General features: G+C 59.2%; 217 protein-coding genes, 2 tRNA genes, 1 other RNA gene and 4 pseudogenes (2 of these 224 running past the window's edge). 118 read left to right on the top strand and 106 right to left on the bottom strand.

Annotation, left to right across the window (positions count from 1 at the left end; translation table 11 throughout):
* On the bottom strand, positions 1-217 hold the 5' portion of the coding sequence (locus AC1DK3_RS10435; protein ID WP_477192139.1) for a complex I NDUFA9 subunit family protein. 758 nt of this gene lie to the left of the window's left edge; only the first 217 of its 975 coding nucleotides appear in the window; its start codon is at positions 215-217; its stop codon lies off the left edge, out of view.
* Between the two features lie 222 nt (positions 218-439).
* Between AC1DK3_RS10435 and AC1DK3_RS10430 the strand changes: the two genes are divergently transcribed.
* Positions 440-525: transfer RNA gene (locus tag AC1DK3_RS10430), tRNA-Leu, on the top strand.
* 314 nt (positions 526-839) lie between these two features.
* Here the strand turns inward: AC1DK3_RS10430 and AC1DK3_RS10425 are convergent.
* Entirely contained in the window at positions 840-1,976 is a 1,137-nt protein-coding gene (locus AC1DK3_RS10425) for a porin (protein ID WP_477192138.1), read from the bottom strand.
* A 599-nt stretch (positions 1,977-2,575) separates the two neighbouring features.
* On the opposite strand from AC1DK3_RS10425, the gene AC1DK3_RS10420 reads away from it, so the two are divergent.
* Positions 2,576-2,661 (top strand) — tRNA-Leu (locus AC1DK3_RS10420).
* A 161-nt stretch (positions 2,662-2,822) separates the two neighbouring features.
* Here the strand turns inward: AC1DK3_RS10420 and AC1DK3_RS10415 are convergent.
* The gene (locus AC1DK3_RS10415; RefSeq protein ID WP_477192137.1) at positions 2,823-3,035 is read right to left on the bottom strand and encodes a hypothetical protein; all 213 of its coding nucleotides are present in this window, start codon (positions 3,033-3,035) and stop codon (positions 2,823-2,825) included.
* Between the two features lie 44 nt (positions 3,036-3,079).
* Between AC1DK3_RS10415 and AC1DK3_RS10410 the strand changes: the two genes are divergently transcribed.
* The 5 genes from AC1DK3_RS10410 to AC1DK3_RS10390 all read left to right on the top strand — a co-directional run bounded on the left by AC1DK3_RS10410 (position 3,080) and on the right by AC1DK3_RS10390 (position 5,535).
* Complete coding sequence (locus AC1DK3_RS10410) at positions 3,080-3,622, top strand: sigma-70 family RNA polymerase sigma factor (RefSeq protein WP_477192136.1); 543 nt, start codon at positions 3,080-3,082, stop codon at positions 3,620-3,622.
* Positions 3,619-4,251 carry a ChrR family anti-sigma-E factor gene (locus AC1DK3_RS10405; protein ID WP_477192135.1) on the top strand — a complete coding sequence of 211 codons (633 nt, stop codon included), beginning with the start codon at positions 3,619-3,621 and terminating at the stop codon, positions 4,249-4,251. Before AC1DK3_RS10410 ends, AC1DK3_RS10405 begins: the two co-directional genes overlap by 4 nt.
* Positions 4,252-4,364: 113 nt before the next feature.
* Positions 4,365-4,763: a hypothetical protein gene (locus AC1DK3_RS10400; RefSeq protein ID WP_477192134.1), complete on the top strand. Its 399-nt coding sequence runs from the start codon at positions 4,365-4,367 to the stop codon at positions 4,761-4,763.
* Positions 4,764-4,918: 155 nt separating this feature from the next.
* The gene (locus AC1DK3_RS10395) at positions 4,919-5,269 is read left to right on the top strand and encodes a four-helix bundle copper-binding protein (RefSeq protein WP_477192133.1); all 351 of its coding nucleotides are present in this window, start codon (positions 4,919-4,921) and stop codon (positions 5,267-5,269) included.
* Positions 5,270-5,376: 107 nt separating this feature from the next.
* Positions 5,377-5,535, top strand: a complete 159-nt coding sequence (locus AC1DK3_RS10390) for a hypothetical protein (RefSeq protein ID WP_477192132.1) — start codon at positions 5,377-5,379, stop codon at positions 5,533-5,535.
* Positions 5,536-5,593: 58 nt separating this feature from the next.
* On the opposite strand, the gene AC1DK3_RS10385 is transcribed toward AC1DK3_RS10390, so the two are convergent.
* Entirely contained in the window at positions 5,594-5,881 is a 288-nt protein-coding gene (locus AC1DK3_RS10385; protein WP_477192131.1) for a hypothetical protein, read from the bottom strand.
* 158 nt (positions 5,882-6,039) lie between these two features.
* Positions 6,040-6,180 carry a hypothetical protein gene (locus AC1DK3_RS10380; RefSeq protein ID WP_477192130.1) on the bottom strand — a complete coding sequence of 47 codons (141 nt, stop codon included), beginning with the start codon at positions 6,178-6,180 and terminating at the stop codon, positions 6,040-6,042.
* A 242-nt stretch (positions 6,181-6,422) separates the two neighbouring features.
* Between AC1DK3_RS10380 and AC1DK3_RS10375 the strand changes: the two genes are divergently transcribed.
* Together AC1DK3_RS10375 and AC1DK3_RS10370 are read left to right on the top strand one after the other, a co-directional pair.
* Positions 6,423-6,641 carry a hypothetical protein gene (locus AC1DK3_RS10375; RefSeq protein WP_477192129.1) on the top strand — a complete coding sequence of 73 codons (219 nt, stop codon included), beginning with the start codon at positions 6,423-6,425 and terminating at the stop codon, positions 6,639-6,641.
* A 125-nt stretch (positions 6,642-6,766) separates the two neighbouring features.
* Positions 6,767-6,955 carry a DUF3606 domain-containing protein gene (locus tag AC1DK3_RS10370; RefSeq protein ID WP_092863257.1) on the top strand — a complete coding sequence of 63 codons (189 nt, stop codon included), beginning with the start codon at positions 6,767-6,769 and terminating at the stop codon, positions 6,953-6,955.
* Between the two features lie 482 nt (positions 6,956-7,437).
* Here the strand turns inward: AC1DK3_RS10370 and AC1DK3_RS10365 are convergent, their stop codons facing one another.
* Both AC1DK3_RS10365 and AC1DK3_RS10360 read right to left on the bottom strand, forming a co-directional pair.
* Complete coding sequence (locus AC1DK3_RS10365; protein ID WP_477192128.1) at positions 7,438-8,250, bottom strand: COG3904 family protein; 813 nt, start codon at positions 8,248-8,250, stop codon at positions 7,438-7,440.
* 5 nt (positions 8,251-8,255) lie between these two features.
* Positions 8,256-9,563 carry a hypothetical protein gene (locus AC1DK3_RS10360; protein WP_477192127.1) on the bottom strand — a complete coding sequence of 436 codons (1,308 nt, stop codon included), beginning with the start codon at positions 9,561-9,563 and terminating at the stop codon, positions 8,256-8,258.
* A 219-nt stretch (positions 9,564-9,782) separates the two neighbouring features.
* Between AC1DK3_RS10360 and AC1DK3_RS10355 the strand changes: the two genes are divergently transcribed.
* Positions 9,783-10,085, top strand: a complete 303-nt coding sequence (locus AC1DK3_RS10355) for a polyhydroxyalkanoic acid system family protein (protein ID WP_477192126.1) — start codon at positions 9,783-9,785, stop codon at positions 10,083-10,085.
* 282 nt (positions 10,086-10,367) lie between these two features.
* On the opposite strand, the gene AC1DK3_RS10350 is transcribed toward AC1DK3_RS10355, so the two are convergent.
* The 7 genes from AC1DK3_RS10350 to AC1DK3_RS10320 form a co-directional block, all read right to left on the bottom strand.
* A complete protein-coding gene (locus AC1DK3_RS10350; RefSeq protein WP_477192125.1) occupies positions 10,368-10,625 on the bottom strand; it encodes a hypothetical protein in 258 nt (85 codons plus the stop codon).
* A 249-nt stretch (positions 10,626-10,874) separates the two neighbouring features.
* Positions 10,875-12,881 carry an AI-2E family transporter gene (locus tag AC1DK3_RS10345; protein ID WP_477192124.1) on the bottom strand — a complete coding sequence of 669 codons (2,007 nt, stop codon included), beginning with the start codon at positions 12,879-12,881 and terminating at the stop codon, positions 10,875-10,877.
* A gap of 54 nt (positions 12,882-12,935) precedes the next feature.
* On the bottom strand, positions 12,936-13,151 hold the full coding sequence (locus tag AC1DK3_RS10340) for a CsbD family protein (protein WP_477192123.1): 216 nt from the start codon (positions 13,149-13,151) through the stop codon (positions 12,936-12,938).
* 116 nt (positions 13,152-13,267) lie between these two features.
* Entirely contained in the window at positions 13,268-13,399 is a 132-nt protein-coding gene (locus AC1DK3_RS10335; RefSeq protein WP_477192122.1) for a hypothetical protein, read from the bottom strand.
* 147 nt (positions 13,400-13,546) lie between these two features.
* Entirely contained in the window at positions 13,547-13,888 is a 342-nt protein-coding gene (locus tag AC1DK3_RS10330) for a hypothetical protein (protein ID WP_477192121.1), read from the bottom strand.
* 13 nt (positions 13,889-13,901) lie between these two features.
* Entirely contained in the window at positions 13,902-14,384 is a 483-nt protein-coding gene (locus AC1DK3_RS10325; protein ID WP_477192120.1) for a hypothetical protein, read from the bottom strand.
* Positions 14,385-14,399: 15 nt separating this feature from the next.
* On the bottom strand, positions 14,400-14,690 hold the full coding sequence (locus AC1DK3_RS10320) for a hypothetical protein (RefSeq protein WP_477192119.1): 291 nt from the start codon (positions 14,688-14,690) through the stop codon (positions 14,400-14,402).
* 237 nt (positions 14,691-14,927) lie between these two features.
* Between AC1DK3_RS10320 and AC1DK3_RS10315 the strand changes: the two genes are divergently transcribed.
* From AC1DK3_RS10315 to AC1DK3_RS10305, 3 genes are all read left to right on the top strand, one after another.
* Positions 14,928-15,536, top strand: a complete 609-nt coding sequence (locus AC1DK3_RS10315) for a hypothetical protein (protein ID WP_477192118.1) — start codon at positions 14,928-14,930, stop codon at positions 15,534-15,536.
* A 49-nt stretch (positions 15,537-15,585) separates the two neighbouring features.
* On the top strand, positions 15,586-16,392 hold the full coding sequence (locus AC1DK3_RS10310; RefSeq protein WP_477192117.1) for a COG4705 family protein: 807 nt from the start codon (positions 15,586-15,588) through the stop codon (positions 16,390-16,392).
* Between the two features lie 103 nt (positions 16,393-16,495).
* Entirely contained in the window at positions 16,496-17,233 is a 738-nt protein-coding gene (locus AC1DK3_RS10305; RefSeq protein WP_477192116.1) for a phosphatase PAP2 family protein, read from the top strand.
* An 18-nt stretch (positions 17,234-17,251) separates the two neighbouring features.
* Here AC1DK3_RS10305 and AC1DK3_RS10300 read toward each other — a convergent pair whose 3' ends face one another.
* On the bottom strand, positions 17,252-18,652 hold the full coding sequence (locus AC1DK3_RS10300; protein ID WP_477192115.1) for a sensor histidine kinase: 1,401 nt from the start codon (positions 18,650-18,652) through the stop codon (positions 17,252-17,254).
* Positions 18,636-19,313 carry a response regulator transcription factor gene (locus AC1DK3_RS10295; protein ID WP_477192114.1) on the bottom strand — a complete coding sequence of 226 codons (678 nt, stop codon included), beginning with the start codon at positions 19,311-19,313 and terminating at the stop codon, positions 18,636-18,638. Before AC1DK3_RS10295 ends, AC1DK3_RS10300 begins: the two co-directional genes overlap by 17 nt.
* A 275-nt stretch (positions 19,314-19,588) precedes the next feature.
* On the opposite strand from AC1DK3_RS10295, the gene AC1DK3_RS10290 reads away from it, so the two are divergent.
* The 3 genes from AC1DK3_RS10290 (at position 19,589) to yghU (ending at position 22,192) form a co-directional block, all read left to right on the top strand.
* The gene (locus tag AC1DK3_RS10290; protein ID WP_477192113.1) at positions 19,589-20,053 is read left to right on the top strand and encodes a hypothetical protein; all 465 of its coding nucleotides are present in this window, start codon (positions 19,589-19,591) and stop codon (positions 20,051-20,053) included.
* Positions 20,054-20,157: 104 nt separating this feature from the next.
* Entirely contained in the window at positions 20,158-21,276 is a 1,119-nt protein-coding gene (locus AC1DK3_RS10285; protein ID WP_477192112.1) for a THUMP domain-containing class I SAM-dependent RNA methyltransferase, read from the top strand.
* 49 nt (positions 21,277-21,325) lie between these two features.
* A complete protein-coding gene (gene yghU, locus AC1DK3_RS10280) occupies positions 21,326-22,192 on the top strand; it encodes a glutathione-dependent disulfide-bond oxidoreductase (protein ID WP_477192111.1) in 867 nt (288 codons plus the stop codon).
* On the opposite strand, the gene AC1DK3_RS10275 is transcribed toward yghU, so the two are convergent.
* Positions 22,193-22,819 carry an alpha/beta hydrolase gene (locus AC1DK3_RS10275; RefSeq protein ID WP_477192110.1) on the bottom strand — a complete coding sequence of 209 codons (627 nt, stop codon included), beginning with the start codon at positions 22,817-22,819 and terminating at the stop codon, positions 22,193-22,195.
* Between the two features lie 179 nt (positions 22,820-22,998).
* Between AC1DK3_RS10275 and AC1DK3_RS10270 the strand changes: the two genes are divergently transcribed.
* Both AC1DK3_RS10270 and AC1DK3_RS10265 read left to right on the top strand, forming a co-directional pair.
* Positions 22,999-23,781 carry a cobalamin-binding protein gene (locus tag AC1DK3_RS10270; protein ID WP_477192109.1) on the top strand — a complete coding sequence of 261 codons (783 nt, stop codon included), beginning with the start codon at positions 22,999-23,001 and terminating at the stop codon, positions 23,779-23,781.
* 144 nt (positions 23,782-23,925) lie between these two features.
* Complete coding sequence (locus AC1DK3_RS10265; protein ID WP_477192108.1) at positions 23,926-24,363, top strand: hypothetical protein; 438 nt, start codon at positions 23,926-23,928, stop codon at positions 24,361-24,363.
* A 254-nt stretch (positions 24,364-24,617) separates the two neighbouring features.
* On the opposite strand, the gene AC1DK3_RS10260 is transcribed toward AC1DK3_RS10265, so the two are convergent.
* Positions 24,618-24,842: a hypothetical protein gene (locus AC1DK3_RS10260; RefSeq protein ID WP_477192107.1), complete on the bottom strand. Its 225-nt coding sequence runs from the start codon at positions 24,840-24,842 to the stop codon at positions 24,618-24,620.
* A 314-nt stretch (positions 24,843-25,156) separates the two neighbouring features.
* Between AC1DK3_RS10260 and AC1DK3_RS10255 the strand changes: the two genes are divergently transcribed.
* The 3 genes from AC1DK3_RS10255 (at position 25,157) to AC1DK3_RS10245 (ending at position 28,106) form a co-directional block, all read left to right on the top strand.
* Positions 25,157-25,435, top strand: a complete 279-nt coding sequence (locus AC1DK3_RS10255) for a hypothetical protein (protein ID WP_477192106.1) — start codon at positions 25,157-25,159, stop codon at positions 25,433-25,435.
* 140 nt (positions 25,436-25,575) lie between these two features.
* Complete coding sequence (locus tag AC1DK3_RS10250) at positions 25,576-26,571, top strand: aldo/keto reductase (protein WP_477192105.1); 996 nt, start codon at positions 25,576-25,578, stop codon at positions 26,569-26,571.
* A 71-nt stretch (positions 26,572-26,642) separates the two neighbouring features.
* Positions 26,643-28,106 carry an MFS transporter gene (locus AC1DK3_RS10245; RefSeq protein WP_477192104.1) on the top strand — a complete coding sequence of 488 codons (1,464 nt, stop codon included), beginning with the start codon at positions 26,643-26,645 and terminating at the stop codon, positions 28,104-28,106.
* Between the two features lie 6 nt (positions 28,107-28,112).
* Here the strand turns inward: AC1DK3_RS10245 and AC1DK3_RS10240 are convergent, their stop codons facing one another.
* Genes AC1DK3_RS10240 through ssuD form a run of 3 tightly spaced genes read right to left on the bottom strand, consistent with a single transcriptional unit; the run spans position 28,113 to position 30,905 of the window.
* Positions 28,113-28,901 (bottom strand): ATP-binding cassette domain-containing protein, encoded by a 789-nt coding sequence (locus AC1DK3_RS10240; RefSeq protein ID WP_477192103.1) that lies wholly within the window; start codon positions 28,899-28,901, stop codon positions 28,113-28,115.
* A gap of 28 nt (positions 28,902-28,929) precedes the next feature.
* Positions 28,930-29,730, bottom strand: coding sequence for an aliphatic sulfonate ABC transporter permease SsuC (gene ssuC / locus AC1DK3_RS10235; RefSeq protein WP_477192102.1), 801 nt, complete (start codon positions 29,728-29,730; stop codon positions 28,930-28,932).
* Positions 29,727-30,905, bottom strand: a complete 1,179-nt coding sequence (ssuD, locus tag AC1DK3_RS10230; protein WP_477192905.1) for an FMNH2-dependent alkanesulfonate monooxygenase — start codon at positions 30,903-30,905, stop codon at positions 29,727-29,729. Before ssuD ends, ssuC begins: the two co-directional genes overlap by 4 nt.
* Positions 30,906-31,154: 249 nt before the next feature.
* Here ssuD and AC1DK3_RS10225 point away from each other — a divergent pair, with 249 nt between their 5' ends.
* A complete protein-coding gene (locus AC1DK3_RS10225) occupies positions 31,155-32,132 on the top strand; it encodes an aliphatic sulfonate ABC transporter substrate-binding protein (RefSeq protein WP_477192101.1) in 978 nt (325 codons plus the stop codon).
* 35 nt (positions 32,133-32,167) lie between these two features.
* On the opposite strand, the gene AC1DK3_RS10220 is transcribed toward AC1DK3_RS10225, so the two are convergent.
* Both AC1DK3_RS10220 and AC1DK3_RS10215 read right to left on the bottom strand, forming a co-directional pair.
* Entirely contained in the window at positions 32,168-33,784 is a 1,617-nt protein-coding gene (locus AC1DK3_RS10220; RefSeq protein WP_477192100.1) for a DHA2 family efflux MFS transporter permease subunit, read from the bottom strand.
* A gap of 39 nt (positions 33,785-33,823) precedes the next feature.
* On the bottom strand, positions 33,824-35,026 hold the full coding sequence (locus tag AC1DK3_RS10215) for an HlyD family secretion protein (RefSeq protein WP_477192904.1): 1,203 nt from the start codon (positions 35,024-35,026) through the stop codon (positions 33,824-33,826).
* 136 nt (positions 35,027-35,162) lie between these two features.
* Between AC1DK3_RS10215 and AC1DK3_RS10210 the strand changes: the two genes are divergently transcribed.
* The 8 genes from AC1DK3_RS10210 to AC1DK3_RS10175 all read left to right on the top strand — a co-directional run bounded on the left by AC1DK3_RS10210 (position 35,163) and on the right by AC1DK3_RS10175 (position 43,900).
* Positions 35,163-35,810 (top strand): TetR/AcrR family transcriptional regulator, encoded by a 648-nt coding sequence (locus tag AC1DK3_RS10210; protein WP_477192099.1) that lies wholly within the window; start codon positions 35,163-35,165, stop codon positions 35,808-35,810.
* Positions 35,811-35,978: 168 nt separating this feature from the next.
* Positions 35,979-37,136: an HlyD family secretion protein gene (locus AC1DK3_RS10205; protein ID WP_477192098.1), complete on the top strand. Its 1,158-nt coding sequence runs from the start codon at positions 35,979-35,981 to the stop codon at positions 37,134-37,136.
* 200 nt (positions 37,137-37,336) lie between these two features.
* Complete coding sequence (locus tag AC1DK3_RS10200; protein ID WP_477192097.1) at positions 37,337-37,957, top strand: ribonuclease D; 621 nt, start codon at positions 37,337-37,339, stop codon at positions 37,955-37,957.
* An 84-nt stretch (positions 37,958-38,041) separates the two neighbouring features.
* Positions 38,042-39,991: an LPS export ABC transporter periplasmic protein LptC gene (lptC, locus tag AC1DK3_RS10195; RefSeq protein ID WP_477192096.1), complete on the top strand. Its 1,950-nt coding sequence runs from the start codon at positions 38,042-38,044 to the stop codon at positions 39,989-39,991.
* A 66-nt stretch (positions 39,992-40,057) separates the two neighbouring features.
* Positions 40,058-40,918: an LPS export ABC transporter ATP-binding protein gene (lptB, locus tag AC1DK3_RS10190; protein ID WP_477192095.1), complete on the top strand. Its 861-nt coding sequence runs from the start codon at positions 40,058-40,060 to the stop codon at positions 40,916-40,918.
* A 46-nt stretch (positions 40,919-40,964) separates the two neighbouring features.
* The gene (gene rpoN / locus AC1DK3_RS10185) at positions 40,965-42,494 is read left to right on the top strand and encodes an RNA polymerase factor sigma-54 (RefSeq protein ID WP_477192094.1); all 1,530 of its coding nucleotides are present in this window, start codon (positions 40,965-40,967) and stop codon (positions 42,492-42,494) included.
* Between the two features lie 223 nt (positions 42,495-42,717).
* Positions 42,718-43,338 carry a ribosome hibernation-promoting factor, HPF/YfiA family gene (gene hpf / locus AC1DK3_RS10180; protein ID WP_477192093.1) on the top strand — a complete coding sequence of 207 codons (621 nt, stop codon included), beginning with the start codon at positions 42,718-42,720 and terminating at the stop codon, positions 43,336-43,338.
* A 97-nt stretch (positions 43,339-43,435) separates the two neighbouring features.
* Positions 43,436-43,900, top strand: a complete 465-nt coding sequence (locus AC1DK3_RS10175) for a PTS sugar transporter subunit IIA (RefSeq protein WP_477192092.1) — start codon at positions 43,436-43,438, stop codon at positions 43,898-43,900.
* A gap of 86 nt (positions 43,901-43,986) precedes the next feature.
* On the opposite strand, the gene AC1DK3_RS10170 is transcribed toward AC1DK3_RS10175, so the two are convergent.
* Complete coding sequence (locus tag AC1DK3_RS10170; RefSeq protein WP_477192091.1) at positions 43,987-44,784, bottom strand: undecaprenyl-diphosphate phosphatase; 798 nt, start codon at positions 44,782-44,784, stop codon at positions 43,987-43,989.
* 191 nt (positions 44,785-44,975) lie between these two features.
* On the opposite strand from AC1DK3_RS10170, the gene AC1DK3_RS10165 reads away from it, so the two are divergent.
* The 4 genes from AC1DK3_RS10165 to AC1DK3_RS10150 all read left to right on the top strand — a co-directional run bounded on the left by AC1DK3_RS10165 (position 44,976) and on the right by AC1DK3_RS10150 (position 48,732).
* Positions 44,976-45,626: a glutathione S-transferase family protein gene (locus tag AC1DK3_RS10165; RefSeq protein ID WP_244531021.1), complete on the top strand. Its 651-nt coding sequence runs from the start codon at positions 44,976-44,978 to the stop codon at positions 45,624-45,626.
* A 9-nt stretch (positions 45,627-45,635) separates the two neighbouring features.
* On the top strand, positions 45,636-46,784 hold the full coding sequence (gene queG, locus AC1DK3_RS10160; RefSeq protein WP_477192090.1) for a tRNA epoxyqueuosine(34) reductase QueG: 1,149 nt from the start codon (positions 45,636-45,638) through the stop codon (positions 46,782-46,784).
* A gap of 1 nt (position 46,785) precedes the next feature.
* Positions 46,786-47,649, top strand: a complete 864-nt coding sequence (locus AC1DK3_RS10155) for an SDR family oxidoreductase (protein WP_477192089.1) — start codon at positions 46,786-46,788, stop codon at positions 47,647-47,649.
* A 120-nt stretch (positions 47,650-47,769) separates the two neighbouring features.
* Positions 47,770-48,732, top strand: a complete 963-nt coding sequence (locus AC1DK3_RS10150; RefSeq protein ID WP_477192088.1) for a hypothetical protein — start codon at positions 47,770-47,772, stop codon at positions 48,730-48,732.
* Between the two features lie 2 nt (positions 48,733-48,734).
* Here the strand turns inward: AC1DK3_RS10150 and AC1DK3_RS10145 are convergent, their stop codons facing one another.
* Complete coding sequence (locus AC1DK3_RS10145) at positions 48,735-49,499, bottom strand: alpha/beta hydrolase (protein ID WP_477192087.1); 765 nt, start codon at positions 49,497-49,499, stop codon at positions 48,735-48,737.
* A 73-nt stretch (positions 49,500-49,572) separates the two neighbouring features.
* Between AC1DK3_RS10145 and AC1DK3_RS10140 the strand changes: the two genes are divergently transcribed.
* The 4 genes from AC1DK3_RS10140 (at position 49,573) to AC1DK3_RS10125 (ending at position 53,017) form a co-directional block, all read left to right on the top strand.
* Positions 49,573-50,736, top strand: a complete 1,164-nt coding sequence (locus AC1DK3_RS10140) for a glycosyltransferase family 4 protein (RefSeq protein ID WP_477192086.1) — start codon at positions 49,573-49,575, stop codon at positions 50,734-50,736.
* 280 nt (positions 50,737-51,016) lie between these two features.
* Positions 51,017-51,748: a hypothetical protein gene (locus tag AC1DK3_RS10135; RefSeq protein ID WP_477192085.1), complete on the top strand. Its 732-nt coding sequence runs from the start codon at positions 51,017-51,019 to the stop codon at positions 51,746-51,748.
* Between the two features lie 203 nt (positions 51,749-51,951).
* Positions 51,952-52,482, top strand: a complete 531-nt coding sequence (infC, locus tag AC1DK3_RS10130) for a translation initiation factor IF-3 (RefSeq protein ID WP_477192084.1) — start codon at positions 51,952-51,954, stop codon at positions 52,480-52,482.
* A gap of 160 nt (positions 52,483-52,642) precedes the next feature.
* Positions 52,643-53,017 (top strand): cyclic nucleotide-binding domain-containing protein, encoded by a 375-nt coding sequence (locus tag AC1DK3_RS10125; RefSeq protein WP_477192083.1) that lies wholly within the window; start codon positions 52,643-52,645, stop codon positions 53,015-53,017.
* A gap of 475 nt (positions 53,018-53,492) precedes the next feature.
* On the opposite strand, the gene AC1DK3_RS10120 is transcribed toward AC1DK3_RS10125, so the two are convergent.
* A complete protein-coding gene (locus AC1DK3_RS10120) occupies positions 53,493-53,669 on the bottom strand; it encodes a hypothetical protein (protein ID WP_477192082.1) in 177 nt (58 codons plus the stop codon).
* Positions 53,670-53,781: 112 nt separating this feature from the next.
* Positions 53,782-53,982, bottom strand: coding sequence for a hypothetical protein (locus tag AC1DK3_RS10115; RefSeq protein ID WP_477192081.1), 201 nt, complete (start codon positions 53,980-53,982; stop codon positions 53,782-53,784).
* 326 nt (positions 53,983-54,308) lie between these two features.
* Between AC1DK3_RS10115 and AC1DK3_RS10110 the strand changes: the two genes are divergently transcribed.
* Positions 54,309-54,749, top strand: a complete 441-nt coding sequence (locus AC1DK3_RS10110; RefSeq protein WP_477192080.1) for a GtrA family protein — start codon at positions 54,309-54,311, stop codon at positions 54,747-54,749.
* A 20-nt stretch (positions 54,750-54,769) separates the two neighbouring features.
* Here the strand turns inward: AC1DK3_RS10110 and AC1DK3_RS10105 are convergent, their stop codons facing one another.
* Positions 54,770-55,117, bottom strand: coding sequence for a hypothetical protein (locus AC1DK3_RS10105; protein ID WP_477192079.1), 348 nt, complete (start codon positions 55,115-55,117; stop codon positions 54,770-54,772).
* Positions 55,118-55,607: 490 nt separating this feature from the next.
* On the opposite strand from AC1DK3_RS10105, the gene rpmI reads away from it, so the two are divergent.
* The 5 genes from rpmI (at position 55,608) to AC1DK3_RS10080 (ending at position 61,374) form a co-directional block, all read left to right on the top strand.
* Positions 55,608-55,808 carry a 50S ribosomal protein L35 gene (gene rpmI / locus AC1DK3_RS10100; protein ID WP_015596609.1) on the top strand — a complete coding sequence of 67 codons (201 nt, stop codon included), beginning with the start codon at positions 55,608-55,610 and terminating at the stop codon, positions 55,806-55,808.
* A 98-nt stretch (positions 55,809-55,906) separates the two neighbouring features.
* Complete coding sequence (gene rplT, locus AC1DK3_RS10095; protein WP_339081637.1) at positions 55,907-56,308, top strand: 50S ribosomal protein L20; 402 nt, start codon at positions 55,907-55,909, stop codon at positions 56,306-56,308.
* A gap of 156 nt (positions 56,309-56,464) precedes the next feature.
* Positions 56,465-57,532 (top strand): phenylalanine--tRNA ligase subunit alpha, encoded by a 1,068-nt coding sequence (pheS, locus tag AC1DK3_RS10090; RefSeq protein ID WP_477192078.1) that lies wholly within the window; start codon positions 56,465-56,467, stop codon positions 57,530-57,532.
* An 11-nt stretch (positions 57,533-57,543) separates the two neighbouring features.
* Positions 57,544-59,976 (top strand): phenylalanine--tRNA ligase subunit beta, encoded by a 2,433-nt coding sequence (gene pheT, locus AC1DK3_RS10085; protein WP_477192077.1) that lies wholly within the window; start codon positions 57,544-57,546, stop codon positions 59,974-59,976.
* Positions 59,977-60,012: 36 nt separating this feature from the next.
* Complete coding sequence (locus AC1DK3_RS10080) at positions 60,013-61,374, top strand: NAD(P)/FAD-dependent oxidoreductase (RefSeq protein WP_477192076.1); 1,362 nt, start codon at positions 60,013-60,015, stop codon at positions 61,372-61,374.
* Positions 61,375-61,466: 92 nt separating this feature from the next.
* Here the strand turns inward: AC1DK3_RS10080 and AC1DK3_RS10075 are convergent, their stop codons facing one another.
* The 4 genes from AC1DK3_RS10075 to AC1DK3_RS10060 all read right to left on the bottom strand — a co-directional run bounded on the left by AC1DK3_RS10075 (position 61,467) and on the right by AC1DK3_RS10060 (position 66,324).
* Positions 61,467-62,708: a lytic murein transglycosylase gene (locus AC1DK3_RS10075; protein WP_477192075.1), complete on the bottom strand. Its 1,242-nt coding sequence runs from the start codon at positions 62,706-62,708 to the stop codon at positions 61,467-61,469.
* A 98-nt stretch (positions 62,709-62,806) separates the two neighbouring features.
* Positions 62,807-63,763 carry an iron exporter MbfA gene (mbfA, locus tag AC1DK3_RS10070; protein ID WP_477192074.1) on the bottom strand — a complete coding sequence of 319 codons (957 nt, stop codon included), beginning with the start codon at positions 63,761-63,763 and terminating at the stop codon, positions 62,807-62,809.
* A 139-nt stretch (positions 63,764-63,902) separates the two neighbouring features.
* Positions 63,903-65,501 carry a SulP family inorganic anion transporter gene (locus AC1DK3_RS10065; RefSeq protein WP_477192073.1) on the bottom strand — a complete coding sequence of 533 codons (1,599 nt, stop codon included), beginning with the start codon at positions 65,499-65,501 and terminating at the stop codon, positions 63,903-63,905.
* Positions 65,502-65,757: 256 nt separating this feature from the next.
* Positions 65,758-66,324 (bottom strand): hypothetical protein, encoded by a 567-nt coding sequence (locus AC1DK3_RS10060; protein WP_477192072.1) that lies wholly within the window; start codon positions 66,322-66,324, stop codon positions 65,758-65,760.
* Positions 66,325-66,495: 171 nt separating this feature from the next.
* On the opposite strand from AC1DK3_RS10060, the gene lepA reads away from it, so the two are divergent.
* Positions 66,496-68,298, top strand: coding sequence for a translation elongation factor 4 (gene lepA / locus AC1DK3_RS10055; RefSeq protein WP_477192071.1), 1,803 nt, complete (start codon positions 66,496-66,498; stop codon positions 68,296-68,298).
* Positions 68,299-68,335: 37 nt separating this feature from the next.
* Here lepA and AC1DK3_RS10050 read toward each other — a convergent pair whose 3' ends face one another.
* Positions 68,336-72,382 carry an AsmA family protein gene (locus tag AC1DK3_RS10050; RefSeq protein WP_477192070.1) on the bottom strand — a complete coding sequence of 1,349 codons (4,047 nt, stop codon included), beginning with the start codon at positions 72,380-72,382 and terminating at the stop codon, positions 68,336-68,338.
* 664 nt (positions 72,383-73,046) lie between these two features.
* Here AC1DK3_RS10050 and AC1DK3_RS10045 point away from each other — a divergent pair.
* Positions 73,047-75,494 carry an ATP-dependent helicase gene (locus tag AC1DK3_RS10045; RefSeq protein ID WP_477192069.1) on the top strand — a complete coding sequence of 816 codons (2,448 nt, stop codon included), beginning with the start codon at positions 73,047-73,049 and terminating at the stop codon, positions 75,492-75,494.
* Between the two features lie 541 nt (positions 75,495-76,035).
* Here AC1DK3_RS10045 and AC1DK3_RS10040 read toward each other — a convergent pair.
* The gene (locus AC1DK3_RS10040) at positions 76,036-77,292 is read right to left on the bottom strand and encodes a J domain-containing protein (protein WP_477192068.1); all 1,257 of its coding nucleotides are present in this window, start codon (positions 77,290-77,292) and stop codon (positions 76,036-76,038) included.
* A 337-nt stretch (positions 77,293-77,629) separates the two neighbouring features.
* Between AC1DK3_RS10040 and AC1DK3_RS10035 the strand changes: the two genes are divergently transcribed.
* The 4 genes from AC1DK3_RS10035 to AC1DK3_RS10020 all read left to right on the top strand — a co-directional run bounded on the left by AC1DK3_RS10035 (position 77,630) and on the right by AC1DK3_RS10020 (position 82,094).
* Positions 77,630-79,084 (top strand): TMEM143 family protein, encoded by a 1,455-nt coding sequence (locus AC1DK3_RS10035; protein ID WP_477192067.1) that lies wholly within the window; start codon positions 77,630-77,632, stop codon positions 79,082-79,084.
* An 8-nt stretch (positions 79,085-79,092) separates the two neighbouring features.
* Positions 79,093-79,968: a 50S ribosomal protein L11 methyltransferase gene (locus tag AC1DK3_RS10030; protein ID WP_477192066.1), complete on the top strand. Its 876-nt coding sequence runs from the start codon at positions 79,093-79,095 to the stop codon at positions 79,966-79,968.
* 44 nt (positions 79,969-80,012) lie between these two features.
* On the top strand, positions 80,013-81,824 hold the full coding sequence (locus tag AC1DK3_RS10025) for an aminopeptidase P family protein (protein ID WP_477192065.1): 1,812 nt from the start codon (positions 80,013-80,015) through the stop codon (positions 81,822-81,824).
* 90 nt (positions 81,825-81,914) lie between these two features.
* Positions 81,915-82,094: a hypothetical protein gene (locus AC1DK3_RS10020; RefSeq protein WP_477192064.1), complete on the top strand. Its 180-nt coding sequence runs from the start codon at positions 81,915-81,917 to the stop codon at positions 82,092-82,094.
* Positions 82,095-82,119: 25 nt separating this feature from the next.
* Here AC1DK3_RS10020 and ligA read toward each other — a convergent pair whose 3' ends face one another.
* The 19 genes from ligA to AC1DK3_RS09925 form a co-directional block, all read right to left on the bottom strand.
* Positions 82,120-84,255: an NAD-dependent DNA ligase LigA gene (gene ligA / locus AC1DK3_RS10015; protein ID WP_477192063.1), complete on the bottom strand. Its 2,136-nt coding sequence runs from the start codon at positions 84,253-84,255 to the stop codon at positions 82,120-82,122.
* A gap of 101 nt (positions 84,256-84,356) precedes the next feature.
* A complete protein-coding gene (locus AC1DK3_RS10010; RefSeq protein WP_477192062.1) occupies positions 84,357-85,226 on the bottom strand; it encodes an outer membrane protein assembly factor BamD in 870 nt (289 codons plus the stop codon).
* Positions 85,227-85,463: 237 nt separating this feature from the next.
* Entirely contained in the window at positions 85,464-86,405 is a 942-nt protein-coding gene (lpxC, locus tag AC1DK3_RS10005; protein WP_477192061.1) for a UDP-3-O-acyl-N-acetylglucosamine deacetylase, read from the bottom strand.
* Positions 86,406-86,780: 375 nt separating this feature from the next.
* On the bottom strand, positions 86,781-88,349 hold the full coding sequence (gene ftsZ, locus AC1DK3_RS10000; RefSeq protein ID WP_477192060.1) for a cell division protein FtsZ: 1,569 nt from the start codon (positions 88,347-88,349) through the stop codon (positions 86,781-86,783).
* Positions 88,350-88,443: 94 nt separating this feature from the next.
* Positions 88,444-89,700 (bottom strand): cell division protein FtsA, encoded by a 1,257-nt coding sequence (gene ftsA / locus AC1DK3_RS09995; protein WP_477192059.1) that lies wholly within the window; start codon positions 89,698-89,700, stop codon positions 88,444-88,446.
* Positions 89,701-89,711: 11 nt separating this feature from the next.
* Complete coding sequence (locus AC1DK3_RS09990; protein WP_477192058.1) at positions 89,712-90,500, bottom strand: cell division protein FtsQ/DivIB; 789 nt, start codon at positions 90,498-90,500, stop codon at positions 89,712-89,714.
* 224 nt (positions 90,501-90,724) lie between these two features.
* Positions 90,725-91,678 (bottom strand): D-alanine--D-alanine ligase, encoded by a 954-nt coding sequence (locus AC1DK3_RS09985; RefSeq protein WP_477192057.1) that lies wholly within the window; start codon positions 91,676-91,678, stop codon positions 90,725-90,727.
* A 44-nt stretch (positions 91,679-91,722) separates the two neighbouring features.
* Positions 91,723-92,700 carry a UDP-N-acetylmuramate dehydrogenase gene (gene murB, locus AC1DK3_RS09980; protein ID WP_477192056.1) on the bottom strand — a complete coding sequence of 326 codons (978 nt, stop codon included), beginning with the start codon at positions 92,698-92,700 and terminating at the stop codon, positions 91,723-91,725.
* A complete protein-coding gene (gene murC, locus AC1DK3_RS09975) occupies positions 92,700-94,136 on the bottom strand; it encodes a UDP-N-acetylmuramate--L-alanine ligase (RefSeq protein ID WP_477192055.1) in 1,437 nt (478 codons plus the stop codon). The genes murB and murC overlap by 1 nt, the downstream gene beginning before the upstream one ends.
* A gap of 58 nt (positions 94,137-94,194) precedes the next feature.
* Positions 94,195-95,322 (bottom strand): undecaprenyldiphospho-muramoylpentapeptide beta-N-acetylglucosaminyltransferase, encoded by a 1,128-nt coding sequence (gene murG, locus AC1DK3_RS09970; RefSeq protein WP_477192054.1) that lies wholly within the window; start codon positions 95,320-95,322, stop codon positions 94,195-94,197.
* Positions 95,323-95,333: 11 nt separating this feature from the next.
* Positions 95,334-96,515: an FtsW/RodA/SpoVE family cell cycle protein gene (locus tag AC1DK3_RS09965; RefSeq protein ID WP_477192053.1), complete on the bottom strand. Its 1,182-nt coding sequence runs from the start codon at positions 96,513-96,515 to the stop codon at positions 95,334-95,336.
* Positions 96,512-97,927 (bottom strand): UDP-N-acetylmuramoyl-L-alanine--D-glutamate ligase, encoded by a 1,416-nt coding sequence (gene murD, locus AC1DK3_RS09960; protein ID WP_477192052.1) that lies wholly within the window; start codon positions 97,925-97,927, stop codon positions 96,512-96,514. Before murD ends, AC1DK3_RS09965 begins: the two co-directional genes overlap by 4 nt.
* A 37-nt stretch (positions 97,928-97,964) precedes the next feature.
* Complete coding sequence (gene mraY / locus AC1DK3_RS09955; RefSeq protein ID WP_477192051.1) at positions 97,965-99,047, bottom strand: phospho-N-acetylmuramoyl-pentapeptide-transferase; 1,083 nt, start codon at positions 99,045-99,047, stop codon at positions 97,965-97,967.
* Between the two features lie 34 nt (positions 99,048-99,081).
* Positions 99,082-100,500: a UDP-N-acetylmuramoylalanyl-D-glutamyl-2,6-diaminopimelate--D-alanyl-D-alanine ligase gene (locus AC1DK3_RS09950; protein ID WP_477192903.1), complete on the bottom strand. Its 1,419-nt coding sequence runs from the start codon at positions 100,498-100,500 to the stop codon at positions 99,082-99,084.
* Between the two features lie 7 nt (positions 100,501-100,507).
* A complete protein-coding gene (locus AC1DK3_RS09945; RefSeq protein ID WP_477192050.1) occupies positions 100,508-101,953 on the bottom strand; it encodes a UDP-N-acetylmuramoyl-L-alanyl-D-glutamate--2,6-diaminopimelate ligase in 1,446 nt (481 codons plus the stop codon).
* A gap of 96 nt (positions 101,954-102,049) precedes the next feature.
* Positions 102,050-103,780 carry a peptidoglycan D,D-transpeptidase FtsI family protein gene (locus AC1DK3_RS09940; protein ID WP_477192049.1) on the bottom strand — a complete coding sequence of 577 codons (1,731 nt, stop codon included), beginning with the start codon at positions 103,778-103,780 and terminating at the stop codon, positions 102,050-102,052.
* On the bottom strand, positions 103,770-104,084 hold the full coding sequence (ftsL, locus tag AC1DK3_RS09935; protein ID WP_477192048.1) for a cell division protein FtsL: 315 nt from the start codon (positions 104,082-104,084) through the stop codon (positions 103,770-103,772). Before ftsL ends, AC1DK3_RS09940 begins: the two co-directional genes overlap by 11 nt.
* Before the next feature lie 40 nt (positions 104,085-104,124).
* Positions 104,125-105,159: a 16S rRNA (cytosine(1402)-N(4))-methyltransferase RsmH gene (gene rsmH / locus AC1DK3_RS09930; protein ID WP_477192047.1), complete on the bottom strand. Its 1,035-nt coding sequence runs from the start codon at positions 105,157-105,159 to the stop codon at positions 104,125-104,127.
* Complete coding sequence (locus tag AC1DK3_RS09925; RefSeq protein ID WP_477192046.1) at positions 105,156-105,659, bottom strand: division/cell wall cluster transcriptional repressor MraZ; 504 nt, start codon at positions 105,657-105,659, stop codon at positions 105,156-105,158. The genes rsmH and AC1DK3_RS09925 overlap by 4 nt, the downstream gene beginning before the upstream one ends.
* 602 nt (positions 105,660-106,261) lie before the next feature.
* On the opposite strand from AC1DK3_RS09925, the pseudogene AC1DK3_RS09920 reads away from it, so the two are divergent.
* A pseudogene (locus tag AC1DK3_RS09920) lies at positions 106,262-106,843 on the top strand (DUF2189 domain-containing protein); the annotation flags it as partial.
* Here the strand turns inward: AC1DK3_RS09920 and AC1DK3_RS09915 are convergent.
* The 10 genes from AC1DK3_RS09915 to AC1DK3_RS09870 form a co-directional block, all read right to left on the bottom strand.
* Complete coding sequence (locus AC1DK3_RS09915) at positions 106,825-107,046, bottom strand: hypothetical protein (RefSeq protein ID WP_477192045.1); 222 nt, start codon at positions 107,044-107,046, stop codon at positions 106,825-106,827. The pseudogene AC1DK3_RS09920 and the gene AC1DK3_RS09915 sit on opposite strands and share 19 nt — an antisense overlap.
* 90 nt (positions 107,047-107,136) lie before the next feature.
* Positions 107,137-107,585: RNase P RNA component class A (rnpB, locus tag AC1DK3_RS09910), an RNA gene on the bottom strand.
* A gap of 296 nt (positions 107,586-107,881) precedes the next feature.
* Positions 107,882-110,092 carry an ethanolamine ammonia-lyase subunit EutB gene (eutB, locus tag AC1DK3_RS09905; RefSeq protein WP_477192044.1) on the bottom strand — a complete coding sequence of 737 codons (2,211 nt, stop codon included), beginning with the start codon at positions 110,090-110,092 and terminating at the stop codon, positions 107,882-107,884.
* 206 nt (positions 110,093-110,298) lie between these two features.
* Positions 110,299-110,604: a hypothetical protein gene (locus tag AC1DK3_RS09900; protein WP_477192043.1), complete on the bottom strand. Its 306-nt coding sequence runs from the start codon at positions 110,602-110,604 to the stop codon at positions 110,299-110,301.
* Between the two features lie 137 nt (positions 110,605-110,741).
* The gene (locus AC1DK3_RS09895; RefSeq protein ID WP_477192042.1) at positions 110,742-111,572 is read right to left on the bottom strand and encodes a pentapeptide repeat-containing protein; all 831 of its coding nucleotides are present in this window, start codon (positions 111,570-111,572) and stop codon (positions 110,742-110,744) included.
* A gap of 139 nt (positions 111,573-111,711) precedes the next feature.
* Positions 111,712-113,334: a phosphoethanolamine transferase gene (locus AC1DK3_RS09890; RefSeq protein WP_477192041.1), complete on the bottom strand. Its 1,623-nt coding sequence runs from the start codon at positions 113,332-113,334 to the stop codon at positions 111,712-111,714.
* Positions 113,335-113,439: 105 nt separating this feature from the next.
* Positions 113,440-114,210, bottom strand: coding sequence for an N-acetylmuramoyl-L-alanine amidase (locus AC1DK3_RS09885; protein ID WP_477192040.1), 771 nt, complete (start codon positions 114,208-114,210; stop codon positions 113,440-113,442).
* Positions 114,207-114,935 carry a TerB family tellurite resistance protein gene (locus AC1DK3_RS09880; RefSeq protein ID WP_477192039.1) on the bottom strand — a complete coding sequence of 243 codons (729 nt, stop codon included), beginning with the start codon at positions 114,933-114,935 and terminating at the stop codon, positions 114,207-114,209. Before AC1DK3_RS09880 ends, AC1DK3_RS09885 begins: the two co-directional genes overlap by 4 nt.
* Before the next feature lie 162 nt (positions 114,936-115,097).
* On the bottom strand, positions 115,098-115,415 hold the full coding sequence (locus AC1DK3_RS09875) for a DUF2852 domain-containing protein (RefSeq protein ID WP_477192038.1): 318 nt from the start codon (positions 115,413-115,415) through the stop codon (positions 115,098-115,100).
* Positions 115,416-115,493: 78 nt separating this feature from the next.
* Positions 115,494-115,928: a DUF2852 domain-containing protein gene (locus AC1DK3_RS09870; RefSeq protein WP_477192037.1), complete on the bottom strand. Its 435-nt coding sequence runs from the start codon at positions 115,926-115,928 to the stop codon at positions 115,494-115,496.
* A gap of 241 nt (positions 115,929-116,169) precedes the next feature.
* Here AC1DK3_RS09870 and AC1DK3_RS09865 point away from each other — a divergent pair, with 241 nt between their 5' ends.
* Positions 116,170-117,009, top strand: coding sequence for a hypothetical protein (locus AC1DK3_RS09865; protein WP_477192036.1), 840 nt, complete (start codon positions 116,170-116,172; stop codon positions 117,007-117,009).
* A gap of 685 nt (positions 117,010-117,694) precedes the next feature.
* Here AC1DK3_RS09865 and AC1DK3_RS09860 read toward each other — a convergent pair.
* The 3 genes from AC1DK3_RS09860 to AC1DK3_RS09850 form a co-directional block, all read right to left on the bottom strand.
* Positions 117,695-118,345: a TetR/AcrR family transcriptional regulator gene (locus AC1DK3_RS09860; protein ID WP_477192035.1), complete on the bottom strand. Its 651-nt coding sequence runs from the start codon at positions 118,343-118,345 to the stop codon at positions 117,695-117,697.
* Positions 118,346-118,404: 59 nt separating this feature from the next.
* Positions 118,405-119,091: an extensin-like domain-containing protein gene (locus AC1DK3_RS09855; protein WP_477192034.1), complete on the bottom strand. Its 687-nt coding sequence runs from the start codon at positions 119,089-119,091 to the stop codon at positions 118,405-118,407.
* Positions 119,092-119,591: 500 nt separating this feature from the next.
* Positions 119,592-120,359 carry an alpha/beta fold hydrolase gene (locus tag AC1DK3_RS09850; RefSeq protein WP_477192033.1) on the bottom strand — a complete coding sequence of 256 codons (768 nt, stop codon included), beginning with the start codon at positions 120,357-120,359 and terminating at the stop codon, positions 119,592-119,594.
* Between the two features lie 122 nt (positions 120,360-120,481).
* Here AC1DK3_RS09850 and AC1DK3_RS09845 point away from each other — a divergent pair, with 122 nt between their 5' ends.
* The 4 genes from AC1DK3_RS09845 to AC1DK3_RS09830 all read left to right on the top strand — a co-directional run bounded on the left by AC1DK3_RS09845 (position 120,482) and on the right by AC1DK3_RS09830 (position 123,196).
* Positions 120,482-120,724 (top strand): zinc-finger domain-containing protein, encoded by a 243-nt coding sequence (locus AC1DK3_RS09845; protein ID WP_477192032.1) that lies wholly within the window; start codon positions 120,482-120,484, stop codon positions 120,722-120,724.
* A 42-nt stretch (positions 120,725-120,766) separates the two neighbouring features.
* Positions 120,767-121,957, top strand: coding sequence for an FAD-dependent monooxygenase (locus AC1DK3_RS09840; protein ID WP_477192031.1), 1,191 nt, complete (start codon positions 120,767-120,769; stop codon positions 121,955-121,957).
* Positions 121,957-122,397 carry an NUDIX domain-containing protein gene (locus AC1DK3_RS09835; protein WP_477192030.1) on the top strand — a complete coding sequence of 147 codons (441 nt, stop codon included), beginning with the start codon at positions 121,957-121,959 and terminating at the stop codon, positions 122,395-122,397. Before AC1DK3_RS09840 ends, AC1DK3_RS09835 begins: the two co-directional genes overlap by 1 nt.
* A 115-nt stretch (positions 122,398-122,512) precedes the next feature.
* On the top strand, positions 122,513-123,196 hold the full coding sequence (locus AC1DK3_RS09830) for a MarC family protein (RefSeq protein WP_477192029.1): 684 nt from the start codon (positions 122,513-122,515) through the stop codon (positions 123,194-123,196).
* A gap of 9 nt (positions 123,197-123,205) precedes the next feature.
* On the opposite strand, the gene AC1DK3_RS09825 is transcribed toward AC1DK3_RS09830, so the two are convergent.
* Positions 123,206-123,982 carry a gamma-glutamyl-gamma-aminobutyrate hydrolase family protein gene (locus AC1DK3_RS09825; RefSeq protein WP_477192028.1) on the bottom strand — a complete coding sequence of 259 codons (777 nt, stop codon included), beginning with the start codon at positions 123,980-123,982 and terminating at the stop codon, positions 123,206-123,208.
* A 230-nt stretch (positions 123,983-124,212) separates the two neighbouring features.
* On the opposite strand from AC1DK3_RS09825, the gene AC1DK3_RS09820 reads away from it, so the two are divergent.
* Entirely contained in the window at positions 124,213-125,400 is a 1,188-nt protein-coding gene (locus tag AC1DK3_RS09820; RefSeq protein WP_477192027.1) for an acyl-CoA dehydrogenase, read from the top strand.
* The gene (locus tag AC1DK3_RS09815) at positions 125,397-126,611 is read left to right on the top strand and encodes a CaiB/BaiF CoA transferase family protein (protein WP_477192026.1); all 1,215 of its coding nucleotides are present in this window, start codon (positions 125,397-125,399) and stop codon (positions 126,609-126,611) included. The genes AC1DK3_RS09820 and AC1DK3_RS09815 overlap by 4 nt, the downstream gene beginning before the upstream one ends.
* Here AC1DK3_RS09815 and AC1DK3_RS09810 read toward each other — a convergent pair.
* Positions 126,608-128,428, bottom strand: coding sequence for a putative bifunctional diguanylate cyclase/phosphodiesterase (locus tag AC1DK3_RS09810; protein WP_477192025.1), 1,821 nt, complete (start codon positions 128,426-128,428; stop codon positions 126,608-126,610). The two genes, AC1DK3_RS09815 and AC1DK3_RS09810, sit on opposite strands and share 4 nt — an antisense overlap.
* 649 nt (positions 128,429-129,077) lie before the next feature.
* On the opposite strand from AC1DK3_RS09810, the gene AC1DK3_RS09805 reads away from it, so the two are divergent.
* From AC1DK3_RS09805 to AC1DK3_RS09780, 6 genes are all read left to right on the top strand, one after another.
* Entirely contained in the window at positions 129,078-130,562 is a 1,485-nt protein-coding gene (locus AC1DK3_RS09805) for an OpgD/OpgG family glucan biosynthesis protein (RefSeq protein WP_477192024.1), read from the top strand.
* A 211-nt stretch (positions 130,563-130,773) separates the two neighbouring features.
* Positions 130,774-132,399, top strand: a complete 1,626-nt coding sequence (locus AC1DK3_RS09800) for an NADP-dependent glyceraldehyde-3-phosphate dehydrogenase (protein WP_477192023.1) — start codon at positions 130,774-130,776, stop codon at positions 132,397-132,399.
* A 186-nt stretch (positions 132,400-132,585) separates the two neighbouring features.
* On the top strand, positions 132,586-134,316 hold the full coding sequence (locus tag AC1DK3_RS09795) for an adenylate/guanylate cyclase domain-containing protein (RefSeq protein ID WP_477192022.1): 1,731 nt from the start codon (positions 132,586-132,588) through the stop codon (positions 134,314-134,316).
* A 162-nt stretch (positions 134,317-134,478) separates the two neighbouring features.
* Positions 134,479-136,785, top strand: coding sequence for an FdhF/YdeP family oxidoreductase (locus AC1DK3_RS09790; RefSeq protein WP_477192902.1), 2,307 nt, complete (start codon positions 134,479-134,481; stop codon positions 136,783-136,785).
* Entirely contained in the window at positions 136,782-137,102 is a 321-nt protein-coding gene (locus tag AC1DK3_RS09785) for a hypothetical protein (RefSeq protein WP_477192021.1), read from the top strand. Before AC1DK3_RS09790 ends, AC1DK3_RS09785 begins: the two co-directional genes overlap by 4 nt.
* 169 nt (positions 137,103-137,271) lie before the next feature.
* Entirely contained in the window at positions 137,272-137,541 is a 270-nt protein-coding gene (locus AC1DK3_RS09780) for a hypothetical protein (protein WP_477192020.1), read from the top strand.
* Here the strand turns inward: AC1DK3_RS09780 and AC1DK3_RS09775 are convergent.
* On the bottom strand, positions 137,538-137,753 hold the full coding sequence (locus AC1DK3_RS09775) for a hypothetical protein (RefSeq protein ID WP_477192019.1): 216 nt from the start codon (positions 137,751-137,753) through the stop codon (positions 137,538-137,540). The two genes, AC1DK3_RS09780 and AC1DK3_RS09775, sit on opposite strands and share 4 nt — an antisense overlap.
* Positions 137,754-137,828: 75 nt before the next feature.
* Positions 137,829-138,296, bottom strand: a complete 468-nt coding sequence (locus AC1DK3_RS09770; protein WP_477192018.1) for a CreA family protein — start codon at positions 138,294-138,296, stop codon at positions 137,829-137,831.
* A 707-nt stretch (positions 138,297-139,003) separates the two neighbouring features.
* Between AC1DK3_RS09770 and AC1DK3_RS09765 the strand changes: the two genes are divergently transcribed.
* From AC1DK3_RS09765 to lon, 4 genes are all read left to right on the top strand, one after another.
* On the top strand, positions 139,004-139,750 hold the full coding sequence (locus tag AC1DK3_RS09765; RefSeq protein WP_477192017.1) for a hypothetical protein: 747 nt from the start codon (positions 139,004-139,006) through the stop codon (positions 139,748-139,750).
* Between the two features lie 60 nt (positions 139,751-139,810).
* A complete protein-coding gene (locus AC1DK3_RS09760; protein ID WP_477192016.1) occupies positions 139,811-140,212 on the top strand; it encodes a translational machinery protein in 402 nt (133 codons plus the stop codon).
* Between the two features lie 181 nt (positions 140,213-140,393).
* Positions 140,394-140,801, top strand: coding sequence for an Hsp20/alpha crystallin family protein (locus AC1DK3_RS09755; protein ID WP_092862951.1), 408 nt, complete (start codon positions 140,394-140,396; stop codon positions 140,799-140,801).
* A gap of 10 nt (positions 140,802-140,811) precedes the next feature.
* Positions 140,812-143,235 (top strand): endopeptidase La, encoded by a 2,424-nt coding sequence (gene lon, locus AC1DK3_RS09750; RefSeq protein WP_477192015.1) that lies wholly within the window; start codon positions 140,812-140,814, stop codon positions 143,233-143,235.
* Positions 143,236-143,243: 8 nt separating this feature from the next.
* Here the strand turns inward: lon and AC1DK3_RS09745 are convergent, their stop codons facing one another.
* Positions 143,244-144,101: a c-type cytochrome gene (locus AC1DK3_RS09745; RefSeq protein ID WP_477192014.1), complete on the bottom strand. Its 858-nt coding sequence runs from the start codon at positions 144,099-144,101 to the stop codon at positions 143,244-143,246.
* Between the two features lie 107 nt (positions 144,102-144,208).
* Positions 144,209-144,694: a cupin domain-containing protein gene (locus AC1DK3_RS09740; protein ID WP_477192013.1), complete on the bottom strand. Its 486-nt coding sequence runs from the start codon at positions 144,692-144,694 to the stop codon at positions 144,209-144,211.
* Positions 144,695-144,844: 150 nt separating this feature from the next.
* On the opposite strand from AC1DK3_RS09740, the gene AC1DK3_RS09735 reads away from it, so the two are divergent.
* Entirely contained in the window at positions 144,845-145,603 is a 759-nt protein-coding gene (locus AC1DK3_RS09735) for a HugZ family pyridoxamine 5'-phosphate oxidase (RefSeq protein WP_477192012.1), read from the top strand.
* Between the two features lie 25 nt (positions 145,604-145,628).
* Here the strand turns inward: AC1DK3_RS09735 and AC1DK3_RS09730 are convergent, their stop codons facing one another.
* Positions 145,629-146,561: a LysR family transcriptional regulator gene (locus AC1DK3_RS09730; RefSeq protein WP_477192011.1), complete on the bottom strand. Its 933-nt coding sequence runs from the start codon at positions 146,559-146,561 to the stop codon at positions 145,629-145,631.
* A 138-nt stretch (positions 146,562-146,699) separates the two neighbouring features.
* Here AC1DK3_RS09730 and AC1DK3_RS09725 point away from each other — a divergent pair, with 138 nt between their 5' ends.
* The 8 genes from AC1DK3_RS09725 (at position 146,700) to AC1DK3_RS09690 (ending at position 153,274) form a co-directional block, all read left to right on the top strand.
* Positions 146,700-147,728: an ABC transporter substrate-binding protein gene (locus tag AC1DK3_RS09725; protein WP_477192010.1), complete on the top strand. Its 1,029-nt coding sequence runs from the start codon at positions 146,700-146,702 to the stop codon at positions 147,726-147,728.
* An 86-nt stretch (positions 147,729-147,814) separates the two neighbouring features.
* On the top strand, positions 147,815-148,687 hold the full coding sequence (locus AC1DK3_RS09720) for an ABC transporter permease (protein ID WP_477192009.1): 873 nt from the start codon (positions 147,815-147,817) through the stop codon (positions 148,685-148,687).
* Between the two features lie 10 nt (positions 148,688-148,697).
* Positions 148,698-149,483 (top strand): ABC transporter ATP-binding protein, encoded by a 786-nt coding sequence (locus tag AC1DK3_RS09715; RefSeq protein ID WP_477192008.1) that lies wholly within the window; start codon positions 148,698-148,700, stop codon positions 149,481-149,483.
* A gap of 17 nt (positions 149,484-149,500) precedes the next feature.
* On the top strand, positions 149,501-150,271 hold the full coding sequence (locus AC1DK3_RS09710; protein WP_477192007.1) for an SDR family NAD(P)-dependent oxidoreductase: 771 nt from the start codon (positions 149,501-149,503) through the stop codon (positions 150,269-150,271).
* Entirely contained in the window at positions 150,268-150,984 is a 717-nt protein-coding gene (locus AC1DK3_RS09705) for an SDR family NAD(P)-dependent oxidoreductase (protein ID WP_477192006.1), read from the top strand. Before AC1DK3_RS09710 ends, AC1DK3_RS09705 begins: the two co-directional genes overlap by 4 nt.
* 12 nt (positions 150,985-150,996) lie before the next feature.
* On the top strand, positions 150,997-151,797 hold the full coding sequence (locus AC1DK3_RS09700; protein WP_477192005.1) for a creatininase: 801 nt from the start codon (positions 150,997-150,999) through the stop codon (positions 151,795-151,797).
* Positions 151,794-152,387: a DUF1989 domain-containing protein gene (locus AC1DK3_RS09695; protein WP_477192004.1), complete on the top strand. Its 594-nt coding sequence runs from the start codon at positions 151,794-151,796 to the stop codon at positions 152,385-152,387. The genes AC1DK3_RS09700 and AC1DK3_RS09695 overlap by 4 nt, the downstream gene beginning before the upstream one ends.
* A complete protein-coding gene (locus tag AC1DK3_RS09690) occupies positions 152,384-153,274 on the top strand; it encodes a dimethylarginine dimethylaminohydrolase family protein (protein WP_477192003.1) in 891 nt (296 codons plus the stop codon). Before AC1DK3_RS09695 ends, AC1DK3_RS09690 begins: the two co-directional genes overlap by 4 nt.
* 196 nt (positions 153,275-153,470) lie before the next feature.
* Here AC1DK3_RS09690 and AC1DK3_RS09685 read toward each other — a convergent pair whose 3' ends face one another.
* Positions 153,471-154,220, bottom strand: a complete 750-nt coding sequence (locus AC1DK3_RS09685; protein WP_477192002.1) for an FkbM family methyltransferase — start codon at positions 154,218-154,220, stop codon at positions 153,471-153,473.
* A gap of 366 nt (positions 154,221-154,586) precedes the next feature.
* On the opposite strand from AC1DK3_RS09685, the gene AC1DK3_RS09680 reads away from it, so the two are divergent.
* On the top strand, positions 154,587-155,291 hold the full coding sequence (locus tag AC1DK3_RS09680) for a tetratricopeptide repeat protein (RefSeq protein ID WP_477192001.1): 705 nt from the start codon (positions 154,587-154,589) through the stop codon (positions 155,289-155,291).
* Positions 155,292-155,457: 166 nt separating this feature from the next.
* On the opposite strand, the gene AC1DK3_RS09675 is transcribed toward AC1DK3_RS09680, so the two are convergent.
* A complete protein-coding gene (locus AC1DK3_RS09675; protein WP_477192000.1) occupies positions 155,458-155,673 on the bottom strand; it encodes a hypothetical protein in 216 nt (71 codons plus the stop codon).
* Positions 155,674-155,843: 170 nt separating this feature from the next.
* Here AC1DK3_RS09675 and AC1DK3_RS09670 point away from each other — a divergent pair, with 170 nt between their 5' ends.
* The 3 genes from AC1DK3_RS09670 to AC1DK3_RS09660 all read left to right on the top strand — a co-directional run bounded on the left by AC1DK3_RS09670 (position 155,844) and on the right by AC1DK3_RS09660 (position 159,741).
* Entirely contained in the window at positions 155,844-156,431 is a 588-nt protein-coding gene (locus AC1DK3_RS09670; protein WP_477191999.1) for a glutathione S-transferase N-terminal domain-containing protein, read from the top strand.
* 232 nt (positions 156,432-156,663) lie between these two features.
* Positions 156,664-157,614, top strand: a complete 951-nt coding sequence (locus AC1DK3_RS09665) for a sulfonate ABC transporter substrate-binding protein (protein ID WP_477191998.1) — start codon at positions 156,664-156,666, stop codon at positions 157,612-157,614.
* Between the two features lie 768 nt (positions 157,615-158,382).
* Positions 158,383-159,741: a porin gene (locus tag AC1DK3_RS09660; RefSeq protein ID WP_477191997.1), complete on the top strand. Its 1,359-nt coding sequence runs from the start codon at positions 158,383-158,385 to the stop codon at positions 159,739-159,741.
* A gap of 118 nt (positions 159,742-159,859) precedes the next feature.
* Here the strand turns inward: AC1DK3_RS09660 and AC1DK3_RS09655 are convergent, their stop codons facing one another.
* A complete protein-coding gene (locus AC1DK3_RS09655) occupies positions 159,860-160,147 on the bottom strand; it encodes a hypothetical protein (RefSeq protein ID WP_477191996.1) in 288 nt (95 codons plus the stop codon).
* A 349-nt stretch (positions 160,148-160,496) separates the two neighbouring features.
* Here AC1DK3_RS09655 and AC1DK3_RS09650 point away from each other — a divergent pair, with 349 nt between their 5' ends.
* The 4 genes from AC1DK3_RS09650 (at position 160,497) to AC1DK3_RS09635 (ending at position 164,543) form a co-directional block, all read left to right on the top strand.
* Complete coding sequence (locus tag AC1DK3_RS09650) at positions 160,497-161,492, top strand: LysR substrate-binding domain-containing protein (RefSeq protein ID WP_477191995.1); 996 nt, start codon at positions 160,497-160,499, stop codon at positions 161,490-161,492.
* A 239-nt stretch (positions 161,493-161,731) separates the two neighbouring features.
* Positions 161,732-162,640 (top strand): hypothetical protein, encoded by a 909-nt coding sequence (locus tag AC1DK3_RS09645; protein ID WP_477191994.1) that lies wholly within the window; start codon positions 161,732-161,734, stop codon positions 162,638-162,640.
* A gap of 163 nt (positions 162,641-162,803) precedes the next feature.
* Positions 162,804-163,826: an HAD family hydrolase gene (locus AC1DK3_RS09640; protein ID WP_477191993.1), complete on the top strand. Its 1,023-nt coding sequence runs from the start codon at positions 162,804-162,806 to the stop codon at positions 163,824-163,826.
* Positions 163,827-164,060: 234 nt separating this feature from the next.
* On the top strand, positions 164,061-164,543 hold the full coding sequence (locus AC1DK3_RS09635; RefSeq protein WP_477191992.1) for a hypothetical protein: 483 nt from the start codon (positions 164,061-164,063) through the stop codon (positions 164,541-164,543).
* 57 nt (positions 164,544-164,600) lie between these two features.
* On the opposite strand, the gene AC1DK3_RS09630 is transcribed toward AC1DK3_RS09635, so the two are convergent.
* Positions 164,601-165,098, bottom strand: coding sequence for a hypothetical protein (locus AC1DK3_RS09630; protein ID WP_477191991.1), 498 nt, complete (start codon positions 165,096-165,098; stop codon positions 164,601-164,603).
* Positions 165,099-166,131: 1,033 nt separating this feature from the next.
* On the opposite strand from AC1DK3_RS09630, the gene AC1DK3_RS09625 reads away from it, so the two are divergent.
* Both AC1DK3_RS09625 and AC1DK3_RS09620 read left to right on the top strand, forming a co-directional pair.
* A complete protein-coding gene (locus tag AC1DK3_RS09625) occupies positions 166,132-167,163 on the top strand; it encodes a hypothetical protein (protein WP_477191990.1) in 1,032 nt (343 codons plus the stop codon).
* Positions 167,160-168,500 (top strand): tetratricopeptide repeat protein, encoded by a 1,341-nt coding sequence (locus AC1DK3_RS09620; RefSeq protein WP_477191989.1) that lies wholly within the window; start codon positions 167,160-167,162, stop codon positions 168,498-168,500. The genes AC1DK3_RS09625 and AC1DK3_RS09620 overlap by 4 nt, the downstream gene beginning before the upstream one ends.
* Positions 168,501-168,626: 126 nt before the next feature.
* Here AC1DK3_RS09620 and pqqA read toward each other — a convergent pair.
* The 10 genes and pseudogenes from pqqA to AC1DK3_RS09570 all read right to left on the bottom strand — a co-directional run bounded on the left by pqqA (position 168,627) and on the right by AC1DK3_RS09570 (position 178,799).
* Positions 168,627-168,715, bottom strand: a pseudogene (gene pqqA / locus AC1DK3_RS09615) (pyrroloquinoline quinone precursor peptide PqqA).
* 26 nt (positions 168,716-168,741) lie between these two features.
* Positions 168,742-170,904 carry a catalase/peroxidase HPI gene (katG, locus tag AC1DK3_RS09610; RefSeq protein WP_477192901.1) on the bottom strand — a complete coding sequence of 721 codons (2,163 nt, stop codon included), beginning with the start codon at positions 170,902-170,904 and terminating at the stop codon, positions 168,742-168,744.
* 657 nt (positions 170,905-171,561) lie between these two features.
* Complete coding sequence (locus tag AC1DK3_RS09605; RefSeq protein ID WP_477191988.1) at positions 171,562-172,692, bottom strand: M20 family metallopeptidase; 1,131 nt, start codon at positions 172,690-172,692, stop codon at positions 171,562-171,564.
* A gap of 14 nt (positions 172,693-172,706) precedes the next feature.
* A complete protein-coding gene (locus AC1DK3_RS09600) occupies positions 172,707-173,504 on the bottom strand; it encodes an ABC transporter ATP-binding protein (protein WP_477191987.1) in 798 nt (265 codons plus the stop codon).
* Complete coding sequence (locus AC1DK3_RS09595; RefSeq protein ID WP_477191986.1) at positions 173,501-174,307, bottom strand: ABC transporter permease; 807 nt, start codon at positions 174,305-174,307, stop codon at positions 173,501-173,503. The genes AC1DK3_RS09600 and AC1DK3_RS09595 overlap by 4 nt, the downstream gene beginning before the upstream one ends.
* Before the next feature lie 77 nt (positions 174,308-174,384).
* The gene (locus AC1DK3_RS09590) at positions 174,385-175,317 is read right to left on the bottom strand and encodes an ABC transporter substrate-binding protein (protein WP_477191985.1); all 933 of its coding nucleotides are present in this window, start codon (positions 175,315-175,317) and stop codon (positions 174,385-174,387) included.
* Between the two features lie 79 nt (positions 175,318-175,396).
* Positions 175,397-176,350: an agmatinase family protein gene (locus AC1DK3_RS09585; protein ID WP_477191984.1), complete on the bottom strand. Its 954-nt coding sequence runs from the start codon at positions 176,348-176,350 to the stop codon at positions 175,397-175,399.
* Positions 176,351-176,365: 15 nt separating this feature from the next.
* Positions 176,366-177,217: a nitrilase family protein gene (locus AC1DK3_RS09580; RefSeq protein ID WP_477191983.1), complete on the bottom strand. Its 852-nt coding sequence runs from the start codon at positions 177,215-177,217 to the stop codon at positions 176,366-176,368.
* Between the two features lie 129 nt (positions 177,218-177,346).
* Positions 177,347-177,937, bottom strand: coding sequence for a cupin domain-containing protein (locus AC1DK3_RS09575; RefSeq protein WP_477191982.1), 591 nt, complete (start codon positions 177,935-177,937; stop codon positions 177,347-177,349).
* 574 nt (positions 177,938-178,511) lie between these two features.
* Entirely contained in the window at positions 178,512-178,799 is a 288-nt protein-coding gene (locus AC1DK3_RS09570) for a UBP-type zinc finger domain-containing protein (RefSeq protein ID WP_477192900.1), read from the bottom strand.
* Between the two features lie 170 nt (positions 178,800-178,969).
* Between AC1DK3_RS09570 and AC1DK3_RS09565 the strand changes: the two genes are divergently transcribed.
* The 7 genes from AC1DK3_RS09565 to AC1DK3_RS09535 all read left to right on the top strand — a co-directional run bounded on the left by AC1DK3_RS09565 (position 178,970) and on the right by AC1DK3_RS09535 (position 185,783).
* Complete coding sequence (locus AC1DK3_RS09565; protein ID WP_477191981.1) at positions 178,970-180,271, top strand: TonB-dependent receptor domain-containing protein; 1,302 nt, start codon at positions 178,970-178,972, stop codon at positions 180,269-180,271.
* A 473-nt stretch (positions 180,272-180,744) separates the two neighbouring features.
* Positions 180,745-180,990: a hypothetical protein gene (locus AC1DK3_RS09560; protein WP_477191980.1), complete on the top strand. Its 246-nt coding sequence runs from the start codon at positions 180,745-180,747 to the stop codon at positions 180,988-180,990.
* 134 nt (positions 180,991-181,124) lie between these two features.
* Positions 181,125-181,610: a ferritin-like domain-containing protein gene (locus AC1DK3_RS09555; protein WP_477191979.1), complete on the top strand. Its 486-nt coding sequence runs from the start codon at positions 181,125-181,127 to the stop codon at positions 181,608-181,610.
* Positions 181,611-182,060: 450 nt separating this feature from the next.
* Positions 182,061-183,155, top strand: a complete 1,095-nt coding sequence (locus AC1DK3_RS09550) for a DNA topoisomerase IB (protein WP_477192899.1) — start codon at positions 182,061-182,063, stop codon at positions 183,153-183,155.
* 65 nt (positions 183,156-183,220) lie between these two features.
* On the top strand, positions 183,221-184,168 hold the full coding sequence (locus AC1DK3_RS09545; RefSeq protein WP_477191978.1) for an ATP-dependent DNA ligase: 948 nt from the start codon (positions 183,221-183,223) through the stop codon (positions 184,166-184,168).
* A 166-nt stretch (positions 184,169-184,334) separates the two neighbouring features.
* Positions 184,335-184,562 (top strand): hypothetical protein, encoded by a 228-nt coding sequence (locus tag AC1DK3_RS09540; protein WP_477191977.1) that lies wholly within the window; start codon positions 184,335-184,337, stop codon positions 184,560-184,562.
* A gap of 285 nt (positions 184,563-184,847) precedes the next feature.
* Entirely contained in the window at positions 184,848-185,783 is a 936-nt protein-coding gene (locus tag AC1DK3_RS09535; RefSeq protein ID WP_477191976.1) for a YihY/virulence factor BrkB family protein, read from the top strand.
* A gap of 84 nt (positions 185,784-185,867) precedes the next feature.
* Here the strand turns inward: AC1DK3_RS09535 and AC1DK3_RS09530 are convergent, their stop codons facing one another.
* A complete protein-coding gene (locus AC1DK3_RS09530; protein ID WP_477191975.1) occupies positions 185,868-186,359 on the bottom strand; it encodes an HAD domain-containing protein in 492 nt (163 codons plus the stop codon).
* A gap of 473 nt (positions 186,360-186,832) precedes the next feature.
* On the opposite strand from AC1DK3_RS09530, the gene AC1DK3_RS09525 reads away from it, so the two are divergent.
* Positions 186,833-187,708 carry an SDR family oxidoreductase gene (locus AC1DK3_RS09525; RefSeq protein WP_477192898.1) on the top strand — a complete coding sequence of 292 codons (876 nt, stop codon included), beginning with the start codon at positions 186,833-186,835 and terminating at the stop codon, positions 187,706-187,708.
* 35 nt (positions 187,709-187,743) lie between these two features.
* Positions 187,744-188,694: an SDR family NAD(P)-dependent oxidoreductase gene (locus AC1DK3_RS09520; protein WP_477191974.1), complete on the top strand. Its 951-nt coding sequence runs from the start codon at positions 187,744-187,746 to the stop codon at positions 188,692-188,694.
* Here AC1DK3_RS09520 and AC1DK3_RS09515 read toward each other — a convergent pair.
* On the bottom strand, positions 188,691-189,692 hold the full coding sequence (locus tag AC1DK3_RS09515) for an NAD-dependent epimerase/dehydratase family protein (RefSeq protein WP_477191973.1): 1,002 nt from the start codon (positions 189,690-189,692) through the stop codon (positions 188,691-188,693). The genes AC1DK3_RS09520 and AC1DK3_RS09515 overlap by 4 nt on opposite strands.
* Positions 189,693-189,884: 192 nt before the next feature.
* Between AC1DK3_RS09515 and AC1DK3_RS09510 the strand changes: the two genes are divergently transcribed.
* Positions 189,885-190,163, top strand: a complete 279-nt coding sequence (locus AC1DK3_RS09510) for a hypothetical protein (RefSeq protein WP_477191972.1) — start codon at positions 189,885-189,887, stop codon at positions 190,161-190,163.
* Between the two features lie 94 nt (positions 190,164-190,257).
* Here AC1DK3_RS09510 and AC1DK3_RS09505 read toward each other — a convergent pair whose 3' ends face one another.
* From AC1DK3_RS09505 to AC1DK3_RS09490, 4 genes are all read right to left on the bottom strand, one after another.
* The gene (locus AC1DK3_RS09505) at positions 190,258-192,534 is read right to left on the bottom strand and encodes a xanthine dehydrogenase family protein molybdopterin-binding subunit (protein WP_477192897.1); all 2,277 of its coding nucleotides are present in this window, start codon (positions 192,532-192,534) and stop codon (positions 190,258-190,260) included.
* A 41-nt stretch (positions 192,535-192,575) separates the two neighbouring features.
* A complete protein-coding gene (locus AC1DK3_RS09500) occupies positions 192,576-193,553 on the bottom strand; it encodes an FAD binding domain-containing protein (protein ID WP_477191971.1) in 978 nt (325 codons plus the stop codon).
* Positions 193,553-194,059, bottom strand: a complete 507-nt coding sequence (locus AC1DK3_RS09495; RefSeq protein WP_477191970.1) for a 2Fe-2S iron-sulfur cluster-binding protein — start codon at positions 194,057-194,059, stop codon at positions 193,553-193,555. Before AC1DK3_RS09495 ends, AC1DK3_RS09500 begins: the two co-directional genes overlap by 1 nt.
* A 285-nt stretch (positions 194,060-194,344) precedes the next feature.
* Positions 194,345-195,043 (bottom strand): phosphatase PAP2 family protein, encoded by a 699-nt coding sequence (locus AC1DK3_RS09490; RefSeq protein WP_477191969.1) that lies wholly within the window; start codon positions 195,041-195,043, stop codon positions 194,345-194,347.
* 494 nt (positions 195,044-195,537) lie between these two features.
* Here AC1DK3_RS09490 and AC1DK3_RS09485 point away from each other — a divergent pair, with 494 nt between their 5' ends.
* Both AC1DK3_RS09485 and AC1DK3_RS09480 read left to right on the top strand, forming a co-directional pair.
* The gene (locus AC1DK3_RS09485) at positions 195,538-195,792 is read left to right on the top strand and encodes a hypothetical protein (protein WP_477191968.1); all 255 of its coding nucleotides are present in this window, start codon (positions 195,538-195,540) and stop codon (positions 195,790-195,792) included.
* Positions 195,793-196,653: 861 nt separating this feature from the next.
* On the top strand, positions 196,654-197,058 hold the full coding sequence (locus AC1DK3_RS09480; protein WP_477191967.1) for a response regulator: 405 nt from the start codon (positions 196,654-196,656) through the stop codon (positions 197,056-197,058).
* A 14-nt stretch (positions 197,059-197,072) separates the two neighbouring features.
* Here AC1DK3_RS09480 and AC1DK3_RS09475 read toward each other — a convergent pair whose 3' ends face one another.
* A complete protein-coding gene (locus AC1DK3_RS09475; RefSeq protein WP_477191966.1) occupies positions 197,073-197,753 on the bottom strand; it encodes a Crp/Fnr family transcriptional regulator in 681 nt (226 codons plus the stop codon).
* Between the two features lie 215 nt (positions 197,754-197,968).
* Here AC1DK3_RS09475 and AC1DK3_RS09470 point away from each other — a divergent pair, with 215 nt between their 5' ends.
* Complete coding sequence (locus tag AC1DK3_RS09470) at positions 197,969-198,352, top strand: response regulator (RefSeq protein WP_477191965.1); 384 nt, start codon at positions 197,969-197,971, stop codon at positions 198,350-198,352.
* Positions 198,353-198,599: 247 nt separating this feature from the next.
* Here AC1DK3_RS09470 and AC1DK3_RS09465 read toward each other — a convergent pair whose 3' ends face one another.
* A complete protein-coding gene (locus tag AC1DK3_RS09465) occupies positions 198,600-198,821 on the bottom strand; it encodes a DUF883 family protein (RefSeq protein WP_477191964.1) in 222 nt (73 codons plus the stop codon).
* A 145-nt stretch (positions 198,822-198,966) separates the two neighbouring features.
* On the opposite strand from AC1DK3_RS09465, the gene AC1DK3_RS09460 reads away from it, so the two are divergent.
* Positions 198,967-199,515 carry a YciE/YciF ferroxidase family protein gene (locus tag AC1DK3_RS09460; RefSeq protein ID WP_477191963.1) on the top strand — a complete coding sequence of 183 codons (549 nt, stop codon included), beginning with the start codon at positions 198,967-198,969 and terminating at the stop codon, positions 199,513-199,515.
* A 225-nt stretch (positions 199,516-199,740) separates the two neighbouring features.
* On the opposite strand, the gene AC1DK3_RS09455 is transcribed toward AC1DK3_RS09460, so the two are convergent.
* The 4 genes from AC1DK3_RS09455 to AC1DK3_RS09440 form a co-directional block, all read right to left on the bottom strand.
* Complete coding sequence (locus AC1DK3_RS09455) at positions 199,741-200,865, bottom strand: extracellular catalytic domain type 1 short-chain-length polyhydroxyalkanoate depolymerase (RefSeq protein WP_477191962.1); 1,125 nt, start codon at positions 200,863-200,865, stop codon at positions 199,741-199,743.
* A gap of 55 nt (positions 200,866-200,920) precedes the next feature.
* Positions 200,921-201,343, bottom strand: a complete 423-nt coding sequence (locus AC1DK3_RS09450; protein ID WP_477191961.1) for a CopG family transcriptional regulator — start codon at positions 201,341-201,343, stop codon at positions 200,921-200,923.
* Positions 201,344-201,769: 426 nt separating this feature from the next.
* Positions 201,770-201,979, bottom strand: a complete 210-nt coding sequence (locus tag AC1DK3_RS09445; protein WP_477191960.1) for a hypothetical protein — start codon at positions 201,977-201,979, stop codon at positions 201,770-201,772.
* 249 nt (positions 201,980-202,228) lie between these two features.
* On the bottom strand, positions 202,229-202,675 hold the full coding sequence (locus AC1DK3_RS09440; RefSeq protein ID WP_477191959.1) for a hypothetical protein: 447 nt from the start codon (positions 202,673-202,675) through the stop codon (positions 202,229-202,231).
* Between the two features lie 274 nt (positions 202,676-202,949).
* Here AC1DK3_RS09440 and AC1DK3_RS09435 point away from each other — a divergent pair, with 274 nt between their 5' ends.
* Positions 202,950-203,156, top strand: a complete 207-nt coding sequence (locus AC1DK3_RS09435; protein ID WP_477191958.1) for a hypothetical protein — start codon at positions 202,950-202,952, stop codon at positions 203,154-203,156.
* Positions 203,157-203,346: 190 nt separating this feature from the next.
* Here AC1DK3_RS09435 and AC1DK3_RS09430 read toward each other — a convergent pair whose 3' ends face one another.
* Complete coding sequence (locus AC1DK3_RS09430; RefSeq protein WP_477191957.1) at positions 203,347-203,724, bottom strand: PRC-barrel domain-containing protein; 378 nt, start codon at positions 203,722-203,724, stop codon at positions 203,347-203,349.
* A gap of 259 nt (positions 203,725-203,983) precedes the next feature.
* On the opposite strand from AC1DK3_RS09430, the gene AC1DK3_RS09425 reads away from it, so the two are divergent.
* The 5 genes from AC1DK3_RS09425 to AC1DK3_RS09405 all read left to right on the top strand — a co-directional run bounded on the left by AC1DK3_RS09425 (position 203,984) and on the right by AC1DK3_RS09405 (position 206,912).
* Positions 203,984-205,288: an NRAMP family divalent metal transporter gene (locus AC1DK3_RS09425; RefSeq protein ID WP_477191956.1), complete on the top strand. Its 1,305-nt coding sequence runs from the start codon at positions 203,984-203,986 to the stop codon at positions 205,286-205,288.
* Between the two features lie 16 nt (positions 205,289-205,304).
* Positions 205,305-205,526 (top strand): pyocin activator PrtN family protein, encoded by a 222-nt coding sequence (locus AC1DK3_RS09420; protein ID WP_477191955.1) that lies wholly within the window; start codon positions 205,305-205,307, stop codon positions 205,524-205,526.
* A gap of 83 nt (positions 205,527-205,609) precedes the next feature.
* Positions 205,610-206,107: a terminase small subunit gene (locus tag AC1DK3_RS09415; protein WP_477191954.1), complete on the top strand. Its 498-nt coding sequence runs from the start codon at positions 205,610-205,612 to the stop codon at positions 206,105-206,107.
* A complete protein-coding gene (locus tag AC1DK3_RS09410) occupies positions 206,079-206,264 on the top strand; it encodes a helix-turn-helix domain-containing protein (protein WP_477191953.1) in 186 nt (61 codons plus the stop codon). Before AC1DK3_RS09415 ends, AC1DK3_RS09410 begins: the two co-directional genes overlap by 29 nt.
* Before the next feature lie 141 nt (positions 206,265-206,405).
* Positions 206,406-206,912, top strand: coding sequence for a hypothetical protein (locus tag AC1DK3_RS09405; protein ID WP_477191952.1), 507 nt, complete (start codon positions 206,406-206,408; stop codon positions 206,910-206,912).
* On the opposite strand, the gene AC1DK3_RS09400 is transcribed toward AC1DK3_RS09405, so the two are convergent.
* Positions 206,828-207,937: an ATP-binding protein gene (locus AC1DK3_RS09400; RefSeq protein WP_477191951.1), complete on the bottom strand. Its 1,110-nt coding sequence runs from the start codon at positions 207,935-207,937 to the stop codon at positions 206,828-206,830. The two genes, AC1DK3_RS09405 and AC1DK3_RS09400, sit on opposite strands and share 85 nt — an antisense overlap.
* Before the next feature lie 757 nt (positions 207,938-208,694).
* Between AC1DK3_RS09400 and AC1DK3_RS09395 the strand changes: the two are divergent.
* Positions 208,695-208,943: pseudogene (locus AC1DK3_RS09395) on the top strand (aldo/keto reductase); the annotation flags it as partial.
* Positions 208,944-209,006: 63 nt separating this feature from the next.
* Here AC1DK3_RS09395 and AC1DK3_RS09390 read toward each other — a convergent pair.
* The 5 genes and pseudogenes from AC1DK3_RS09390 to AC1DK3_RS09370 form a co-directional block, all read right to left on the bottom strand.
* Positions 209,007-209,628, bottom strand: a pseudogene (locus tag AC1DK3_RS09390) (transposase); the annotation flags it as partial.
* 132 nt (positions 209,629-209,760) lie between these two features.
* Positions 209,761-211,275: an amidase gene (locus tag AC1DK3_RS09385; RefSeq protein WP_477191950.1), complete on the bottom strand. Its 1,515-nt coding sequence runs from the start codon at positions 211,273-211,275 to the stop codon at positions 209,761-209,763.
* A gap of 94 nt (positions 211,276-211,369) precedes the next feature.
* Positions 211,370-211,903, bottom strand: a complete 534-nt coding sequence (locus AC1DK3_RS09380) for a YkgB family protein (RefSeq protein ID WP_477191949.1) — start codon at positions 211,901-211,903, stop codon at positions 211,370-211,372.
* A 111-nt stretch (positions 211,904-212,014) separates the two neighbouring features.
* Entirely contained in the window at positions 212,015-212,434 is a 420-nt protein-coding gene (locus AC1DK3_RS09375) for an organic hydroperoxide resistance protein (RefSeq protein ID WP_477191948.1), read from the bottom strand.
* A gap of 45 nt (positions 212,435-212,479) precedes the next feature.
* Complete coding sequence (locus AC1DK3_RS09370) at positions 212,480-213,805, bottom strand: epoxide hydrolase family protein (protein ID WP_477191947.1); 1,326 nt, start codon at positions 213,803-213,805, stop codon at positions 212,480-212,482.
* Positions 213,806-214,058: 253 nt separating this feature from the next.
* Between AC1DK3_RS09370 and AC1DK3_RS09365 the strand changes: the two genes are divergently transcribed.
* The 10 genes from AC1DK3_RS09365 to AC1DK3_RS09320 form a co-directional block, all read left to right on the top strand.
* Complete coding sequence (locus tag AC1DK3_RS09365) at positions 214,059-216,920, top strand: ATP-binding protein (RefSeq protein WP_477191946.1); 2,862 nt, start codon at positions 214,059-214,061, stop codon at positions 216,918-216,920.
* Positions 216,921-217,936: 1,016 nt separating this feature from the next.
* Positions 217,937-219,259, top strand: a complete 1,323-nt coding sequence (locus tag AC1DK3_RS09360) for a tyrosine-type recombinase/integrase (RefSeq protein WP_477191945.1) — start codon at positions 217,937-217,939, stop codon at positions 219,257-219,259.
* A gap of 433 nt (positions 219,260-219,692) precedes the next feature.
* Positions 219,693-219,878, top strand: coding sequence for a helix-turn-helix transcriptional regulator (locus AC1DK3_RS09355; RefSeq protein ID WP_477191944.1), 186 nt, complete (start codon positions 219,693-219,695; stop codon positions 219,876-219,878).
* A 596-nt stretch (positions 219,879-220,474) separates the two neighbouring features.
* Positions 220,475-221,980 (top strand): virulence-associated E family protein, encoded by a 1,506-nt coding sequence (locus AC1DK3_RS09350; RefSeq protein ID WP_477191943.1) that lies wholly within the window; start codon positions 220,475-220,477, stop codon positions 221,978-221,980.
* A gap of 483 nt (positions 221,981-222,463) precedes the next feature.
* A complete protein-coding gene (locus AC1DK3_RS09345; RefSeq protein WP_477191942.1) occupies positions 222,464-222,745 on the top strand; it encodes a pyocin activator PrtN family protein in 282 nt (93 codons plus the stop codon).
* A gap of 213 nt (positions 222,746-222,958) precedes the next feature.
* Positions 222,959-223,141, top strand: coding sequence for a hypothetical protein (locus tag AC1DK3_RS09340; protein WP_477191941.1), 183 nt, complete (start codon positions 222,959-222,961; stop codon positions 223,139-223,141).
* Between the two features lie 266 nt (positions 223,142-223,407).
* A complete protein-coding gene (locus tag AC1DK3_RS09335) occupies positions 223,408-223,734 on the top strand; it encodes a hypothetical protein (protein WP_477191940.1) in 327 nt (108 codons plus the stop codon).
* A gap of 533 nt (positions 223,735-224,267) precedes the next feature.
* On the top strand, positions 224,268-224,837 hold the full coding sequence (locus AC1DK3_RS09330; RefSeq protein WP_477191939.1) for a terminase small subunit: 570 nt from the start codon (positions 224,268-224,270) through the stop codon (positions 224,835-224,837).
* Between the two features lie 145 nt (positions 224,838-224,982).
* Positions 224,983-227,313: a TerB N-terminal domain-containing protein gene (locus tag AC1DK3_RS09325; RefSeq protein ID WP_477191938.1), complete on the top strand. Its 2,331-nt coding sequence runs from the start codon at positions 224,983-224,985 to the stop codon at positions 227,311-227,313.
* Positions 227,310-228,429: the 5' portion of an ATP-binding protein gene (locus AC1DK3_RS09320; RefSeq protein WP_477191937.1), read on the top strand. 185 nt of this gene lie beyond the right edge of the window; only the first 1,120 of its 1,305 coding nucleotides appear in the window; its start codon is at positions 227,310-227,312; its stop codon lies beyond the right edge, outside the window. The genes AC1DK3_RS09325 and AC1DK3_RS09320 overlap by 4 nt, the downstream gene beginning before the upstream one ends.

Genomic DNA, 228,429 nt, shown 5'->3' with positions numbered 1-228,429 from the left:
CTTCCACGGCCCGCGCGATCGAATCGGCAAACCGAAGGTTCGCCTGAACTCCGTAGATCTGCCCGACTGCGCCCATGGGTTGCAGATAGCCCGCGAGATCCGGCCTGCGGACGGCGGCACGCACCCGGTAGCCCTTCCGGGCCAACGACCAGACGATGTAGCGGCCGACGAAACCGGAGCCTCCGAAAACCGTCGCCAGCTTGCCGTTTTCTGCCATTCGGAAACCTCGATGCTGCAGCCCCGATGGGCTCATTTGCTGGCTGCAGGTCTAACGATCCAAACTGACGCTGTGAAGCCTGTCGGACTGCCTCATGCGGAGAGTTGATGGCCGAGGGTTGAAGGCCGAGAGTTGATGGCCGCGGGTGGAAGGATTGTCTCACCCTGCTAACTCGTAACGCAATTGACTGCGGCGCTCGCACAATTTACCTGACACGTCGGAGCCCAGATGGCGGAATTGGTAGACGCACTGCTTTCAGGTAGCAGCGCTCACAAGGCGTGGAGGTTCGAGTCCTCTTCTGGGCACCACACAATCTAGCCACAATCGCGAGCGCTGTCGTGCTATGGACGGCCTAGCTAGGCTTCACAAATTGCGAAGCGCGCGCTTTTAGAGTTGCATGGCTCTGGTGTTTGCCGATCCCAAAAGGATCGTCCGCCCCCCCTTTCTCGGTGAGTCACCAGAGACCAAATACTCCGACTGCCAGCGATCCTGCCGAGGCAACAGCCAGCGTCGCGGCGGCCTTGCGGTGCGAGCAAGGGCACTGATTTTAGAACGAGCGCGAAAACGCGCCTGGGCTTAACCTGGGCTGAAGAAGTGAATGACGGTACCCGTCCCCGTTACATCAAAACTGAAGTTGCATACCCAGAATAAATCTGTCGACGTTTCTGTCGCCGAAGTCGTCGATATTCTCATGCGAAAAGAGGGCGGACAGAAGCGCGTCGTGGCCATCGATGATGAAGTTGCTGCCGACCGAATATTCAGCTTGGTCCGGCCCGAAATCGTGATCGAACTCCTGGTAACGGAAGACCGGCTCAAACCTGCCGATGCAAACTTTGTGATCGATCAGGTAGCTCGTCAGGATGAACCAGGCATTGCCGGAAGCAAGCCCGTTTCCGCCATCAGCGGTGCGCGTATCGATGCCGTAGGTATCGTAGATGTAGTACGCACCTTCGATCGTAAAATTATCATGCGCGGTAAACGCGTGATGCTGCATCAGCACGTCCACATTGAAGCCGGTGAAATCACCTGACCGCACACCGTCGGTCGCGGCTCCGCTCTGGAACTGCCCGACGACACCAACCGACAGAATTTGTTTTTTGCCGTAATAGTCGCTTGAGTAGGTGTAATAGCCGTCCTCCGCATCCCAGAAATCGTACTGCACACGGCCGGCCACAAGCGGCCCGTTAGCTTCGCGACTGAAACACGAATTGTTATCTGCGGTGCAACCCTGGTATCCGCCGATCATATATTTGAACTTGCCGATATCGCCCCAGACCGCACCGCCATTATCGCGACCGTCGAAGATAGCGGGATAGGCGCTGACGAACGGAAATTCCCACGTTCCGAGATTGAACGGTCCGTCGAGGTTTGCGCGATCGCTCGGAGGCAACATTCGCCCGCCGTAGAGGTTGAACTCGTCGTGGAACTCGAAGCGAGCCATCGCGTCGAGAGTTTGCATACCGGTGGGATCGCCGTTCGGAGCTTGATCTATGTCGGTATTATAAGTGAAACCGACTTTCTTGGTGAGCTGGCCCTGTATGTAAAGTCGGGCGTTCGCCAGTTCCGCATCGTTAAGTCCCGATTTCTCGGGCTCCGTGATGAACTGCCCACGCAGACCCGCTCCGACGCTGATCCAGGAGTCGTCATCCCAAAGATTTAACCTCAAGAACTCTTGCGCGAAAGCGGCAGGGCTGCCGAAAAGAGTGAAGGCGCAGGTGGCGGCGGCCAATCCCCGCTGCAATGCTCTGAGCAAAATCATTCCCCCGGAGTTCGGGATCAGCGCGCGAATTGCAAAAAAGCATTTGCCTACGCCAAACAAGCGCCGCCCGACCAATTGTCAGCATTGAGAACATCGGCCACAAAATGCACTTATGAAAAAAGTCATTTATTCAATCGACGAGTGCTGATGATTTGAGCGCGACGACGCGCGACTAGAAAATTAGAACCGAATGGTTTCACGAGAAAATCAGTGGGCGGTAATTATTTTGAAACCTTGGGGTGATTCTGCGATCCGTGAAATGCGCGCGGATTCCGCTTGCAGACGAATAGCGACCCTCTGTGGATCGACGGCCACGCTCACACGACGCGGCGCCACAAGCGTGAGATCTCGATGGAGCACGTTTGGGGAAGCGGCCGCCACCCCTCATCCTGATTATTGCTCCCCGCAGGGTCGCCGCAGACCGAATTGCATCGTCGAGCGCAGGATGAAGCCCTGCAGCGCCCGTCACCTCATGTGCAACCGCTGGCACTAAGGATCGCCCGGACCGCCTCGTCGGCACCTGCTAAAGCATTGTCTCAATCGGATTAGCAGTCACGCAATTGACTTCCGGGCCCGCACAATTTACCTGACACGTCGATGCCCAGATGGCGGAATTGGTAGACGCACTGCTTTCAGGTAGCAGCGCTCACAAGGCGTGGAGGTTCGAGTCCTCTTCTGGGCACCAATCCATATATTTCAGATACTTACATGTCTGAATTGATATTCTAGTTGCGCTTCGGTCGCTTGGTTCCCAGCCATGCACTACGAACTTTGATCTGCGCGTGGCCCACCGGCGGAGTGGGCCGCGGAACATCGGCAAGCCGCAACGGTCCATTTATGTCGGCGTCAATAACAGCCGAGCCCAAGCGCGGTCACCAGGAAAAGGCCCGCGATGAACTCATCTGATGTGAGGCGCTGGCTGAGCAGCTCCGTCGAAGCGACGAGGCAGGTTACGATTGATCCATAAGATGTCAGCGCGACAACGAGGGCGACGTTGAGAGAGAAGAGATCGGAACGGCCACTATCTACCGTGAGCACTATCGTCAACGAGCCGGGCATAGAATATCATTTCGGCCGTAACCGAAAACCCAAGATCGGCAAGCATGTCGGACACTGATAACCTTCTGCAGATCGCAAACCAGAAGGATCAGCTGGCATTCCAACAGCTGTTCCAAAAATACGCGCCGCGCGTCAAATCCTTCATGATGCGGCGCGGCGCGGACGCGAACACGGCGGAAGAACTCGCCCAGGAAACCCTTCTAGCGGTCTGGCGCAAGGCGAGCCTCTACTCCAGCGAACGCGGAAGTGTCCCGACGTGGATTTTTACGATCGCACGCAATCTAAGGATCGATCGGCTGCGTAAGGAGGAAATGTGGGTTGAGCTTCCCGACGGTTACGATCAGGAGGCGAGCATGGATGCACCGCCGGATGAGGTCGTCTCTGATGAAGAGCGACGGCTCAACATGCGCCGGGCGTTGGAGGGTTTGCCGCGCGACCAGTATCAAGTTGTCTTTCTGTCATTCATCGATGGTCTGTCCCACCGTGAAATCGCTGAGCGGCTGGGGTTGCCGGTCGGCACCGTAAAATCGCGGATCCGGTTGGCATATTTGAAACTTCGCGCGACGGTCGGGGCACAAGACGAATGAGCATCGAACGTCATCCAGCACTTGAAAACCTCTTGAGCTGCTCCGCGGGAAGCATGCCGGAGGCTTTGGCCGCCGTTATGGCGAGCCATATCTCGCTTTGTAAACGCTGCCGCCGCGAATTGGCGATCATGGAAACCATAGGCGCATCGCTGTTCGATGAGGTTCCCTCGGCCTCACTCACTTCGGGAATTGCCGTACTCAGAGACTCCAAAGAACCCAAAGCGCTCGCCTCAGGCGCGGGCGATGTGCCCGCGGCTCTCCGAAAGCATGTCGGCCCTTGGTTCAAGGACGTCCCATGGAAATGGGCTGGCTTTGGCGTTTGGCAGCACCGGATTCCGCTGTCGGGACGAGCCCAAGCGTCGCTGCGTCTCATCAGGGTTTCGCCGGGATTGAAACTTCCAGACCATGGCCACAGCGGCTCCGAGATGACCCTCGTCTTGCAGGGATCCTTCACGGACAACACCGGCTCGTACGGCGTCGGCGACGTCGCCGATATGAATGAAGGTGATGAGCACGCTCCAATTGCCGGCGCCGGAGACGACTGCGTCTGCTTGATCGCCTCCGAGGGGCCGATGCGCTTCAACAGCGTCCTCGGCAGAGCTATACAGAAGTTGACTGGCTTCGATTGAACCGCCTCTGCGAACCTCCTGTGATCCGCAGCGTGATGCCCRACGTAATTTTGACTGGAGCGCCTATAACAGGCTGAACGGTCGCGATGACAAAGTGCAGGCGTCAGATCGTAATGTACCTTTTGCGGACACCCGCTTCTGGGCTGGGATGTCTTCTCGTTCTGTCCCTGGGCCTGACCAACGCTTTCGCCGGCGCGTCATCCTCGCTCTCGCCGCAAGAGGCCGGCGCCCGATATGGCGAAGCGCTCGGCGCGATAGAAGTTTGCGACGGAATCGCCCTCACCGATAAAGCCAAGAATTTAAAGGCCTCCTTCGCAGGCGCCGAACTCGATCGCTTCACCGCCCAAGCCGCGAAAATCTACAGCGCCTGGGTTACCGTCAAAAATTGCGTCCATCAAAACGATCCCAACCCCTGTCGAATAATCATCCAGAAGAGCTGTCTGGAGGCGATATCCGAAATCGGCCCGCAAGGCTCGGCGCTGCCCGGTTTGCTTGACGTCCGAAATCACTGAAGTCCCCCGGGTCGCCTCGCACACGGCTCGGATCATCCAGGCTCCGTCTACCGAAGGAAGTCGATCAAGGAAATTGCGGACAGCCCCACGCAAGCCCGCAACTCTCCGGCTTATGCGAAGTTCCTCCCATGTCGAACTCCTGGAGGTAGCAAACGATGCAACAACTCAGCACTGAAATGCGGGCCTGTGCCGATCTTTGCCAGACCTGCGCCACCACGTGCTTCAGCGAGGCCATGAACCATTGTCTCGAGTCGGGCGGCAAGCATACTGAACCCGAGCATTTCCAGTTGATGATTGCCTGCGCTGAAATTTGCAAAGCGGCGGCCGCGGTATTGCTGACGGGAATTCCCCAGCACGTCTTCGTCTGCCACGCCTGCGCACAAATCTGCCGCGCATGCGCCCAAAGCTGCCAGAAAATCGGAGACATGCAGGATTGCGTGGATGATTGCAGCGTTTGCGCAGAGAGCTGCGAGGCAATGAGCGCAACCATGCAAAAGGCAGCATAGGGACGAATGAACCCGGTCCACGAAGCAAAAATGACCGGGGTCGGCCAAAGTCGCGGAACCCAAAGCCCGCTAGTCACGTTTACAGGCGGGTTTCGCGAGGGTGACTGATGAAATCGCTTGTGGCCGCGCTGTCGGTATTATTCATCTCATTCATGGCGTTGAGCGCCTACTCACTCAACGCAGACTCTGAAACACCTGCGGCCTTGAACGCTGACGCTGCCATGACACCTGATTCAGGCACGTCGGGCGTCGGCTACTCCCCCTGATCCTCCGCCATTATTTCAAAAGCCAGAACACTGTTCGACCAAACGAGCACGCTGACAATCAAGGCACGGGCTTAAAGGCAATCCTGGCGTAACCCACTTCCTCGCCCGCACGAAGCTTTCGAACGCCCAATATCGTTGCGGCCTCATCGAACTTCTGTAGAAAGTTGGCGACAGGCAAAGGCTGCACATCCTTCTTGCGGCACCAGAGAGAATATTCCGCCCAAAGCGCACTTGGTGCCAGCCAATTGTTCGGATCCGGCCTCAATCGCTCAAGGGCGAAGATGCCGATCCGCCACGAAATATCATCGGAATTGGCGCGCGGCTGCCAATAGCGGAGTGCCTGCAAGATCCGTACTCCCCCTTACTTCCCGAGAAACATCCCTTCCGCCAAAAACTCGGTACGACAAGGGCGGCACGTGTTGCCGGTCCATCTTTGCCGTGCACGACGTGTTGATAACGAGGACCGCCCGACGGACTGGATGTGGAAAAGCTCTCTGTGCAGCTCTATCCGTGCGCCGCCTTCTTTTTGAAGAACTGAACTTGCCTCTCTCGTTTCTCAGCACCCGCCTTGCTCTTGTAGGTCCCGAGATTCTTGCCCTTCTTCGACACCAACCGATAACCGGACTTCACCTTGCGAATGGTCATGACCGAGCTCCCTTTGCCAGCTGATTGGTCAACCGGCGGACAGCGCATTCGTTGCGATTGCTGTCACCGGGCGCAAACTTCGGAAGCGTGTTGGACGCCGGCCCCCGCCACAAGGGCTGTTAAAGGTGGGTGAACATATTGAGGCGTATTCCGAAAATATTGTTCGGTGAGCTTTTGGAACCTCGATTCCAGACTGACGTTTCTGTGAAATGGCAGGGGCTGCCTACCACGTTGAGGGACACATGAAGACACAAGGCTATACGGCCGCCGAACTAGCGGGCTTCTATGCCGTGCTCGATCGCACGGTTTGCCAAGCGGCCGAATGCGAGCTGCAGATTTCCATTCCGACAATGGTCCAAAGGCTCTTTGAAGCCGCAGACCGCGGCGAGCGCGACCCAAAGAAGTTGGCGAGCATAATCATGGGTCGGGCCGATCATGCCGCTCAGGCGGAAGCAGCCTAACACTTCTTTGTCGCCGATTCCGCTGAACGATCGCGCGCCCGGCCGTCTTCGCATTCAACAGTGTGCGGACCATACGGAGCCGTGATACGATTGAATGCGAAAGCTAGTCGGGAAAGGATATTCCAATGGCCGATGATAAGACAAAGAAAGGCAAGCAGGATCGTACGCGCATAGCGATGAGCGAGCCCTATGAGGTCCAATATTGGAAAAAGAAATTCGGCGTGACCGGACAAGGCCTCGCAGGCGCGATCCGGGCCGTCGGATCCAACAACGTCGAGAAAGTTGGGGCCTATCTGAAGGCGAAGCGGAAATAGCTCCCGCAAATAATCGCAAAATAAGAGCCCCGGAAAAATCCGAGGCTCTCCACACTCGGGGTTTCCTCCGGTGTGATACGGCTTCCGACCCCTTTCAGGGCTTCGCCGCTTTCATCGTCCTCGCGGGCGTGAGGACTTTGCGTGCTTTGCTTTTCTCATCGTACACATGGATTACGCATGGGTGGCGCGCGCGTTCCTTAGCTCTCGCTATGTAGCCGTGCGCTGCAGCGCGTGCATCGCAAGAAACGAAAAAGCCCCGGCTAGAAAGCCGCCGGGGCTCCGCTGAATTGCTTCAGCTCGTCGGCACCGTCTGCAAGCGTCACGGGCCACGTGTCTATTGTTACGGCAGAACGAGCGGGTCGGTTTCATCAGAACTATTCGAATTGACTCTCAGTCCCGCTTATCTGCGCCCCAGATGAAAAGGCCGCGAGGTGAAAGTGGCAATTGAGGATTTATTCGTCAGGTTGGCCACTTGCGGAGATTCAAGTCTTTGCCGCTCCCGTCGTGATCTTCAAGACGTGAAGCTCATCGGTCCTGAAAATATAGAGGCGCTCCTTCGGCGTCCGCATTGCTTTGATCCAGCTATCTGGATCGACACCCATGCTGACCAGATACTCCACGCAGCGCGCGGAAATCTGTTGAGCGGCGGAAATACCGTCGCCCCAGGTCTCCGTCCCTTTGGCCACTGCCGAAACCTGGTGAACGCCTATCAGCGCGTGCTTGCCGGCCGTACGGCGAACGCCACCTGCAAACATCAAGGGACACGACGACGCGCAATACCCGTTATCGGCGACCATCGTATCGAGCCCTCGCTTCCGGACTGAGCGGCCCATGGTGATGGCGTCCGGCACCGACCCTCCCGGCGAAAGCAGCCAGATCGTCTTCGCGCCTTTTCCATCGTGATCGAGGAACTTCTCGAAATCGTCCGAACTCCCCGTTTCAATTCTCCCGACTGCAGAGACGTCGCCGTTAGCACCCACATGAAACGACATGCGGCCAGCCACCATATCGCGCGTCGGCTTGTCCGGAACGCCCGGCATTTTCGGGCTACCCGATCCAGGGATGACGGGCAACGCCTTCGGAAAGTAGGGCCGCTCCTGGTCCGTCCGGGTAGGGAGTTGAATGACAACGCGCGTAACCTGCTCCGCTCCCTCGTCGAGCGTGAGATCCAGCTGATCGCGAAGATCCAATGCGAGCATGCCGACGCTCACCGCCACCAGGAAGAGAAATATCGATCGTATGAGCGCGCCCTCTAAAGCACCTTCTTCCCGCCACACGATGCGTTTTTCAGCCATGACATTTAGCGGTTGAATCCCGCGGCCGGATTAATGGAGGCAACATTTCCGGGTGTCTTCTCGAGACCCGCAGCGGGCGCTTCGGCCGGCGCAGATTTCTCGAGAACCACGTGAGGCGGCGATGATAAGGGCCGGGTCTCGAGCGCCTGCATGTTGTTATAAATCTTGAGAGCCCGCATGACCTCCCCGGCGGACATCCCATCTTCGTCACGCGCGTCGCCCTCATCCCTTCGGATCGCCTCGAAGACGATCGAATGGATGAAAATCAATACCGCCGGCATCAGGTCCAGCGAGATGGCGCCTGCCCAGCTCGGCAGAAAATCGGTGCCATACTGAATCACGGCTTCCGCAGTCGACAAAGGAACGAACCGCACAGGCTTCACCTCAGGCCGCGATAGAATATCGTCAGCGGCCGTTGCCAACGCTCGCGATTGCGATTTGATCGACTGCTCCACCTTGCCAACGACTTGATTCTGGCGATCTGCCAAATCGGCAGTCCGGCCGTCAGCTGCAGGTGCAATAAAGGACTTCGATAGATCCTCCGCAGTCCGCTTCACCGCGGGTGCAATCGAAGTCTGCTGCAGATCGGCGATGATCCCGGTCAAGACCACGGTCTCTGCTGCGAACTCGTTCGTCCGCTCGTCGATTGGTCCTGACCCGGAAGTGAGCTGACGCATCCTTTCGAGCGTCTTGCTTCCCGATTCAAACAGCGTCTTTATCCGGTCGCGCGACGCGTCGACTTCAGCGGCCAGCGCATTGAGCTGCGCCGACATCTGGGCGGTCAGCTGAACCACGGTCCCGCTTCCCGACGTTCCGGTAAGCGCGCCCGATTGCCGTTCCTGATCCGAAAGAAGGGAAAACCGCCGCGAAGCCAGTTGAATGTCCGGCAAGAGGCCTTGCGCCGCGAGGGCATTGCCGTGCGCCCTATCCAAGCTCTGCTGAAATCGGTCGGTAGAATTCGCCATGTGCTGCTGGAGCGCCGCAGACCCCGCGAGCGCTGCCGCATTGAGCCAGGCCGACATCGCGAGGATCATCAAGCTGCCGATGAACATGGCGACATACATGAGCCGCCGCGACGACGCCTGCCGAACGTGCGGCAGAAATCGCATCAAATACGTCCAAAATGCAAATATGGCGACGGAGACCGCCGCCGAGTACACGATCGCGGCGAGAAACACCTCGATTGGCGAACCCTCGAGAAGGCTTCGAACGCCAATGTACGTGTAAACGCCGCTGGCAAGTGCGAGCGTCGCGAGCGTGAACTTCGTCATCACTTCAAGGCGGGTGATGCCGCCTCGCAGCACCTGAGACATCGAACCATCCTTGGACGGAAACGCCAAAACCTTAAATAATGCACTGTATGCGGACCGCTTTTAAAGCGGGCTCAATCTTCGACCGAAAAATAAGAGCAAATCCGATCACTTCAGCTATTTGGATCGAAGGCTTGCCGATCGGCGTTATGGAACAGGCACTATTATATTGCTCGATCGGCGGATTAGACCGCCCGCAATCTACTGCAAGGATATGAGCTCGTGTCAGAGCCGGTTGTCATCACCATTTCTCATCGCCTCGGAAAGGAAGAAGCCATACGGCGCTTGAAAAGCGGATTGGCATCGGCCCATCTCCCGTTCGTGACGATTGACCGTGAAGTTTGGAACGGCGATCTTTTGGAATTCAGCCTAACCGGAATGGGCCACAAAGCGAGCGGCTCCGCTCTGGTGATGAACGATTCCGTGCGCCTCGAACTCGTTCTGCCGTGGCTTCTGCAGCGTTTCGCAGAGTTGGCGCTCAAAGGACTGGCCTCCCGCACCAAGCTTCTCTTGGAAAAAAAATAAGCGGCTTGCGCCGGTCGTCGCTGGTTTACACCGTTCGTCAACAGACAATTGCCGCCTTTATTCCGCGTGCTGTTGAAAACTCGGGCCTCGCCCTTGCTTCGAATCATACCTCACGCAACGGTCGAAACCTCTCGCCCTCATTGGCAAATCTGGGAGAGACCCCGCACCCCGACAGCAACCCTCGCTCGTCGGGGTGTTCTCCTTTTTAGCGAGGTCGAACGCTTCCGTTCGAACTCGTCTGTGGCGGTCGCGATGCCCTAAAAGCGACCGCCACTTTCAAGCTTAGAACTCGATCCAGATACCGTTGCGCCAATATCCGCGTCCCTCGTGCTCGCGCCAGCGATACCTCTTGGCGTCGGCATCGGCCCATCTCCAATCGTCCGAGTAAACGCGCACACCGAATTCCGGACGATACGCATGACGCTCGCGGACATGCCAGCAATCTCCCTCGCCGTTGCAAACGATTTCGGCCGAAGCTGTGGTCGCCGAAACGGCAACCATGCTGGCGGCAGCAAGCACGCACTTGGTGATAACCTTCATAGCCGGTCTCCTCTATTTTTTTGGATCAGCGGTGATGATCCACGCCTCATGGACGCGAGCTTTCAACGGCATGACATCGATGAAGTTCCGAAGAGCCGTTGCCTGAACAGCCGTTCATCCGTCGGCGGTTGTTTTTGATGAAGATCGGCCACTTGCGGTGCGCGAAACACGACAAAACCCAATACTATTCGCCGCAATCGGAAGTCCCTCGTCGCGTGACGATATGTGATCGGCTAAACGCGCGGAGTTCTAAGCTGACGGCCCGAGTTCCTCGCCGAACCGCATCGAATTTTCATAGACGATATCCGTGCGAGCCGCTTCGCTATCTGCGAGCGCCCCGACGCGTCCCCACTCGTGCTCGAGTAACTCCTGGCACAGAGCCAGAGCGTCAGAAATTTTCGTCACGACACGGTCCGCGCCCACAGCTTCCCGCCATTCTTCAGCCTTAGCGCCGTTGCTCGCGAGGGACCAAAAACCCGCGATCATGATCGCATCCGGCATCACGCTGCGGACACGACGCATCAGAATGCCCATGAACGCCGGAGCTTTCTTGGATCCCAAATAGCCAAAGACGACGACCTTGGCCGGACCGCGCCTAGCATCGAGTGCACGCAACCGGATCGACGCATTGTAGGGAAGCGTAGAAGCGTGGATGCCCTGCGCTTCGAGCACTTGCTCCAGCATCAAAAGCGGGCCCTCGTCGAGTTCGCTGCGAACCGGAAGACAAAGCACAACATCGTTTTTGACGTCATCCTCCCCGGACTTCTCGCGCGATGAGTCACTGGCCTCGGCGTCCTCTCCGGTCGCATGTTCCGACAAACCATCGACGACGTCGTCGATCGCGTCCTTGACTTCCGTGATCTCGTCAGCGCTGAGCCGCCCGGCGGAAGCATCTTCATAAGCCATCGACAGCGCCTTCAACGCGACATCGTCATAGTAACGGATCAGAGGCATTTCTTTCATGCTCTGCTCCGCAACTTCGATCGCCTCGACGCCATCCCCCGCCAACACGCGTTGATATAATCGCTCGTGAGGTTCGAGAGCCGGTTCGTCTCCAAACAAGATTTCAAGGAACCTCAGCGCCTCGACGTGTCTGCCCAAAACCATGAGACAGACTGTGAGCGGAGTAGCCAAAATCAATCCGACCGGCCCCCACAACAACGTCCAGAACAGCGTCGCGACGACCACGGCAACGGGAGATAGTCCTGTGTTGCGTCCGTAGAGCATCGGCTCAATGACTTCGCCAGCCATGACTTCGGACACGAGGAACAGCGCTGCCGTCCACAATACGAGTGACCAGCCCGGATCGATGGCGGCCGCAAGAATAATTGGAAACACGCTCGCGATCACCGAGCCGATGAACGGAACGAACCGCATCAGCCCCGCGAGAACGCCCCATAGCACTGGATTTGGCAGACCCATCGCCCAAAGGCACAAACCGATGAACACGCCAAAACTCGCGTTCAGCAAACCCTGAATGATGAAAAACCTGCTGAGCCGATCGCCTGCATCATCGAGCGCGACTGTCGTTCGCTGGAGATCACCCTTTCCCGCAAGCCGTAAAAACCGGTCTCTCAGATCTTCCCGCTGGGCGAGAATGAAGAAGAGAAACAGCACGATTAGACCCGTCGTCGCGAGCGGTGAAATCAGCGGGCGGATCAGGGATACTGTCTTATCGAGAACCGGCTCGGGCGGTTGGTGTATTTCGACCGGAATCGGCTTGACAGCGGCAGTGCCATCCGGAGCCACGGGCAAAGCCGACCGCTTTCCGCTATCGGATCGTGAAAGCTCCGCCTGGAGATCATCGAGCGTGCTCCTTGCCCGTTCCAGCACACCAGATTCAACGGACGCGGAACGAACGGATGAAACCTTTTTGAGCAGGTTGTATTCATAGGATGGGATTCGCTCGAGCAAATCCGAGATCTGTCCGCCGACAACGACACCAACGCCACCAATGGCGGCAATCGAGATCACGACGACAGCAATCACCGCGGGCACTTTCGGAATGCCCGCCTGCTTCAACAGACGAATAGCTGGCGTCAGTACAAAACTCAGAAGGCCCGCCAATGCGAGCGGCATTAATACGCTGCTGCCGTAATAGAGAATGAGTATGGCGCCGGCGAAGATCACCATGTAGCAAGCGGCATTCATGGCCGTCAGCCGGCTAGTCGCAGCGCCCGAAGCAAAAGCGGCTTTAGACTTTTTTAGCCGGCGTATCGAGGTCGATCCGTTGTTGTTGATGTCGACAGCGCGCATTGTGACCTCCAGCAAAGAAAAGGCCGGTCGTTTGACCGGCCTTTATGCTTTTGACTAGAGCTTGCGATTGATCTCATCGGCGACTTTGTTAGCGCCATCCTTGACGGCAGCTTTGGCTTTTCCGACTTCGACCTGGGCTTCGCCTTTCAATTCCTGAACGGCGCCCTCGATTTCCATCTTGTCCGAACCGACGGCCTTGCCCACGTTCTTCTTAATGTTTCCTGCAGCTTCGTTTGCGTAGCCGGAAACCTTGTCAGCGGTGCTGCCCATATCGATAACTCCTTTTGTGGATGCGCCTCTAAACGCTTGGCGCGACCACTAAGTTCCTGAGAATGGTGCGAGTGCTGACGTATCCCGAACTTGGCGGTGTTTACACTTCAAACTCGTCACTGAGCCGTGTGCGCATCCTGCGCATCTGCAGGTGAAAACGCTTCGCCCATGTGCCCATAGTGACTAATGATCATCGCGATTCCGGCGATCAGAACGATATGAAAGATGATCTTTTGGATCGGCTGCATGTCTCGCGTTCGCTCCTGTCATGTTCGGTGAAACATCGCACGCATTCGGCCTCCTCGAGGCCGAAGTAAAAAATCGGAACAGCATCGCCGCTGCGCCCGCGACGATGCTGTTCCGGAATTTCGATTACATAAAAAGCGCCGTGAAAACTAGTAGACCCTTTTTTGCACCGCCTCGATAAACCGGCCCAAGTGCTTCTTTGCCGCGCCTTCGATCTGGGCAGGGGAATATCCCTCGTCCTGAAGTTTCCTTCGGAGTCTTTGCACGGTGTCATTTGCGCCGGATCGGGCCTGGTCGAAGGCCCGCYCGAATGAGCCGTACGAAGATGTGTTGGATTTTCTATATCGCCAGATCACGGCGCCGACCGCGAAGCCGATAGCACCCGCAGCGAGCAACGCGACTGTCGGGTCGCTGAGAAGCGATCCGCTTTCATCATGCTCCTGAGCTTCCATCGTATCGTCGTCGGGCCTGTTCATATCTGCGGATCCCATTGAGTTCTCCTTATCAAGCTTGAGGCGGGGATTGCGGGGCGCTTCCCGCGCTCTCGGAGCGGCTGAACACGTAGAGGCCAGCCGCGGCCGCGAGAATAAGCGGCCAGTTCTTCGACGCCGTTCGTAGCATCGCCGGAAGCACGATCGGTGCGGCAGCCGAAACGATGCTCATCACCTTGTCGTCTTCTAGAAAAGAAGGGCCGGTGCTCTGAGGTTCCTCAGCTGCCGGCTCTTCATGAACTTCGGATGCTGCGCCACCGGGCCGCTTCCGTAACTTCACCACCAGCGCGACGACGAATCCGAGAAGAATAAATCCTCCCGCGACGATCAGGTTGCCGATCTCGGGACCGTAGTTGCGATTTGCGTACGATGAAAAACTAGCTGCGGCAAAACCAAGCGCCACGATAAACGGAATTCCGATCAACACTCGGTTCCCGAGTTCGCCAAGTGTATTTTCTACACTCGCTTCGGCTCTCTTGAATAAGCTTGCGAACACCGGATATCTCCGAAGTTAAGATTTCCAGATAGCACCGAGAATGAAACCGGCGGCCACGGCCATTCCGAGCGTCGTCATCGGCTGCTCGGCGACAGACTTGTCGATGGCGTTCGAAAAGTTCTTGGCAACTTTCTGCAAATTATCACTGAGTTCGGATGTCTGGGCGGCGAGTTTTTGTCCGGTGTCCTGAGCGCTCGAGACCGCCCGATCCAGCGAGTCGACGGCTCTCAGTCCAGCATCCACGGCTCTATCGGCCAGATCGTGCGAGGCCGATCTAACCTCATCCGTCGTGTCAATTCTTCCCATGGGAACTCTCCCGATAATGTGTTCAAGCGTGCCATGAACGCGGGGCCTCGGGCGATAGTTCCGGTATTTCAGGCGTCCGAGTAGGAGCGCAGGCACGCGAATGACCGTTCCCCTATCGGCAACGCCGTCCCAGATGCACCTTCGCCGGCATACAGAACTGTATGCATCGCGCCCCAAAGTGACCGCCAAGGAACTAAACTTTGGGCCGCTTCGCTGTGATCGTTAGGGCAATAAGGCATGCACACTAAGGAATTCGCGCGATCTCTTCGTGCGTTCGCGGAACTCGCGGAGTTCGAGAAGTCGCAGGAATTATATCGCTTCGCGGGTTGCTTTGATGAGGGCCAAAAGGAAACGATCCTCACCCGGCTGAAGCGGATGAGCCCATCTACCGCCTATCCTTTGCGGCTCAAGGAAAGTTTGGAAGCCATCGAGCAGGGCTTCCGGGCTCTCGGGGCCACCAAGCAGGCCAACGCGATTCGCGCCATCCTCACGTTGTTCGCCGGCCGCGCCGGAGCGACCATCGACGTCTTCATCGCCGAAATCTCGGCATCGCCCCGGATAGCGAACCTTAGCATCAAGCGGTTCAAGACGGCCGATATCGATCTGGTCAAGACGGTTGCGGGCCAACTCGCACAGCCTGCCCTCGAAGCCGAGGCGTTCGAAGGGATCTTGGCGAGCCTGAGTTCGTCCAAGGCTGTCGGAACCCCGACGTTGGTTTTGATCGCCAACTGCTATCTCGGCAATCAACGGATCTATCGAGACCGGAAATCCGCGCTCGAAGCGATCGAAAGACATTTTCGCGGAAGGCCGTTGCGCCCAGTCCGCCAGTGCGAAGTGTTGGAATGAAGGGCCAGGCCCCATTCAGAGGGAAGCCGCCCGTACGAAAGGATCACGAATGAACCGAGAGCACGTCGCCTCCGGCGCGGCGACATATTCGAAGGTCGCCCAGGTCACGATCTTCTTCTGGATTATGAAGGTGCTGGCAACGACGCTCGGAGAGACTGCGGGCGATTTCATCTCCATGACCCTTGGCCTCGGATACTACGTCGGCCTGGCTATTACGTTCTCCGTACTGAGCATCGTGCTGTGGGCCCAAATCGGCGGCAAAACATATCACCCCGTCCTATTCTGGAGTGCGATCATCGCAACGACGACTGCCGGTACGGAAATCTCGGACTTTATGGATCGCTCGATGGGCCTAGGCTATTTCGCCGGCTCGATAATACTCGTGACCGGATTGGCTCTAAGCCTCGCGGTCTGGTATTACCGGGTAGGCAATCTAAGAGTATATCCGATCACGACGCCAAGCGCCGAGTCGATGTTCTGGCTGGCCGTGTTGTTCTCAAACAGTCTTGGAACTGCTTTCGGCGATTACCTCGTAGACAACGTTGGACTTAGCTTTATCCAGGGCGCACTTGTAACCGCGGGTATCATCCTCGCAGTAGCCGGGTTGCACTACTTCACGCGATTGAACGACGTCCTTCTGTTTTGGATCGCCTTCGTCTTCACACGTCCCTTCGGCGCGACTTTTGGAGATTTCCTAACGAAGCCACTCGACGCCGGAGGCCTGAGCATGTCGCGCGGGTACGCGTCGCTCATGACGTTGGCGATCTTGTTGACTGTGCTTTATGTGTCGTTGCGCTGGTCGTCAGAGCGGAGAATTTCGCCTGCTCCGGCGGATCAGTCAGATCTCTCACGCTAGTGGAGGCCAAGTTGGAAACCATACGAATTTGAGAGAAATTCGCCCAGATCAGGGCTTAAAGCTCTTCGAGATTGCAACCCGAAAGCTTCGCGGGGGTAAGTTCTTGGTTTCAAACGAAATCAGAGCGCCGTACGCGGTGGCGGCCCCGGTCGACCTCCAACGCCGAACGGCGAAAATGCTTATCCTGGGCGCGTTGGCGGTAGGCACGGCCAGCGCACTTCTCTTCCAGATTTATCCGAAGCTCGATCTCGCCGTGTCGGGACGGCTTTTCACAAATCACCAATTCATCGGACGCGACTCGAGCGCGTTTAATGCGGCGAGGTTCCTGTTCAACGTCCTGTTCTACAGCAGTTGCGCCGTCGGGCTGATAGGCTGCGTGATCACGCTTTCGACGGGACGCAAGTGGCTGAACCTCTCTTCGAATAAATGGCTTTTCTTCGCCGTCTGCGTTCTCGTCGGGCCGCTGACTGTCGCGAACCTCGGGTTCAAGGACCATTGGGGGCGGGCCCGGCCACAGACGGTGGTCGAATTCGAAGGAGACAAATCGTTTACTCCTCCCCTGGTCAAATCGACGGAGTGTCCAAGAAATTGTTCGTTCTTTTCGGGCGAAGCCTCTTCGATCTACGTCTTGGGCTTCGCCGCAGCGTTTCTGTTCCCCGCGGCTGCAGGCGCTTGGATCGTATCGGGCATCGTGCTCGGAAGCTTGTGTGGCTTTGTGCGAATGGCGGAAGGCGGACACTTCCTTTCCGACGTGATTTTTGCAGGTGTGTTCATGGCCATCACGGTCGCCCTCATCCAGATGCTGTTTTCAGCAATTTCCGGAAAAAGCGAACCGGTATGATCGGCTGTCATCAGACGGTTAACTAACGCGCGGCGCCTGATCGAACATGATTTCAGCAACGAGGCCCGGCTTGTTATCCGCGAGAGTCACCTTGGCGCTGTGAAGTTCCGCGATAGCCGCAACCAAGCTAAGGCCAAGCCCGCTCCCGCGCGTGGTCCGGCTCTTTTCCAACCGGTAAAGCCGTCTGAATACTTTTTCGCGTTCTTCTACTGGGATTCCTGGCCCCGTATCGCGCACCCGAACGATTGGCTGTCGCGTGTCGCCGGCCAGTTCCACCTCGATATCCGATGCGGGCGGACAGTGAAGGATCGCATTTTCGATGAGATTGACGAACAGCTGATTGAGAAGCCTGCGGTCGCCACGGACCGTCACGGGATTGCCAGCCCCATTTGGCACACGCAAACGATGCTGACGTTCCTCCGCAACCGCTTCCAAGGCATCGATGATATTTGCCAAGAGGCCGTTCAACTCGACGTCGACGAACTTCATCCTCCGGGCGCCCGCCTCGATTTCGGAAATGCGCAATAGCGCATCGAAGGTATCCGCGATGCTGTCGATTTCGCCGAGCGACTCATCGACGGCGGCTTTGTAGGTGTCGATAGTGGCAGGCCCCGATCGGACGACTTCGAGCTTCTGGCGCATGCGGCTGATGGGCGTGCGCAGATCGTGGGCGATGTCGACCGAAACCTGCTTCAAGTTGCCGATGAGCTTCTGCAATCGATCCAGCGTTACGTTGATAAGAGCCGCAACGTGATCGATGTCGTCCGACGCTGCATTCCTTGGAATACGCCGGTTGAACTCTCCGGAGGCAACGGCATCGAGCACCTGTTCCATCTCCTCGACTCGCCGCTGCGTCTTGAGGCCAATGAGATAGCCGCCACAGAGCGCACAAATGACTGACAAGCCGATGCCCCACAGCAATCCCGTGAGAAGCAATATTTGCGCGTCTTTGATATCGCCGTTGCCGTCTCCGACAAAGAGATAGCCGCCTTTGACGGGCGTCCAGATTCCGATAACCGCATCGCTTGCTCGCGGCGACGGCCATTGTCCGATGAGTTGCAAATCCTGCCACGGGATCGTTCGCCATCCATCGAACCGCTCCAAGGATTTGACGTTGCCCGCAACGTATTTCCCGTTCTCGTCCGTCAGCAGATAAATGTCTTCGTCCGACTGAGCGACCAGCGCATGCCGCCTGACCGTTTCCGCAAGCTCGCGAAACCCATCGCTCTCATTACCTTGAACATCGACGAGAGTTTCACGCACCTCATCAACGTGGGCCTTCAAATGCAGACTCAACTGCTCGCTGATGACCAGAAACAAAATCGCAAAAATGACGACGTTGGTCAGCGTGATGATGGCGGCAACGACACCTGCCAGACGAAACGCCGTTCGTTGCGTTAACTTATGCCGGCTGATCAATGATGTAACCCAAACCTCTCACCGTACGGATCAGAGGCGTATCCCCCGGCCGGTCGATTTTCAACCGCAAGCGGCTGACGTTTGTTTGAACGATGGAGGTCTTGGTGTCCGTCTCCAACCCCCACATTTGTTCGAGAATCATCGATCTCGTAACGACGCGCCCGCGATTTTTGATCAGAAGCTCGAGCATCCTGAATTCGCGCGGCTGCAAATGGATGATCTCACCCCCGCGCCGCACTTCGTGTTTGACAAGATTGACCTCGAGGTCATCGATCCTGAAGAGAAAGTCCTGCTTCGGACTCGGCGGCCGCCGCCCGAGCGCCGTAACCCGCGCGAGAAGCTCACCCAGCGCGAACGGCTTGACGAGGTAATCATCGGCCCCGCTTTCAAAGCCCTCGATACGGTCTTCTATGCCGCCGACGGCAGTGAGAAATATAATGCCGGAAGTGACCTCGGCACGGCGCAGGCTCTGGACCACATTAAGGCCGTCGAGATCCGGAAGCATCCGGTCGATGACCAACACGTCGAACGATCCGACTGCCGCTTGCTTCAAGCCATTGATGCCGTCGGAAGCCATCTCGACTTGATGCCCGTGCGACGAAAGGCTGTCGCTGACAAGCCTCGCCGTCTCGACATCGTCTTCAATAATCAAAATTCGCATTGCAACTTCATATTTGCGAGCGGGCCAAAGCGGCCGGCCCACGTCCGATGATTGGGCGTCGAACTCTCCGCGGAGAGTGACGGAATTGCGGCCAAACGGCTACCTATATGTAAGGATGGCCCGCCCCGGGACCCCGGCCGGATTGCCCCAAAAATCAACCTTACCATCCAAGATTGCGAGCCAATATTACGAGCCAACGTTACGAGACTGAGACCCCGCGGCCAAAATCCGAACGCCCCCGAGACCGAATTTCGGCTCCGAATTGGGGGAAGGTTTTGGCAGTCGCAAAATCCCAGTCTCTTGCATTGAGGGTCGCCGCAAGCTCAGGCCTCGTCCTCGCGTCTGCGGCCTCGAGCAGCTCCAGCTCGCCCGTTTGCGTCCGCTGCGACGGACCGGCAGCGGCCGTGCTTTGCGTGGTCGACGATTCCGCAAAAGTCGAAGCGCTCCCATTCGGGCATGTCCTTGTGGAACGGGCATGCGTGAAGCTGCTCAAATCAGAAGGTCTCCGGCACTGCAAGGCAGCCAGCGACGAAGCATGCAAGGATGCGACCCCGAAGCATGTCAGCCTGAAAGATGCCAAGCACGCCCTGCTCGGACAAGCTCGAAGCGAACCTCCGAAACCGGTCGCAATCCCCGATGCCGTCGCCGCGAAACCTCCCGCTATCAAGGAGGCGCAGACGTCGAGCAACCCCGCGATAAACGCTTGGATGCACATAAAATCGATCTTCGGCTGGAACTAGGAAAATCCGAGAATTAACGAGAAGCAACTTCACTCGTCGCCTAATGGCGCAGCCGCGGCGAGAAAACTGTCGAAGCGAACGCCTCTTCCCGATAAGCAGACGGGATGACCACAGATGGCGATTTCGAAATCTTCCTTTCGGCCACTCCAGGCTTTGAACCCGCGCTCGGCAATGAGGCCGAGGCCGCAGGATTTAAAGAGCCGAAGATCACGACAGGCGGCGTCACGATCAAAGGCGGCTGGCCCGAGGTGTGGCGCGCAAATCTCGAACTCCGGGGCGCAGGCCGCGTGCTCGCCCGCGTCGACGAATTCCGCGCCATGCATCTGGCCCAGCTCGACAAGCGCGCCCGCCGCTTGGTCTGGGGCGAAGTCCTCCGCCCCGATGTGCCCTTCCGCGTCCAGGCTTCCTGCAGCAAGAGTTCACATATCTATCATTCGGGCGCCGCAGCACAGCGGATAGAAAGAGCGATCCGCGAGGAACTCGGCGCCAAGCACTCCCCCGACGCCGAAGTCGTCATCAAGGTCCGCATCGATGACGATCTTTGCACCATTGCAGTCGATACGTCCGGCGAGCCGCTACACAAGCGCGGCCACAAGGAAGCCGTCGCCAAGGCGCCGATGCGCGAGACGATGGCATCCCTCTTCCTGAGACAATGCGGATTCATCGGGACCGAGCCCGTCTTGGATCCAATGTGCGGTTCGGGAACATTCATCATCGAGGCGGCAGAAATCGCAGCTGGCCTGAAGCCCGGCCGCTCGCGCCACTTCGCCTTCGAACAATTGGCAACCTTCGATAAAGCAGCTTGGGAGCGCCTACGCGGCACGGCAGACGCGCCGAAGCCCGAGCTTCGCTTTTTCGGAAGCGACATCGACGCGGGCGCGATCCGTATGAGCCGCGCCAACGCGGAACGCGCGGGCGTGACAGAGATCACCGAGTTCCAACAACTTGCAGCCAGCGAAATCACACCGCCTCCCGGTCCGCCGGGTCTCGTCATCGTCAACCCGCCCTATGGCGACCGGCTCGGCGACAGGAACGAACTTCAATCCCTCTACCGCTCTCTCGGCAAAACTTTGCTCAAACGATTCTCCGGCTGGAGAGTTGGCATGGTGACGAGCGAAACCTTCCTCGCCAACGCGACTGGCCTGCCGTTCGCTCAGCCCGCGGGACCGGTGTTGCACGGCGGATTGCGCGTTACCCTCTTTTTGACTGGCCCGCTGAAATAATGCTGTCGAGCAAGGCGATCGCCTCGCGGCCGAAATGGGAGCTTGAGATATGACGGAATACACGCCGCCCAAGGTCTGGGTTTGGGACAAGCCGAGCGGCGGTCAATTCGCCAGCATAAATCGCCCGATTTCAGGTCCGACGCACGACAAGGATTTGCCGGTCGGCCGCCATCCGCTTCAGCTCTATTCGCTAGCCACGCCCAACGGCGTGAAGGTCACGATCATGCTCGAAGAGCTGCTGGCGCTCGGGCACAGCGGCGCGGAATACGATGCTTGGCTGATCAATATCAACGACGGCGATCAGTTCGGCAGCGGCTTTGTAGCGGTGAACCCCAACTCCAAAATTCCCGCAATGATGGATCGCAGCGGACCGGAACCGGTGCGCATCTTCGAGTCGGGCGCGATCCTGTTGTATCTCGCTGAGAAGTTCGGCGCCTTCGTGCCGACCGAGGTTCCCGCACGTGTCGAATGCCTCTCCTGGCTGTTCTGGCAGATGGGAAGCGGACCGTATCTCGGCGGCGGTTTCGGCCACTTCTACAGCTACGCGCCGACGAAGATCGAATACGCCATCGATCGTTTTGCGATGGAGGTGAAGCGCCAGCTCGACGTACTCGACCACCGCTTGGCCGATAACGCATATGTTGCGGGCAACGAGTATACGATCGCCGATATGGCAATCTGGCCTTGGTACGGCGCGCTCGTACAGGGCACACTTTACGGCGCGGCTGAGTTCCTCTCGGTCAACGAGTATAAGAACGTCCGTCGCTGGGCTGACGCCATTCGCCAGCGGCCCGCGGTCCAACGTGGGCGAATGGTGAACCGCATCTCGGGCGATCCCGCGAGCCAATTGCATGACCGCCACGACGCGGCCGATTTCGAGACAAAGACACAGGACAAGTTGCTCGCTGGCAGTTAGTCACGACGCGTCGCGCTCAGTCAGCCACGCGTTGAGATCCTGCATTTCGCGTTTCCCGATCTCATGGTGCATGCGCTCGTAGGAATGAAACGCATTCGGAACGCCGAGCCGGTCGAGCGCTTCATGAGCGCGCCTTGCGCTGGCGAACGGAATGCGCTCGTCAGCCGTTCCATGGCCGATGAAAAACGACTCGTGCGTCCAATCCGCTTTTGGCGAAAGCTTGCGCTCGTCGAAGGCGTAAAGGGAGCCGCTGAGCACAGCCGCGCCGCGAAACCTGCCGGGCGCGCCCAGGACTGCATGGTAGACCATCACCGCGCCCTGACTGAACCCCGCTAGAAAAACCCTCTGAGGATCGGCGTGGAACCGGTTGACGGCTGTTTCGACAAGCTTGGCGATGCCATCGCGACTGAGCCTGATGTCCGCCTCGATCGAAGCGCCCTTGCGATACCATCGGTAGCCACTGGCCCGATCTCCAAATGGCGCGCGGGGCGATACGACGACAAAGCCTTCCGGCAATTGCGGCCAGAGACCGATCATATCGGTCTCATCGGCGCCGCTTCCGTGAAGCAAGACGATCAGCGGCGGACGGGCAGATGGCTTCGCCGGCTCGTGAAAGAGATAGGTCAACTCGCTATCCGCGGCCCGCACGTACGTGGCAGCGACAGCCCAAAATGTCGTAAGCAAAAACAGGCAGCACCATTTTGCCGCCCGGCCCGACTTAGACCAGTAACGCTTAGACCCGTTACACTTAGACTCGCTATGATGCCTCATCGCTCCCCGCGTCGACCACACTCGGTATAAATCACATGCGCCACTTTCCCGCCCGCCGGCTTGTCTGCCTCACCGAAGAGACGGTCGAAACACTGTATCTGCTCGGAGAAGAGCACAGGATCGTCGGCGTCTCCGGATATGCGGTTCGCCCGCCTCAAGTTCGGCGCGAGAAGCCGCGCGTGTCGGCCTTTACCTCAGCGGACATTCCAAAAATCGAAGCCCTGAAGCCCGATCTTGTTCTCGCATTCTCGGATATTCAAGCGTCGATCGCGGCGGATCTCGCACGCGCAGGACTCGCCGTCCATGTTTTCAACCAACGTGACCTGGCCGGCATCTTCGCGATGATACGGACGCTCGGGGCCCTCATCGGCTGCAACGAAAAAGCCGATGCACTGGCCCGCTCGTTCCAAGAACGCATCGAGAATGTCCGGCGCGAAACGCGGACGCTAGCCCGCCGTCCGCGTGTCTATTTCGAGGAATGGGACGAGCCGATGATAACCGGCCTATGCTGGGTTTCCGAGTTGATCGAGATTGCGGGCGGCGATGATATCTTTCCCGAAAAGCGCAGCGAGCCCGCCGCCAAGGATCGCATCGTGTCCGCCGCGGACGTGGCACATCGATCGCCCGAGATCATTCTCGCGTCCTGGTGCGGCAAAAAGGTGAGACCGGAGAAAATTCGCGCACGAGACGGATTGCAAAACATACCGGCAGTTGTCGAAAACAAAATCTACGAGATCAAGTCGCCGCTCATTTTGCAACCGGGTCCCGCTGCTCTGACCGATGGCCTCGACGCCATCCGTGCCGCGATCACGGCTTGATCGCGCCGTCATCGGCCGACGCGAACAACTGCGCGATCTTCGCTAAGGCGATTTTTAGCACGACCTGGGAACACCGGTAGCCGCAGGGAGTATTCTGCTAGGCTGTCGTGTGGGGGCACGAAGCCAGAGGTTGTTGGCTGTGCCATGTCAAATCGGTTTTATGCGTCGCTGTTTTATATCGCTCTGATCGTGGCCAGCTCCTGGACCGTCGTGACAGTCGGAGAAGCTCTTGCCCGTGAAGCACTGACAAAGTTGGCGCGAGCTCCCTCATCGGAGCGACGGCCGACGCGGGTGAATGTTGTATTGGCTTCGCAGAAGGCGATTGTCTCCCCGTCACAAGCCAGGGACGTGATCGTGCCGAAAGCGCCTTCGATTGCGTTCGGCGAACTGGCGAAAGGCCTCGACGAGGCCGAGCAGAACAACAAGCAACTTAAAACGATGGGCGTCGTCGTGCGGCCGCGGGTGGCGGGCTGGGTAAAACGGATTCCCAGACGCGCGCTACCGGAAGAGCAGCCGAGACGGGCCGCATCGGAAGATTCCTCGGGCCGTATCATAGTTCGGTCGCTGCGCGCAGAAATGTAGGCGCGAAGACGCTGAAAATTCGGATGAAGTGGTGGGCACCCGGCGGGGGAAGAGGGGGGTGGCCGAGTGCCCACGCTCAAGACCTCAATCCGGGGGGAGGATATGAGGTATACGTACGATACCAGAAATCCGACAGCGAGAAGTTAACGGCCGCGCTCTTTTGCGAATGATATCGGCTTGAGTCCCGCGACACCTCAGAGATCAACCGAGAATTTCGAAGCAACCCATGAAATTTGCTTCAGCTTTCCCTACTTTCAATGCTGGACATCTTCGGGGCTTGTACTTCGCGATAGTTTATTGATCGCTTCTCCCTGACCATCCGCCGGAGGACTTTCATTCCGATATCGCATGGGGTTATCGCTATGCGGTCGCGACGAGAGCGCCTGCTCCCAAGCGCGCGCCAGCGCATAAAGAATTACGATCCCGAAGGCGTACACGCTCGCGATGAAGATGATGACGGGAGTTGCGTCCTCAGACACGAGAACCTCCATTTCGCTTTCCCGCTACTTGGTTATTTCAGCATAACCGCACAAGGTGCCCGGAGTTGACGGGAGTGCGATGACGAAGCTGGCCTTTGAACTGTTATGAATGTCTGTGCGGACAATCGACCGTGACAGGGCTCGCAATTGAGAGGCCTCCCCGCATTCACCGAATACGGCCGTCCTTGGACCCAATCTGCCGAATTGATCGGCAGATACGCCGCATTTTGTCTAAATTGTCGTCAAGGCTTCTTATTGCCCTGATGTAGAATCCGAATGCATTCACCGATTCGGGTTCCCAAGGGACGGCCGGCGTGACTCTCGTCATCGTCTTCATCGGCGCCATTTGTAATTACTATTTCGGTGCCATTGGCGCTGTCCTCGGCGCTTTGGTCATCACCTCCTCGCTTTCCAAATCCAGAGCCAATGTCCTTCTCCCCTTGCTTGCGATTATCGGCTTGTCATGGGCCGCCGGCGAAGTCGTCGCGAGCCACACCGGAGCCGTTGCAGGCGTAACATTGGCAACCGCTTTGGCGCTGTGGCTCGACGGCGGCAAAAAAATCCGCCCGCAGCAGGCTATCGACAAGCGTTGACGAGCCGCCTGCTTTATTGCTGACTTCATTATCGCCGTTTTTATTGTCCGCCCCTGCCGGTTGCGCCGGCCAGATTTCATTCCACATGACGGATCTTCAATCCGCACGCTTCCTGATGCATTCACTCCCGCGAGGTATCCATGGAATACGTCAAACTCGGTCACACTGGTCTCGAGGTGTCCCGCATCTGCCTGGGCTGCATGAGCTACGGGCAATCCGACGCAGGCGTCATGAAATGGACTTGGACCTTGAGTGAGGAGGACAGCCGCCCCTACATCAAATCGGCGTTGGAACACGGCATAAATTTCTTCGATACCGCGAACGTCTATTCCCACGGCGAGAGCGAGCGCGTGCTCGGCCGCGCCCTTCGCGATTTCGCCAAGCGCGAGGATGTCGTTATCGCCACCAAAGTCTATTCCCCCATGCGGCCTGGACCGAACGGCAAGGGCCTCTCGCGCAAGGCGATCCTTTCCGAGATCGACGACAGTCTGACGCGCCTCGGCACCGACTACGTCGACCTCTACATCATCCATCGCTACGATTATGAAACGCCGCTGGAGGAAACGCTCGAAGCACTGGACGAGGTCGTGCGCTCCGGCAAGGCGCTCTATCTTGGCGCGTCCTCGATGCACTCTTGGCAGTTCATGAAAGCCATCGGTCTGCAGCGCGCCCACGGCTGGGCGCAGTTCATATCGATGCAAAATTATTACAACCTCCTCTATCGCGAGGAAGAACGCGATATGCTGCCGCTCTGCCTTTCCGAGGGTATCGGCGTCACGCCCTGGTCGCCGTTGGCGCGCGGGCGCCTTGCTCGCCCCTGGCAAGATGAACCACAGACGGAGCGCGCCAAGGCCGATCCGTTCGCCCAACGGCTCTACGAAAAGACGAAGCAGATCGACAAGCCGATCGTCGATCGCGTGCTCGACGTCGCAAAAAAGCGCGACATCTCAGCCGCTCAGGTGGCACTCGCCTGGATGCTGACGAAACCCGCGGTGACGTCTCCCATCATTGGCGCGACCAAGCCCCATCAGCTCGAGGACGCGATAAACGCTGTATCGGTCAAGCTGACGCCCGAAGAAATCACCTATCTCGAAGAGCCATATGAGCCTCATGGGCTTTCCGAAGCTTTCGTCTAAACCGTCATTCCGATTTGAACCGCTACAGGGCTCGCGAGTTTCCCTCCGAAGCGAGCGAGCCCTGCGGTTCCATGCAAAAGCCGGTTGCAAGCGAGAAGGTGGAAGGCGGGACTGTCGTCGAAACGACGATACCCTCACGCCTCGATCGCTTGCCGTTCGGGCGCTTTCACGTCCTCGTCATCGTGGCGCTCGGCATAACTTGGATTCTCGATGGGCTGGAGGTGACCCTCGTCAGCGCCATTGCCGGCGCCTTGAAGAGCAGCCCCACGCTTCAGTTTACCAATACCGATGTCGGCATAACGAATAGCGCTTACCTCGCCGGCGCCGTGCTTGGCGGCTTGTTCTTCGGCTGGCTGACAGACAGGCTTGGGCGCAAGAAACTCTTCTTCATCACGCTGACGACGTACATGCTCGCAACGATCGCGACGGCTTTCTCGTGGAACCTCGTGAGCTTTTCGCTATTCCGCTTTCTGACTGGCGCCGGCATCGGCGGCGAGTACACGGCCGTTAATTCGACGATCCAGGAACTCGTCCCCGCGCGCTATCGAGGCTGGACCGATCTCAGCATCAACGGCAGCTTCTGGATCGGCGCAGCGCTCGGCGCTCTGGGCTCTGTCGTCCTGCTCGATACCGCGCGCGTACCGGCGGACATCGGCTGGCGGTTGACCTTCCTGATCGGCGGTGGACTGAGCGCATTCATTTTCCTGTTGCGCTTATGGATTCCGGAGAGCCCGCGATGGCTCATCACGCATGGCCATGCAAAAAAAGCTGACAAGATCGTGGATGGAATAGAAGCGAGATTCGAGAACGGCAACCAGGTTCTCGACAACACGGCACTCAAAACGACGCGCCTCAAAACGCGCAGTCATACGCCGCTCATCGAAGTCGCGACGTCGATCCTGAAAACACACCTCGATCGCGCGATCGTGGGATTTTCCCTGATGACCGCGCAAGCCTATTTCTACAACGCGATCTTCTTCACCTACGCGCTCGTTCTTTCGTCGTTCTACGGCGTCGCGACCGACAAAATTGGTTGGTATCTTCTGCCCTTTGCCGCCGGAAACTTCCTCGGACCGCTGCTGCTTGGACGGCTCTTCGACATTTGGGGACGCCGGCCAATGCTGATCATGACTTATAGTGTATCCGGCGTGCTGCTCGCAGTCACCGGATATTTGTTCGCGGCCAATCTCGTCTCGGATTCGATGCTCACGTTCGCCTGGGTGATCGTATTCTTCTTCGGTTCGGCAGCATCGAGTGCAGCCTACCTCACGGTCAGTGAATCGTTCCCGCTTGAAGTCCGCGCGCTCGCCATTTCGCTTTTCTATGCAGTAGGAACCGGCGTCGGCGGCGTCATCGGTCCCGCTTTCCTCGGCCACCTTATCGATACCGGATCACGCAACAGCGTATTTGTCGGCTATCTCATCGGCGCGGGATTGATGCTGTTAGCTGCTGGCGTCGCCGCATTCAAAGCAGTCGCCGCCGAGGGCAAGCCGCTCGAACAAGTTGCGCGCCCCCTGTCTCTCGCCGACGAGTAGCGTCGATCACACCTCGGCGAGAATCTTGGCCTGCAAAGCGGCAAGATGCGGATCGGCGCGATGGCGCGGCCTCTCCGCAGCAACGTCGACGTCAAATGTGAGACGGCCATCCTTGATGACGATGACGCGATCCGCCAGCGCCACGGCTTCGGCAACGTCGTGCGTAATCAGCAAAGTCGTAAATTTACGCTGAAGCCAAAGTCTCTCCAAGAGCCCGTGCATTTCAACCCGCGTCATCGCATCGAGCGCTCCGAAGGGTTCATCGAGAAGCAGCACACTCGGACGGCCGACAAGCACACGCGCCAAGGCAACGCGCTGGCGCTGCCCTCCCGAGAGCACCGCAGGCCATTCGTTCAGGCGATCTGCAAGCCCGACGTCGCTAAGCGCCTCAATAGCCGCTTCCCGCCAGCCAGGCACACGCGCGATGCCGACGTTGCTCAGCACGCTGTGCCATGGCAGCAGGCGCGCGTCTTGAAACAAGAGCCGCACCGAACTCTGCAATCCTTTGACCGCCTCGCCGTCGATGACGACGCGTCCCTCTTCCGGCTGATCGAGACCAACGACCAGACGCATGAGCGTCGATTTGCCAACGCCCGAACGCCCGACGATCGCGACGAACTGCCCGGCGGGAACATCGAGACTGAGCCCGTCGAGAACTTTGCGCGGCCCGAACGAACGCTTTAGCCCCTCGAGCTTCAGCGGCTTGCCGAGCGGCGTCGGCTGCGTTTCGTGCGCGACGGACACGGCGTCGTCAGCGCTGACGAGATCGCGGCGTGGGTCAATTCTCTTCAACATTGCTGCAATTACCTGATGCGATTTGGTTCTAAGCTGAGACGGAGCCGGACCCGTGATAGGCGGGATGCCACGCCAGAACACGGTGCTCGATCAGCTTCGTCGCGAAGTCGGCGGCCTTGCCGAGAAGCGCGTAGACGAGGATGCCGAGCACGACCACATCGGTCTGCAGGAATTCCCGCGCGTTCATCGTCATGTATCCGATACCCGAGGATGCGGAGATGGTTTCGGCGACGATGAGCGTCAGCCACATGATGCCGAGCGCGTAGCGCAACCCGACGAGGACCGAAGGCATGGCGCCCGGCAAAACCACGCGCCAGAAAATCGCGAAAGGACCGAGCCCGTTGACCTTCGCCATCTCGACGAGCCCGCGATCGACGGTGCGTATCCCATGAAACGTGTTGAGGTAGATCGGGAACATGGTGCCGACAGCAACCAGGAATATTTTCGCTGTCTCATCGATGCCGAACCATAGGATCACCATCGGAATGATGGCGAGATGCGGCACGTTCCGCAGCATCTGTAATCCGGAATCGAACAGCTTTTCAGCAGGCCGCGATACGCCGTTGAGAACCCCGAGAATAAATCCAAGGCTCCCGCCGACCGCGAGCCCCACGATCGCGCGATTGAAGCTGACCATCACGTGATGCGCGAGCGCGCCGCTCTTCGCGTTCTCCCAGAACGCAACTGCCACTTGGCTCGGCGCAGGAAGTACGCGCTGCTCGATCAGGCCCGCTCGCGTGAAGACCTCCCATAAAACGAGCACCGACACCGGCAACAGCCACGGCGTCAGACGATCGATGACGCTCTCAGTCCGCGAAATACGGCTCATGACTGGCCTCGCTGCCGTTCTTCGGGAAGAATCGAATTTGCAATCGTCTCGCCGATTGGCCCACAGGCGTCTTCCCGCCGCCGCTGGCCGCGAGCGCCATCAGCTAATGGCAGAAGCGGGAAAACGAGTTCAGCGAAACGATATGACTCTTCAAGATGCGGATAGCCCGAGAAAATGAAGGTATCGATCCCGACCCGCATATATTCCTTGATGCGCTCCGCCACGGTCTCGGCATCGCCGACGAGCGCAGTTCCCGCGCCGCCTCGAACGAGGCCAACACCTGCCCAAAGATTTGGACTGACCTCCAGCTTGTCGCGGCCGCCGCTGTGCAGCGCCAGCATGCGCTTCTGCCCGACGGAATCCATTCTCTCGAATGTCTTTTGCGCAGCCGCGACCGTCTTCTCGTCGAGGTGTTTCAAGAGATCGCTTGCGGCGCGCCACGCCTCCTCGTTCGTTTCTCGCACGATGACGTGCAGACGAATGCCGAAGGAAAGTTTGCGCCCGCGCGCAGCTGCTGCCGCCTGCGCTACCTGAACTTTCTTGGCGACCTCGGCGGGCGGCTCGCCCCACGTCAAATACTTATCGACCGTCTCTGCCGCCACCGCGATCCCCGCATCCGACGAACCGCCGAAATAGAGCGGCGGATGCGGAGCCTGAATAGGTTGAAAGAGCAGACGGCCATCTTCGATCTTGATATGCCGGCCCTGATAATCCACCCGGTCGCCCGCAAGAAGCCCCTTGTAGACGTCGAGAAATTCCTTCGTCACTTCGTAGCGTTCATCGTGCGACAGAAACACGCCGTCGCCTTTGTTCTCGACCGGATCACCGCCGGTCACGACGTTGATGAGCAACCGCCCATCTGAAATGCGATCGAGCGTCGCTGTCATTCGCGCTGCGACCGCCGGCGAAAGAAGACCGGGCCTTACAGCGACGAGAAAGCGAAGCCGCGTCGTCTGCGGCAACAGTGCCGATGCGATAACCCAGGAGTCTTCACAGCTTCGTCCAGTAGGCAGAAGCACCCCGAAATAGCCGAGCCGGTCGGAAGCTTCCGCGATCTGCTTCAAATAACTGAGATCCACGCGACGGCCGCCGACAGACGACCCTAGATAATGTCCATCGCCATGCGTCGGCAGAAACCAAAGGACATTCGCTCGTTCTGCGGCTTCAATCGTCACAGTCAATTTCCCCGCCTTATGGGTTGGATGTGAAGCGTCGCGCGATGGCAGATTTTCTCTGCCACCGCCGGGGCGACAACACGTTCCGTTTTATTGGACGAGCGTGAGCAGCATCACAAACAACAAAAACCGATTTGCTTTTCGGATTTTTATATTGGCGTCCCCGGCGCGCGCGTCGCGATAGTTCGACTGAAGCCACATCGCGGCCGCAGCAAGATCGCGGCGACGAAAAATCGGGGGTACATTCCTATGAACCGACGCCATTTCTCAAGCGGCCTTGCCGTCCTTGCACTCACGCTCACTGCCGCAATAAACGGCACTGCGAGCGCCGATGCGCCGAAAACGGTGCGCATCGGATTTCAAAAATCGTCGACGCTCATCAATGTACTGAAGGCGAACGGCGAGCTGGAAAAGGCGTTGTCGGAAGTTGGCGTCTCCGTGACGTGGTCCGAATTTCCGAGCGGCCTGCCGTTGCTTGAAGCGCTGAACGTCGGCGCCATCGACGTCTCGGGAGACGTCGCCGATACCGTTCCGATTTTCGCGCAGGCTGCAGGCGCTAAACTGACCTACCTCGCCAGCGAAGCGCCTTCACCCTCGGCGCAAGCATTGATCGTCAAATCGACGTCCCCGATCAAATCCGTCGCCGAACTCAAGGGTAAGAAAATCGCCGTCGCCAAAGCATCGGGCAGCCATTACCTGCTCATCGCTGCGCTCGCGCACGCAGGCTTGAAATTCAACGACATCGAGCCTGCTTACTTGACACCCGCCGATGGCCGCGCCGCCTTCGAGAAGGGCGCCGTCGATGCGTGGGCGACATGGGACCCGTTCGTGGCTGCCGTCCAAAAGCAATCCGACGTTCGTGTACTGGCTGATGGCAAGGGCATCGCTGACTATCAGCGCTATTACCTCGCGTCTTCCGCTTTCGCTGCTCAGCGGCCCGACGTCCTCAATCTCGTGTTCGCGAAACTGAAAGAGAGCGGCGATTGGGTAAAGAAAAATCCGGAAGCGGCCGCTCAACTTTTGGCCCCCGTCTGGGGTCTCGACTCGGAAATCGTCAGCATCGCGAATGCGCGACGCAGCTATGACGTTCGGCCCGTCGGCTCCGAGAACTTGGCCGACGAGCAGAAGATCGCCGACGCCTTCTTTGCCGAGGGCATTCTTCCGAAACAGATCAAAGCCAGCGACGCCGAGATCTGGGCTCCGGCTAAAAAGGCGGCAGCGAATTAATTCGCCGCTGCCCGACTGACTTCGCTCGGAGCAAATCAATGTGCCGCAGAGGCGCCACCGCTGGGCGGCGCCTTTCGCGCAAAGAGGAGCGCCACCGCAGCGACCGCGAGCATGATGGCGATGACCGCGAAGGTATCGCTGAATCCCATGACGAGCGCCTGGCGCTTGACGGTCTTGCCCAGCGCGACAATCGCCTGGTGGCGCGCTGCAGCGGCATCCGAAACACCGTGCGCCAGGAAATAGTTCGTCATCTCGTCGATCCGCTGACGAACCTCGTCACGATAGACATTCACGGATTGACCTATGATGTTCGAGTGAAACTGCTCGCGCTTCGTGATGATGGTTTCGAGCGCGGCGGTACCGACGGCACCGGCCAAATTCCGGAGCATATTGAACAGACCGGAAGCGTTGGCTGCATCCTTTGGCGCAATGCCCGAGGTCGCGATTGCGGTTAGCGGCGTCAGGATGAGAGCCTGACCCACCGCGCGCACGATGTTGGGTACGAAGAACTGGTCGCCGGAATAATCGAGCGACATATTGACGTTCATGAAGCAGCTCAGCGCAAAAAGCGCGATGCCCGCGACGCCGATGTAGCGAACGTCGAAAATCTTCATCAGCCGTGGCACGAAGGGGATGATGAGAAGCTGCGGCAGTCCGGTCCACGCGAGTACGTTCCCGATCTGCTCAGCGTTATAACCCTGCACCTGCCCCAAATACTGCGGCAGAACATAAACCGTGCCGAACAGCGCGAAGCCGACGAGCATGTTTGCAACGGTGCCGATGCCGAAATTTCTGTCTTTCAGCAGCCTGAGATCGACGAGCGGCTTTTCGACGGTGAGCTCGATCCACACGAATGCAACGAGAAACACCACCGCGATGACCGCAAGCTTCACGATGAATGGCGAACCGAACCAGTCATCCTTGTTTCCCTCTTCGAGCAGCGTCTGAAGGGCGGCAAGACCGATCGCCATCGTGAAGATGCCGGCCCAATCGCCTTCCTTGAGAAGACCGAGCTGCAGCTTGTCTTTTTCGAGCGTGAACCACAGCGCCACGATCATGATCGCACTTGGAACGGCGTTGATGAAAAAGATTTTCTGCCAGCCGTAGTTCTCGGTCAGATACCCGCCAATCGTCGGACCGATGGCAGGAGCAAACGTGACGGCAATCGCGAATAGCGCCAACCCGACTGGCTGCTGAGACTTCGGCAGCCTCGTCACGACCATCGTGAAAGCCATCGGTATCAGCACACCTCCGGCGAAGCCCTGAAGCCCGCGCATCGCGATCATCGTGCCGAGGTCATGCGCGAACGCACACGCCATCGAGAAGACGGCGAAAAAGAACGTGCTGACGATCATGTAGCGGCGAAAACCGAAGACGCGGCTGAAATAGCCCGTCAGCGGGATGACCACGATTTCGCCGATCAGATACGACGTCGAGATCCACGCGCCGTTGTCGGCGCCCGTTCCGATGCCGCCCTCGATATCGAGAAGAGACGCGTTGGTGATCTGGATGTTCAGGATCGACATGAAGGCGCCGATCATGCCGGCAACGACGGCGATCCAAGTCGTCAAGCTTGCTTTATCGGCTGAGCCGGTCCCGGCCGCCTTGGAAAAATCCGCGGCCGGTATTGCCGTCTGATCCGCGCTTGCCATCGCTGCTTACTCCAACTCAATGGCGCTAAGCCCTTGCCATCACTTGGCTGCGAGAGAAGTGCCGGATTTGCTCTGCTGCTTGGTTTCGATCGTCGGGTAGACCGACATTCCCGGACGAAGTTCTCCGGCGAGCGGGTTGCCGCAATCGAGCGTGATCTTCACCGGAATGCGTTGGACGATCTTCGTGAAGTTGCCCGTCGCATTGTCCGGCGGCAAAAGCGCAAACTGCTGACCGCTCGCAGGTGCAAGGCTGTCGACGTGCGCGGGTATCTCCACCCCTGGGAACATGTCGACTTCGACGTTCACTGCCTGGCCAGGACGAACATCCGCGAGCTGCGTTTCTTTGTAGTTGGCGACGATGTACGCGGAAGCCGTCGGCACGACAGCCATCAACTGCGTTCCTGCCTGAACGTACTGACCGACGCGCAACGTGCGGTTTCCAACCGCCCCGTCCACGGGCGACAGAATGTTCGTGTAGGAGAGGTTCAACTCGGCCTGTCGCTGCACGGCTTCAGCACGCGCCTGCGTTGCCTGCGCCTGCGCAAGTTCTGCTTTCAGAATATCGGTCTGCTTGATGGCATTCACGAGCGAAGCGCTATCCCGCGCGACCGATGCATGAGCTGCCGCAATGCGTGACGTAGCCTGCTGCGCGTTCTGGACGCTGCCGTAGCCAGTGGTGGCGAGGTGCGTGAAACGCTCATTGTCCTGCTCGGCGAACTTTTCGTTCGCGCGATCGACGTCGATCGTCGCCTTCGCGCTTTCGATGATCGATTGTTGGGCGTCGAGCGACGCCTGCTTGTTCGCGACGGCCGCCTTGGCGCCGAGAACGTCGGCCTTCGCCTGATCGAGAGCGACCTTGAAGTCGCGATCGTCGATCCGCGCCAGCACCTGACCGGCCTTCACGGTCTGGTTGTCGCCAACGAGGACGTCCGACAGATAGCCGGAAACCTTCGGTGCAATGGTCGTGTTGTCGGCCTGAACGTAAGCGTCATCCGTCGATACCTGGAAACGCCAAACCGACCAGTATTCCGAGCCGATGTATGCGGCAGCTCCCAAGACCACGAGGCTCGCACTGGCCAGAAGCGGCCAGCGGGACCTTTTGGGAGGCGCAGACGCGACAGGTTGCTGCGGCTCAACAGCCTTGGCGCCGGGAGCCGGTGCCTTCAGCTCTGCCGGCTGCCGCTGCCCGGACGACGGGACAAACGAGACCTCGGCGTCGGTAACCGGCCTGTCCGCGATCATGGCATTGGAATGATGGCCCATTGGGGCTGCTCCTCGACACGCTTCAGTTCGGCCGGCATCGCGACCATTAGGAAACTTGATGTTTTCCAAATTAGGCACTATAAAATGGTTGTCAACAGGAATTTGGAAAACAATCATGGGACAAAATGCAGTGGCCCCGAAACGCTGCCGCGGCCGGCCTCAAATCCGGCCCGATGAGGAGACGCTCCACCTCCTAATCGAAGCCGCGGCTGCTGAGTTTCACGACAAAGGCTATGCCGCGACGACGATGGGGAACGTGGCCCAACGTGCTGGAATTTCTACCAAAACCATGTACCGGCTCATCCCGGCAAAGGCGGATCTTTTCCAGAAGGTCATTGCCGACCGGACCGGGCGCTTCATGCTCAAAGTCGATCCCTCGGAACTCGATCGCTACAAGCTCACCGATGCCGTCGAGCATTTCCTCGTCGCCTTTGGCACCCTGGCGCTCGACAGCGAAACGATCGCAATGCTCCGGCTGGTCATCAGCGAGAGAGATCGCTGCCCCGAGCTTGCCGCAACCTTTAATGACGTCGCCGTGGCGCAGACCACGAAAGCCATGACGCAGTGGCTCGAACGCCAGCGCGACCGCGGATTGCTAAAATTTGATGATCCCGTCGCGACGGTCAGCGCACTGCGCGGAATGATGGTGATGGATTTGCAGCGCACCGCCATGATCGGTCTGAGCCCGCCCCCCTCGCCCGAAGAGATCAAGAACCGAGCCCGCATCTGCGCCAAGCTCTTCCTCGACGGTTGTCGCGCCTAAGTGGTCGCGCCCGATAGGCAAAATCAGACGCACACGGAACTTCGGCGCGACCTGGAAGTAACAAACTTCCGTTCGGCTTTGAGATCGCCTCCCCCCTGCGGCGAGTTGGCTCGAACGGATTGCGCAGCCCCGCGGTCGCGCTTCTTCGACAAAGACCAGGAGGAAGTCATGACCGATGGCCCGCGAGGAGAGCAACGACCCGCTGGCTCCGCCGCCATACTGAGCGTCCTCGCCGTCGCATGCGCAGGATTTCTGACGTGGCAGTTGATCGGAAGCGACGGTCGCTGGACGCGCCCCGCCCATAGCGAAACCACGAACGACGCACTCCAAACGACGGACGACGCCTTCATTGCAGGTGACGTCACGCCGCTCTCAGCCGAGGTCTCAGGCCTCATCAAGGCGGTGCCGGTCAAGGACTTCCAACCGGTGAAAAAGGGCGACCTCATCGCTGAAATCGATCCTTCGGACTATGACGCGGCGCTCGCGCAAGCCCAGGCAAACGTCGACTCGGCGAAGGCAAACCTCGCCAATCTTGCAAATCAAAAGGCAGCCCAGCGCAGCCTCGTACGTCAGGCGCAAGCGGGAATAGACGCGGCGCAAGCAGACGTCGAGCGTTTCAATCTCGAAGAGAATCGCCAGCGCGAGCTGTTGAAATCCAGCGACATCGGAACGACGCAGCGCGTGGAGCAGGCGGTGAACAGTGCGAAACGTAGCTCAGCTCAAATGGTGTTGAGCAGCGCCCAGCTCGATCAGCAAAAGACAATCCTCGTAAGCCTCGACACTGTGCAGGGACAGCTCGAAGCGCTGGTACGCGGCGCCGAGGCTGTGGCGACCGTTGCACAGAACAACCGGAACAGCACGCGCATCTTATCGCCGGCCAACGGCATCGTCGGCCAGCCCCAGATTCGGCCGGGTCAATTCGTGAGTGTCGGATCGCCTGTGATCACCGTCGTTTCCCTGCCGGAGATCTGGGTCATTGCCAATCTCAAGGAAACGCAAATGACGAACGTCCGCAGTGGCCAGCCCGCGCGCATCACCGTGGACGCATTTCCCGATTTGAAAGTGACGGGTCACGTCGAGAGTTGGGCGCCGGGAACCGGCAAGATCTTCGCGCCTCAAGTTCCGGATGCTGCGACGGGGAATCTCACGAAGGTTGTCCAGCGCGTGCCCGTGAAGATCGCTCTCGATCAAAATCCGGCCTTCGGCGCACTGGTTCGGCCGGGCATGTCGGTCAAGGCCACCATCGATACGGAAGGCGCGTCCAACGCCACGTCGGCAACGTCGTCGGCGGCAACATTCGACCCGCCAGCGACCTCCACCAGATGAGCGATGTGGATGGGCTTCATGCCCGGAAAACGCGCCTCCTTGCTATCGGCGGCGGCCGAATGCTACAGACCTATTTTGCTTTGAGTCCTAGAGCGTAACAACATCAATCATTTAGCCTCCGGCAAGATGACTTAGGCGAGGCTCGTGGCATCGCGACGAGCTATCTCGGCTGCGGCGGCGACCGACGGACGAATGAAACAATGACCGCGCCCAAGACCAAGCTCCACAAAGGTGATTTGCCCGCCGGCCTGACGTTTCCGAACGGCGTCGCGATCGACACCGAGACGCTCGGGCTGAACCCCCATCGCGATCGCCTGTGCCTCGTGCAGCTTTCGAGCGGTGACGGCACGGCTCATCTCGTGAAATTCGACGGCAAGGACTATAGCGCCCCGCGCCTCAAAGCCCTTCTGACCGATCCAAAAGTTCTGAAGATTTTCCATTTCGCCCGCTTCGATATCGCCGTGCTCGAGCAATACCTCGGTGTTGCAACAGCACCCATCTACTGCACCAAGATCGCCTCGAAGCTTTCCCGCACCTACACCGACCGCCACGGATTGAAGGATCTCGTCGGCGAACTTCTCGGAATAGAGCTGTCGAAGCAGCAGCAAAGCAGCGACTGGGGCGCGTCCGAACTCTCCGATAGCCAAAAATCATATGCGGCGAATGATGTGCTGCACCTTCACGCGGTCAAGTCGAAGCTCGATATGATGCTCGCGAGAGAAGGGCGGGAAGGCTTCGCTAATGAAGCTTTCAAGTTCCTTCCGGCCCGCGCCCGCCTCGACCTCGCCGGGTTCGAGGACGACGATATTTTCGCACACTGAACCCAGCTTCGGCCGGGCTCGGAGCATAAGGTCCCAAAGTCTCCCCAATTACCGGCGAGATTAGCGGGCCTTAGGGGGAACTACATGGCCAGCGCGGCTGTCACCACGGATAACTCTGCTTCAGCCGGTGGGCGCACCCGCGCGTCAGGCCACAGCATCGTCATTGCCGGCGATCGCTCGCACAGCAGAGTGGCAGCTCATCGCCATTCAAGACGCGTGCGGGTGCTGAAGATTGCACTTCCGGCCGCGGCGGTCGTAACGGCCATCATCGCGACGGCGAACATTCTGGGCAACGCCGGAATAGGTCCGTCGATCCCTCCGCTCGAAATTCCACAAATCGTTGCCGACAATCTCAAGATGCACAACCCGCACTACCAGGGCTTCAATGCCGATGGTGGCAAATACTGGGTGAAAGCAGAGACGGCGCAGCAAGATCTCAAGACACTGACCGCCATTCATCTGCAAGGCATCACCGGCGAACTGTTGGATGCCAAAAAGCAGAAGACTTATCTCGTCGCGAGCCGCGGACTGTTCGACAACAACACGAACGTGCTCGAGCTTTATGACTCGATCGACGTGAAGGGCGATGGCGGCCTGAACGCCAAGCTGACGCGGGCGACCGTCAAGACGAAAGAAAACATCATCACCTCCGATCAGCCGTCGACCATAATAATGGGCGCTGGCACGATCACATCCAATCAGCTGACCATTCGCCAGAAGGCAAAAGAATACACCTTCGTCGACAACGTGCGCACACACATGAAGCCGAAGGAAGCGCCTGCCGGCTCAGCCGATCAAAGCGCGCAGCAGTCGCTTCCGTTCGGTAAACCCGGCGAGCCCGTCGACGTCACGTCGAACCGGCTCGACATCGACGACGTCAAGAAAACGGCTTTCTACACCGGCAAAGTCGTGGCAACCCAAGCCGGAGCGACGATGACGGCGCCGGAAATGACCGTCACGTATGAAGGTGCGGTTGCGCCGGAAGGCGGCAACGCGGCTCAAGCCCCCGCGCCGGATGGCGACGCCGATCGCGGAACGAAGGTGAAGCAAATCCTCGCCACGGATACCGTGGTGCTCAAACAGCCGAACGGTGAAACGGCGACCAGTCATACAGCGCTCTTCGATACGATCTCAAACACCGCCGTTCTCGAAGGCGACGTCGTGCTGACCCAGGGCGACGACAAGAAAGCCGTCGGTGATCGCGTCGATTACGATCAGAAGGCGCAGACCATGGTTCTCACCGGCCCCGTCGTCGTGACGCAGGGAGCGAACGTGTTGCGAGGCCGCCGGCTGACCTACCATCGCACGACGAGCAAGATGCAGCTCTCGTCGCCGGCCGATGTCTCGTCCGGCATCAGCGCAGGGCGCATCACCGCGCATTTCGTGAGGGCATCGGCGAAGGGGTCCCCACAACAGACCGATGACGATCAGGACCAGAGCGGCGACGGAATTTCATTCGGCGCCGCGTTCAAGACCGATTCAAACTCGCCGTACGATGTCGTATCCGACAAGCTCGACGTCGATGACGTCGCCAAGACGGCATTGTTCACCGGCAACGTTTCCGCCGTGCAGGGAAACATATCGATGCGGTCACAGGAGCTGACGGCTTTCTACACCGGTAACGCCGGGATCGGTGCGACCGGCGACAAGGCCGCTGGCGGTGCCGCCGCTTCTTTGACGCACCTGACCGCCAAGAAGAAGGTGGTGGTTACCGCAAAGGATGGGCAGACAGCGACCGGCGACTGGGCTGAAGTCGACGTTAAGAAAAATATTACGACGCTCGGCGGTGCCGTTGTGCTGACCCAAGGCAAGAATATCGTGAACGGGACGAGGCTGGTGATCGACATGAACACCGGTGAGGCGACCATCAAGACCGAGCCCACGGCAACGAGCGGAGCGCTGATGACGAGCCGCGACGGCGACAGCAAGGGCGAAGTCTTCAAGGCCGAACGTCCCAGCGCCGTCTTCTATCCGGGCCAATTGAAGAAATCGAAAATCCAGGCGGACAGCTGGCAGGTCCGTACGTCACCTTGACGTTGCGACCGGCTTGGACACATTTCAAACCGCGGCGACAATGCACGAAGGGCTGCGAGGTATCGGGTGTTTAAAGCTTTACCAATTCGCCTGCGATCGAAGAACGGTTCGGCCGCGAACGGCGCGAGCGAACACACGAACGGCGTCAGCGCTAAACGCGCAGCCGTATCCTCCGACGACCCGCACGCCATCGGTGCGGACGGTTGGCTGACCGCCTTCGATGTCAAGAAATCTTACCGCAAGCGGATGGTCGTCAAGGGCGTGAACCTGGCGGTCGGACGCGGCGAATCCGTCGGCCTATTGGGTCCGAACGGCGCGGGCAAAACCACCGTCTTCTACATGATCACCGGCCTCGTCGCTGCCGACGAGGGCCGCATCACGATCGACGGCGAGGACGTGACCAAGCTGCCGATGTATCAGCGGGCCCGCCTTGGCGTCGGTTATCTTCCGCAGGAAGCATCGATCTTTCGCGGATTGACGGTCGAGCAGAACATCATGGCCGTCCTCGAGCTGATCGAGCCTAACCGCAAGGCACGAAAAGAGCAGCTCGACAGCCTGCTGGAGGAATTTTCCATCACTCGGCTGAGAAAGTCGGCGGCGATGGCGCTCTCGGGCGGTGAACGGCGGCGCTGTGAAATTGCCCGCGCGCTCGCCTCCCGGCCGTCGTTCATGTTGCTGGACGAACCCTTCGCCGGTATCGACCCGATCGCCGTCGGCGACATCCAGCAACTGGTCCGCCACTTGACCGAGCGCGGTATTGGTGTGTTGATCACGGACCACAACGTTCGTGAAACATTAAGCCTAATTGATCGCGCTTATATTATTTACGATGGTCAAGTTCTGACACAGGGCAAACCTTCTGAAATCATATCGAATGAAGATGTCCGGCGGGTCTACCTTGGCGATATGTTCGTTAACACGCGATGAGTATAAGTGGCTCCGATTTTATCGAAACGGAGCAACGGATTAGCGCATGGCGCTTTCAGCAAAATTAGAGCTGAGACAAGGCCAGCAGCTGGTAATGACGCCGCAGCTGCAGCAGGCGATCCGTCTACTTCAGCTGTCCAATCTCGAACTGACGGAATTCGTCGACTCCGAACTCGAACGCAATCCCCTGCTCGAGCGCGACGACCCCGCCAACGCCAAGCCGGCCGACGATGCCGTGCTTGAACGCGCCGAAGAACGCGCCGCCGACGACCGCTGGCTCGATCTCAGAGAGCCCGTCAGCGACCATACCGGCGGCCTTGATGTCGATTTCGGCAACGTCTTCCAGGAGCCGGGAACAGGCGAACCGGGCTCGCCTTCCGGACCCACGACGGGCATGAGCTGGGCCAACGTCTCCCAACGCATGCATAACGGCGGCGACGGAGATAACGATCTTGAGGATTACGTCGCCAACCAAGTTTCGCTCAGGGATCACTTGAGCGCTCAATTGCCGTTGACCGTTAAGGATCCCGTCGAGCGGCTGATCGGCCAATACCTGATCGATCTCGTCGACGAAGCCGGCTACATCCCCGCAGACCTCGAGGCGCTCTCGCAGCGCCTTGGCGCACCGCTCGAATTGGTCGAAAGCGTATTGGGCAAACTGCAGACGTTCGATCCGCCCGGTATCTTCGCCCGGTCTCTCGCCGAGTGCCTCGCGCTCCAGCTCAAAGAGCAGAATCGCTACGATCCATTGATGGCGCAGCTCCTGGCCAACCTTGATCTACTTGCCAGCCGCAATATCCCCGCCCTGAAAAGGGCGATCGGCATCGATATGGACGAGCTCGCCGATATGATCCGCGAGATTAAACGGCTCAACCCGAAACCCGGCCTCAAATTCGGTTCTGTCCAGCTTCAGCCGGTCGTGCCGGATGTCATCGTGCGCGCGGCTGCCGACGGCGGCTGGCACGTCGAACTGAATAGCGACACTCTGCCGCGCGTTCTGGTCAATCGCTCGTATTACACGCGCATCGCCAAAACGACGACCAACGAGCGCGACAAGGGCTATATCTTCGATTGTCTGCAGACGGCCAATTGGCTCGTGAAGAGCTTGGATCAGCGTGCACGCACAATCCTCAAGGTCGCAGAGCAAATCGTGCGCCAGCAAGACAGCTTCTTCATGTACGGCGTCCAGTATTTGCGGCCGCTCAACCTGAAGGTCATCGCCGACGCCATCTCCATGCACGAGTCGACCGTCTCGCGCGTGACGTCGAACAAGTATATCGCGACGCCCCGGGGCATATTCGAACTCAAGTACTTCTTCACGTCGGCCATCGCCTCGGCCGCCGACGGCGAAGCCCACTCGTCTGAATCGGTCCGCCACCGGATCAAGCAGCTGATCGACGCCGAAAGCGCCGACGATGTGCTCTCCGACGATCAGCTCGTCGACCGCTTACGCGGCGAGGGCATCGAGATCGCGCGGCGGACGGTCGCGAAATATCGCGAGGCCATGCGCATTCCCTCGTCCGTACAGCGCCGGCGCGACAAGAAACTCGTTGAACGTCTGGGCGACTTCGCGTGAAACGCGCGGCCTAACCCACTGAACCTTCGAAATATTTTCGTAACATTCGAGTTCAAAGCGTGATTTGACAGGGCGCAATGGGGAGCCTAACTCTTATTCATCAAGAGCCTGGGTTGGTGTCGGTCACACGCACCCGAGGTTAAAGAAAGGCAGGTCGGAACCTCGGAGCATTACGCTCGGTAACGGCAAACTCAGCCTCGGTAAGTGCAGAACAGGCATTTTCATGACCCTCCAAATCACTGGTAAAAATCTCGAAATCGGCGACGCCTTCCAGACATACGCTGGCGACAAAATTCGCGGTGTTCTCCAGAAATTTCTGGCGCGTGAAGTAGACGGCCACATCCGCCTCGAACGCGAGCGCGAAGTCTTCAAGACCTCTTGCACGGTCCATTTCTCGAGCGGCCTTCTGCTCGAAGCGCACGGCGAAGGCGGCGACGCCTATAGCGCCGTCGATGCCGCAGCCCATCGCTTGGAGACGCGCGTCAGGCGGTATAAGAGCCGCATCAAGCACCATACATCCCCCGCTGCTGCAGCGCGCCGCAGGGTCGACATCGAGGCACGCGACTATGTAGTCAGCCTGAGCGATGAGGATGAGCCGGAGCAGGACGGCGCGAATCCGCTTATCATCGCCGAAGGCCAGCGGAACATCGGCCACATGACGGTGAGCGAAGCTGTATTGAAGCTCGACCTGTCGGAAGCGTCCTTCATGATTTTCAGGAACGCTGCCCACGGGGGATTAAACGTCGTTTATCGGCGTACTGACGGGCACATTGGGTGGATCGACGCCGATCTTCCTTTGGCGACGAAGGCGAACGGTGCCTTGCCGCCGGAACATATAGATTGAGGGCGGTTTATTTATTTTAATCAATGCAGTGTGTATGCCGTACATATCTGGCCCGGTGGGCCACATTGACGGCCATATCATTGTGGATGGAGCCTGAATGAATATCGAAGACATGCTGTCCGCCGACGCGATCATTCCGCGTCTCCAGGCTGAAGATAAGAAGCAGGCGCTTCACATCCTCGCAGAAAAGGCGGAAGCGCTGACCGGCGCCTCCGCGGCCGACATCTATGCGGCTCTCCTCCAAAGGGAGAGGCTGAGTTCAACGAGCCTCGGCCGTGGGATTGCGATACCGCACGTCAAACTGCCGACGGTAAAAAAGATCACGTGCCTCTTCGCGCGTCTCGAGCGTCCGATTGCATTTGAAAGCCACGACGGTGAACCCGTCGATCTTCTGTTCTTCCTGTTGGCGCCCGAGCACGCAGGCGCCGACCATCTGAAGGCACTCGCACGTATTTCCCGGCTTGTCCGCGATCCGGCGACCCTTGAAGGCCTGCGCAGCGCCAAGGACGTCGAAGGACTCCGGACCGTCCTCACGAAGCCCCTGACTTCGCACGCAGCCTGACGGGCTCCCGACGCGCTCGGCGGCCCGGCTCGAAGAACGCGAGTCCCCGAGCCCAATCGATAAACCAAGCGCAATCGATAGAAGCGTCAGTGCAGGACTGCGATCACGCCCAGTCCGATGCCACCGACCAGCAACCGCCACCACCCGAAGAACGATAATCCGCGCCGCGATATGAAATCGAGCATGTAGCGAACCACGATCACGCCCGTGACGAACGCTGCGATAAATCCGAGCACGATGTGGCTCACGTCGTCAGGCGTTAAAATCGACCAGTTCTTGTAAAGATCGTAGGCGAACGCACCGGTCATCGTCGGCATCGCCAGAAAAAACGAGAATTCCGCAGCCGTACGCTTGTCGGCGCCGAGCAGCACCGCCGAGACGATCGTCGACCCGGATCGCGAAACACCCGGGATCATGGCGAGACACTGGGCAAAGCCGATGATCAGTGCCGTCGTCGGCGGAATGTCCATCACATTGGTGAACCGCGGCTTGTACTTGATCCGATCGACGGCAAGCAGAATGATCCCGCCGACGACCAACGCCGTGCACATGATCAACGGCGATTCAAAAAGAACTTCCTTGATGATCCGATGCGCCATGACGCCGATGACAACGGCCGGCAGGAAGGCGACCAACACCGCAAAAACGAAACGTCGCGTTGTCGCGCTGGTCGGAAAATCGAGCGCGATGTGCCAAAGTTTGCCGGCATAGACGGTGAGGAGAGCGAGGATTGCGCCGAGCTGGATCAGCACCTCGAAGGTGCGCCCTGCCGAGGTGACCCCCATGAGCTGCTCGGTAAGAAGAAGGTGCGCCGTCGAGGAAACGGGTAGATATTCCGTCAAGCCTTCGATCAGTCCGAGCAATACGACTTGCCACGTTTCCATCAGTGCTCCTTCGCGCGCTCGAAAGCGGCCGAGCGTTAACAGAAATTGTTGCGATGCCAAAGAGGTCGTTTGGCCGAGTTGCCATCGAATCGACGACAGCGGGTGTATAGTGCCGCCGTCAGCAGCACAGGAATCCTATGCCCCCGCGACTTACGCAGTACCGCCTATGCCCGCGATCTCGGTCCATTCGATTGGCGCTTGCCGAATACGGCGTCGAAGTTCAGCTTCTTGATGAAAATCCCTGGGAATGGCGCCAAAGTTTTCTTGCGAAGAACCCCGCAGGCGAGATGCCGGTTCTCGAATTCGAGAATGGCCTGACGCTATGCGGCGCGTATTCGATCTCTGAATTCGTCGCCGAAGAGGTGCTGCCGAGCGCGACGACGATTGCGCCAGGTCCCCCTCCGCTCATTCCGGGCAACCGGGAGGATCGCGCGGAGATCCGCCGCCTCATCGACTGGTATCACGGCAAGTTCGATCGCGAGGTGACGAGAGAGCTTCTCATCGAGAAGGTCTACAGCTCGATGCGCCCATCAGGCCCCGTCGCGCCTGATCCGGGCATCCTGCGTGCCGTTCGCGCTAACCTTAAATATCATCTGTCCTACACCGGCTATCTCGCCGACACCCGGCGCTGGATCGGCGGCGACGAGCTGAGCTTTGCCGATTTTGCTGCCGCAGCTCAAATTTCGACCGTAGACTACCTGGGAGAGATACCGTGGAATGACTATCCGACAGTCAAAGTCTGGTATCAGCGAATGAAATCCCGGCCGTCCTTCCGGGCCTTGCTCGGCGACCGCGTTCCGGGAACGGCGCCGCCCCTTGCCTATTCCGACCTCGATTTCTAAATCGCTCGTATGTCCGAAACCCAAAATTCCAGTTCCGCTCTTGGCGGGATGATCCGCGCTGAAGCAGCGAAGCTTGGGCTCGACGCCGTCGGCATTGCGCGCTTGGCCGACGACTCGGATCTGACCGCTCGGCTCGCGCACTTCCTGAGCGAGAACCGCCACGGCGACATGGACTGGATGGAAACCCATGCCGATCGGCGCGCGGGTCCGCTTCGGCTGTGGCCGGACGCGAAGAGCGCCATCATCTTCGGACAATCGTACGCGCCGCCCGACAATCCACTCGACGCCCTTCGCGATCGATCGAACGCTGCGATTTCGGTCTACGCCAAAGGCCGCGATTACCACGACGTTCTGAAGAAAAAGATCAAGTCGCTGGCACGTTCGTTTTCCGAGCAATCGGGCGCCGAAGTCAAAGTCTTCGTCGATACCGCGCCGCTGATGGAAAAGCCGCTCGCCGCGAAAGCCGGACTCGGCTGGCAAGGCAAGCACACGATATTGGTTTCCCGCCAGCATGGTAACTGGCTCTTTCTCGGCGCCGTATTGACGACGGCCGAACTCGAACCCGATGCAGGCACCGAGGACCATTGCGGTTCGTGCCGGCGATGTCTCGACGTCTGTCCGACGAACGCCTTTCCCGCGCCCTACCAGCTGGACGCGAGGCGCTGCATCGCCTACCTGACGATCGAGCACAAAGGCCATATCGCAGCTGAATTTCGCGGGCCCATCGGAAATCGCGTGTTCGGTTGCGATGACTGCGCCGCCGTCTGTCCGTGGAATAAATTCGCGAGCGCCGCGACCGAGATCCGCTACGCGGCGCGCCCCGAAACGGACAATCCTCCCCTTGCCGAACTGCTCGCGCTCGATGATACCGCATTTCGCTTGCGCTTCGCGGGCACGCCGATCAAACGGACGGGACGCGACCGCGTCGTCCGCAATACGCTGATCGCTTCCGGCAATTCGGGCGATCGATCCCTCCTTGCCCTTATCGAACCCCTGCTGGAAGATAACTCCGCACTCGTCCGCGCGATGGCGATCTGGGCATCTCGCCGGCTTGCGAGTGACGCCGAGATCGATGCTCTGCGAAAGCGCTACGAGGCTCGCGAGCACGACACCGAGGTCGCCGCCGAATGGACTTTGCCAATTGAGGAACTCCGCTAGCATGAGCCGGCTCTTCTGTTTCGGACTGGGATACTGCGCCACCGAACTCGGACGGCGGCTAATAGAGGAAGGGTGGACGGTCGCCGGCACGACCGCGCACGCCGAAAAAGTTGAGCGCCTCGTCGAGCAGGGCTTCGAGCCCTTCCTTTTCGACGGGAGGGAAGCTCTGCACGACGTCGCCGATGCACTGCAAAGCGCGACGCATGTGCTGCTATCTATTCCCCCCGATGCTGAAGGCGATCCGGCCTTGAGATGCTACGGCGATGCGATTGCCGCGAGCCCTTCCATTCGCTGGATCGGATACTTCTCGACCGTCGGGGTCTACGGCGATGCAGCGGGCGGCTGGGTGGACGAAACGACGGAGACGCGCCCCGGAACCATCCGTGGACAGCGCCGCGTCAAAGCAGAGAACGGCTGGATCGAACTCGCGAACGCATCCGGAAAAACCCTCGTCATCTATCGCCTGCCTGGAATTTATGGCCCTGGCCGCAGCGCCATCGATCAACTGAAAGCAGGCACTGCACGGCGCATATTCAAGCCTGGTCAGCTCACCAATCGCGTCCACGTCGAGGATATTGCGACCGCGGTCGAAGCGAGCATCGATCTTCAGCCCGGCGTGCATATCTTCAACGTGACGGACGACCTTCCGGCACCGCCCCAGGACGTAATCGCCTATGGCGCCGAGCTGTTGGGCTTGCCCTGCCCGCCCGCAACCGATGCCGACGATGCCGATCTGTCGTCCACGGCGCGAAGTTTCTATATCGAAAACAAGAAGGTCTCGAACGCCCGCATGAAGGCGGAGCTCGGCGTCAAACTTGCCTATCCCACCTACGTCGAAGGACTGAAATCCATCGCGGGACTCTAGCCAACGGCTTTTTAGCGTTCGGTCACACGTTTTCCGCCATTCCGCCAGAATAGAGGATAAAGACGTGAGCGGTTGCGCACCCTCGGGAGCGCCGATGCGAGCGGGACCACGAGCTTTCCCATGGCGATCAAAGTGCTCTTTGTAGCGACGTTGGCGGTGATGACCTCCGCGCTTGGCGTTCATGCCGACCCCGTCGATCCGGCACAGGCGATTGCACAGAAATTCTCCGGTGCGAGCGACGAACCAGCCGCAAAGCCAACACCAAAACCAGCACCGAAGCCATCGGTGAAGCTGGCGCCAGCAGCGGCTAAGCCCGACGCCGATTATGAAGCGGATATGCTGAGCCGGGCGGGCGCCGAAGAGGCTAATCGCCTGAAGCAGGAAGCCCGCTCCCGGCAGGTTGCCGCTGAGCCCGCTGCACCCGCTCCCATTGCCCCAATCGCCGCAGTCCCAGTCGCCGCTGCCCCTGTTCCCGCGCCGCCGCCGGCTGTTAGCCCGGTCGCCGAAAAACAACCCGCACCTGTGCCCGTCGCCGCAGCTGTCCCATCGAAACCGGAAAACGAGCGGATGATTGTGGCCGAGGCTCCGAAGCCCGGCTCAGCGCCCGCCACCGTGCTGCTTGTGCTCGACACGAATGACGCGGCGCTCGGTTTCAAGCCCGACCCGATTATTTGCATCGACGACCGCTGCTGGATTTCGAATGGCATCGAAGCGCCGGCCGTCAGCATGCCGCGCACTCAGGCGGTCGCATTGCCGACGACGGAGGAATCGACGGCGGATTCCTGTGCCGGAAAATCGGCGTGCGTCTATCGCGCCGTTTCGATCGATCCTGACGCGCGTATCGAAGTGATCGAGGTCGGCGAAAGCCGCGGCGCTTCCGCTGGAGCCTATACGGTTCCGGCCGACAAGAGCTGCCGGAGCGAAGGGGGTGCCCTCCTCTGCGACAATGGCCTCGCGACGCAGAACTTTCGCATTTGGGTCGTTCCGGAAGCCATCGCCGCGTCCGCAGGACCATCGAGCATCGAAGACGCAATTGAGAATGGGCTTGCCGATCCCGGCGCCTCAACGAGCATTGATAAATAGCGCTAAAGCAGCTTGTTGATTTCGTCGAAAAGCAGATCGAGATCTTGCGGCCGCGATAGCCGGTGCTCGGCGTCGGCAACCTCAATCAACTTGACCCTGTCGCCCGTCAGGAACGTCGTAAGTTCGCGCGTGTGAGACGCTGGCACATCGACATCCAACAGACCTTGCAGAATGACCACCGGCCGTCCCGGATCGAATGGCTGAAGCGCGAAAAGATGTTCGCGACCATCTTCGATGAGGCGTCGCGTGATCGTATAGGGCTCCGCATAAGCGGACTGTTGCTTGAAAAATCCACGCTCCATGATTTCGCGGCGAACCTCATCGGAAAACCGCTTCCACATCAGTTCTTCCGTCATGTCCCAGGCGGGCGCGATGAGAACGAGCGCTTTGATCCGCGCCGCCTCGTCCGGGCGCTCTCGCAAAAGTTTTCGCAAGAGCAGTAGCGCGATATGCCCGCCCATGCTCGAACCGATGACGATCTGCGGACCACGGGTGACCTCTGAGAAGACAGCCTCGGCTTCTTCGAGCCACCGCCCGATCGTTCCATCTTCGATGCGCCCCGCGGAAATTCCATGACCGGAATAATCAAACCGCGTCGACGCGAGATTATGCTCAGCCGCCCATTGAGCCATTGCTGTGGCTTTCGTCGCAGCCATGTCCGACATGAAGCCCGAGAGCCAGAAAAGACCTGGCCCGGCGGATTTCGCCGGATGCTGCGCGATAAAGGGGATTTCCCGCGCCTCCGCGCCTCTCCCGACAGGAAGCATTTGCGGTTCCGCTGCTGGAATCTTATAGGGACTGTCCATCGTTGGCCTCAACGACTCCGATTGATGAGCTGAAATGAAAAACACTTTGACGGTGCTGCAAGTCATTCCTCGCATGCGCGCAGGCGGCGCCGAACTCGGCTGCTTGCAGATAGCAACCGCACTCGTCAAAAACGGACATCGCGCTCTCGTCGCATCCGCGGGCGGCCCGATGGTCGATCAGATCGTTGCCGCCGGCGGTGAGCATATTCCCATGCCACTCGCCACCAAGAACCCAGTCGTTCTCTTGAAGAACGCGCGGCAGCTCGCTGACATCATCCGTCGCGAAAACGTCTCGATCATTCATGCGCGAAGCCGCGCACCAGCCTGGAGCGCCCTTTATGCTGCGCGGCGCACCAGCACGCCTTTCGTGACAACCTACCATTCCGAATATTCCGAAAAAACCCGGCTGAAGAATTTCTACAATAGCGTCATGGCGCGCAGCGATACCGTGATTGCGGTTTCGGACTACATGGCGCACCTCATCCGCACCCGCTACCATACGCCCGAGAAGCGCATCGCCATCATTCATCGGGCTTTCGATGGAGCTGTTTTCGATCCCGCGCTGCTGACGCCCGAAAGATTGGCTGCTGTCCGAAAGTTGCTGGATGCAGACGGCAGCAAGCCAGTCCTGATCCTCGCAGGCCGCATCACGCCGCGCAAAGCCCAGCATTATCTGGTCTCTGCTTTGGGCATTCTGAAACAACGCGGCGCGCCGGACGTCGTCTGTGTCTTGGCGGGCGAGGTCGAAAAACCGGCCTTCAAAGCGGAACTCGAGGCGCAGGCGCAAAAGCTCGGCGTCGCGCATCAATTGCGCTTCCCCGGACACGTGCGCGACATCGCGGCCGCTTACGGGATCAGCGATATCGCCCTCAATATTTCCGAGCAGGAAGGCCTTCCGCGCGTCGCCATCGAATCTCAAGCGATGGGCGTTCCGATCATCGTCTCGGATACGGGCCCCGGCCGCGAAGTGGCGCTGACGGAACCCGACGTCTCACCCGATAAAGCGTCCGGTTTGCGCGTCCCATACGCTGATCCGGTGGCCGTCGCCGATGCGATCGAAACAATGCTCAAGTGGCCGGCCGAGAAGCGCAAGGCGCATGGTGAACGGGGAGCGGCCAACGTTCGGAGCCGCTTCACGTTGGACCAGCTGACGTCGAAAACGCTGGCCGTTTACCAGCGCTTGATCGATGCAAAATGACGCCGTCGGGCCTCCTCCGTGACAGTGCGCGACGGAAATTTTCGTGGAAAAGCTGGGACCGTCAGCTCCCCATTGAACGCCTTCGTCTTGCAAAGAACATTTTGCGCAATGCCCGGTTGAACAGGCCCGACATAATCCCCACCGCTATTACCGATACTGACACTAATTGTCGGAAGGTTCGCTGTGCGCGCTTTTGCGTCCTCCAAACTTCCGATAACAAGGATCCAGTTGGGTGGATCAAAACCACGGGGACGTGGCCTTAAGTGTCAAAAGCGGGACGATGCAAACAATAATCTGTATTAAATGGGGTACGCGATACGGCATCGAATACCTCAACCGCTTGGCATCGATGATCCGCCGCAATACGCAGCGGGAAACCCGCCTCATCTGTTTCACTGACGATGCGAAAGGGGTCGATCCCTGGGTGCAAATTGCGCCTCTTCCCCCGATCAACTTGCCCGCGCGCGAATTTACGACGCCGTGGCGGAAGCTATCGCTCTGGCAATACCCGCTTCACGATCTCGAAGGCGACGTACTGTTTTTTGATCTCGACGTTGTCATCACTGGATCGATAGACGGCTTCTTCGACTTCGAGCCAGGGCGTTTTTGCGTTGCCCAGAACTGGACCCAACCCAACGAGCGCGTCGGCAATACGTCGATCTATCGGTTCCCTGTCGGCAAGATGTCTCACATCTTCGATACGTTCAACGCTGACCCCGAAGCCATTTTGCGCCGCTACCGGATTGAACAACAATATATTTCCGCCGAGAGCGAAGACGTCGTTTTCTTCCCCCCCGAATGGTGCCTGAGCTTCAAACACTCGCTGCTGCCGAGTTGGCCCCTGAATTTTTTCATCCCGCCTCGGCTCCCGCCGAAAGCAAAGGTCGTAGCGTTCCACGGCAAGCCCGATCCGGATGAAGCGCGCGACGGAATTTGGCCCGTCAATGCGGCGTGGAAGAAATCCTATAAGTACGTGCTGCCGACGCCCTGGATAGCGAAGCATTGGCGCTGAGGGCCATTTGCCCCGCCAAAAAGCGCCGCGAGGACGGGAAAGTGTTCGGAAAATGGGCGAAGGCACGCCTTTTGGCAATTTTGCTCACGCGTCACGCTTGACTTGAGAGCCCGTTCTTTCCCATGTTCGCCGCTGACTGGGCCGGGAATCCGCCTTCGGTCAATAATTGGAACCACATAAGGAGTTGAACCATCCGTAAACCAATGCGACCCGAGCCTCAGAGCCGGGAAAACTCAGGGCCCCGCATCAACGACCAAATTCGGGCCCGAGAAGTCCGTCTCATCGATGAGACAGGCCAGAACGTCGGCGTCATTGCAAAATTCGATGCACTTGCCCGCGCCGAAGAGGTCGGACTAGACCTCGTGGAAATTTCGCCCGACGCGGAACCGCCGGTCTGCAAGATCCTCGACTTCGGCAAGTTCAAATTCCAAGAACAGAAGAAGGCCGCCGAGGCCCGTAAAAATCAGAAAATCGTTGAGTTGAAAGAGATCAAGATGCGTCCGGGCATCGATGATCACGACTACGACGTGAAGATGCGGGCGATTAAGCGGTTCTTCGAAGAAGGCGACAAGGTCAAGATAACGCTGCGCTTCCGCGGCCGTGAAATGGCGCACTCTCAGCTTGGCATGGCCGTCCTGCAGCGCGTGAAAGCCGACACCGAGTCCATCTCCAAGGTCGAAAGCGAACCACGCTTCGAAGGCCGGCAGATGGTCATGGTGCTCGCTCCCAAATGACGTCAATGAAATGACTGCGGCGGGGTTTTCCGCCCCGCCCTTGTCAACCTCTGCCCGCGCCGGCCCTCGCCCGATTACGGCGCCGCCTGGCAGGCTTGCTCTCGCACACGGACGGTTCTAGCTTTGCCCGACTGACGGAAGTCTTCGGGGGAGCGGCCGCATGAGCGATGACCGGCCTTTTGATTTCTCGATACTCGACCGCATTGGCGCGCCCTACCGCCATTTCGAGGCCGGCGAAAAAATCTTCCTCGAGGAAGATCCGGGCGACGCCATGTACATGGTGCGGTCAGGCCGGGTTGACGTCATCACCTATGGGATAGTGCTGGAAAACGTCCAGGCCGGCGGCATTTTCGGCGAGATGGCGTTGATCGATGATGGTCCGCGAAGCGCGGCCGCAATGGCCGCTGAACCGACAGAAGTTGTCGCGATCGATAAGCCCGCGTTTCTCGCCGTCGTCCGCGACGATCCCGAATTCGCGCTCCGCGTTATGAGCCTTCTCGCGACCCGTCTGCGGCGGGCGAACAAGCAAATATGAGATGCGCGGCATCGTTCTTTGACGCCGCGCACGCAGTCAAATGAACATCAGCATCCGTGACGCCACATGCAGCGGCGGAAACGCGGGCCGCCCCAACCCCAGCGGCTTGCGCAGATATTGCGCCAGCGCCAGCAGTACCGGCGAACAGCAACCGGCGTCGCAAGTGATTGGCTTGCTTGTATTCCCTTTAGCGGTGCGAGCTGAGCGGCTTGTGAAGAAGTGCCCGCCGCAGACAAACCGATCGCAACGACGGATGCTGCCAATGGTGCAATACGCATGTTCATCTCCGCTTATCCAAACGAACAGCACGCGAGCGAGCGTGCGAGCAACCGTCGTTGCCTACGGCTGAATGAACTCCGAATAAGGACAGGCTGCATAGGGAGAATTGTAATCTTTGTGTAAACCGCATTAACGCAGGAGGTGCCTCGTTTACCCAGCGGCTTGCAATTGGATTGAGCGCTCTAAGACTCTGTAATTACGCCGCGATCTGCAGCTTCGGCTTCGAGGCGCTTTTCGAATATTTCTGGTGCGCCTCTTCGAGAAGCTGCAAAAGAATATCCTGGCGATTGTAGAGATTTGGAAACGCCTGACGCAGGTCGTCGAGCTGCTTCAAAGCCGCGCTGTTCAAACCGACATGAACGATGTGGTACATGACTCTGATCCGTGAGCTGACGATGATGCAACGGACGTCGCACGTCGAAGCCCCCGCGCGCTGTTCCCCACGAAACGCTGCGCGGCCTGAGCTTCAGCGACTGACGGCGAGGTCAATCGAGGTCGACCAAACCGAGTGCGGCGAGTGAAATGAACGCCGCGATCATCAGAATGCCGACCAGCAAGACCAGCGCCGGATAGAACGCCGCGAATACGACACCGGCACGCCAACCGGTGGCGGAACGCAGGCTGATGGCGGCGGTGGGAAGCGCCGCAAGAAAGAAAATCGCCGCGATGAACGGATCGAGTCTCATGAGCAGCCTCTTGAGGATAGTCGCACTTCAGGGGCGAGCTTAACTTGCCACAACCCAATGCCCGCGCCAGTCAACGGCGGCGAAGGAGACGCAATCAGCGGTAAGCACGAATTTGCTGATGAATTCCGGCATCGCTGCGCGAGAAGACTCGGTCGAGGTCCATTTGGCGCATGACCGGACGCATTGAAATCGGCCTAAAAAACTGCGTTCGACGAGTAGCTGCCCGCACAAAAAATCATTCCTGTTTCCCAAGATACAGCTGTCCGCTTGTCAGTCCGCTTTAGGTATCGCATCGTTGGCCAATCGGTCGCCAGAAGGTCTTTCGAATGAACCCTAAGCTTCGTCATGCCTTGCTCTATCTCGGCGTCAACCTGGGCTCAACCGTCGTCGACTACACGATCTTCCTCTCACTCACATACGTCTTCGGACTGCCTATTCTGCAGAGCGTCATCGCATATACAGTCGGAATGGTCGTGAACTACGCCCTGACGAGGACCTTCGTCTTCAATCACGACATGTCCCACAAATCCAATCATCGCGTCTTCATGGAATTCGCAGGGACATCGTTCCTTGGTCTTCTTCTAACAGCGGGCGTGATCTGGCTGACGGTGCACGAAATGAATCTCCCGCCCATCGACGGGAAAACGATCTCGGTGCTGATCTGCTTCGTGTCGCTCTACTACGTCCGCAGCCGCATCGTGTTCAGCAAGAACACGAATGCTCCCGCCGACGCGGAAACCGAATTGCAATCGGCATCGTCGAGCTGATCCCGCTTACGAGATCCCGCTTAGAAGTTGACGTGCTGAATGATGTAGCTGCCGCCCGCGGCGATCAGGCCGGCGATCAGCACGTAGGGCAGGATGGAGACGAGCACCATCAGCAGTTCGACAAACGCTTTGAAGATCTGTTCCGCCGCCGCCCAAAGCTGGAAGAAGCCGCGATAGAGCACGTAGATGATGGCGATGACGACGACCGCCAGAATCGCGATTTTCCAAACCGGCAGAGACTGCCAGTTCGATTGAAAGATCTCGAACATCTGGCCGAACGACCATTGCCAAACGAGTTCGACGAACTTGAAAATGGCCGTGATGCCCTGTTGGAGCAAATTGACGATCTGATCGATGATTTGCTTCACGGCCCGTCTCCCTGGCGCATCGGCGCACTTAACAACGTATTAACCCTGTACTTGGTTCTAATCTAACTAATGAGAATTTCGCGGGTCTCCGGCGAAATCCTTCCGCGCGTTGCATTTTTCGCAACGCTACCGAAAATGTTGCGAATTCCCGATGCCTCCCCTATAACCCCGCCTAGAGCCGCCCGGCGAGGCATGCCGTGGCGGTTCTTATGCTTTTGAAAAACAAGCGGAAACCGCAAAAAGCACCCTTCGCAGGACCAGCCGTGTCGCAACGGCTGAGAGTGCTGGAGCAGCAATGCACCGGCACTTCGGCTCGGAAACGAGCCAGGGCATTTGAGCGCCTCCAAGCTCGCCTCCGGACTTCGGACCTTTTGGTCCGGGGCCACAAGGCGGCCCGGCGCCGAACGCCGCCCCCGCGGAGGGCCAGGATGTAAAGCGCGCAAGCGCCAGCATCCGGCGGGCCCGTGAGCGAGAACTAAGGACAAGCAAAATGCCTAAGATGAAGACTAAGAGCGGCGCCAAAAAGCGCTTCAAGATGACCGGCACGGGCAAGGTTGTTGCAGCCCAGGCCGGTAAGCGTCACGGCATGATCAAGCGCACGGCGAAATTCATTCAGAAGGCGCGCGGCACAGGCGTGCTGAACGATTCTGACGCGAAGATCGTCAAGAAATACATGCCCTACAACCGCTGAGATCTCGCCGGTGCTTGCGGCAGGCTCCCCGTAGGGGGCCGCAAGCACCCAGCAAAGACTCTCTCTTCTTGAAGCACTAATTCCAGGAGTTTTCTCCCATGGCTCGCGTCAAACGTGGCGTTACCGCCCACGCCAAGCACAAGAAAGTAATCAAGGCCGCGAAGGGCTATTACGGCCGTCGCAAAAATACGATCCGCGTCGCTAAGCAGGCTGTCGAGAAAGCGCAGCAGTACGCTTATCGCGATCGCAAGCGTCGCAAGCGCAATTTCCGCGCGCTCTGGATCCAGCGCATCAACGCCGCTGTCCGCGAGCACGGCCTGACCTACGGCCGCTTCATCAACGGCCTGACGAACCTCGGCATCGAGGTCGATCGCAAGGTTCTGTCGGATATCGCGATCAACGATCCGGCGGGCTTCAAGGCCCTCGTCGACAAGGCTGCGGCAGCTGCCAGCTCGCCCGTCGCCAAGGCCGACCAGGACAAGGTCAAGAAGGCGGCTTAAGTCGCTTTCGTCCGCCAACTCTGACGTCATCCCGGCGAAGGCCGGGATCCATCCAAGTCGAGGTTTCATAGTGGATCTGGACGGATCCCCGCCTGCGCGGGGATGACGTTGGCGAAGGGCATCGAATCCCGACCAGCCAATTGTCGAAAGCGCCCCATGAGCGAAGACATCACCACGCTGGAACGCGAGATTCTCGCCGAGATTGCCGCCGCCGGTGATCTGGCATCTCTCGATGCCGTCCGCGTCTCGGCTCTCGGCAAGAAGGGCCGCGTATCGGAGCTGATGAGCAAGCTCGGGTCGTTGCCGCCCGAAGAGCGCAAGAGCTTCGGCCAAACGGTCAATACGCTGAAGTCGAAAGTATCCGACGCGCTCGACGCCCGGAAAGCTGTGCTCGAAACGGCGGCGCTCGACGAACGCCTCAAGACCGAGCGCGCCGACGTCACGCTGCCGGTTCGCCTTGGTCCCGTTGCGGAAGGCCGCATTCATCCCGTCAGCCAGGTCCTCGACGAAGTCATAGAGATCTTCGCCGATATGGGCTTCTCCGTCGCCGAAGGTCCGGACATCGAGACCGACGAGATGAACTTCGACAAGCTCAACATCCCGGCCGAGCATCCCGCGCGCCAGGATCACGACACGTTCTATTTATCGCCGAAGGCCGACGGCTCGCGACTGCTGCTCCGCACGCACACGAGCCCCGTGCAGATCCGCACGATGGTCTCGCAGAAGCCGCCGATCCGCATCATCGCGCCGGGCCGCGTCTACCGCATGGACAGCGATCAGACGCACACACCGATGTTCCATCAGGTCGAAGGCCTCGTCATCGACGAGTCGACCCACATGGGTCACCTGAAATGGGTGCTCCAGGAATTCTGCAAAGCCTTCTTCGAGGTCGATGAAGTGAAGATGCGCTTCCGCGCGTCGCACTTCCCCTTCACCGAGCCCTCGATGGAAGTGGACATCGGCGCCGAAGCGATCGGCAAGCCCGGTCAATGGCTCGAAATTCTGGGCTGCGGAATGGTGCACCCGAACGTGCTTCGTAACTGCGGTCTCGATCCAGAGAAGTATCAAGGCTTCGCGTTCGGCGTCGGCCTCGACCGGCTGACGATGCTGAAATACGGCATTCCCGATCTGCGCTCGTTCTTCTCCGGCGATTTGAAGTGGCTGAGCCACTACGGATTTTCGATGCTCGACGTGCCGACCCTCGGCGGCGGGCTGTCGACCTAAAGGCGCGAACAATGAAATTCACGTTCTCTTGGCTGAAGGATCACCTCGACACGGAGAAATCCGTCGACGAGATCGCGACCACGCTGTCCGCGATCGGTCTCGAGGTCGAAGGCATCGAAGACCCGGCGAAGTCGCTCGGCGCCTTCAAGATCGCGCGCATCGTCGAAGCAAAAAAACATCCGAACGCAGACAAGTTGCAGATCGTCCAGGTCGAGGTCGCCAAGGGCGAGCCGCTGATGGAAGTCGTCTGCGGCGCACCGAACGCGCGCGCCGGAATGGTAGCGGTCTTCGCGCCGCTCGGAACATACATTCCAGGCTCGAAAATCACGCTCGAGAAAAAGCCCGTTCGCGGCGTCGTCTCGAACGGCATGATGTGCTCCGCTGCCGAACTCGAACTCTCCGAGGAAAGCGACGGCATTCTCGATCTGCCGGCGGAATGGGCCGATAACGTCGGCGCCCGCTATATCGATATTGTCGGCCTCAACGATCCCGTCATCGAAGTCAAACTGACGCCGAACCGGCCCGACTGCACCGGCGTGCGCGGCATCGCGCGCGATCTCGCGGCGGCAGGCATGGGCAAGCTGAAGCCTGAGCCGAAGCTCGGCGCGGTCGAAGGCAAGGCCGAATGCCCGATCGACATCAAGCTGGATTTCACCAAGGAGACCGCTAACGCCTGCCCGGTATTCGCCGGACGCTTGGTCAAAGGCGTCAAGAACGGACCGTCGCCCGCATGGATGCAGGCGCGGCTGAAAGCGGCTGGCCTTCGCCCGATCAATGCGCTCGTTGACGTTACGAATTATATCTCGCTCGATCGCGGACGCCCCCTGCACGTCTATGATGCGGCCAAGCTGAAGGGCGCCATTCGCGCGCGCCTCGGCAAAGCAGGCGAGAAATTCCTCGGGCTCGATGACAAAGAGCACGCCGTCGACGACACCATGTGCGTCATCGCCGATGACTCAGGCCCGCTCGGCCTCGGCGGTATCATGGGCGGCGAAGCCTCGGGCTCGACCGAGACGACGACCGACGTTTTCATCGAGAGCGCCTATTTCGATCCGCTTCGTACGGCAGCAACGGGCCGGAAGGTCGGGCTGCAAACGGACGCCCGTTATCGTTTCGAGCGCGGCGTCGATCCAGCCTCCGTCCGTCCAGGCCTCGATCTCGCGACAGACATGATCCTGAAATTGTGCGGTGGTGAGCCGACGAAGGCCAAGATCGCGGGCAAAGAGCCGATCGAAAACCGCGTCATTTCCTTCGATTTCGCGCGCATCGAAAAGCTCTCGGGCGTGAAACTCTCGAACGACGAGATCTCGGATACGCTGAAAGCGCTAGGCTTCACCATCGATGGCAAGCCGAACGCCGCGAAGGTCACCGTTCCGACGTGGCGCCCTGACGTCCACGGCGCTGCCGACCTCGTCGAAGAGGTCGTCCGCATTGCTGGTCTCGATCGCATCCCGGCGACGCCCCTGCCCCGCGCTGACGGAATTGCCCGCGCCGTCCTGACGGAGAAGCAGAAGCGTGCCCGTCGCGGCCGCCGCTTGCTTGCCGCCCGCGGCTTCGTCGAGGCCGTCACGTGGAGCTTCATTCCGAAGGAGCAAGCCGTCCATTTCGGCGGCGGCGCGCCGGCTCTCGATCTTGGCAACCCCATCTCTGTCGAAATGTCGTCGATGCGTCCGGGATTGCTTCCTGGCCTGTTGACGGCAGTGACGCGCAACCGCAATCGCGGCATTGCGGATGTCGCGCTTTTCGAACTCGGCCAAGCCTACCGCGGCGAGCGGCCGGAAGATCAATATGCGAGCGCTGCCGGTGTACGCGCCGGAACGGCACGCCTGACGGGCGCGGGGCGGCACTGGGATGGCAACGCCAATCCGGTCGGCGTTTTCGACGTTAAAGCCGATGTCTTTGCAGCACTTTCCGCGCTCGGGCTCGACCCTTCGAAAGCGCAGATCACGCGCGATGCCCCGGCTTGGTATCATCCGGGCCGTTCAGCCGCACTCAAGCTCGGCCCGAAGACCGTGCTCGCCTATTTCGGCGAAATTCACCCGGCGACGCTCAAGGCGCTCGACGTTGAAGCCCCCGTTTCCGCTTTCGAGATCTTCCTCGACGCTCTGCCGCCGGAGAAGAAGAAGTCGCGTGCCAAACCGCCGCTTGCGGCATCCGATCTATTGCCCGTGACGCGCGACCTAGCTTTCATCGTGCCGAAAGACGTTGCCGCCGGAGATGTGGTAAAAGCCGCGGCAAACGCCGACAAGGCTCTGATCCGTTCCGTCAGCGTGTTCGACGTTTTCGAAGGCGGCAGTCTCGCGGCCGAAGGCAAGAAATCCATCGCCATAGAAATAACGATCCAGCCTGCGACGGAAACGCTGACCGATCAGGCGATCGAAACGATAACCAAAAAAATAGTAACGGATGTTAAGAAGGCGACCGGCGGCGAATTGCGTTCCTAATAATGCCGCCGTCATGACTTTGCGCATGAGGCCAATATGAATTTGCAGGCTCCCGCTACATCGCCAGACAAAGGCGTCACCGAAAAACAGCCCTATCGTATCGTCATCGTCGGAGGCGGCGCGGGCGGACTGGAACTCGCGACACAGCTCGGCAGAAAGCTCGGCCGGTCCGGCAAGGCGGAAATTACGCTCGTCGACCGTGCGCGCACGCACATCTGGAAGCCGCTCCTGCACGAGATCGCGGCGGGCAGCATGGATACCGGCCGCCACGAACTGTCCTATCAGGCCCAGGGCCACTGGCACGGATTTCGTTATCGCTACGGCGAAATGATCGGGCTCGACCGCGCCAACAAGCGCGTGCACCTCGGCGCCACCTACGACGAGGACGGCCGCGAGATCACGCCGGACCGTTGGTTTCCCTACGACACGCTCGTCATCGCCATCGGCAGCGTATCGCATGATTTCGGAACGCCGGGCGTGTTGGAGCATGCGATCATGCTCGACACGCCAGAGCAGGCGGAGCGCTTCAACAGGCGCCTGTTGAACGCCTGCGTTCGCGCCTACGCGCAGCCCGGCCCCGTGAGGGACGGCCAGCTCCACGTCGCGATCATCGGAGCCGGCGCAACGGGCTCGGAGCTTTCGGCAGAGCTGCACCATGCAGCTCGCGGCCTGATCGAATTCGGGCTCGACAAGCTCGATCCGGAGAAAGACTTCAAGATCACGCTGATCGAAGCAGCGCCCCGCATCCTGCCCGCTCTTCCCGAGCGTCTATCGCAAGCAACCGCCGACATTCTGCGCGGAATGGGCGTCGATATCCGCGTCGGCAGTCCGGTCACGAAAGTCACCGCGGAAGGCGTAACGCTCGCCAACGGCGAGTTCATTCCGTCGGAGCTCGTCGTTTGGGCCGCCGGCGTCAAAGGCCCGAATGTCTTATCGAAGCTCGATGGTCTCGAAGTCAGCCGTATGAATACGCTCGTCGTCAAGCCAACCTTGCAGACGACGCGCGACGACAACATCTTCGTCATCGGTGATGCCGCCTATTTGCTGCCCGACGGTGAAACGGTGCCGATCCCTCCGCGCGCTCAGGCGGCTCACCAGGAAGCGAGCCATCTCGTCAAACAGATCCAGCGCCGCATGAATGGCGCGAAGGAACTGACGCCGTTCAAATATCGCGACTTCGGCTCGCTGGTTTCACTCGGCAAATATTCGACCGTCGGCAACCTGATGGGCTTCATCGAAGGTAAGTCGCTGCGCATCGAAGGCTGGTTCGCCAAGATGATGTATCGGTCGCTCTATAAGATGCACGAAGTCGCGCTGCACGGATATATCAAGGTCGCGCTCGACACGCTCTCGCGCACGCTCACCCGCCGCACTGAGCCGCAGGTCAAGCTGCACTAGGTTCGCAAAGCCGCACGAGTTGCAGTGACGGAATACAATTACGCCGGCGGCTCAACGAGCAGCCGGCGTAATGCATTTACAGCGAACGAGCTCTAGCTGCGGCCGCGCAGCGCCGTCAGCAGCTCCGCCGTCGGATAGCTGTCGGCCGGCAGACCGAACTTCATCTGCATTTCCTTGACGGCCTTGCGCGTGCCGGCGCCGAGCTTGCCGTCGATCTCGCCCACATCTAAACCGCGACGCTTCAAAAGGCTTTGCAGCTCTTTCAGCTGCTCGTAGCTCAGCGAAACCACGTTGCCGCTCTCGCGTTTGAGGTTCGGTGCGCCCGCCATGCGCGCAGCGAGATGCGCCGCCGTCATCGCGTAGGTCAGCGACTGGTTCCAATCCGTGTAAACGTGGAAGTTCTGGTAGGCGAGAAACGCCGGGCCGTTGCGGCCCATCGGCAGCAGGAGCGAAGCCTTGAAATCATCAGCCGGAAGCTGCTTGCTGCCAACAGCCTGAACGCCCCACGCCGCCCATTGCGAGCGCGGCAATTGAATCGCGAGATCGGCCTTATCCCACGGCAGTTCCTTCGTGAGGCGCACTTCCTCGATCCACGGCTCGCCGCGACGCCAGCCCATCTCCGACAGGAATTTCGCCGTCGATCCGATGACGTCGGCATTGCTGCGAATAAGATCGACGCGCCCATCGCCGTCGTAATCGATACCAAGGTTGAGATAGTGGCGCGGCAGGAACTGCGTCTGGCCGAGTTCCCCCGCCCACGAGCCGATCATCTGATCGGGAGTAAGGTCGCCGCGCTGGACGATCTTCATCGCCGCTTTCAGCTCTTCGCGAAACATATCGCCGCGACGGCAATCCCACGCCAAAGTCACGAGCGAGTGCAGAACGGGCAGCTTGCCCATTCCAGCGCCGAAGTCGCTTTCGAGTGCCCAGAACCCGGTGATAACCGCGCCTGGAATACCGAACTCCTTCTCGGCGCGGTCGAAGATGTCGCGATAGCGCTGAAGGTACGTGCGGCCCATCTGCTCGCGGCTTTTAGTGGCGAGCTTGAAGTAGAATTCGATGAACGTCTGCGAGAAGAAGCCCTGCTTCCGGTCGCGGCTGATCGTCCCCTGATCAGGCGTCATGCCGCCGATCGTTTCCTCGATGATCTCCGGACGAATGCCGTCAGCGATCGCCTCGCGCTTGAAATCTGCGAGCCATGTGTTGAACGGCACCGTGTTCTGGCAATTGCGCTTGTTCGCGGGCGGCGGCGGCGCGCTTTCCGCATTGGCAGCCGCGGAGAGACCCGCGAGCATGAGGGATGCCACCGTGAAAACGAGAAAACCTGCGCGCATGAGATGCCTTCGGCCGTTGATGGGCGCCGGCACTTTTGCCAGCAGCGAGCAAAGCGTCAAGAGACTATGGCCTCAGTGAGACCTTCGCGGCGTCCTGTCTACGCGCTGCCGATCAGGATGCCCACCATAAACACGATCAGGCCGCCCACGACGACTTCCGAAGCCGCTCTCCAGAACTTCGTATCGCTGAACCGGGAGCGTATTCCGGCAATGATCCAAAGCTCGATGAACACCACGCTGACAGCGATTGTCGTCGCAGTCCAAAAGTCGGAAATGAGATAAGGAAGCGTATGTCCGATGCCGCCGAGTGCGGTCATCAGCCCTGTGACCGAGCCGCGCAGCCACGGATGGCCGCGCCCCGAGATCTCCCCGTCGTCGGATAGCGCTTCCGCAAACGCCATCGATATGCCGGCGCCGACCGACGCAGCAATGCCGACGAGAAATGTCTGCCAGGTGTTATGCGTTGCGAAGGCCGCCGCAAAAATTGGCGCGAGGGTCGAGATCGAGCCGTCGATCAGACCCGTCAGTCCGGGCTGCACGTACTGGAGCACGAAGGAACGGCGCGCGGCCTGGGCCTCATGCGTTTTCGCTTTATCGGTCAGCTCGACGGCCGCAACGTCGTGCGCGATTTCGATATGCTCGCTTTCCGCAGCGATCAGATCACCGAGAAGCTTGCGGGTTTCAGCGTCCGACGCACGCGCCAATGCAGACTGGTAGAAACTCCGCGTCTCCGCTTCGATCTGCTCGGCCTGCCGGCGCACCTTCTCGATGCCGAGCGGCCGGACCATCCAGATGGGATCGTGGCGGACGAAACCAGACACGTCCTGGCGACGGATGAGCGGAATGTGGTCGCCGAACTTGCGTCGGAAGAGATCGATCAGCCAGCGGCGGTGCTCGTTTTCCTCTTCTCCGAGTTCGGAGAAAATTCTGGCCGACGCCGGATAGTCGGCGCTGAGGCCCGCCGCATAATCGGCATAGATGCGGCCGTGCTCTTCCTCGAGTGAGATCGCGAGCGCTAGGATTTCGCGCTGATCAAGATCGCCAAACTTTCGCATGACCCACAAGTATCATAGAATTAGAATAATTCTAATCTATGATCAAATGAACCATAGGGCAAGCGGCACGCTCTCCGCGCGCCGCCCCCTGTTGATATCACCGGAAGCGCAAGGCACGCTCCGATCGGCGGACCTCAGCTCACGCGGGGTTCGCGGCAGCCGCCGCGGCCCCGGCAGCACTCCCTTTGGCGGCGGCCCGCTGGTACGCGTTGCCGCTGCGTTGCTCATACTTGTTCTTGAGCGCGTCCCACTCGATCGAAAGCGAGCCGCCGCTCAACCCGTGCTGGCGATCCCAGTTCGACAACAGGTCGATGCACGCGTGATCGATGTAGTCGAGATCTCCGATATGCACGTGAACGTTCGCACCGGGCTTGAGCGCCTCGAGAGCGGACGCAAGCATCGGCAATCGAACGAGTGTCGCCGAACCTTTGAGGTGCAGATCGACCCGATTGTCCGGCCCATCCTGTTGCGTGATTTCGAGATGCGAGAACGCGTAAACCAGCTTCAGGAGCGACAGTCCAAGCCCGATGAGCACGCCATCCAGCAGGTTCGTGAGTACGATCGTGATGACTGTGATCGCGTAGATCGCGACTTCAGCCCATCCATAGGATCGCAACGTCGGCAGAATCTTCGGATAGGCGAGCTTGTAGCCCGTATAGACCAGAACGGCTGCGAGTGCGGAAAGCGGAATGAGCTTCAAAACTGCGGGAAAGAACGCGACAAGAAGCAGAAGCCAAACGCCATGTAGAATGGCCGACCACCGCGTTTGCGCTCCCGCCGCGACGTTCGCGCCCGATCGAATGATGACGCCCGTCATCGGCAACACGCCGAGCGCGCCGCAGATCGAGTTGCCGACACCCTGCGCAAAAAGCTCCTTGTCGTATTTTGTGCGTGGCCCCGTGTGCATCTGATCGACGGCCGTCGCACAGAGAAGCGTCTCGGCGCTGGCGATAAAGGCGATCGAAATCGCCCCAATCAGGATCGCGGGCTCGGTGATGCGGAAGAGTTTGTCAGCGGTCGGATGCATCTGGAGCGACCACTCCCAGATGTTGCTCGGAACATCGACGAACTTGATGGCCTCCAAACCGAGGAGCTTGGCTGCCACCACCGCAACGATAACGCCGACGAGCGGCGCCGGCACCAGCTTCAGGGATTTGGGCGAGTAGGTACTCCACCCGACAATCGTGACGATCGTCAGAAGCCCGACGAGCCCGGCCGTTTGACGCGCGTCGCCACCGCGTATCGCGTCGAGGACGGCCGCCGGAATTCCGATCAGGTTCTGCACCCCGCTGCCGAGCGGCTTGCCATCGAACATGACGTGAAACTGCGAGGCGAAGATCAGCACACCGATGCCGGCAAGCATCCCGTGAATGACGGCCGGCGAGACGGCGCGAAACCATTGGCCGAGCTTCATATAGCCCGCCACCATTTGAATGAGCCCGGCGAAAAGCACGATTGTCCCGAGCATCGCGGCGCCATGCTCCTGGACGAGCATATAGACGAGAACGGTAAGACCCGCGGCCGGTCCGCTGACTTGCAGCGGCTGACCCGAGATCGTCGCAACGATGATGCCGCCGACGATCCCAGTGATGATGCCCGTCGTTGGAGGTAAGCCCGACGCAATCGAGATACCCATGCACAATGGCAGGGCCACCAGAAATACGACGATCGACGCGAGAAAATCGCGTCCAAATGTGCTTGTAGCAGCCGGAGCTGAAGCCGGGCTCGACATCGTCATAGAGCGTTCCCCGTTCTCGCGCGGAGCAATCCTCCACGCAGCATTTGTTTTTTGTTTTTGTGCGGAAACTCATCGCTCCGCGTGCGACATTTAACGCGGCGGACGATAGCCACAGCGGGACGCCGCCGCAACGGTGGCGACACCACGAAAAGTTGCGGCGATGCGAAATAACGCGAACGAAAAAGGCGCCGACCCTACACGGATCGACGCCTCGAAACTTCGAACAATTTGCAATAAGCGAGGCGAGTTCAGCGCGTTAGCGCGAGTTGCCTTTACCGCCCGGGGGCTTGCCACCCATCGCCTGCTGCTGGGTATCCACCCATGTGGACATCGCCTGCTGCCAACCCTTCTGCCACATCTCCGCGGCCTGCATCCAAAACTGGATCGGATTGACGGCGCCGCCGCCAAAATCGGGAAAACCGCCGCCGTTCGTCGGCGAGAACCCTGGGAAGCCGGACCCGGCTCCGAAGCCAGGTACGTTCGGGAAGTTCGGGAACGTCGGGAAGCTCGGCGCCTGCCCGGCATTGCCGAGCGCCTTCACCTGCTTCTCCCAGACGTCCATCACCTGATCGACGGCCTGCAGCTGCAGCTTAGACGCGCTTTGCATCTGTTTACGGCTCAATTCGACGAAATCCGTCGGCCAGCCGAGAGCTTTGGCTGCTTCCGCCATCTTGTCGAAGACGGCATTGCTGTTTTTCTCGCCGAGTTCGGCAAGCTCCGCCCGCCAGTTGGCCATGGCGTCGAACGCCTGACTAACGGCCTTTTTTGCGTCGTCCCCAAGCTTGGTAAAAGCGGGGTTCGCCTCGAACGGTGAATTCGCCATATCGGTTCTCCAGGGCGCCGGGGAGCACAAAGTGCGCTACGGGATTTCTCGCACACCGCCACCCGTCCCGCCACTTATATCGACGATGCGGCGATCGCGCAGCCCAGATAATCCCCTCAGTGGCTTAACGCCCCTTTTGCCGGTCAGTTCCGGGTGCTATGAGCCCCGCCCATGACAGCCATTTCACACATCCGAAATTTCTCGATCATCGCCCACATCGATCACGGCAAATCGACGCTTTCCGACCGGCTGATCCAGCTATGCGGCAACGTCTCAAATCGTGAAATGAAGGAGCAGATCCTCGACTCGATGGACATCGAGCGCGAGCGTGGCATCACGATCAAGGCCCAGACCGTCCGGCTCGATTACCGGGCGAAGAACGGCGAGCTTTATCAGCTCAACCTCATGGACACGCCCGGCCACGTCGACTTCGCCTACGAAGTCTCGCGGTCGCTCGCCGCCTGCGAAGGAGCGATCCTCGTCGTCGACGCGAGCCAGGGGGTCGAAGCCCAGACTCTCGCGAACGTTTATCAAGCGCTCGACAATAACCTCGAAATCCTCCCCGTTCTGAACAAAATCGACCTGCCGGCCGCCGACGAGGATCGCGTCAAACAGCAGATCGAGGACGTGATCGGCATCGACGCATCGGGCGCGATCGGGGTCTCCGCCAAGAGCGGACTCAACGTCGAAGCCGTGCTCGAAGCGATCGTCGAGCGGCTGCCGCCCCCGAAAGGCGACCCGAAGAAGCCGTTGAAGGCAATGCTCATCGACAGCTGGTACGACGCCTACCTCGGCGTCATCGTGCTCGCCCGCGTTATTGACGGCACCCTGAAGAAGGGCCAGCGCGTCAAGTTGATGGCGACGGACGGCAGCTATCAGGTGGAACGCGTCGGCATTTTCCGTCCGAAACAGGAAATGCTCGAGCATCTCGGCCCCGGCGAGGTCGGCTTCTTCACTGCCGCCATCAAAGAGGTTGCCGATACCCGCGTCGGCGACACGATCACGGACGAAAAAAATCCGACCGATGAAGCCCTGCCCGGTTTCAAACCGGCGCAACCGGTCGTCTTCTGCGGCCTCTTTCCCGTCGACGCCGCTGACTTCGAAGACCTGCGCGAGGCGATGGGCAGGCTTCGCCTGAACGACGCAAGCTTCTCGTTCGAAACGGAAAGCTCGGCGGCGTTGGGCTTCGGCTTCCGCTGCGGCTTCCTCGGGCTATTGCATCTTGAGATCATCACGGAGCGTCTGGAGCGCGAGTTCAACCTCGATCTCATCACGACCGCGCCGAGCGTCATCTATCATTTGCATATGAATGACGGCACGATCATCGAGATGCACAATCCGGCTGACATGCCGGAGGTCTCCAAAATCGATCACATCGAGGAACCGTGGATCGAAGCCACCATCCTCGTGCCCGACGATTATCTCGGTGCGGTCTTGAAGCTATGTCAGGACCGCCGCGGCCGTCAGAAACAGCTCACCTACGCGGGCTCGCGCGCCATGGTTGTTTACGAGCTGCCGCTCAATGAAGTGGTGTTCGACTTCTACGACCGCCTGAAGAGCGTCTCGCGCGGCTACGCGTCGTTCGACTATCACATCAAGAATTACGAGGAAGGCGACCTCGTCAAACTGTCCATTCTCGTCAACAGCGAACCCGTCGACGCGCTCTCGATCATCGTGCACCGTGCGCGCGCCGAAAGCCGCGGCCGCTCGATGTGCGAAAAGCTGAAGGAGCTCATTCCTCCTCATCTCTTCCAAATTCCGATTCAGGCCGCGATCGGCGCCAAGGTCATTGCGCGCGAGACGATCAAAGCTCTGCGGAAAGACGTGCTCGCCAAGTGCTACGGCGGCGACATCTCACGTAAGAGAAAACTGCTCGACAAGCAGAAGGCCGGCAAGAAGAAGATGCGCGAATTCGGCAAGGTCGAAATTCCTCAAGAGGCGTTCATCAACGCCCTCAAGATGGACGACAACTGACGACGCGCGTCGCCTCGGAGCTTTGAGTACGAGGCACCTATTGGAAGCCGCCGCCTAAGCTCTTCATGACTTCGTCGGAAGAGGTGCGCCGTGGCTGCCTCTGGGCCCCGGTCGAGCGCCCCGTCGAGGGCCGTACCGCGGGCTCGGGCTTCGGAACGGGCAAGCCCGTTACCGGATCGATCACGACCGCGCCCGTCGCAGCGTTGGGTTCCCCACCGCTCCCGCCTTCGGGCCCAATGGGCTCAATCGATATATTCGGCGTCAAAACAGTATTGCCATCGCCCGCATCCGCAGGCTTCGCCGCATCTTGCGGCTCCGCCGGCCGATCGGATGGAGCGCTTGGCTGCCCATTAGCGCCAGGACCGGGTGCCGCTGGCGGTTGCGGCGGAGCGGGCGTCGCCGACGGCACATCCGGCTGCTCTGGCTGGGCCGAAGAGTTCGCGGTCCCGGCCGATTCTGGGATGACCGGCGGCAGGCGTTCCATTTGCTTTTTCTTCGCGGCTTCGAGCGCCGCCGCGCGATCGGCGGCGAGCTTCTTCCGGCGTTCCTTCTCGAGGCGAACACGCTCTTCATCGACGCGACGCGATTGTTCGAGTTCTTCGACGTTGCGCTCCATCTGCCTGACGACGAGCTCGCGCTGAAGACTGGCAACGTCCGTCTTGACGGTTACGCCCGCGAGATTGTCGAGCTGCCCGTCGTACAGCACGACGACGGCCGGCAACGTCCCCTTTGGCTGCGGCGGCGTCCAATTCGCAAGCGGAATTGCGGGCGGCGGCAACGGTCTGACGACGGACGTAAGTTGAAACGCTGCGTTCATGCCGAGCGTGGCGAGATCGGCCGTGACGTTACCCTCCGCCTGGCCGTCGGCACTGTCGAGAACGAACTTCTCGAGCTTGATCGATCCATCGGAGATCGACATCGCGAGTTCGCGGTTGCCGAGCGTCATCTTCGAACTATTGAGCGCACCCGCAAAACCCGCCGATATTGCACGCTGCTCGTTTTGCAATTTTCCGCCGAGCACATCGTCGACGAGCTGCGCGACCGTCGACGTCGAGGGGCCGGGAACTTCGACGTCCGCAAGCTTTGCCGTGCCCCCGCCCGTCATGACCGCGACAAGACCAGCCGGGCTTTGCGCCCGTGCTTCGGCATGAAGATCGATCGTCGCCACGCCTTTGCCGGCGGCGCTGATGGTCGCCAGCTTCGCCTGATCGAGCTTCAGCGTCGAAGTGAAAGCGACGCCGTTCGACACCTTCTCGAGACCGGCGTTCCCGCTCAACTGTCCGCCCGCAGCCACTGCATTGAGATCGCTCAACACCAGCTTCCCGGGAGCGAGCGTGAGTGTCATCCGGCCATCGTGCGCCGCGAGACCACCGCTCAGTTCAAGTGATTTGAAGGCAACATTCAGCGTCCCGTTCGTGTTGCCCAGCGCCGCGAAATTGAACAATCCCTCGGGCCATATCGGCTGCGCGTCGGCAGCGGCATCGTCGGCAGCATCGGCCGGGGCCGAAGCAGGCGGCGCTGGCCGAGCGTCGGTCACTGCTGAAAGCAGGCTTTGAAACGCGACGCGATCTGTCTCGAGCTTACCGTCGATCCGCATCGCGTCCGCATCGGGCTTCACGGTTACATTACCCGCAAGCGTCGACGTGCCGAGAGAGAAGCCACGCGTCGCAATCGTCCAGTCGTTCCCATTGCGGCCGATCTCGAGTGAACCGTGCGCTGCCACGTTTTCGGCGCCGCTCGGCAGCGAAACGCCCGCAGCTGCCAGCGCATCGGCGAATTGTGCCGCCTTGAAATCCAGCGTTCCGCCAAGCGCCAAATTCGCATTGTCGGGCCACCGCGAGTGCCCGTTGAAGCTCATATTGAAATCGGAAGACGAAACGTCGGCGCGCACATTCGCGTCCGAGCCGATGATCCCGGCAGTGACGATCGACGCGCGAGCGGGTTGTGCCGCTTGTTCATTGCTTACCGGCGCGCGTCCGAGCGTCTTCAGGAGCGACGATAAAGATGGCGCATCGAGCGCGGTGTGCATGCGGCTTGGCCGCGAGCGCCAGCCCGCGAGACCGCCATCAAATTCCGCTGTCCCGTTGAGATGGGCCCCGTTCAGCGTTCCATCGAACGTCACGTCAGTCGCCCCGGGCGCCCTGAGGCCAAGCCGGATCAGCCCGGCGATTTTGCCGTCGTTCAGGCCTTTGAAGCGCTCCTCGCCGAGCACCGCCACGAGCCCGGCTTTGCTGACGAGGTCATGCATCGCCTCGGGCGTCGCGCCAGTGAGATCGAATGCGAACGTGCCGGCTGGCCCGCTATCGCGCGTCTCGACACGTCCCTCGAGTTCGATCGAAAGCCCGCTTTGCGTGGTGAGTCTCGCGACCGGCAGCTTGATGTCCCGGTTTTCGATCGTGAACGAGACGTCGACATCCCGATAGGTCGTGTCGCCATCCGTCAGCCGGCTCGCGATCAGGCGCAGCCGCACGTCGCCCGGCAACACCGCGCGGGGATCTTCGGCACCCTCCAATTTCTGAAGCCCGAGCGACCGCCGGAATTCACTGCCGAGGGCCGCGGCAATTTTCGGGAAAACTTCGCGCGTGTCGAGATCGGCGGCCTGCAACGTCAGATCCGTTTGCTGCCGGTCTCCGCGCAGGATCTTGAGTTCGCCTGCGAGCGCCCGCCCCGATAACTCTCCCGAGGCGTCCGTCAGCGCGAAATGCGTATCGTCGACTTCGAGCTTGCCCGCGGCCGAGTAAGAGCCATCGGCATTGAAATCGATCGGAACGCCGGATTTCTCGGCCCACGATTTCAATCGGCCGAAACTGCTTCCGCCGACGAACGCATTTCCGGCGAAGCTGAACTTACCCGCGTTGTTCTTGAGATCGCCCGCGAGATCGAGCCGCGATCCGCCGGGCAAGCTCACCTTGAATGTTTTGAGATGCGTAACATTGCCTTGCCGAACCGCGTCTATCGACAGCCCGCCCGCGTTTTCGCCGCCGACCTTCACCTGCTCGAGATTGATCTTCGCCGTTGCTGTGCTGTCACCCGAAACGGATTGCATCAATCCGCCGGTAAGTTGCTTGAGCTTCTCGAAGGACGCGCTTCCCTGCCCAGCGCCCGCAAGCCTGTCGATGTCGAGCCATTTCGATTGCAGCGAAATATCGAGCCGGGGCGTTGCTGTCCAAGTCGCAACGGCCGATCCCGTGATCGTTTGCGGAGCGGCGGTGGCGTCGAGCGAAAGTGCGAGCTTCTCGAATTTTGCGCCAAGGGGATCGGCTGTCACGTCCGATGCGAGATCGAGCAGCGGCGGAGCTTTACCCGGCGGCGTGGTCGTTTCGCTGCCGGGAATTGCGATCTTCCCCGTCCAACGGCCTTTGAATGTCGGCTTGTTGCTCAAATCGGAAACCCGCCCGTCCAGCATGTAGACGGTCGGCGAGCTGTCGCCCCGCGCGGAAACCTTGAGCGCGAATGCCCCGTCTGCGGCCGGAATATCGGTCGCGAATTTCACATCATGGGCAGACCCGGCCCAGGACACCGAGCCCTTGAACCGAAACGGACCCTTGAGGCCATCGGCAGACAGCTCGCCATCGATGCCATTGAGGAGGGCGACGCGCTCCGCCGCCGCATTGTAGATGGCAACAGCACCCTCGGTGAGCCGCACCGACCTGAGCGCAACGTCACGCGGCACGAACGGCATATCGCCGGACTTTAGCTCGATATTGGTCCAGTTCCCGCCACCGGTGTCGTCGACGGCGAGCGTCAGAACCGGCTTGTCGAGCTCGATCTGGCTGGCTTCCAGAACACCGCGAAGGAGAGCCGGACCCGATAGCCACATCGTAAAGCTCTCGGCACGGACGAATGGCTCACCCGTCTGACCGGTCAAGTTGGCGATACGAACCTTTTCGAAGCGAACGTAGGGAACCGGAAGGAGCTTCAAGTTGACCGAGCCGCCGACGCGAACGTCACGGCCGAGCACCTTTGATGCTTCTTCCTCGAAGACGCCGCGGTAACCGTTCCAGTCGACGAAATTCGGGACGGCGAAAAGCGCCGCAAGAACAACGACGAGGAGGCCGCTAAAGTATAATAGCCCGTTGTTCATGAACGTCTCTTTGAGCCGCGCCCGAAACGCAACGCACACAGGCGGACATCGAAATAACGTCCTGCCTTGTACACCTGTATTGCACGGCGGAAGTTCACTCTGAACCCGAAATTTGGCTCAATTCCAACAAGCGCGCAGCAGTGTTTCGACAAATCGAATTCGCGTTCTTAGATCATAAGCTTACATGTCTTGTAAATGCGTTAGAAATTCCGGCGGATACACTGAGTGGCTCACGAGAACCACGGAGCGATAAGCTGTCGTTTTGGGCAGTCGACACAACTCGCACGATTGCTGCATCGAGAACGCGAAGACCTCAAACGTGGATCCGGAATGCCGGCCCCCGCCGAATTCGGCTGACGCAAATTCCAGAACGCACCCTTTCCGATACTCAGAATCCGATACTCAGAAACAGCAATTCCGGAATTCGAATTCGCGATTCCCGGACAGACGAGATCTGATTGGAGCGGGAACGGACAAAAGCGCCCGCACGCCGTCGCGGCAAAGGCCTCGCGATGCCGGAAACCCATGCACTTCGTTTGCCCCAAAATGTTCGGCTTTCCAAACACTTGAATAGTTGTGGATCGCTGCTGGAACGCTGTTGGCGATGCCGCGGCGCCGCGCCGCGCCGGTTGTACGATCAGCCCCGGTGGTTTACCTGAGTTCGATGACCTCAATTCAGAAGCCGAACGCCGCCGGCAGCGGAGATTTGCCGCACGACGATGATCCGCCCTTCGATCTCCCCGAGGCGCCCAAAGTTCCGCGCCACGACGACAAGATCAGCCCGTCGATTTCGGCGCGTGCTGTCGCGGCGGCTCGCGGCCAGCCGACGTATCTCGATGGCCTAAATCCCGAACAGCGCGACGCCGTCGAAACGACGGAAGGACCACTGCTGGTGCTCGCTGGCGCCGGCACCGGAAAAACACGGGTACTGACGACGCGCATCGCCCATATCCTGGCGACCGGCCGCGCCTACCCGTCACAAATTCTCGCCGTGACGTTCACGAACAAAGCCGCCCGCGAAATGCGCGAGCGGATCGGCACGCTGATCGGCGGCACACTCGAAGGCATGCAGTGGCTCGGCACGTTCCATTCCATCGGCGTCAAAATCCTGCGCCGCCATGTCGAGCTCGTCGGCCTGAAACCCGGCTTCACGATTCTCGACGACGACGATCAAGTGCGCCTGCTGAAGCAGGTCCTCGAAGCCAACGGCGTCGACAAAGACCGCTGGCCCGCACGTCAGCTCGCAAACCAGATCGACGACTGGAAAAATCGCGGCCTCACCCCGGATAAAGTTCCCGAAGGCGAAGCCTACAATTTCGCCGCCGGCAAGGGCGCCCTCCTGTACGCGGCCTATCAGGCGCGGCTGAAGGACCTGAACGCCTGCGATTTCGGCGATCTGCTGCTCGAATGTATCCGGCTCTTCCGCGATCACCCCGACGTTCTCGCCGATTATCATCGCCGCTTCCGCTACATCCTCGTCGACGAATACCAGGACACCAACGTCGCCCAATATCTGTGGCTGCGGTTCCTGGCCAAGGGATCGCCGAACATCTGCTGCGTCGGCGACGACGATCAGTCGATTTACGGCTGGCGAGGCGCCGAGGTCGACAACATCCTCCGCTTCGAAAAGGATTTCCCCGGCGCCAAGGTCATCCGCCTTGAGCGCAACTATCGCTCGACGGCAAACATCCTCGCCGCCGCTTCCGGGCTCATCGCCAAGAACGACGGCAGGCTCGGAAAGACCCTATTCACGGACGGCGCAGCCGGATCAAAAGTCACCGTCGCAAATTTCTGGGACGACGAGGCCGAAGCCCGTGCCATAGGCGAAGCAATCGAGAGATTGCAGCGAAAGAACGAAAAGCTGAACGATATGGCCGTTCTGGTGCGGGCATCCTCGCAGATGCGCGCCATCGAAGACCGCTTCATCACGCTCGGCCTTCCCTACCGCGTCATCGGCGGCCCGCGCTTCTACGAGCGCCAGGAAATCAAGGACGCGATTGCCTACCTTGATGTCGTCGCCAATCCCGCGAACGATCTCAAATTCGAGCGCATCGTCAACGTGCCGAAGCGGGCCCTCGGCGACACGACGGTGAAGCGCGTCCACGAACTGGCGCGCGCCCGCGTCATTCCTCTCTATCAAGCAGCGCGAGAGATCGTCGAAACGGATGAGCTGACGCCTCGCGCGCGAAAATCGCTGTTCGATCTGACACAGTCATTCGAACGCTGGCGCGCCAACTTGGAACACATGCGCCATACCGATCTCGCCGAACAGATCCTCGACGAGTCCGGTTACACCGCAATGTGGCAGGCGGACAAGAGTCCGCAATCGCAGACGCGTCTCGAAAACCTCAAGGAACTCGTGCGCTTCATGCACGACTTCGACTCGCTACAAGGTTTCCTCGAGCACGTCTCCCTCGTCATGGACGCCGACAAAGGCAACGACGGCGACCGCGTTTCCCTGATGACGCTTCACGGCGCCAAAGGATTGGAATTCGGCATCGTCTTCCTGCCGGGTTGGGAGGAAGGTTTGTTCCCCCATCAGCGCTCGATGGACGAAAGCGGCAAGGCCGGGCTCGAGGAAGAGCGGCGGCTCGCCTACGTCGGCATCACTCGCGCGAAACGGCTTGCGAAGATTTCGTTCGCTCAGAACCGCCGGACGCACGGCCTTTATCAGTCGGCGCTACCTTCCCGCTTCGTCGACGAACTTCCCGTGGCGACTGTTGAGGTTGTCGAAAGCGAGACGCCATTCGGCGGCAGGCCGGATCCGTTCGGTTATGGCGGCGGCTTCGGCCAAAGCCGATTCGATCGCCCGGGCTCATCCGAGCCCTTCAAATCGACTTACAACACGCCCGGCTGGCAGCGCGCCCAGCAGTCCTGGAGCAGCGGCAGCAAGCAGGACAAGAAAAAGAGATCGCGAGGACCGCTGACACTCGAAGGCGAACTGGTTGCGGCCTCGAGCGCCAACGTACCTTCGTTCAAGACCGGTTCGCGCGTTCGCCACGAAAAATTCGGCGACGGAACCGTAACCAACGTCGATGGTAACAAGCTGACGATCGAGTTCGACGACGGCGAGATAAAGCGCGTCGTCGCGAGTTTCGTTGACCTTTTGTGACATGTCTGCGATGGCTAATGCTCGAGCGGTGTCTAATTCTCGCCGCGAAATTTCTTGGTATTGCCGCAATTGTACAACATGTTATCCCCAGCTCGTTGAGCGTGGGGGTTCATCAGCTAGAGCAGTCGTTTACGTCGCTGGCATGCCGGCGATGATCAGGCGTGTTTTGCGTTCAAGTCCCTGATCTACAAGAAAATTTGCGGGGACATGAAACCGAAACGAGGGACGTTTGTTTGGGAGGGTAGAGTCCTTGAAAGGAGCTATCCAATGAGCACTTACCGCTTTCCATTAAGGGGTAAGATAGGCGTCGTGCGCGGACAGGACGGGGAAGTTCCGTCGCGGCGGATTGGTGTGCAGCGTGATTTGAGCCGGGCGAATCGCAGGAACTACCTGCTGACTGACACACCACCGCTGACCGAGGAGGAAATTCGAAACCTTCCGGTCGCCCATCGCTACTCATCTTGAAATTGAGAAAAAAACGCATTCGGACTCGCAACGGCATCGCTCTCCAGCGGTGCCGTTGTTATTTTCAGATGCCGGCTCAAGCTGCCGCCGCCGTTCTGACTTTCAATAAATCCCACGCAGCGTTGATCTGCTTGATCCGCTGTTCTCGATAGCGGCGATCGGCCTCGTCACGCGCATGGTCCGGGTGCCAGGACATCCGCAACGCATCCACGATCTTCTTCACCGCCGCATCCGGAGCATCGGCATTGAGCCCAAGAATCCTGTAGGCCTCGAAAGTCGTCGACGGTGCATCGGGCTCCTGCGATGCGGCACGTTCGTCCTGCGACGCGGGCGTGGCGCCTTGCGCGATGCGCGTGATACGTTCGAGATCGCGCGTGATCGCGCGAACCGAAGATCGCAGCTTCTCGGGCCCGATTTGCCCGACGCGGCGCCTCAACTCCGCGGTGCGGTCGTATAAGCTGTCGATCTCCGAAGCGAGCACATCCCGCAACAAAAGATCGCCGGGAAGCCCCGCAACGAGCGCCTCCGCTTCGTGTAATCGAACATGCACTTGAGCCAGTGGATCGGCATATTCGCCGTCCTCGCCCTCGCGGACCGATGAGGCCTCGTAGCTTTCATAGCTCTTGCGGACAGCAGCCGCTCCCCAAACGAAAGGTGCCGCCACAAACGCCCATACGCGGGCCGGCAGCGATCCTTCCCCTTGAGCAAAATGCAGAAACTCGAACGACGCGAGTTGCCGCCGGCGGACGAAAACCAGGCAGGCTCCCATCAAGGAGGCGAGCAGTGTGGAGACTACGCCCGCAACTTTCAGCGCATTCCCCGAGCCGGGCGAGGCGGCGGGAGCAGCTTCCGGATCAACGACGGTGACCCATTGCGTCGGCGCCGCCTCCCGTTCAGAGCCCCGTTCTGAGCGAAGAGCGGCTGGCTCGATGACCGCATCGGCGGCAAGAGTTTGCGACGCGACCACCGGTAGCATCGTGGTCTGTGCAAATCCCGGGAATACGAAACGGCCCCTCAGCTTGCTGACAGGAGCGTACCCGGGCGGGAGTCGGTCGGGCAAATGAACGCCCAAACCCCGAGCTGACGCGGCGACCCTGGACCAGGCCACACGCTGGCCGCCGCAATTGATCGAAAATTTGTAGATCATCATCGTTTCGCACGTCCATGCGGCCGAACCTGAGCACGACGGGAAAGCGAGGTCCTCGCGAGGACCGATGATGCGATAGGTATTCTCTTCCGAGGGCGAGAGGCGAGGAACGCCTCCGTCCATCGTACAACTATAAGGTAGAACGAGTTCTTCGGCGGCGACGACGCCACCGCTCCCAAGGACCATGCAAACCGCAAGGCCCGAGGCCAAAAAACGCAAAGCCCCCATAACGTCCGCCCCTGAAACGAAATCCCCTCTAATTCCAGTTGTGCATGATCCTAGCCAAAGATCGGTTCTACTATGGCGAAAAAGAAAGTTATGAACCGAAAAATCGAGGGCCCGAGGGAACTTAGTGGTGTATCGTCAACCAACGGAGGGCGGCTATTGAGCACCGCTCCCCGGGAAATGCTCGTCATCTTTCCGCGATGAAGAGTTGCGACGCTCGACATCAACTTCAGCGACTCGCTATGAACTTCATTGCGTAAGAAGCTGGATCAAAAACAAAAGTTCGGGGAGTTAGCGCATGTCATCGGCAGACTTTGCAGAGGGCCGGTTACGCCGGAAGCAAGGCCTGTTTCACCGGCTCGCCGACTTGGCGGACCTCGAGGCCAAGCCCGCCGAACTCCACGACGACGTCGAAAGGCGGCCGATCAATATCCTGCAGCCCGACGACACGCGTAGCCGCGAACGCTTCATTCCGGTAACGCGTTTTGCGCTGCTTGACCGTCTGACGAAGCCTTGGCTCTGGCCGGCAGGACAAGATGCCGATGCCCGGCGCTTTTTCCGCTACCTCGATTACTGGCGCCAGCAGCAATACTTTGCGCTGCTGCTCGATCTCGAGCAGACCTACGAGGCATTCTCGCCCGATAGCGACCTGCTGATGACGCGCAGCTTTTCCGAAGACGACCGCGCATCATTGCAGCATCGCGTTTTCGAGGGCGTCGAAAGTCTGCTGCAGCGGGCGAACTATGAGCGCATCGATCCAAACAACATCGACATCATTCTGACTCGCGATAGCCACTACGGCCTCGATCTGTTCGTCGATATGAAAGCATTCGAGAGGATCGCGATCTATTATCGCGGCGCGACGAACCGGAAATATGAAAAGCGGCGCCTTCGCAAGTTTTTGCGCAAGGAAGAATTCAACGTTCCGGTCTTCCAGCGTCTTTGCTTGATGTTCAAGTTGAAGCCGGCCGAAGTGTGCATCGAAGAAGCGATGCGAGACATGAAGCTCTCCCGCGAGGCGGCCGAGAAATACGTCGCCCGCAGCCGCGCGCATTTCCCGAAGAGCATGAATGAGAAGAATATCTACTTGAAGCTCTTCAAGAACATTCCGCGCACCGACGTCGAGATGATCTTCCCGAACACCGAAGTCCGCTTTCGGCCGATGGACAAGCTTCGCCTCGGCGTAACGGCCAGCGGCGGCCTCGGCATGGGCGCAGCCGGCGCGGCCGGCAAGGTCGCTCTATTGATGAGCAATCCGATCGCGGCGATAGGTGCGCTTGCCGGCATTGGCGGCGTCGCCTTTCGGCAAGCCATGGGCTTCCTCAACCAGAAGCAGCGTTACATGGTCATCATGGCGCAGAACCTCTACTTCCACACCATGGCCGACAACCGTGGTGTCATCCTGAAAATCGCGGCCCGCGGCGCCGAAGAGGATGTGAAGGAAGAGATGTTGCTCTATAGCGTTCTCGCCAAGGAGAAGTCGACGCGTGCCGATCTGCCGTCCATCGACCTTGCAATCGAGCATTACCTGACCCGAACCTTCGGCGTGAAAATCGATTTCGAGATCGACGACGCGCTCGATCGCTTGATCCGCGACGGCATCGTCGTCGAAAAGCCGGACGGCAGCTTCGTCACATTGCCCCCGGCAGAAGCGGCGAAGCATATCGACGCCAAGTGGGACTTGTTCCTTGACCACCTACCCGATCCCGTCAGCACGGAAGGCTACGAGTTCGAGGGCCGCCCCTCGAACTGAAACATCCAATGGCATTCAAAAAATTCGCGGCGCAGTTTGGCGACCGATCCCTGGCCTATGAGACCGGCAACGCGCTTCAAGACCTGATAGAGCCGCCGCCCGACGCATTGACCGTCTTTGAAGACGGCCTCGACCGGTGGCGTCTCGAAGCCTACTTCGACGTCGAAGCCGGCGACCGCGACCTCGCGGCCGAACTCGGACCGCTCGTCCAAGGAACGTTACCGCCTTTCACCGTCGAGACCGTCCCCGACCTCAACTGGGTCGCGATTTCGCAAGCCGCTCTGCCGCCGGTCCACGCCGGGCGCTTCACGATTCACGGTAGTCACGACAAGGGGCGCATAGCCGGCGGCCCGAACGCGATCCTGATCGACGCCGGTGAAGCCTTCGGCACCGCGCATCACGCGACGACGCTCGGATGCCTTCTCGCAATTGACCGGCTGACGCGTTCGCGCTCGTTTCAATGGGTCTTCGATCTCGGCTGCGGCTCGGGCGTGCTGGCAATCGCCGCCTCGAAAGCCTTGCCGCACGCCGAAATCATCGCCGCCGACATGGACCCGCAATCGGTAAAAGTCGCGACCGAGAACGTTCGGCTCAACGGCGCCGCGAACCGCATCGCCCTCGTCGTCGGAAATGGCTTAGCGCATCCCAAAGTCCGGACCCGCGCGCCGTTCGACCTCTTCATCGCCAATATCCTCGCAGGCCCCCTGATCCGTCTCGCGCCCTCGATCTCCCGCACCGTTGTAACCGGCGGGACGTTGGTGCTGTCGGGCATTCTCATTCCCCAGGCCCCCGAGGTCATCGCCACCTATCGTGCCCACGGCTTCTCGCTCGCCCGGCACGACCGCCTGACGGGTTGGTCCACGCTGACGCTCGAGCGGCGTTGAAATCGTCATTGCCCGCTTGAAATCTGCCGCTTAGAAACTGACCCATGCTGCAGACATTTCAATCCCAATCCGAACCCGAGCGCGTCGCCGAACGCGTGAAGGCGCTTCGCTCGTGGATGGCACAAGCGAAGATCGACGCCGTTCTCGTTCCGCGCGCCGACAAGCATCAAGGCGAATATGTGCCGGCATCCGCCGAGCGCCTGAAGTGGCTGACGGGATTTTCCGGCTCCGCCGGCATCGCCGTCGTCACGAAGCGATCCGCCGTCCTCATGATCGACGGCCGCTACACGGTCCAAGCCGGCACCGAAACCGACACAAAAGTATTCGAAGTTTCGCTGCTGCCACGAAACAAGCTCTCCGAATGGCTGACAGGGCATTTGGGAAAAACCCAGATCGTCGGCTTCGACCCGTGGAACCACACGGCCGGCGAGATTGAACGGCTGCAAAAGGCGCTCGCCCCGAAGGGCGTAAAGCTCAAAGCGCTGGCGAAAAATCCGATAGATGTAATCTGGGGCCAAGCGCGCCCGGCGCCGCAGCAAAACCCCGTGATCGCGCAACCGATCGCCTTCGCCGGTAGAACACCCGCCGACAAAATCGCTGAGCTGCAAACCCGCCTCAAGGATGAGGGCCAAAGCGCCGTCATACTTACGCTGCCGGATTCGATCTGCTGGCTGTTCAACATTCGCGGCAGCGATGTCGCGCATAATCCCGTCGTGCTTGCCTTCGCAATCGTGCCCGCGAGCGGCAAAGCCGAACTGTTCATTGAGCCCGGCCGCTTCGATCCCGAAGCCCGCGCCGCCGTTGCACCTGTTGCCAAGCTTCTTTCCCCGGCGATGCTCGCCGCTCGCCTGAAAGAACTCAAGGCGAAAGGCAAGCGCGTGCGTCTCGATACCGAGACGGCAGCCTATTGGTTCGAAGCGCAGCTCGGATCGAAGCTGATCGCCCGCGGACAAGACCCTTGCATCGTTCCGAAAGCGATCAAGACCGACGCGGAAGTCATCGGCGCGCGCGCCGCGCACATCCGCGACGGTCACGCCGTCGTCCGTTTTCTTGCGTGGCTTGATGATTGGGCGGCGGATGGAACGCTGGACGAGATAACGGCCGTCCAGAAGCTCGAAGAATTTCGCCGCGACACGAACATGCTGCGCGACGTGAGTTTTCCGACGATATCGGGCTCCGGCCCCAACGGCGCCATCGTCCACTATCGCGTCACCGAAGATACCAATCGCCGGATGCGTCCGGGCGAACTCTTCCTGATCGACAGCGGCGGACAATATCCCGACGGCACGACCGACATCACGCGCACGATCGCGATCGGCGAGCCGAGCGAAGATATGAAGCGCCATTTCACGGCCGTTCTGAAGGGTCATATCGCCGTCGCGACTGCGATGTTCCCGAAAGGCACGCGCGGCATCGATCTCGATCCCTTCGCCCGCCGCGCGCTATGGCAGATCGGCGCCGATTTCGATCACGGGACAGGGCACGGTATCGGCAGTTATCTTTCCGTGCACGAGGGCCCGCAGTCCATATCGCGCGCGGGAATGGCGCCGCTTCACGCCGGGATGCTCATCTCGAACGAGCCCGGCTATTACAAAGTGGGCGAATACGGCATTCGCATCGAGAATGTCGTCCTGGTCACGCTGCCCGAACCCGTCGAGGACGGCGATCGCGAGATGATGGCTTTCGAAACGCTGACCCTCGCACCCATCGACCGCCGGCTGATCGATTCCAAAATGCTGGATACGAGCGAGCGCGATTGGCTCAACGCCTATCATAAGCATGTCTTCGAGACGCTCGCGCCCGGCCTCGATCCGTCCGCGCGCAACTGGCTGAAGCAGGCGACGCAGCCGGTCTAGCTCGCCCGCTTCGCCTGTATCATTCGTGACAGCTGAACCATCCGGCACCGCATAGATCTCTCCCACGCATGTGCATGAGGGAGATCATCGATGTTTCCAATCAACGAACTGAGCGCTGCACCGCATTTTCCCGAGCCTCTGAAAACGATCCTAGACGTCACGCGGCCCGAAAATATCGTCGCCCTTCTTGCGCAGGCCGTCGACGGCAACGAAGCCGTCGAGGTGACGATCCGCGACGGCGAAATTTTCATTTCGCTCACGTCGACCTGATCGGACGCCGCGCGATCAACCCAGATCAGCTTTGCCCGACGAGCGCGATCCACTCGTCCTCATCGAGCACCGTCACGCCCAGCGCCCGCGCGTTATCAAGCTTCGAACCGGCCTCGGCACCCGCGACGACATAATCCGTCTTTTTCGAAACCGATCCCGAAACCTTCGCGCCGAGCCGTTCCGCCTGCGCCTTCGCCTCATTCCGCGTCAGCTTCGTCAGTGTGCCGGTGAAGACGACCGTCTTGCCGGTCACGGGCGAGGCTTTCGCTTGAATCCGCTCGTATGGCTTGACCGTCACCTCGTCCAAGAGCGCATCGACCTGCTCCTGATTGTGCTGCTCGCCGAAAAAATCGACGAGCGCGTCGACGACCGTCTCGCCGATGCCCTCGATATTGTCGATGTCTTCGTAAGCGTCGCTGCCTTTGCCGCCTTCGATCGCAGCATCGACGGCCGCCCGCAATGCTTCGAAAGTGCCGTAGGCCTTGGCGAGATCCTTCGCCGTCGTCTCTCCGATATGCCGGATGCCGAGAGCAAAAAGAAAGCGATCGAGCGCCACTTGCCGGCGCGCTTCAATCGCCGAAAAAAGCTTACGGACCGATGTCTCCTTGAAGCCGGGTGTCTTTGCAAGAGGCGCGACAGCGTCCCGCTTTTGCAGCGTAAAGATATCAGCAGGCGTCTTGATGCGTCCCGTGTCGAAAAACAGTTCGATCCTCTCCGCCCCGAGCCCGTCGATGTCGAACGCGTTCCGCGAGACGAAATGTTTGAGACGCTCTTTCACCTGCGCCGGACAAATAAGCCCCCCGGTGCAGCGGCGAACAACGTCTGCCTTCCCGGTTTCTTCCACGGACTCGCGCACGGCGTGGCTGCCGCAAACCGGACAGACCGTCGGAAATTCATACGGCTTCGCATCAGAAGGCCGCTTGTCGAGAACGACCTCGACGACCTGCGGAATGACATCGCCTGCACGCTGGACGACGACCGTATCGCCTTCGCGAATGTCCTTCCGCGCGATCTCGTCCTCATTGTGCAGCGTCGCGTTCGACACGACGACGCCACCGACCGTCACCGGCCGAAGCTTGGCGACGGGCGTCAGAGCCCCGGTTCGTCCAACCTGAATATCGATCTTTTCGAGCACGGTCGTCGCGCTCTCCGCGGCGAACTTGTGCGCAATGGCCCAGCGCGGCGACCGCGAAACGAATCCGAGCCGCTCCTGATAGTCGAGCCGGTTGACCTTGTAGACGACGCCGTCGATGTCGTAGCCGAGCCCCGCCCGGTCCCGCTCGATATCGCGGTAGAAAGCGAGCAAATCCTCGATCTTCGTCGCGACGTCCATCAGCGGATTGACCGGCAAACCCCACCGCTTGAAAGCCGCGACGACACCGGCTTGCGTATCGGCGGGAAGTTCCGATGCAGCGCCCCAGGTGTATGCAAAAAACCGCAACGGACGTTTCGCCGTGATCGACACATCGAGTTGCCGAAGCGACCCCGCAGCCGCATTTCGTGGATTGGCAAAAATCTTGTCGCCACTCGCAGCCTGCGCCGCGTTGAGCTTCTCGAAATCCTTGTGCCCGAGATAGATCTCGCCACGGATCTCGATGACCTCCGGGATGTCTTTGCCCTTGAGCGTGTGCGGGATTTCGCGAACCGTTTTGATGTTCGCCGTGACGTTCTCGCCCTCCGTGCCATCGCCGCGCGTCGCCGCCTGGACGAGAACGCCCGCCTCGTAGCGGATGGAGATAGAAAGCCCGTCGATCTTCGGCTCGGCCGTAACCTCCAAGACATCGACGTCGCCAAGCTTCAGGAAGCGCCGCACACGCTCAACGAAATCGACGACATCCTGATCGTCGAACGCGTTGCCGAGCGATAGCATCGGCACGTCGTGGCGGATCTTACCGAAGGCGGCGACTGGCGCCGCGCCGACAGTCTTCGTCGGACTGTCGGAGCGGCGAAGCGCGGGTTGAGCCTTCTCGAGTTCGTCCAGACGGCGCCGAAGCGCATCATACTCGGCATCGGAAATTTCCGGCGCGTCTTGCCGGTAATAGAGTTCATCGTGGTGCGAGATCTCGGCCGCCAACCGGGCCATCTCCGCCTCGGGAGCTTCGGTGTTTGAAGCCGCGGAGGCGCTGCCCTTCGACTTCTTTTTTGAACCTGCTGGAGACATGACGATCTCGGATCACGGGAAGCAAAGCAAAAAGCGCGGCAGGATCTCCGGCCGCGCTTCAAATTCTAGCACGAGGTTATTTCCAGACGGAAACCGGCAAATCAGCCGCTCCCGAAGCTCATCTTAGGTACGCTGAGCTTGGGCACGGAGTTCCATGCCTTGGAGAGCCACGATCCGCCATCCTCGCGCGGGGCCAAACCGTCGGATTGGAGCAGCGCGTAGGAATCCTTGTACCATTTGCTGTCCGGATAGTTGTGGCCAAGCACAGCCGCCGCGTTCTGCGCTTCCTTGGTGATGCCGAGCGCCATGTAGCTCTCGACCAATCGTGCTAGCGCTTCCTCGACATGCGCCGTCGTCTGGTAATCGCTCACCACCGTCTTGAAACGGTTTATCGCGCCCACGTAGTTGTGCTTGTCGAGATAGTACCGGCCGACTTCCATCTCGTTCGCAGCGAGGTTGTCCTGGCAGATGCGAATCTTGTTGTCGGCATCGCGCGCATACTCGCTTTCGGGATACCGGCTCTTCAATATTTTGAACTGTTCGAGCGCCTTTCGAGCCGGCGTCTGATCGCGGTTGGCGGTCTTCAAATCATCGAAGTAGGCAGAGGCGATGACGTGGTGCGCCAGCGGCGCTTCCTTCGTGCCCGGATGCATGGTGACGTAACGCTCGGCCGAGGCGATCGCCTCAGGCGTCTTGCCCGCACGATAGTAGGCATAAGCGGCCATGACGATGGAGCGGCGAGCCTCTTGCGAATACGGATGCTCGCGATCGACGGATTCGAATTTCTGTGCGGCGTCGTCGAAATTGCCTTTGGCCATCATCGCATCGGCGTCAGCAAACATTTTGCTTGGCGGATCCGGATTGAGAGCCGAGGTATCGAGCTTATTGCCTGAGCAGCCGGCGACGGCAAGAGCAGCCACGATCGCCGCAGCCCTCAGAACTCTTGTGATTTCTCGCGTCGTTCTCATCATGCGCCGCGTTGCTTCCCACACTGGCTGACGTTGTTGTCAACGCCCGCCAAACTCTGACGACGACTGCATGCGGATAGCACCCCGAAGCTCGCCCCGAAAGATGAATCGTCAGCATATCCCCGCCGACGGACCCTTCCCGCGAGGCTAAAGCCAGAATGTGGTGCATTCCGGGCTGCCGCGGAAGAGAATGGCGCCCAGACCGGGCGCCAATTCGAGCGTGGAATAAACGCCGCTAGCTTATTCCGCTGCGACAACGGTCTGCGGAACCAGATGGACCGGCGACCGGGTAGCGCGGGCACGAGGCGCCAGAGCGATTTCCCAATTGGAAGCGTCGGCGAACAGGGCCTGAAGAACCATCGAATTCAGGCGATGGCCGCCTCTGTAGGAGCGATAAGCACCGAGCAGCGGCATACCGGCAAGCGCCAGATCGCCAACGGCGTCGAGCATCTTGTGGCGGACGAACTCCTGCGGATAGCGGAGCCCTTCCTTGTTCATGATCTTGTCTTCGCCGATTGCCACCGTGTTCGTCAGATCGGCGCCGAGCGCCAGACCGGCCTTCCACAGCTTCTCGACGTCGCTCATGAACCCGAAGGTGCGGGCGCGGGAAATCTCGTGGCGGAACACGCCGGGGCTCATTTCGTACTGGAGCCGCTGGTTGCCGATGATGGGGGACGAGAAGTCGATCTCGACGTCCATGCGGAAGCCCGCATGTGGCTCGAGTGTGCCCCAGCAGCCGTTTTCCTCGACGCGAACCGGCTTCAGAACCTTGATGTATTTGCGCGGCTCGGAAAGCTCGCGAATGCCGACCCGATCAATGGCGTCGACGAATACCGCCGAGCTGCCGTCCATGATCGGAACTTCTTTGCTGTCGATCTCGATGTAGAGGTTGTCGATTGAAAGGCCGCGAAGAGCGGCGAGAAGGTGTTCGACTGTTCCGACCGTTGTTCCGGCGCCGTCGCCGATGACGGTACAGAGCGTAAGATTTTTGACGTTAGCTACGTGCGCCGCGATTTCCGAAATGACTTTTCCTCGTTTCGTAACGAGAAAGCGGAGCCCAGTATCAGCCTCTGCTGGATGCAGTGTGAGTGATACCGGAGCTCCGCTGTGCACCCCCGTGCCTGTCAACTGGATCTCGCGGGCAAGCGTGGTTTGCCGCGCACCGATGAATCGATTCGACATACAGCGCCGTCCCTCATTCTTTTGGCGGGCCGCTGCTCCCCAGCATTATGCGGCCTACCAACCCCCTGACCCCGTTTGGACGATCCCCTTAAAGTTCAGAGCGCGCCAGCCTTATTTCGGGCCGTGTCAGCTCTGATCAAAGGCGCATCACAAGTGGTCGATGTCCAAAAGCTAACTGCTTCGCCAAACACCGACAAATCACGCTTTCTTACACTGTGTTACGGTTTGGCAACCATGCTTGACGCCGACGCGGTCTTGATGCAGCCCCATTTTCTCCGCGTTTTCCGCCCGAAAAATCGCCTGCTCTCGCCACGTTTTTTTCACGATTTAAAATCGAAAGCGTTCCGCATTCAAAACAATTTTCAGGCTCGCGCGTTATTTTCTTCCTCTGCCCGCGAAACGTTCAAGAAGGCCCGGTTTTCTTGACTCTTCTGCATCTCTCGCACCCGATCGGGAACCCGATCCATGGTGTGCGTTCCATTCTTTCTGAGCCTGCGGAGGAAATTCTTCGATGGCTGGCAGACGACGCGATCCGCGATGAATTTCAGCAGGTGCCTGCGGCTCGAATCGGGAGTCGTAATGTTGGGCCGGAGACCCCGCAGGGAGCGGCGGCGTACGTAACAATGCGTTGCCCGAGAGGGGAGGAAAATTCTCCAGCCCATCCTCGATCATCACGTTTCCGGGGGCAATCCAACTGTCACGATTCTGTCGTGCGGGTTCGCTGTGGACAGAATGGGAATTATTCTGCCCCTGCTGACCATTAGAAGGTTGCAGAGCCTCTGCCAGACGCCGCTGCAAATCACCTGGCGGCGGCGGAACCGGAGCCGTCTGGTTATGCGGATGCTGCCCGGGCCGTTGTTGCTGAGGCTGATGCTGTGGAGCCTGATAATGCGGCGCCTGGGGCGCGGCAGCCGGCTGCGTAGCCGGCGAACCTGCAATCGCGCGGATTCCACCCTGCTGGCCGACAATCGATTCGGCCGCCCGGTTCATGCCGGAGGCCACGATCGATACCCGCAAGCGGTCGCCGAGTTGCTCTTCGAAGGTCGCGCCGACGATGATGTTGGCATCGGGATCGACTTCCTGCCGAATCCGGCTCGCCGCCTCATCGACCTCATAGAGCGTCATTTCGCGGCCACCTGAAATCGACAGCAGCAGCCCCTTGGCGCCGCGCAGCGTCACGTCGTCGAGCAGCGGATTGGCGATCGCTTCTTCGGCAGCGAGAACCGCGCGCCGTTCGCCGGTCGCTTCGCCGGTGCCCATCATGGCCGTGCCCATGCCGCTCATGACGGTCCTGACGTCGGCGAAATCGAGATTGATGAGGCCTTCCTTCAGCACCAGCTCGACGATGCAAGCGACGCCCGAATAGAGCACCTGATCGGCGAGCACGAAGGCTTCAGCGAACGTCGTGCGCTCGTTGGCGATGCGGAACAGGTTCTGATTCGGAATGACGATGAGCGTATCGACGAGATGGCGAAGGCTCTGCACGCCCGCGTCCGCGATGCGCATGCGCCGCGCGCCTTCGAACTGAAATGGCTTACAAACGACGCCAACCGTGAGGGCGCCGAGTTCGCGCGCGATTCGGGCAATAACGGCCGCAGCGCCGGTACCGGTGCCGCCGCCCATACCGGCAGCGATGAACACCATATGCGCGCCGGCGATATGCGTACGAAGTTCTTCGAGCGCCTCTTCAGCCGCCGCTTCGCCGATCTCCGGCCGCGCGCCGGCGCCAAGCCCTTCCGTCAAATTGACGCCGAGCTGGATGCGGTGCTCGGCGCTTGATGCCTCGAGTGATTGCGCGTCCGTGTTCGCGACCACGAATTGCACGCCTTGCAATCCGGCTGCGATCATATTGTTGACGGCATTGCACCCCGCGCCGCCGACGCCGATCACGGTGATCCGCGGCTTGGCGTCGACCAGTTTCGGCAATTGCAGCTTGATGCTCATAGCTTCCCCGACTTTGATAGTTCGCCGCTTCGCACGATTTCGATGAGCCCCCGCGCCCAATTCGTCGACGATTGCAGCCCTCTATGCGACACGTTCAAAACCCGCCCTTGAGCCATGTACCGACACGGCCGAGATACCCTTGCGTCACCGTCTTCCGGCCCCGAGCCACGCTATGTTCGCCGTCGCCGCGCGCCGCGATCATCGCCAGCCCCGACAGCGTAGCAAGCTGCGGTCCCGCGAGGCTTGCGTTGAGACCGGGAAGATCCGTTGGCCGTCCAACACGTACGGTCCTGCCGAACTCGTGGGCGACGAGTTCCGGCAATCCCAGAAGTTGGCTGGCTCCGCCCGTCAGAACAACCTTGTCTCCCGCGTAGCGGCTTGCCGCGTTGGAAACCAAACGCTCGCGCACAAGCCCCATGATCTGTTGCACGCGCGGCCGGATGATATCCGCGAGCCGCGCTCTGCTCGTTTCGTAGCTCGCATCGTCTTCTTCGCCGGCGATCGGATAGGAAAACGACTCGTGCTCGTCGGACTGGGCATTGAGAAGTGTGCCATAAAGCGTTTTGATTCGCTCGGCTTCCGCAAGTGGCGTCTGCAACGCCTTCGCGATGTCGTAGGTGACGTGCTGGCTTCCGACCGGAATGACGTCCGTTCCGGTGAAGGCGCCGTCGGCGAAAAGCGCGATGGACGTCGTTCCCGCCCCGAAATCGATGCATGTAACACCGAACTGCCGCTCCTCGGCGGTCGTTGCGGCAAGGGCGCTCGCATAAGGAGCGGCAACCAGGCCGTCACAGCTCGCATAGCATCTGTCGATCAGAACGAGCAGGTTGCGCAACGGCGCTTCGTCCGCCGTGACGGCGTGCAGTCCCGCTGATAGCCGGCGCGCCGATAAGCCCAGCGGATCGCGCACGCCACCGGCGCCGTCGACCTCATAGCCGAGACGATTGAGATGTATCAGCGTCCGCCCGTTGCGTTCGGCGTAACTTTCCCCCGCAGCCATGAGCCGGGCCAGATCGTCCGGCGTCACGCTTCCCGTCTCGACGTCCGTCCGCGCCGTGCAATGAACGGATGAAAGCCGTCCAGCCGCGACCGACAGCGTAAAGCCGCCGACCGAAATCCCGGCCGCACGTTCCGCCTGACCGATGACACCGCGAACGACCGATTCGGCCTCGTCGAGATCCGTCAAAACTCCGGCTTTGATGCCCTTCGAACGCTGTAGGCCAAGCCCCGCCAGCCGCAGCGAAGGGCTCGCAGCGCCGGCGATGTATTCAGCCACGACCACCGCCGCAACAGTCTTGCTGGTGCCGATGTCGAGAAGCCCGAAGGTCCGGTAATTGCGCCGATCCGCCACAAAAATCTCCGTTAGGGCCGTTCTGAAGCGAGAGAAATAGTCCGCGCGCCGGCGTTAGAAGCCGTCCGTGCGGAATTGCCGGTTAGAGGCCGGATCGCGATCCGGCCGGGTGTGCGAACATCGACGACCATCGGTGCTCCCTTGAGCGCAGCCGCGGCCTCCCGCGCGCTCGCGACTTCTTGGAAACCTTCGATCTCGCGATCGGCTCCAAGTTCCAGCGCGGTTCCATTCTTGAGCACGATCCGCCAGCGCCGCTCGGCGATGCGTTCGCCATAGGCGTACTGGCGTTCGATCTGCGGGTATTGCCGCAAAGCCGAGAGCATCAGAATGGCTTCGGTCTCGGCCCCTTCGCCGACGACGCGCGGCAAGTTCCAACTGTTCGCGCGAGGGACAGGCCCGAGCGTGCGGCCCGTCGCATCGACGAGGACGTTCGTTTCTCCCCGTTGCCACATGAACGCGGGCGTCCGCTCGCGAATGACGACGTCGAGAGTCCCCGGATAGACGCGCGTAATTTGCGCCGTATCGACCCACGAAATACGCTCGATGCGTTTCAGCGCAGCATCGGAATTGAACGCCGCGAATGTCTTCACGTTCGGCAAATCGAGCGCGTCGAACACGTCGGAATCCAACGCGTAACGCTGGCCGGAAACATTCACCTGATCGATTCCGAATCCGGCGGCAATCATCACGTCGTTGGTTTTCGCCGCAAAGTCGATCGCGGAGAGTTTGCTGAACGACAAAGCGAAGGCGCTCGCGCAGACGGCAATGAGCGCAGCGGCGGCAATCGGCGCCGGCTTCATCCAGCGTTGGTTGCGGCGCGAACCGCGAAAGCGGCGGCGTTCTCCGCGTGGAATTTGCAGATCTAAAGGCGAGCGCTTGACTGCCGTGCCTGTTGCGCTTCGACCTCGCGTCGCGGGGCTGCGCGCCCCGCCGGTCCTGCTGGTTTGTTCGGTCCAGCGAGCAGCATCCGGTTCAGGCGTTGGCGCATCGTGTGCAGCCCGCCACCAGAACCGTTGCTTGCTCTCTACCTGTTGCAACTCGCGTCCTCGACCATCCATCGGACGAGGTCACCGAACGACCAGCCGGCATACCCCGCCAGCTCAGGCACGAGGGAGGTTCCCGTCATGCCCGGCTGAGTGTTCACTTCGAGGCAGATCAGCTCGTTCGTTCCACCGGCAGTATCGTCGTACCGGAAGTCGGCCCGCGATACGCCGCGACAGCCCAAAGCTTGATGCGCCCTTAACGTTAAGGAGCGGACTAACTGGTAAATATCTGGTAAAAGTTGTGCAGGCAGCTCGTGCTTGGAGCCCCCTGGACCGTACTTCGACTCGTAGTCGTAGAAAGCGATCCCTCTGAGCGGCAGGATCTCGATCACGTCGGTCACGAAATCGCCGACGACAGCACAGGTTAGCTCGCGGCCCGCAATGTAGCGCTCGACCATCACGACTTCGTCGAGCGGACCGCCCGCGGCGATGGAATTCGGCGGCCGGTCGGCGCCCGACTGGACGATGACGACGCCGACGCTCGACCCTTCCTTGAGCGGCTTCACGACGTACGGGGTGGCCATCACATGGCCCTCCAGCGCTTCGCCGCGCGTCACCAGCACGGCTTCCGCAACGGGTACGTCTGCAAGCTTCATGATGTCCTTGGCCCGCTCCTTGTGCATGGCAAGGGCAGAGGCGAGTACGCCGGAATGCGTGTACGGAATACCCAGCAGTTCGAGGACGCCCTGGACGCAGCCGTCCTCGCCGAATTTGCCATGCAACGCGTTGAAGCACACGTCGGGCTTCAGCTCCTGAAGCCGGGTGGCGAGGTCGCGCTCGACGTCGATTTCCGTGACGGTATAGCCTTCGCGTAACAGCGCCTCGGCAACCGCCGCGCCGGAACTCAAGCTCACCTCGCGCTCGGCGGAAAGGCCGCCCATCAATACGGCGACGTGATTGTGCGTACGGCTTGGCACCGGGCCGAGTTCATTCATGGCTGGCTCGCTCGCATAAAAAAAAACATCGGAAGGTAGTTTGATCAGTTTTGGTTCGCGTGAATAGCCGCGCGTTCCGCCGCCAGCGCTTCGCCGGTAGGACGGCCGGGCTTCGGCACGCCGACCCGAATGATTTCCCAATCGAGCGTGATGCCAGACGCCGCCAACACGCGCGCGCGCACCGTCTCGCCCAGCGTCTCCACGTCTTCGCCCGTGGCTTGCCTGTCGTTGATCAAAAAGTTGCAATGCATCTCGGAGACTTTTGCTCCGCCGACGCGCATGCCCCGGCAGCCCGCTTGATCGACAAGCTTCCAGGCGCTGTGTCCGTCCGGATTCTTGAACGTCGAGCCGCCCGTCCGCTCTTTGATCGGCTGATTTTTCTCACGATAGTCGGCGACTTCGTCCATCTCTTTGAGAATTTCGGCCGGATCGCCCGGCGCGCCTTCGAAAGTCGCCTCGGTGAAAATCCAATCCTTTGGAATACCGCAGTGGCGATACGTGAACCCCATGTCGGCAAGCGAAAGCACATGGATATTGCCTTGCGCGTCGACAGCCCGCGCACCGATCAGGCAATCCTTCGTTTCCCGCCCATGCGCGCCCGCATTCATGCGCAGAGCGCCGCCGATCGACCCAGGAATTCCACGGTAGAACGCGAGCCCGCGAATTCCGGCTTCGGCCGCCGCGCGCGAGACTTTGACATCGGGAAGGGCCGTGCCTGCCCGCAATCGTTGACCGTCGACCTTGATCTCACCGAAACCACGGCCGAGGCGGATGACAATGCCAGGAACACCGCCGTCGCGAACGAGCAGGTTCGACCCGAGCCCAACGACCTGAACGGCAACGTCGGCCGGCCGGTGCTTCAGGAAATACGCGAGATCCGCTTCATCCGCCGGTGTGAACAGCACTTGCGCCGGTCCACCGACGCGAAACCACGTAACGTCGGCGAGCGACGCGTTTGCGCTCAATCGTCCGCGCAGATCGGGCATCGCGGCAATGAGTTCGCCGGTGATATCGGGAAACATCAGCCGTCGCTCCCGGTCCGCTGAGAGGCCTCCGCTAACCATCCCGGAAGCGCGTTCGCCCATTCGGTCGAATTTCCCGCGCCGAGACAGACGACGATATCGCCCGGCCGCGCCAACTTTTTGATCGCGGGCACAAGAAGGCTCGGATCGTCGACAGCTTCTGCCGGACGACCGCCGAGCGTTCTGATCCGCTCCGCGAGCGTACGATTATCGATGCCGTCAATCGGACTTTCGCCCGCCGTATAAAGCGGCGCAACGACGACGCTGTCGGCATCCTTGAAGCACTGGGCGAATTCGTCGAATAGGTCGCGCACGCGCGTATATCGATGCGGCTCGACGACGGCGATCACGCGGCCCTTGCTGCCACCGCGCGCGGCCGCGAGCACCGCCGAGATTTCCGCCGGATGGTGCCCGTAGTCGTCGTAAATTCCGACGCCGTTCCATTCTCCGGCGAATTGAAAGCGCCGTTTGACGCCGGAAAACATCGCCATCGCCGCTTTGATCTTCGCGTCCGGCAAACCCGCATCCGTCGCGACCGCGATAGCGGCAAGCGCATTGAGCGCGTTGTGCGAGCCCGGGATCGGCACCGACCAGCCTTCGAGGCGTCTCGCGCCGCCCTTCACGTGCGCCGCGAGGCTCGCGTCGAAAGTCGTCGCGTTGCCGGAAATGCTGACGGACTCGAGAACGAGGTCGGCGTCCTTGCTTTGCCCGTATGTCAAAAGTCGGCGCCCGTCCGCTCTGAGGTTCAGCCGCTCGATCATATCCCTGACGACCGGATGATCGATGCAGGCAACCGCCAAACCGAAGAACGGAATATTCCGCAGGAAGGCTTCGTATTCGCGGTGCATCGCCTCGACCGAGCCGAAGTAATCGAGATGCTCCGGATCGATATTCGTGACGACGCCGATTTCCGTCGGCAGCCGGGTGAACGTGCCGTCGCTTTCATCCGCCTCGACGATCATCCACTTGCCGTGGCCGAGCCGGGCGTTGGACCCCCACGAGTTGATGATGCCGCCGGTGATGACGGTCGGCTCTTCGCCCGCTTCCGTGAAAATATGCGAGAGGAGCGACGTCGTCGTCGTTTTGCCGTGGGTGCCGGTGACCGAGATCGTCGAATAGAGCCGCATCAGCTCCGCCAGCATCTCGGCGCGGCGGATGATCGTCAGGCCCTTCTGACGCGCGGCGACCAGTTCCGGGTTGAGCGGCTTCACTGCCGTCGAAATGACGACGTAGCGCGCGCCGATGAGGTTAACCGGATCGTGGCCGACGAAAACCCGGATGCCCTTGGCCCGGAGCCTTTTGACGTTGGCGCTTTCCTTCTGGTCCGAGCCTTGGACCGTATAGCCCTTGGCGACCAGAATTTCGGCGATGGCGCTCATGCCGATGCCGCCGATTCCGATGATGTGGAAAGGCCCGATGTCGCGCGGCATCTGCATGGATGGAAATTACCTCGATGAGTCTATGTCGAACGCCGGATCATGATCTTCAGGTGCTCTAACGCGCACGCCCGGCACCAGAATACTTCCGTTCCGCTAAAGCGAGAGTAAAGTCGGCCAAATTCCGGACGGCGTCCGGGCGTCCCGCGGTTTTAGCCGCGTTCGCCGCAGTCGCAAGGGCGGCCGGCGCCTGCAAAAGCTTTTCCAGCTCGTCCGCGATGCGTTCCGGCGACAGGTTTTTCTGCTCGAAGCACCAGGCACCCCCAGATTCGGCAAGCCGGCGGGCGTTGTTCAGCTGATCGTTGTCGAGCGCATGCGGCAACGGCACCAGGATAGAAGGCCGCCCGATAACGGTCAGTTCCGCGACCGTCGATGCGCCCGCCCTGCCGATGACGAGATGCGCCGCGGCCATCCGCGCCGGGAGATCGGCGAAGAACGGCGCGATCTCCGCGCTGATGCTCGCCTCGACGAACGCCTCTTTCACCCGATCCAGATCTTCTTCGCGCGCCTGCTGCACGACGCGCAGCCGCTTCCGGATGTGGTCGGGAAGCGCAAAAAGTGCGAGCGGCACAGTGTCGGAGAAGAAGCGCGCCCCCTGGCTGCCGCCAAAAATCAAAATGCGAATGACGCCGTCGCTCGTCGGCGCCTCGTAACGCCGCGCCGCCGCATCGATCACCGACTGGCGAACCGGATTTCCTGTCAGAACAGCTTTTTCGGCGAGGTTGCCTTCGAGGAACTTGGTTCGCTCGAACGATGTCGCGATTGCCGTTACGCGCTTGGCGAGCAGCTTGTTGGCGCGTCCGAGCACCGCGTTCTGCTCGTGAATCGCTGTTGGAATACCCCTGAGCCGCGCCGCGAGAAGCGGCGGAAATGTCGGATAACCGCCGAAGCCGATAATCGCCGAAGGCTTGACCGCACCGAGGACGGAAAATGCCGCCCGCGTTCCACGCGCGAGCGCGCTCGCAGTCTTGGCGATGTCGGACGGCGCCCGCGACGCCAAGGTCGCCGAAGGAACCTGATAGACCTGACGCGCCGGAAAACCGCTGCCGTAGCGATCGCCGCGCATGTCGGTCATCAGGTCGACGGCGATGCCGCGACGCTTGAGTTCTTCGGCAAGAGCAAATGCGGGAAAGAGATGTCCCCCCGTTCCCCCTGCGGCAAGCATGATCGATTGCACGCCGGTCATTCAGATCTCGCTCATGATTTCGGTGTTTGTCCCGCGATTTGTACTTCGTCGATTGCCGGAATCCATCGCGGCTTTTTGAGGCGCTGCGGATCGGGCCGCCGGCGCGACAGCGCCAAAAGCATCCCGGCCGTTATCGAAAGGGCCAGCATGGACGATCCGCCCGCCGAGATGAATGGCAGCGTCATGCCTTTTGGCGGCAAAAGGCCGATATTCACACCCATATTGATCAGCGATTGCAGCGCAAAGACAAGCGCCAAGCCCTGTATGGCCAGCCGGTCGGCCGCGTTCGGCTCTCCAGCCGCCCGCCGCATGGCCCTGATGGTTATGAACGCGAAGACACCAAGCAGCGCGACGCAGGCGATGGCCCCGTACTCTTCGCCGATCACGGCGAAGATATAATCGGTGTGGGCATCCGGAAGGATGGACTTGATCGTGCCTTCCCCCGGCCCCCGGCCAAACAACCCGCCCTCGGCGAAAGACTGTATCGCGCGCCCCGCTTGCGAACTCTCGAGCGGCGCCGAACCGAAATATTTCAGGAACCGCGATTGCACATGCGGAAAATATTCGTAGGCGAGCCACATGCCGCCGCTTCCCACGAGAACGAGAAGCCCCGCCCCGACCGCAGGCAGTCCCGCCAGCAGATAAAGAAGTCCGGCAGTCGAGCTGATCAAAACCGTCTGTCCGACATCGGGCTGGGCAACGAGAAGGCCCGCGAAAAAAGCCCACAGCGCCAGCCCGAACGGCAGCGCCGGCATATCGCTGCGAGATGACGCCTCGCCGAACAGCCACGCGAGGATGACGATGAAAGCCGGCTTCGCGAATTCGGACGGCTGCAGCGAGTAGCTGCCGAAGTTCAGCCACCGCTGCGCACCGTTGATTTCAGCGCCGGAAAAACGCACCGCGATCATGCCCGCAACGGCTGCGAGAAACAGTCCCGCTGCGAGACGCCTCACGCCGGCCGGCGAAAAAAACGAAATGACGATCATCAGAACCGTGCCGAGCCCCGCAAAGAAAATATGGCGCTCGACGAAGTAATACGCCGGCAACCCTTTCTTCGCCGCGACGGCAGGCGACGCCGCTGCCGACAACACGACCCCGATGACGACGAGAGAGACGAGCGCAATCAGCAGGCTGCGATCGATCGTGAACGACCATTCGGCGAGCAAACTGCGGTCTGCGCGCGAGAGCTTCATGGGGCCGCCCGCATCACGATCCCGGGAAGCGACGCGACAAGTCCCCGAAAGCTATCGCCGCGAACTTCGAAATTTCGAAATTGGTCGTAGCTTGCGCAAGCGGGCGAAAGCAGCACGACCGGTTCGGCGCCGTCGCTCAACTGAGCATCGTGCGAAGCCGCCCACACGGCTTCGTCGACCGTGCCGCTCCGCACGAAAGGAACCTTGCCTTGCAGCGTCTGGGCGAATTCGTCAGCCGCCTCGCCGATCAGGTAAGCCTTCGTAATTCGCTCGAAGTAGGGAGCGAGGCTTTCGACGCCGCCGGCCTTCGGCTTGCCGCCGAGTATCCAATAGACATCGCGCGGAAATGAAAGCAGCGCTTTCTCGGTCGAATCCGCGTTCGTCGCTTTGCTGTCGTTGACAAAGAGAACCTTGCCGATCCGGCCGATTTCTTCCATGCGGTGCGGCAGCCCCGGAAACGACGACAGCGCCCCCTGCCAATCGAGGTCCGTCGAATGGCCGAGCGCATTCAGGCACTCGCGCACGGCGGCAACAGCCGCGAGAGCGTTCTGTCCGTTATGCCGTCCGCGAAGCGTCGGAATGCCTTTGAGCGAACCAAGTTTGACAGCCAAGCCTTCGCGGTTGGCGCACACGATCGTATCGTCGAGCACGCTGTATCCGGGCGCGAGCGATTTCTCGGCACTGAAGGCGATGGCCGGTCCTGCAGGCACCCGCCGCCGCAGCATCGCCAATCCAAAGTCGTCGTCGATGCCGACGGCGGCGATATCGGCCCCGGCGACGATGCGTTCTTTGATGGCGGCGTAATCGTCGATCGTCCCATGCCGATCGAGATGATCCGCGGTCACGTTCAGCATCACGCCGATCGTCGGCGCGAGCGTCGGCGTCAGGTCGATTTGAAACGACGACATCTCGATGACGTGAAACCGGCGAGGCTCCGGCCCGTCGAGCGTGAGGATAGGCCGGCCGATGTTGCCGCCCATCTGCGCGTCGAGTCCCGCGTGCCGAAGGATGTGCGTGATGAGCGCCGTCGTCGTCGATTTGCCGTTGGTACCCGTGATCGCGATGAAGGGCGCACCCGGCGCGTGCAAGGCGCGCTCTCGCGCGAAAATCTCGATATCGCCGATGATCTCGACGGCGTTCTCGCGGGCCCTTTTGACTGTCCAGTGCGGCAGGGGATGCGTCAGCGGCACCCCGGGCGCCAGCACGAGCGCGGCGTAGCCCGCCCAGTCCGCCACGCTGAGATCGGTCAATGGGATATCGCGGGCAATCGCGGCCTCGCGCGCAGCCACGCCGTCGTCCCAGGCGGCCACGATGGCGCCGCCGTCACGGAGCGCTTCGGCGGCCGCAATCCCGGAAGCGCCAAGGCCGAATACGGCAACCGATTTGCCTTTGAAAGACGTCGCGCGAATCATGGGGCCAGACTCTACCGTATGTCGCGTCGTTTGGCGTCTAGCGCAGCTTCAGCGTCGAAAGACCGACGAGCGCAAGAATGACGGAAATGATCCAGAACCGGATGACGACCGTCGATTCCTTCCACCCCTTCTGTTCGTAATGGTGATGCAGCGGCGCCATCTTGAACACACGCTTTCCCGTCCATTTGAATGACAGCACCTGAATGACGACCGAGAGCGTCTCCAGCACGAACAACCCGCCGACGACCGCCAGAACGATCTCATGCTTGATCGCAACGGCGATGGCGCCGAGCGTGCCGCCGAGGGCCAGCGAGCCGGTATCGCCCATGAAAATCATCGCGGGCGGCGCATTGAACCACAGGAACCCAAGGCCCGCCCCGATGAGCGCTCCGCATATGACGGAAAGCTCGCCCGTGCCCGGCACGTGATGAATTTGCAGGTAGCCCGCGAACTTTGCGTTACCGGAAAGGTAGGCGATGACGCCGAACGTCGCCGCCGCGATCATCACTGGAACGATCGCCAAACCGTCGAGGCCGTCCGTCAGATTGACGGCGTTGCCGGCGCCCGCGATGACGAGCACGGCCATCAGCACGAAGAACGGCCCGAGGTTGATCACGAAGTCCTTGAAGAACGGGAACGTCAGATCTGTCTCGAGCCCTTTCGGGCTGAGCTTCATCAACGCGAACCCCGCGATCGCCGCCACAAGCAGCTCGAGAAGGAACCGCACGCGTCCCGAAAAGCCCGCCGTCGTCCGCTTCGTCACCTTCAGGAAATCGTCGTAGAAACCGATGGCGCCATACGAGAGCGCGACGAGAAGCACGACCCAGATATAGCCGTTGGAAAGCTGAGCCCAAAGCAGCGTCGACACCGTAACGCCCGCGAGGATCATCAGACCGCCCATCGTCGGCGTGCCGCGCTTCAGAAGGTGCGTCTGCGGCCCGTCGGTGCGAATGGGCTGGCCCTTGCCTTGCTTGAGGCGGAGAAGATCGATGATCGCCGGTCCGAACATCAGCACGAACAGAAGAGCGGTGAAGATCGCGCCGCCGGTCCGGAAGGTGATATAGCGGAATACGTTCAGCGCGCTGATCTGGTCGCTGAAACTGACGAGCGCATAGAGCATGCGGTGAAAACTTTCCCCTTGTGATCCGCGCCGGCTAGCCGGCGGGCCCGTCTTTTCCAAATTTCGTCTTGAGCGCCGCGACCACTGGGCCAAGGCGCGTCCCGTTGGATGCCTTGACCATCACGACATCTCCCGGACGAAGATTCTCGGCAAGCACGGTCCCGATTGACTGAGACGTCAAAGCGTATCCGCCTTTCTGGGCCGCCGGTAGGGCATCGTATAGGCCTTTCATATGCGGCCCGCACGCAAAGACCAGATCGACATCCGCCTCGTCAACTGCGCCTTTCAGGCCTGTATGAAGCGCGGCCGCCTCGCTGCCAAGCTCCAGCATGTCGCCCAGGACGGCAATACGCCGCGAATATTTGGCCCGCGGCACCCCCGCGAGCGTCGCCAAGGCAGCCTTCATCGAGGCCGGATTGGCGTTGTAGCTCTCATCGATCAGCAGCGCCTCCCCGACGCCGATATAAAGCGTGCTGCGCGCGCCGCGCCCACCCGGAGGCTCGAGATCTGCGAGCGCTTCTAAGGCCTTCCGCACATCGACGCCGATGGAATGAAGTGCCGCGGCAACAGCCAGCGCATTTTCCGCAATGTGCCGCCCCGGCATCGCGAGATGGACAGGAAAGCTGTTGCCGCCCGCCATGACCGTCATGTCGCTGCCGGTATCGGTCGCGACGAAATTCAATCCCTGTACGTCGGCGCCGGCATCGAACCCGAACGTGATCGGCCGCGCGCCGAGCCGCTCCGCAGTCGCCTTCAATCGGCCCGCATACGGGTTATCGAACTTGATGATCGCCGCGCCGCCCGGCGCCAGACCTTCGAAGATCTCTCCCTTGGCATCGGCGATAGCCTCGACGGAGGGAAAGTGTTCGAGGTGCACCGCCTCGACCGTCGTGATGATTGCGGCGTCGGGCCTGACCATCTTCGTCAGCGGCCGGATCTCGTCCGCGTGATTCATCCCGATCTCGAACACGCCGAATTTCGTCTCGCGCGGCATCCGCGCCAACGTCAGCGGCACGCCCCAATGATTGTTGTAGGATTTTTCGGACGCGTGCGTTGCACCGAGCCGCGACAGGCACGCCCGCAACATTTCCTTGGTGCCGGTTTTGCCCGCGCTTCCCGTCACGCCGACGATGCGGGCGTCAGACCCTAATCGCGCCCGCGCCGCAACGCCCAGCGCTTCAAGCCCGTGCAGCGTATCGGCGACGCGGAACAGCGCGCCGTCTCCCGGCTGACGCGAATAGGCTTCGCTTACGAGCGCCGCTGCGGCTCCTGCCTTGAACGCTGCTGAGACGAACTCATGCCCGTCCCGCTGATCTTTGAGCGCAACGAAAAGATCGCCGGGACGCAGCGTGCGCGTATCGATCGAGACGTCCGTGATCGGAGCGCCTGACCCGCCGTCGGCGTCGACGCCCAGCGCAGCACTCAATTCGGAAGAAGACCAGAGAGGTTGCATCAATTCGTCAACTCGCGAGTGCCCGCCGAATTTCATCGTGATCGGAAAACGGCACGATGCGATCGCCGATGATCTGGCCGGTTTCGTGACCCTTTCCGGCCACAAGCACGACATCCCCCGGCATCATCATTTTCATCGCCGCAGAAATGGCTTCCGCGCGGTCCCCGATTTCATGCGCCCCAACCGCGCCGGCAAGAATTTCTTTCCGGATCTGAGCCGGTTGTTCGCTGCGCGGATTGTCGTCCGTCACGATCGTGATATCGGCCCGATCGACGGAAATCCGCCCCATGATCGGGCGTTTACCCTTGTCCCGGTCGCCGCCGCAGCCGAACACGGAAATCAATCGGCCCGTCGCGAACGGCCGGCAACCGTCGAGCGCCGCCGCCAGCGCCTCGGGCTTGTGCGCGTAATCGACGATCGCAAGGCTGCCATTTCGCTCGCCGATGATCTCGAGACGGCCCGGGACGCCCTTGAGCCCTGAGAGCGCACTCAAGACAGCGCCCGTTTCTTCGCCGACGGCTATGGCGAGACCCGCCGCAACCAGCGCGTTCTCCACCTGATAGGCGCCAACGAGCCGCAAATCGACGGAATGCAATTTTCCACCTGCAACGACACCGACCACTTGCCGGAAGCCGTCGCGTTTGACGGATGCGCACTTCAGCGTATCGCCCAGCGCACCAACCGTCAGCACACGAAGACCGCGCGCATTGGCGGCCGCCATAACTTCCATCGCACACGCGCCGTCTGCGTTGATGACCGCAGGCTTGCCCGGCGGCAAAAGCTCCGTGAAAAGCCTGAGCTTCGCGTCGAGATAAGCTTCGACTGTCGGATGATAATCCATGTGGTCGCGGCCGAGGTTCGTGAACGCCGCCGCCGAAAGCTCCACGCCGTCGAGGCGGTGCTGATCGAGCCCGTGCGACGACGCTTCGAACGCAATATGCGTAACGCCTTCGTCGGCGAGCGCCGCAAGCGTCGCATGCAGCGTCACCGGATCGGGCGTCGTCAGCGACCCGTAGACCGCGCCGCCCGGCTTCACGATTCCAATCGTCCCGATCGACGCCGCGCTATGGCCGAGCGCTGTAAAAATTTGCCTTGTGAAATCCGCGACCGACGTCTTGCCGCTCGTGCCCGTCACGGCCACCGCACATGCGGGCTGCCTGCCGGAAAGTTTTGCGGCGATTTTCGCTAATGCGGCGCGCGGATTGTCGACTTCGATCAACGCGACGCCGGGCGGAACCGTCACACCTTTGTTTTTGCCGACGACGATTGCGGCCGCGCCCCGCGCAACGGCGTCGGAAACGAATGATGCACCATCGACCTTGGTGCCGGGAAGACCGGCAAAAATCGCGCCCGGCCCGACTGCGGCACTCGCCGCGGTGATGCCCGTAACCTGGATATCGGCCGCGCCCGGCGGCAATTCGATATCGGCTGGAAGCACATCGCTTAGCCGCATGACCCCGCTTTTCGCCCCTATGTTCGCCTGCCTATCATTCGGCCCGACGCTTGATACGAAGCCCCATCGAGGCCGTCAAATGCGGCCGAAATGCCTTTATTGATGAACGACAGTGAGCTGCGGCGCAACGCCGAGCTGAGCCGCGACACGAGCGATCAGCTCTCCTGTCACAGGTGCGGCGTTCGTTCCGCCCGTTCGGTTCCCTTTCGTGTCCGCAATGCCCTTGGGCTCGAACAACATCACGAACGTCAGATATTGCGGATCGTCCGTCGGAAACGCGCCGAGGAACGACGATATGACGGCATTGGACGTATAGCCGCCCTTGCCCGCGATATCGGCAGTACCCGTCTTGCCGCCGACCCTATAGCCCGGCACGTCTGCTTTGCTGCCGGTACCGTCCTTATCGATGACGTTGGCGCGCATGAGCTCCGCCATTTGGTGCGAAGTCGCGGCGGAGATCAGGGGTTTGCCGTCGGCCGTACCCGCGTCGAATTTTCTGAGAAATGTCGGGTGAACCGTTTTGCCGCCGTTGAAGATCGTGGCGGCCGCGGCCGCGAACTGCAGCGGCGCGACGGCGATGCCGTGCCCGAACGATGCCGTGATGGTCGTCACCCGGTTCCAGCGCTGAGGCACTTGCGGACTGGCGACCGCGCCTGCCTCCGTCTGCAACGGATCCAGAAGGCCGGCCTTTTGCAGGAATGCCCGAAACTTCTCGGGCCCTGCCTGCAACGCCAGCATTCCGGCGCCGACATTCGACGAGTGGGTGAAAACTTCCGTCACCGTCAGCGGGCGTCGGGAAGGATGCATGTCCGTCACCGTGAAACGTCCGGCTTCGAGCGGCTTCGTCACGTCGAGAACGGTATCGGGTTTCGCCAACCCCTCGTCGAGGGCCATGGCGAGCGTCAAAGCTTTGAACACCGAGCCAAGCTCGTAGGTGCCGCCCATCATGCGATCGACGCGCTTGTCGTTGAGTGTTTGGGCCGGCCAAGTGGGATCGACGCGCGGCAGCGAACTGCTCGCGAGAATTTCGCCCGTCTTGATATTGAGAATGACACCGGCAGCGCCTTCCGGATGATAGCGCCGCATGGCATCGTCAAGCTCGTCCTCGAGCGCGTGCTGAACCCCGATATCGAGCGAGAGGCGCACCGGTGGCCGGTTGGAAAGTACCGCCGAATGAACCGGATCGACGCCGACCTTGTCGTCGATATATTTTTCAATACCCGCAACGCCCCGGTTATCGACATCGACGTAACCGAGCGCATGACCGGCCATCTTGCCGCCGGGATACGCGCGTTTCAGCTCGTAGCGAAACGAGACACCGGGAAGTCCGAGATCGTGCACCCTCTGCGCGATGCCCGGCGACACGCCCCGGCGCACCCAGACGAAGCGGCGGGACTTATCCGAAAGCGCGCGCAGCAATTCGGTCGCGTTGAGATCGGGAAGCACCGTCGAAAGCTTTTCGACGACCTCGTCTCGATCCAAGACGACACCCGGATCGGCAAAGATCGAGGGCGCTTCGAGGTCCGTCGCGAGCAACCGACCATTGCGATCGACGATATCGGGACGGCTGAAGCTCGTCGCCGCTACCGGTTCGGAAATCGCGAGCGCGATATCCGTATGCCGCCCGACCGCCAAAACGAGAAGCTGCCCGACGACGACCATGAAGGCCGAAAACAAACTTCCATAGACGGCCGCCTCCGCGCGACGGCGCGGAGCGCCCGACGCGGCTTCACCGTGACCGAGAGGCGCGCGCGCCCGCGCACCCGCGCCACTGACCATGTGCGCCGCCGCACCCCTGATCAGAACATCGTCGCGATCAACGGCCATCGGCGCTGCCCCGGCGCTCGTTAAGTTCCCGCTCGTTAAGTTCCGATACTTCACGTCCGTGTGCGAACTGCTCGGGCTTCGGCGGTCCAAGACCAAGCCGGCGAGACAAATCATCGATCCTGTCGGGGCGCGCGAGTGTGCCGCGTTCGGCCTTAAGCACGGCGATGTCGCTGCGTGCACGATCGGCCAAGCGCTCTTTCGCCTGCAGCTCGGCTTCGAGGCGGCGCGTATCGTAATTCAATGCGTAAAGAAGCAGCGCGCTTGCGACTGCAAAAAAGAAGGCGGCAACATTCAAGAGACGCATTTTGATACAATTCCCGTTCAGCTTGTATCCAAGCTCAGCATTAGCGGTGTTGAGGGACCCCCATTGCGTCTAAATCCAACGGCCAAACTGCAGCGTCCGTGCGGGTTGCCGCCCGCAAACGTGCTGACCGCGAACGAGGGTTCACTTCCAATTCACCTTTAGAAGGTGTTAACGGGCGGGAGTTAACAATTCGGAAACTCGGCTCGCGGGATTTTATCGATTCCGGTGGCAAGTGCCGGGAACCGCCCGGCGTCTTCCCGCTCCGCTCGACAAGGAATTTTTTGACGATCCTGTCTTCCAGGCTGTGAAAACTGACGACGACGAGGCGTCCGCCGGGCTTCAATAAGCGCTCGGCCGCCGATAGCGCGTTGGCAAGTTCGCCAAGCTCGTCGTTGACGAAAATCCTCAAGCCTTGAAATGTCCGCGTCGCCGGGTGCCGCCCGTCGACCTTCCGTCCATGAAACACATGCAGGACGATATCGGCGAGTTCCCGTGTCCGCGTGAGTTTCGCCTCGTCCCGCTTCTTGACGATGGCGCGCGCGATTGCGCGCGAGCGACGCTCTTCGCCGAACGTGTAGATGACGTTGGCGATCTCTTCTTCTTCCGCCGTGTTGAGGAAATCTGCAGCACTCATTCCGGACGACGACATCCGCATGTCGAGCGGCCCGTCGGATTGGAATGAAAACCCGCGCTCGGCGTCATCGAGTTGCATCGACGAAACGCCGATGTCGAGAACGACACCGTCGACCTGCGCGCCGGACAGGTGCTCGTGGACGGCGTCTTCCATCTGGCTGAACGGAGATTCCACGACCATGAGCCGGCCGCCCGCTTCTTCCACCAAACCAGTGGCATTGGCGATGGCCGTCGGATCGCGATCGAGAGCAAGCACACGGCAGTTTGCAGCACCCAGGATGGCACGCGTATAGCCGCCCGCGCCAAATGTCCCGTCGACGTAGATCTCGCCATCCTTCGGCGCGAGCGTCTCGAGAACTTCAGAGACGAGCACGGGAATATGGCGCGGAGGCTTTCCAGCTGGCCCCTGCGAGGCTCCCTCTGCCCCGCCACCGCGCGTCATTCCCGTGCCCCCTCGTCGCCGCCGTCACCAGACGGGCGGCTCCCCGCTGCAAAAAGTTTTCGCGTTACCTGGACTTTGCTTCGTGCTTCGGCCCGGCGCTCTTCGAAGCGCTTGGGCTCCCACATCTGGAACTTTTCACCAAGGCCGACAAACGAGACGGCGGCGTCCAAGTTGGCGTGGGCGCGAAGGTTTTCAGGAAGGACGATGCGGCCGTCGCCATCGATCGAGAGAACCTGGACGTCGCCGTAGAGTGCGACAGACAGTTCATCGCGCTCATCCGAATAGTCCGGCAGGCCCGCGAGAAGCCCGTCGATTTTCTTTGCAAGTCTTTCGCCGCCTGCATCGAGTGCAACAGCATCGAGCGAGGGGTAGCAGTAGAGACCGCCCGCGATACCGCCGGCGTAACCGTCGCGCTCGAGAACGGCGCGAAACGAGGCTGGAATAGAGACCCTGCCTTTGGCGTCGATCTTGTTTGTGAATGTCGAGACAAAGCGGTCCATCCCTCAGCTACGAATTTCGTCCTCCACTCAGGTACCTGGTTACGCTTCAGTCCGTTCAGTCCGTCCCGGCGGCCGGCTCCCCGAAGGGGAGTCGCCGGGACCAATTGAAAACTCCCGGCGCGCGAACCGCGCTTCACCCGAAACAATCAAGAACTTCCGTTTCGGGCGGCCGGCGCGCGGAACGCGTGTCGCCTGAAACAACCAAGAAAGGGGCCGTGGCGGTCGCTCGTTTTGGGCCCTCTACCAAATCGGCGCCCAGCCACGGTGTCCTGCCCGGTGCGGACGGGCCTTCATGGGATCGCATGGGATTTGATGGTCGTCAACGGATTATTAAGGATATTTGGTGGTGCGAAGCGGAATTGCACCAACCATCCACAATAAAGCGCCTTCATACATAAAGCAGAGATTGAGATAAATTGCATAATACAATGAAAATTATAGCATTTTTTGAATATAGATAGCGGTAACGCAGACCTGATTTGAAGCCTTCGGATAACGGCGCATCCTCTGTTCAGCAGGCGACGGGGGCGCCCACATCCGGCGCCGTGGATGATTGATCCCTCAATCGGTCACTTGGCGCCCCAAACTCAGCAGGTGCCGCTATGGCGAATTCCATTCCTCGATCTGGAGCCGCACATTCCCATTCCTACCCGGGCCTGAAACTGCGATGGCCAGCGTCCGTCCTTTGGCGCGACACCGACCCGGCGATCCGGAAGATAACGACAGCCGACGTTTGGAACTCTCTCCTCGAAGGCCTCGAGGACTTCCGCGCGATGCCGACGCACGTCTTCTTTGCGTTCTTCATCTATCCGATCGTGGGCATCATCCTTGGCCGCATCCTCTTCGGATACGGGTTGCTGTCGCTCATCTACCCGATGGCGGCAGGCTTCGCCCTGCTCGGCCCGTTCGTCGCGATTGGACTTTACGAACTGAGCCGAAGGCGTGAGGAAGGGCTTCAGCCGAATGCGACCCAGGCGCTGGAGGTCGTACACCGTCCCGGAATGGGCGGGATCTTGATCCTGGGCTTCGTTTTGGCGGTGCTCTTCGTCGCTTGGCTCTACGCGGCGAACCTGATGTACACGCAAATAATGGGCAGTGAGCCGGCGTCCGTTTCCGACTTCGTCCATGAGGTGACAGGCACAGCGAAAGGCACCGACCTTATCGTCTACGGCAACCTCGTCGGCCTGATGTTTGCGCTCGTCGTCCTCGTGATCAGCGTCGTGTCGTTCCCGATGCTCGTCGATCGCAACGTAAGCGTCGGCACCGCCGTTCGAACATCGGTTCGCGCATCCGTCGAAAATCCAGGGCCGGTCGCGCTATGGGGATTGATCGTGGCGCTTGGATTATTGCTCGGCGCAATACCGCTGCTCGTCGGATTGGCGATCACTCTGCCGATCCTCGGCCATGCGACGTGGCATCTCTACCGGAGGCTCGTCGTCGCCCCGGAGCGCATCCCGATCAATGACGCCGATGAAGAAATACCAGCCGGCCTGTAAGCCGGGTTCTGTCTGGAGGTTGCCCTCCGCGACGGCCATTCATCTGGGACGCCTGTCGCCAGGCGCCTCGTGCAATCAACCCGGGTGGGTAGCGTGAAGAACGCGCCTTGCGTCTGCGGTTTCCCGCTCCGCGCGCCCACCCCTATTTGATCTTGCTCCCGGTGGGGTTTGCCCTGCCGCTGCTGTTACCAGAAGCGCGGTGCGCTCTTACCGCACCTTTTCACCCTTACCACCGGACTTGGCCCGAAGGCGGTCCGGCTTGGCGGTATGTTTTCTGTGGCACTTTCCCTGGGGTCGCCCCCGGCGGCCGTTAGCCGCCACCGTGTTCCTCATGGAGCCCGGACTTTCCTCTGCCGGAAGTGTTTGCTCGCGAGCCTTTAGAGCCCGCTTCGCCACAACGAAGTCCGACAGCGACCGTCCAGCCGGCTGGTGCGAGAGATAAGCGACCTGTGAGCCAAAACGTCAAGGGCCTGAGCACGCCGTTTACCGTCATCTTCGGCCGAATGAGGGGAGCGAATAAAGGACGGAGATCCAGCGTAAGACTTGTCCAAGACACGATATTGAGCCTCCGGCAGCTTTACGCTGGATCCCCGAACACGCTCGCAATGCTCACGCCTTCGAGGATGACGGAATTGGACAAACCACGGCTGGCTCAACAAGCCCGCCCCGGCGGCCGGCTCCCCGCAGGGGAGCGCCGGGTCAATTACGGAGAGTCGCCGGGGCCAATCAAAGAGCCAAGCTCGCGCGCATGTTGTGCGAGCGGTCGTGAACGGCACGTTCCAGGCGATTGCCCGCGGCTTTCGCCGTCAGAATTTGCTGGACGCGTTCCGCGATCTGTACCGCCGCCTCGGCGGGCGGTAGGCCGCCCGAATAAATGTTCGAGATCACCGTGTATTCGTAGCGAACATCCGGATTGCCGCTGAACTGTGCCGCGGCCTTCTTAGAGTCGTCGTCCAGCCGATAGGCGATGTAGGCCGACATGCTGCGCGATGCCAACGCATCCCCGCCCGGCCGCTCGCCGATGAGATTGATGACGAGCTTCGGCTGCAGCGCATCGCCCAGCGCTTCGGCGAGCTTCACCCGGCCATAGGGCGCGAGGATCGGCTTGCCCGCCGTGATCTGCTGTTGGCTGAGCCTTTCGAGCAGCCTCGGAAGAAGATCCGGAATGTTGTGATGCACCGCCTCCGCCGAGAGACCATCCGAAACGATGATCTGCACGTCGGCTCTTTCAGGCTTCAATTCCGCAATCATCTCGTCCGCCGGCTTCGCACCGCGATCCGGATGGCTGAGATGCGCTTCCTTGCTCGCCGCCGATGTCGCGACACGCCGAAAATCGATTGTCCCCATTCGCTCCGGCGTGACTTCAGCATAGATAGCTTCGCGCGCGGCAGCGAGGTTCGCCTTGATGGCCCGGGATACCTGCTCCGTTGGCCGCGGCCCCGCACTTTCGAAGCCGTAAGCTGCGGGAAGATTCTTGCGCAGCCGCTCGAACTCTTCGTCCGAGCAGAAGATTTTCGGGTTGCCCCAGTTCGGGCCGCGCTCGACTTCCCCATCTTCGTCCCGCGCAAAAATTCCGCGCTCGATCGCCCACTCGAGAAATTCCGGCGCAGGCGAAAGCCCGTGAACCTCGCGCATCGTCTGATCGTCATGCCCGCACGTATCGAAATACGCGAGCATCCGGTCGATCGAAAGATAGACGTCCATGAAATAGTTGGCGCCCGCCGCCGTCAGCAACTCGGCGGCAATCTGCTGGCCTTCCATCGTGATCTCGGAATGCAGTGTATAGCAGGGCGCCATCCCCATCGGCAGGCCGAGCAGCTTGCCCATGAAATGATCCTGCAGGTTCGACACGATCATTTCGAAATTCGAGCGATGCGTTTCGGGTCCGATGAACCCAGTAACGTTGTTGACCATGAACGGATCGTAGCGCCGGGCGAGCCCATAGCAGAGCGCTTCCGTCGTCGTCATATCGATGCCGTTGTGCTTGCCATAGGTCAGCTCGCTGCCCTGACCCGTCTCGAAATACATGAACTGCGCCGCTTCGCTGGCCAGCGGTCCATGCTTCGCCATCGTCGCATATGCTTGGTCGAGCACGTCGGCCGTGACGTCGAACTCTTCGATCAGCGTCCGGTCGGTGCCGGCGAGCGATTGAAACATGATCTCGACAGGCGCGCCGCTTTCGAGGCAGGCGAGCTGCGTTTTGACGTGCGACAGCACGCAAATCTGCGTCGGCGCGCCGGTCTCCCGGCGCAGCTTGTCCAGATGTTTGAGCGTCTTGGTGATGTTCTCGACCGTATCGATCGCCGGATTGAGACCGAGCAGCGCGTCGCCCGACCCCATCGAGAGCCCGGTATAGATCAACGCCGACATCGCATCGAGATCGTCGGTCGGATGGTTGGGTTGCAGCCGCGACGACAGCGTGCCGGGAGCGCCGACGAGCGTGCGCGCCTTCCCGGACCGCTTGAGCTTCTTCGCGGCATAGACGAGCTCGTGCACGTCCATGAGCTTGGCGACTGCTGCCGCCATCACGCCCGTAAGCGCGCCGCCGATGCGCTTGGCTTCCGAGCTCTTCGCCCTGAGCAGAAGATTTTTGATTTCGCCGAGCGTCTTCGATGCGATCTCTGCGAACGTATCGCGATCGATGCCGTAATTGATCCGCATCACCGAATCGACACGGCCCTGATCGTCCGTCAGCGGGCGGTCGTAAAGGTGTTGAAGCGTCAAACCCGAGAGAAGCGACCGCGCCGCCTCGCGCTCGACATCGTCCTTCGCAGCGAGACCGCAATTGCGATCCCCCGCCTTGTCGAAATCGGCAGCGCCAAGCAGCGCTTTCAATCCGTGAAAACGGTATCGCCGGTCGAACAGGTCAATTTCGTAGAACTCATCCGCGCGAGGTTCCGGAACCTCGATTTGCCGCCACGGCTGAAGGTCGACCATGCGCACCGCCCTCGTTGCTCACGCGGCCGATGGATACTGCCCGTGAAGCGCCAAGTTACGCGTCAACAGGCTCGCGGCCGACGGAGATCAACATAAACGAAGTTCGTGGCGCGCAAGTCAAGTTCCTATTAATCAAACCAATCGGAACCACGACCGTCGCGTGCGGCCGGCTCCCCACCGGGGAGTCGCACGCGACCACCAAAACGCTACCGGAGTTGAGCGGCCCGGTGCGAAACTTCTGCCTGAGTCACCTCGCCTGCCTGGACGAGCGCATTGATGCAGCGCGGAGATAGCTTCTCACCGGCTGCGCGCATGCACTGGCGAGTTTCGGGACTGTCTGACGCGAACTTGCTGCAGAGCGCATAGTAGTCGCGCGAGCAGGCGAGCTTCACGCGAAGACTGACTGCATTCGCCGCCGAAGCCCAAACGATGGGCAATGCGGTCGCAATCGTAAGCGCAATCAAAGCAACCGAACGCTGACTGAACACCTTGGCGTGAATCTGCGCGGACATGTCGGCCCCCCGGTCATCTAATGTGACGTTAATAGATTGAGAATAAACGGTTTAACAACCGTTAAAAGCCGTATCCATTTGCCGGATTGGCGCATAAGTCAGTTTCGCGTCAGCCACGCGGGAATTCTCGGGGCGGCTTATCTGAGCGCACGGTCGAGATTGATCGCCCTATCGAGACCCTTGACTTCGGTGACCCCGATTGCGCCGACGAAGTTCGCACCGTCGAGATCAGCACCGGTGAAGTCCACGCCGGAAATGTCCGCGCCCGCGAAGTCCGCGCGCGAGAGATCGGCATCCCTGAAGTTGACGCCCTTGAGATCAGCGCCCGTGAACTTGGCGAACCACATTACCGTGCGCTCCATATTGGCATCGCGCAACCGCGCGCCGGAGAAATCGCAGTACTTCAAAATGTTGCCGTAGGCCGTTGCGAGCGTACCTCCGCCGGGCCGTCCCTCGAGCGGATAAAAATTCGCCCTCGACAGATCCGCCCCCCTGAAGTCGGACCCGGAGAGTTCGGCCTGCACGTGCACTTCCGTCAAATTCGCCCCAGCGAAGCGCGGCGCATCGAGAACGTTGTTGGAGAGATCCGCATAGATCGTCGGGCGAAGGATCGTCGCGCCGGTCAGATTGGCGCCGGAAAGATCAGCGCGCATCAGAACCGAACGGTCAAGCCGCGTATGGGAGAGGTCGGCGCCCTTGAGATTGGCGCCGGTAAAATCTGCCCCGTAGAAATCCGAGTGTGCGAGGTTCGCGGCTTTGAAATTGAGCTCGGAAAGATCGAGATAGACGAGATTCTTCCCCGAAAAATCGGGCTTCGCGCCGGGTTTCGCCTGAAACAGCGCGGTCGTAATGGTGCGGGCGTTCATCTCCGCGTTCTTCAGCACCGGACCGATGGACTGATCCGCAACCGCAAAACCGGCGCTGCACATCAAGATCGACAACCCCAGACCGGCCAACCTGCGGATCATGCTTGAACTTTCAAACGGACCTTTTGCAGGTTGATCATGCATGAGTCCGGATCCCCCAGGGATATCATTTTCGTCGCGCTGCAAGGCGAAATCGTCGCGTCATCGCACGATGATGCTACGTTATCTCGTTCACGTTGGATCAGGACGCCGGCTTCCGGCATGGCGCAAAGAGATCGAGTGACGGATCGTAAACGCGGGTCGCCACACCCATGATCCCGAGGCTCGAATGAAAAATATTGTCGTGCCCGACGCGGCCAGCGCTACGGCTGACCATGCATCCTTGATCGAGACCGCGAGCTTCCTTCATCTCCGGCGAAAGCCAGACGACCATCGGCACGTGAATTTGCGCTTCAGGTGCGATCACGTACGGCATGCCGTGAAGATACATGCCGTTCTCGCCGAGGCTCTCACCGTGATCGGACACATAGATCATGCCCGCATCGACGCCGTGACTCGCCGCCCCTTTCAGCGTTTCGATGAGACGCGTCAGAACGTGGTCGGTATAGGCGATCGAGTTGTCGTAGGCGTTGACGATGTCCTGAAGTTCGCAGCGGCTGAACTGCGAGTCCTTGCACGCCGGCTTGAACGTCTCGAACTTTTCCGGATAGCGCTTCCAGTAGGCCGGACCGTGGCTGCCCATCATGTGCAGAACGATCACCGTATCGCGCTCTAGCTTGGCGATACGCGCATCGAGGCCATCGACGAGAATATCGTCGAAGTTCTCGGTGCTCGCATAGAACGTCGGAACTTTGTGACCGGTCAGCGTCTCCGTCGGAATGCGCGCGCACACGCCCTTGCATCCAGATTGATTTTCTCGCCAGACGACGTCGAGGCCCGCGCGCTTGAAGATGTCGAGAAGATTTTCGCGCGCGTCCGCCTTGGCGTTCGTGAAGCCATCGCGGCCAAGCCCCGAAAAAATGCACGGCACCGACTGCGCCGTATCCGTGCCGCACGAGTAGGCCTGGCTGTAGTTGATGAGATCTCCGACCTTGGAAAGCCCGGGGGTTGTCGGCGCGGAATATCCATTGAGCGAAAAATGATCGGCGCGCGCCGTTTCGCCGACCACAATGACGAACAGCGATTTGCGAGAACCACCGGAAACGCTTTGATGGGCATCCTCACCGTAGGAAGCGACGGTCTTGGCCCGCTTGCGCTTCTCCTGCCGCCAATAGCTTTGCAGCGCCGAAACGATATTGACGGGCGTCAGCGTCATCTTGAGTTCGCGATGGTCGCGGCCGAGCGAGATGAAATTGCCCCATGCGGGCAGCATCACGGCGACGAGAAGAAAAAGCGAAACAGCGGCCGCCTTGAGCTTGCCCGCCGTCTCCTCGCGATACGATTGCTTCGTCCATGGCACGAGCCAGAAGAGAACAGCGGGCGCCAGTCCGAGCAGAACGATATACGCAACGAGCTTGAGAGTGATGAGATCGTTCGCCTCGCGCGTGTCGGTCTCGAAAACATTGCGAACCATATGCACATCGATGACGATGCCGTATTCGCCCATGAAGTATGCGGCGGCGGCCATCACCGGCAGCAGGATCAGCAAGAGGATGCGCAGCAGTGGTTTAGCCGACACCGCCAGCAAAACGAGATACGCGACAAGCACTGTGGACGTTACGACCGCCCCGGCGAACAGCCAATCGCCGAGATCGGACGGCGCGACCACACCGGCAAATTTGCGCCAGAAGGGCTGATTGAGAACCAGCGCCACGTAGATCGCAACGATAAGCGCCAGGAACTCTGGCCGCCGCGGTTTGAACAAGGTTGAGCCTGTTTCGGTATTGCTTGGGTTTTCCGCGCCCCCTGCGGAATGCGCCCGAACTCAGCAGGCGCACGATCTCGCATCAACATCAGCGGCCAGCGTCCGTCAAGCGGCGGTGCGCTTACCGGAGGCTCCGATCAGCCGCTCCAACGTGACTTCCGTTGACCGGTCGAGCCGACCGTCGACACGGCGCGGACGAAAATGCAACTGGAACGCCTTGAGGACTTTCTCCGTAGCCGTATCGAGCGTGCCCGTCGGCTTGACATCGTAACCGTAGGACGCAAGGAGCTCCTGCGTGCGCGCAATCCGCGAACCGGAGTCCCCGAGCCCGAGGCCGGGATCGTCCGCGCGAACGGGTGACGGACGCACCCAGAGTCCAAGCCCCTCTTTCGCCAGAAGCAGCCAGTCGAACTTTTCGCCGGGATCGATCTTTCGGCCCGGAGCCACATCCGAATGCGCAAGAACATTATCCGGCGCGATGCGATGGCGGCGCACGATATCTTTCGACAGCGCCACGACGGCCGCCATCTGGTCAGGCGGAAAATCCGGGTAACCGTTCTGATGACCGGGATTATGAATCTCGATGCCGATCGAATGCGAGTTGATGTCGGTCTCGCCGCGCCAGTACGAGACGCCCGCGTGCCACGCGCGCTGCTCTTCCGGCACGAGTTGCGTGATGCGCCCTGCTTCGTCGACGACGTAGTGGCACGACACGCCGCTTTCAGCGCGCCCGAGCCAGTCGATCGCCTTGGCCGCTGTAGACATCCCCGTGTAGTGCAGAATGAGCAGCGACGGCTTCACGCCGCCGCGCCGTGCCTCGCGGTTCTCGGCCGGATGAATGTCGTGCGAAAGCGGGGTGTCGGACGGAAAGCTCACGTCGCCGATTCCAGCGCTCTCTCGACGCGTTGTCCACGCTCTTCCAGTATCGCCTCGTATGCCGTGGTGATCGCCTGAAGCCGGCGCTCTGCACCCGCGAGGAATTCAGGCGGAACGCCCTTTGAGACGAGCGCGTCGGGATGATGACCTTTGACGAGCTCGCGATAGCGCGCCTTGATCTCCTTGTCGGAGGCCGTCGGCGAGATATGCAGGACTTCGTATGGACCATCGGCATCGACGACGAACCCGCGCCTGACGCAGCGGAACTCGCCCGCCGTCAATCCGAAGATCTCGGCTACGTGGGCGAGATAGCGATCCTCGGCGGGATGCAGGACGCCATCCGCACTCGCAATATGAAAGAGGCATTCGAGGACGGATATCTTGAGGTCCGGCTGCCCGTCGAGAATACGGGCGATCTGCGCGGCATACGTCTCGTAACCGGCGACGTCCTGGCTCGCCAGCTCGTAGAGCTTGCGAACATGCGCGCATTCGCTATCGGGAACCTGGAACTGCCGCTTGAAAGCTTCAGCCTCGATCGGCAATGAAACGCCGTCGGCTTTGCTCATCTTGGCTGCAAGGGCGACGACCGCAATCGTGAAGGCGACGCGCGACTGAGCCGGAGCATGACCGCCCTCCAGGCCGAACGCCCCTTTGACGTTCTCGAGCGCGGAGCGCAGTCCTCCGCCATACGCCGCAACGGCGTTCTTTAGAAATTGCCAGGGCATCGATGGTCCGTGGGTATGTTCGCCTCAAACGTGACAGCCCGCCGCGGCTGTCACGGCGAAGCATAAACGACGCACGTCGGTAAGACCCCTAAAATAACGGCAACATAGGCGGAAAAAGGCGAATTCCCGGTATGCAACCGATGAACGGGGAACAGCAAAACGCTACGAAGCAGACGATTCGCCGCTTTTCCGGGCCTGCAGAAAAGCCTGGAATGCCGAAGCATCTGCGGCGCGTCGCAACCCGTCGAGATAAGACCGGAATTCCTCGGCCTCCTTCTCGAGTCGCGTAATCGTCGCCCGCCGATAGTCCTCGAACGCTGAATTTTCGGTATCGCGGCGCGGATAGGATTCGCGACCAGGTCCGCAGCGATTGCGCGCAAATCCGCAGCGAGCCTTTAGGAACATGGCGGCGGCCATAACGACGAGCGCAACCGCCACAATGTGCAAGAACGCCAATGGGTGAAAGAAATGATGAAACATCAAGTCACTCCGTACGGCTAACATTTCCCGATAAAAAACGGGGCTGCTCGAAAGCAGCCCCGCTCAATTCCGTAGCAATCAGGCCGTCGCGCCCTCGTTCGGAGCCGGACGCTCGCGGCGTTCGGACATGAACTGATCGAACTCGGATTTGTCCTTCGCTTGCCGCAGCCGTTCGAGGAACGCGCGGAATTCCCGCTCTTCCTCCTCGAGACGCTTCAAGGTCGCCTCGCGATAGTCGTCGAACGCCTTGTTGCCGCTCGAAGCAGCGCCTCGGCCGAAATTCCGCATTTCATCTTCGACGCGTGACCGCGCCCTCTCAAAACGATCGGCGAACTTGCTTTCCCACCGTCCGCGACCGCGACCTTGGTGCCATCCGCAATTCATGCGTCCACTCCAGAGCATATAGGCCAGGATAGCGAGCCCAGCCGGCCAGAAAACGATGAAACCCAAGACCATCGAGGCAATCCACGCGGGCCTGCCATAATCATCGAGCGTCTGAACCACTTGCGTCATCGCCACCCTCTCCTTGTTAGGATGTAAATGTATTTTACATTCACATAAGTGGGTCGGCAAGAGGGGAGTTCAAGGGCGTGCTGAAGGTTTTTCGTGGGATGGCCGACACCCACCGGTCGAAGAGCTCGCTGAAGCAGGCATCCACGAGACAGAATCGAAGCCCCGCAATATGCTCGCGAGAGGGAAATTCACAGCGGTGTCTCTAATGCTAAGAAGCGATTGGCGTCGATACGATCAGATTATGATCGCGCTTGGCATCGCAGTAGTGGGCTGCTTTTTGCTGTTTGCAACATGGGAGCTATCCGCAACCAATCGATTTTACACTCATGAGACCGATCAAGCCGCTGACGACTATCATGATCGTTCCCAAGAACGCATACGCGACACCTGCACTAATCGGGAGATCGCGCCCTTTTCGGTATGCGTAAGCGAAATATTGAAGTCCACCCAAGAAGCGCAAACCGCCCAATACGATCTGTCCGCCCAAAATCGCATGGCGCTCTGGGCGCAATGGTCGTTCTTCATCTCCGTATTCTCTCTGGGCATCACGGGCGTTGGCATATACTTCGTTTGGAAGACGTTGGACGCCAACATCGAGGCGGTCAAAACTGCGAATCGAGCCATTGAAAGCGACCGAGAAATCGGTGAAGCGCAGATGCGCGCTTATATAACAGTAATGTCCGGATTTACCGCCAAGCCTGCCCCGGGCGAAAACAAGATCGTTGTTTACCTTCGAATGACGAATAGTGGTCAAAGCCCAGCCTTCAATCTTCAAATCGAAAACAAAGTCATTGTTGTCAACCAGCCTTTAGCGCTGCTCCCACCATTCGAACCGATGGATGAAGTAATCGACGCCATCCCAAACGGGGAGTTTAGGGATACCGTAGTGCCGATAGAGGTACCGGATTTCTTCAGAAGAATGGCGGCCGGAGAGGTCGTCACTTACTGCTATGGGGTGATTAAATATCGCGACGTCTTCAAGGCTCAGCGGAGTACAAGGTACAGGCTTGTCTGCCGTTACCATCCAGAAATGGGGGGCTTTTTGTTCGGTCCCGATGGGGACGGAATTCAAATGACCTAACGGAATTGCCTGCAAAAAATTACTTCAGCCGGCTTCTTTTCCGTAACACTGAGAAATCCATTGGCATTCGCGGCCACCGCGCCAAGCCGTGAGCGTGGTGCGTTTGCTACGCGATGCCGGGTTTTTTCGATTGAGGGGACCAAATAGCCACCGTCACTTCGGCGACAGGGAGTTCGATTGGTAGGAAAAGCGAATCCTACCGCCCTCCCCTCATCCGTTTCATCAGCTCGATCGCAATCTCATTCTTGAATGCGTAGGGATCGACACTCACCCCCAGGATCGTCTGGCAATGCGGGCACGTATAGCATGCACCAGCGAACGCGTTCCCCGCAGCATTCGTGATATTTATCTGCTCTGATCGCACGCTCCCGACCATATTTTGACATTTGGGGCACTTGCCGGCCATCACCACCTCCGACCCATCTTCCGATATCGATTTCAAATCGAACGTTCGTGAGAGACGCTCGCAAGAACGTGTTCGTGCGATCGTAGAGTTCGAACGCCGGAAACCAGCCAAGCGTAGCAGCCAGCAGCCGGGCGCTACCACCCACTGCGAACAATGCGTCGCGAGTCGAATTCCCTGCGTTATTTGTATGCGGAATGTTGCGAGGCGGACAATCGGGTCGTCGTGCGACAACACGAATTCGTCGACAGGGTTCTTCCCGTCGGCCTCTGTGTCGCGTTGCTAGCCGCTCTTCGCCGGCCTTGCGCCAAGCCCGTCCAGATAAATGAGCACCGCCGCGTCCAGCAGATCCTCGGGGCTCATCGGAATGGGCCTGCGTGCTTCGTCACCGCGCGCGAAGAGCGACGCAATACCGTGCGCCTGCGCCCAGATATGGAGCGCCATCATCATGGCAGGCGGCCGCTTGGCTTCGGGCATGCCCGCAACGAGCGCTGAACAGGCGTCTTTCAACACGTTGAACGCCCGTTCGCCCGCCACATGCAGATCGGGAAACGCCTTGAACGACAGGCCGGATTCAAACATCGCCGAATACTGCGCAGGCTCGACCCGTGCGAAATCGAGATAGGCGCGACCCACCCGCTCGAAAGCTGTGAACGGATCGGGTGTGCCGCCGGCCCAAGCATGTTTCAGCTTCGCCTCGAACGCATCGAACGCGCGCCGCGCCACATCCGCCATCAACGCGTCACGGTCGCGATAATGCCGATAGGGCGCCGCAGGGCTCACACCGGCCGCACGGGCCGCCTCGGCGAACGTGAACCCCGACGGGCCCTTGAGCGCGATCAAATCGAGCGCAGCCTTCATCAAGGCTTCGCGCAAGTTGCCGTGATGATAGCCGCGCCGGCTTCCGGGAGGCGGTTCGTGATCCCAAGTCATGCGCGCTTCTAGCGGATTTGAATGCAGTCTGCACGCTCAGCCATCGGGCAAGCCGCCGATTACTTGCAGATATTCTTCAGCCCTGTAAGGCCATGGTGTGCAAGGTCGAGATGGAAATGGTCGCTGTGTAAGCTGTTGTAGTTGGGACCAAGAACCGTCATGAAATATTCGCAGGCCCCACCATGCACGCTGCGCAAGAACGCTTGCTCGCCTTCCGAGCCGCCCCATCCGCGCTGAACACTGATCGACCGGCCGTCCGCCAGAATGAAGCCACCGATATCGATGGCGTTGGCATAGGCGTGCTCCGAGATCGTCGCCCCATCGACGCTGTTCATCGCCCTGCACGAATAGGACGCGAGCACCGTTAGGCCGACGAGTTCCTGGCGAAATTGACGCCGCGCCGCCGGTTCGACGACGTCTCGCACCCAGCTATCGATCTGCGGGATCATCGGGCAGCGAAGCGATGCTGGCGGTCTCAATTCGACACGGCCGTTATCCGCGGCCGACATCTCGAACGGGCTTTCCGCGCCGCATACGCTCGGACCGCCCAGCGCCGACCGGGGACGAATGAATGCCGTTTGCCTGACCGCGCCCGACGCCAGGCAGGCCTTCTCTTCCGGCGAGCGCCATGGATCGTCCTTGACCACGAAATTTGGCCCCGTGGCGCAGCCCCATAGCAAGCCGAGCCCCGAGATCATCAGGACGGCGACAGGAGCAAATACGCTGAGACGAAAACGCGAGACCATGACGGGGTCAGTAGACGGCGTTAGGGTTAACGACGCGTTAAGACGTGGAGCGTCACGGATTATCGCTGCGTTTTCAGTCGGATTTGGGCCTCGGGCTTGTCGAACCGAAGGCGGAGTGCGGCAGACTCGCGGCGGTAGGCCATCGTGGCCGTCAAGCCGCAGATGGCCCCCTCGGGAAAAGTTATCCACATTCAATTAGGGACCGACATATCCCTGAAATCCTCCCGTCATTGAGCACGGCTATTTGGCAAAGCGCCCCCGGAGGTGCTGGGGCGGGCTCGAACTTGTACCGCGTGCGAGCCGGAATAGCCGTCCTCGCGTTCTTCAATCGGGCTTGTACCGCGTACCGATCAGAGACGCAGAGACGGATCAGCAAGCTCTCGGCGGGGCTATCGATTGAGCCTCGGTGCGGGCGTGGGCCTGGCCGACCTTGATCCCGGCGTCGCGATTATCCCCCGTGTCCGCCCGGACATCAGGTCGCCCAGGTCGCGTCGCTCCGCTTAAGTCGTACCGCCCTCGAAGAAAGCCAACGCCTCTGCTTTGAAACTTCGGTCACCGACGGCCCGGTTGTGATCCTTGCCCGGAATGGCATAGGCACGCGCACCCGGAATGAGCTTCGCGAGATCTTCTGCCGACCCGCCGATCACATCGGTATCGCCGACAGCGACGAGCACGGGAGCCGCAATTTCACCCGCCATCTCCGCCGAGATCGGCGCACGCGACGACCGGATGCACGCAGCAAGCGCTTTCAGATCGCTTTTCGTCTGTTCGGCAAATGCACGAAACGTTCGCGCCGCCGGATTTGTAACGTCGTCGATGCTCGGAGCTTCGAGCGCACGCGCAATCGGACCCGTCCCCGCCATGCCGCGCACCATGTTGATGCCGAGACCGCCGAAGACGACGCGCGCCACGCGGTCGGGATGCGCCAATGCCAGGAAGGCAGCGATCCGCGCGCCCATCGAGTAGCCGATCACATTCGCCCGCGCGACACCCACGTGATCGAGCAGCCGGCGGGCATCCTCCGCCATCAGCGGCGCCCCGTAGTCGACGAGTTCATAAAGCTTCTGGCTCTCGCCATGCCCGCGATTGTCGAACGCGATGACGCGGTAACCGGCCTTGGTGAGGAACGAGACCCATCCGGTATTCACCCAGTTCGTCGCGACATTGGATGCAAAGCCGTGGATGAGCAGAACCGGGAGCTTCCCGTCGTCGCCGCCGCCCGTATCGAGGTAGGCGATATCGACGCCGTCGCTGTCAAAGTGGTCCATGCCGCCCGCCGCCGTTCAACTACCGGAAGTTTTGGAGTTTTAATGTTTTTATGTCCCCTACCATCATCGATGCCACGAGGATATGGTGCGGCCAAACATCTCCTGTCGCAGAAGGGTGAAGCATGGCCGGGGCCGTAATCCCACACTTGGCAAACGATGCTGGCGCAGAGCGAATCTTCGTTGGCGTCAAAGAGTTCAATTGCATGGGCGCGCGCGCGCCGTTCGACCATCCGCATGTCTATCTCGACATGGGTCAGGACAATCAAGTTCTCTGCCCTTATTGCTCGACGCTCTACATCTTCGATCCGCGCCTGAAGGCCGATGAAAGCGATCCGAAGGGCAGCCTCGTAGCTGACGCTGCTTAACGCCATGAAGGCCGGCCGCGGTATCGCCTCGGACAAAGGCTGATGACAGCGGACCGGAGAAGCGCCGTAGTCGCCGGCGCAGGCATCGGCGGACTCGCCGCAGCAATTGCGCTCGCCCGGACCGGCATCGATGTCCGCGTTTGCGAGCGCCGTTCCGAATTCCCCGAAGAAGGCGCGGGCATCCAGATCGGGCCGAACGGCGCGCGGATTCTCCGCGATCTCGGCGTCGCCGAGTTCCTCGAAAAGACGGTCGCGACTCCCGACGTTCTGAGCGTACGTGACGGCGCAACCGGCCGCGAATTGACCCGTCTGCCGCTAGGCCGCTGGATCGCGGAACGCCACGGTGCGCCCTACTGGACGGCCCATCGCCGCGACTTGCATATTGCCCTGAGAGCGCGCGCCGAAGCCGAGCCGCGCATCACCGTGACACGCGGAACGGAGATCGTGTCCTTCGCAAGCGAAGGCGACCGTGTTCGCGCGGTCACCGCCAGCGGTGAAACTCTGGACGCAGGGCTTCTCATAGCCGCCGACGGTCTCTGGTCAGTGTTACGCGATGAGATCAACGGCGGCAAAGCCGCTTTGATCCCGGTCGGAAAAACTGCCTTTCGCAGCGTCGCACCGGCCGCGCATTTGCCGTCAAGCCTCGTACCCAACGCCGTACATATTTGGCTCTCGCCGGGCGCGCACGCGGTTCACTACCCGGTCAACGGTGGCCGCGACATCGCACTCGTCGTCATTGCCAATGACGCGTCACGCGTTGAAGGCTGGGATTCCCCCGCCGTCGCCGACGCCGTCAAATTGAAGACCAGGCTCTTCGCCGAACCCCTCCGCACGCTCCTCGACCGGGCAGCCAAATGGAGAAGCTGGTCGCTCTATCGGATGCCGCCGCTCGACCGCTGGTCCTCCGGCCGCGCCGCACTGCTCGGAGACGCCGCGCATCCCGTATTGCCGTTCCTCGCACAAGGCGCCGTCATGGCGCTCGAGGATGCGGTGACCTTGGCGAGCTTCGTCGCCGCGCGAAAAGGCGATATCGAAACAGCGCTCGGCGACTACGAACGGGTCCGCCGCACGCGCGTCGCAAAAGTAGCTGAAGCTTCCGAGCGGAACGGCCGCATCTATCACATGCAAGGCGCGATGGCGCTCGCCCGCAACGCGACCATGAAGCTCGCTCCCCCAAATCGCGTCATGGCCGGCTTCGACTGGCTCTATGGCTGGAAACCGGAACCATGCTGATGCGATGGCCGTCTGTTCTGCCGAAACGCAACGACATCGTGACGCTTGGCGTCCAGGGTATCGTTGTCGATGACGCGGCGCGCGTCCTTCTCGTTCGCCACGGCTATCGCCCCGGTTGGCATTTCCCGGGTGGCGGCGTTGATCGCGGCGAGGAAATCGAGACGGCGATTGCACGCGAGGTCCTCGAAGAAACGGGCGTCATCATCTCAAAACCGCCAAGCCTCATCGGCATTTACTCGCATTTCGACGACTATCCGGGCGATCACATCGTCCTTTTCAAAATCGACCAATGGCGACGCGAACGCATCCCGGCTCCGAATGCCGAAATCGCCGAACACGGCTTCTTTGCTCTCAACGCACTACCCGAACTCCTGTCGCCGGGGGCGTCGCGACGGGTGAAGGAAGTCTTCGGCGGCGGCGAGCAATCGTCCGCATGGTAGCCATCGCCGCGGCGAGGCTATCGCTAATAAATTTTCGACGCTAAGAAGATTCGGCCCACGAAATCGCGATCAGTCCACCCTCATTGATAAGCCAACCCATTTGATAAGCACACCCATGGAATTTTGGAGCGCGATCACCGCAAACTTCCTCATTGCGTTCCCCGCACTGTTCTCGATTGTGAACCCGCTGGGCGGAGCGCTGATCTATAGCCAGATCACGATCGGGCGGCCTGTGTCGGAGCGCACATGGCTCGCGTGGCGCGTCGCCTTCTACTCGGCGATCGTCATGCTCGTTTCGCTTCTGATCGGCGCCACCCTGATGAGCTTTTTCGGCGTGAGCATCGATGCGTTGCGGGTCGCGGGTGGCACGGTCGTCGCCGTCAGTGGTTGGCGCATGTTGTATAATCCGCAGGAAACCGAAGATCGCAAGCAAGATCACGCGACGGCCGATAAAGCTCATGCATGGGGCAGCGACGTTGCCTTCTTCCCGCTGACGATGCCGTTCACGACCGGCCCCGGAACGATCTCCGTCGCGATCGCTTTGAGCGCCACGCGCCCCACCTCACCCGTCGCCGAGCTGTTGCCCTTCTATGCCGGCGTCTGCGGCGCCGCGCTCGCCATCGCCCTGCTTGTCGGTATTTGTTACGCTTATGCGGAGCGCGTCGTCGATTTGCTCGGCCCGGAGCGCACGCGCATCCTCACCCGGCTGTCCGCGTTCCTGCTGCTCTGTATCGGTGTGCAGGTTCTGCTCACCGGCGTCCAGGGAGCCCTGGAGCACGTCATCTCCCTGAAGCACTAAGCTGCAGCACTAGCCGGCGCGCGCCTTCTCAGCGACGAGATCGGCCGCTTCGCGCATGCTCGCGCCCTTCAGCAGCAGCCCGAACCACGCGAACAGCTCGCGCGAAATCGGATTTTCGGCAACCCGCCATTCCGGGTGCCATTGCACGGCGAGAACGCGCTCGCCACTGGCCGGGCGAATGCCCTCGACAACGCCGTCGGCGCTCGTCGCTTCGACCGCGAGCTTATTCCCAAGATCGCGCACGCCCTGAAAGTGCGCCGAGTTGACGACAATCGATGATTGCCCCATCGCGCGTTCGAGGATGCCGCCGGAAGCAAGATCGACCCGATGCTCCAATTTGAACATTTCGGCGATCGGCAGCCCCGTCGGAGTATGATGGATTTGCGCCCTCTGAGCTTCACCGAGATCGCGCCTGAGCGTCGCGCCATAGGCAACCGCGATTTCCTGAAAGCCGCGGCAGATGCCAAGCACCGGCCGATCCTGCTCGACCGATTCCGATATGAGCCGGAACGCCATCTCGTCACGCCGGGGATCGAATGGCCCATCCCCCTCGTCCGCGCTCCGGTAAAGATGAGGGGCGACGTTGGACGGACTTCCCGTCAGCAGCACGCCGTCCAGCCGGCTCAGAATGGATGCTGCGTTCGAAATGTCCGGCATCGAGGGCACGAGCACGAAGTCCGCACCGACGAACGGCGCCGCGCGAAGGTAGCGCTCGGCGACGCCCTGCACCGGGTCTTCCGGCATGCGCGTGCAGCAAATGACGCCAACGAGGGGCCGACGGGACATGATCCGCTATCCTTCAACATCGCAAGAACATCTGCGGGATGCATCGAGGTAGGAATCCCGGCAGGCATCGTTATCGACCGGCCCGATACCACCGCCCGGGCAATCGGGCAATGGCGGCCATGCATGGCTGCACAGCCGCCGCATAAATGAGATTTATCTTCTCCATTTCCCAACGCAGGGCCGACCCAATATAGAGTGCGGCAACGAGAAGCCGATCCGGAGAGTCTAAAGTGGCCGCAGGTCCAAGTTTCGTATGGGAAGATCCGCTGTTGCTGGATGCCCAGCTATCCGAGGATGAAAAGCTGATCCGCGACACCGCGAGATCGTTTGCCGCGCGAAAGCTGCAGCCGCACGTCATCGAAGCCTATGCCCAGGAAAAGACCGACCCCGGCATTTTTCGCGAGTTGGGAGATCTCGGCCTCCTAGGCTGCACTTTGCCCGCCGAATACGGCGGCTCCGCATCGAGCTACGTCGCCTACGGCCTGATCGCCCGCGAAATCGAACGCGTCGATTCCGGTTATCGCTCGATGATGAGCGTGCAGTCGTCGCTGGTGATGTATCCGATCCATGCCTACGGCAGCGAGGAGCAGCGCCAGAAATATTTGCCCAAGCTCGCCAGCGGCGAATGGATCGGCTGCTTCGGCCTGACCGAGCCCGACGCCGGATCGGACCCCGGCGGCATGCGAACGAAAGCCGAAAAGATTTCACGCGGCTACCGGCTCACCGGCTCCAAGATGTGGATCACCAATTCTCCGATCGCCGACGTCTTCGTCATCTGGGCCAAATCGGCTGAACACGGCGGCAGCATCCGCGGCTTCATTCTCGAAAAAGGCATGAAGGGCCTTTCGGCGCCGAAGATCTCGGGCAAGCTCTCCTTGCGCACGTCCGTCACCGGCGAGATCGTCATGGACGGCGTCGACGTACCCGAAGACGCGATATTGCCGAATGTCTCCGGCCTCGCCGGACCGTTCGGTTGCCTCAACCGCGCGCGCTACGGCATTGCTTGGGGCGTGATGGGAGCTGCGGAATTCTGCTTTCACGCCGCACGACAGTACACGCTCGACCGCAAGCAGTTCGGCAAGCCCCTCGCCGCCACGCAGCTCGTACAGAAAAAGCTCGCCGATATGGAAACCGAGATCACGCTGGGCCTGCAAGCCGCGCTCCGCGTCGGCCGCCTCTTCGACGACGGACAAATGGCGCCCGAGATGATCTCGCTCATCAAGCGCAACAATTGCGGGAAGGCGCTCGACATCGCCCGCGCCGCCCGCGACATGCACGGCGGCAACGGCATATCGGAAGAGTTCCAGGTCATGCGCCACATGTTGAACCTCGAAACGGTCAACACCTACGAAGGCACGCACGACATTCACGCACTGATCATCGGCCGCGCCATCACCGGCCTCCAGGCATTCGCATGACGGGATCAGCAGGTACGAAGCCGCTCGCGGGATTGCGCGTCCTCGAGCTTGCGCGGGTCCTCGCGGGTCCCTGGGCCGGACAGACGCTCGCCGATCTCGGCGCACATGTGATCAAGGTCGAGCGGCCCGAGGGCGGCGATGAAACGCGAACGTGGGGTCCACCCTTCGTCGCCGCGAGCAAGGGCGAAGCCTCAGCCGCTTATTTCCACGCAACGAACCGCGGCAAGAAATCGATCGCGCTGAGTTTTGATCAGCCCGCTGGCCTGAACGCGGTGCTGGCGCTCGCGAAAGACGCTGACGTCATCATCGAGAATTTCAAAGTCGGCGGCTTGGCGAAGTACGGCCTCGACTACGCCGCGATAAAGAAAATCAATCCGCGCATCATTTATTGCTCGATCACCGGCTTCGGCCAAACTGGCCCATACGCATCTCGCGCAGGCTACGATTACATCGTGCAGGGCATGGGCGGAATCATGGATCTGACCGGTGCACCGGACGGCGAACCGCAAAAAATCGGCGTCGCGTTCGCAGATATTTTTGCTGGCGTGTACTCGACCGTCGGCATTCTCGCCGCGCTCAATTCCCGAAACGCCACGGGCGAAGGCGCCTACATCGACATGGCGCTCCTTGATACGCAGGTCTCCGTGCTCGCCAACCAAGGGATGAACTATCTCGTTTCCGGAAAGCCGCCGCGCCGTCTCGGCAACGCGCATCCGAACATCGTCCCCTATCAGGTGTTCACCGCCGCGGACCGCCCGATTATCATCGCGGCCGGCAACGACGGACAATTCTCCCGTGTCTGCGAAGTACTGGGACTGTCGGGCCTCGAAGCCGACGAACGCTTCAACACGAACGCGCGCCGCGTTGCCAACCGCGCCGCTCTCATTCCGCTCATAGAAGCAGAAACGGCGAAGAGATCATCCGTCGATCTGCTCGGAGCCTTAGAGGCGGCTGGCGTACCTGCGGGACCCGTGAACCGGCTCGATCAGACGTTTGCCGACCCGCAGGTCATAGCCCGCCAACTGCGCCAGGACTTGACCCGAGCCGACGGAACATCGGTCCCGGCAATCCGCAGTCCGATCGTCATGAATGGCGAACCCTGCGTTGCCACCGTTCCAAGCCCTGAGCTTGGCGAGCACACGTCGGATATCTTGGATTTGCTGGCCGAAGGCAGCGATCCATGGACCGCCTTCCCGAAGGACGCTGGCTAAATCTCACGAAGCTTCTGTAGAGCACTCGAATACGTTCGCGGATGTTTCGGACCGGTCAGATGCGCGTAGGCTCCGATCGGCATCGGCTTGCCGAAGAGATAGCCTTGGAGCTCGTGGCAGCGAAGAAGCCGGAGCATCGCAACCTGCTCATCCGATTCCACGCCCTCCGCCACGACGCGCAATCCCATGGCGCGGCCGAGCCCGATGACGGAATTGACGATCGCGCCCGCATCCGAGTTGTTGACCATGTCGGACACGAAACTGCGGTCGACTTTGATCCGGTCGAACGGAAATGCCCTGAGCGTGCTGAGCGACGAATATCCGGTCCCGAAATCGTCGATGGCGACGCTGACGCCGAGATCCTTGATCTCGCGCAATGTCATTTTCGCCGTCGCCAAGTCTTGGATGAAGAGGCTCTCGGTCACCTCGACCTCGAGCCGTTCCGGTGCAAGACCCGTCTCGGACAGCACGTCCTTCACGAGCTGCGCGAAATCGGCCTGGACGATCTGAGCCGCTGAAACGTTGACCGCAACTTTGAGCTGCGCCGTCCAACGCGCCGCTTCCCTGCAGGCTTCCCGCAGCACGAATGCGCCCATGGCAATGATGGCGCCGCTCGTTTCGGCGGCCGGAATGAAATCCGCGGGAGATATCGAACCGTGCTCCGGATGGTTCCATCGGAGCAGAGCCTCGAAGCCGCCGACCGCGACCGTTCGGGCATCGACCTGAGGCTGGAAGACGACCGACAGCTCACCCTTGTCGACTGCGAGACCCACGTCACGCTGCATGATACGGCGCCGATGCTGCTCGCGCTGCATCTCCGACTCAAAGAGCGCGTACCCGCATCCACCTCTCTTGACGCAGCGCCGTGCCGTCTCGGCATGCGCGAGCAAAGTATCCTGATCTTTTCCGTCTGCAGGGAAATTCGAAACGCCAACGACCGCTTCGACGGCAATCCGCTCGCCGCTCTCCAGGTCATAGCGGCCGCTCAAGCCCTCAACGAGCTGGCGGGCGAACTCTTTGCATGCGCCATCCTCGGGACCGACCGTCTTGGCAACCAGAAACTCATCGCCGCCCATGCGAACGATCAAATCGGTCTCGGATGCAACCAATCTGAGACGATCGGCAAATTTCCTGAGCACGATGTCGCCGACCGAATGCCCGTGAAGATCGTTGATCGCTCTGAAATCGGCGAGATCGATATGGAAAATGCCGACAGACCGCCCCATTTCCGAGGCGCGCTGCAGCGTCAGCGCAAGCCGCTTCCGGAGCGTCGCGCGATTGCCGAGCCCGGTCAAAGGATCGAAGAACGCAAGCTCGTTGAGCCGCGATCGCGCATCCGTGCTCTCGATCGCCATGGCGCAGATGTTCACGCACTTGGAAACGATCAGACGCTCGAGGTCGCTCGCTCCGCGCGATTTACGATAATAAAATGCGAAAGCCCCGAGCACCCGTCCGTCCGGCGCCTCGATAGGGCTCGACCAGCAGGCACGCAGCCCGTGATGCAAAGCGTGGTTTTTAAAATCTTCCCAAAGCGGATCGGTCTGAATGTCCTGAACTTCAACCGCCTCCCTCCGGAAAATTGCCGTACCGCAGGAGCCGGCATTGGGCCCGATGGCAACCCCGTTCACCCATCCGCCGGCTTCGGGGAGACTCGGACCCGCAATGAAACTGAGGCGGCCGTCGTCGTCGACGCTGATAACGGAACAGATGACTTCGGGAGCGAGCGCTTCGACTTCATGGCAAAGCATGGTCATCACGTTCAGGAGGCTGTCGCCGGAAGCAATTCCGACAAGCATCTCCCGTTGAAGAGTTTGCAACCTCTCCTTGACGAAGTCAGCATTTGCAAGCGGGGGGCCGCTCAACATCATGGCTCGACAATTGCTCCGAGGCGTCGCACGAAATTGACCTATAGGGACACGAGCACTCTGACCGGTATGTAAAGAAAAAGTTGCGGAGAGTTTAATCTGAAGTCCACCAAAGTTCTTGCGAGTGACATCAGAGATGAAATCAACAATTTGGCTAATGAGACTTTGTTTGGTGGCCAAATTGAAACGCCCCGGCGACCGATATCGCCACGGCTCAACATCATCGCGAACGAAACATTAACGCGGGGGAAGGTCTTCAGGGACCGTTGCTGATACCCGCGCCTGGGTCAGCGGACGGGTTGAGAAAGCGAAGCCATAGCGGTAGGACGCCGCAGTCCAAATATCGTCAAACTCAGGTCTCGCCGCCGGGGCATGATCCGCCCGTTGGAAAGACCAGCCGCCAGAATAGTATGACCTCACCGGATGGCCTCTCGCGCGCCTAGTTGAAATATCCTCTTTCCTAGCAGATATAGGCGACGCCACACCGTTATTTCCCACCCACCTCTGGTCACACCGGAATAACATGCCCTTCATGCTTGACCGTCGACACGTCTTGGCTGGCGCTTTAACCAGCGCCGCGGTGGGATGGAGCAGTTCCGCAATGAGCGATGCACCGATAGGGGCCGCCACCCTCGGATCGCCGCAGCCATTTTCTTTCGATGACCTGAAGGCACGAGCGAAAACTTTATCTCAGACCCCCTACGCCCCCGCGCCCCAGCCGGACGATCCGCTACGGGGCATGACCTTCGATACGTTCGCCCAGGCAGTCTACAAGCCGGAAATGGAGCTCTGGCGGGACGTGCCGGGCGCCCAGACCGTGCGCCTCTTCCCTCAAGGGCGGTTCTACGCGGAGCCGGTTGGCATCTACGTGCTCGAGAATGGCTCGGCCCGCGAGGTGGTTTACAATCCCGACTACTTCAATATGCCGGCCGATCATCCGCTCAGGAAATTGAAGTCGGCGGGCTTTGCCGGTTTTCGATTGATGAGCCGTGGCGGCGCGAGTGATTGGCTCGCCTATCTCGGCGCGTCCTATTTCCGTGCCTCCGACCCCTATGACCAGTATGGCGGATCGGCGCGAGGGCTAGCCATCAACACCGGCGAGCCTGAAGAATTCCCGCGCTTCACGAACTTCTGGCTGGAGCCGAACGGCAGCGGCATGACCATTTACGCCCTGCTCGAGAGCAAGAGCGTAACAGGCGCCTACCGGATGGACAGCCGGCGCATCGAAGGCGGCCAGGGCGGCGCAATCCAGGACATCGAGTGCGAACTTTATTTCCGCGCTCCCGTCCGTTTGCTCGGCATCGCGCCGCTGACCGGTATGTTCTGGTACGGCGAAAATTCCGGGCACTTCCGCGGCGACTGGCGCCCGGAGGTTCACGATTGCGACGGTCTCGCCATGTGGACCGGCCGCGGCGAACGCATCTGGCGGCCGCTTTCCAATCCGCCCCGCATCGTCACCAACAGCTTCCTCGAAGACAATCCCAAGGGTTACGGGCTGATCCAGCGCGACCGCAACTTCGAGAACTACCAGGACGACAGCCTGTTCTATGACAGGCGGCCGAGCATGTGGGTCGAGCCGTTGTCTGGATGGGGCAAGGGCGCCATCAAGCTCGTGCAGTTGCCGACGCCGAACGAAACCGAAGACAACATTGTCGCCTTCTGGAATCCCGAGCAACCGATCGTGGCCGGATCGGTCATCAACGCGCGCTATCGGTTGTATTGGGGACTGGACTCGCCGCCGACCGGCGACGTCGCCCGCATCGTCGCGACGCGCGTCGGCCTTGCCGGACTCGGCGGACGCGACCTCGACCTCCGCCACACCAAGCCCGGCGCGCGGAAATTCATGATCGACGTTGAAGGCAAGACCTTGGAGGACGAGATTCGCTACGGCGGTCTGGAGACGATGGTCACGACATCTCGCGGCACGATCACCGGCGTCGAAGCCTTTCCCGTTGTCGGCACCAAGCGCTGGCGCATGATGTTCGACTTGGGAGACCTCGACGGCCAGCCCGCCGATCTCCGCGTTTTCCTTGCGAAGAAGGGAGAAGCGCTGAGCGAAACCTGGCTCTACCAGGCTTTCCCCTGACGAGGTCGTCTACCCGATACCCGAAAAGACGCGTCGCAAGCCCGGACCGTTAGAACCTGTCCGGATGATTGGCAGACCTTTGGGGTTTGAAAGGGAACGGGCGGAACGATCGCTCCGCCACGAGGTTCAACGTCGTGGGGCCCGGAAGCCAGCGCTTCCGCGTTTCTCGGCATAGATCTCATCGTCTAGCGATCGGAGGCATCGGCTGCACATGGTCACCACAGACCAATTGCGAGCGCTCTTTCCCGAAGCTGCGAACCTCAAGGCCCACTCTCCGCCGCCTCCCATCGATCAGCGCGATATACTCGTCGACGGCGCGCTCAAGCGCTGGACGGGCGAAACCATTCCCGTCCGCTCCGCGATTTGCGCGCGCAAACCTGATGGAACTCTCGAACAGATCCCGCTTGGAAGCTATCCGACCGCGGGAATTCCGGAGGCGATGGATGCGCTAGCTGCAGCCGTAGAAGCCTACGACGACGGCCGGGGTGAATGGCCCACAATGGCAGTCTCCGAGCGTATCGCCTGCATGCAGGAATTCACGCAGCTGATGATGGAGAGCCGAGCCACCATCGTGGAACTCATCATGTGGGAGATCGGCAAGAGCCGCGTCGATTCCGAAAAGGAGTTCGACCGTACCATCGACTACATCAGGGCGACCATCGAAGCGCTGAAGGAACTCGACAACGCCAACTCACGCTTTTTGGTGGTCGAAGGCACGATCGGCCAAATTCGCCGAACGCCGCTCGGAGTCGTGCTCTGCATGGGCCCTTATAATTATCCCGTGAACGAAACCTTCGCGACGCTCATCCCTGCGATGATCATGGGCAACACCGTAGTCTTCAAACCGCCGACATACGGCGTGCTGCTGTTCAACCCCCTGCTCCAAGCCTTCAAGAAAGCGTTCCCGCCTGGCGTGATCAATACCGTTTACGGCAAGGGCGAGGAGATCGTCCCCGCGCTGCTCGAATCCGGAAAAATCAACGTCCTCACATTGATCGGCTCGAGCAAGGTTGCGGACCACCTGAAGAAGATGCATCCCAAGGTGAACCGCCTTCGTGCCATCCTCGGGCTCGACGCGAAGAACGCCGCAATCGTGCTTCCTGACGCCGACATGAACCTCGCCGTGAAGGAATGCGTGACGGGTGCGCTCTCCTTCAACGGACAGCGTTGCACGGCGCTCAAGATGTTGATCGTCCATCGCGACATCGTCGATACCTTCACTGAGCGCCTCGTCGCGGAGGTCGAGAAGCTCAAGATCGGAATGCCTTGGGAAAAGGGCGTGGTGATAACCCCGCTCCCCGACCTTTCCAAAGTTCGGCACATGACGCGGCTTGTCGAAGACGCAAAATCGAAAGGCGCGCGCGTTCTCAACAACGGCGGCGGAACAGTATGCGGAACGCTCTTTGCGCCGGCCGTCGTCTACCCCGTCAATGACAACATGCTCCTCTATCGGGAAGAGCAGTTCGGCCCAATCGTACCTGTCATGTCTTTCGACGATTTGGAAACCGCGCTTGAGTACGTCATCACGTCCGAGCACGGTCAGCAGGTGTCGATCTTCAGCGAAAATCCCGAAACCATCGGCAAGCTTGTCGATCCACTCGTCAATCAGGTCTGCCGCGTAAACGTCAATTGCCAATGCCAGCGCGGACCGGATGTCTTCCCATTCACGGGACGCAAGGATTCGGCCGAAGGAACGCTCTCGGTGACGGACGCTTTGAGATCATTCTCGATCCGCTCCATGGTTGCAGCGAAACAGACGGACGACTCAAAGCGCATATTGAACAAGATCGTGCGCGACCACGACAGCAACTTCATCAACACGGACTTTATCTTCTGATCCGTTCGAACGCGCCGACGGAGGGAAAATTCGCCCCCTCGCCGTGCCCGTTCGTCTTTGGGCGGCGCATTAGAGCAGCACACCACATAATATCTCGCGAGGAGGATCTTCTCGGCGCACAATTAGCTTGACCAACGTCAAGAGAAATAGCACGGCGATGTGGGGATTCCCTTCACCGGAGACGCCATGCAGGTCCTTCTGCGAGGAGACTGGAGACAAAGGCTCCGCCTCATTTCAGGGCTGATCCTTTTTGCCTTTGCAACGACCCACTTCCTCAATCACGCCCTCGCGCTATTCGATCTCCAAGCGATGTACGAGGTCCAGCAGTGGCGCTGGATCGTAACGCGCTCTTGGCCGGGCACGATCATCCTCGCAGCCGCGCTCGTCACGCACATCGTCCTCGCGCTCGACAAGCTTTCCGACCGCGCCACTCTGCGCCTTCCGGCGTGGGAATTCATCCAGCTCGCCCTGGGTCTCGCCATTCCGTTTCTGCTTCTGCCGCACATCGTCAACACACGCTTTGCGCGCGACGTCTTCGGAGTGAACGATACCTACCTCTACGAACTCGCACGGCTCTGGCCAGACAGTGCCGTGTTGCAAAGCACGCTTCTGCTGCTCGTCTGGATTCACGGCTGCATGGGAATTCATTTCTGGCTGCGCCTTTACGCGCCCTACCGGAAATTTCAGCCGCTCCTGCTGTTGATCGCGATCAGCATTCCAATCGCAGCGCTCGGCGGCTTCATGGTCGGCGGCCGCGCCGTCTCACAGATGATCGCCGATCCGAAAACGTTCGACGAGGTGAAGCAGCTTTCTCATTGGCCGAGCCCCGAAAACGCCGACCGGCTGGCTGCCATGCGCCTGATCGTTCGCCTCGTCTTCGCGGCGATGCTGACAGCAGCTCTCGGTCTTCTCGTCTGGCCCTCCATTCAACGCCGCTACTGGCCGCACTTCATAATCAACTACGTCGGCGCAGGCTCCGCAAACTGCACATTCGGACCGACGCTGCTCGAAATCAGCCGAATGAACGGCATCCCGCACGCGTCCGTTTGCGGTGGACGCGCCCGCTGTTCCACATGCCGCGTCAGGGTCGAGGAAGGCATCGACGCCATTCCTCCGGCGACGTTTCCCGAAGCCGTCACGCTTGCAAGCATCGGTGCGCCTCAGGATGTCCGTCTCGCCTGCCAGGTGAGACCGCGCGGCCCGATGACGGTCACAAGATTGCTCAGACCGTCCACGGCAAGCCCCGCGGATGTCGACGAAGCGGAGCGCGGTTCCGAGGGCATCGAAAAGCCACTCGCCGCTTTCGTTCTCGACTTGCGCGACTTCACGCGGCTGTCACAGAAGAAAATGCCTCACGACATCGTCTTCATGCTGAACGAAGTCTTCGCCGCGGCTGGCAGCGCCATCGCAGTCCACGACGGCTGGATCGATAAATTCATTGGCGACGGCTTGCTCGCGGTATTCGGCGAAAAGCATGGAATAGAAATCGGCTGCCGCCAGGCGCTCAGGGCCGCGCGAGATATCGATCTCGCGCTAGACCACATCAACGCCAAGATGGAAGCCGAATTCGGACGCCCCCTTCGCGTCGGCATCGGCATCGAAGCCGGTCCGCTGTTGATGGGACGCATTGGCTACGGCCCGAACGTCGACATGACCGTGATCGGCAGTGCCGTGAACGTCGCGAGCCGTCTCGAAGCCGTCGCCAAGGACAAGGGCGCCCAGGTCGTTATATCTCGCGAGGTCGCAAGGCTCGCCGGGTGGACACCCGCTCCCGATCTCCTCTCCAAGGTGGACATTCGCGGCGTCAGCGAACCCCTCGAGATCGTCGCCATTTCGCGCGGACGCGACCTCCCGGCGAGCCTCCTCGCCTCGATGGAAGACGTCGACGAACGCCCCGTCGGCAGAGCGGCCTTTTGAGGCACTGACGGGCCCCGCACGTTTGTCGCGGCATAAAATACTGAAAAATCTCGCGATATTCCGTTTCCGCATAACGGTTATTCCTTGCCCGTGCGTTGCGGACACCCATCATTTCGCACATGCACAACGACAGCCGGGATGGCAAACGTGGGTGAAGGCGCGATGGGCAAACCTGAATTTATTGGCAAGAAGTCAAAAGCAGCCGGTGGCTGGGGCGCGCTGAAGAGCTGCGGAAAGAAGCTGCTCGCAAGCGGCGCACCCCTTTCCGGCGCCGTGACGATGCTGAAAGCCAATCAACCGGATGGCTTTGACTGCCCGGGCTGCGCCTGGGGCGACCCGGAGCACGGCTCATCTTTCGAATTCTGCGAAAACGGCGTGAAAGCCGTCGCCTGGGAATCGACCGACAAACGCGTCAGGCCCGACTTCTTCAAGAAGCACACGGTCAGCGAGCTTCGCACCTGGACGGATTACGACCTCGAGCGCGAAGGCCGCTTGACCCACCCGATGCGCTACGACGCTGCTAGCGACCGCTACGTACAAGCTGGTTGGGACGAAGCCTTCGGTGAAATCGCCGGCGTCCTGAATAGCCTCGACAGCCCCGACCGCGCCGAATTCTACACCTCCGGCCGCGCCTCGAACGAAGCCGCCTTCATCTATCAGCTCTTCGTGCGCCTCTACGGCACGAACAATTTTCCCGACTGCTCGAACATGTGCCACGAGGCGAGCGGCGTCGCACTCGACCAAGCCGTCGGCATCGGCAAAGGCACGGTCCTGCTCGAGGATTTCGAGAAGGCCGACGCGATCTTCGTCATCGGCCAGAACCCCGGCACGAACCACCCGCGAATGCTCGGCGATCTCCGTCGCGCGGCGCTCCGTGGTGCCCGCATCGCCGTCTTCAATCCCGTTCGTGAAAAAGGCCTCGAACGCTTCGCCGACCCTCAGGACAAGCTGGAAATGATCACCGGCGGCTCGACGCCGATCGCCAGCGAATACTTTCAAGTCCGCGTCGGCGGCGACATGGCTGCAGTACGCGGCATGGCGAAGGCCGTATTCGCCGCCGATGACGCAGCCCTCGCGGCCGGACGCCCGTCTGTCCTCGATCACAACTTCCTGAAGCAGCACACGTCGGGATTCGAATTCTATAGGGCAAGCGTCGACGCAACGACGTGGGACCAGATCGAAAGTCAATCCGGCTTGTCTCGAGCACAGCTCGAAGCGCTCGCGCAAATCTACATCGGATCGAACAAAACGATCTGCACTTGGGCGATGGGCGCCACGCAGCATCGCCACTCGGTGGCAACCATCCGCGAAATCGCGAATTTCATGTTCCTCCGGGGCAATATCGGCCGGCCCGGTACGGGGCTATGCCCGGTGCGCGGACACTCCAACGTCCAGGGCGATCGCACGGTCGGGATCAACGAGAAGCCGCCGCGTCAGTTCCTCGATGCACTCGAAAAGGAACTCGGCGTTCCGATGCCGCGCCGCAACGGCCACAACGTCTTGGCAGCAATTGGCGCAATGCTCGATGGATCAGCGCAGGCGTTCATCGCGCTCGGCGGCAATTTCGCCCGCGCGACACCCGACAGCCCGTTGATCGCCAAAGCGCTGATGAACCAGAAGCTCACCGTCAATATTGCGACCAAGCTCAATCATTCGCATCTGCTTCCGGGTAAGGTCAGCTATATCCTTCCTTGCCTCGGACGCACCGAAATCGACCGCAATGCCGACGGCGTCGCGCAAATCGTAACCGTCGAAGACTCGATGAGCATGGTGCACGGATCAGGCGGCATCAACCGCCCGGCTTCGCCCGAGCTTCGCTCCGAAATCGGCATCATCGCCGGCATTGCGGACGCGACGGTCGGACCGGCGACTGTTGATTGGAAGAGCCTCGCGCATCACTACGACCGCATCCGCGATCTGATCTCACGCACCATTCCGGGCTTCCACGATTTCAACGAACGTGTTCGCCGGCCGCGCGGCTTCCGCCTGCCCAACGGCGCCGCCGAGCGCATCTGGCATACCCCGTCGCAAAAGGCGACCTTCTCGAACTCGGAGCTTCCCGACCAGACCGAACACGAACTCGCAATGGCCGAACAAGGTACATTCGTGCTCCAGACGTTCCGCTCGCACGACCAATATAATACGACCGTCTACGGCCTCGATGATCGCTACCGCGGCGTCTACGGCGAGCGCCGCGTGGTATTCGTCAATCCGATGGACCTCGCAGAAATCGGTGCCGAAGCCGGCGATCGCGTCGATATCATCGGAAAGCACGACGACGGCGTCGAGCGGATCGCGGAGAGCTTCCGCGTCGTTCCATATGAACTCCCACGCGGCTCCGTCGCTGGATATTATCCCGAGCTGAACGTTCTCGTCCCTCTGTCGATCGCCGGCGCCGAGAGCGATACGCCGACATCGAAATCAGTGCTGGTGTCGTTCCGCCTCTGCGAGCAAGCTAAGGCTGCATGAGTGCGGCCCCGGAAGACGAAATCACGGAAGAAATAATTCTTGAGGCCGTCTCGGCCTTGAGAGCGAAAGAGGCGGCGCTATCGCCGCTGGGTGCCGCGATACTCGCCGCACTGCATTTCGGCGTTGCGAACGACACCAGGACTTTTTCCCGAAAATTCGACATCGCCCACGCCCTTGCACTTCGCGAGATCACGGCGCTCTCCGGCGATCTCGGGCTTTTAACTGTGGTCGAACGAAATCCACGCACGCAACGCACCGAAATCGCATTGAGCGAGCAAGGCCTGCACCTCTTGTCACGTGCGACAGGAACGCAATGAACGCCGCCATATCGCCGGCACTTTCTCACGGTAAACACAGGCTTCCCTTCAACCTCGGCTGATCGGCATATGCTTTGAGCATTGCTTCTGTCCGATGCCGCCCCCGCTTCGATTCTATACGTGCATGTGCTACAACGTCGTGCGTGGGGGAGAACATTCGGAGGCACCGATGGACTCGTCTCACGCCTACCAGCCCGAAGCCCTCGAGCGTATGACTTTGGTTCTCGAGCGCGCCGCAAAAGAACTTCGCCTCGATGGCTCGCGTCCCGGCGAAAAAGAGCGGTTGGCCACCTGCATTCTCTCGATCGGAAATACGTACAGCGACGTTAATCGTCTGCTCGAGAAAGCCGTGCGCCTGTATCTTCGTGGCGGGTCTCTCGGCGTCGAACCACGTCGTCAGGTTGGTCCCGAAACGATCTTTGTTTTGTCTGCCAGCTAATTGCGGGGTGAGAGGCTCGGGATAACGTCGTTATCGACATCCGTTCCAGACAACACGCCTGTGCGCTCCGACAGGCTCCGGTCGCTGTGGAAACTGTAGCCAACTGCGATGATGCCGGCGAGGACGGCAAGCGCCAGAAGCCACGGAAACCGGAAACGCAGCGAGGCGGCACGGTTCGATTGCCCTTCGATCTTCTCGGGAGTAATGGCCATCGCGTCCTCCAGGCTTCGCCCACCTGGGAAAAACCCATGCTCGGCCCCTCGGGTTCCACAAGCTTCCGGTTCCAGCTAGTGCGCGCCCCACGGCATGACGGGAACGGTCGAAATAGCGTTATAGGGTGACCCTTCGATTAACCGATCGCTGATTGCCACATAAACGAGCGTGTTGCGTTTCCTGTCCACCGTCCGGAACACGTGGGTGTGCTTGAAGAAAAGCGACGTGCTCGCCGAATAAACTTCGTCTTGATCGGGAAGTTTGGAAATGTCGGCGCTGATCGGTCCGACCTGCCGGCACGCAATGGAAAACATCGAAGGATCTTCAGCCAGGCCGAACGTCCCTTTGAGACCGCCCGTTCGCGCCTGACTGATATGGCAGGCGACGCCCGGCACCTTGGGATCGTCGAAGCCGCTTACGCAGACTTTATCGTTGGCGCCGAAGATTCGAAACGTCGTGCTCATGCAGGCGATGTCATCCGCGCTGGCGCTCCAGGCCGAAAGCATCAAAAAGACCGTAGCGGCCGGAAAATACTTCATCATTCTCTCCCTCGCGCCTGATTGCTGGCGCACGGAGAAAGTGGATATCACAACCTCGCGGCGCAAGAAGGTCTGCTGGGGGCTTCAGCCGTTGCGGTCAATCGCTCATCATACGATATGCGTGTCGCGCCTCGGCAATCTCGCGCTCAAATCCGAGACAACGTATGCGACTACCGCTGTCTGAGATATCGCGCGGGCACTTGGCCGGCATCGACCAGTGCCTCGATGCAGTCTCTCGAAAGCACCCTGCGATTGCTCTCGAAACATCTGCGTAGCTCAGAACTTCCCTGCTTATACTTTCCACAGAGGCTGCTGTAGTCGGAGGAACACGCGTCCTTGACCTTCCGGGAATAGGCAAAGCCCTGCGTGCCAAAAAACGTCAGCGCTGCTGCGGAAATTACAATTGTTTGGACTATTTTTATCGTCTTCATCGCTGCTGTTCGGACCTGAGCGGCCCACCCCTTATTGTAAACACGCGTCCGCCAATGCCACGACATTGAGTTACGCGGCCCGGATTTCAAGCAAATAGAGCACGTTGTTGCACATATGCCGCCGGAGACGTAACGGGCCTTTCCTGCAAGCAATCTCCGAACCTTGCAACCACTTTATTGATAACCATGTTCTGGAGGCCAAATAGCGGCCGGGTTGCGGTCGTCGGCGCAGTCATTATTGTCCGCGAGTGTAATTGGATCGGACCTGGGTTTATTAGATTGCGAAAACGTATTGTCCCGGTAAGCAGCGTCGCAATTCTTCGAAGCCGGCGCCCTGAAAGAAGCTGCATTTTCGCGGCAGCCGCCTTTGGTTTTTCCGTTCTATCGAGCGCTCATGCCTATGCGGTAAGCGACAGCGTCAGACAGGCGTGTAGAGACGATTACTATCAGCATTGCAGTCAGTACTCGGTCGGCACGGAAGAGCTTCGCCAGTGCATGCGGAAGGTCGGCGACGGCTTATCGACCCCTTGCCTCGTTGCGCTCGTGCAGGAAGGGGAAATTACCAAGGCAGACGTCGAACGGCACAACGCCGCCAAGGGCGGCAAGAGCTCAGCCAAGAACGTTGCCGACAACGTCGGCGCGAAGGCCATCGACGACCCCAAGGACGTAAGTAAAAAGATCGCGCAGAAGAAGACGAAGATCGCGAAGACGAAGATCGCGAAGGCGAAAATCGCAACAGATCCGGCCAACACGAAGAAGGTTTCAGCAAAGGCAAAGACGGGCGCTAAAACGCTGCCGGAGAAGCCGGTCAAGAAAGCAGATAAGAACGTCAAGAAGACGAAGAAAGCGCTCAACGCCAACACCAACCCCGGCGCTCAGAGCAAAGGTGCCGGCAAAAAAGTCTCGACCGCCAAAAACAAAAAGTCCGTGACGAAGCCTGCCGGCGCCAAGCCAAACGCGACAAAGGCAAGCTCCAAAAAGACGGTGAAGAAGGCGAAGAAGGTCCCTGAAGAACAGGTTCCCTGAGGAACTTTGGCTGGGGGCAAGCGACGTAACGAGGCCGGAGTTCATTCTTACGGAGATCTCATGTCAGAGCATCATTTTCACGCCGTCGTCTGGATCGACCACCACGAGGCCCGCATCTTTTATTTCAGCATGTCGGATGCAAACGAGATCGTAGTGCGCCCGAAAGATCCCACGCGCCATATCCACCACAAGGCGAATACCATCGGCAGCGGCCACGCGCCCGAAGATCCGGACTTCTTGCAACACGTAACGGACGCATTGGCGGACGCCGGAGCGATACTTGTCCTTGGCCCGGCGACCGAAAAGCTCGTGCTCTTAAACCACATCGACCGTCGCGCCCCCGCGCTTAAATCCAAAATACGAGGGGTGGAAACAGTCGATCATCCGACCGACGGCGAGATTCTGGCCCTCGCACGTAGGTTCTTCAAAGACGATCACATGGAACCGCCGCGCGTCCGGTAACGAAAAAATAATCACCTGACGGGACGTTGCAATCAAGGGACCCGGCCGGATCGAACGCCCTTCCCCAAAGAGACACGGAGCATTGACGAACGCCCTCCCTGGCGACAGATCGATCTTATGGCGCTAGTCTCCTCACGGAGCACCTTTCTCGACGGATCAATCCGCAAGCGAAAGAGTATTCATGTCAAACAGAGATCCGATGACCTGGATGTTGGCCGAAGCCGTGGAAACGTTGACGCGTGCGGAGCGCATGCACCGGCAGATATTTTCTCTGCAGCGATCCGGAGCCAGGAACGAGCCTGCTTGGGAACCTCCGATTGACGTGCTGGAGACGGAGCGGGAAATTTTAGTCTTTGTCGCTCTTCCGGGCGTCGATCCGGAAATGGTCGAAGCCTCGATCGAGGACGGCATTCTCATTGTATCGGGCCGCCGCGTTGTCCCGCCACAGCTTCGCAACGCCGTGATCCATCGCCTCGAACTTCCGCAAGGCCGCTTCGAACGTCGCGTGCAATTGCCGGCCGGCCGGTACGGCGTTCGTCAATTCGTATCGAATGGCTGTTTGGTATTCTCGCTGACCAAAGCAGGCTGAGGTAAGTTCAATGAAACTCGGTGACTCGAACTCCGCCGGCACGAGCAACAATACCGCCCCCCGGACAGGAAACGGCACTCCAAATATCGCCCTGCCGTCAGACGCCCTGATCGTCCTGCCGGTCCGCAAAGTCGTCCTCTTCCCGGGCCTCATTCTTCCGCTCTCCATCGGCCGCGATAAGTCGATCGCGGCCGTCCAGCAAGCTGTGCGGGAAGAGCGCCAGATCGGACTGTTTCTGCAGCGCGATGCCGATAACAACGATCCGGGACCCGACGATCTTTATCGCATCGGCACGCTTGCCAACATCGTTCGCTACCTCGCGACGCCCGACGGAAACCACCATCTCGTCGTCCAAGGCGTCCAGCGAATTCGCATCGAGGACTTTCTCCCCGCCACCCCGTTTTTGGTTGCGCGCGTCGTCCATATTCCGGAGCCGGACACGAAATCGACCGAAATCGAAGCACGCTTCCGCAATCTTAAAAGCCAGGCGCTCGAGGCGGTGCAGCTCCTTCCGCAATCGCCTCCCGAATTGGTGACGGCCATTGAGAATACGGCGACGCCCGCGGCCCTCGCCGACATGGCCGCCGGTTACATGGACATCACGCCCGAAGACAAACAGGCAATTCTCGAAACGGTTGATCTTTCCACGCGCATCGAGCGCGTCTCGACCTTGCTTGCCGAGCGCATCGAGGTGATGCGAATTGCACAGGAGATTGGCCGTCAGACGAAAGCCGCGTTCGACGACCGTCAGCGCGAAGCCGTCCTGCGCGAGCAAATGGCGACCATCCAGCGTCAACTCGGCGAGGGCGATGGCAAATCGCAGGAAGTAGCCGAACTCAGCGAAGCCATTGCGAAAGCGCAGATGCCGGCCGACGTCGAGCAGCATGCGCGCAAGGAACTCGCCCGCTATCAAAGACTGCCCGAGGCTGCGGCCGAGACCGGCATGATCCGCACCTATCTCGACTGGCTGATCGAACTGCCTTGGACATTACCCGAAGAAAAACCGATCGATATCGCCGAAGCGCGCCGGATTCTCGATGAAGACCATTTCGGGCTCGACAAGATCAAGACGCGCATCATCGAATACCTCGCGGTCCGAAAGCTCGCGCCACAAGGCAAAGCGCCGATCCTCTGCTTCGTCGGTCCCCCGGGCGTTGGCAAAACATCCCTCGGCCAATCGATTGCGCGCGCGATGCAACGCCCGTTCGTGCGCGTCAGCCTCGGCGGCGTACACGACGAAGCGGAAATCCGCGGCCATCGCCGCACGTACGTCGGAGCGCTCCCGGGCATCATCATTCAGGGCATCAAGAGGGCCGGCGCCCGCAATTGCGTGATGATGCTCGATGAAATCGACAAGATGGGCCGCGGCATCCAAGGCGACCCATCGGCTGCGATGCTCGAAGTGCTCGATCCCGAACAGAACAGCACCTTCCGTGACAACTATCTCGGCGTCGCCTTCGACCTGAGCCGCGTCGTTTTCATCGCAACGGCAAATATGCTCGACACCATACCGGGCCCGTTACGCGACCGCATGGAGATCATCAGCCTTGCCGGCTACACCGAAAGCGAGAAGCTGCAGATCGCCCGCCGCTATCTCGTCAATCGTCAGCTCGAAGCGAACGGATTGAAGCCTGGGCAGGTCACGATCGACGACGCGGCTTTGGCCGCCATCATTCACGGCTATACGCGCGAAGCGGGCGTGCGCGGACTCGAACGTGAAGTCGGCAAGGTATTCAGAAACACCGCCGTCAAGATCGCCGAAGACAGCAACGCCCACGTCGACATCACCTCGGCCAGCCTCACGGATATACTCGGTGCACCGCACTTCGAGAATGAAGTCGCGATGCGAACGAGCGTGCCCGGTGTCGCGACGGGCCTCGCATGGACGCCGGTCGGAGGCGATATCCTGTTCATCGAGGCAAGCAGGTCGCCAGGTAAAGGCGGCTTGATCCTCACCGGCCAGCTCGGCGACGTGATGCGCGAGAGCGCTCAAGCCGCGATGACACTGGTGAAGAATCGCGCCGAATCTCTCGGTATCGATCCCGCCGTTTTTGAGAAGAGCGAGATCCATGTGCACGTCCCGGCCGGCGCAACGCCCAAGGACGGGCCGAGCGCCGGCGTCGCGATGTTCATGGCGCTCGTCTCGCTCCTCACAAATCGCACGATTAGAAACGACACCGCGATGACGGGAGAGATCTCTCTGCGGGGGCTCGTATTGCCTGTCGGCGGCATCAAGGAAAAAGTCGTCGCCGCGGCGGCGGCCGGAATTACGCGCGTTATGCTACCGGCACGAAACCGCCGCGACTTCGACGATATTCCGCAAGACGCCCGTGATCGGCTGGAATTCATATGGCTCGAGCGCGTCGATGACGCCGTTGCCGGCGCATTGGACAATAGCCAAGGCGCTGCCGCGACGAACACCATCGTCGCCTGACGAGAGCCTCACGGCGCCGGCTTGGAAATCGTGGTGTCTCGCGCGGACTTGCGCTTACCCATATACGCGAGATAGGCGATGACCGCATCGACGTCGCCATTTGAAATGGCCGCCTCGTCGAAAGCCTCCATCTGCTGCTGCGGCCACGTACGGACCGCCTTCGGATCGCGAATGATCGCACGAATCCCCTTGGGGGTAATGTATTCGGTGACGTTCATAGGTTGACCGAGATCAGGTCCCATCTCGCCATCCCCCGCACCCTCGATGCGATGGCACGACATGCAGGTCTTGGCGAACACGCTCTGGCCCCTCCGCTCAGGCGCGTCGTCTGCGACCGAGCGATCGACGGCCATTTGTGGCCAGCGCTTGAGAGGATCTTCGGCTCCCGACAGCGAAACCAGCGAAAACGGCCATTGCGCATCCCCGACACTGGAACGCGCGGGATTTTCCCAGACCAGATAGAAAGGACCGGCGCTGACCGTCTGCCCCGGAAGTTTTGGCCACGGCGCGGCCGGGTCCTCGACGGCGATCCAGGCCACAGCGCCGCCCGCGGAACTCTTCTTCACCAGCGCCCTCGGAATTTGCGACGTGTAACCGTCGCTCGCCCGCGCCTCGATCGTATCGAAGTCGCCGTTTAGCGCTGGCCCCAAAAGCGCGAGCAACGGCACCGCGCGATACTTCATTTCGCGATGATATGCGGCGTCCCTTGGGACGGTCAGGAAAGTTGTATCCGGCCTCGCCAGAAGTTCGGCTGCCGTGACGCGTCGCGCCTCGCCGCCGAAAGTGAGCGTGAGAACGCGCTCCGCCGCGGCGCAGGTGCCGGCACCGAAAGTCCACAGGACCAGGAGCGCCAGAATTCGGAACATTCCATTTTCCCCAAAATCAGCCCGCCGCAAAATGACGATCTTCGTCGAGAACGGCCCCCACCTTCACCCCGGCGGCCCGCTCGTCAAGCTGCGAATGATCGGAACGATTATGACTGCGCTTGCCCGGCACCCGAGGGCAACGGAGACTGCCCAACACCCGATTTCTTGAATGACGCGATCGTCTCCTCGACAAGAGCCTCCAGCTCCGGGAGCAGGACGACGCTCTCTTGCTCGTTGGGATCTGTGCGCGCAATCACCGCCGAACACGGCTTATCGCTGAGGTTGACCGGCAGATGCGGTATGCCCGCGGGAATATAAACAAGGTCACCGGCCCGGGTCGGAATGCAGTTCTCAAGTCGATGCCCGAACAGCGTCAGGACTTCGCCGTCAAGAACGTAAATCGCGGTCTCGTGATTTTCATGCAGATGCGCCTTGGCACGTCCGCCAGCCGGCATGGTGAGCAGGTGCATGCAGATGCCTTTGGACCCGACGGTCTCGGCGGCGATGCCACAAAAATAGGTCAACCCCTGCTTGCCGTCGTAGGAATCCTCGGCGCGTATGACGCGGCATGTGGGATCAGCAGAGGTGCTCATTTGTAATCGATCCTTTCCTAGAGATTTTGTTCATGACAAAATCCGTTCCAAGGGGTTGCGGTAAAAATCATTTCCGCTACTGCCAATCCAAAGCTCGTCTGAGCTTACTCAATCATCGGGGTTGGCCCGATACATGCCAAGCAAGAGACGATGACAGACAAAAAGAAAGATGTCCTGCAGCCCGTCGATGACGCGGCACGACGCCAGGCAAAAACGCTCGTACGCACCGCCCGTTACGCTTCGCTGGCAACCATCGATCCGCTTGACGGCTCGCCCTCCGTCAGCCGCGTGAGCCTCGCGACCGCAATGGACGGTTCGCCGGTATTTCTCATCTCGCGGCTTTCGAGCCATTTTGCGAACCTCGAAGCAGATCCGAGATGCTCGCTCCTGGTCGGCGAGCCCGGCAAGGGCGATCCGCTCGCCCATCCCCGCATGACGTTGATCGGAACAGCCGAAAATCTCGGCCAGGACCCCGAAAGCGCCCCCGAACGCACTCTGGTCAAAAGCCGCTTTCTCAGGCGCAATCCGAAAGCCGCATTGTACGCCGACTTCCCGGATTTTGCATTTTGGAAGTTTACAGCATCGCGCGCCTCGCTAAACGGCGGCTTTGGCCGAGCTTACGCATTGGTGGCGAGCGACCTCGCAGTGCCAGCAGGCGCCCTGCAATCGCTCAGCGAATTTGAAGAAGGTGCGGTTGAACACATGAATGCCGACCACGCCGACGCAGTCGGGCGCTACGCCGTCAAATCTGGGGCAACCTCCGCCGATGGCTGGCGTCTCGCAACCATCGATCCCGAAGGCCTTGATATGACGTGCGGTGACGACGTTGCCCGGCTCTGGTTCGACGATCCGCTGAAATCGGCACAGGAACTCCGGCCCGTCCTCGTCGCCCTCGCCAAGCAGAGCTAGATCGCAAGGGACGCCGCCCTTTCGTTCAAGCCGTCTTCCCGGCGGCCGCGGGCTTCCGCAATTGACTCGCGTGCCGGCTGAGAAAGCGCACGAAACTGCGAACAATAGGTCGGTCGTCGTCGACCTTGCGGTAGGCGGCGAAATGGCTCGACAGAAACTGATAAGCCTGCGGCTTCAGCTCCCGCATGAGACCCTGCGGCACCCAGCCCTCGGCAACATGGCGCGGCAGAAAGCCGATGAACCGGCCCGACAGGATCATCATCACCTGAGCCTCCATCTGCACGACCTGCCCCGTCGCGCGCGGATGATCGGCGCGATAAAGATCGTCGAGGTGGCGATAGCCGCGGACGGAGAAGAGCGACTTCCCGATGGCTTCCCGCGTAACCGAAGCAGACGGCGCGTCGAAGAGCGGATGCCCCTTGCCGCAGTAAAGACCATGCGGTTCCCGATGAATGGCGACGTAGGTGACGCCGGGCACCTTTTGCGACATCGGCCCGATGACGACATCGCGGCGGCCGTCGGCGATTGCCTGCTCGAGCAATTGGGGCGTACCGAGTTCGAGGTCGATGAAAACGTTTTCCGCGTTCTCCATGAAGCGGCCGATGACGTGCTGCAAACCGAGATATGGATTTGTGACGACACCGTCGACGATGCCCACACGCAGGCGCCCGACGAGCTGCCCGTTGTGCTTGCTAACCCGCTCCTCGAACGAGCTGATATCGGCGAATAATTTCTGGGTCGCGAGGTAGGTCGCTTCACCGAACGGCGTCAGCTGGAAGCCACGCCGCCCCCTGATGCAGAGCGGCGCACCGAGTTTACGTTCCAGCGCTGCCAGATGCGTGCTGAGCGTCGGCTGAGACAGGTTGAGCGCAATCTGCGCATCGCCGAACCCACCCGCCTCCACCAGCGTCGCGAACACCCGGAGCAGGCGAATATCGATATTGTCGAGCCGGCGCATCCGCTTTCCCTCTCAAACGGCCTTTGACCCTCACATTGACAGTTTTCGATGTATTCTTCCAATAATCAATATTGGTCTCGATGTAAATTTACCCGAGATTTCAACGCGACGGTGGTCTGATCATTTAGGGGTATGCCGATGCACATGACGATGAACGTCCGGCGGGTTGCCGGGGCCGGATTTGCGATGGCCTTGGGATTGAGCGTGTCGCTGGCCGCGACCGCGGCACGGGCCGACGAAACCATCCGGATTCTCTGCCCGACGTGGAGTGGCTTCGCCCCCGTATTCGTGGCGCAGGACCTCGGATACTTCAAGAAACTCGGCATCGACGTCAGCATCAAGTTTGAAGATGAACGCGCGAACGTCATGGCAGCCATGGCGCGCGGCGACATCGAAATGGATATGCGCACGGTCGGCGAGTATCAGGGCAAGCCGCGTGATGCCCAAACCCCCGGCATCATCATCGGCACCATCGACGAATCGCTTGGCGGCGACGGCGTCATCACCCCAGGTGAGATCACGTCCGTCGAACAGTTGAAGGGCAAGACCATTGCATCGGAGCCCAACATTCCAGGGCGCCTGCTGCTCCAGATGGCATTGAAGAAGAAGGGCATGTCCATGTCCGATCTCGTCGTCAAACAGATTGCGACCGCAGACACCGTCGCCATCCTGACCGATTCATCGATTGACGCGGTCGTGTCCTACCAGCCGTACATGTCCCAGGCCGTCGATAAGGTCCCAGGCCGCAAGCCCCACATTCTCGTCTCGTCGGCACAATATCCGGGCATCATCGTCGATGTCATCGCGGCCCGTCAGGACGATCTCAAAGCCAATCCCGTGAAGTACAAGAAGTTCATGATCGGTATCTTCAAGGCGGTCGAATATTTCAACACGAACAAGGCTGACTTCATCAAGCTCGCGGCCCCGCACTTCAACTTGACGCCGGACGAGTTCGCGGCGTCGATCGAAGGCAGCTTGGTTTATACCGGGCACAAGGAGAACGCCGGTTACTTCGGTAAACCTGGCGCTCTCGGCACGCTGTACGGAACTTTCGAGGAGGTGATGCAGCTCAACATCGAGAACGGCGCCGCCGAGAACAACCTCAAAGCCGCCGAGCAGATCGATAATTCGATTGTCGCCGGTATCACCGAAGCCGATCTGAAGTAGACTAAGTCCGTGCTGGGCGGACCGCTCCACGGAGCGGATCCCCCGGCACAATCAACAGTCAACAGAGCCGGCTCCGGGATCACCGCGTGACCATCATCAAAGCGACAGTGTCTGCGGCGCCCCATGCGCCGGTCGAGAACGCGGCATCCGCGCCGCGTCCCCTACGAAGAAAAGCTCCGCCCAATCAGTACTTCGCGTTTCGCGGAACGCTTTCGAAACGCGCGCAGATCCTTACCGCAATCGGCGCGACCCTGTTCGTCTTGGGCGTATGGGAACTCTCGACCCACCTCGGATTGATCAACGCAACCTTCCTCCCGCCGCCGAGCGTCACGCTCGAGACGCTGTGGAACATGATCCTTCACAAGAACCTGCTGATGCACGCAGGTATCTCGACGCTGCGCATATGGGTTGCATTTGCGCTGGCCGTCATCATGGCGGTTCCCATCGGCATCGCGATGTCGAGCTTCCGCGGAGTTGGCGCCGCACTCGAGCCGATCGTGGATTTCATCCGCTACTTGCCGGTCCCCGCGCTCGTGCCTCTCAGCATCATTTGGTTTGGCGTCGGCGAGACGACGAAAATCTTTCTGCTCTGGCTCGGCACGTTCTTCCAGCTCGTGTTGCTCGTCGCTGACGATATGCGCCGCGTGCCTCAGGAATACGTCGAGATTTCGTATACCGTCGGCGCGCGACCGAGGCAGATGCTATCGGACGTCGCCTTCCGGGCGATGCTGCCGAGCCTGTTCGACAATCTGCGCATCACGCTCGGCTGGTGCTGGACCTATCTCATCATCGCGGAAATCGTCGCCGCCGATACCGGCCTCGGCTTCGTCATCTGGGCGGCACGCCGCTACATGAACACGTCGGAAGTCATGGCGGGCGTGGTGACGATTGGACTGATCGGCCTCATCACCGACCAGGTTCTGCGCCTCGTTCACAAGCGCTTATTCCGCTATCTTTGAGAGGCGCATCGTGGCTCCCGCTCCCTATCTCGTTTTCGATGGCGTCGCCAAATATTTCGGCGATCTCGAAGTCGTCGCCCAATCATTCAACCTCACCCTCAGGCGTAACGAATTCGTCGTCTTTCTCGGACCATCCGGATCCGGCAAGACCACGTTGATGCGGATGGTCGGCGGCCTCGAAACACCGAGCGTCGGCGAAATACGCCTCGACGGATTGCCGATCGGCGCCCCCGATCGCGAACGCGGTATGGTCTTCCAATCCTACTCTTCTTTTCCGTGGCTGACCGTTTCCGAAAACGTCGCCTACGGCATGAAATACCGGCACGACATGACGCCGGAGCGAAAGAAGAAGCGGCTCGACCACTATCTCGATCTCGTCGGCTTGACGGACTTCGCCGACTTCTATCCGAACAACGTTTCGGGCGGCATGCGGCAGCGCATTGCCATTGCTCGCACGCTCGCGGCTGGCTCCGAAGTTCTGCTCATGGACGAACCCTTCGGCGCGCTCGACGCCCAGCGGCGGGAAGGATTGCAGCTCGAATTGCGCCGCATCCATCGCCAGGACGCGAAGACCATTATTTTCGTGACCCACGACGTGGACGAGGCTGTGTTTCTCGCAGACCGGATCGTCGTCTTCTCGAAGCGGCCCGCGCGCATGCTCGAAGACGTCGATATATCGGCGGAGTTGGGCCCGGATCGTACCATCGCGCTGCGCGACAGCGAGCAATTTTTCAAACTTCGAACACGCATCTTGAGAATGGTGCGCGCGGCGACCGGGGAAGAAGAAAAAGTATAGGACCCTGAGGAAAGAGCGTGATCAACCTTCAAAATAAGTCCGTGCTCGTCACGGGCGCCAGCCGAGGCATCGGCTTTGCTGTCGCGGAAGCGTTCGCGGTTGCAGGCGCCGACGTCGCGATCCTTGCAAACGACGATCTCGTGACCGATGCGGCCGCCCGCCTGTCGGATGCGTGCGGACGCCCTATCCGGGCTTTCTTCACCGACATCACCGACAAGACTGCCGTGCAAGACGTTTTCGCCTCGATCTCGACGCTCGACGTGCTGGTGAACAACGCCGGGCTCGAGCTCATCACACCGCTGACGGATCCAAGTGACGAAGTGGACGCGACCTTTGCGCGGATTATCGATATCAACGTGCGTGGTACCTGGAACGTTACGCGCGCCGCGCTGCCTCTTCTGAAGCCCGGCGCGCGCATCATCAATACGGCATCGGTCTGGGCGAAGAGCGCCGTCGGAGAATTCGCCGCCTACATCGCGTCGAAGCACGCCGTCGTAGGCCTGACCCGCACATTCGCGCGTGAACTCGGACCGCGCGGCATCGCCGTCAATGCGGTGTGTCCCGGGTGGGTACGAACCGTGGCCTCCGTTCGCTCAGCAAAAACCATGGCTGAACGCACTGAGCGGAGCGAAGCGGACATTTTTGCCGATGTCGTCGCGGCGCAGGCGCTGCCCGGCTTGATGGAACCGGCCGATGTTGCCGGCCTCTATCTTTTCCTCGCAAGCGACCTTTCAAACAACATCACCGGCCAGGCGATCGGCGTCGATCGCGGGGAATTTCTCGGATGAGCATGCTCGAAAGCAAAAAAGTTATCGTCTCCGGCGCAGCGAGCGGCATTGGTCTGGCCATAGCCGATCTCTTCGAAGCCCAAGGCGCACGCGTCGCGAGATTCGATCTGAGCCCGATCTCGACGGGCGCTGGCCCATCCTTCAAGCTCGACATCACGAACGAAGCGCAAGTCGTCGAAGCCGTTAAGGCGGCGGACGAAGCGCTCGGCGGCGTCGACATAATGCTCAATACCGCTGCGATCTTTCTAATGGCGCCTCTGCTCGATCAGCCCGTCGCCGATGTTCGCAAGCTTCTCGACATCAATCTGGTCGGCACGTTCCTCATGGTGCGCGAGTCGGTGCGCGCCATGCAGAAGCACGGCAACGGCGGCAGGATCATCCTTTTCAGCTCTGAGCTCGCTCAGCTTGGCCGCGAGCATCACGCCGCCTACTGCGCGTCGAAGGCGGGCATCAGCGCCATGGTGCGCTGCTGGGCGAAGGAGTTCGGCCCGAACATTCTCGTCAACGCGGTTGCACCCGGACCGACGGACACGCCGCTGCTCGATTTCGACAACATGCCGCCGGACTGGAAGGCGCTCGAAACGGCCAATCCGCTGCGCCGTATCGGAAAGCCGGAAGAGATCGCCGAAGCCGCACTGTTTCTCGCAGGCCCCGGCTCGAGCTTCATGACGGGACAGGTAATCGGCGTCAACGGCGGCGCCTCGATGGTTTGAAAGAAGGAAAACATGAGCGACCGACTTTTTATGAACGAGATGAGCTGGACCACCTACCAAAAGCGGATCGAAGGGGGCGCTCTCATTCTTTTGCCGGTGGGGGCAACCGAGCAACATGGGCCGCACTTGCCCATGGGAACGGACGTTATGCTGGCGACGGCGGTGGCCGTCGACGTCGCAGAGCAGCTCGATGCCATCGTCGCGCCGGCCGTCGCCTTCGGCTACAAATCGCAGCCGAAAATGGGCGGTGGCAATCATTACTGCGGAACCACCAGCCTCGATGCCGATACGCTCGCACACGTCCTGCGCGACGTGATCAAGGAGTTTGCGCGTCATGGTGCGCGCCGGCTCGTCCTCATCAACGGCCACTACGAAAACATGATGTTCACGATCGAAGGTATCGACCTCGCGATGCGTGAACTTTCATATATGGGCATTCGCGATTTCGAAGTGCTGCGGCTCGAGTATTGGGATTTTACGCGCACGGAAACAATCGAGAAGATTTTCCCCGACGGCTTCCCGGGCTTCGCCCTCGAACATGCAGCCGTGATGGAGACTTCTCTGATGCTCTACCATCATCCCGAACTCGTCGACATGGCGGCGCTGCCCACGGACAAGCCGGCCGAGTTCCCCGCGTACGATGTCTATCCGACGCGAACCGGCTGGGTCCCGTGCTCGGGCGTGCTGTCGCCGGCCACCGGCTGTGCGGCTGAAAAAGGAAAGTTGCTGGCTGCCGATTACGCAATCGGCGTCACGGACGCAATCCGCAAAGAATTTCCGAATGTGAAAGCAAAGACGCAGGTGATGGCATGAGCGAACTTCAACAGCTTCCCGCGCGACAGGGGCGCGCCGTTGCTCTGAAAGCGGGACAATCGATCAGAATAGTGAACACCCATGGTCATCAGGTTGTCGATACTTGGGCTTTCAACGCGCAAGACCTCGGCGAATTTCTCTCCATGGAACATATGCGTGCAGCGATTGACAGGATCAGTCCAAAGCCCGGCGACAAGCTCGTGACGAACAAGCGCCGGCCGATATTGTCATTGGAAGCGGATTCTTCGCCCGGCGTCCACGACACCTTCATCGCCGCTTGCGACATCTACCGTTACCAGGGCCTCGGCTGCACGGAATACCACGAAAATTGCGCCGACAATCTCCGCGCCGGCATGGCGGGCCTCGGCTTAACGCCGTCCGAGGTTCCCTCTCCGCTCAATCTTTGGATGAACATTCCGATCAAGACTGATGGCTCTATCGGCTGGGAAGAACCAGTCTCGAAGCCCGGCGACTATGTCGTGCTCAAGGCCGAGATGGATTGCATCGTCGCGATGTCTGCCTGCCCGCAGGACATCGTCCGGATCAATGCAGGCGCACCGACCGACGCGCATTACGAGGTGCTGGCATGAGCTTGATCGCACCTTCCGCCGCCAACACCGTTCCCTGGGGTCTCGACTCCGAGACCGGAGTGCTGCGGCACGTCCTGCTCGGAAGGCCCGACTTCTTTGAGTGGCGTCCCGTCAGCGCCGTCGCGCGGCAAACACTTGCGCTCGGCTTGCGCTTCGATGCACAGCTCGCCATGTCGCAGCATCGCGCAATGGTCGACGTCTACGAGAGTGCCGGCGTGACCTGCCATTGGCTCGATGCACGGCCGGAACTCAAGTATGGCGTATTCGCGCGCGATTCGAGCGTGATGACACCTTTCGGCGCCGTCATCACCATGCCGCAGACGCGCTTTCGACGCGGCGATTACGCCCTGACATTCAAGTTCTACCAGGAAGCCGGAATTCCAATCTGGAACATGATGACCGCCGGCCATTTCGAGGGCGGCGACTTCATGGTCGTCGAGCCGGGCTTCGTTTTATGCGGCTATGGCGGCGAGCGCTCCGAAAAGGAAGGAGCGGAGCAGATGTGCGAGTGGTTCCGCGCAGAGGGCTGGGAAGCCCATCCCGTTCCGTTCCCGCCGCACTTCGTGCATCTCGACGTTTCGGTAGGCTTCATCAACGACAAGCTGGTTGCCGTGGCGCCGGATGCACATCAGCCGTGGTTCCTGGATCTCCTCAAATCCAAGGGCTACGAAATCTTGCCCGTCTCCTATCACGACTCGACGCAACTCGGCACGAACATCGTCGCTCTCGGAAATGATCGCGTTCTCTCGACAGCCACTAACAAAGACCTCAACGCTCGCATGCGCGCGCTCGGGATCGAAGTCTTCGATCCGGATCTCTCCATGTTCACATTGGGCGGCGGAGGACCGCATTGTCTTTGCCAAGCCCTGAAGCGCGATCCGCTTTGACGACCCGGCCGATTTCCGTTGATGCGGCCACGATCCATTTCCCTGCTAACACTCGACTGAGCATACGCGCCACCGATGCGACCACATCGGTGGCGCTTTTTTGCCCGGCGATAATGTGAACTTGAACGCCCCGTTCACGCCCGCTAGGCTAGCCGCAACGCGCTTCGGGATCGGCATTTCCTTTATACTGGAGGTCTCAAGCAGCCGCGCATTCCGCGTCGAACTCAACCGCCAAGGCATCCCTTATCGATCGCGCATCCTGATCGGGCTTGAGATCCAGAACGATGTCGTCGATGCAGTTATGGCGCAGCATGTTCTCGAGAACAAACACACGCGCGTCGCGCTCCCGTAGATTTCCGTCATCGTCGACAACGAAAACATCGAACAATCGCCAGATCGTCTCGGCAAACGAGAGCGGGCTCCGCCTCGCTTCGAAGGCAATCGCGACGGAATTAAACTCCATGAAAATCACAGGACGATCTCGAACGAGCGTCTCTGCCGCGCCCGCCAAAACTTGCGCTTCATTCCCCTCAACATTCAATCTTATGAAATCGATCGGTGAGGAGACCGTGGCGGACCAGCTATCGATCGTGTCCATCACCGCGCGGGTTCCGCTCTCGGCGGCAGGCGCACACTCGACTATGGTCACATTCGATAAGACATTGGCCGTGAGGTTGCGGCGCAAGCGCATAGCCTTCCTCGGTGAAGCCTCAAAAGCATAAACATGGGCGGTCGGACAGACCAACGCTAAGCTCGCAGTCGTCAGCCCGATGTTCGCACCGATATCCAAGCATACGCTGGCCGCATGCAGATGCCGCGCTGCAAATCGCGACAGATGACGCTCACCGCCACCTTGAGCCAAAGCGGCGATATTCTCGAAATAGATATCTCCCTGGTCACCCTCGAATTCCAGGTTTCGGCCCGCGAGCCTAACGCACTGCTTCATAAACTTCCGACCAACTATTTGAACGTAACGCTGATTCTATGCACATCGTCTTCGTAACGCCCGACGCCCTCCCTGTTTAATCCATGCCGCCACGACGAAGCACCTGGCTAAATGAGCAGTATGCAAGCACCGACGGGAAATTTCCGATCCGCCCCGGCTCATAAAGACGTCAGGGATTATATTCGCTTCGCGGCTCGCTTTCGCCGCGACTGAACTTAAGCCTGGGGAGATCTAATTTTCGATATTGATCCGACTCGCATATCGCGTATCTTTTGATTCCGTTCGGCGCGATTTCGCCAAAAATTATATTCGCATATTTTACCAAGTACTGCTTTCGCCTTTGCCTCGTTTTGAGGAAAAAACAACATGCGCTATATTGCGGTGTCATTGCTATTTTTCATTTTATGCAGCCCGGCCTTCGCTGACGCAGCGTTTGATTGCGACAACGGGACAACACCCGATGCCCATATCGCGGGCTGCACGGTGATGATCGAATCCCAATCGTCAAACCCGCGCAATCTCGCAATATATTATGGCAACCGCGCGTTGGGATACTTCGCCAAACGCGACTTTCAACATGCAATCGCGGACTTCTCGAGCGCTGCAAAGATCAGCCCCGAACCCTATTATTACGTGGGCCGGGGCATCGTGTACGCCGCTATCGGAGATTGCGACCACGCGATAGACGACTATAACCAAGCAATCGAATTGGAACCCCTTTATCCTCGCGTGTATAACAACCGGGGCAATTGCTTCCGCAAAAAGGGAGATATTAATGCCGCCATATCGGACTATACGCGTGAAATAAAAATCAACCCGAATGAATCGGTCGTATATTTCAATCGCGGCGTCGCTTTGAAAATGCAAGGCAATTACGCTGATGCTATTACCGATTTCAGCACGGCTGTGTCGCTCAACCCGAAATACGCTCTGGCGTACTTCGTGCGCGCCGACACCTACATCGACGCGGGAGACCTCAAGGCGGCCGACAGAGATTTCAAAATTGCGTCAGCGCTCGATCCGAAACTGGATCGCCAGAGCACTCAGCTGACAGTGCCGCCAATCAACTGAACATCCACGCCGCCCCGCTGATCACAGCCAGTCCAAACTGATGGGTAGCAGACGCGCGCGATGATTAGGAAATTTCTCGCTGAAGATTCTGCAGCTCATCTTCAGCCCAGTCCGCGGTGTAGTCGGCGGCCCCAGAATCAGTGAGGCCGCCGCAGTTCCATCGGACTCAAAGAATCCTACCGCAGTTCAGCCAACCAAACATGCGATCGCCCATTCTTTGGGTCCGGTAGCCGACGCCCCGCACGAAGCGCGTGGTGCCGTCGAATACCCCGGAGACACCCCATCCCGCCCTATCGAGGCCGAGGCAATGAGCATCTGCCGCCACCGGCGCAGTGAGTGCGAAAAGACCAATTACTACTGCGAAAATTGAATGCTTTGACATGCGAAAAACTCCTTTAGTCACCCAACAATTCAGCGAGACTAAGCCGCAGTTTGGAAACGACGAGCCCCGTCGCAGTTCTTGGTTAGGCTCTAATTAAATTGGAGCCCTGCGCTAAAGATGCTTGGAACGGCTATCCCCTAAAGCGGGTTGGTGAACTAAGGAGCAAATCCATGATCCTGTATTACTCACCCGGAGCCTGCAGTCTTTCAGACCACATCGCATTGATCGAAGCCGGAATGAAGTTCGACCTAGCGAAAGTGGATCTCAAAACCCATAAGGTCGACGATGGCCGCTCGTACCTCGACATCAATCCAAAAGGTTACGTCCCGGCACTCCAATTCGATGATGGCGACGTCCTCACCGAGAACATTGCTATTCTGAGTTACATCGCCGACAAATACCCCGCCCTCATGGCGCCCGGCCAGTTCGGCCGTTACAGACTTCTTGAGATGCTGTCCTTCATCTCGAGCGAAATCCATAAATCCTTCGCGCCGCTTTTCAATCCCGCCACGACCGAGAAGGACAAAGCGAAAGCCTTCGACGCGATCCGCAAGAGATTCGACTTCACCGCTGCACGGACCGTAGGCCCCTACCTCTTCGGCGAGCATGCAACCGTCGCCGACGCGTATCTTTTCGTCACGCTGCTTTGGGCTGCGAAGAACGGAATTGACGTACCGAAGCCGCTGAAGACCCTTGGCGAACACATGCGAGCGCGCCCCACGGTGGACATCGCACTGAGGCAAGAGGGCCTCGGTTGAACACTGCATCCTGAGCCGCACGATATTTTGCGCGACACGATTGAACGCGTCCGGATCTCAATGGTCTGCTTTTCGTGATGCGGCTTTTTCGCCGAAGAACCTAGCAAAGCCCGAATAAGGAATGCGGAAATAATTCGTAGACGATCACTGCCATCCACTTCAGCCTGCACGATGTGCGCAGCCATCTCTGATCGGCGGCATTCGAATTTTGGGAAAAAGAGGATCGCACGTCATGATCGTTTCTCGCAGGACACTTGGCGCCCTTGCGCTTGGCGCATTCGCGGCCAACCTCGGCGCTCCGGCGGCCAATGCCGAAGACAAAGTCATCCGCATCGGATACCAAAAGTACGGCAACGCAATTCTCCTCAAGGCAAAGGGAACGCTCGAGCCCAAGCTCGCCGCTATCGGCTATAAGGTCACGTGGGCCGAATTCCCCTTCGGGCCGCCGCTACTGGAAGCGATCAACGCTGGCGCAATCGACTTCGGACATACCGGCGAGGCGCCGCCCATCTTTGCCCAGGCGGGAGGCAGCTCAATCGTTTATGTCGCGAACGAGCCGCCGGCGCCCGAAGGAGAGGCCATTCTCGTTCCGAAAGACAGCCCGATCAAATCGGTCGCTGACCTCAAGGGCAAGAAAGTTGCCTACGCAAAGGGCTCCAATTCAAACTACTTCGCAGTGAAGGCATTGGAACAGGCCGGCATCAAATACGGAGAGTATGAACCAGTCCATCTCGCCCCGGCCGATGCACGCGCGGCTTTCGAAACCGGCAGGATCGATGCCTGGGCAATTTGGGATCCATTCTACGCTTCCGCCCAGGCGGGAACCGGGGCACGCGTCCTGACCGATGGCAAAAACATCGTATCCAATCACCAGTTCTACCTCGCGAGTAAGTCCTACGTCGGCCCCAACGCCAAGGCCATCGACGTTGTTCTCGCGGAACTGAGGGCCGTCGATGACTGGGTAAAGGCCGATCCAAAAGCAGCGGCGGCACAGCTGAGCGCACCGATCGGAATACCAGCGCCAATTCTGGAAGCCGCGCTGAAGCGCCAGTCCTATGGCATCAAACCAATCGATGACGCCGTTATCGCGGAACAGCAGAGCATCGCAGATAAGTTCTTCGCTCTCGGCCTTTTGCCCAAGGCGATAACGGTGAAAGAGATCGCCTGGAGAGCAGGCACTTAAAAGTATCGACCCACCGAGCCTCGACGCTCGCGAGTATTTGCCAAACACACGGGGCGGCCACTCTCTCACGACGGGAGGTGGCCGCCCCGCTGCATTTCTATATCTATAAAGACGCGGGCCGCCGCACATCGCACGGCGTCTCGAAATCGACGCACGAACGCTGCGCGTCGCGCATCATTCCCGAACGCAGCCGGATGATCGACCGAGGCCAGCGCACACGTCCTCGACGGATCCGCATCCCACGACTGCGCCGATCGTTCGCCGCTGAAGTACGACCGCATGCGCGCCGACGCCGCGTCCGCGCGAAAAAAGCAGTGACATCACCGCCACAACTTTTGGCCCTTTCAAACACAACATGCTCTGCGTTTTGCTGGCCGACAAAATGCATCGAGACGAAAAGTCGTTTCTATATTTCTGGAACGCGATCAAATATCCAACATAAGACTTGCCGCCGCTGCTTATGCGGAAAGAAGCCCCATCAAGCCCCGCTTTTGATCGGTTCCGCGATATGGAAATCACAAAACGAGCAGTCGCTTCCGCATTCCTCTTTTCGTTCTAAGCAAAGCACCGGCGCATTCCTATGCGTTGGAAATCTTCTCATTTCATATCCGAATTTCCCTCAGCTTTATTTGTCCTCCATCGGGCCTTAACCGGCGGTGACCGGCACTTAGGGGAAAGTGCCAATCAACCCGGTTGACCACGTTCTTCCGCGAGTAGGTGAACGTCTTGAGGCGCCGAACGATTGGTATTTACCTTGGAGGTATTGGAATGTTCGGGGGGACTAACAAACGAGCGGGCATCGCTGCCGGCATCGCTGCAGCTGGACTAGCGTTCGCAGGCACCGCGCCTGCATCAGCCGCAGATCTCGGGGGGAATTGCTGCGCTGACCTCGAAGAACGCGTCGCAGAGCTCGAGGCGACGACAGCCCGCAAGGGTAACCGCAAGGTTTCTCTGACTGTCTCCGGCTTCGTCAACGAAGCCTTGGTAGGTTGGGACGACGGACGCGAGCGCAACGCCTACATCGTCACGAACGAGTCGGCGCAAGACCGTTTCCGCTTCGTCGGCCAGGCCGAAATTACTAAAGGCTGGACTGCCGGCTACCTGCTTGAACTCGGCGTGCGCGGTGCGCGCGAAGATCGTTCAAGTCAAAACGGCCCAAGCAGTGACAACGGCGTCAGTGTTCGCCACAGCGCCTGGTATCTCGCCGGAAAAGAATACGGCAAGGTCTGGGTCGGACAGACGTCAGACGCAGCCGACGGTATTACCGAGATCAATCTCGCGAATACTAATCACTTCGCCTACACCAACAGCTGGGGCAACACGTTCGGCGATGGCGGCTCCGGCTTCTACGTCCGTCGTAAGGACGGCGTCTTGAGCAACGTACGTTACGGCCAGTTCGTAGCACCGGGTGCCCAGCAGGCAGCCCCCGGCGAAGGACACCGCTTCAACGTCATCAAATACGACGCGCCGACAATCGCGGGCTTCACCGCATCAGCCGCATGGGGTGAAGACGATATCTGGAACGTCGCCCTTCGCTATGCCGGCGAGTTCTCGGGCTTCAAATTAGCTGGCGGCATCGCCTACACGGAATCGAACGATTTCGGATCGGCCGATCATACCTCTGCGGTTTCGCGTGGTGTGGGCGACACGAGCGAGATTGGCCTCAGCGGATCGATCCTGCATGTTGAGACCGGCCTCTACGCATCCGGTGCTTACGGCCGGCTTCATGACGCCGGTCTCGATGACCTCTATGGACGCGACGTCGACAACAACACCAGCTTCTGGACTCTGCAGGCCGGTATCGAACGCAAGTTCCTCCCGATCGGCAAGACCACGTTCTTCGGCGAGTACTTCAATCTCGATCGCGGCGCGGGCTACACGACCAGTTCTACCGGCTCAGGCATTCTCAATGCGTCGTCCCTTGGAACTGGCTTCAACCAAGTTGCCAATTCGCAAATTCAAGGTTGGAGCATCGGCCTCAACCAAAACCTGAGCGAAGTGGTCGATCTCTACCTCGACTACAAGCATGTTCAGCTCGACGTGACGACGACGAACGGAACGGCCACGCGGGATGCGAGCATCGACTCCATTCAGTTCATCACGGCTGGCGCACAGATCAAGTTTTGATCGAAGAGGAAAGCCTTTTCACCCCGTCTAGGCTTCTCTCCTCATGCGATCACGAACGAGGGCCGCATCCTGATCAGATGCGGCCCTCGAATTTTTCACAAAGCGCTTTGGCATAAGCTCAGCCGCCGTTCTCGCGCATGGTGTCCCAGAAATCGACCGTTGCCTCGCGGAGCGTTCCGCGGCAATCGCGACCGCAATCGATGCGCGTTCCGTGGCTGAGGACGAGTTGCCGCCCACCATCGCCGCGGCGCAAGCTGGCTGTGTAGCAGCCGTTCCCGTATCGGCTGCAAGCCGTCAGCGAACCGTTAGAGTTATCTGCGCCTGCTCGTTGCCCGGCCGAGGCTGGCATTGCACCAGCCGAGAGGAGCCCAAGTGACACCATGACGAAAGTCAGATTCCGCTTCATTCGTCGCCTCCTTCGTTATTACATTTTCAACAATGCATATTACGAAGTTGGCTCTAAGAATATTACTTCTCGTGCAAGGGAACCGAAAAAATTTGCCCTCTAAAATAACGGCGAAAAATCCGATTTATCGATCAGAAAAAGACCGCAAAGAACTCTCGCCCCACTATCCGCGCGCATACGTAAGAGCCGCCGCGCAGTTCTCGCGAAATGAATATCAAAAGAAGAAGAAGTTCATTGGCTTGGCCGAGAGAGACCATAACTTAGGACATAGGCCAATAAGCCGAAATGGGCTGCACGCGTGATCGACCGGCGATCGCGGACGGGGTGTGCGTGCGTTGAGCGAGGGGCGATGAACTTCCAGCAGTTGCGAATTCTCCGGGAAGCGATCCGGTACAAGTTCAATATAACAGACGTCGCAAACGCTATTTATGCTTCCCAGTCCGGCGTCAGCAAGCAGATCCGGGAGCTTGAGGAAGAACTCGGGTCCCCTCTCTTCATCCGTCGCGGCAAGCGTCTTCTGGGCCTGACAGATCTCGGCGCCAACGTTGCCCGAATGGCGGAGCGCGTTCTCTTTGAAGCCGACAACATCAAGCAGGCCGCCGCACAATTTGCCGTAGAGGATCAGGGCATCCTGCAAATTGCGACGACGCATACGCAAGCGCGGTACGCTCTTCCGGGCGTCGTCGTTAAATTCAAGGAGAGCTTTCCGGCCGTGCGGCTAGACCTGCGGCAGGCAAATCCGAAGGATATCGCCTCGCTCCTGCTCAACGGCGAGGCCGACATCGGCATAGCAACCGATGTCCTTGCCGGCATAGACGACATCCTCACGCTCCCATTCTATGCGTGGACTCACATTGTCATCGCGCCTGCCGGCCATCCTTTAGTGGGCCGCAAAGGCGTCTCTCTCGAGGAACTCGCCCAGTATCCAATCATCACATATGACACCGGCATCACAGGGCGCCCGCGCATCGACGAAGCTTTCGAAACCGCCAACGTCGTACCGCATGTTACGATGACGGCCCTCGATGCCGACGTCATTAAGGCCTATGTCGTATCGGGCTTGGGCATCGGGATCGTCGCGCCCATGGCATACGATGCCGCTCGCGATGTGGGTATCAGCGTCATCGACTGCGCGGAGCCTATCGCGCCGAGCACGACGAGCATCGCCATCCGCCGTGGGCGGCTGCAGCGAGGCTATGTCTATCGCTTCATCGAACTCTGCGCGGCGCATCTGACCGAGCAAGACATTCGCGATGCCGAGGCGCAGACAGAAAGCGAACACCCGAAAGCGTTCCTCCGCACCAGCGCGCTTCACTGGAACCAGAGCTTGGAAGTCATCGCTTGATGGAGTCGGGCTCCGCGCATCAATCGCGCCATGGCCCGTTATCATCCGGTTGAGTCCACGGATGAGGATATTCGCATCGCGCTTTTGCTCGCGGCGAAGATCGGCCGAATCTGTTCCTGACCTCTGATTTCTTGCATCCGGCACGATGGCTGTGGCGGAGCAGCGACGTTCGTTCCGTACGCTGATGCTATGGTTGCGAAATTGATTTGAAATTTTTGATTTCGCACGGGTCCGAGAAAATGAATTTCATCGCCAAGAATATATTGTTGGCCTCTTCCTTAGCTCTTCTGACGTCCACCTACGCTGGCCCGGCCGCAGCAGCCGATCTCGGAAGCATGGAACAACGCCCTCTCGCTCCGATGAGCGAATGGACCTTCGTCTTCACGACCTACGGCTGGATACCGTGGATGTCAGGAAACATGGCGGTCAGGGGCCGCGCCTTCGATGTGAATGCCAACCCAGGCGAAATTTTTAGCCATCTCGACTGGTCGACGCTGCCGGCCTGGATGAGCTACGCGGAGGCGCGCAACGGTCCCCTAAGTCTCTTCAATGACATTGTGTACGCAAATATCAGCGGCGCGAAGGATTTTGCGCGCGCATCCAATCGCCAAATAATCAACTCCTCGCTCGGCGGCACCCTTTCGGTCGACTACGAGCAGGTGATCGTCGAATTCGGCGGCGCCTATCAAGTCTGGTCGGGCCACAACCCGATATCGACGGGAACTACCTCTCTCGATCTTCTTGCTGGCGGCCGCTACTGGCATCAGGACGCGGATATTTCCGCCAACATCTCGGCAAGCTTGAATATCGGCGACCTTTCTGTCTCCGGCAATCGCGTCACGGCGCGATCAGGATCCGTCGACTGGGTCGATCCGTTTGTAGGAGTACGTCTGCGCAACAAAATAGCACCGGGAGAAGAAATCATGGTGCGCGCTGACGTCGGAGGCTTCGGTGCAGGCAGCGACGCATCTTGGCAAGTCCTCGCCACCTATAATTGGAAAATGTGCACGTCGAGCGGTTACGTCGTCGATGGCTATCTTGGCTATCGCGCGCTGTCGGTCGATTATTCCCAAGGCTCTGGAAATACCGAATACAAATTCGATGTCCTCCAGCAAGGCCCAGTCATAGGTACGACATTGCATTTCTGAGAAGGCCCAGTCGACTGACCGCGCCGACGGATAGGTGCCGGGTGCAGTTTGATTAACGAAACAATCGCCCTTGATCGCGCGACCGCACCCTGCAACGAATATGATCTCACGTTTCTCGGAAACGGCTGCTAGCGGCCGCGATCGGAGATGGGAGATCGGAAGCATGCAGCGCAATGATCACCGCTTGCGTACGGCCTTGCTGGCGCTCTGCACGCTCGTGGGGCTTTTGTTGCTGCCATCCTTATCGCTGGCCCAGACGATCGATCCGCTACCATCGTGGAACGAGGGTCCAGCCAAAACGGCGATCATCGAATTCGTAAAAGCCACAACAGACCTAGCGAATCCGAAGTTCGTATCGCCCGAGGCGCGGATCGCGACGTTCGATCAGGACGGTACGACGTGGGTTGAGCAGCCAATGTACGCGCAGGTGATGTATTGCCTGGACCGTGTCCCGGCGCTGGCGGAGAAAAAGCCGGAACTGAAATCCATCGAACCCTTCAAGACCGTGCTGTCAGGCGACCGGGAAGCAATGGCGAAGTTGCCGAAAGAGGATCTGATGAAGATTCTTGGCGCCACCCTCTCCGGCATGACGGTCGAAGCCTTCAACGCAGAAGTGAAGACCTGGATCGAAAACGCCAAACACCCCCGTTTCAAGCGGCTGTACACGGATCTCACCTATCAGCCGATGCTCGAAGTGATGCGCCTCTTCCGTGACAATGGCTACAAGACCTATTTCGTTACCGGCGGTGGCCAGGATTTTGTACGCGTGTACGCCCAGAGGGTTTATGGCGTGCCGCCAGAACAGGTGGTCGGCAGCGCGGGCGCGACGGAATTCGGCTACGACGAAGATGGTAAGCCGGTCCTCACCAAGGTGCCGAAGCTCCTCCTCAACGATGACAAGGCCGGCAAACCCGAAGGCATCCACTTCGTCGTCGGGCGGCGCCCCGTTGCAGCCTTTGGCAACTCGATCGGCGACAGAGAAATGCTGGAATACACCCAGGCAGGCGGCGGCGCTCGCTTGATGCTGCTCGTGCACCACGACGATGCCGACCGTGAATACGCTTACGGGCCTCAATCAAAAGTCGGAACATTCACTGACGCATTGATGGATGAGGCCAAGAGCAACGGCTGGATTGTTGTCAGCATGAAGAATGATTGGAAGCGGATTTTCGCGTTCGATCAGTAGCGCCGAAACCCACCAACGTCGGCTTCTGTAACGTCCGCCAACGTCGGACGTGCGCAACAGCTGCGGCCCCAAAAGACCAATCTTGATTGAGCATCTGCGCAGCAAACGCGAAGCTGCAAATTGATGAGCATTCTATTGGTTAAGCATAAAAAAAAGAACGCGGGAACTGTGCCGTATAGCGCCGGTTTGCGCGAAGAGCGGCAAAAGCGCTCGGATAGCTTCAGGAGAAAATAAATGGCTATCAGAACTGCATCGAAAACGAAAATTGCCATGTGTGCGATGGCGCTCGCGCTTGGCGGCGGCGCCATGACAACGTCAGCAGAAGCATGCGGTTTAGGCCTAGGTTATGGCTGGGGCGGTGCGGCCCCGGTAGCTGCCGGTTATGGCTGGCGCAGACCCTGGGGTTGGGGCGGCGCCGGTTATGGCTGGAGATCAACCTACCCGGTTGCCGCCGGCTGGGGCTGGCGCAGACCTTGGGGTTGGAGAGGCGCCGGTTGGCGAGGAGGTTACGGCTGGAGGGGCGCCGGTTATGGCTGGCGCAGACCGCTTATCGGCGGCTACGGCTTCCGTAGAGGCTGGGGCTGGAGGGGCGCCGGTTGGCGAGGAGGTTATGGCTGGAGAGGCGCCGGGTGGCGCGGACGTGGCGTCGGCTTCCACCGCGCCGGCTTTGGAGGTGGTGGTTTCAGAGGCGGCTTCAGAGGTGGCCTCCGCCGCTAGATCAAGATCGAAGTGGCGGACAGAAAAAATTCCGTCCGCCACTTCTGTATGCTGATTTCAATATCCGGACCGCAGACGTCCGCTGCCAAACGCTTTTTGCGTGTTGGATTTTTGAAATACGATTCGTTCGGACGAATTGGCGTAGCACTTTCGTATGTTTGCGCATCGCGCCGCCCCGGACGGATAGCCTCCGCCGCCACGTTCGCCCGCTAATGCCTTGCACACCATGTCGATGCCAGCCGGCGTCAGCCATTTTTCGCGCGCACCTGCTTGGGCAGCGCCACAGTCTGCGGCGAGTTCATTTCCGCCAACGGACTTGTGGGCGCATTCATGCTTGAACACGAACATGCGAACCGCCGCCGGCTGCTTCTGCATGAGCGTGTGGTTAATATAGATTCCCCTGCCAGGTACGAACCGTCCTTCCATCGGAAGGCTGGAATCCGAGAACACAGGCGTTGAGCCGCAGCTCATCGACTGGCCAGCAATTTTGACAGACGCCGCCTCGGCGCGGTGCACACAGATAGTCGCCATGGCTGCAGCCATGAAAATCAGCACAAATCGATGTTTCACTAGAGAAATCCCCCGTGGTTTCTTGCACGTTCAACATCAGAATGTGCTTAGAATCGGGCATTAGCGATCACGATTGCCGCAGATGAACGGACTTGGATCTGCTGCCTCGCGATGAAAATCGGGACGCCGACGACAGATCAAAGCATACAATTGATCCGATAAAATAAAGGATTTTTGTAGCTCACAGCGCTCGATGGCGATGAGATCGAGTGGCGTTTAGGCAGACTGTGTCGCGTGACCAATCGTCATTATTGTGATGATTGTGATGAGACGTTTTTGACTTGATGCCGCAAGCCCCGACAAGCTTCGCAAGGTTCGGCGGATAGCGATCCCCCTTCCCTAAGTCCAACGGGGGATGAGCGCGAACGCAACGAGATGCGCCTGCTGCTGACAGCAATGGACGCTGGCGGTTTGGCATTCGGTCCGGAAGATCCGCATAACGCCATGATGTAAAACCCGATCGGCCAACTGGGGAAACTCGACGCCGTCGGGTCCGACGGCGATGATCATTAGTGTCGTATCGAAGGGCCTCCCCATTTCAATTGCAGATTCGAGGCCTCCCATCGTTCTAATCATTGCGGATATATCATCATAAGTGTATCGTCCGTTAACTGTATAATTTCCAAAAAGCGCATCCGCATTTTCAGACTGGGGGTGAGTTGCTTTGCGTATCTACCGCGCGCTGCTGAAGAATTTCAGCCAAGCCATTCCCATTGCATTCCTAATTCTATTGCACCTCGCAATTCCAGCGGGCGCAAGCTGCACATGCGGAAGCGGCGTTGTGCCCTGCGGTGTCGTCTGCTGCAGCAGCTCGACCTACTGTAGTTCCGGCTCCATTTGCGCCGACGGCGGCTGCCTCAGCAGGTCCTCTCCGCGGGTCTGTCGGAATGGAAGGTTCTGCGATTCAGGAAGCGTTTGCACTCCGGACAGCCGCTGCATTTCCGTAAGTTCCGACAGGTATTGCGGGGGACGTAAATTTTGCGATCCCGGCTTTGCCTGTATCAACGGAGGAAAATGTTTGTCCGTTTCTTCCGAGCGCTATTGCGGGAACGGCCACTACTGCGCGGAGGGCACGTATTGTAAGGACGGCGGGTGTCGATCGCACGCAGCCGACGAAGCCCTGCGTGAATTGCGGCGCGTGGAAGATGAGCTTCGCGCCGAGCAGGAACGATTAGCCGACGAAGCGCGCAAAGCCGAGGAACGAAGCCGCGCTGCTGCAAATCCTTCCAACCATTCCGGATCGTGCAGCACGATTACTGGTCCTGGCATGTCATCGGGTGGGCCTTGCAATAACGATCGCGGAAACGGCCCTTCGCAGACCCCGCCGTCACCCCCGAACACACAGCAGCCACCCCAGAAACCTCAAACCAAATTGGTGCTGGTACAGCCCGCACCGAGTTGCCCGGGCTGTCGCGCTCTCGATGCCGTCGCCGAGATACTTCCGCTGTTCGGCAGCACGCTCAAAGAGATGGACGAGGAGATCAACAGTCCCAACATACCGCCGCCGCAAGACTGGCTAACTCATCCCCCCAGCGCCACCAATGCCGCACGCACGAACTCACATCCTGATCAGGACAACGAGCCCGACACAACGAACGCGCAGCACCGGCAGCCTTCATCGAGGCCGAGTGACGATACTTCGCCGAGCCCGGACAGCGCTTTGGACGAAGCCGAAGATGACTACGCTGTCGTTTGCGACAGGGCCTTCAAAGAATATCTGTCTGGCAACGACGACCTGATGGAAAAAGCGAAGCAGGAAGTGCGTGACCTCAAGAAAGCGAGGAACAGCCTCGCCGAAGCAATTCGGCATCCATACGCAACTGCCAAGCGGCTATTACAGGATTATATCGACGAGCACCTCGCGCAGTTCGATCCGCACAATTATTTCAAAATTCTCGCCGAACAGGCTTTGAAGTCTGAATCGAAGGAGCGCCAGGAAGACCTCAAGCGCTTCAAGGAGAAGTGGGGCGAGAAATGCGTTGAGCGGACCTACGCTACGGCAATCGAGCAAAATTTGACGCATGTCTTCGAAACGGAAGTTCCCGAATGAGAAGCGCGCGCACTCCACTCCAAATGTGGATCTATCTGCTGATCGGATCAGTGCTCTCTCTGCAGCCCACAGGAGAGAACGGAGCACGGGCTCAAGCGAGCGGCAACCAAGATATCTGCACTGCGCGGACGAATGCGAGTGACAGCGAGCGCGTCAAGGCCTGCTCGGAGCTTATCGAATCCGGCTCGTTCGCCGATGATCGCTTAGCCATTCTATATACCAGCCGCGCCTCGGCATCGCGCGCAAATGGCGATCTGGACGCCGCGCTAACGGACCAGAACAAGGCGATAGCGATCGCTCCGGAATCTGCGATCCTCTACTTCAACCGCGCCGCGACTTGGCAGGCCAAACAAGACAATGCGCAGGCAATCGACGACTACAATAACGCGCTGCGGATCGCTCCGAACTTTGCGCTCGCTTACAAGCGTCGCGGCGATCTGTTCTTCTCGAATGCGGAATACGACCGCGCGATCGACGATTACGACAACGCGGTACGGCTGAAACCGGATTTCGCGGAAGCACTCGCGCGACGTGGCTTGGCCAAGCTCCAGAAAGGTGATGTTGAAGGGCGCAATGCCGATCTCCAAGCCGCCCGCTTCATCGATTCAGGAACCGTCAGAGGCCTTTTGAAGACGCTCGGGGATTCCGTGCCGGAAGGGGAAGGCTTTCTCGTCCGCAGGCAACTCGGCGTTTTCACGGCGTTGGAGCTGAACGACGCAACGATCTGCCAGGAAGCGAACGAGACCTCCGCCGAGAAGCTCAGATCGTATTTTAATGCCCACGGAATGACCTACACAGCAAAAACCTTCCCAAACTTCGTCGGCGCCCAAAGTGCTTATGAAAACGGTGATTGCACCGTTCTATCGGGAGACGTCACTGCCTTAAGGAGCGCGCGCGAAAAGCTGCCGAACAACACCGATCATGTTCTGCTGGCGGAAGTATACGCACCGGCAGCTGCGCCAACCGGCAAACCCTCCTCCGACCTCAACCCGACGCCGACCGCGAGCCTATGGAACCATAACGGCTCCATAGTCCGCTTGCAGTCCAATGGCTCATCCCGGGCCTTCTATTATCAGTCGCCGCGAGGGGTAATCAAAGTGCAGGGCGTTTCCAGTGGAGCACTGCTGTTTCAAGGAACGCGCGATCAGTCTGCGTATGAAGGCACGGCGTACCTGTTCAAGAAGGGGTGCAAGCCGATCGGCTATGCGGTGAGCGGCACCGTATCCGAGGACGAGAAGACCATCACGATGTCTGGAAGCGCACCAACGAGAGGCGACGATTGCAGCATCCTCGGATACAGGGATGACAGCCTCGTGTTCACATTCATCGAGCCGTAGTTGATCACGGTCTCAACGACGAGGTTGACGGCAACCGCGAAGTTATCGCTTGGCGGCGCCCCCACCACAAAAAAGCGGCCGACGAGTAGGCGTCGACCGCTTCTTTTGATGATTTCGGATCTGATCTTAGACGAGATCAATTTCCGCCGGCAGGTAACACGTCACTTCGAGGCCAGCTTCCTGCTCGCGTACGGCGGGCTTGTCCAGGTCTTCATGGTGGCAGCATCCGTGCACGGCGCATCTAGGCTTTCGTATGAACGTCAAAACGGTCGGCATTCATCACTTTGGCCCATGCTGACGCGAAGTCGCTGACGAACTTGCCGTGAGAATCGGCACATCCATAGACCTCCGCGAATGCGCGAAGCTGGGAATGCGATCCGAAAATGAGATCGACGCGCGTCGCGGTCCACTTGACCGCTTTCGTCTTGCGATCCCGTCCTTCAAACAAGTTCTCGCCTGCCGGCTGCCATTCCGTAGCCATGTCCAGCAGGTTCACGAAGAAGTCGTTGGTCAGCGTGCCCGGCGACTTCGTGAACACTCCGTGCTTCGACTGACCGGCATTTGCACCGAGGACGCGCAAGCCGCCAAGGATCACCGTCATTTCCGGCCCCGTGAGGCCGAGCAATTGCGCGCGATCGACCAGCGCTTCCTCCGGCGTCATGAATTGCCGCTTGCTGCTGATGTAGTTCCGGAATCCATCAGCGCGCGGCTCGAGTGGCGCGAAGGATTGAACGTCTGTCTGATCGGCAGACGCATCTGTACGACCGGGTGTGAAGGGGACGGAGACGTCGACGCCGGCGTCCTTCGCAGCCTTTTCGACCGCCGCACAACCGCCCAGAACGATCAAGTCCGCGAGCGAGACCTTCTTGCCCTTTTGAGCACCGTTGAACGTCGCCTGAATCTCTTGCAGCTTCGACAACGCCAATGCGAGCTGCGCCGGCTGGTTGACCTCCCAGTCCTTCTGCGGCGCAAGCCGAACTCGTGCGCCGTTAGCACCGCCACGCTTATCGGAACCGCGATACGTCGAGGCCGAAGCCCACGCTGTCGAGACGAGTTGTTGAACCGTCAAGCCGGAGCCAAGGATTTTGGCCTTGAGGTCCGCGACGTCCGATTCACTCACGAGTTCATGATCGACCGCCGGGATCGGATCCTGCCAGATCAACGTCTCTTTTGGAACCAGAGGTCCCTGATAGCGAGAAACCGGTCCCATATCGCGATGGGTAAGCTTGAACCACGCGCGAGCGAATACATCGGCGAACTGGTCCGGATGCTCGTAGAAACGGCGTGAAATCTTTTCGTAGGCGGGATCGAAGCGAAGCGCGAGATCCGACGTTAGCATGGTCGGCACATGCTTTTTCTTTGGGTCGAATGCATCGGGGATTGACGCTTCCGCGTTCTTTGCTCGCCATTGGAACGCCCCGGCGGGACTTTTCTCGAGCTCCCATTCGTACTGGAAAAGATTCTCGAAGAAGTAGTTGCTCCACTTCGTCGGAGTCTGCGACCACGTCACTTCGGGTCCCCCGGTGATCGCATCGGCGCCGAAACCGGTCCCATGAGTGCTCTTCCAGCCGAGGCCCTGATTCTCGATGGCTGCCGCTTCCGGATCCGCGCCGATGAACGACGGATCGCCCGCGCCATGCGTTTTGCCGAACGTGTGACCGCCGGCAATAAGCGCAACGGTCTCCTCATCGTTCATTGCCATGCGAAAGAAAGTTTCTCTGATGTCCCTCGCCGACGCTACCGGGTCCGGATTTCCATTCGGTCCTTCGGGGTTGACGTAGATCAAACCCATCTGGACTGCGCCAAGGGGTTCGCTCAGCTCACGCTCTCCGCTGTAGCGTTCATCACCGAGCCAGGTCCCTTCGGGCCCCCAGTACAGCTCTTCCGGCTCCCAGGTATCGACCCGGCCGCCAGCGAAGCCGAAGGTTTTGAAACCCATGGATTCCAAAGCGACATTGCCGCTGAGGACAAAGAGGTCCGCCCACGAGATCTTGCGTCCATACTTCTGCTTGATAGGCCAAAGCAGACGGCGTGCCTTATCGAGGTTGGCGTTGTCCGGCCAGCTGTTCAAAGGAGCGAACCGCTGTTGGCCACCGCCCGCACCGCCTCGTCCGTCGGTGATGCGGTACGTGCCGGCGCTATGCCACGCTAAGCGAATGAAAAGACCGCCGTAGTGGCCGAAGTCAGCTGGCCACCAATCTTGCGAATCCGTCATCAGCCCATGCAGGTCTTTGATGACGGCATTGAGATCGAGCGATTTGAACTCGGCGAAGTAATCGAAACCATTTCCCATGGGATCGGACAACGAACTGTTGCCGTGCAGGACCTTGAGGTCGAGGTGGTCGGGCCACCAATCGAAATTGGATCTGGAACGCAGCGTTTTACCTTTCGGCATTCCCTGCATCGGGCACTTAGCAATTTCGTTCATGTCACTCTCATCATTTCCAACTTCGCCAGACGCGCCATCTATTACCAGATGATGCTCAGTTCGAAAGAACCAAGACGTCGCCCTGCATGGCCCTCATTCTGCCAACCTGGGAGACATAATACGGCCAAGCCGTGCCCCGAACTTGCCGAATGGGTAAACGTTAGGTCTTGTGTGTCCGTTAAAGGCATTGGGTGCTTCTTGGTGCCACTTCCCTGCTGCCACGGTCTTATAGGTGAACACGCTCTTTTTTCAGATGGTAGAAGGGAAACGGCACAACCACGGCGCTCAAGCGCTTTTGTATCCCGTCGAGACGCCCGATTTCAAGCTCGACACCATCGGCCGCATGAATTCCTCGGCTCGCCACGCGCGAAAGTGAGTGTCTTCCTGAGTAGCGGCGACCACATGGCGCCCGTAACGAGCCCAATCCCAGATTTGTTGGCAACCCAATGGTTGTACGCGCCTAAATGCGGATATTCGGCTGGGAGCGCTCTACCCGGCCGCTACTCGACCTGACGATATGCGGCGCAATCTATTCCCCCAAAGCCTTTGGGGCAAAATCGACCGAGGCGGCCGATGGCTCAAAGTCCCTCAGCTTGGTGATGTAAGATCTGCCGCGCAAAATTCGCGAAATCATTACGCCGCGTGCTGCCAATCTTCGATGATCAGTTTGTACATTGCGCACGCAGCTTCGATCCTGTCGATGCTGCACCATTCGTCTGTCTGGTGGGCTAGAGAAGGTTCGCCCGGGCCAAGCAGGATCGTCGGTGCCAAGTCAAAGGCTTCGCGCAGCAGCGCGCCATCGGTAAAGAAGGTTGCGGCTCTGGGGTTTTGACTTTCCCCTGTTACCGATTGCACCAGTTGCTCGACGCGCTTCACCCAGGGATCGTCGATATCGGTGGCCAAGCTCGGTACGGAGAGCTGCTGCGAAATATCGATGTCGGGGCCGATCGCGGTCGCGATCTGTTTCAGAATGCGATCCGTACTTCTTGGCCACACAGTTCTGAGGTCGAGCATGAGACTGGCGGTATCGGGAACCGAATTGACATTCTGCCCGCCAGTGATCGTGCCGACATTGAGACTAGGCACACCCAGAAGCGGATGAGGATACTCGGAAAACCTGAAGGCCCTGATGATCCTCACGGCATCGGCGAGTTTATAGATCGCGTTGATGCCCAAATCGGGCATCGAGCCATGAGCGGTTCTGCCCTTGGCGCTGAGGCGGGCCCAGGTGGCGCCCTTGTGTCCATGCACCACGGCATTCGCTGTCGGCTCGGCAACGACGAACGCGCCGATCTTCCCGTATTTCCCGCTATTCTCCGCGATTGCGGCCGCGCCCTGACAGCCAGTTTCTTCGGAAGCACTCAGCATGAGGACGATATCTGCGGGACGATTTTTGCTGTCAGCGTAAGTCTCGACCGCCACGATAAAGGCGGCGATGCCCGCCTTCATGTCGGTCGTGCCGCGACCCCATATTCGGCCATCATGGATTTCTCCGGCGAGCGGGGGGCGCGTCCAAGTCTCGGCGCCCAATGGTACCGTGTCGAGGTGCCCGCTGAAACATAACGCCGGTTTGCGTGACGTACCGCGCAGACGCGCAACAAGGTTGGGACGGCCGGGCGCAATCTCGCTCAGCTCGATTTCAAAGCCGGACTTCTCGAGGCGCTCAGCGAGAAGCCGCGCGCAGGATTCTTCTTGTCCGGGCGGATTGACGGTGTCCACCCGAACCAGAGCCTGGGTCAGTTGGACAGCCGGATGAGATGACATGGGTGGAGCCTGACTCAGACAGATTTGAAAACTTCGATGAGGCGACGCTTGTTGTGCACGAACGCATCAGAGATCTTCGTGTCGGCGTCGCGTGGATAGGGCAGCTCTATCTTGAACTCGTGAGCGACGCGGCCCGGCCTTGCTGCCATAATGCCGATCGTCTCCGACAGCAGGATTGCTTCCTCGATATCGTGCGTGATGAACAAGACCGTCATGAACTCCTTGTCCCGCACGTTGAGCAGAAGCTCCTGCATTTGCTCGCGCGTCTCGGAATCGAGCGCCCCAAACGGTTCGTCCATCAGCAGCACAGCCGGTTTGTTCGCGAGCGCGCGAGCCAAGGCAACGCGCTGGCGCATGCCGCCTGAGAGTTCCTTCGGATAGGAATCGATGAACGCCGACAGCTTCACGAGGTCGACATAGTGCAATGCCGCTTCTCTGCGTTCCTTCTTGCCCATGCCGCTCATGCGCAATCCGAACGCCACGTTTTCGATGACACTCAGCCACGGGAACAGCGTGTAGCTTTGAAAGACCATGCCGCGATCGGGACCGGGGCTGCGGCGGACAACGCCATCGACTGCAACGACGCCGCTGTTCGCTTGATCGAGGCCGGCCACGATATTCAGGAGGGTCGACTTCCCGCAGCCTGAGTGACCAATGATGGAGTAGAAGCCGCCGCTCGGCACATCGAAGGAGACGCCTTTCAGTGCCTCGACAATTTTGCCGCGCGATTCAAAGCGGCGACTGATATCGCGAACGGAGAGCTTGGCGACGCCTTCAACGGCGAGAGCATCAGTTTTCGCAGCTATGTTCATCGGTGAAACGTCTCCGCCCAGGGCATCGTTTTCGACGAGATCCGCCGCATGATCTGATCGGACACCAAGCCGAGGATTCCGATGATCGCGATGTAGAGGAAGATCGTATCGGTCTTGAGGAAGCGCTGCGCCTCCATGATCCTGAAGCCCAAGCCCTGTTGCGCAGCGATCAGCTCGGCAACGATCACGTACGTCCAAGCCCACCCAAGCGTGATTCTCAAATTCTCCACGAGGCCCGGCAAGCTCGCTGGGATGACGACGTTCGTCAGCACCTGACGGCGCGATGCGCCCAGCGTATACGCGACGTTGATGACGTCGATCGGAACGGTGCGCGCGACTGCGGCCACCAGCAGAACAAGCTGAAAGTAGGTGCCGATGAAAATCATCAGGACCTTAGCCGTTTCGCCGATGCCGACGTAGAGCATGATGAGCGGGATGAATGCAGCCGCCGGCATGTAGCGCACGAAGTCTGTGAACGGCTCGAAGATCGCGTCGGCGATATGGTAGGTGCCCATCAGAATGCCGACGGGAATGGCGACGACTGCCGCCAGCGTGAAGCCCGCAAAAACGCGGTATACGCTCCATCCGATGTCGCCCCACAGCCGTCCATTCTCGGCCAGTACGATGGCCTGTTTGGCAACGTCCGCAGGACTCGGCAGAAACAGGCGATCGACGTAGCCGCTGCTCGAGGCCAGCCACCAGATCGCAGCAGGTATGACGAATGTCGCCGCGGCGACTGTCCAGTAGAGCGCTGCCGGGATCGGAGCGCGAATGCGGCCGATTTGACTGAACCAAGTGGGCATTAAACGGATGTTTCCCCGAAGCGAAAAAAGGCGGCGAGTGATGTGTCTTCACTCGCCGCCAAAGTGAGTTCTCTACGTTATTCCTTCACGGCGCCGACAAACTGCGGCGCAACGAGCGAAGAAACGTCCGGCTTGCTGTCGATCAACTTGTTCTTGAGGAGGAAGTCGGCCTGCTCGTCTGCCGTCTTGAACAAGGGGCCAGCCGGAGCTGCGCCGAACTCGCGAACGTTATCGGCGAGCGAGTAGAGTTTGATCCCCGCGAGGTTCTGCTCCATCTCTTCGGGGCTGATCTCGGCGCCTTTGGCCATGATCTCCACCGCTTCCTTGCGGTTGGTCTTGATGAAGGCGAGCGCCTTATTCCAAGCGGCGATCACCTTCTGCACGTCGGCGGAACGCTTTTCGATCGCTTCCGCGCGGAAGACCAGAAGATCCGGCACCAAGCCTGGCGTGTCTGCGGTCGAGAAGACGACGCGGCCTTTGCCGTCCTTCGACGCCTGGCTGAGATAGGGCTCCCAAGTCACGGCGACGTCGACGGCGCCGGCGAGAAATGCCGTGCCTGCGTCTTCCGCCGACATGTTGACCGAGTTCACATCCTCGAGCTTGAGACCTTCCTTTTCCAGCGCCCGCATAAGGATCAACTGGCTGACACCGCCGAGTTCATAGGCGACGCGTTTGCCTTTGAAATCCTTGATGCTGTCTATGCCGCTTTTGGCGATGATGCCGTCTGCGCCCGACGACTCGTCTGTGATGAGGACGATGCGGCCGGGCACGCCCTTCGATGCCGGTATGATGACATCGGCAAGGATCATGTGCGTGGCATCCAGCTGCTTGCCGGCAAACGCGGACATATCGTCAGCATGCCGCTTGAATTTCACGATATTGGCCTTGACGCCGACTTCGTCGAAGTAGCCCTTCTCTTCGACGATCCACCACGGCATCCATCCAGGCCAGATGGTCACGCCGATCTGCAACGGTGCGTCAGCGGCTTTCGCGGCCGGTGAACCCATCATTGCCGTAGCCAAAGCGAGGGCTACAAATACTTTCCTGATCAAGTCGCATGTCCTCCAGTGTTATCGAGAAATCAGCCGTTCAACGAGCTTTGAGCTCGTTTGCCGCGTGCGTGGCGCCCAGCAAATTGAAGATGATGTAGCAGGCGAGACGGGCGGTGATGCCCGACGGATCGTATGCGGGACACAGCTCGACGATGTCGAAGATGGTCACGCCATGACGTCCGAGCATGCGTGCCGCCGTGATGATTTCGCGTGACGTCAGGCCGCCCGGCTCGGGGCCGCTTGTGCCCGGCGCATAAGCAGCATCGACGCCGTCGGTATCGAAGCTGACGTAGAGCGCATCAGTACCCGCGCCCGCTATAGCGATCGCTCGGTTCATGACTTCGACGATGCCGAGCTCGATGATATCGCGCATCGCGAAGACGGTGATGCCTTTCGATTTCACATACTCGAACTGCCGGCGCGTATTGAGCGAGCCGCGAATGCCGATCATCACCATGTTCTTGGGATCGAGGTTCGGCATCTCGGCGAGGCGACAGGCTTCCGACCAATTCGAGAAGCGTTCGCCATCGACTTCTTCTTCAGCGTCCATATTGGCGTCGAAGACGATGTAGCCGATTTTTCCGGGCGTCGCTTCCGAGAGCGCTTGGCCGATGGGTATGGGAATGGAATGATCGCCGCCGATGAAAATGCCGGTGGCGCCGGAGCGAATGATCTCGGAAGCGCCATGCTTCATCGCCGCCCGGCATTTCTCAGGGCTCGCGGGCACCATCGGCGCATTCCCGCAATCGACGAGTTTGAAAGTCTCCAGCAAATCGACGTCATCATCGAAAAAGTAGGAGCCATATTGGCGGGACGCATCGCGGAGACCGCGCGGGCCATCGGCTGTTCCGGTGCGCCAGATGCCGCCCATATCGTAAGGCATGCCGAGCAGCGCGGCCTTCGTGCCTCTCTGCTTGAGGAGCTTGGCGTCGGCCTCAACAAAGGGCGCACCCAGAAACGTAAAGGGAGGCGGACTGCTCGTGAGTTTCATAAGTTTAGGCACCCATCATAGATTGTTGTCGTACTGATCTGGCCGGCGGTCTCGCACGACTTGATTGTGATCGTTCCAGCGCCGCTTTCGCCGCGCGTCGGAGACGTTGACGGTGGCGAGCACGATCTCTTGCCTGTCGGGCGATGCTGGTCCCCCGACCGGCCAGCCTGTGTAGCTGACGATCAGGCTCTGACCGATGAACGGCTGGCCGCGTTCCGTGCCGATGCGGTTCGCAGCGGCCACATAGATCGAGTTGGTGTGAGCGGCGGCCATTGCGACGATGTTCGCCATGGCTTCGCGCTTCGGATCTTGACCGGGAATCGGTACCCAGTTCGTTGGAATGCAGACGATGTCCGCGCCGCGCAACGTGCAGGTTCTATACGCTTCAGGGAACCACTGATCGTAACAGATCATCATGCCGATCCGGCCGAACGGCGTTGGGAAAACCGGAAACCCAAGATCGCCGGGCTCGAAGTAGAGATTCTCGTCGCCCCAAAGATGAACTTTGCGAAACGTGCCGATGTAGCCGTCAGGGCCGATCATCACAGCGGAATTGAACAGCTTCTCGCCCGCCCGCTCGGCAATGCCTGCGACAATGTAGAGGCCGCGCTTTTTTGCGATGGCGGACCATGCGGAGACGGTTGGCCCATCCGGTATGGCCTCCGCAAGGCCGAAGGCTTCCGCGCGCGAATTGAATACGTAACCGGTGTTGCAAAGCTCTGGGAGAACGACGAGCCGGGCGCCCTTATCGGCAGCTTCATCAATGAGGCGGACTGTGTGCTCTACATTCCTTGTCAGGTCGCCAAATATTGGCTCCATCTGAATGCAAGCAATGCAGAGAGGTGTTTCGCCGGATCCCTCGGCCATGCTTCATCTCCACGTATTTCTTACGTAGAAATGAGGTTGAGCATAGTTCAACTCGGTGAGCAACTCTGAAGTTGAGTTAAATTCAACTCGTCGGAGTGGCTGCGACTTTCAAAGCGCGGCGAGCGAATGTCAGAATGTCGGCGGGGTATTGATCCAGATGACCTTCGCAATCTTGCGTCCTGGATTGCGATAGGCATGATCAAGGCCCGAGGAGAAAACGAAACTGTCTCCCTCGGTTAGCCGAAAGGTATCTTTGCCAATTGTCAGATCAAGCCGGCCCACCAGCACATAGCCGATTTCTTCGCCCTCGTGGGTGATCGAGCCGACGCTGCCATGGCCCGGCGGGATGATGTGGATATTGCCCTGAAGCTGATGGCCGACGCCATGCGGCACCAAGCGTTCCAGGATGACACCCACGGAAGACCCGTTGGCTGCGGTGTTTATGAGCGGTCTACCATTGGCTTTCGACACGTGCACCGTGCTTGCCGGAACGTGATCGCAGAGCGCGCCGATATTGATGCCGAGCACTTGCACAATGCGATGCAACGTCGACAGTGAGGGCGATGCCGCTCCGTGCTCGAATTTCGAGAGAAGGCTCTTTGAGCATCCGACTTGATCCGCAACCTCTCGCAAGAGCAGACCTTTCGCCTTTCGTGCAGACTTTAGCCGCTGACCAAGCTCAATCTGTTGATTATTCGAACGTTGGCCGCTAGCCGCCATGCTGCGAACTCACCTTTAGCGCGAGGATTTTGAAGATAGATGCCTTCATTCGGAGATCTTGTCTAACCCGGCGAGCAACGCATGAGTAATTATTACGCAGTTCGGCACCGGAGCGAGCTCTTCGGCATCGGGTCGAACTACGTGAACCCGTGAGGGATCGCCATCGGTATCGGCGCGATGATCGACTCGGCCATTGTGACGATTGAAAACGCGCACAAGCATTTGGATCGCAAATCCCGAGTCGGCCGGACTATGCGACCGACCAAGACAGCGGCCGGTGATAAATCGAAACTCGACGCTCGAACTCTCGGGACGCTGGAGATTTTTAAACTCGCCAGCAGCGCCTTTCAAATCTTTGACATGAGTTTGAAAGTCTACCGCCTTCGCTAGAGAACGAACGACTGTAGATAGCAACCCCCGCCAGGGCCACTGATCATGCCATAAGTAGCTCGATCAAAAAGGACTCGAGCGGTACGTTCTTCTCGCTTCTTGCGACAAGATGGTTGGAAGCCAGTTTGAAAAAGGCTTGGCCAACCTGAAGGCTGTGGCAGAGCGGCAACTCGTCACGAGCCGACTAGACGTTCAAATGTTCTTCCCAATCGGAAGGCATGCGACCAGCGGGTCCCGGAACGGGCTGTGTCACCGGGTGATGGTGCGGCGGCGCGAGCGTAGGGCCTTCAAACACTTCATTCGTGCGGTAGTCGTAGAACCAATTTTCACCTTGTTCGAAGCTAGTGATGACAGCGTGACCTGTTTCCCGAGCGTGCTTGGTGGCGTGCTGGCCGGGAGAGGTATCGCAGCACCCGATGTGGCCGCACTGGGCACAGCGCCTAAGGTGAAACCACCATCCGCCTGCCTCCATGCACTCGACACATCCTGTCCCGCTGGGCTTTGATGAGGGATCGATCCCGGATTTGTTCGATGACATGGGAGTTCCGTCCTACACATCTGCGAAGAGATCATGGGGCCGACCGGGGTCGTTGACAAGGCGAGCCAACCTGTCGGAGTGCAGAGAAGGCAGACATCGATCGGATGAGGAAACGGCTCGCTTGCTCATCCGGTGTCCATGTCCAGAGTTCTCCCGGCGTTGCCGCGGCATCGCCTATCGAACTCCTCGATCAAGGATGGGACAAGACCTTTTCCACGCCGCAGACGACGACGAACCAAGTCGAGATGGTGTCTTTGAACGGCAAGGTACGGGCGACCGACACTTTAGATTTCTCCGGAGTTGCCTACTACCGCCGCTTCAACCAGCAGCACATCTACGGAAACATTTCCAACGCTTCGCCGTGCGATATAAATGACGGCTCGGGAAATACCGGCGCTTGTCTGCAGAGCCTGGATGGTACGGATATCCTGCTGCATGATACGAACGGCAATGTCATCAACCTTCCAAATGGTATCGATGGCCTCGGCGAAATTGACCGAACATCCGTCGGTTCAAACAGCTTCGGCGTCTCCGTCCAGGCCGTCGAGAAAGCTAAACTTTTCGAGCACAACAATCAGTTCTTGATCGGCGCCAGCGTAGACCATGGCAATGTCTCGTTCCAGTCATCGGCCGAGCTCGGCTTCTTCCAGCCAAAGTTTGTCGTTCAAGGCGGCGGCGGCTTCGTCGGTCCCGTCGCGACGGTCTGTGCGAACGATGTCGAATCCGATGGCTTCTGTACACCTACTGCCGCGACGGCTTTATCCGATATACAGCCTGTCAATATCTCGACCTCGAACACCTACTACGGCGCATTTTTCTCCGACACGTTCGACGCGACCGATCGCCTGTCGCTGACCGTAGGGGGCTGCTTCAACGTTGCCAATGTTCAAATTCGACACGAAACCGGCTTGGCGCCGGCTCTCAATAGCTCTCCGTCCTACAGCCGGTTCAACCCGATGGCGGGCGGCACATACCGACTTTTCGACGGCGTCTCGGTCTATGGAAGCTACTCGGAAGCCAATCGTGCTCCCGTAGCTGCCGAATTAGCGTGCGCCGATCCTCTCCAGCCTTGCCTCCTGCCAAGCTTTTTGACTTTTGATCCTCCCTTGAAGCAGGTTGTGTCTTACACTTGGGAAGCAGGCTTCCGAGGCGAGAAGACGGATATTCTTGCGCATCAAAAGGTGAGCTCGAGCCTCGGCTACTTCCGCACACTCGATGACGATGACATCACCAACGTTACCTCCCCGATTATCGGCAGAAGCTTCTTTGCCAATGCCGGGCGGACGTTACGGCAGGGTCTTAAGGCGCAGGTTGACTACACAGCGGTGCTGCCCTCGGAAGCATCAACTTCACGGACGCCCGCACGATCCTGCCGGCGCTGCCGATCACTGCGTATGGCGGCATAAAGTGAAATTCGACTAGGCTAGTTCCCGCTCGTGCTGCAAGCGGCGGATCTTCCTATCCGCCGCTTGATTTTTTTGAAGCGACTTCGCGAAAGCGCGTCGAGTGACTACAAATGCGCTCAGCTCATATCAACTTGAGCTCGGATGCTATCCGTAGCAGCTCAGTGGAGCTTCGGGCATTGAGCTTATCTCGCAAGCTCGGCATCGCGAACTGACGGATTACGGGGTCGGAGATGGTGAAGTCGATGAGACTTTGCCGGCTGTATCATCGTGCGGCGCAATAGCAATTTCCATAGGAGGTAATCGTCGGCCCGTCTGGAATAGGGAACCACTGTCCAGTGACAGCCATTTGCCTGCATCACTAATCGCGAGAATGAAAGGTGACCGGGAGTCGGTCGGTTGCGACGCCAACAGGAACCCATGGCGGCATCAGGTGTTGCCGGAATTAGCGTGCGCGTCGCATCACAGGATGATCAATGGACAACGACACAAGCCACCCCGTCTTCGCTAAGCAGCCGGCGTGGAATTCATTTGCCGCCCTGGGCTTCATCGTTGGCATTATCTTCGGCTTCGAATTGCCCGGTGACTATTTTTGGTTTCCCGCGCTCCAGCCATACCAAACGGCTTGGGTAACCACCGTGATAGCGGGAAGCATTGTTGGAACGATGGTTGGTGCGACTGTCGGCGCCTTTGTCGATTTTCGAAGTAGTGGCTCACGCTAGCAGCGTTTCCTCGTTGGCCATAACATTAAACCCCTGCCGAAAATTGCCTGAGTGCCGATATTCGAGCGCCAGGAACATATTGCTTATATCGCGCGTTCTTTGGCCGCCTTATCCTAATCATTGGAGTTTCCCCCATGGGTAAAGTTGCGGCACCAGCTGGCGACGTCGTCAGCCGCGATCAGCTCGCAGATCTTCTCAATGAAGACTTGGCCCGCGAATATCAGGCGATCATCGCGTACACGGTCTACTCTCAGGTCTTAAAGGGCGCCGAATTTATGAGTATTGCGGATCAGCTCCAAACGCATGCTGAGCAAGAGTTGAAGCATGCTTTGATAATTTCGCGACAAATCGATTACTTGGGCAAAATGCCAACCGTTATCCCGAAATCCGTTCGCACTTCCGAAGATGCGAAGACGATGTTGCGGTACGATCTCGAGAGTGAAAACGAAACCATTCTGAATTACCGGCAACGGGTTCGCCAGTGCGAGGCACTTGGTGAGTACGCGCTCGCGGAACAAATTCGCGAAATTCTGATTGATGAGCAGGACCACCAAATTGATCTCGCCACCGCGCTTGGCGAAGACGTTCCAGATTTGACCGCTAAAAAGCCAAAGCAGTGACCTTCACGTTGGCTTTGCGTTTGCTCGCCCATCTGCGGGAGACACGCGTCGCGTAGATCTGGTCATCCGCCGCTAGCGGCTCTGATGATCCTTATGGCGGTCACCGCTGCGAATTTCGATCTCTCTTCGATGAACTCTTCCTTGCCGAGTTCGTTTGGCTATCGCATGTGCCCGGTGTCAACCGGCCACAACGGAGAACGATGGACGCGGACATTTTGCCGGTTTCTGACCGCGACAGCAACGCATTGGTACGCGCTGACATCTAACCTGTTCTGGGCACGTGCGCTTCGCTCTGTTGACCAACCCCCTCGTATTCTCAGCCACTCTGACGACTGAGGTTGCCCATGATCGCGCCTCATGTGTTGGTGTCCGCGACGCCCAGTGAATGGGAACAGAGGAGTGGCAGCTATCATTGTAGAGAATGCAACTTGCCAGAACGCGACGAACGAAATGCTTCTCAAAGCCGATAGACCGCAGGAAACGTCAATAGAGTGCCCGCCGCAAGAAGTTGAAGCGGCGGGTTTAATTTATGCCTCCGATGCCGAGCCCGGGATCAGACGCCTGCCTGTCGGAAAAAACTTTTCTTATCGATTACCCGCGGGGCGGCGCGTTAGAGACATCTCGACGTTGAAGCGCATCCAAGCGCTCGCGATTCCGCCGGCCTGGACGGATGTCTGGATTTGTCCAAAGGCAAATGGTCATATCCAGGCGACTGGCCGCGATGATCGCGGGCGGAAACAATATCGCTATCATGCGAGCTGGGCGGAATGCCGAGATCAAACAAAATTCAACCGCATCCTCGCGTTCGCGCAAATTCTTCCGAAGGTGAGGAGAACCGTGAAGCGCCACATGCGCCTGAAAAAGCTTACACGTGAGAAGGTTCTGGCAACCGTCGTCTATCTTCTCGAAAATACTCTGGTCCGGGTGGGAAATGCTGAATATGCCCGCACCAATAAGAGCTATGGCCTGACGACTTTGAAGGATCGTCACGTTACGTTCGACGGCCCGACTGCCAAATTTCGCTTCCATGGCAAGACGGGAAAAGAATGGCGCGTCGACGTCCACGATCGGCGGATCGCGCGTATCATCAAAGGATGTCATGACCTTCCGGGGCAACATCTTTTTCAATATGAGGACGGCGCTGGTGAGCCTCGGCCGATCACGTCCTCTGACGTAAACGATTATCTCCGGCAATTCGGCGCCGAAGACATCTCGGCCAAGGATTTTCGCACGTGGGCCGGGACCGTGCTCACGGCGGTTGCGCTAGCCGAATTCGACGCCGTTAATGTCGAAGCGGCCGCCAAGCGCAACATTCGGCAAGCGATCAATCAGGTGGCCATGCGTCTCGGCAATACGCCGACGATCTGTCGCAAATGCTATATCCACCCGGAAATCCTGTGCGGCTATCTTGAAGGCGACTTCGTTATCACCGGAAAACTCACGAGTCGGACTTCGGAACTCACAGCGGCGGAGGCCGGAACCCTCGCGTTTTTGCACCGGCGACTAAAATCTCAGAGCCGCCGCAGCCAACCTAAGAACGAATAGAGCGTCATGACGCGCGAGGAGCAAAAATCAATCAGGCTTGCGCGAGCGTCATCACAAGGGGGCTTATGGAAGCCCGGGACGCCGCTTCGCTGCCGGAAGGCGCTCCCTGGCACTACGAGCCGAAATGGGATGGCTTCCGGTGTCTGGTCTGCAAAGACGGAAATGCGATCACGCTTACGGGAAAGTCGGGAAAGTCGCTCGCCCGCTTTTTCCCCGAAGTGGTCAGCGGACTTCAAGCGCTGATAACGCCTTCACGGTTCATCGTCGACGGCGAACTGGTCATCACGATCGATGGCGCGCTGTCATTCGAGGCGCTCCAAATGCGGCTTCATCCGGCGGCTTCACGTGTAAAGCGGCTTTCGAATGAAACGCCTGCGCGGCTCATCGCCTTCGATTTGCTGCGGGTTGGAAATGATGAATACGCTTCGAAACCATTCGCTGATCGACGAGCCGCGCTCGAAAAGCTTCTCATCGGCCGCGCTATCCCGCATCTATCGCTGACGGAATCAACGACGAATGCCGCGCTGGCCAAACGCTGGCTAACCGGACGACTTTCCGAAACCGACGGGGTCGTCGCCAAGCGGCTTGATCTCGATTACCGGTTCGGCGAGCGGGAGATGCTCAAAATCAAGCGTCAGAGAACGGCCGATTGCGTCGTCGGCGGCTTTCGTTACCGCGATAATCGAACTGAAATCGGATCGCTGCTCCTCGGACTGTATGATCGCGAAGGACGGCTGCATCATGTCGGTTACACGTCTTCGTTTTCCGCCGCCCAACGCAGCGCCCTCGTGCCCAAGCTCGAAAAGCTAAAGACAGCCGCAAGTTTCACCGGCAGTACGCCGGGTGGGCCCAGCCGCTGGTCAACCGAACGCTCCCTCGCCTGGACGCCGGTGCGACCCACGCTTGTTGCCGAGGTAAGCTACGATCACGTGACGGGGGGACGTTTTCGTCACGGAACGAAATTGATCCGCTGGCGACCGGACAAAAAACCCCGACAATGCCGCCTAGACTAGCTTGCTTAAGGAAACGTTCGGCTCCCGGATTTAGCACATCACGTTCGAAGCGCTTTGTATAAGGCTCGCGAAAATTTGAGGATGGAACCTACGATCCGCATACGTCCGGAACATGCAACGAAATTGCGAAGCCGAGCGTTCACCTGGGGATTGCTCAAGGACTCGAATGGAAGAATTTGGCCTACCCGGCAGTGTGCTTGTTGAGCTGTACATTCGGCTCCGTGACGAAATGGAGCGCATTGAGTGCAACCTCGACCCTAAGCACGAAAAGCGAGCTGCAATCGCAATAGCCATTTTCATGGCAGAGGATAAACTTGGTGCCAATATCACCGAAATCGAAGCACATGTTCGCGGACTGCTAGGGTTAGCGCGTCCATCGGAGATCGCGGCTTGACGGCGGTGCTTGGCATCACACCCATAATTCGCAGGAACCTCCGCAAACGTTACGTAATCTCTCCGAACATCCTCTTATGCAGATCCAACTGCGATGTCCGTCAACAAGAACTCTGCTTCTTCTCCATTTGACGAGCGCGGCCTTTATCTTTTGGCCGCGGGCTTGGCCGCATTTCTTTTATTCCGGTCAATAGCTGGGCAGGAAAAGCAGCGAAGCGCACAAAATCGCAAGCCAGCGAGCGCCGATGCTTTTGACAGAGGCCGAAACGAGACGACGCCTTCCGAAATGCCGACAAAAAACTGGAAGGAAATTGCGCTCCGTACCTATGGCGCGATCTCAGAAGATCGTGTGTTCGCGCTGGCAGCAGGTTCGACCTATTATGTCCTTCTCTCATTCTTTCCCGCGATGGCCGCACTCATCGCAGTTTACGGTCTCTTCTCTGACCCCGGCCAAATCGGGCAACAGATCGAAGCTTTGCAGGGATTACTCCCCAGCGGCGCGTTGGACGTGCTTGCCGAGGAACTCAAACGTGTGACGTCCCAGAGCAATGGCACCTTAAGCTTCGCGCTGATCGCAGGCGTGGCGGTCGCGTTATGGAGTGCCAATTCGGGCGTTAAGGCACTGTTTGATGCGCTCAATCAGGTCTACGGCGAAAAGGAGGAGCGCAGCTTCGTCAAGCTCAATCTTGTATCGCTTGCTTTCACGGCTGGCTGCATCATCCTTCTGGCCGTCGCGATCGCTGCTGTCATTGCGCTGCCGGTCATCGTGCACACCATTGGGCTCCCGAGCGAGGTCGCAGTACCTGTCCAAATGGGTCGCTGGCCGCTGATACTGATTTTGATCACCGGAGCGTTGGCGATTCTTTATCGCTTCGGCCCCAGCCGTAGAAACGCGAAATGGAGATGGGTGACCTGGGGAAGCGCCTTGGCCGCAATTTTATGGATCATCGCTTCGATTTCGCTTTCTTGGTATGCGGCCAATTTTGGTAGCTTCAACCGGACATACGGATCACTGGGCGCGATAGTCGGGTTCATGGTCTGGATCTGGATTTCAATGATTGTCATCCTGGCAGGCGCCGCACTCGACGCAGAGCTCGAGCGCCAGACGGTGCGGGATCGGGATACTAGCGGACCAGTGAAGCCTGTGAGGCAACGCAAGATTGGCTCAAGATCGCGACCGCGCGCTGGCGGGCGGCCGTGGGCCGGGCGCCCCTATGCGTAAACCTAAATTGCGCGAGCGGATGGGAAGAAGCGGAACTTGCCAGCATCGCATGAGACCGAAGGAAACAGTTTAGCACTGCGATTTTCAATCCTTGTTCCGATGGAAAAGGGCGGTGACGTTCTCTGCAAGACGTGCAGCGAGGCTAGCGCGCATGTCATTGTCCGTATCGCCATTGAGGTAAGAAAGGGTAGCCTTGCAGATCTCTGGGGTAATCCCGGTTTTGGCGGATGGCTGGAATAGCGGAAGCTTATCTAGTTCGTCGTCTTCGTCGTCGATGACGGCAAACCGGCCTACGTTCGGATGCTTTCTGAGCCACAATAAAATCTCGTCGCGGCGCGGCGAACCGGGCAGATCGGGACACCTGTCATGAAATGGTATGCGCCAATAGCGCGCCGCATACAGTCCTATGGGATCTATCCGCCAGGAAGATGTGAGTACCACCCTCGCGTTGCTGTCCTTCACCAGCCTACGAAAGCGCGCCAAGAGTTTCCTATCGACGATGTAGGGAAGCGAGCGCGGATTCGGCGTGGTATCGCAATTTAAGACACCATCAACATCGAGGAAAATTGCCTTCATCTGAGAGCGCCTAACGCAGGCTAGCGAGCATCGTTGTGTTGATGCGGCCAGCTCTCTGAAACGGTGCGAACAAACAAATCACAGTTCCCGCGTCCAACCGCCGAAACCGCAAAGGCATTCATGACGACAACGCGGCATCCCCGGTCGATAGTTCCTAGTGCCGGGCATCGATTTAGCAACCAGCGATGGATCAGTTTAGGACTAGGAACTGCAGGTCCGACCACTGTTGGGAAGGCCGTTATAAAACTGCCTAGGCGCCGAAGAGCCAGTCTTCATTAGAGGCTACCCGACACCTATGATCGAACTCGGGCAGCAGCCGGGAACATATTGGTACCGCTCTCGTTGCACTCAAACAGGAGACACCGGTGAACCAATCGCGGCGTGAAATGCTGGAGTACGGCAGCAGTCTTGTCGCAGTGCCTTTTGCATTTGCCGCATCGGTAGAACCATTCGTCGCGGACACGAAAGAGCCCATGCAAGATCCGACTTCGAAATATCCAAAGCCTCCGTTCGCATCTCAATCGCAACCCTGGCCGGGCCTCGCACGGGATATGAGGCCAAAGCCCGATCACGGCGAGGGCACCTATCGAGGATCCGGCCGGCTGGCGGGCCGGAAGGCACTAATAACGGGCGGGGACTCGGGCATGGGCCGAGCCGCGGCAATCGCTTTTGCCCGCGAAGGCGCGGACGTCGCAATCAATTATCTCCCCGCTGAAGAACCAGACGCGCAGGACGTTCTCGCCTTATTGAAGGCTGAGAAACGGATCGCACTCGGGCTTCCAGGCGATCTACGAGACGAAGCTTTCTGCCGCGAACTAGTCGCGGATGCTGTCAAGGGTCTCGGCGGTCTTGATATCGTCGTGAGCAACGCGGCACGGCAGCAAACCAGAAAGTCAATTCTCGATGTCTCAACCGAAGACTTCGACGCAACGATGAAGACCAACATCTACGCGCCGTTTTGGATTATCAAGGCTGCTCTACCCCACCTTCGGCCAGGATCGACAATAATCGCAACCGCATCTGAGCAGGCCTACGACCCCTCTCCCGATCTTTACGATTATGCCCAGACCAAGGCCGCGACGATGAACTACGTGAAGTCGCTCGCTAAACAGCTCGCTTCGAAGGGGATACGCGTCAACGGCGTAGCGCCCGGGCCTATCTGGACACCTCTTCAGGTGTCGGGGGGCGCAACACAAGAGAAGCTGACGAAATTCGGCGGAATGACTCCGTTGGGACGTCCGGGTCAGCCAGCAGAACTTGCTTCGATATATGTCCAACTCGCCGCGGAAGACGCGAGCTATGCCACAGGCCAAATTTATGGCTCGGCTGGTGGCGGCGGACAACCATAGGCATAGCGAACCGCGTCGGGCCATCCAGGGCGCGATTGGTAGCTCTGGTAGAATTACGGGAACAGGCTCGTCTTCGTATCCGTTGTCCTAAAAAGAGAGACCTGACAGGGCTAGAGCATACCGGCCGGTCGCCTGAGAGAAAGCGGTATCAATTGCAATCCGAAGTCGTTGCTATCACGGGGGCCGCAAGCGGCATCGGTCAGGAATTATGCCGATTGTTTGCTCGGCGCGGAGCCAAAATCGGACTCCTCGATCGCGACCAAAGCAAGCTCAACATTCTCACAAAAGAACTGTCCGGAGACGGAGCGTTCTGCGCCGCGGCTGCCGTCGATGTCGGGCAACGCGAACAAGTGCTTGCGGCCGTTGGCGAGATCTGCAGCACACTTGGGCCCGTTGATATTGTGATCCCGTGTGCCGGCATTTGCAGAGCTTCGACTGTCGATAATCTGAAGGTCCTCGAACTCGAGGATATCGTGCGGACGAATTTCCTGGGCGCGGTTTACATGATTGAGGCGGTGCTGCCTTCGATGCTGGAGCGCAAGCGCGGGCATATCGTCGGCGTATCAAGCTTGGCTGGCATGCGGGGCATCCCTTTTGAACCGGGCTATTCCGCCAGCAAGGCCGCCGTAGCGGCTTACTTGGAGAGTCTTCGTCGTGAGCTCCGCCCCAGAGGAATCTTTGTCACGACCGTCTTCCCGGGTTACGTGCAGACCCCGTTACTCGACGAAATCAATGTTTCGATGGGAGCGGATATGTCGAACGGGAAAGCATCCACGGCTGTGGTTGCCGCCGCCGAGATCGCCAGAGCCATCGAACGACGGAGCCCATATCTATTCTTCCCGTGGTCACTCGGACTTGGCGTTCGCCTCAGCCAGCTTCTACCGCCGAGTCTGTACGACCGGATCATGGAGCGGATGTTCGGACGGCTGCCTATTTCCCGCGCGCCGATTTCCCCAGCCCTGCTGGAGGACACCGGCCAATCCTAACGCGACGCGGGGGCTCGTTCTATGAGCTTCTCCGCTACCATCCAATCGATGCATTCCTTCAGCATCAATTCGATCGGCGCAGGCCGGTAGTCGAGTTCGCGAATGGCCTTGTCGCTTAGACAGCGGATGTTCGCACTTAAGTATGCCGCCGATTCCTGCGTGATCATCGGCTCGTTGCGGGTAATCGACGAAAGTCGATCCAGCATCTGACCGGTCAAACGCATTCCTAACGGCGGGCCGACTCTGGTGTTGGTCGGTTGGCCGAGCAATTTACCCACCATCCTTACAATTTCGGCGTAGGATGCTTGATCCCCGCCCAGAATATAGTTGTGCCCCGTCAGCCCCTTTTCCACCGCTGTGACGTGCGCCCGTACGACCGCGCCCACATCACAATAGCAGTGGCTCCCAGGTGGAATGAGAGGAAGTTGGCGGTTGGCTGCTCGGCGTATGAATTGTGACCAGGAGTTCCGGTCATATCGGCCAATTACATTTGCGGGATTTAAAAAGACAGCATCCAAGCCCTGCGCAACGCCAGCTGAAACCTCTTCCTCAGCCATGACCTTGGAGTGCTGGTAGTTAAAGCCCCCTTTGCCGAGTTTGGGCGCCGTCTCATCGAATGGTTCCTTTGGAAGGCCGTACACTCCCGACGTTGACGTATGGATGAATTTTTTGGCGCGCTTGGCCAAAGCCGTCGCAACCATATTGCGCGTGCCAAGGACGTTGCTGCTCCATTGTCTCTGCTGATGGCCCGGCCACATGCTGGTGTCGCCTGCGACGTGGAAAATGGCGTCGAGTTCCTCGGGCATCGCACGCCTAAGCGAGTCGGCATCCTCGATCGACCCTTCCACGAGACGAACGGAGTATTGCTGTAACTGCGCCAGCCGGGAGCCCGGTCTATGCAGCGCTATTACCGTCCAGCCGGATTGGGCGAGATGCTCGATCAGGTTGAGACCAATGAAGCCCGTTCCTCCTGTGACGAACGCGGTCTTATTTCGCATTATTGCGCCCTTGCATAGTGACCAATGTTAAATCCCGCGACGTGCAGACATCGCACCGGAGCCGGCGCACGCTGACAACGCCGTTTGATCCATGCGGCTCCCATTAAATTTCGATCCGCCGACGGCGTATTTGGGAACAGCCGATCTACGAAGTGCGTTCGCCGGGTAACATAAGAAATGGAGGAACGTCCCATGAAGACAATTTTTGCCGCAGCCGCTGTCATTGCATTGTCAGCAACAGTTCCAGTACTAGCTGCCGATACCGATGTTAATGCGAATTCGACAGGCGGCAAGCCATCGACGAGCACAGATGCCGGCAGTAATCCTGCCGCCAAGAATGAGAAAGCATCGGAGTCTACCGGAGCATCGACAGGCACGGCTGGCTCCTCGTCAAAGCAAATGCCAGGCGCATCGGATAGCACCAAACCGGATTCGAGCTTGAGTACTGGCGGCAATAAGCCGAAGCAGTAAGCTCTCGATCTCTTCCTTTATGTCGAGATTGGTCTCGCTAACGCGGGTTCTTTTCGGCATGTCCCGTGATTGAGGCGGAAAATTCGCAAGGCACTCAAAGTAACTTGTCGAGGGTGATCGGAAGTTCCCGAACCCGTCTCCGCGTAGCGTTGTAAACGGCATTGGCGATGGCGGCGCCTGTTCCTGTAATACCGATCTCGCCAATTCCACGCGCACCCATCGGGGAATGCGGGTCCGGGATGTCAGTCCAGACGACATCGATCGCAGGCACATCGAGATTCACAGGCACGTGATATTCAGCGAGGCTCGCGTTGACGATACGGCCAGTGCGCTCGTCGAACATCGTCTCCTCGGTGAGTGCCAGACCGATCCCCATGATCATGCCGCCGCGAAACTGGCTGCGCGCCGTCTTTGGATTGAGAATGCGGCCGCAATCGAAGGATCCCAGCATGCGCTTGACGCGAGGCTCCCCGGTGATCGAGTTGACCCACACTTCCGCGAATATCGCCGAGGTCGAATGCATCGACCAGCGCATCATCTCCAGCGGTTGCGGAGCCTTCGCCTCAATAGAGATCTCCGAACGGGCCGCCCGCGAGAGAATTGAGATATAGCTTTCATGGCGAGAGGGATCGCTGCGCATCACGAGCCCACCATCTCGTCCTTCGACTTCGCTCGGCGATAGACCTGCGAGCGGTGAATTGTTGCCCGCAAGTCTGATCAGTTCCGCGACCAGCTTTTCATGGGCAGCGATGACGGACGCCCCAATCGAGGCAGTCTGGCAGGATCCCCCCGCGACCGGGCTCGGTGGCAGTCGAGTATCGCCATATTCGAACGTCACCTTTTCGGCAGGTATTCCCAACCTTTCCGCACAGATCTGCGTTTGCACCGTCGCGGTGCCCATGCCCATCTCGTGCGCTGCCGCAGCGACGATAGCTCGCCCATCTGCCATTAGCGTTAGCCGCGCTGAGCCACCGGGCATACGATAATATGGATAGGTGCCACTCGCGCAGCCGAGCCCAATCATCCATTCGCCTTCTCGCTGGCTTCCGGGCGCTGCACGGCGCCTTTCCCAGCCGAACCGCGCAGCGCCCATCTCGTAGGCCTTCATGAGATGGCGCGAGGAAAATTCATGACCCGATGTCGGATCCTTTGCGGGATCGTTCCGGCGCCGAAACTCGATAGGATCAAGGCCCACTTTTTCTGCGAGTTCATCGATCGCCGTCTCGAGCGCAAAGGTTCCGATCGATTCTCCGGGGGCACGCATAAAGGTATTGGCGATCATGTCCATGTCCGCCACCAACTGACCAACCTTGATGGCGGGCGCTGCATACATGTGGCGCGCCGGAAATGTGAATTGCTCTGGACAGTTGTTGTGCGTCGTCATCGCCGCAATTCCCGTGTGGATTACAGCAGACAATGTGCCATCTGCGTGTGCACCTAACGCAACCCGCTGCTCTGTCGTCGTGCGTCCGCCCACCATGCGATATACGCTTTCGCGCGACAGCATGATTCTCACCGGCCTTCCCGCGAGCTTGGCAGCTGCGGCCGCCAGGATTTGGTGCCACCAAAGGCATTTTCCACCGAATCCGCCACCCACATACGGAGAGATCACTCGCACCTTGTCGCGCGGTATGTCGAAGACGTCCGCGACTGTGCGCGCGGTGGAGGTAACCAGCTGGCTGGCGTCGTGGATCGTGAGGTGATCATCCGCCCACACGCATGTGGCCGCATGGAGCTCTATGGCATTGTGATTATAAAACGGAGTGCGATACGTGAGGTCGACCGCGATTTCGGAGGACCGCAACGCCGCCTCTGCGTCGGCGGTTTCTAGCAACGCCGGCTCGCCTAGAATAGAACCGGGCGCGCGCGCATGAGTCTTGGCGTCCTCAAAACGGGTAACTGCGACTCCCGGCTGGTACGTAACCCGGACTAGCGTAGCCGCGTGGTCCGCCTGCTCTTTGGTCTCGGCGAGAACGACGGCGATCGGATGCCCATTCCATCGAATGGCGTCATCCTGCATGATCGGCAAGTTCGTGGGACCTGCAGCGTCCGGAGACGAGCCAAACATTGCCGGCGGCTTCATCAATGGCGCATTACGATACGTCATGACGAGCGCTACGCCTGGCGCGGCTTCTGCTTCGCCTGTGTCGAGTGTAGCGATACGACCGCGTGGGATCGTGCTGTGAACGAGGCTGGCGTGAAGAAGATCCGGAAAGGCTACTTCGGCGGCAAAGCGCGCAGTGCCCGATACCTTGAGTGAACCATCGATGCGACTGACGGGCTTGCCGATTAATCCGTGCTTGTTAGCAAGGGGATCGGGATTGCCGCCGGGGAGCCACGTTCGCGGCGCCAAGTCAATTGCCGTCCGCATCACTTTCTGGATCGTACCCTGAACGGCAGCGGTTAGCTTATTCATGCCGATAGCTCCTGGAGCACGGCGCTGATCGTGCGTTTGGCTAACTCGATTTTGAAGGCGTTGTCTCGAAGCGGTTTGGCATCGGCTAGTTCGAGCTCGGCAGCAGCACGAAAAGCTTCTGCATTAGCGGGTCCGCCGACAAGGGCCGACTCTGCTTTCGCGGCTCGCCAAGGCTTGTGCGCAACGCCGCCGAGCGCGATCCGGACGTCCGCGACATTGCCGTCTTTAACCTTGAGGCTCGCCGCTACCGAAACCAGGGCAAACGCGTAGCTCGCGCGATCGCGGACCTTTCTATAAGTGGCGTTCGCCGAAGCTGCTGCGGCTGGCAATTCGACAGCGGTAATCAACTCGCCGGGCTTCAGCGCGGTTTCAACATCGGGGCGCTCGCCCGGCAATCGATGTAACTCGTCGAACGGGAGAACCCTAGATCCCTCAGGCCCCACGATGTGCACCTGCGCGCCAAGTGCCGCCAGCGCGACACACATATCGGATGGATGCGTAGCGACACAGCTGTGCGAGGCGCCGAGAATGGCGTGGATGCGGTTGAAGCCCTCCAATGCATCGCAGCCGGCCCCCAGCTCGCGCTTGTTGCAGCGCGCTGCGTCATCGTAGAAATAATAGCAGCGCGTGCGTTGAAGTAGATTACCGCCGACCGTTGCCATATTTCGGATTTGTGCACTGGCGCCGGCCAAGATCGCGCGCGCCAGAAGGGGATAGCGTTCACGGACCGCACGATGCTCGGCAACTGCCGTGTTTTTTGCCGCGGCGCCGATAACAATGTTGCCATCAGACCGATCCTCAATCTCTTTCGAGAGGTCGGTCACGTCGATAAGTGAGCGGGGCTTCTCGATATTCTCGCGCATAAGGTCGACGAGATTTGTGCCGCCGCCGAGATAGCGATACTGTGAATTATTTGCGGCAAGGGCCACAGCTTCGGCAACATTTGTTGCGCGCCTATAATCGAAAGGCTGCATCACGTCTCCTTCTGGAATAACACTTGCTGTATTGCGTCGATGATGCCGTTGTAAGCTCCGCAACGGCAGAGGTTGCCGCTCATTCTTTCGCGCAATTCGTCCTCGTTCAGCTCCAACTTGTCGGCGCAAAGATCTTTTGAGACGTTGCTCGGAAGTCCGCGCCGCGCCTCCGCCGCCATTCCAATGGCCGAGCAAATCTGTCCTGGCGTGCAATAGCCACATTGCAAGCCGTCGTGTTCGATGAAGGCAGCTTGCAAAGGAGAGAGATTGGTCGAAGTGCCGATCCCCTCTATCGTCGTGATAGAGCGCCCTTGATATTGGACGGCAAGCGCGAGGCAGGAATTAATTCGCTCCCCATCTATCAGCACCGTGCAGGCGCCACATGCCCCCTGATCGCAGCCCTTTTTTGTTCCCGGCAAGCGTAGATGTTCGCGCAAAAGATCAAGGAGTGACGTGCGAATATCGACGTCCATCTCGTATGTGGTCTGGTTCACGAAGAAACGCACCGATGACCTCCTTAAAAAAAGGGCCAGAGATGCAACAGATCGTCGACCGCCAAAGTTCCGATGTCATTTTAGTGCGTAGAAGTTCAAATGTCGGATAACCGACCCCGCACCCCGGGGTGGTGATAAACTTGGCAAGTGTTTGGAGCGTGCCCACCGGCGCGGCGCAATTTCGTTTTTGAGCTTGAACCGCAGAGCTTGTCCCGGCGTCGCTGTACTGACTCGGCGCGAAGTCATCTGGCTCGGACAGCAGCCTTAGATCCCGTGTCTGCTTTGCCTCGGCAGCCTTTACCAAAGGAACTGTGTTCCCACCGCGTGAGCGGATTTGCGAAAGTCGTCGAAGAGGGTGACCATCTGATACGAGAAAACGAACGCGGAGCCGTAGAACGCGCTTGGATAATTCATCTCCATTGCGAGCAATCGTTGAACGAGCCAGGGCCACTCCGAAAAGGCTTTGACAGAAACGACCACAGCCGAGATCCCGATCAAAGCTCCCGCCAGGATGTCGCTTGCGTAGTGAAGCCCGCCATAGACCCTTGGCAGACAGACTACGAAGAATGACCAGAGGTAGCAAACGAGGCCGAGAGGACGAGAGATTAAGAAGATAATGGTTGCGAGCGCAAAGCTGACGACCGCGTGATCACTTGGAAATGAACTCCATTTTGCCAGCGCACGGTCGTCAGCGTAAAACGGAAGAACGAAATCGTGAGCTCCCGAAAAGAGGGGCCGCGGTTGCTCGGGTAGAGTATCCTGCAAAAATCGGCCGATCACGAATGCTACTATCACGCCAACCAACCCAGCGGCGATATCGGATCGGTTCAGTTCTCTTTCATGCTTGCGGAACCATAGCGCCCACACCAAGGCCACGATTGGCAGCAGCTTGATGCTGCCCAAACCTAGAAAACCGATGATGAATCGGTCGGCAGTTTCAGATCTATGAGCGTATTGCCCAAGAACGCGCATCACTTGGGTGTCAACTGCATTCACGTCCTTGCCTCGCAAGTCTGGATGACTTCAAGCCATGCGTGGACAACTGATTGTCTCTACTCGGGCAGGCGATCATTTTCCAGACTGGCCGAAAGTACCGGCAAACGACCGGGCCGCATATTTCGGTGTGGTCATGCCGCTTGGCGCCGTTCGCAAATGCGGAGTGAGTGATGGCCCTCCCAATGAGCCCGAGAGCCTCTGGAAACCTGGGTAAAGAGAGTGCAGGCCACAAGACGGCCAACCGGATGCTTACAGCACTTGAGCATGCAAGGGCCGCGCATTTCCTCTCCGACGGAGCTTACGATGCCCGGAAGTTCGGCCGCGAGCGAAACTGCGACGCTATTTTTTCCTTAGGGCTTTTTCCAGTACGGTTTGCATCGGTGCATCTGAGTTGCGCTTCGATAGCGGGCCCAGCATGCGGGGCGAAACCACTTGGAACTTTTCTACCCGTTCCTGGAGTTCCACATAACTGGCGTCTTTGAGTTCCTGATCCGATGGGCGACGTTTCGCCATTCGCCGCTAAGTATAACCTCGATAAGTGTTGCAGGGAGCTGCTTTCCGAGGCCTACGAACTTACCCGTCACGACCTCCAGCAAGCGGGGACAGAGCGCGATCGAGGATGGCTCGACCGATACGACGACACGGTGATTCAAGCTCTGCTCACTTTGTATAATGCCGGTCAACGCGACACCGGGCAATTGGCTCGCTACGCGGCTTTCTGCGCCAAATTCCAGGCCCTTGATAGCTAATCGCGAGGGAACAGCATTGGCGCGTTGGCGTCTCGGAGGAGACGCACGATGGCAGTCACCAAACCTACCGGCGACAACGCAAGAAAGGGTGCGGTGCGAAAGCGCGCGCAGTTGCGAACAAAAACAGAAGGGGAGGATACCTGACGAAGCGTGGCAAAGGAGGCGTTCGCAAAGAGCGATAGTTTCGCCACTCGGGTGATGGGGGAACCGCTCGTCGCGGCTCCCGGATGCATCTTAATCCTGTGATTTCTGCTTTTCGGAGTCCGGGGTACGGGTGGAGGTGCCTTCCGGTGTCTTGGCAGCGCCAGTGCCAGCGGCGCCCGACGTTCCGGCCCCTGCCCCGCGATCAGGTGTCTCCGTGCCCGGCGTGCGGTCCGAAGTCTTACCGCCAGGTTGGTTAGTTACCGCGCCATTCTCATTCATCTTCAGTTTGTCACTACTGTCGTCAGCTAGAGCCGAGCCTGCGAACAGGGCTGCTCCGAGCAACCCCGAATAGATGCATGGAGTAGAAAAGCGCATCGAACATCTCCTTGGTTGTTGTTGACGGGCAGGTGCCCGTGAATCGGGAAATGATCTGACGCGCTCGGTGTTCCCGGTCAGTCGGCCTCTGATTGGCTGCAACGCAACATCGCAGATTGCGTGATAAACTTCGAAAAGGCGGGCGGCCCGTCTGGCCCCGAGGAATTGGTTTAAGCCGCAAATTGCCACCTCGACGAGCGCCCAAAGGCAATTCTGCTTTGCAAATTTTGACAAACGCTAGGCTGAACTTTGAAACTGTCAGAAACAATACCGAGAAAACAGTTTGTGAGCAGAAGTTACTGGGAGCAGTCTGAGGTCTGTACCGAGAAAAGGCGAGGGCAGGTGTTCGAAGAGAATAAAGAGGTTACCGTTGATCGTGTCGAGAGACCTCGCGTTCTGATTGTCGAGGACAATCCTCTGATCTCGATGGACTTAGAAGACATTCTGAAGAACTACGGGTGTCAGATTATCGGTCCGCTCGCCACCGTTCGAGATGCGCTGCTTGCAATCGAGAAAGATGAAATTGACGTCGCGGTGGTGGACTATGTGCTCGAAGATGGGAACGCCACGCCCCTCGCCAGCATCCTCAACGAAAAAGCCATTCCGTTTGCGATCTGCTCGGGGGCGGGTGAGGACCACATAGGTTCGATCTTCCCCAACACGCCGATATTGGGAAAGCCCTATAATTCCGACGACGTCTCATTGATCGTGAATAGCCTGATCGCAAGTCGTCTGGGCGGTGCGTAGTTTACCGTTGGATCTTACGGCTTCACATAGTTTGACGCCGCGATGGTCTCGAGCGCCATTCGATCAACAATCGAGATAGAGCCGCGCCGCTGTGTGATCGCACCTGTTCGTTCGAGTTCCTTGAGGGCCAGGGTCACACCAGGCCGGTTCACGCCAAGCATGACAGACAAGAACTCATGCGTTAACGGCACCAGGTCGCCATCGACGCGGTCATTGACCATCAAAATCCATCTCGACAGTCTTTGGTCGAGCGTGCCGCGCGCGTTTGCCAGTGCTGTCTGTGTTACCTGGCCAAGGAAATAATTCGCATATTTCAGCAAAGCCCGTGTCAGCGTCGGACTAGCCGACATAGCGCCGCGAAAATCTGAAACCGTGATGCGTCGCCCTCTTCCTGCAACTTGGACGTAGGTTTGGTAGGCAGCAGGTCCAACCTCGCCGAGGATAACCGAAACGCCTGTCACTCCTTCACGGCCCACCACGCCGACTTCGACTTCGTGGCTGCCGTTAGCCACGATGGAGACCATGCCGCTATCGACGAAGTAAACGTGTTGGATCTTTTTCGTGCGTTGCTCAATGCTCATCCGCACAGGCAGATCGACCTGCTCCAACTGCGGTTCGAACAGCGCCAAATCGTCCGTCGATAGCTTCGCTAAAATGTGATTTGAGGCGCTTTTTGCGCGGGCGGCTGTGGCCATGCTCTTCGTCCCTTTTAGGGCAAGAGCACGACATCTCTCAACCGGTTACGCCCAGACTTTGGCAGCCGGTGGTTTGACCTAACCCCTAATTGGAAAAACACCTAAGCAAAGTAATGTACGATTTCTTACAAATATGTGGGAACAGCTCTACAAGGAGCAAGTTGAGATTTGACGGTGCCAATTTTTGGAGCCGGAAGCCAAAGGGACGCCAGCGAATGTCGGCATCCCAGCAGAAGCCCCCCGTCATTCTTATCGTCGAAGATGAGGCTTTGGTCCGACTCCAAGCGGTTGAAGCTTTTCGCGCAGACAATTGGGAAGTAGTGGAGGCGCAAACCGTCGAAGGGGCAAAAGAGGCCTTTGAAGGACAAATGGATCTTCATGTCCTTTTCACCGACATCGATCTTCGTAGCAGTGAAACCGGGTGGGATGTTGCTGAAGCCTGTCGAAAGCGCCACCGAGACGTGGTTGTCGTTTATGCCTCGGGCGTCCAGCGCGAACATACTCGTAAAGTCGACGACAGTCTCTTCTTTGAGAAGCCCTACGATTGCGAGGTCGTAGTCGACGCCACGCGTGCACTCATCGAAAAGAAGAAATCCTGATATCTTAGCCCCAAAGCAACCCCGGTGAGTTGGGCGGACCGCGCGCTACGGTCGGCGGCAAGGCCACGCTTCATGCAGACGAGGTGGGAATGCGTGCCGCGACAAGGGCGCCGTAGCAATCACCTGCTGCGCTGTGTGTTATTCCGATAGTAGCATCTCAACGGCAAAGGCCCCCCTCTCCGAGCGCGGGGCTTTTGAATGCCCGGGCCCCAACAGATCTGATCGCTTTGAATTTCGGCCTGGACCTTCATGACTTCCAAATAGCGCCGACGACGAAGCCCAGCGCCGCCGCCATCGCGAGTGACATATACGGCTGGTCTCTTAGCGACTTATCAACCGCTTTCTGAATGTTGCTTCCGACCGCTCCCAACTGGTCCGCCACATCCTGGAGCTGCCCRGCAGCGGCGTCCGCACTTTGCTCGGCGGCACCCGTCGCGTCTATAACATCTCTCCTAATATCGTCCGCCATCGAATGATCTCCATTTGCTCAATGCCGTGCGTCAACGGCTCCAGCCAGCAATAAGTTGCGCTTTGCCGGAAGTATGCCGGAACTCGTTGGGCGCCTTGCTCCTTTAGATTTCACAGCCGCGGCCGCTTCCCAAGGAGACAAATGAATGTCAGCGCTCAAATCGCTTTTCGAAGATCAGCTCAAAGATATTTATTATGCCGAGAAGAAGATTGTGAAAGCGTTGCCCAAGATGGCCAAAAAGGCGTCGTCTCCAGAACTCAAGGCAGGATTCGAAAAGCACCTCGAAGAAACCGAGGGTCAAATCGAACGCCTTGAGGAAATATTCGAACTCCTCGACAAGCCGGCAAGAGGTAAGAGATGCCCTGCGATCGACGGCATCCTTGAGGAGGGTAGTGAAATCATCGACGAGCACGAGCCCGGTGCGGGTCTCGATGCGGCCATGGCGGGGGCAGCGCAGGCCGTAGAACATTACGAGATAGCCCGCTATACGACGCTTGTGAATTGGGCGAGCGAACTTGGTCTTAAAGATGCAGGTAAATTGTTGGCGGAAACGCTCGCTCAGGAGCAAGCAACCGATGAGGCGCTCGAAGCGATGGCCACCCGCGAACTCAACGCCGCCGCTAACACCGATGAGGAAGCCGAGATGAAACCGCCGAAACCGAGCCCAAAGGCAAAGTCTGCCCGAGCCGTATAACAAACAAATAGCCCCGCAGCCCGCTGCGCCCTGACTGCTAAACTGCGTAAGCGAGAGGCGGAGGCGGGGCCGTGGTAAAGGCGTCGTGGTCTAGCCGTACTGCGACGCCTTCATTCATTGTCATTCATTCGTTCTGGTGAATGCGATGAATGTTGACATCGTCCGATCTCTATTCATGCCTCCGTTCTTCGGGACGACTCTTGCTAGCGTAGCGCTTGCGACAGATTATGCCGGCGATAGACGATGCTGGAGGAAGAAGCGCAGCATCTCCCTTGAAGCATCTGGACCATGCTCGCTGGTGAAGGACCCCGCTGGACTGCCGCCCGACCAAGAATGGCCGGCGCCATGGAGCTCCCACAATTCAAGAACGCCATGCCCGGACGCATCCCGATGCACAGTATGTGAAAAGCTATGCCCTGTAGGCGAGCTATCACGCACAGTCTGCACGCTGAAGTTCGCACCGGCGGCGACGCGAGCAATTACTTTTGCTCCGTTGCAGGGGTGGACGGTCGCGTCCTTATCGCCGTGAAAAACAATAGTTGGCTTTCCAGTAACTCGGGCGCGGAGTTTTATGTTATTTTCTCCTCCACGCATTGCGGTGAAAGCGGAAGCGACATCATGGGCCGAACCGCAAGCAAGACCTGAGTGCACGCCAACGGCAGCATAGAGGTCCGCATAGACCTCTCCCATAATCGCTGCGGCGGCACCTCCTGCCGATAGCCCCGCGACGTAGACACGCGTCTGATCAATATCGTGCGCTTCGACGATCTGGCGCGTGATGCCAGCAATCAACGACGGTTCGCCCCTCTCCCGCGACTGATCGCCTGGCCTAAACCAGTTCCAACATTTTGAAACGTTCGCTGCTTGCGGCTGCTCAGGGTAGACGACGAAACACCCGTGCGCCTCGGCGATGAAGTTCATGCGGGTTCCGGCGGCGAAGTCATCCGCGGATTGGGTGCACCCATGCAGCATCACGATTAACGGCCTTGGTCCGAAGTCGCGAATGGCTGGAATATAGAGTTTGTAAGATCGAGTTCCTTCCGAGTTTGAAAAAGAGCCGCTGATGTAGCGGCCTCCATCGGGCACAATATCGGCAGTCCGCTGTCCGTGTCCCCGTGATCCCGGCAGTTTCGTCCCATCGAAGGGTAAGCGGAGGTGAGGACGCGCTGAAAGCTTTGTTGGCAGCTCTTGATCGGAGACGATCTCCTCGTCGACATTTGTCCGAGCATACGTTCTCGGCACTGTGACGCCCATCGTGGCGGCTTGCAGCAACGCAAGCGCCTCCTTCAATCGCCCTGCGCGGGTAAGGCGTGTGGCCTCGTGCATCTTTCCAAGATCAAAAGTCTTCATATTGGCGGTATCCTTTTGTGGCGTGGAGGCGGACGAGCGTCGCGATGGATTTCGACTATCGGATGCGATCGGCCAGAGCAGCCTTGACTTCCGCGCTCGCGTGAAGAGCACCGAGCACGGTCAGAGATGCGATCGTGGCGCGTGCCAACGTGGCCGAGACGTCGGGGGCGATGGTAAGAAGGCCGAGCACGCGGAGGTCCAGTTGCTGTCTGCCCGCACGTGCGGCTTCAAGTTCCTGGCGATCAAGTAGTCGAAGCCCGAGATCAAGCGAGTGCCGTGTCACGGCCTTATGGACGACCTCCGCGTGCCGCTCGATCTGGTTACGGATCGCGGTGCGAATGAAATCAGTCCTGTTCGAGTAGAAGCCCTCGTCAACGAGCAAATCGATCTGGCCTAGATCCACGTACCCGAGGTTGATCGTTATCTTTTCTGAATCGGACCCCCGAGTTTTTAGCTGTCGGACATTATCCTTCGCCATATTCCGCCACCATCCATGTGCCATCCAGATGGATGGTACATGGGGTGGGTTCCGTATCTGTCAAGTTCAGTTGGGATAGTTGGATGACGCGCCGACCTAAAACGAATTGACGTTGGGTCCTCGGAGTCAATAACGACCACCTACGGACAACGAGTTGCGACATCGGAACAACTGCGGGCAGCCGCTGCTTACTTCTGAGCTGGCCTAATGGAGGAACTTCCATGGATACCAATACTCTTTTGATAATCGTGCTCATAGTTTTGCTGCTAGGCGGCGGTGGTTTCTATGGCCGAGGCCGCTGGTGGTGATGCCAGCCGATCCGGCCGCTCCAGGCGGCCCCTCCTCCGCTGCGGGGTTTTTGTGTCTCACGATGGCGGGTACTCACAAGTCGGTCGCTCAAGCGAGCATTTTCGCGAGCGTCTGCATCTAGACTTTGCCGGCCACGGTCTGTTTGACCCTCTCGGCGTCATCCATTGTGATCGCGAACAACTCGCCCGCTCCGGCCGCGTATCTCTCGAGAGCCTTCTGAAACGAGTGGCCTGCGCAATGCACACCGGGAAGGTCATGGGAACAGACCATCCAAAGGTCGTTGACCCGACGGATTTCAACGTTTGCAACGGCACGCTTCTCGCCCATCTCTACCGTCTCAGACTTATGTTTTAGGTTCGTTTATGTGACCAGAGTCGCTCTCGGGCTCGATCTCACGGTCATCCATGGCTATTGATAGCGGTCAGCTTCGCCTTGCGCTGATATACCGGGTGCCGACCTCTTACTTTTCTCCCGTTTGCGAAGCATATCGACCAACTCCATATGTGCGGATTCGCAAAGCGAAAGAGGCCGGAAGGCGGGTGCCTTCCGGCCTCGAATGAACTCGCGAGTTAGTGATCAGCAGCCATGGCGCCAGAGGCAACGACGGAAGCCCGGACCGCCCCAGCCCCAGCGATCTGCGCAAATGCGGCGCCAGCGATAACAAGAGCCCCCATCGTAGCCGCCATCGTAATCGTAAATCCATACCCCGCCGCGCCAGTGTCCACGGCCGCGATGATGGTCCCTTCCGCCGTCATCCCGATGACGCATTCTTTCACCGGCGCCGCCGCCGGCCTCGTTCTGGCGGATCTTCTCTCCACCGCCACCGCCACCGCCGCGGCGGTCGCCGTCACCGCGCATCTTCTCGCCGCCTCCGCCTTGGCGACTCGCAGCGCTGCCACCGCCGCTCTGATGGCTGTTCCCGCCGCCACCGCCACCGTCGCCATAGTCCTTGGCGGCCAATGTCGTAACGCCGAGCGCAAAGCTTGCTGTCAGCGCCAATAACCCAACCGGAAATTTCCGCATCGCCTTCTCCTTTTTTGGTTTGTGGGCGGGGTAGCGGTTATTCAAACGCGCCAGCATCTTTTCGAGACGCCCGCAATAACAATTTTTTTTGTTCGCGTACGCAGCATACCAATCGGATCTTCTCGCGTTGCGAACGCTCCGCGAGTGGATCGCTGTTGGGGAACTTATCCCATCTCGGTGATGTTCTCGGTGGCGCAACCTCAAGCAAAAGAGGAGGAGACCCTTGAAGCACCACTTCTCAAAGATCGCACTGATCGGAGCCGGGATTCTCGCAATGACTACGATCACTGCATCAGCGGAAATCGTTTGTAATGGCGAAGGCGAATGTTGGCACGCGAAAGAGCACGTCGAATACAAACCGGAGTTCAGCGTGCGCGTACATCCGGACGATTGGAAATGGCGCGACTCTGACCACTACAAATGGCGTGAGCACGAAGGACGCGGATACTGGCGCAATGGTATTTGGATAGACATTCACTAATAGAATGAGGCGTGTCGGAGCCCCGTTTAATTGCGGGGCTCTTTGTCTGTGCATTTGTGCGTCGGCGTTTAGGAATTTCAGTGTAATTGGTTCGCCAACGCGGCGGGATACGGTTGCCTTTAATGTAAGAGCAAAAGCACCGCCGCGCCGACAAGCGCGCCAGTTCTCTTGTTGAAACGCCACCGACAAACTATGACTTGAAGAAGTGATAGTCCGGCAAACCCTTGAGCGAGTCCTTGGTGCTGTCACTCAAGATCTTGATGCTGCTTCCGTCGCGGGAGACTTTCAGTGCGCTAAAGGGAACGACGACATCCTTGCTCCCAACGCCTAGAAAGCCACCGACGCTCAACACGACTTCGTCCATCGACCCATCAGGCTTAAGAACAATATCCTCAATGCTTCCGATATTTTCGTTGGCATTGTTGTACACTTTGCTGCCGACCAGCTTGCTGGTTCGAAATTCATCCGCCGACTGCGTGTTATCCGCAGCGTAAGCGGGCAATGATGCCGCGCTAGCGGAGATAAGCAGGCCCGCAACCAATGAAAGTGAAGTGATTGCTTTTGTCATAGGAGCCTTCATTTTTCAGAGTTGATGTCCCTCTGAGCAGCTCCGGTTCTGCATTGTTCCAGAGATAATACAGCCAAGCCTGGCAAAGAAATTCGAACCGCTGATAGAGGCTAGGCCTTCAGGATGGTTTTCAGTCGCGGGATGGCCTCCAATATATTTTGCGATCAAAATCTGGCGAGAGATTTGGAGCCAAATTGGGGGCCGGGAAGTTTATTTTCGGCCTTTCGCTTTTTAAGCCCCGTCGCCCGGATGATGACGCATGAAGCAGGATGATCCCGAAGAACAAGCAAGCGCTGTTGTCGGACCGAGCAAACCGAGATTGTTCCGCGCGCTCGGCCCGGGGCTGATCACTGGCGCCTCAGACGACGACCCGAGCGGCATCGCCACGTACTCTCAGGCCGGCGCCGTGTTTGGATACAGCCTGCTCTGGACCATGCTCCTCACCTACCCGCTCATGGTGGCTGTGCAGGAAATCAGCGCGCGCATTGGCCGGACGACCGGTAAGGGGATCTGCGGCAACATTATCGGTCGCTTTCCCGCCCCCTTAATCTATGCGTTGGTCGGGCTTTTATTCTTCGCCAACGCCATCAATATCGGCGCTGATCTTGGGGCGATGGGAGACGCGGGGGTGTTACTCATAGGAGGGTCCCGCCTCCTCTATGTCGTCGGCTTTGGCGCGATCTGCATCCTTATGCAAATTTTCCTCAAGTACACGCGTTACGTCGCCGTTTTGAAATGGCTTGCACTTGCGCTATTCGCTTATGTCGTGACGCTCTTCGTCGTGCACGTCTCTTGGAGCGAAGCGTTGAGAGGGCTGCTGCTGCCGAACCTGTCGATGCAAGGTAACTATTGGCAAACCGTCGTCGCGATCTTCGGCACGACGATTAGTCCCTATCTATTTTTCTGGCAGGCCTCTCAAGAGGTCGAAGATATCCACGAGATCGAGAGGCGGCAGCCGCTGAAGCGAAAGCCACAGCAGGCAGAAGGCGCGTTGCAGCGTATCCGTCTTGATACAGCCGTTGGTATGGCTTTCTCAAATCTCGTGGCCATATCGATCATGATCACCGTCGCGGCCACGCTGCACGTAGCAGGGAAGACGACTATCGAAAGCTCGGCGCAGGCTGCCGAAGCGCTGAGACCGATTGCCGGGGATTACGCGTTTTGGCTGTTCGCAGCCGGCATCATTGGCACAGGTCTTCTTTCTATCCCAGTTTTGGCGGGCTCTGCAGCCTATGCCGCGGGCGAAACCTTCCATTGGCGGACGGGACTGGCCCTGGATCCGCGCGAGGGTAAGGCATTTTATGCAACGATTGCCTTAGCGACAATCATCGGCACCATTCTGAACTTCACGGCAATCGACCCGATCAAGGCGCTCTTCTATAGCGCCGTTTTAAACGGCTTGGCAGCGGTTCCGGTGCTTATTGCGATGCTGCTGCTGGCCCGCGACGCTGGAGTGATGGGAAAGTTCCGCATTCGAGGAACTCTGCTGACGCTCGGATGGATCACGGTCATTGTGATGGGCGCGGCCGCTGCAGCGATGATCGTACAGTTTTTCGTCGGTTGATTGGCGCGCCCTGTCCGTGATTCCCCTCGAAATCATTTGCCGCGACTACTTCAGTCACCTGACGCCGTTACAGCTTACCCGCAAAGCAACGGCTGGCGAGATCGATCTGCCGATTGTGCGCATCGAGGCGAGCCAGAAGGCCGCTCGCGGCGTCCACCTTCAGGACTTGGCTGCGTGGATTGACGCCCGCCGAGCAGCTGCACAAAAGGAGTGCGATCAAATTTACGGCCGAAGATAGTTTTTCAGTCGCGAGCCATCGCCTTCTTATGAAAACTTATGCGTGTTGGTTGCGACAACCATCTACAGCTTACGTGTTGGATCATGATATCCGATGCCACCAAGCCAGCCCTCACGCCAAAACAATGGCGATTTGTCGAGAACTACTTGCTTGATCTCAATGCGACGCAAGCCGCGATCCGAGCTGGCTACAGCAAACGGACCGCGCAAGAGCAAGGTTCGCAGTTATTGAACCACCCCGCGATCAGGATCGCGATCGACGCGGCAAAAGCGGAGCTCTCCGCCAAAACTGAAATTTGCGCCGAACAAGTTCTGGAAGAGATCGCAGCAATGGCGTTCTACGATCCAGGAGAATTGATGATCGACGGCGCAGCGAATGCAGGTGATCCTATTGAGGCGGTAATCGACGGTCGCGTCATCTATGGGTTGCGTTGCCCTGCTGACATCCAACGCCTGCCGGAAAAGGTGAGGCGCGCAATCGTCGGATGGAGCTGGGATCGCAATCAAAACTTCACTGTCAAGCTGGGCGCGGCAGTCAAGGAGGCCGTGCTCAATGAAAACCAAGCTTCTCTATACCGTTGATGACATCATCGAAATCACAGGTATCGGCCGAACCAAAGTGTTCGAGCTATTCAAGACTGGCAAATTGAAAAAAGTGAAAATCGGTTCGCGCACCTATGTGCACCCCGATGCCGCGCGCGCCTTCGTGGAAAGCCTGACAGAGAAATCTGCCGCTTGATGACCGCAACTGCCGGCCTCTCAAAAAGAGAAGCCCGGCCATTTTCTGACCGGGCAGCGAATTCCGTGATGCGTTCTCTCAATTGGCAGTTGTGAGAAAAGCAACAGTTCGCCGCCCTCGCAGCACACGAGAGCAATTTCAATGCAAGATCATTCGTTTTCCGGCCGCATCATTCGTCCGAGGCAGTTTGTGCAAATACCAGCGGAGTGGACGCGTCACGGTCGTCCGAGCAAAAATTGGGACGGCCGCATCGTCTGGAATTCGCGTTGGCATCATCCTGAGATCGATGATCTCGTCGCTCGCCACGAAGCACTGATGGTGGCCGGCGTTATGACGGAAGGCGAGCAAGCAATCTCCGATCGCATCGAGGCGTTGTTCTTGTTCGCTGAGGACGCATTCATGTGGTGGATCAGCCACATGGACCATGAACGTCTGTTGCCTGATAGCCCCTTGCGTCCTAACCCCGAGAATATCATTGGCAAGATGCCGTCTTCGGAGACGTTCGTCTCGCTGTTGGGCGCGTCACACCGAGCGCGCGCATGGATCGAGGCTGTAGAGCGTCGCTACGGGATTGAGCATCTGACAGCCCGCGAGGTGTGGGCGCGTGCATACGGCATCAACGCCTCAGAAGTTGAAGGTGCGCGATGAGCCGTGATGGTTACGACACTTCCGGAAATCTTCCTGCGCCGGGCTTGGTAACGCCTTACCTTGGGCGTGTCGGCCAGATCATGGGCCTCGACCGGTTCGATACTGAACTTGAAGCGTGGCTTCGCGATCGCGGATGGGCCATCAAGCTCAACCTGCTGTCGCGCTGTGAGCCCTGGGTCGTCAGGTGGATAGCCGAGCGGCATTAGCTTGTGGACCTGCTCGCCTTCAACCCTCAAGGCTTCCCGACTCGTTGCCAGAATGTGGAGTTGCGACGCTGCCGGGAAGATGAGCGCGGTCAGGTTTGCGACGGCATCGATGACATGTTCGCAATTGTCGAGGATCAGAATCATCCGCTTATCGCGAAGATATGCGGTTAGGCCGGGTGTCGGATCGTCGGAATGAATCGGTATCCCCAGCATCGACGCGACTGAGGCTGGCACCATGTTCGGATCGTTCAGCATTCCAAGGTCGACGAAGAGAACGGAACCATCGAAGGATTCCAGCAGATCATGCGCAACCATGACGGCGACCGTGGTCTTTCCGACGCCGCCTGGGCCGACAATCGTGACGAAGCGCGAGGCGGCGAGCTGACGCGAAATCATCGGAACGGTGTCGGCACGTCCGACCATTCGCGTTAGGCGGGCTGGCAGAAACGTGGCACCGGAGAAAGTGGTGGCGACCTTCGCGCTCGATACCAAGATCGGCGCGACGAAGCAGTAACCCCGACCGGCAAGCGTTGTGATGTATCTTGCGCCGTCCTTCCCATCGCCAAGCGCCTTGCGCAGGCTCGCGATGTGAAACCGTAGGCTTCCCTCTTCGACGATAACGTCGGGCCAGACCGCGGCCATTAGCTGTCGTTTGCTCACGACCTCGTTCGGGCGCGACGCCAAAGCAATCAGCGTGTCGAGAGTTCTCGCGCCCAATTCCACTGGGGCACCATCTCGCGTGAGGAGCCTTTCTCTAGCGGCGAGGCTGAAAGGACCGATCGATATGACGTCTCGAAACTGTGTTTCCGGCTTCGCCATACGTTTCTTTCCGAGCAGCCAGACCTGTACTGCATCCTAAGGTGATCGATCCCTCCCCACCCGAAGACCAGGGTTAATGGGCGGATCGCTAACTCCGTCCGAACAGGGCCCCAAAGAGCCATTCGAGGCTGTTGCCCGCGGCTTAGAACCGCCAGCGCGCCCACTAACAACGTCTCACAACCCCTAACGGGCTTCTCCTCACGACGTCTGCTTGAGTGCCCGAGGCAGCGCTTCCGAAAGATGCTCAGGCATTTTCACAAAGGAGAATGTTCATGTCCACTATATCAACATCGGGCGCAGCCACGCCCCCCCACGACCCCCCCATGCTTCGTGCCCGCATGCGCCTTGCACAAATTGGAGATCTCGTATGACGAAGTCCAGCACTGCGCGGATTTGTTTTGTTACCGCCGCATTCCTTGTCGCCGCAGCCTCGTCCGCAAGCGCTATCGAATGTAAGGGAGAATATCAGATTGTTCAGGGCCAAGCGATATCGACGCCATACTGCCGCGATAACAACCTCGCGGCCGTTGCCCGGTCATACGGTTTTAACGTCTCCGATATTGTAGTCCGCAATAACCCCTTACGCAAAGCAGAAATCTGCAGCCACGTCGGCGGCGATATTCGCGCGCAGACAGCATGCCTGGAAGTTCAGCCAGGTTCGCGCGGCACACGCTAGCTTGATCGATATGGCGCCGCGATCTTCGCGGCGCTGCACACTCTATCAAGCGCGCGAGGCTCCAGTAGAAAGTAGGTAGCCATGTCCACAACCACAGCAACAAAAAATCACTCAGGCGTTTTCGCCATCGGCGGCGATATGCCGGTCAACCGGCTCGGCTTCGGTGCAATGCGCATCACGGGTAAAGGAATTTGGGACGAACCCGACGACAGAAAAGAGTCGCTCCGCACGCTTCGCAAGCTCCCCGAACTCGACATCAATTTCATCGACACGTACGATAGCTATGGGCCCGAAGTCAGCGAGCTTCTGATCCGCGAAGCGCTTCATCCCGTGGCTGTGTAAAAACTCCCGGCGTGATGGCGATTGAGCAAGGTAAGCGGGCCTCTCTCGACATCACCGGCGCACCGCTGCGATGAGCGGCTGAACGCCCATGATCGTGATCATCCGCTTGATGTTGTAGGCCAGCACGCAGAGGATCATTTCCGCCTTCACACGATCGAGCCCTTTCGTCAGGAAGTGCGTGTAGCCCATCCACGCTTTGATCGTGCCGAAGGTATGCTCAACCGTACTTCGGCGAACGATCATGGCGTTGCCGGCATCCAGTCGCTTCTGCATCGCTTCGATGACGCCCTCATGTTCCCAGCGATTCACGCGGCGCTCCTTGCTGGTCGTGCATTTCGCCCGCAGTGCGCAGGCGCCGCATTTATTGGTCCAGTAGCTATAGAGCGTTCTTCCCTCCTCAAGGCGCGTGTATTCGATATGAGAGGGTCTCTCCCGCCGGGCAGCGATAAGCGTTCTGATCGGCAAGATAGACGAAGTCGTCCTTGCCGAACCGGCCGGCAGCCTTCGCATTCGATGTGAGGGGCTTGGGCACGTGTGGCGTCGCCCCGATGGCTTCACAGGCGAGAACCTCATCACCGCTGAAGTAGCCGCGATCGGCCAGGACATCGATCTTCTCGACGGCCATTGCCTCCTTTGCCATGCGCGCCATGGGAGAGAGCAACGTCCGATCGGAGGGACTGGGGGCGTCGCGGAGTGCCGATCAAACGCAGCGCCGACCCCACCCGGGATCACCAATGGTGGCCGGGGCCGCCGCTGCACCGCCAGTCGAACCCGAGAGAATGTGATCCACATTCCAAATCGTCGGTCACGCCTCCAGGGCGCGCTCACGGCAAATTCGGTAATTGTCCTGCCATGGCCGAAGCCGCTCGAACGCTGCGCTTGCTGCCAGCACATCCAAGTCGGCATTTCTCCGGCCTATGATTTGCATCCCGACCGGAAGTCCCTCGGACAGACCCGCAGGGATCGACGCCGCGGGATGCCCCGTAAAGTTGACGAAATAGGTCAGGCACCATCCGATGAGGGGATCTATGTCGACGCCGTTGATGGACGTCGGACCGATCGTATTCCCGTCGCCTGCATTATCGACCGGCGGGCACGCGAGAGTCGGCGTGACGAGCAGATCGAACCCTTCGAGGATCCGCTGAAAGGCGTCGTACACTTCCGACCGGACGGCTTGGTCCCGAAAGAAATCGAGGCCGGACATGCGATTGGTCTTTTCGGCCCAATCCAGGTATTCGGGCGGAAAGTCAGCTCGATGCTGCCCGAACAGATCAATGCCATCGCGCTTGATGTTCTCGATCGCCTGCAGGTTCAGAAGCATGTAGAGGCGAGACCAGACGTCGCTCAATTCCCGCTGCGAACGGGACAGGCCGAGCTTGACCTCTTCCACGTGGGCTCCGGCTTCCTCGAAGACCTTCACCGCGCGAGCGACCGTCTCCGCCACCTTTGCGTCGACAGGAAAGACATCCAGATTCGGACTATAGGCAATCTTGAGACCGCGAATGGAACGTCGGGTCGCCGCCGTGAAGTCGACCGCCGGCCCGGTCAGGCTGAAAGGATCTCGCGGATCATGCCCGGCAAGTACGTTCAAGGCGATAGCAGCATCCTCGACCGTTCTCGTGATAGGCCCTTCGAAGAGGAAGGGGGAATCAGCCGCGCCGAATGCGTTCGGGCGTACCAAGAACGGCACACGGCCGAATGAGGCCTTGTAACCGTAAACACCACACCAAGCAGAAGGAATGCGTATCGATCCGCCTGCATCTGTGCCCTCTGCAATGGGCAGCAGTCCATCGGCTACCGCCGCGGCACTGCCTCCGGAAGACCCGCCTGAATTCTTGGAAAGATCGAAAGGGTTGCGTGTGGGACCAAACAGGTAATTGTCGCAAGTGCCCCGGAAGCCCATGAGAGAACTGTTGGTCTTGCCGAGGAACACTGCTCCGCCGCGGTTCTCCATGCGCTCGCAAAATGCGCAGTAGCCGTTCACTACGTTGTGCTTCAGCGCGCGGATGCCGCCCAGGCTCGCTGGCCAACCCGGCTTGAAGTCGAACAGATCCTTGAGCGCTGACGGGATGCCATGCAGCGGCCCCAACGGCTCGCCCGCATATAATGCACGCTCGGCCTCTTTCGCTCGTGCACGGGCTCCGTCGAAATCGACATAAACGAGCGCGTTGAGGCTGGGATTGCGCGCTTCGATGCGCCGAATGAAGGCGTCGATCACTTCAACCGGTGATAACTCACGACGTCGGATGCTCGCTGCCAATTCCTGAGCGCTCAGGTAAGCAAGCTCGTCCGAATCGTACGGAAATGCTGCGGAAATCATGCGATTGTCCTCTTCTCATCGTTGCCCGAAATCGGTCGATGCATATTTCGTCATCCGCCATTACAGCGTTGGGAGGGATCTTGATTGGAGCTTCTTAGTTCGTAGCGGAGAGCACGTTACGCTCTCGGGACAATGTCGGTTTGTCGCGCGCCGCGATCACCCGCCCGACATCCTGCTTCAGCAGATAGACTGAGACGGTCAGCAAGACGAGATCCTTCAAGAGGAAGGCCGCGACTATACCCATGACCGGGAATCCTCCGGCGCCGGGATCCCAGGCGTCAGGCGCGAATGGAAAGATCGTAACGGTTGCAATGAAGGTGCAGCAAGAACCGAGTGCGCCAAGCACACCCAGTTTCTTGTTCCAAAATCCCAGGAGCAGTAGCGAGCCAATGGTCCATTCTGAAGCACCCAGAAGAACGCTCGTGCCACCGATACCTAAAACCGGAATCGTCCAGAAGATAAATGGGCCGTGGGTAATCAATGGCACGAGACCTTGGATCGCGGAGTCAAACCATTTGTCATATCCGAACCACGCGAAGATGATCACCATTGCGGCGCGGAGCAGGTTGTAATCGAGGTCAGGCTTCAGGAGGCCTGAGCGGCCGAGAAGTTGGGCGATGGCATTCATTTGTTTTCTCTCATTCGATCTCATGACGAAGCTATCCGTGGCGAATTTCGTCGGTTGAGTTGATATCCGCCTTGGCGAGGCCTGCCCAAAATTTTCAGGCAGGCCTGTAGTTCAGATGATATTGATCTCGACACCGACGTTGCCGCGTATGGCTTTGGAATAGGGGCACGTCTGGTGTGCTGCCTCGACCAATTTCAGCGCTATGTCGCGGTCCAAACCCGGCAAGCTGACGTCAAGGCGAGCTGCGAGAAAGTAAGCGTCTCCAGCCATTTTCAGATCGACTTCGGCATCGATTGCAAGATCGTCCGGGAGTGTGATCTTCATTTTTCGGGCGGCGATTCCCATAGCTCCTTCGAAGCAAGCCGACCAGCCGGCCGCGAACAACTGTTCGGGATTGGTGCCGATACCAGCGGAACCCGGAATCGAAAGTCTTATATCGAGCCGGCCATCTGAGCTACGCGAAACGCCGTGTTCGCGGCCTCCGGTCGTGTGGGTCTGTGCCGTGTACAGCACTTTTGCAATATCAGACATGCAGCGTCCTTTTGATTTCGTTTGTCGGTGAATTGTTGAAATCAATCAGTCTTGTTCTATGCGCAGCGATTTGAACGCGGCGCGAAGCTCGGCGGCGAAGAGTTCGGGCTGTTCCCAGGCTGCAAAGTGACCGCCCTTGTCGACCTCGTTAAAATAGATGAGGTGGTGATAGGCACGTTCAGTCCAGCTACGAGGGGCACGATAGATCTCGCCAGGGAAGACAGTAACGGCGACTGGGATCGCTATATCGCTTGTCTTCTGTTCCACTGCGTTGAAGTTGTTGTTGTTGTTCTCCCAGTAGAGTTGGGCAGAAGAGATCGCACTGTTCGTGACCCAATAAAGCGTGATGTCGTCGAGCATCTCATCTTTGGAAAGGGACTTCTCGGCGTCGCCGCCGCTATAGGTCCACTGGTTGAACTTGTCGTACATCCAGGCGGCGAGGCCGGCGGGCGAATCCGACAATCCGTAACCCACGGTTTGTGGGCGCGTGCTCATCATCGCACCATAGGCACCGTTCTTCATAAAGAAGGTATCGAGCTGCTCGAACGCCGCCTTCTCATTGGCCGACAAACCTGCCGGTGCTGGATCGCCATCCTTCATGGCTTTAGCAACTTCGGCCGGCACGGTAGCCGGCATATTGACGTGAATACCGAGCAATCCCGCCGGCTTCTGACGCGCCATCGCATCCGCGATCACCGAACCCCAATCGCCACCTTGAGACACATAGTGCGTATATCCGAGCCTCTTCATGAGCACGTCCCAGGCGCGCGCAATGCGATCGGGATTCCAGCCCGGGCCCTGGGGCTTCTCCGAGAAGCCGTAGCCAGGCATTGATGGCAGAACGAGATCAAATGCATCCTCAGGCCGGCCGCCGTAGGCAGTTGGGTCGGTTAGAGGACTGATGACTTTGACAAGCTCGAGGATGGAGCCCGGCCAGCCATGCGTGATAATGAGGGGCATAGCGTTGGGATGACGGGAACGGATATGAACGAACTGAATGTCGAGTCCGTCGATCTTGGTCACGAACATCGGCAGGGCATTCAACTTAGTCTCGACCTTACGCCAATCGTAGGTCGTCCCCCAGTAACGGACGAGAGACTGAAGCTTGGCGAGCTGCACTCCTTGCGATTGATCGGAGACTGTTTCTCGTTCGGGCCACCGTGTCGCCAGGACGCGATTGCGAAGATCAACCAGGGTATTTTCCGGAACGTTGACGTGAAACGGGCGGATCGAGGTATCTTCGATCGCGAGAGCTTGCCGCGGAAGAAGGCCGAGGCCGCATGCCGCGACAGAAACCGCGAGAAACATGGCTGACGATAGCGACGCAGCGCTGCCCCAATCGGGCGATGCTGATATGACAGACATAAGCATTCTCCTAAGTCAAAAAGCGTGGCAAGCGCGGCCGGACGCGACGGGTTACTCACTCACGACACTCAAGCAGAGGAAGCTCGCCGACGCCCGTTAGGGGTTGTGAGAAGTTGTTAGTGCATCTGTTGTCCCGGGACACGGGTCGAGTCCGTCCCGGGGCACACGTCAACTGGGTTGCACCCAGCGGATGTGATGCTCGGGCATTGAACCGCTACCTAAGATGCTGCCGAGAACCGGCAGCTAGGATTGGAATGACATGATGAAGCCGGAAACGCTGGTTCGAATCGTGCTGTCGTTCGGCCCATTTCGGCTGGTCGTTAGCGAAAGGCTCCTTACCAAAGACGGCGTTCCAGTCGAGCTGGGCGGGAGAACGTTGGACACCTTGATCGCTTTGGCATCCCGGCCCAACGAAGTCATGGGCAAGCGAGAGCTCATGGCGGAAGTCTGGCCCGACGTGATCGTGGAAGAGGGCAGCCTGCGCTTTCACATTACGGCCCTTCGCAAAGCGCTCGGTGATGGACAGGACGGCGCGCGCTACATCACCACGCTTGCAGGTCGGGGCTATTGCTTCGTCGCGCCGGTCACGCAAACGATCGATAGAGAAGCAAACGGACAAGCAACAACCGGACCGTTCCCTGGTGTCACATTTCTCCCCAGCCGCTTGTTGCGGATGGTTGGGCGGGCAGATGACGTCGCCACGATAACTCGCCAACTCGCCGCGACGCGCTTCGTCACGATTGTCGGTCCGGGAGGTGTGGGAAAGACCACCGTCGCCGTCGCTGTTGCACACGATCTACTGGAGGCTTTCGACCGGGCGGTTCTCTTCGTGGACTTCGGAATGCTCGACGACCCGTCCATGGTGCCGGCTTCCGTAGCGTCCATGCTGGGCATCCCCATTCATTCCGACGATCCGACGCCCGGTCTTATTGCCTATTTGCACGACAAGCGTCTTCTTCTGATCCTCGACAATTGCGAACACGTCATCGAGGCCGTCGCAAACCTGGTTGCTTCGATCTTTCCCGCCGCGCCGCAGCTCCATATTCTGGCGACCAGCCGCGAAGCCTTGAGGGTTGAAGGCGAGCAGGTTCAGAGATTGATGCCCCTCACCTTTCCACCTGACGCTCCGGGTCTCACCGCTGCTATGGCGATGACGTTCCCCGCGACCGAGCTGTTCGTGGAACGCGCCGCAGCGACAGGTGTGCGCCTCGACCTTAGCGACCGGGACGCGACGATCATCGCAGGCATTTGCCGAAAACTCGACGGCGTCGCGTTGGCGATTGAACTGGCTGCCGGACGCGTCGAAGCCTACGGCCTTCAGCAGACCGCCGCGCTTCTCGACGAGCGCCTGACGCTGCTTTGGCAAGGACAGCGGACTGCGCCTCCGCGCCAAAAGACGTTGCAGGCAACTCTTGATTGGAGTTATGGGCTGCTCACGGAACCCGAGCGCCTCGTGCTCTGCCGGCTCGCCGTGTTCGTCGGCCAATTCACGATCGAAGCGGCGCTCTCGGTGGTGACGAGCCCGGAAATCAATCAGGCGACCGTCTTTAACGCCATCGATAGTCTTGTCGCAAAGTCTATGATCGCGACCCGACCGGCGGGAGCCACAATGCGCTACAGGCTCCTGGAGACAACGCGTGCTTACGCGCTCGGTATTAGCGCAAGCGACGGAGAATTCGACGACCTTGCTGCCCGCCACGCAGCCTACTCTCGGCGATGGCTGGAGCAGACCGAGACGGAATTGCGGACGCTATCAAGCGCGGCGGAACGGGCGCCCTTTCTTGCCGGGCTCGGTAATGTCCGCGCCGCGCTCGACTGGGCGTTCGGCGCCAACGGCAATGCTAAAACCGGCGTCGAAGTCGCCGCTGCTGGCGCGCCAATATTTCTGGCGCTGTCCCTTTTAACAGAATGCCAGCGTTGGTCGGAACGAGCGATCCAAGCGCTTGACGACACTACGCGCGGGGGGCGCGAGGAGATGCACTTGCAGGCGGCCTTGGGAATGTCGCTGATGTTCACAAGCGGGGGCAACGAAAAGGCGCGCGTGGCCCTGAACCGAAGCCTTGCGATCGCCGAAGACCGAGGCGACGCTCTAAACCAATTGCAGCTGTTTGGCCTGCTGCAGATGTATTATCTGCGCATTGGCGATTTCAAAACCGCTCTCCAATATGCGAAGCGTGGTGTCGCGGGCCTGCCAGGCATCGAGAATCTCGCGGCGCGCGCATTGGCACATTCGCTTTTAGGCATTTCGCTTCACCACATCGGCGATCTCGGCGGGGCCCGCTTAGCGTTGGAGGCTGCGCTGCACTCTGGGCGGGGCTCCAACCGGACGAGTACGATTTATCTCGGCTTCGATGGTCACAATTTGGCGAGCGCTACACTGGCAAGGACGCTGTGGCTGCAAGGTTTTCCGGAGCAGGCCATCGAAGTCGCGCGTCAAACCGTAAAAGACGCCGCGCACATGGACCATCCGGTAACGCTGTCCATTGCGTTAATCTGGGCCGTCTCGGTATTCCTTTGGACCGGTGATATCGAGAGCGCCGGCAAGTACACCGATTGGCTAATATCGCATGCTCACTCCCATTCCCTCGCGCCCTATTTGGCGTTGGGACGTGGCTTCGAAGCCAAGTTGGCCATCTGCCGAGGAGATGCCAGCGAGGGAGTTGATAGCCTTCAGCGCTGTCTGGAAAAGCTCCACGCTGCCCGCTACGAATTGCATACCACACCGTTCAACATGGGCCTCGCCGAAGGTCTCGTGGCAATCGGGCGTTCCAGAGAAGCGATGACGCTGATTGACGAGACGATTGCGTCGGTCGAGGCGAACGGAGACCTTTGCTACATGCCGGAGCTATGGCGAGTGAAAGGCAAATTAATTTGCTCGACGCCGGAACCTAATCTTAAAGACGCAGAAAATTGTTTCACTCGGTCGCTCGGATTGAGCCGCGGCCAGAGCGCGCGATCCTGGGAATTGCGCGCTGCAATCGACCTAGCACAGCTGACATTCGCTCAAGGGCAGCGCAAGCGCGCTCGAGAACTTCTTAAGCCAGTGTTCGAACAATTTGTGGAGGGTTTGCAGACAGCGGATTGTAGAACTGCGAAGCGTCTAATCCTGACTTTGGAATAGCTCCTCGATTCAAATGAGGAGCAGTCTTCGTCGCGGCCGTTGGTATGTTCAGCCACGGAAAGAGAGTGTGACTTTTGAAGGAGGACAAACGTTCGCGCGGTCTTGCCCTCAACGTCAGCTAAGGCGCGCTTCTTCTAACAGTTTCAGATTCTAGTGCTTGCTTCTCTTTGAAGACCCCGAGACGGGGCCGCTCTTGCATTGCGCCGCGTCACAAGCGATGAAGCTGGCTGCGACTTGCGCCTCTCTTCTGAGGGGACATTCACACCGCAGATTATAAGTGGCGGTCAAGGCCATGTTGGCCGACTTCAGGGCTTGTAGTTATGGACAAATCGACTCCGCAATTCATCTGCACGCGTAACTCCTATCAAGATGGGCGGCGTCACACGTGTGCCACTCGTCCTCCTTCAGCGACCGAACAAAGCGATCAACCTCGTCAAGCTTCCCCTTGCTGCGCGCAAATCGCAGGTGCTCTGAAAAACGCTCTCGCTTCTCACGATCCGTCGAGAATGCCCACCCAGATAATATTAAAGGGGGCCCCAAATCGCCGCGCGGCTGTCCCAGCAATCGCCAAATGGCGTCCCACTTGCCGGGCTGCCGACGATATTCCCGCATGTCAACAAATAATCCGTACACGGAACAAATCCGTCAAACGCATCCGTTGCGCGAACGCTCGCGGACAACGGCGGACGAGAGTTTGGCGGCGGTTATCCCGGTCGCTCGATCTCGAAAAAAAAGGGGGGGGTTAGGCGGAGAAGTCCGCAGCGTTCGGGTACACAATGGGTATACAAATTTGGGCGCAGAAAAAAAATAAAACCGTTATATTTCAACGGCTTATTTGGTTAACTGGCGGAGAGGGAGGCCGCCCTGAGCCTGTATGACGAACATTCAATTCGTCTCATATTATCTCTCTAAATCAATATGTTGCGGAATTCGCAACACCACATTCGTCTTGACCTGTCGCATCCAATACATATAAATCGCATCTTTTTTGGCCGGTATTATGATGGGTGCACAGAATGCCGAAAAAGGCGAAGGATCTAACCGCACTGGCGGTGGGGCGGCTGCACCATCCCGGAGACGAGAGCGGAAACGTCACCTTCGCGGTCGGGAACGTCGCAGGCCTACTGCTCCAGTGCACGCCGACCGGCGCTCGAACCTGGCTCTTGCGAACGCTCGTTGGCACCAAGAGGCGATCCATCGGGTTAGGCGGGTATCCAGATGTGCCGCTTGCTGACGCCATCAGGCGCGCACGGGAAGCTAAGGAAAAAATCAGAGCGGGCGTTGATCCGGTCGAGGAACGCAAAGCTGCTCGCGCTGCCCTCGCCGCAGCTCAGGCGCGCGGGCTCACGTTCAGCGATGCGGTAGACCGATATCTCACCGCGAAGCTCGACGCCTTCAAGAACGCCAAGCATCGCGCGCAGTGGAAGATGACGCTGCAAACCTACGCCTGCCCGGAACTCGGGCCGATGCTTGTCTCTGACATCGCGGTTCAAGACGTGCTGCGTGTGCTGGAGCCGATGTGGCGGACCAAGACCGAAACCGCCAGTCGCTTGCGCGGGCGCATTGAGGCCGTACTTGCGTGGGCAACGGTTGCCGGCCACAGGACCGGCGATAATCCCGCTCGATGGGCGGGCAATCTGAAAGAAATGCTGCCTGCTGCAGCCAAGGTGAAGGACGGCGACAATCAGCCGGCCGTCCAGCTTGACGACGCCGCGCGCTGGTTCGCTGCGCTCCGGAAGCGCGAGGGAATTGGCAGCCGTGCGCTGGAATTCCTCACGCTCACCGCTTGCCGATCTGGCGAAATCCGCGGAGCGACCTGGGATGAAATCAACCTCGAGAAGGCCCTCTGGGTTGTCCCGGCAATACGCATGAAAATGAAGCGCGAGCATCGTGTGCCGCTCTCTCTTGATGCTGTGGCGTTGCTGAAAGCTCTGCCGCGGCTCGAGAACAGCCCATTTATATTTCCGGCAGCGAGGGGCGGAATGCTCAGCGACATGACGTTGAGCGCCACCATGCGCCGGATCCACGAAGACGACATCAAGTCTGGCGGGGCGGGCTTCATCGATCGCGCATCGAAGCGCCATGCCGTGCCTCACGGCCTACGCTCTACATTCAGAGATTGGGTTTCCGAACGGACGACTTACCCAGGGGACATGGCCGAAACTGCGCTCGCTCACAAGGTCAGCAATGCGGTTGAGGCTGCGTATCGTCGCGGCGACATGATCGAAAAGCGCAAGCAGATGATGACGGCGTGGGCGGATTTCCTTGCTGGCAGAAATGTAAAAGCCAACGTCCAGCAGGATAAACTCCAGCCGTCGCGTCTGCAGGTGATATCGTGATCCGGAAGCGCGTCGGTTTCGCGCTGGCGTCGTCCGTATGTCCGATCTTGGCGGCTGGGTTACCTGGCGCGAAATGGGTGCAAGAGAGGTGCAAAAAACCTGTGTGCGCCTCGGCGGGCTAGATTACGCGGCTCACGCGCGTCGAATTTATCGTGACCTAATTGCGACCAACAAAACGCAGAAATCTTACACACCTCTTACACACAAAACGGCGCGTTCCTCAGCAAGTAGTTGAGATCGTTGGGGCATTCGGGTCCACTTACCCCACGCAAACGCGGTTTTGCGCGCAGCGGGTCGGCGGCGTCGCGCAGCTTCAGAGGCGAAGCTAACGCCTTCAAAAGACTAGCAAAACCAGATTGCGCGCCTAACGTGTTGGTGGCGACAACCATCTGCACGTCAGATTGAGCCCATCTCAAACGGATGGAGCAACGACGTGACTAGATACCTTCCCGATACAGCGGTTGCTAAGCGTTACGACATAGCACGCCAGTCAGTTTGGCGTTGGGTGAAAACCGATCCGAGCTTTCCACGACCAGTCAAGTTATCGCCCGGCTGCGCGCGCTGGCGGATAGAAGACATCGAGAAGTGGGAGCAAACCAAATTCTCGGGCTCCAAATGAACTCATCCGCCTCAACATGCGGGAATTAAAAAGCCCGATCCACCTATGAATTAAGGCGGCGTATTTAGCTCTTCTCATCAAATAGCGTTGTGAGATTAGCAACAAATCGTCGCCCCGCGATATGACAAGACCACGAGGGCAACATGCAAGATTTCACTCCTCTATTCCCGCGATCGATTTCGGGCGGGAAATTTCGACTCCCACTGACTTGTATTGCAGTAGAAAATATCGGAAAGCGCGCTGATAGGGCCTACCGCGAGCTTCATCTGACCGAGGCGGAACGAGTGTCGCTAATCAAAGTATATGACGGCCTAATGACAGTGGATCGCTCCGTAGCGGCACGAGCCTCGATACTCAAAACATGCGGCGGCCGAAAGGAATTGGATCTTTCTGCCGATATAAGCAGGTGGCCCAGGTCGTCACAAATCCAGCCGGCTGAGCCATGGAGAGGTAGTGGCGCCCTCGGTGAAATTTTCGACCACAACGTCGGATACCTAGAACGCGTGCAAGCCTTCATTGAGGCCCTTGAACGGAAATATGCGCCGATTCCGGCTGTTCCGGTTTCTTCCGAAGATGACATCTGATCGGTGCTAGACATGGAAAAATACACTTTCGCCGATTGGCAGTCGGGCAAAAAGCCGCCCGATGACTGGAACTGCGCAGACGCTATTGCTGATGGATGGACGAAAACCGATCTCGACGCCTTCAGGCGCGCGAGCGCATCGTTCGAGGATCGCGAGGCATACGTTCGCGAAGAGTGGCCGGAAGCAAGCGACGAAACTCTCGCGGCCGTTGCGCTTGCCGGGCCTTCGCCTGGGCAGGCTCAGGAGATGAAGCCGACGCAGCAAGAGCAGCCGCCGCCCGCACTTCGCCGCGTCGGTCAGATCGTTGGCCTTGAGCGGTTTGATGCCGAGCTTGAGGCGTTTTTGCGGGATCGTCGATGGAACATAAAGCTCAACCTACTGTCGGGTGAACGCGAAATCCACCTTCCGGATAAGATCGTACCGATGTCGGATGAGCGCCTTGCCGAAATCCGTTTCACCGTTGCTTATGCGTCCAACGGCAAGGAACCGTCCAAAGAGAAGATTGCCGATGCAGTCGCGCTCATTGGCGAGCGGCGCGCATATCACCCGGTTCGGGATTATCTCAATAGCCTGCAATGGGATGGCATCGGCCGTCTAAACGGATGGTTAGCTGAATACTTCGGTGTCGAAGACACGCCGCTGAACCGTGCGCTTGGGCGAAAAATCCTATGCGCAGCCGTCCGCCGCGTACTGCAGCCCGGCTGCAAGTTCGACGCGATGCTTGTGCTTCAAGGCGCACAAGATCTGGGAAAGTCCTCTGCCATCCGAGCGCTATCCCATGATCCGGCATGGTTCACTGATCAGCTTGAGGTTGGAGCCGATCCTAAGGTTACGATCGAGAAAACGGCGGGCGCCTGGATCGTGGAAATGCCAGAGCTGGACGGCTTGGGGCGGCGCGACACTAATCGCGTCAAATCATTCATAACGACAACGCATGATCGCGCCCGGCTCGCTTACAGCCGGTATGCGGCAACGCGTGCACGGCAATTTGTGCTCTTCGGCACGACCAATGAAAGCCACTACCTGACTGACACGACAGGCAATCGGCGGTTCTGGATCGTGAGGGTTCGCAAAGCTGACGCGGCCGGGATCGTCGCTGATCGCGATCAGCTATGGGCGGAAGCTGTGCAGGCGCAGCCCGCTGAAAACCTATGGCTTGATGACGGGGCGTTGAAGTCAGCTGCGGCGGTTGTGGCACGCGAGGCATCCGACTTCGGTCCGTGGCATGAGATTCTGGAACATCGTATTCCGAACGGGCCGCTGAAGATCGAAGCTGTAGACGTGTGGAGGTTGGTTGGTATCGAAGGGGCCGAAACCATCAACCGTCTTACTAAAGCACATCACGCGCACTTAAAAGCCGCCATGACTGGCCTCAGCTTTGAACGCAAGGACACCGGGATCCGTAATGCCGCCGGCAAGAAAGTCCGCGCGTATGTGCGCGGAGATCCCGATTGCGCAGCCTGGTGGAGTCCCGGCAATCCTCCCCCAGAAGATCCCACTCCTGCATCCGATTGGTGACGAGACAATGTAAAAACCGGTGGGCCATCCTGCCGGTTCTTTTTTGCTGTACCAATTCCAGAAATCTATTTCTTGCTCCGAACCAATTCCAGCAATTTGTCATTTAAGTCGCTTTTCGGAAGGGGTGGAACTCGTTTGACCGGCAACCGGTTCCGCCTTGAAACCCATTCTTATATCAAGGCTTGCAATGGGTGGAAGTGGTGGAAGCGGTTATTCTAATGAAGGCGCCGGAATCAATTTATTGTTGCGACTTACGCAACGCCTATCGGAAGTCTAGAAAAAAGGCGAGGAAGCGGCTCCAGCCGGTTCCGATATTTTCACGCATATATACAGTCAGTTCCTTATTGTGATTTTCGCAACTCCTGATGCGATATTCGCACCACTGTTGCGTTCTCATATTTGCAAATTTCGAAACATCATATGAGCTAACAGGCAAGCCTGCCGGGTGTCTCGCCAAATTGCAAGGCAGACGAAAGCAAGAAAATGGAGCGGCATCAGTTGAACACCGAATTTCTTCGACGCGCGCAGTACGACGACCGTGCCGTGATCCCCTTCGAAATCATTTGCCGCGACTACTTCAGTCGCCTGACGCCGTTGCAGCTTACCCGCAAAGCAAAGGCTGGTGAGATCGACCTGGCGATCGTGCGCATCGAGGCGAGCCAGAAGGCCGCTCGTGGCGTCCACCTTGAGGCCTTGGCTGCGTGCATTGACGCCCGCCGGGCAGCGGCGAAGAAGGAGAATGACCAGCTACAGGGGCGGCGATAGGCATGGCGAGGCGACGACGCGGCCCAAGACCAAGTTGCTCGAACTGCGGGAAACGCGCCCCAATTGGCGACCGCATTTGCATGACGTGCCGCGTTGCCTCACCGGCAGAGAAAGCCGCGCGCAAAAAGCCTCAAGGCCGGAAGAAGCGGAGCGTTTGGGCCGTCTCAGGGGGCCTTCCTTCACTCGGCAGGCGACGCTAAAAGCGAGAGACACATGAAACTGACCCTGACAGACGGGATGCTGAAATATCGCCGCGACGAGATCAGCGTCGTTCAAGATGGCGTGCCTGTTCCCTACGAGTGGACCGGCCCGCTTGAGATAACTGTCGACGACATCTTCGAGCGCGCGGCCATCCAGGTAACGCCGAAGCCGCGCAGCACGCGCGACCAGCCATAACGGAGGCGATATAGGATGGCTCAGCATTGCGTTTCGTGCGGAAGGGTCAAGCGCATTCCTCAAGGTCGCCGCCAGTGCAGACATTGCACGGGCGAAAAGGAAGCCTTGGAGGAGTTGAAAACCAACATTCGGACATCTGCCGCGATCATTTGCTCAGATCCACTTACGGGAGCGCGGAGAGCAGGATCGTCGATCGGAAAATATCGGAAAGGCCGAAGCCTTCGCGCCTATTCAGGCGGCCTGCCTTCACTTGGGAAGAAGCGATAATGAACCCAGCAGACCTAAACGACCCCGCAACCGCCGAGGCTTTTGTTCGCGAGACGATCGACATGTTAGCCGGCCAGATTGCCGAAATAGAATCCGACGCAGAGAAAAAGATCCAGGGATACCGCGAGCGCTTTGCCGACCATCCGTCGCTGCTGCTGGAACTGACGTTATCGGTACAGGAAGAAAAGCGCTTGCGGACTGAGCCAATGAAGCAGCACCGAAATAGATTGCTCGAAGTTATCGAGCGCGTCGAAGCGATCACACGCGACAGCGAGCAGGTAATTTTGGGCGGACCACTTGGATCGACCAACGCCTTTTCCGACTGATAACATTCGGTATCATAAGGACACGCGAGCCCGGCTTAAACCACTGCCGGGCTTTTCTTTTTTTGTGCCTTCCATCATGGGTGCGATATTTCAATCGGTAATGCGCATAAATTGCGGCCTTCTTTTACATTCCCGATGAAAATTCTTTGAGCCCGTTGCTGTTACCCCTACATCAAATTGCGATTCTATTCATGCGGGTTGCAAAGCGGCGTTATCTTTTGCATGTGGAGCCGTTGAAGGCGCGCCTCGCTGAACTGATGCAGCTCATCGCTCGCCTTGAAGAATGCAGGAAAGCTTCACGCTTTCGCGAAGCCGATGACGCAATCGAAATGTGATCAAATTTGCGTCTAAGGCGCGTGCGCCATCGCCATCGTCGCGACTTCTCGCGAACTGTGTCGCATCCTAACGGCCATTAACCCGCTAACCAGCGAAGGTTGATGATTCGCCGTTCGCGTCGATTGAGCGATCGCATTCTTATGAAAACTTATGCGTGTTGGTTGCGACAACCATCTACAGCTTACCTATCGGATATCATGACAGCCGACGCCACCAAGTCAGCCCTCACGCCAAAACAACGGCGATTTGTCGAGAACTACTTGCTTGATCTCAACGCGACGCAAGCCGCGATCCGAGCTGGCTACAGCAAGCGATCCGCGCAGGAACAAGGTTCGCAGTTATTAAACCGCCCCGCGATCAGGATCGCGATTGACGCGGCAAAAGCGAAGCGGTCCGCCAAAACTGAAATTTGCGCCGAACAAGTTCTGGAAGAGATCGCAGCAATGGCGTTCTACGATCCAGGAGAATTGATGATCGAAGGCGCAGCGAATGCAGGCGATCCTATTGAAGCGGTAATCGACGGTCGCGTCATCTATGGGTTGCGTTGCCCTGCTGACATCAAACGCCTGCCGGAAAAGGCGAGGCGCGCAATCATCGGATGGGGCTGGGATCGCAATCAAAACTTCACTGTCAAGCTCGCGGACAAGAGCAAGGCGCTCGATCAGCTTGCGCGCCACCTCGGACTATACAATGACAAGTTGGAAGTGTCTGGCCTCCACGGCCTCGCGGAGCGACTCGCTCGGGCATCGAAGCGCTCGGAAGGTTAGCCGGACGAACCTCTGCCGCCGTCTGTTAGGGGCCAATTAAAACCCATCGGCCGATGAGCAAACGTACTTTTGGATGGGGGTTGCCTAAACTTCCCTGGATTGGAAATGCTCTAGTCCGCTATACTCTCGGAGGTGGGGGAATGACATGGGCACTTGGCTTATCATTGCGGGGATCGGATGCGTTGCGTGGTGGCTAAGCCAGCGGCGCAAACCGACGCCATCGCAGACGCAGTCATTCACGCACGCTCAGCTTGAGCAGGTGCCGCCTCCACGACAAATGCTTCCCCTCACCGACCCTGGCATTTTCTCGCGTGAGGAGAGGGGCAAATCGAAGGTACGTTGGATTAGCCCGGGCGAGCAGGTCCAGATTGCCGGCGTCAAAATAAACGGCGGACTTGTCTACGTCGGATCCGTCGCGAATAACTGGGACTACCAATACAGAAGGCAGACAGCGCACATCATCAATCCGGCTCTATCTGCGGCGGCTTTTGCTGGCGATGTAACTGCCGCGAGCATGTCATACTGGCCGCATTACGGGGAGATATCGCCTGCTGCGCGACGCGCCTATTTGCAGTGGCACGCAACTGGAAGAAGAGACCCCAGATTCGGCATCGGTCACATATTTCTGTTTTTTTACGGCCTCGAACATCGGCTCTTTGTCGAAAAATCACTGAGCGATGCAAGAGTGATTGAACAGGAAGTGCGCGAGTTAGTCGCTGTTTATGGATCGAACCAATCATTCCGAGGCTACGCCCGAAAATTTCTTGCAGCCGTGCATGTCTTGAAGTTCGAGGGGCCAATCTCGCCAGAGCTTTCGTCCGATCTTCTTCAGACCTATGAACTTCCGGCTGACTTCCGCTTAGGGCTCTCGCGGCGCCTGAATGACGGGCGGATCAGTGGAGATTGGCTACTCGCTTGGTACCTGCAGTCTCCCGAAAAGTCCTTGCGGACGCCCGCGAAGAGATGCTTCGAGGAATTTAAAAGCCTTTTTCTCCTTCGTTTTGCGGCCCAGTACCCGACCGGTCTTCGGGTGAAGAAATCCGTCAAAAAGTTGAAAATCGAATATCAACTTGCGAGCGGTGCGGGCACAGTTGATCTACCGACTAACTCGGATGATCTCTCAGAGCCGGGAGGCTTAACTGCGCCAATCAAAGTCGCCGCAGCCTTGGCAGCGGAATGTTGTGAGGCGCTAGATAATTATAGCCGGTTCGTCGGGAAGTACCCGACGATTGTGAAGGGCGTTGGGGCACGGATGCTACTGCCCGATGAACTGAAGACCGCCCTCTCGGAGCACGCTGGATATGATGATGTGAAGCAGGCCATTGAGAGCCTTCTTCAGCACGAGGTCCAGCCAGTGTCCCTCTCCTATCTTCTCCAGTTAGCAGGTCTAGATTTTGAAAAAGCGGGCCGAACCTCATCTGCAAATGGTGTGCAACTCATTGAGCTTCTCGAACATATGCATGTCGGATTGGAGCCCGACGTTCGATTTGGGATGAAACTGCCGGGAAAGGAGAGCGACGTTGTAATCTTTAGGCTCCGGGGCGGTGTGCAAGAAAGCATTAAATCGACACATCTGATTGCGGCGCGCATACTTGTCGACATTTCAGTATTTGCATCTTCCATCGAGGGCAATGATGTGCAGGCAGGGCTTCAATCGGCTCTGTCAGAGATATCCAGATTTCCAAACCTTACTCGGGACGAATACATGCGAGTTTTCGCATATTTCGTCTATTTGAGTAAGGCGGGTAACAAGTCGGCCAATTGGCAGCGGCTTGCCAGTCGTCCAGCGCAAGAACGGGAGCGGATTGCGCACGTTGCATTATGTGCGCTGACCGCCGACGGTCGACTTGAGGCGCAGGAAATTCGGTTTGCCGAGAAACTTTATGAGACTCTCGGTCTTCCAAAGCAGCGCCTGTATAGCGACCTCCATGCTCGGACTGGCGACGAGCCGCAGACAATCAAGGAGGCAGATCCGCATACCGGGTCGGTACCAATCCCGCCCAAGCCAGTGGCCTATAATTCGAAGAAATTGCCAACGGCTCGCGACAATGAGGACAAGGACCGGAAGGCTTCGAAAGCTTCAGGCCCGGTCTTTGTCGACAAAGAATTGCTTGAGCGAACTCGAAGAGATACCGCGGACGTACAACAACTGTTGAACCAGATTTATTCCGTCCCAGAAGAAGACACGGAAGCAGAAGAGCCGAGCGTCCGACCTGACGTGGCGCAGCAATTCCACGGTCTCGATCGTGGTCATGAATCGATCCTCGCGCTATTTCTTGAACACGGGGGCAGCATCGGACGCTCGCTTTTTGAAAGCGAGACCAGCCGGCTCGGACTATTTGCAGCCGGTGCCTTGGATAGGATAAACGAGTGGTCATTCGGACACTTTGAGGAGCCGTTGATTGAAGACGGCGAGCAGATGTTCGTTGCGCCTCACCTCATTACGCAGCTCAAGCAGATGCAAGCAGGCACATGACAAATTCAACCGGCAAGCCACCGATACGGTCACGCGACCGCGATACTATCCTCCAAGCTTTAAGCGCAGGCGTGGTTCCGCGGCTTGGTCTGCAACATATTCAAGTTGGCCGAATCAACGAAGTAATGGCGGCCGTCAAGGATTTGGATCGTATCGCGGACGAAGGCGGAGCGTTCCGTGTAGTCATAGGTCCATACGGCGCCGGCAAGACGTTCTTCCTCAATCTGGTACGATCGATTGCCCTTGAAAAGAGATTGGTCACAGTACACGCCGATCTAGCGCCTGAGAGACGACTGTATGCTTCTGGAGGGGAAGCTCGCGCACTTTATCAAGAAGCCGTTCGCAACATGGCGACTCGCACCAAGCCAGAAGGAGGTGCGTTGCAGGCAATTGTCGAGCGGTTCATCAATGACGCGACACAGGCGGCAACAGCTGCGAAGGAAGCGCCTGAGGCAGTTATCAAGCAACGCCTCGAAGGTCTGAAGGACCTCAACCGAGGATACGATTTCATCGACGTTCTGAGCGCCTTTTGTAAAGGGCATTCAGAGGGCAATGATCAATTGAAGTCCGACGCAATTCGATGGTTGCGAGGTGAGTTCACCACCAAGACAGACGCTAAAAAGGCTCTCGGGGTCAGAGAATTTGTGGACGATACCAGCGTCTACGATCACTTGAAATTGTTGGCCGCCTTTGTTCAGATTGCCGGATACAAGGGCCTGCTCGTAGTCTTCGATGAGATGGTCAACCTCTATAAGCTTCAACACGCCCAATCGCGAAACCAAAATTACGAACAGATACTTCGCGTCCTCAACGATGTTTTGCAGGGAGACGTGAAAGGCCTCGGTATCTATCTCGGCGGCACACCAGAATTTTTGATGGACACGCGTCGCGGCTTATACAGCTATGCGGCGCTTCAATCGCGACTGTCAGAGAATCAATTCGGAGGCGAGGGTCGAGTCGACTTCTCAGGCCCGGTCCTGCGGCTAGCCAACTTAACGGCGGCTGACATGCAGGTACTTCTTGAGAATGTTAGACACGTATTCGCGACTGGAAATCCCGAGGCGTATCTCGTTCCCGACGAAGCAATTCGATCGTTTATGGCGCATTGCGACCGTA

Source organism: Hyphomicrobium sp. 01T421, from assembly GCF_056398805.1.
Note: the sequence above shows the minus strand (reverse complement) of the source record. Positions and strands in the feature narration are given on the sequence as shown.

Coding starts and splice junctions, on each gene's coding strand:
- AC1DK3_RS10360 (WP_477192127.1), bottom strand. CDS start 9,563: ATGTCTCAGGTGCTGCGAGGCGGCATCACCCGCCTTGAAGTGATGACG.
- ftsL (WP_477192048.1), bottom strand. CDS start 104,084: ATGCGTCTCTTGAATGTTGCCGCCTTCTTTTTTGCAGTCGCAAGCGCG.
- AC1DK3_RS09865 (WP_477192036.1), top strand. CDS start 116,170: ATGATCGCGCTTGGCATCGCAGTAGTGGGCTGCTTTTTGCTGTTTGCA.
- AC1DK3_RS09925 (WP_477192046.1), bottom strand. CDS start 105,659: ATGGACCGCTTTGTCTCGACATTCACAAACAAGATCGACGCCAAAGGC.
- queG (WP_477192090.1), top strand. CDS start 45,636: ATGTCCGAAACCCAAAATTCCAGTTCCGCTCTTGGCGGGATGATCCGC.
- AC1DK3_RS10025 (WP_477192065.1), top strand. CDS start 80,013: ATGCTGCAGACATTTCAATCCCAATCCGAACCCGAGCGCGTCGCCGAA.
- AC1DK3_RS09795 (WP_477192022.1), top strand. CDS start 132,586: ATGCAGGTCCTTCTGCGAGGAGACTGGAGACAAAGGCTCCGCCTCATT.
- AC1DK3_RS09680 (WP_477192001.1), top strand. CDS start 154,587: ATGCGCTATATTGCGGTGTCATTGCTATTTTTCATTTTATGCAGCCCG.
- AC1DK3_RS10010 (WP_477192062.1), bottom strand. CDS start 85,226: ATGATGAGAACGACGCGAGAAATCACAAGAGTTCTGAGGGCTGCGGCG.
- ssuC (WP_477192102.1), bottom strand. CDS start 29,730: ATGAGCCGTATTTCGCGGACTGAGAGCGTCATCGATCGTCTGACGCCG.
- ligA (WP_477192063.1), bottom strand. CDS start 84,255: ATGTCTCCAGCAGGTTCAAAAAAGAAGTCGAAGGGCAGCGCCTCCGCG.
- AC1DK3_RS09415 (WP_477191954.1), top strand. CDS start 205,610: ATGATATCCGATGCCACCAAGCCAGCCCTCACGCCAAAACAATGGCGA.
- AC1DK3_RS09685 (WP_477192002.1), bottom strand. CDS start 154,220: ATGAAGCAGTGCGTTAGGCTCGCGGGCCGAAACCTGGAATTCGAGGGT.
- AC1DK3_RS09755 (WP_092862951.1), top strand. CDS start 140,394: ATGTCAAACAGAGATCCGATGACCTGGATGTTGGCCGAAGCCGTGGAA.
- AC1DK3_RS09525 (WP_477192898.1), top strand. CDS start 186,833: ATGCAAGATCCGACTTCGAAATATCCAAAGCCTCCGTTCGCATCTCAA.
- AC1DK3_RS09785 (WP_477192021.1), top strand. CDS start 136,782: ATGAGTGCGGCCCCGGAAGACGAAATCACGGAAGAAATAATTCTTGAG.
- AC1DK3_RS10285 (WP_477192112.1), top strand. CDS start 20,158: ATGACCACAGATGGCGATTTCGAAATCTTCCTTTCGGCCACTCCAGGC.
- AC1DK3_RS09505 (WP_477192897.1), bottom strand. CDS start 192,534: ATGCGGACGGCAATTGACTTGGCGCCGCGAACGTGGCTCCCCGGCGGC.
- murB (WP_477192056.1), bottom strand. CDS start 92,700: ATGTTTCCCGATATCACCGGCGAACTCATTGCCGCGATGCCCGATCTG.
- AC1DK3_RS09940 (WP_477192049.1), bottom strand. CDS start 103,780: ATGGCCGTTGATCGCGACGATGTTCTGATCAGGGGTGCGGCGGCGCAC.
- AC1DK3_RS09410 (WP_477191953.1), top strand. CDS start 206,079: ATGAAAACCAAGCTTCTCTATACCGTTGATGACATCATCGAAATCACA.
- AC1DK3_RS09400 (WP_477191951.1), bottom strand. CDS start 207,937: ATGGCGAAGCCGGAAACACAGTTTCGAGACGTCATATCGATCGGTCCT.
- AC1DK3_RS09565 (WP_477191981.1), top strand. CDS start 178,970: ATGAGGAAACGGCTCGCTTGCTCATCCGGTGTCCATGTCCAGAGTTCT.
- AC1DK3_RS09700 (WP_477192005.1), top strand. CDS start 150,997: ATGAGCGACCGACTTTTTATGAACGAGATGAGCTGGACCACCTACCAA.
- AC1DK3_RS09550 (WP_477192899.1), top strand. CDS start 182,061: ATGCTTCTCAAAGCCGATAGACCGCAGGAAACGTCAATAGAGTGCCCG.
- AC1DK3_RS10315 (WP_477192118.1), top strand. CDS start 14,928: ATGCACACTAAGGAATTCGCGCGATCTCTTCGTGCGTTCGCGGAACTC.
- AC1DK3_RS09515 (WP_477191973.1), bottom strand. CDS start 189,692: ATGCGAAATAAGACCGCGTTCGTCACAGGAGGAACGGGCTTCATTGGT.
- AC1DK3_RS10320 (WP_477192119.1), bottom strand. CDS start 14,690: ATGGGAAGAATTGACACGACGGATGAGGTTAGATCGGCCTCGCACGAT.
- mraY (WP_477192051.1), bottom strand. CDS start 99,047: ATGCTCTATGCGCTCGTCAGTTTCAGCGACCAGATCAGCGCGCTGAAC.
- AC1DK3_RS10410 (WP_477192136.1), top strand. CDS start 3,080: ATGTCGGACACTGATAACCTTCTGCAGATCGCAAACCAGAAGGATCAG.
- AC1DK3_RS09670 (WP_477191999.1), top strand. CDS start 155,844: ATGATCCTGTATTACTCACCCGGAGCCTGCAGTCTTTCAGACCACATC.
- AC1DK3_RS10400 (WP_477192134.1), top strand. CDS start 4,365: ATGTACCTTTTGCGGACACCCGCTTCTGGGCTGGGATGTCTTCTCGTT.
- AC1DK3_RS10245 (WP_477192104.1), top strand. CDS start 26,643: ATGCAAAAGCCGGTTGCAAGCGAGAAGGTGGAAGGCGGGACTGTCGTC.
- AC1DK3_RS09460 (WP_477191963.1), top strand. CDS start 198,967: ATGTCAGCGCTCAAATCGCTTTTCGAAGATCAGCTCAAAGATATTTAT.
- AC1DK3_RS09695 (WP_477192004.1), top strand. CDS start 151,794: ATGAGCGAACTTCAACAGCTTCCCGCGCGACAGGGGCGCGCCGTTGCT.
- AC1DK3_RS10220 (WP_477192100.1), bottom strand. CDS start 33,784: ATGGCAAGCGCGGATCAGACGGCAATACCGGCCGCGGATTTTTCCAAG.
- AC1DK3_RS09340 (WP_477191941.1), top strand. CDS start 222,959: ATGAAACTGACCCTGACAGACGGGATGCTGAAATATCGCCGCGACGAG.
- AC1DK3_RS10340 (WP_477192123.1), bottom strand. CDS start 13,151: ATGGGCAGCACCGCTGACAAGGTTTCCGGCTACGCAAACGAAGCTGCA.
- AC1DK3_RS09440 (WP_477191959.1), bottom strand. CDS start 202,675: ATGCGGAAATTTCCGGTTGGGTTATTGGCGCTGACAGCAAGCTTTGCG.
- rpoN (WP_477192094.1), top strand. CDS start 40,965: ATGGCGCTTTCAGCAAAATTAGAGCTGAGACAAGGCCAGCAGCTGGTA.
- lpxC (WP_477192061.1), bottom strand. CDS start 86,405: ATGTCGAATCGATTCATCGGTGCGCGGCAAACCACGCTTGCCCGCGAG.
- lepA (WP_477192071.1), top strand. CDS start 66,496: ATGACAGCCATTTCACACATCCGAAATTTCTCGATCATCGCCCACATC.
- AC1DK3_RS09665 (WP_477191998.1), top strand. CDS start 156,664: ATGATCGTTTCTCGCAGGACACTTGGCGCCCTTGCGCTTGGCGCATTC.
- AC1DK3_RS10210 (WP_477192099.1), top strand. CDS start 35,163: ATGGGACAAAATGCAGTGGCCCCGAAACGCTGCCGCGGCCGGCCTCAA.
- AC1DK3_RS09535 (WP_477191976.1), top strand. CDS start 184,848: ATGCCGACAAAAAACTGGAAGGAAATTGCGCTCCGTACCTATGGCGCG.
- AC1DK3_RS09895 (WP_477192042.1), bottom strand. CDS start 111,572: ATGATCCGCAGGTTGGCCGGTCTGGGGTTGTCGATCTTGATGTGCAGC.
- AC1DK3_RS09815 (WP_477192026.1), top strand. CDS start 125,397: ATGACGGGATCAGCAGGTACGAAGCCGCTCGCGGGATTGCGCGTCCTC.
- lptC (WP_477192096.1), top strand. CDS start 38,042: ATGGCCAGCGCGGCTGTCACCACGGATAACTCTGCTTCAGCCGGTGGG.
- AC1DK3_RS10380 (WP_477192130.1), bottom strand. CDS start 6,180: ATGACCATTCGCAAGGTGAAGTCCGGTTATCGGTTGGTGTCGAAGAAG.
- hpf (WP_477192093.1), top strand. CDS start 42,718: ATGACCCTCCAAATCACTGGTAAAAATCTCGAAATCGGCGACGCCTTC.
- AC1DK3_RS09790 (WP_477192902.1), top strand. CDS start 134,479: ATGGGCAAACCTGAATTTATTGGCAAGAAGTCAAAAGCAGCCGGTGGC.
- AC1DK3_RS10060 (WP_477192072.1), bottom strand. CDS start 66,324: ATGGCGAATTCACCGTTCGAGGCGAACCCCGCTTTTACCAAGCTTGGG.
- AC1DK3_RS09585 (WP_477191984.1), bottom strand. CDS start 176,350: ATGAAACTCACGAGCAGTCCGCCTCCCTTTACGTTTCTGGGTGCGCCC.
- lon (WP_477192015.1), top strand. CDS start 140,812: ATGAAACTCGGTGACTCGAACTCCGCCGGCACGAGCAACAATACCGCC.
- AC1DK3_RS09735 (WP_477192012.1), top strand. CDS start 144,845: ATGACAGACAAAAAGAAAGATGTCCTGCAGCCCGTCGATGACGCGGCA.
- AC1DK3_RS09825 (WP_477192028.1), bottom strand. CDS start 123,982: ATGTCCCGTCGGCCCCTCGTTGGCGTCATTTGCTGCACGCGCATGCCG.
- AC1DK3_RS09855 (WP_477192034.1), bottom strand. CDS start 119,091: ATGGTCTCGCGTTTTCGTCTCAGCGTATTTGCTCCTGTCGCCGTCCTG.
- AC1DK3_RS10240 (WP_477192103.1), bottom strand. CDS start 28,901: ATGTTGAAGAGAATTGACCCACGCCGCGATCTCGTCAGCGCTGACGAC.
- AC1DK3_RS09830 (WP_477192029.1), top strand. CDS start 122,513: ATGGAATTTTGGAGCGCGATCACCGCAAACTTCCTCATTGCGTTCCCC.
- AC1DK3_RS09745 (WP_477192014.1), bottom strand. CDS start 144,101: ATGTTCCGAATTCTGGCGCTCCTGGTCCTGTGGACTTTCGGTGCCGGC.
- murD (WP_477192052.1), bottom strand. CDS start 97,927: ATGATTCGCGCGACGTCTTTCAAAGGCAAATCGGTTGCCGTATTCGGC.
- AC1DK3_RS10045 (WP_477192069.1), top strand. CDS start 73,047: ATGACCTCAATTCAGAAGCCGAACGCCGCCGGCAGCGGAGATTTGCCG.
- AC1DK3_RS10110 (WP_477192080.1), top strand. CDS start 54,309: ATGAACCCTAAGCTTCGTCATGCCTTGCTCTATCTCGGCGTCAACCTG.
- AC1DK3_RS10150 (WP_477192088.1), top strand. CDS start 47,770: ATGGCGATCAAAGTGCTCTTTGTAGCGACGTTGGCGGTGATGACCTCC.
- AC1DK3_RS09635 (WP_477191992.1), top strand. CDS start 164,061: ATGGCTATCAGAACTGCATCGAAAACGAAAATTGCCATGTGTGCGATG.
- AC1DK3_RS09365 (WP_477191946.1), top strand. CDS start 214,059: ATGATGAAGCCGGAAACGCTGGTTCGAATCGTGCTGTCGTTCGGCCCA.
- AC1DK3_RS09595 (WP_477191986.1), bottom strand. CDS start 174,307: ATGCCCACTTGGTTCAGTCAAATCGGCCGCATTCGCGCTCCGATCCCG.
- AC1DK3_RS09640 (WP_477191993.1), top strand. CDS start 162,804: ATGCAGCGCAATGATCACCGCTTGCGTACGGCCTTGCTGGCGCTCTGC.
- AC1DK3_RS09900 (WP_477192043.1), bottom strand. CDS start 110,604: ATGTCCGCGCAGATTCACGCCAAGGTGTTCAGTCAGCGTTCGGTTGCT.
- AC1DK3_RS10215 (WP_477192904.1), bottom strand. CDS start 35,026: ATGATCGCGGACAGGCCGGTTACCGACGCCGAGGTCTCGTTTGTCCCG.
- pheT (WP_477192077.1), top strand. CDS start 57,544: ATGAAATTCACGTTCTCTTGGCTGAAGGATCACCTCGACACGGAGAAA.
- AC1DK3_RS09345 (WP_477191942.1), top strand. CDS start 222,464: ATGGAGCGGCATCAGTTGAACACCGAATTTCTTCGACGCGCGCAGTAC.
- AC1DK3_RS10390 (WP_477192132.1), top strand. CDS start 5,377: ATGAAATCGCTTGTGGCCGCGCTGTCGGTATTATTCATCTCATTCATG.
- AC1DK3_RS09380 (WP_477191949.1), bottom strand. CDS start 211,903: ATGAATGCCATCGCCCAACTTCTCGGCCGCTCAGGCCTCCTGAAGCCT.
- AC1DK3_RS09740 (WP_477192013.1), bottom strand. CDS start 144,694: ATGAGCACCTCTGCTGATCCCACATGCCGCGTCATACGCGCCGAGGAT.
- AC1DK3_RS09605 (WP_477191988.1), bottom strand. CDS start 172,692: ATGTCATCTCATCCGGCTGTCCAACTGACCCAGGCTCTGGTTCGGGTG.
- AC1DK3_RS10170 (WP_477192091.1), bottom strand. CDS start 44,784: ATGGAAACGTGGCAAGTCGTATTGCTCGGACTGATCGAAGGCTTGACG.
- AC1DK3_RS09580 (WP_477191983.1), bottom strand. CDS start 177,217: ATGGCCGAGGGATCCGGCGAAACACCTCTCTGCATTGCTTGCATTCAG.
- AC1DK3_RS09335 (WP_477191940.1), top strand. CDS start 223,408: ATGAACCCAGCAGACCTAAACGACCCCGCAACCGCCGAGGCTTTTGTT.
- AC1DK3_RS09375 (WP_477191948.1), bottom strand. CDS start 212,434: ATGTCTGATATTGCAAAAGTGCTGTACACGGCACAGACCCACACGACC.
- AC1DK3_RS10405 (WP_477192135.1), top strand. CDS start 3,619: ATGAGCATCGAACGTCATCCAGCACTTGAAAACCTCTTGAGCTGCTCC.
- AC1DK3_RS10040 (WP_477192068.1), bottom strand. CDS start 77,292: ATGGTCCTTGGGAGCGGTGGCGTCGTCGCCGCCGAAGAACTCGTTCTA.
- AC1DK3_RS09500 (WP_477191971.1), bottom strand. CDS start 193,553: ATGCAGCCTTTCGATTATAGGCGCGCAACAAATGTTGCCGAAGCTGTG.
- AC1DK3_RS09435 (WP_477191958.1), top strand. CDS start 202,950: ATGACTACGATCACTGCATCAGCGGAAATCGTTTGTAATGGCGAAGGC.
- AC1DK3_RS09760 (WP_477192016.1), top strand. CDS start 139,811: ATGTCAGAGCATCATTTTCACGCCGTCGTCTGGATCGACCACCACGAG.
- AC1DK3_RS09660 (WP_477191997.1), top strand. CDS start 158,383: ATGTTCGGGGGGACTAACAAACGAGCGGGCATCGCTGCCGGCATCGCT.
- AC1DK3_RS09540 (WP_477191977.1), top strand. CDS start 184,335: ATGGAAGAATTTGGCCTACCCGGCAGTGTGCTTGTTGAGCTGTACATT.
- AC1DK3_RS10140 (WP_477192086.1), top strand. CDS start 49,573: ATGAAAAACACTTTGACGGTGCTGCAAGTCATTCCTCGCATGCGCGCA.
- AC1DK3_RS09450 (WP_477191961.1), bottom strand. CDS start 201,343: ATGGCGAAGGATAATGTCCGACAGCTAAAAACTCGGGGGTCCGATTCA.
- AC1DK3_RS09590 (WP_477191985.1), bottom strand. CDS start 175,317: ATGATGGGTTCACCGGCCGCGAAAGCCGCTGACGCACCGTTGCAGATC.
- AC1DK3_RS09645 (WP_477191994.1), top strand. CDS start 161,732: ATGAATTTCATCGCCAAGAATATATTGTTGGCCTCTTCCTTAGCTCTT.
- AC1DK3_RS10335 (WP_477192122.1), bottom strand. CDS start 13,399: ATGCAGCCGATCCAAAAGATCATCTTTCATATCGTTCTGATCGCCGGA.
- AC1DK3_RS09945 (WP_477192050.1), bottom strand. CDS start 101,953: ATGCGGCTAAGCGATGTGCTTCCAGCCGATATCGAATTGCCGCCGGGC.
- AC1DK3_RS09650 (WP_477191995.1), top strand. CDS start 160,497: ATGAACTTCCAGCAGTTGCGAATTCTCCGGGAAGCGATCCGGTACAAG.
- pheS (WP_477192078.1), top strand. CDS start 56,465: ATGAGCGAAGACATCACCACGCTGGAACGCGAGATTCTCGCCGAGATT.
- rpmI (WP_015596609.1), top strand. CDS start 55,608: ATGCCTAAGATGAAGACTAAGAGCGGCGCCAAAAAGCGCTTCAAGATG.
- AC1DK3_RS09805 (WP_477192024.1), top strand. CDS start 129,078: ATGAGCGATGCACCGATAGGGGCCGCCACCCTCGGATCGCCGCAGCCA.
- AC1DK3_RS09555 (WP_477191979.1), top strand. CDS start 181,125: ATGGGTAAAGTTGCGGCACCAGCTGGCGACGTCGTCAGCCGCGATCAG.
- AC1DK3_RS10120 (WP_477192082.1), bottom strand. CDS start 53,669: ATGTACCACATCGTTCATGTCGGTTTGAACAGCGCGGCTTTGAAGCAG.
- AC1DK3_RS09455 (WP_477191962.1), bottom strand. CDS start 200,865: ATGAAGACTTTTGATCTTGGAAAGATGCACGAGGCCACACGCCTTACC.
- AC1DK3_RS10270 (WP_477192109.1), top strand. CDS start 22,999: ATGCGCCACTTTCCCGCCCGCCGGCTTGTCTGCCTCACCGAAGAGACG.
- AC1DK3_RS10145 (WP_477192087.1), bottom strand. CDS start 49,499: ATGCTTCCTGTCGGGAGAGGCGCGGAGGCGCGGGAAATCCCCTTTATC.
- rplT (WP_339081637.1), top strand. CDS start 55,907: ATGGCTCGCGTCAAACGTGGCGTTACCGCCCACGCCAAGCACAAGAAA.
- mbfA (WP_477192074.1), bottom strand. CDS start 63,763: ATGCGAAAGTTTGGCGATCTTGATCAGCGCGAAATCCTAGCGCTCGCG.
- murC (WP_477192055.1), bottom strand. CDS start 94,136: ATGCAGATGCCGCGCGACATCGGGCCTTTCCACATCATCGGAATCGGC.
- AC1DK3_RS10020 (WP_477192064.1), top strand. CDS start 81,915: ATGTTTCCAATCAACGAACTGAGCGCTGCACCGCATTTTCCCGAGCCT.
- AC1DK3_RS09600 (WP_477191987.1), bottom strand. CDS start 173,504: ATGAACATAGCTGCGAAAACTGATGCTCTCGCCGTTGAAGGCGTCGCC.
- AC1DK3_RS09350 (WP_477191943.1), top strand. CDS start 220,475: ATGGAAAAATACACTTTCGCCGATTGGCAGTCGGGCAAAAAGCCGCCC.
- AC1DK3_RS10350 (WP_477192125.1), bottom strand. CDS start 10,625: ATGAAGGTTATCACCAAGTGCGTGCTTGCTGCCGCCAGCATGGTTGCC.
- AC1DK3_RS09325 (WP_477191938.1), top strand. CDS start 224,983: ATGGGCACTTGGCTTATCATTGCGGGGATCGGATGCGTTGCGTGGTGG.
- AC1DK3_RS09475 (WP_477191966.1), bottom strand. CDS start 197,753: ATGGCCACAGCCGCCCGCGCAAAAAGCGCCTCAAATCACATTTTAGCG.
- AC1DK3_RS09780 (WP_477192020.1), top strand. CDS start 137,272: ATGGACTCGTCTCACGCCTACCAGCCCGAAGCCCTCGAGCGTATGACT.
- AC1DK3_RS10265 (WP_477192108.1), top strand. CDS start 23,926: ATGTCAAATCGGTTTTATGCGTCGCTGTTTTATATCGCTCTGATCGTG.
- AC1DK3_RS10155 (WP_477192089.1), top strand. CDS start 46,786: ATGAGCCGGCTCTTCTGTTTCGGACTGGGATACTGCGCCACCGAACTC.
- AC1DK3_RS09360 (WP_477191945.1), top strand. CDS start 217,937: ATGCCGAAAAAGGCGAAGGATCTAACCGCACTGGCGGTGGGGCGGCTG.
- rsmH (WP_477192047.1), bottom strand. CDS start 105,159: ATGACGCGCGGTGGCGGGGCAGAGGGAGCCTCGCAGGGGCCAGCTGGA.
- AC1DK3_RS10205 (WP_477192098.1), top strand. CDS start 35,979: ATGACCGATGGCCCGCGAGGAGAGCAACGACCCGCTGGCTCCGCCGCC.
- AC1DK3_RS09860 (WP_477192035.1), bottom strand. CDS start 118,345: ATGACTTGGGATCACGAACCGCCTCCCGGAAGCCGGCGCGGCTATCAT.
- AC1DK3_RS09770 (WP_477192018.1), bottom strand. CDS start 138,296: ATGATGAAGTATTTTCCGGCCGCTACGGTCTTTTTGATGCTTTCGGCC.
- AC1DK3_RS09620 (WP_477191989.1), top strand. CDS start 167,160: ATGAGAAGCGCGCGCACTCCACTCCAAATGTGGATCTATCTGCTGATC.
- AC1DK3_RS09705 (WP_477192006.1), top strand. CDS start 150,268: ATGAGCATGCTCGAAAGCAAAAAAGTTATCGTCTCCGGCGCAGCGAGC.
- AC1DK3_RS09965 (WP_477192053.1), bottom strand. CDS start 96,515: ATGAAGCTCTCGCGCGCAGACCGCAGTTTGCTCGCCGAATGGTCGTTC.
- AC1DK3_RS09835 (WP_477192030.1), top strand. CDS start 121,957: ATGCGATGGCCGTCTGTTCTGCCGAAACGCAACGACATCGTGACGCTT.
- AC1DK3_RS09560 (WP_477191980.1), top strand. CDS start 180,745: ATGGACAACGACACAAGCCACCCCGTCTTCGCTAAGCAGCCGGCGTGG.
- AC1DK3_RS09840 (WP_477192031.1), top strand. CDS start 120,767: ATGACAGCGGACCGGAGAAGCGCCGTAGTCGCCGGCGCAGGCATCGGC.
- eutB (WP_477192044.1), bottom strand. CDS start 110,092: ATGGTCGACCTTCAGCCGTGGCGGCAAATCGAGGTTCCGGAACCTCGC.
- AC1DK3_RS09870 (WP_477192037.1), bottom strand. CDS start 115,928: ATGACGCAAGTGGTTCAGACGCTCGATGATTATGGCAGGCCCGCGTGG.
- AC1DK3_RS10050 (WP_477192070.1), bottom strand. CDS start 72,382: ATGAACAACGGGCTATTATACTTTAGCGGCCTCCTCGTCGTTGTTCTT.
- AC1DK3_RS10115 (WP_477192081.1), bottom strand. CDS start 53,982: ATGAGACTCGATCCGTTCATCGCGGCGATTTTCTTTCTTGCGGCGCTT.
- AC1DK3_RS10395 (WP_477192133.1), top strand. CDS start 4,919: ATGCAACAACTCAGCACTGAAATGCGGGCCTGTGCCGATCTTTGCCAG.
- AC1DK3_RS09725 (WP_477192010.1), top strand. CDS start 146,700: ATGCACATGACGATGAACGTCCGGCGGGTTGCCGGGGCCGGATTTGCG.
- AC1DK3_RS09445 (WP_477191960.1), bottom strand. CDS start 201,979: ATGGGCGAGAAGCGTGCCGTTGCAAACGTTGAAATCCGTCGGGTCAAC.
- AC1DK3_RS09530 (WP_477191975.1), bottom strand. CDS start 186,359: ATGAAGGCAATTTTCCTCGATGTTGATGGTGTCTTAAATTGCGATACC.
- AC1DK3_RS09510 (WP_477191972.1), top strand. CDS start 189,885: ATGAAGACAATTTTTGCCGCAGCCGCTGTCATTGCATTGTCAGCAACA.
- AC1DK3_RS10345 (WP_477192124.1), bottom strand. CDS start 12,881: ATGCGCGCTGTCGACATCAACAACAACGGATCGACCTCGATACGCCGG.
- AC1DK3_RS10370 (WP_092863257.1), top strand. CDS start 6,767: ATGGCCGATGATAAGACAAAGAAAGGCAAGCAGGATCGTACGCGCATA.
- AC1DK3_RS10065 (WP_477192073.1), bottom strand. CDS start 65,501: ATGACGATGTCGAGCCCGGCTTCAGCTCCGGCTGCTACAAGCACATTT.
- AC1DK3_RS10365 (WP_477192128.1), bottom strand. CDS start 8,250: ATGGCTGAAAAACGCATCGTGTGGCGGGAAGAAGGTGCTTTAGAGGGC.
- AC1DK3_RS10295 (WP_477192114.1), bottom strand. CDS start 19,313: ATGCGAATTTTGATTATTGAAGACGATGTCGAGACGGCGAGGCTTGTC.
- AC1DK3_RS09405 (WP_477191952.1), top strand. CDS start 206,406: ATGCAAGATCATTCGTTTTCCGGCCGCATCATTCGTCCGAGGCAGTTT.
- AC1DK3_RS10375 (WP_477192129.1), top strand. CDS start 6,423: ATGAAGACACAAGGCTATACGGCCGCCGAACTAGCGGGCTTCTATGCC.
- AC1DK3_RS09690 (WP_477192003.1), top strand. CDS start 152,384: ATGAGCTTGATCGCACCTTCCGCCGCCAACACCGTTCCCTGGGGTCTC.
- AC1DK3_RS09425 (WP_477191956.1), top strand. CDS start 203,984: ATGAAGCAGGATGATCCCGAAGAACAAGCAAGCGCTGTTGTCGGACCG.
- katG (WP_477192901.1), bottom strand. CDS start 170,904: ATGCAGGGAATGCCGAAAGGTAAAACGCTGCGTTCCAGATCCAATTTC.
- AC1DK3_RS10225 (WP_477192101.1), top strand. CDS start 31,155: ATGAACCGACGCCATTTCTCAAGCGGCCTTGCCGTCCTTGCACTCACG.
- AC1DK3_RS09950 (WP_477192903.1), bottom strand. CDS start 100,500: ATGCAACCTCTCTGGTCTTCTTCCGAATTGAGTGCTGCGCTGGGCGTC.
- AC1DK3_RS10125 (WP_477192083.1), top strand. CDS start 52,643: ATGAGCGATGACCGGCCTTTTGATTTCTCGATACTCGACCGCATTGGC.
- AC1DK3_RS09880 (WP_477192039.1), bottom strand. CDS start 114,935: ATGCCCTGGCAATTTCTAAAGAACGCCGTTGCGGCGTATGGCGGAGGA.
- AC1DK3_RS09875 (WP_477192038.1), bottom strand. CDS start 115,415: ATGTTTCATCATTTCTTTCACCCATTGGCGTTCTTGCACATTGTGGCG.
- AC1DK3_RS09800 (WP_477192023.1), top strand. CDS start 130,774: ATGGTCACCACAGACCAATTGCGAGCGCTCTTTCCCGAAGCTGCGAAC.
- AC1DK3_RS10080 (WP_477192076.1), top strand. CDS start 60,013: ATGAATTTGCAGGCTCCCGCTACATCGCCAGACAAAGGCGTCACCGAA.
- AC1DK3_RS09845 (WP_477192032.1), top strand. CDS start 120,482: ATGGCCGGGGCCGTAATCCCACACTTGGCAAACGATGCTGGCGCAGAG.
- AC1DK3_RS09850 (WP_477192033.1), bottom strand. CDS start 120,359: ATGGACCACTTTGACAGCGACGGCGTCGATATCGCCTACCTCGATACG.
- AC1DK3_RS09675 (WP_477192000.1), bottom strand. CDS start 155,673: ATGTCAAAGCATTCAATTTTCGCAGTAGTAATTGGTCTTTTCGCACTC.
- AC1DK3_RS10250 (WP_477192105.1), top strand. CDS start 25,576: ATGGAATACGTCAAACTCGGTCACACTGGTCTCGAGGTGTCCCGCATC.
- AC1DK3_RS09430 (WP_477191957.1), bottom strand. CDS start 203,724: ATGACAAAAGCAATCACTTCACTTTCATTGGTTGCGGGCCTGCTTATC.
- AC1DK3_RS10075 (WP_477192075.1), bottom strand. CDS start 62,708: ATGCGCGCAGGTTTTCTCGTTTTCACGGTGGCATCCCTCATGCTCGCG.
- AC1DK3_RS10035 (WP_477192067.1), top strand. CDS start 77,630: ATGTCATCGGCAGACTTTGCAGAGGGCCGGTTACGCCGGAAGCAAGGC.
- AC1DK3_RS09470 (WP_477191965.1), top strand. CDS start 197,969: ATGTCGGCATCCCAGCAGAAGCCCCCCGTCATTCTTATCGTCGAAGAT.
- AC1DK3_RS10175 (WP_477192092.1), top strand. CDS start 43,436: ATGAATATCGAAGACATGCTGTCCGCCGACGCGATCATTCCGCGTCTC.
- infC (WP_477192084.1), top strand. CDS start 51,952: ATGCGACCCGAGCCTCAGAGCCGGGAAAACTCAGGGCCCCGCATCAAC.
- AC1DK3_RS09730 (WP_477192011.1), bottom strand. CDS start 146,561: ATGCGCCGGCTCGACAATATCGATATTCGCCTGCTCCGGGTGTTCGCG.
- AC1DK3_RS09775 (WP_477192019.1), bottom strand. CDS start 137,753: ATGGCCATTACTCCCGAGAAGATCGAAGGGCAATCGAACCGTGCCGCC.
- AC1DK3_RS09985 (WP_477192057.1), bottom strand. CDS start 91,678: ATGAATGAACTCGGCCCGGTGCCAAGCCGTACGCACAATCACGTCGCC.
- murG (WP_477192054.1), bottom strand. CDS start 95,322: ATGACCGGCGTGCAATCGATCATGCTTGCCGCAGGGGGAACGGGGGGA.
- AC1DK3_RS09385 (WP_477191950.1), bottom strand. CDS start 211,275: ATGATTTCCGCAGCATTTCCGTACGATTCGGACGAGCTTGCTTACCTG.
- AC1DK3_RS10425 (WP_477192138.1), bottom strand. CDS start 1,976: ATGATTTTGCTCAGAGCATTGCAGCGGGGATTGGCCGCCGCCACCTGC.
- AC1DK3_RS10310 (WP_477192117.1), top strand. CDS start 15,586: ATGAACCGAGAGCACGTCGCCTCCGGCGCGGCGACATATTCGAAGGTC.
- AC1DK3_RS09575 (WP_477191982.1), bottom strand. CDS start 177,937: ATGGCGGCTAGCGGCCAACGTTCGAATAATCAACAGATTGAGCTTGGT.
- AC1DK3_RS09655 (WP_477191996.1), bottom strand. CDS start 160,147: ATGAAGCGGAATCTGACTTTCGTCATGGTGTCACTTGGGCTCCTCTCG.
- AC1DK3_RS09485 (WP_477191968.1), top strand. CDS start 195,538: ATGGGCGACGTTTCGCCATTCGCCGCTAAGTATAACCTCGATAAGTGT.
- AC1DK3_RS10415 (WP_477192137.1), bottom strand. CDS start 3,035: ATGCCCGGCTCGTTGACGATAGTGCTCACGGTAGATAGTGGCCGTTCC.
- AC1DK3_RS10135 (WP_477192085.1), top strand. CDS start 51,017: ATGCAAACAATAATCTGTATTAAATGGGGTACGCGATACGGCATCGAA.
- AC1DK3_RS10030 (WP_477192066.1), top strand. CDS start 79,093: ATGGCATTCAAAAAATTCGCGGCGCAGTTTGGCGACCGATCCCTGGCC.
- AC1DK3_RS09570 (WP_477192900.1), bottom strand. CDS start 178,799: ATGGAGGCAGGCGGATGGTGGTTTCACCTTAGGCGCTGTGCCCAGTGC.
- AC1DK3_RS09370 (WP_477191947.1), bottom strand. CDS start 213,805: ATGCTTATGTCTGTCATATCAGCATCGCCCGATTGGGGCAGCGCTGCG.
- AC1DK3_RS09545 (WP_477191978.1), top strand. CDS start 183,221: ATGGAAGCCCGGGACGCCGCTTCGCTGCCGGAAGGCGCTCCCTGGCAC.
- AC1DK3_RS09990 (WP_477192058.1), bottom strand. CDS start 90,500: ATGAAGCCGGCGCCGATTGCCGCCGCTGCGCTCATTGCCGTCTGCGCG.
- ftsZ (WP_477192060.1), bottom strand. CDS start 88,349: ATGAGCATCAAGCTGCAATTGCCGAAACTGGTCGACGCCAAGCCGCGG.
- AC1DK3_RS10200 (WP_477192097.1), top strand. CDS start 37,337: ATGACCGCGCCCAAGACCAAGCTCCACAAAGGTGATTTGCCCGCCGGC.
- AC1DK3_RS09330 (WP_477191939.1), top strand. CDS start 224,268: ATGACAGCCGACGCCACCAAGTCAGCCCTCACGCCAAAACAACGGCGA.
- yghU (WP_477192111.1), top strand. CDS start 21,326: ATGACGGAATACACGCCGCCCAAGGTCTGGGTTTGGGACAAGCCGAGC.